Here is a 230686-nt window from a genome sequence, read left to right on the forward strand (position 1 = left end):
AAATCCGGCTTCCGTCTCCGCGCTCGGACGTAATGTGTATCCGGGCAGCGGCTACGACATTCTCTCGGCGCAATACGTTTACCCCGACGGCAAGATCGTATCCGCCGAGGCGGACTGGTCGCTGCCGCCGAGCATTCCGTTCGAGATGTCGTACCGCGTGGGATTCGACGAAGCCGCCGTTGTGTTTACGGGAGGCAAGGTGACTGTATATCCCAAAGAAGGTTCTGCTTTTACGCCGGAGCTGTCCGCGGATACGGGTTTTTACCGGGAGATCGTCTACTTGGCCGATTGCTTGCTGAACGGGCGAGTTCCGTCCGTCTCGCCGGGAGACGACGTAGCGGCTTCGATTCGTCTGGTGGAAGCCGAGAAAAGATCAGCCGACGGCGGAGGCAAGTGGATCAAGCTTAAATAATAACGAAACGCAAAGATCGGGGAGTGAGAGTCTTTGGAATCCTTGCTGAACAAGCAGCTTTTTATCGGAATGGAGCAATGCGCCTGGTTTTATAGCGGGGCGGAGACGCCGCCGCTCAAGGGAAGCATGGATGCGATTAACGACTATATGACCAGGCGGAGCGAAGGACCGGCAGGACGGGAAAACAATGCGGCCATCGAGGCGTCCTGCAAGGCGAATCTAGCGCTTCTGCTTGGAGGAAAGCCCGATCATATCAGCTTTCTGTCCAATTCTTCGGAGATCATCTCCACGATCGCGGGCGCCGTTGCGTTTCGCCCCGGAGACAATGTCGTCGTCAACCGGCTGGAATTTCCGTCGGGCGTCCTTCCGTGGCTCGTGCTGCAGGACCGGGGCATCGAAGTGAGGTTCGTGGAGCACGCGAATTGGCGCGTGACGCCGGACGATATTATGGCCGAGGTAGACGATCGGACCCGGCTCGTCATTACGAGCCATGTCAGTTATTTGTCGGGCGCGCGCCTCGATTATCGAGCGTTGTACCAACGCCTGAAGGAGACGGACACGCTGCTCCTGCTCGATGCCACGCAATCGCTGGGCGCGGTGCCCGTCGATATGAACGAAACCGATTTTCTGGTGTGCAGCTCCTATAAATGGCTCCTCGGTATTCATGGCATCGGAATCCTGGGCGTCAATCCGGTCCGGCTGGAGGCGTTCATGCCGCGTTCGGTCGGCTGGCGCAGCGTTACGGATATGTTTGCCCCGATCAGGCGTAGCAGCTATGAATTCCATCGCGATGCCAAACGGTTCGAGACCGGCTATCCGAGCTATCCGACGATCTATGCGCTTAATTATTCGACAAAGCTGCTGCTGGATACCGGAATCGAACGTATCGAAAACCATATTTTGCGGCTGGGGGATGAATTGATCGGCAAGCTCGAAGCGATGGGCTTCACGATCATTACGCCGCAAGAGCCGCAGCTGCGGGCCGGCAACGTATGCGTCGCCTCCGACCGGGGGGAAGCGGTATCCGAGTATCTTCAGAAGCAAGGCATCTATTTATGGGGGGGCGACGGGCGGTTCCGCGCTTCGATTCACTCCTTCAACGACAGCGCGGACGTGGACCGGTTGATCGGCGCTTTGTCCGGCGCGAGAGAAACCGCTTAACGGCAGTGCACGCATCCCAATCCGGATAATAAGGAGTCGTGGACATGAATCAAGCGAAAAAAGCGTTTGTTCTCCTGACGATTTGGCTGGCCATTTTTATATTTTGGGGAACCGGCAGGACCTCGGCAGCCGACTCGGACTTCATCGTCGAGGAAAATCAATTTCAATATTACAACGACGGCGTAACCGTGGCCGATGCGAGCGCGTTAAACGGGTCTGCCGGAAAAATGCTGAATACGAGCGTCAATTGGAACATCACGCACGTTCGCTCGGACTTCAGCGCCCTGCAGCCGGGGAAATCTTACGATGTCTTTTTTCGCATAAAAGTGAACCATGTTCCCGCGGCTCCTTCGGGCAACGCATTCGAGTTCGGCGTTTGGGATAATACGTACGGCGACTATATTCTCCCTCAAAAAGCCGTGCCTGCCAGCGCGACGCAGGATATGACGTGGAAAGAATTCAGGGCGGGGACGTTCGTGCCGAATGCCGGCGTCAATCAGCTTGTTTTTTTCGTAGCGGGAACCAATAACGCCAGTCAAATATCGGAAATCTACGTGGACCAAATCATACTCCGGCCGCACGCGCCGATCGATATTCAAGATAGCGACTTTATTTTGAGCGGCTCGTCTGTCCTGACCGCAAGCCCGCTCGCTTCAAATAACAGCGCGGCGATTCTGTACAATGGAGCCGGCAGCAACTGGAACGTCCAGGCGCCGATCGACGGCACGAAGCTGCGGACCGACGAAACGTACGATGTCACGGCGGTCGTGCAGATCGATCGGTCCAACTGGAACGCCTCCGCCGGCGACATTCTCGGCGTTCTGCTGTACGATACGACGACAGGCACCTACGTCGTGCCGCCCAAGGTCTACACGACGGCCAGCCCGGAAACGCAAGACAAATTCAAGTTCTACATCGGAATCAAGATCAATGCCGCGCCGCTCGCCCTGAATCCGACGCACGTCTATCGCGTAGGTTTCTATCAAGTGAACAACGCATCCAACTTTCCTTCTGTTAAAATCGACACCGTGACGGTTAGCGAAGCGCAGGTCAACGACAATCCCGCGCAGTCGATCACCGTCAAGCCTTATAAAATCTCTCCCGGCAACCAGGACGATCTGAACGATGCCGCGGGCATTACGTATTCCCTGGCAGCGCCGCAAACGATCAGCGCCAAAATCGTCGATAGCAGCGGCAGCCTGGTCAAAACGCTCGTGAGCGGCGCGAGTCAAAGCGGCACGGTGAAAATCTCGTGGGACGGCAGAAACAACGCCAACGCGATCGTAGCCAACGGAATGTACAAAGTCGTGGTCAGCAATGCTGGCGGGGAATTGTACCGAAAAAATATCCAGGTCATTACCGGCGTTACGTTAAGCGCGCCCGTGGCGCCCGCGCCTTTCGTGGCACGGGGAACCTGGTTCGAGGGAGGCGAGATCCCGTACCAATCCGCAGCCAGAATCTCTTATTTGAACAACAGCTTCCAGGATTTGAAGGATGCCGACATGAACGTGGTCAGCATTGCCAACTGGGTCGGCCCTGCTGCGGTATACACGGATACGTTAGACCGGGCGGCCGCTTACGGCATTAAAGTCATGGCTTTTCCGATGGCGTACGCCGTGTTCAGCAACCCGGCGCTGGAAAACGATGAGATCGCGTTATACAACGAGATCAACGATAAAATCGGTCCGATCAAAAATCACGCCGCCTTATATGCGTACGTCCTGAAAGACGAGCCCATGAATCTGGACGCGGAAAATGCGATTTTCCTGAGAAACGCCAAAAGAATAACGGAAACGATCGATCCCAACCATCAGGCGCTGATCGACTACGTTGCGCCGGAATATACGGAGTTCCACTACGACATCCAGCGGACGCAGACGCTGTTAACGGATCCTTACGGGGCGGCGCTGGGATATCCGGTCGGGGATTTTACCCATTACATGAATCATCCCTACTATTCGAATATCGATTATATCCCGTACCTGGATTTTCTCCATATGCTCACCAAAAAGGACATCCAGAACAAGGCGCCATGGTGGACCGTCGTTCAGAACTACGGACATGAGCCGACAGGCTTAAGAGATCCGATTCCAGCGGAAACGAGGGCCATGACGTATCTGAACATCGGCCACGGCTCCAAGGGGTTCCTGTACTTTATCTATCAAACCGAAAGCTTATGGAAAGGCATGGTCGACGAGAATTACGTTCGAGGGCCCAAGTTTACCACCGTGCAAACCTTGCTTAGCGAAATAAAGACGCTCGAGCCGACCCTTTTGTCGATGACCAGGATCGCGAACGTCGCGACGACGATCGGCGGCGGCAACACGACGAGCGCCGCTCATCCCAGCGCGGACGTGACGACGCACGAGAATCTGGCGACAGGAGACAAGTACCTGGTCGTCGTCAATCACGACGCTTTGAACAGCGCCAACGTCACAATTAAGATCGATCGGGCCAAACTCGGCATGAATATTACGGATATCACAAACGTCCTTACCGGCACGGCCGTCAGCTATACGACGTATCCGGATCGTTATGAAATCAGCGCCTTAAACTTTGCGGCGGGGGACGGAAAGATCCTCAAGCTGACGAAGAGTACTGTTCAAACGGTATACGTCGGCCAGGATAACGACCTGACCATGTTCGGCGGAGCCACGAAAAACAATCCGGACGTGTCGGCTTCGGACGGGAAAACAGCGCTGAAGACCGTAGCCACCACAAATGGATGGGACTTCCAGTGGTTCTGGGATAAGACGAAGCTCGTTCCCGGCGCAACGTACGATCTGTACGCGGTCGTTAAAATTAAATACGCCGACGACCTGTACTTCGACGCGAACGGGAAGCCCAAATTCGTAACGCCGACCGGGAATGCGTTCTCTTACGGCGTCTACGATGCGACGACGTCGTCGTATCCGTTCGGAACGACGGCCGTGCCCGCCTCCAATATGGAAAATATGCTGTGGCGCACGATCAAGATCGGATCGTTTATCCCTTCCCAGACGAATAACCAATACGCCTATATCTGGCCGGCGGATAATGCCGCCAACGTGAAGGCGGTTTACGTAGACAAAATGTATTTCGTAAAACAGTAGGCAGTGAAATTCGGACCGTTGCAGGGGTGAGGAGTGAGGAATATGGAAGTGCAGGAATTCGACGAAAAGGCTCACCCCGCGGTGCGGATCTTGGACGATTTGGTGCGCATTCAAAGCGTTAACCCGCATTACGGAGAGGACGCGCGCGGAGAGCGGGACGTGGCCGATTATATCGAAGCGCGTATGCGCAAAGCGGGGTTAAAGGTGACCAGACAGCCGGTCGCCGAAGGCCGCGACAATATAATCGCCGAGCTTCGGGTTGGCAAGCCGGAATCCGCGCTGCTGTTCGAGGCGCATATGGACACCGTATCGATCGGGAGCATGGACGACGCGCTGACGCCGATTTATCGAGACGGCAAAATGTACGGCAGGGGCGCTTGCGACACGAAGGGCGCGCTGGCAGGCATGATCCATATGATGGAGCGCTGCGCCGCCCATCCGGAGCGCTTGAACGCGGACCTCGTCTTCTGCGCGTCGGTCGACGAGGAGTACGCCTATCAGGGCCTTAGGGCGTTCATGTCTCTTGATATGCCGCTCACGGGCGCCGTCGTCGGCGAGCCGACCGAGCTTGGCATCGTGGTCGAACACAAGGGATGCTCCCGGTTTTCCATTCGGACGTTCGGCGTAGCCGCCCACAGCTCGGTGCCGCACGAGGGGATAAATGCCATCTATGCGATGATGGACGTCGTCCGGCACGTAAGGGAGAAAGTCGAGCCGGTGCTGGCGCAGACGAGCAGCGCGCTATGCGGGAATCCGACGATCGTCGTCAGTACGGTGAGCGGAGGCAGTCAGATCAACATCGTGCCGGAAGCCTGCGAGATCCGGATCGACCGGCGCATCGTTCCCGGAGAATCCCCGGAGCGCGTACTGGCCGAGTTCGAGCGGGAGCTAAGGGCTTCTCTTCCAGGCGTCCGACTGTCGGTCGAGCCGCTGCTGCTCGACCCCGCGCTCCACACGCCGCACGACGCAGCGGTCGTCCATACGGCGCGGCGTATCGCCGAATCGCTCGGCCTAAGCCCGGTTCTACGCGGCGTATCTTACGGCAGCAACGCAAGCAAGCTGCAGGCCTGGAAGGGGATCCCGTCCATCGTGTACGGTCCGGGATCGATCGCGCAGGCGCACTCCGCGCAGGAATGGGTTCCCGTCGCGGAGGTCGCGCAGGCGGCCGAATTTTATTATCGGCTGGCTTGCGGCTACAAGATCGAACAAGAGGAGAGCGCGCGAAGATGAAAAAAGAAATCATACGTACCGATAAAGCGCCGAAGCCCAGCGGCTCCTATTCGCAGGCCGTCAAGCTGGGCGACATGGTCTACGTAGCGGGCACGTGTCCGTTCGATCTCGTTACCGGCGAAGTGCTGTTTCCCGGAGACATGGCGCGGCAAACGCAAGTCGTTCTGGAATATATGGCGCAAATCCTGATCGCGGCGGGCACTTCGACGGAACATGTCGTCAAAGTGACTTCCTTTATCGACGAGCTGAACGACTTTGCGGCATATAACGACGTTTACGCGCGGTTTTTCCAAGCGGATCCGCCCGCGCGCAGCACGTTCGAAATCGTTAAGTTTCCTCCCGGCATGCGCGTCGAGATCGAATGCATCGCCTATATCCCGTCATGATCCAGGTCGATGAAGGCATCTATCTGGTCGGCAGCGGAAAATACGGCTTTCGGCTCAGCGATCCGATGGATTGCAACGTTTATTTGCTGGATGGGGGAAACGGCAAATACGCGATGGTCGATGCCGGCGGAGGCATGGAGCCCGAGCGGATCGCGGCGAATATCGAGCGCTTGGGCGTCTCGCCGACGCAAATCCAGGTGCTGCTGCTCACGCACGGCCATGGCGACCATGCGGCCGGCGCCGCTTATTTTCAGCGACAATACGGCATGCAGGTGATGGCCTCCGAGGAAATCATGCCCTGGATCCAAAGCGGAGACCGGGAGAAGACGAGCATCGACGCAGCGGTCAGGGCGGGCGTCTATCCGGCGGATTATGAATTTCCGCCTTGTCCGGTAGCCAGAGGCTTGCGGGAGAGCGACGAGATCGCGATCGGCGATCTCGTGCTGAAGGCGATCGATACGCCCGGCCATGCGCGGGGGCATCTTTCCTTTCTGCTCGAACGAGACGGAAGGAAGCTGTTGTTCGGCGGCGACTCGGTATTCGCGGGAGGCAAGGTCGTCATTCAAAACGTCTGGGACTGCGTCATTTCCGAATACGCGGCTACGGTGGAAAAGCTGCACGGGCTCCGCATCGACAGCTTGTTCCCCGGGCATGGCGTCGTCTTGCTGACGGAAGCGTGGAGAGCCGTCGCCGAAGCGCATGCCTGCTTCGAGCGGCTTGACGTACCGCCGAACTTATAGGTAGGAGTGGAAAACGGAATGGATAAAGTGAGAGTGGGAATTCTCGGCTTGGGCCGATGGGGCATGTGCCATCTGGAAGCGTTCAGCTCGCTCGGAACGGCGGAAGTCGTGGCGATATGCGACAGCTCCCCGGAACGCTTGGAGCAAGCCGGGAAGGCCTATGGCATTGCGAATCTGTACCAGAATGCCGATGACCTGATCCGGCGCGACGATATCGATCTCGTCAGCGTCGTCACCTTCGAGAGCCAGCATCTGGAGCCGGCCGTTAAAGCGTTGAAGTCGGGCAAACATGCCATCGTGGAAAAGCCGGTAACGACCAGGCCTAACGAGGCGAGGGCGATGCAGGAAGCGGCCGCCGCGAGCGGCAAGCTGCTGTTCCCGGGGCACCTGCTTCGCTTCGATCCGCGTTATGCCGCGATCAAGGAAGCCTTGCAGTCCGATCGGGTCGGCGCGCCGGTCAGCATGTACATGAAGCGTTCGCGGGAGCAATTTTTATTCCAGACGTTTCAGCGCGTTCACACCGTCTTCGAGTTAATGATCCACGATATCGATCTGGCGATCTGGTACGCCGGATGCCGCGTCAGAAGCGTGAAGGCTTACGGCAGATCCGTCCGCCATTCCGGCGCCGCCGCTCCGGAAGTGCTGTGGGCGAACCTCGAATTCGAGGACGGGACGCTGGCCGTGCTGAACAGCAGCTGGACGACGCCCGACCAGGCGGGCGTCGAGATCGCGGATGCGATCGAAGTGATCGGACGGAGCGGCACTGCCCGATTCGAGACGAGCGACGGGGGATTGCAGTTCTGGAACGACGCGGGCAGACTGACGCCCGATACGGACATTCATGCCAGGCTGCATGGACAATCGGTAGGCTGCCTGCGGGAGCAACTGACGTATATATGCCGTTGTATCGGACGGGGAGAAGCGCCGACCGTGATCTCTTTTAGCGATGCCGTTCACGGCGTCGAGGTCGCCGACGCGATCGTCGCCTCCTGCAAGTCGGGGCGTGAAGTGTCGTTAGAAGAGCCCGTCGTTCATGAATGATAGAGAAGGGGGCGCAAACGCAAAATGAAATTGATGACTTATGCAACGGATGAAGGACTAAGGCTGGGCGTCCGGACCAAGGACGGCGTAGTGGAAATTCCGCTGGCGGGGGACTGGCCGCGGACGATGGAGGCGCTGATCGCCGGCGGCGAACCGGTCGTCGGACGGATCGAGGCGCATGTGCGCGAAGCGGTCGGGACGGGCGCTATTTTGCGCGAAGAAGACCTGACGTTCGGCCCTTGCGTGCCGAATCCGGGGAAAATCATTTGCGTCGGGTTGAATTATCGCGAGCACGCCGCGGAATCGAACATGAGCATCCCCGAATTCCCCGTGCTATTCAACAAATTCAACAATGCCGTCGCCGCCCACGGACAGACGATTCCTTTGCCCGCATACGTAAAAGAAGGCGATTACGAGGTCGAGCTGGCCATCGTGATCGGCCGGACCGCGAGCGGCGTATCCAAAGACGAGGCGCTGGATTACGTTTTCGGCTACTGCATCGCCAACGACCTGTCGGCCAGGGATTTGCAGTTCAGGACGAATCAGTGGCTGCTCGGTAAAAGCCTGGACCATTTCTGTCCGATCGGCCCCTACCTGGTGACGGCCGACGAGGTCGGGAATCCGAATGACCTCGAACTGAGCTGCCGCTTAAACGGCGAAGTCCGGCAGCGTTCCAATACGTCGGACATGATCTTTTATTGCGACGAGCTGGTCAGCTACATTAGTGAATATATGACGCTCAGCCCGGGGGACATCATTCTTACGGGAACGCCCCAAGGCGTCATTTTCGGCTACCCGACGGAGAAGCGCGAGTGGCTGAAGGACGGGGACGAGATCGTGCTTGCGATCGACAAGCTGGGCAGGCTGGAAAATCGGATGCGCGCCAGGACGGGGGAGTGAGGCTGCCATGATGCTGGAGCTGCGGACGGATCCGGATCGACAAGCGCTTCCGACGCCTCATTTTCCTACGCGTATGCAGGCCGTCGTCTGGCGGAATTGGGGTTTGGTTCCGATCAAGCGACTGGCCTCGGTGCTCGGCGCTTCCGAAAAGCAGATCAAGGAAGTCGCGTCCGGCTTGGGACTCGAAATGTCGGCGACGGGAAACGAAGAGATATGGCTCAAGAGAGGCTACATTACGATCATTCGCGCCAATTGGCATTTGCTGCCGTTCGGACAGCTGCTTGAGCTGCTCGGCTGGACGGAGGCGCAGCTGGCTTTTACGCTGAAGGAGGACGATTTCCTCTGGATCAAGCTGGGCAGCTTCAAGCCGTGGATGGAGCCGGTCCGATACCGGCCATTGACTGCGGAGGAACAGGAGCTGACGCAGCAAATCCGGGAAACGGTCGCCGAGCAGCCGGATTTGCGGCGGGCCGGAACGGAATCGGGAACAGGAACGGCGTCGGGAGCAGGAGCGGCGTCAGGAACAGGATCGGCACCGGGAGCAAGGCTTGAAAAACCATTCGCCTTTCTCGATTACGGTCGAAAACCCGCTGCGCTGCATCAAGGTGAGCTTAGGGAACCCGCTCCGGGGGAGATTCGGCTGGACATCCCCTGGACGATCGAGGCGCCGGACGCCACTCCCATTCTCGAATCGGCGTTAGAGCGGTTCGCAACGAGGCATGAGCAGGTCTGGGGGACGAAGTGGAGCGTTCGTCGAAGTTCCGGTCGAGCACCCGAGGCGCCTGCGAATCCGGTCGTACGAATCGAGATCGCGGCCGATGCGTCCGTACGCTCCGAGGATCACGCGGTTATCGTGGAGGCGGACCGGATCACGATCCGGGCGGCGGCGGAGACCGGCATCATGCGGGGGCTGCAATGGATTGCCGGGCAGACCGGTCAAGGCCGGATTCCGTACCTGATGGCGGGAACGTACAGAAGGACGACCAAATTCGATTTGCGGATCATTTACTCGTACAGCGCCGTATATGGAGACCCGCTTTTGACGCCGGAATCGGATCCTTACCCGGAAGACCTGCTGGAACGGCTGTCCGAGGCGGGCGTCAACGGCATTTGGCTGCAGAGCGTGCTCTACAATCTCGTTCCTTTGAACGGTCTGCCGGACGGAATGTCCGCGAATTGGGAAAAACGGATCGCCGGCTTGCGCCTGCTCGTAGCGCGCGCGGCGAAGTACGGCATCGGCGTTTATTTGTACTGCAACGAACCGCGTTCGATGCCCTTATCTTTTTTTGCCGACAAGCCCGATTGGCGGGGACATACGGAGGACGGCTCCGCGACGATGTGCACGTCTCACCCCGAGGTGCAGGCCATATTGCGCGACGGGATATCCCGGCTATTCGGCGAGGTTCCCGAACTGGCCGGCTTGTTTACGATTACGATGTCGGAAAATTGGACGCATTGCTATTCCCGCGCGGTGAACGGAATCACCAATTGCCCTCGCTGCGCGCAGCGGAGGCCGGGCGAGGTGGCGGCGGAAGTGAACGGCATCATTGCCGAAGGCGCATTCCGGGTCAAGCCCGAAGCGCGCATTCTATGCTGGACGTGGGGATGGGCTTCCGGCTGGGGATGGACGGAAAAAGAGATTGAATTCGCCATCGAAAAGCTGCCGGATAACGTCGTCGTGATGGCCACGAGCGAAGAGGCGATTCCGACGAGCGTCGCCGGCGTCCGGGGACGGGTCGCCGATTATTCGATGTCCGTCGTCGGACCGGGCGACAAGTCGCTGCGAAGCTGGCAAGCGGCGCAGGCCAGAGGGCTGCGCACGGCGGCGAAGGTCCAATTCAACAATACGTGGGAATGCTCGGCCGTGCCTTTCCTGCCCGTATTTCAACTGATCGAGGAGCACCTGGGCCGCTTGAACGAATCCGGCGTCACGGGCCTGATGCTGAGCTGGACGCTGGGCGGTTATCCTTCCCTGAATCTCGCGCTCGCGGCGGACTACTACTGGGATACCGATTCGCATGCCAGGCCTAGTATCCGCGAACGGATGGAAAACAAGTTCGGCAGCGCGGCGGGGCGAGCGATCGCCGACGCCTCGGCTGCTTTCGGCAGCGCGTTCCGGCAGTTTCCCTTCGATCTGGCCGTGCTGTATTTCGCGCCTCAAAACTTCGGGCCGGCCAACCTGCTTCATTTGAACCCGACCGGCTATGAGGCGACGATGATCGGCTACCCTTACGACGATCTGAAGAGTTGGCGGGGGATTTATTCGGCGGCCCAATTCGCCGGCCAATTCAAGAAACTGGCGAGCGGCTGGAAGAAAGGACTGCGTCTGCTGGAAGCGGCGGGGAGGAAGCTTTCTCCCGGAACGGAGCGTGCTTATGACGAATTAATGACGGCTGCGACGGCTGCCTATCTTCATTTCTACAGCACGTTCCTTCAGATTGATTTCGTACGGACACGCGACCGGTATGACGCCGCGAAAAGCCCGTCCGTCCGACTGAAGGCTTGCCGCAAGCTGATCGACATCGCGCGTGCGGAAGCCGGCAACGCCGGGCAGCTGCGCGAGCTTGTTGTCCGGGATTCCCGGATCGGATTCGAGGCCAGCAATCATTACTATTATACGGTTCAGGATTTGCGGGAAAAAACGCTGAATTGCCGCAGCGTAATCGAGGAGCTTCAACGGATAGAACGACAGCTAAGCGATCGGTAAGCGTGTCTGCTTCGTTTGCTACAGTTAGCCGCGACCCACCGCCGCCCGCCGCCGAAAACGCGGCGGGCGATTTTTACATATAAGGAAACCTTTAAACCCTGCCCGGCGTCTAATCAAGAGTGAACGTCATCGACGAAAGGATGAATGCAATTGCCAATATTAAATAAAGGACTGATGGCGCTGCTCACGGCCGCGCTGCTGCTGCCGGCCGGCGCGTCCGCGGCGAGCCCGGGCAGAGCGGTATCCGCGACGGCCGCGGCAACGTCGTCCGAGGTCGGCACCGTCGCTTCCACGGCTTTTGTCCAAGTCGTCGCCGGGGAATATTATTCGACCGCCCTCCGTGCAGACGGCACGGTATGGGCTTGGGGACGGACGCTGTTCGGCGAGCTCGGCGTCCTGGAGTCCCGCGTCACGAGCGAGATCGACAGGCCGGTCCGGCTCTCGGGATTGCCGGCGATCGCCGCGATCTCGACGAACGGCGCCGGCACGCAGACGGGCGTCGCGACGGACGGAACGATCTGGGAGTGGGGCTCGAGAGGCGCTGTGCAGGGCGGCACGACGCTGCCGACGAAGATTCCCGGCCTGCAGAACGTGAAGGCGGCCGTTCCGGGATTCGCTCTCAAGAAGGACGGCACATTGTGGAGATGGACCTACGAGCCGCAGGCAGGGGACAAGCCCAGGATCGTAGTCGCGCAGATCGCGGGAACTTATCGCTTTGCGAGCATGATCGCCGCGGGTAATCTCGTCTATGCGCTCGACGGCGCAGGCGCCGTCTGGGGCTTCGGGTCGATCCGGAAGCTGGACGGCAGCGGGCTTGCGTTCTTGACCCCCGCGCGTCTCGCAGGCTTTTCGGCGATGAAGCAGCTGTCCGCCTACCAGGATCGCCTCGTCGGCGTCGATACTTCGGGCCGGGTATGGCAGGCGCAGTTGGACTTTGAAGCGCTGTACCAGCAGGCCAGTCCCGGGCCGATGAAGGTAAAGGGCAAGCCGGCGCGGATCGCGACTTCGCTGAAGGCCGAGGAGGCGGAGATCGCGAACTTCGACGCCGTGCTGATCCGAACGTCAGGCGGCGAAGTATGGTCGACGAACAAGTGGCTGACCGGCACGGCAGGAAAGATAAGCGGCTGGTCGGGCATTCGCGAGATCGCCGCCGGCTATCATCACGGTCTGGGAATCGATGCCAGGGGCAAATTGTGGGGCGTCGGCGGGAATCAATGGTTCGAAGCGGGATCGGCTAACGTGAACGACGCGCGGATGCTGTACAGGCCCGCGCCCGTGCTGCCGGCAATCGGCGTGATGATCGACGGCAAGCCGCTCTCGACGGCCTTTCCTGCCGTGATGGAGAACGAACGCCTCCTTGTCCCGCTGAAGGACACCCTGAAGGCGCTCGGCGGCACCTTGAAGGTGAATGCGGACGCCACGTTTGAACTGACAGTCGGCCGTTCCACGGCCGTCATCAATCTTCGCTCGCCTGAGGCGGAGGTGGACGGGCAAAAGTTCATGCTGCCGCAGCAGCCGTACACAAGGCTGGGCGCTGTCATGGTGCCGGCCGCTTTGCTGAAACAAATGGGCGTAGCGGTCTCCTGGAATTCCAAGCTGGCGGAGCTTAGCATGAGCCGGCCGTAGGCGGCTAATCAAACAAGCATAAAACAGGGACCGGGCGTTTGCCCGGTCCCTGTCGTGCATATGGCCGCCCGATTAGAGCTTGGTGACCGTATAACCGTCGTTTTTCAGCCGCGTAATGATGCCGTCGTCGCCAAGCATATGAAGCGCGCCGACGATGATCATGCGGGTGACGTTCTGGTCGTCGTTCAGGTAAGCTTCGATCTTGCTGGACATCGTCAGGTTGCGGTCGAGGACCAGCGCTTTGTAATACTCCTGGTCTTCGGCGGAAGCCTTGACGAGCGCGCGGAGCGCGTCTTCGTCGCCCGTGACCCACATGCGCGTGAGCGCATCCATCTCGCCGCTGCTGCTCGCGCTATAAGCGTTGATCGCTTCCTGGAGCTGCTCTTCCTGCAGCGTCGGGGAGAAGCGATCGAACAAGGCCAACTGGCTCTCGGCCGATTCCAGCGGCACGATCAGCTTATTGTCCGAGACGGCTTTCCCCATGAAGTAAGCGTCAATGCCGAGGTTGGCCTGGTATTCTTCCGACGCGGTCGGAATCGATTGGGCGACGACCCAGGGCTCGTATTGATCGAACGTATTTGTCGGCATTTCGTTCGCCTTGAGAATGTCGACGAGCGCCTGATACGTTTCCGGGGATACGTGATCCTTGAGCGTCGTTCCGTCCTTGTACATGCCTTTGTCCGCAATCAGCTTTTCGATCGATTCATCGTCGGTCTTGGTCAGATCGACTTCGACGCCCAGATACTGCGACGCCTTGTACGCGGCTTCGATCTGGGCGCGCAGCGGATACATCTGCGCCTGCGCGACGTGGATGGAGCCGAGCAGGTAGACCGTGTTGCCGTTTTTCTCGGCCTTCCACAGGAAGCCGGTGCTTCCGCCGGGCTGGCCAAGCGGCGTCAGCGAGACCGCGTTGTTTTTTGCGTCCCAGGTCACCTTGTAGCCGATCGCTTCGGCAACGAAGCGCAGCGGGACATAAGTCGTACCGCGAATGATGCGCGGAGGCACGTCTAGAGATACGACCACGCCGTTGACGACCGCAGTGCGATTGCCCGCTTGAAGCGCGAAGGACAATCCGCTTTTCGTTCCCATGACCGACTGGCTTTTGGCATCCCAGTTCAAAGCGACGCCCAGCTTTTCAAGCAGCGGGCGCACCGGCACGAGCGTCGTCCCGTTTTCCACCATCGGAACGCCTTGCTTGAACTGCACGGCCGCGCCGTCCATCCAGACACTGACAGGCTTGGCAGCGGCCGAAGCCGCGCCGGAGAACACGCTTACTGCCAGGATGAGAGAAAGAAATAGTGCTCCGATCTTTTTCAACTTCACAACACTCCTGTCCGTCTGATTAGGTCGCACGACCCGTTTTAAATGATAAAACTTTAATCCTACCTGAATGTATACAAAATTAGGAAGAATGAAACATAAGAGATTTGGCCCCGTTCCAGGGACATGGTGCGGATTCTCAGTTGCGGAAGGCGGGTTCGCCGGGTATAGACGTATAAGCGGTCCGCAATGACTTACAGACAGACGCGCTATATTCTAAAATAGTCGACCGATCGAGGCAGGAGGAACCCGATATGCAATGGCAGGGAAGAAGAGGCAGCGCGAACGTGGAGGACCGGCGGGGCATGAGCGGCGGCGGCAAGCTGGTTGGCGGCGGCATCGGCGGAATTATCGTGCTGGTGATCGCGCTGCTGTTCGGCGGCGGGGATTTGGGAAGCATTTTGAACAATATGACGGGCACGACGACGAGCTCCGTCAGCGATACGCCATACCAGGGCAGTCAGGAGGAAGACGAACTCGCCCAGTTCGTGTCGGTGGTGCTCGCGGATACGGAGGACGTCTGGTCGCAGCTGTTTGCGGAAAAAGGACTCACGTACGAGGACCCGAAGCTGGTGCTCTATAACGGCAGCGTACAGTCCGCGTGCGGCACGGCGGGGTCGTCCGTCGGCCCCTTCTATTGCCCGGGCGACCACAAGCTGTATATTGATCTCAGTTTCTATGACGAGCTCAAGACGAAGTTCCAGGCGCCGGGCGACTTCGCCATGGCTTACGTCATCGCGCACGAGGTCGGGCATCACGTACAGACGCTGCTCGGCACGACGAACATGGGCGCCAAGCAGTCCAACGCCCAATCCGTGCGTACCGAACTTCAGGCAGACTACTTCGCGGGCGTGTGGGCGCATCATGCGCAAGATATGAACGTGCTGGAGCAGGGCGATCTGGAGGAAGCGATCAAGGCGGCCAGCGCGGTGGGCGACGACACGCTGCAAAAGAAGGCGCAAGGCTACGTCGTGCCGGAGAGCTTCACGCACGGCAGCTCCGAGCAGCGGATGCGGTGGTTCAAGAAGGGCTTCGACAGCGGCACGATCGAGGGCGGAGACACGTTTAGCGCCAAAAATCTGTAGGCTGCTGGAAGTTGCGGGAAGTTTGAGCGAGGGCTGCCGGGAACTTCCGGCGGCTCTCTTCCTGATTAGGGCGGCGGCGCATCGAAGACAGGAGTGAGTGCGGTTGGCGTGCCGAGGCTTTACGGAAGTTTGGCGGGGCGGGGTGGGCCCGCCTGCCGTCCTCGCTCTGCCTGCCGTCCCCGGCCTTACCCGCCTGCCGGCCCCGCCCCGCCTGTCGGCCCCGGTCTGTCTGCCGGCCTCGCCCCGTCTGCCGGCCTCGGTCTGTCTGCCGGCCTCGGTCTGTCTGCCGGCCTCGCCCCGCCTGTCGGCCTCGGTCTTGCCCGCCCCCGTCCGAAAACCTGCAAATATACACGTATTTCCTGCCGGCTCGCGACACTTGATGAAATACCTGCAAATGTGCAGGTAAAAGCAAAGGGCAAGCCTGAAAATTCAGCTGATGAAGGAAAATAACTGCACCTGAGCATCTTTTGTGCACAAAAGGGTCGACATTGGCAAAAAAAGATGGATGTGTGCAGGTATTTGCGGTGGAGAAGCGGCTCGGGGCACGATTGCGGGATCATAGGGACGGTTGTCGGATGAGCCATAGTCAGGCGTTCGGCGCGAACCGAGTTTCGCATATCCGCCAAACAAATAGGAACGTCAGGGTGATCTGTGATGTGCCCTGGCGTTTTTTAGCGTTGTCGCTACGGAGGATAAGTGCAAAATGACGCTATTGCCGGTTCTGAGGGAGACTGGGGCTGTACGATAAGCGCTATAAGGCGCAAACGTGGTATTTATGGTGCCGTTACGGTTGCAGCTAAAGGGTGCTAACGTAGGCGTTAAGACGGTCGATGTGCCGAGGATGAGCATTTTTCGCTTTATAAACTTCCTCCCTACCGGACAATTGCGCCTGATCTCCAACTTCGTAATTTTGCGCCTAGAACGCCCATAAACGCACATCGTCATGGAATCGTTTTCATTTTACGATGAGAAGGATTCCATATTATGGGGAGGCCACCAGACCATGTCCAGTTGGAGAAAATGGCTTGCGGCGTGCATGACGGCGCTGTTGATGCTGACTTCGATGCCTGCATTCGCGGCGGAGAACGCGCAGCAGGAGCCGCATCGCATGCAGGAAGCGGATGCGGGAGGCGCAGGCGTTACGGCGCCGGCCTACATACGCATCAAGAATAAATGGCAGAGCAATTACCTGTACGAAGGCTCGGACGGTACCGTACGCTACGGGCGGACGGCGCTGGACGACGCCTCGTCGCAGTGGCGGCTGGAGCCGGCAGCCGGCGGAACGCGCATCCAGAACCGCGCCACCGGCCACTATATCACGATCGCCGAGACGGCGAAGCGCCGGGATGCGCTCGTCGCCCGCGAGATCGGCGTCAGCACCGCCGCCGATCAGTGGCTCATCGAGGATGCGAGCCGACCGGGCTACAAGGTCATCAAAAGCGCGACGGCAGATGCGAGCGCGAACCTCGTTATTCACGAGGAGGACCAGCTCGGCTATGCCGAAGCCAGCAACGACATCAATATTACGTTCGAAAGCCCGCAATGGATGTTCGAACCGGCGGAGACGCTGCAGCCGGTGCTCATCGCAAACGAGTTCCGGGCGGGGCAGTTCCTGTACGAAACGGCCAATCCGGAGGAGGGGCGCGCGCGGAACGTAGTCGCATTCGGCAAGATCGATCCGACGGATCCGAAGGCGCACTGGTATGTGGAGGTCGAGTCGGGCGAAGCCGGCGCGGCACAGACCGTGCGCCTCCGCAACCGGGCGACGGGCGACTATATCGAACAGTTCGACGCGGACAATTATTGGCGCAGGATCGAGACGGCTCCGGCGTCCTCGGCCGGGGCGCAGCGATGGACGATCGCGTCTGCCGCGGCGGAGAACGGCGATCCCGTTCCGGGATTCGTCTCCATCGCAAGCGCAGACCATCCTGCCTTTGTGCTCAATACGCAGTTCGAGGATACGTACGCGCGGTCCAACGATTGGTCGAACGCGGGGAGGAGCAACGCGCATTGGAAAATCGCGCCTGCCTATGACGTCAAGCCGGTTCGCATCGTGAATTACACGGCAGCGGACGCAGGCACGGACTATCTCTATGAAGGAGACGGCGGCCTGCTGAAGCACGGCGCGTTGGCGGCCGGCGGGGAGAACGATCCGGCCTATCAATGGATCGTCGAGGATCAGGACGGCAAGAAGCGCATCCGCAACGCGGCCAGTGGCAGCTATCTGGCCTCCGGCGACCCGCTCGCGGTTAGCCCGGCCGGCTCGGTGACATCGGCGGTTTATCAATGGCAGCTCTCGCCTTCCGAGATGTACGACGACTACGTAAACATTGCCGCAGCGGACGGCTCCGGCCTGCTTCTGCTCCAGGGCGGTGTCCTGCGCACGGGCGCTTCCGATCCGGATACCGACGCCGCACAGTGGTTGTTCGAGGATCCGGCCGCGCGGACGGACGGATCGCCGCAGTACGTACGCATTCAGAACGAGTGGAAGCCCTATGTCTGGTACGAGGACGATCATGGGGATTTGAAGTATGGCAATCCGCGCACGGACGGCCGGGATCAATGGCTGATCGAGAAATATCAGGGCCGCAAGCGGATCCAGAACCGCGCCACTGGCCACTATGTCAACCTGCAGAACATGACGGACGGCCATATCCGCGTCACCGCCGTCTCGGACGGCTGGACGAGCGCCGTATGGGTCGTCGAATCGCTCGCAGGCGGCTCCAAGCTGATCTACAACGTGGCGGACCGGGTGAAAAACCAGGAGGTTCAAAAGCTGGTCAACCTGCAAAACCTGAACAAGTATGCCGAGTACGCCGAGATCAACCGGAATTGGGGCAGTCCGCACTGGACGCTGATTCCGGTGGACGACGCGGGTCCGTCGCACCTGCGTTTTACGAATAAGCAAGGGCAATCGCTCTACGAGGAAACGGAAGGCGATGCGGCAGGCAAGGTGCGCTACGGGGAGGCGACCGACGCCGACTTGCGCGCCGTATGGTACGTCGAAGATGCGGGCGGCGAAGCTAAGCGCCTGAAAAACGTCGAGACAGGCCACTATATCGCGATGGAAAACATGGCGGGACACGAGTCGGAGGACGCGCCGGATATCCCGCTCGGCACGGAAGCGGTCGTATACGAATCGTGGGGAAGCGCCAAGTGGTATCTGGAGGCTGCGTCCGGAAGCGGATATACTGCGATCCGCAGCGGCTGGGCAGGCCACTATATATACGCGGACGGCGCAGGCGGCACGAAGGTAAGCAAGACAGTCAAGTCGGGCGGCGACTTCGCGGACGAAGCGCTGTTCAAGGCGGAACCCGTCGAGCTGAAGCCCGAGGTACCCGAAGGCTACATTCGCATCCAGAACGAAGCGAACGGCCAGTACCTTTATGAAAACCTCGGCGGCGTCGTTCTGTACGGCAGCATCGCCGAGAACAACGGGTACGGCCATTGGCGGCTCGTCCGGCAGGATGGCGCCATCCGCATCGAGAACCGGGCGACCGGGCACCTGATGACGCTGACCCCGGATTACCGTTACATCGAGAGTTTGCCGGCCTCGGACGCTGCAAATGAAGCTGCGAACTGGTCGATCGAGGCTTCGGCATCGTCGGCCGGACATTGGCTGATTCGCAATCTGTCTGGGGGCTATGACGACGAATTCGTCCATACGGACAATGCCGCCGGCTACGCGGAGCGGGGCCTCGTGCCGGTGTCCTTCGGGACGGCGAGATGGAGCTTCGCGGCGGCGCCGGCGGACTACGAAACGCCGGATGACGACGGCGCGGCGAATACGGACACGGCAACGCCGGTATTCGACGATACCGCCTACACGCGGATCGGCAGCGGCGGCGTATGGCTCGCGGACCGGGATGGAACGATCGCGCTAGCGAATGAGAGCGGTGCGGCTGCGCAGTGGCTGCTGCAGGACTTCAACGGCCGCAAGCTGCTTAAGAATCGGGCGAGCGGACGGCTGCTGGCGCTGGACCAGGCGGGACAGCCGATCGCCGCGGCCGAAGGCACGCGCGGACAGGCGACCTCGCAGTGGGAGGTCGTCGAGACACAGGGGCTGCTGGAGCTGCGGAGCGCCGCCGATCGCGCAGGCATGCTCCTGCATGCAAGCGGAGCCGCCGAATATGGCGGCGCCGCGAATGCCGCGCAAGGGCGCTGGAACTATGAACGCTTGCCGGGCGATGTCGTCTATGAAGCGGAAAATGCATTCATGGGCGGAGGCGTCGCGGCGAATCGAGACCTGTCCGGCTATACCGGGGACGGATATGCATCCGGATGGGCTGCGGGCACGGAGAACGCTAATGGCGCAACCGGCACAAGCGATCCGGAACGCGCGCACGCCAAGCTGACGTTTACCGTCCATGCGCAGTCCGCAGGAGACTACGACGCGATCGTTCGTTACGCTGCGCCGGGCGCATCCGTCTCGTCGACGCTGGGCGTCGCCGTCAACGGACTCTCGACCAACGCGATCAGCCTCCTGCCGACCGGCGCGGGTTGGTCGACGGCGGCCCTGCGCCTGACGCTGCGCCAAGGGCTGAACACGATCGCGCTGCAGCCGGCGGACGCAGGAGCGGGTGCCGGTCAGACGGCCGCTCTTGCCGTCGATTCGCTCACGCTCAAGAACAGCGTCGCACCGGCATACCGAGGCGCCACGACGCCTTACGCGACCTACGAGGCGGAGGACGCCGAGACGAACGGCGAGCTGCTTCGCGCTTCCCGCTCATATTACAATCCCGCCTCCGAAGCCTCCGGCCGCCGGGCCGTGAAGCTGAGCGAGACCGGCGATTATGTCTCGTTCACGCTGGCGCATCCGGCCAATTCAATCGTGCTGCGCTACTCGATTCCCGACAGCCAGGACGGCGCGGGCCGCACCGAGACGCTGGGGTTGTACGTGAACGGCCAGTTCAGACAGAAGCTGACGCTGACGTCCAAGTACGCGTGGGAATACGGCAGCTACCCGTGGTCGAACGATCCGACGCAGGGCAGCGGACACCGCTTCTTCGACGATGTGCACACGTTGATTGGCGATGTGCCTGCGGGCGCAAAGATCATGCTTAAAAAGGATGCCGAAAGCACCTCGCCTTTTTACACGATCGATCTGGCGGACTTCGAGCAGGCGGCGGCTCCGCTGCGGATGCCCGAGGGCTTCCTGTCCGTGGACGATTACGGCGCGGCGCCGGATGACGGCATCGACGACACCGCAGCCTTCAAGCGCACGATGGATGCCGCAAAAAACGAAGGCAAGGGCGTCTGGTTCCCAGCCGGCGAATACGAGCTGCGGGACGGCCTGCTTAACCTGGACCGCATCCAGATCCGGGGCGCGGGCATGTGGCACACGCAGCTGACGGGCGCCAAGTTCGTGGGCAGAGGGGACGATATCGGCGTCTACGATCTGCTGATCGACGGGGACATCAACGTGCGCGACGACGAAGCGATCACCAATGCCTTTCATGGCGGTTTCGGTCCGGGCTCCGTGCTGCAAAACGTCTGGATCGAGCATACGAAGGCGGGGCTGTGGCTCACCAAGGTGAAGGACGGCGAGGCCTACACGCACGGCCTGCATATGGTCGGCTTGCGCATGCGCAACCTGATGGCGGACGGCATCAACTTCAGTGTCGGCACGAAGGACAGCATGCTCGAGCAGAGCGACGTCAGGTACCCGGGGGACGACGGCATCGCGATGTGGTCGACCGACGGTCTTTCGAGCGTTAACAATACGGCGCGTTTCAACACGGTGAGCCTGCCGTGGCTCGCCAACAATATCGCCGTCTTCGGCGGCACGGACAACCGGATTCAGGATAACGTAGCCAAGGATACGATCATCAACGGCTCCGGCATTACGGTGTCCACACGGTTCAACCCGCTTCCGTTCGCGGGGATGACGGTCGTCGAACGCAATACGCTCATCCGCACGGGCAGCTACGATACGGGCCTGCAAACAAATCTCGGCGCAATCTGGCTGTTTGCAGACACGAAGAACATGACCGGTGACATCGTGATACGAGACAACACGGCGATGGACAGCACGTATGCAGGCGTTGTGGTCAACGGAACTCAGGCCGTTAAGGGCGGCAGGCTGCTGCTGCAAAACCTCGTGCTCGACGGCGCAGGCACGGCGGGCGTGCAGGTCGCGCAGGCTGTCACGGGTGCGGCCGAGATCGATAATGTCATCGTTCGCGGCGCTAAAATCGCGGACGTATCGAACGCCTCGGCAGGCTTCGTTCTTCGCGAGGTCAACGCGGGCTTCGCATCCGCGGCCAAACCGTTTGCGGCGACGGCCGAGGGCGGGGCGCTGAACGGCTTTGTCCTGACCGCCGGCGCCTCGCTGGCGATCAAGGTAGCCGACGCCGCAGGCAAGGACGTCACGGCGCAGTCGACGTTCGCGACAGAGCAGGCATCGGTCGCGGCCGTAGATGCCGCGGGCATGCTGAGCGGCATCGCGAAGGGCGAGACGCGTCTGCGTATCGCCTATGACGGAGCAGAGCGGACTTATACGGTCAAAGTCGTGTCCGCTCAGGTCGTGAACCCGCCTGCCACCGGCGGGGGCGGCAATGGCGGAACGGCCGGCAGCATGCTCGACGCCGCGGCTGCGGCTAACGACGCCAAGCTGAAGGCGGCGACGGGAGAGGCGATCGCGATAGCCGCGTCGGCGGACGGCACCGCGCCGTTTACCGCGCAAGCGCTGCTCGCGGCTGCAGCTGACCACGCGGACGCCGTCCTGACAATCGCAAGCGGCGACAGCACCTACAGGTTCCCGCTGTCGTTGGCCGCCAAGCTCATCAAGGCGCGCGGCTACGATCAGGATCCGAAGGCATTGTGGATCTTCGAGATCAAGCCGCTCGAAGACACATCCCTGGCACCGATCCGGGAGGCGGCGAAGCGTCAGCATCTCGAGCTGGTCGCGGCGCCGGTCGAATTCGCGATCATCCTCCGCAGCGGCGGGAAAACAGAGACGATCGCCGACTTCGGCGGCGTCTACGTCGACCGCACGCTCAAGACAGCGAACCGTCTCGATGAAGCTTCGGTTACGGCGGTCGTCTACCGGCAGGACCAGGACGGTACGGGAACGTTTGTCTACGTGCCGGCGTTGTTCCGGGCTGGCGAGGATGGCGGCACGATCGTTACGATCCGCAGTCCCGGCAACAGCGTGTATGCGGTCGCGTCGCATACCGCCAAGTTTGCGGATCTGGCGAATCATTGGGCCAAGCAGGAAATCGAGCGGATGGCGTCGAAACTAATCGTCAAAGGCGTCGGAGGAGATGCTTTCGGACCATCGCGCAGCATCACGCGGGCCGAATTCGCGGCGCTGCTCGTCCGGGGGCTCGGCCTTCGGGATCCCGGCGGCGACGACGGCTTCGAAGACGTGGCCGGCAGCGCCTGGTATGCGTCAGAGGTGCGTACGGCAGCCAGTTACGGTCTCGTTCGCGGCTTCGAGGACGGCAGCTTCCGTCCGCAGGCGACGGTCACCCGCGAAGAGATCGCGGTTATGGTGGCGCAAGCGCTGAAGCTGGCCGGCGTATCTGACTTAACGGGCACGGGCGCGGGCGCGGTTGCGCAGGCAGCATTCGCGGATGCGGTCCGGACTGCAGCGGCGCTCGGCATCGTGAAGGGACTGCCGGACGGACGCTTCGCGCCTCGTGCCACGGCAACCCGGGCGGAGGCCGTCGCGATGCTCAGCCGCACGCTGCAGGCTGCGGGGCTGTCGAACGCAGCCGATTAACCGGCGCGTCATGATGAGTCAACGCAGGGCGTACCGTAACAAAAACAGGTATCGGATCGTCAATAAGTTTTGAACACGGAAATGCGCGTCTTCGCTCCGAAGCGGAGAGGCGCATTTCTTGCCGGTTAGCGGCTGACGGCGCCATTGCAGGCACCGCGGCAGTCCGGGCGCCGCGCAGCTGGCGCGAGTACAAAGGGATCGTCGGGGGGAAGCATGAAGAGAACGTTAGGAGTATGGGTGTTGGCGCTGCTGCTCGGCGTGTTGGGCTGTGCGGGCGGGGTTTCCGCCGCGTACGCGGAAGAGGCTGCGACGCTTATACGCAACGGCGGCGCCGAGATCGCGGCGAGCGGGAGCGGGCAGCCGGATGGCTGGGCGCAAGACGTATATACGTCGGACGCGGGAGGCGCTGCGATCAGCACGCTGACGGTCGGACAGGACGGCGGCCATAGCGGGCAAGCCTATTTGAGCGTCTCCAACGCGAGCGAGAACGATGCGCGCTGGATCCAGGAGGTACCGGTCGAGGCCGATACGGTCTACCGACTGTCCGGCTGGATTCGGGTCGCTGGCGGTCTCGCCGATCGAACCGGCGGCAACCTGTCCGTACTCGGCATCGCCGCCCCGTTCCCGGCGGTCGGCGACTCGCAAGGCGAATGGCGCCAGGTCGAATGGTACGGGAAGACAGGCGCCGACCAGACGAGCGTCACCGTCGCAGCCCGCCTCGGGAGCTACGGCAGCCTGAACAGCGGGAAGGCGGACTTCGACGATATTGCGCTCGAAAAGCTGGCGGAAGCGCCTGCGGGCGCCGTCGTCATTCCGTTGTGGCCTGAAGCCTACGCAGGAGCGGCTTCGGGCGGCGAAAGCGCGGGTGGCGGTCATGGCACGTATACGGCCATGATGTTTTTGCTGGCCGCTGCCTATGCCGCCTTGGCTTGGGGAATCGTCTCCTACTTGCGCCGCGCAGGAGAAGCGCGTCTGCCGATCCCGGGCAAGGAACGCGCAGGCAAAGGCGCCGTTCTGCTGCTTTTCGGGGGCGCATTGCTGATCCGCGCGGCCTGCGCGCCGATTATGCAGGGACATCCGATCGACGCGCTGGACTTTTACTTCTGGGCGAATCATGCCTACGAAGCGGGCCTTCACGGCTTTTATACGGCCGACATCTTCGTGGACTATCCTCCTGGCTACATCTATGTGCTCTACGTCGTCGGCCTGCTGCAGAAGCTGATGCATATCGGCTATCCGTCCGCCGGCTCGGCGCTGCTTCTCAAGCTGCCGTCGATCGCGGCCGATCTTGCAGCCTCGTACGTCCTGCTGCGCATTGCGCGTCCGCGTTTCGGCGCGGCGGCGGGTGCTGCGATCGCTTCTCTTTACCTATTCAACCCGATGGTGTTTCACAATTCGGTCGTATGGGGCCAGATCGATTCGTTCCTCTCGCTGTTCATTCTGCTGGCCGTGTGGGCGATCGCGGCGGGCAGGCTTCCTTATGCGACAGCCGCTGTCGTCGTCGCCGTGCTGATCAAGCCGCAGGCGATCGTCGCCATTCCGGTGCTGCTGCTGGCGCTCGCCGTCCGGCGCAGCCGCAGAGCCTGGGGCGAATCGCTGCTCTACGGCGCGGCCGTCTTCGTTCTGCTCGTACTGCCGTTTTCCATCCATCAATCCCCGGACTGGATCGTCGAGCGCTACAAGGCGATGTTCGACAGCTATCCGTACGCGACGCTGAACGCCGCCAACCTGTACGGACTGCTCGGACTGAACGGCGTCAAAGTATCGGCAGCGATGGCGTTCTGGAGCAACCTGTCCGTCGTGCTCATCGTCGCTTATATCGTCTGGCTGGCCTGGCGGCATCGCAAGCTCGAGGCTGCGCCGCGCTGGACGTACCTGGCATACTTGACCTTTCTGCTCGTTTTCGCCCTCAAGACCAGCATGCACGAGCGATACGGCTATCCGGCCGTCGCGCTCGCGCTGCTCGCGTTTATCCTGCTCAAAGACCGCCGCTTGCTGTGGATGTTCCTCGGTCTTACGTTTACGCATTTCGCGGACGCGGCCTACGTGCTCTACTTCGGGCTGGATAAAAACTACTACTTGTCTGCAACGGATGGCTTTTTCCGCTTCCTGTCGCTCGTCAACCTGGCGATATCGATCTATGCCGTCTACGTCGGCTGGACGCTGGACAAGGGCAGGGCGCTGGCGGCCGCGCCGGTTGCAACAGCAGACTCCGCTAGAGGCGGCAAAGGCGGCGTTTCGTCCAAATCGGCGTCAGCCAAAAACGCGCTGTCCAAATCGACGCCCGCCAAACCTGCGTTCGCGACCGCCATATCGGCCTCCGACGCCAAGTTTTCCCGGCTCGATCGCCTGCTGGTCATCGGCTTGACGCTCGTCTACGGCATCCTCGCGCTCGTCAACCTCGGCTCGATGCGCGCGCCCGAATCCGGCTGGACGCCGGCCTCGCCGGCCAGCGCCATCGTGTATGACTTCGGCGAGCCGCAGGCGGTCGCCTCCGTCATCTGGTTCGGCGGTACGCGCGACGAGGGGCGCGCGGAAGACAGCACGATCGAGCTGTCGCAGTCGGCGGACGGCAGCAACTGGACGAGCGCCCTTTCCTTCGTGTTGAACGGCGGCTCCGTCTTCCAATGGAAGGAGCAGCCTGTCGCGATCAACCAGCGGTTCGTACGCGTGTCGGCATCGAATCCGGGCTGGACGCTGTACGAGCTGTCCTTCCGGGACGCGGAGGGAGGCACCTTGACGCCGGCCAAGACGAGCGAAGGCGGTACGGCGCTGCTTGACGAGCCGGGCGACGTGCCGAAGAAGCCGTCCTATCTCAACAGCATGTATTTCGACGAGATCTATCACGGCCGCACCGCCTATGAGTTCCTGCATCATATCGAGCCTTACGAGACGACGCACCCGCCGCTAGGCAAGGGGCTGATGGCGCTCGGCGTCTCCCTGTTCGGCATGAACCCGTTCGGCTGGCGGATTATGGGCACGCTGCTAGGCATCGCGATGGTTCCGCTCATGTATTTGCTCGCCAAGCGGATGTTCGGGCGTACCGAGCTTGCTTTTGCGGCTGCGTTCCTGCTGACGTTCGACTTCATGCACTTCACGCAGACACGCATCGCGACGGTCGACGTCTACGGCGTTTTCTTCATTCTGCTCATGTATCTGTACATGTACAAGTATTACGAACGGGCGCTCGCGGGAGAAAGTTTCCGCCGCGTCGCCGTGCCGCTCGCGCTGGCGGGCCTGTTCTTCGGTCTCGGGGCAGCGAGCAAATGGATCGATATTTACGCGGGGGGCGGACTTGCGGTGTTGTTCGCGATCACGCTGTGGCGGCGCCGGGCGGAGCATTCGTTCCTGCTGCGCACCGTGCTGTGGTGCGTGCCGTTTTTCCTGGTCGTGCCCGCGCTGATCTATACGGCGAGCTACATTCCGTTTTTCCTCGTACCCGGTCCGGGACACGGCTTCCACGACATGCTGACCTACCAGAAGTTCATGTATAACTACCATGCGCATCTGGTGGCGACCCATCCGTTCGCGTCGAGCTGGTGGGAGTGGCCGCTGATGATCAAGCCGATCTGGTATTACGGCGGCGCCGTCGCGGCGGACCAGGTGTCGAGCATCGTGGCGATGGGCAATCCGGCCGTATGGTGGATCGGCATCCCGGCCGTCGCAGGCGCGATTATCCTGCTCTTCAAGGGCCGGGCGCGCGACCCGCGGCTTGTCTTCCTGCTGATCGGGCTGGCTGCCGAGTATCTTCCTTGGGTAGGGGTGTCCCGCCTGACCTTTATCTACCATTTTTTTGCAAGCGTACCGTTTATCATTCTTCTGATCGTATATTTATTGAAGGAAGGCAAGGAGAGCGGGCGTCTGACGCGCGGTCATGTCTATGGCTATCTCGGCGCGACGCTGCTGCTGTTCGTTCTGTTCTATCCGATCCTGTCCGGCATGACCGTGGACAAATCGTACGTCGTTCACGCGCTCCGTTGGTTCAATTCCTGGATTTTTAACGGCTAAGGAGGAGCGGAGGGGATGACGACGGACAAAACGAACGCCCAGCGCGAAGATGCGGAAGATATGCCGTACGATCGCGCCGATCGCAACCGCTGCCCGCTCTGCGGCGGTCCGAACGGCTGCGCGATCGAGGCGGGCAAGCCTGCCGAGTCCTGCTGGTGCATGCGCGCTACGATCGAGAAAAATGTCCTCGCAAGCGTACCCCTGCCGCTGCAGGGGCGAGCCTGCATCTGCCCGGCTTGCGCGGCGGGCGGCAAATAAATAAAAGGTGTCCGATCCCGTCTGGGTGGACACCTTTTTTTATTAAGCCTCGCTGCCGGCCTGCTTCGACCCATTCCTCCGCGTGCCGGAGCCTATGGATGTTTGTCGGGCTAAATAACTGCATTTGTACATGTATTCTCTACCGACTCGCGCCACATGATGAAATACCTGCAAATATGCAGGTAAATGCAAAGCATAAGCCGAAAATCGGGCTGATGGAGGAAAATACCTGCGTATTCGCATCTTTTCTGAACAAAAGGGGCGATATCGGCCTAAAAAGATGTAAATTTGCAGGCATTGAAGAAAATACAATAAGGGCGAAAACATGCCCGTCAGAACTGCTGTCGGACGAGCATCGGTAGGCGTTCCGCGCGACTCCAGTTTCCGATATCCATCTTATCAAGCCTTGCTCCCAGCCTGCTGCGCCCATTCCTCCGCGAGCCGGAGATCCTCGGGCGGCCGGTGCCCGCGCTGCAGCTCCGGGATGGACAGGCCGAAGTCCATCTGCAGGTGCGGATAATCCGGGAAGCTCTCCCAGTCGCCGCCCCAAGAGAAGCCGAGCCGCTTGGCGATCCCGACGACTTCCATCCAGTCGGCTTTCCCGTTGCGATTGCCGTCGTACGCCGTATCCCATAGGACTTTGCCCTTCTTCGTACGGATGGCGAAGTCGATGGCAAGGCCGTAGTTATGATACGATTGGCCGCCTCTGGCGTTGGTCACGATGTCGCCTGGAGCGCTCCGTCCCTTGAGATAAAGCGCGTTCTGCTCGGCCTCGCTGCGAAATCCGTCCGTAATCGCAATCCGGATGCCCTGCGCTTCGGATTCGGCCTTCAACGTTTTCATTTTTTCGGCGACGATCGGGTGCAAGGAGACGACCGGAGCCACTTCGCGCCACAGCTCGGCGGGCAGCAACAATTTGACGGCAGGCAGATTCGCGGCGACGATCAGCGCGGCGGCGACGCATGCGGCCAGCAGCAGGCGTCCGCGTCTGCGGGTTGAGGCAGCCCGCCTTCTCGCCAGCGATGCCCCGGAGGGTTCCAATTTCATCAATCTCTTCCTTTCAACGCTATCTTTACTCCCTATTATTCTCCCTAATGCGGTTCGTAATCCTATTTTCTATTATAAGGTTGCAAGGGGAGGAATCCCAAACGTTCCAAGGGGGGCAAGACAGCGTAAAAGGTGACGATTCGGGTTTTGAGGGAATTAATCCCCTCTATTAACTTGAAATGAAGTAGATAGGGTCAAATGCTTATTGCCGTCCAAGTCGCGCAGCACATGCTTTATTTTTTCATTCGCGGCTTTATAAGCATCGGGTCCTAAAAACAGATGCAGCGGAGGCGTGGAGGTTGAGGCGACTTGCATCAAAACTTCAGCGGCCTTGACGGGATCTCCCTGCTGTTTGCCCGACATTTCGCGATAACGATCGATTGAAGCCTGTGCTTCCGTATACGCAAGAATTGGATTCGGCGAGACGGCCAACGATCGTTCGGTCAGGAAGCTGGTACGGAAAGCGCCGGGATAAACAACGGTGGCCGATACGCCGAACGGCTTCATCTCGGCTGCCAAAGCCTCCGTAAGGCCGGATACGGCGAATTTGGTGGCGGAGTAGCTGCCCCAACCGGTATAACCGCCTGCGAACCCGCCGATGGAGGACATATTAAAAATGTGACCCTGGCCCGCTTTTCGAAGATGAGGAATAGCATGACGGAGTACATTCATAATGCTAAATACGTTGATGTCAAAATGGTCGCGTATCTCTTGGTCGGTCAGCGATTCGAACGTTCCTTGCAGTCCATAGCCGGCGTTATTGACGACGACATCGATATGGCCGAATTTGGCGATGACAGACGTAATGGCGGCTTCAACCTCTCGCTCATGGGCAAGGTTCACCTGTAAGGGCAGAAACCGATCCGTTTCCCGAGTGCCGACCGCCGTCATAAGCGCATCCGGATTTCTTGACGTCGCAGCGACCCGGCAGCCTTCCGCCAACAGCTTTTGGGTTAGTGCAAGCCCTAAGCCTTTAGAGGCTCCTGTTACGAACCAAACATGGGGATGCTTCATCGATAAAATCCTCCTGTATTAAAACGATTGCTGGCCGGTCAGTTGGACATGTTTTTTCGGTTCTCCGCTCGATATAGGAACGTTTATTTTTCCCGATAAAAAATCATGCCGCCGTGGTAGAGAATGCCGTCTCGAAACTCGCCGTCGGCAGTGAAGCCGGTATCGTCCACATAGTCGATATGATCTCCCTTAATGGTATAGCTGCCCTGATAAGCGCTTTTCCGATTGCCGCGAGCCTCGTCATAGCGGCCATTCGGCAGAAGCGCTTGACGAACGTAACCGTCCCTCGTAACCCACATGCCGACATAGGATTGTTGTTCGCCCCTGTTGTTTTCCATTTTGATTTCCTCCTTTGATGAATGGGGATTGCTTACGAACGCCTGCTTAAATGAACGATGGCGCCAGTAAGCATTTCAGTGACTTCAGTATGTAATAAATAAGAGGCTGCCCAGTAGACGAATCCAGTTGAGTTATTGCATAATACTCCAAATCGGAATAAAATAGTTCGCAAACGGGGCGAGGAAGGAGCTTGTGAGGAGACGATGACAGGGGCTGACGAGATCGTTAAAAAGCAGAAGGAATTGGCTTTTATTATCGACCGGTATCCTGAGGGAACGCATGCTACGGCCATTCCTTCCTTGAAGTTCATTCGCTCAGACGGAGCGTCCCAACCGATCTATTCGATCTATAATCCGTCCTTGTGTATCGTTGCACAAGGATCCAAGTTGATTATGCTGGGTCAAGAGAGTTATCGATACGATCCGGCATCCTACCTGGTCGCCTCCGTCCACTTGCCGATTACCGGACAGATCGTCCAGGCCACGCCGCAGCATCCTTACCTTAGTCTGCAACTGGATTTTAGTACGGATCAGATCGTAGATATGATCAAGGAATTCAACTCGGAGCGGGATCTTAAGGAAGTTTCCAGACGCGGCCTAGTGGTAAGTCAAACGACTCCGTCCCTTCTCGAGGCCGTATTGAGGTTAGTCCGTCTGTTAGACACGCCGCGGGATATCCCCGCGCTTGCCCCTTTGGTCATTCGTGAAATTCTTTATCGGATTTTACAGGCCGAGCAGGGCGCTGCCGTCCTGCAGTTCGCCGTGGCCGGCAGCAATGCCGGGCGGATCGCGAAGGTCATTCATCTCATCAACCGTGATTTCGCCAAGCCTCTGCGTATAGACGAGCTCGCCAAAGCTGCAAGCATGAGCGCGTCTTCCTTGCACGCTCATTTCAAGGAAGTCACCGCGATGAGCCCCTTGCAGTATCAAAAACAAGTGAGGCTGCAGGAGGCTCGCCGTTTATTGCTATCGGATATCCCGGAAGCCGCGAATGCCGGATTCCAAGTGGGCTACGATAGTCCGTCCCAGTTCAGCCGCGAATATGCCCGGATGTTCGGTCGGCCTCCCTTAAGCGACATCAAACGCCTTCGCGAGTCTTTATCCCTGCAAGACGCCATAACTCAGGTCGTCTCGCGGTATTCCGAAGGACTCACGCCTGTAACGGACTTGAACAGTCGGCTCATATAATAAGGATCGTCGTACCCGATGGCGGCGGCTACGTCCCTGATCGTCAGCGGGGGGGAGATGCAGAGCAACTGTTTAGCCTTCTCGATGCGCAGCCTGATGATGAACTCCATCGGAGGAATGCCTTTGTGTTTTTTGAAAAGACTGCTGACCAAGGCGGGCGTGACGCCAAAGTGCGCCGCGACGGACGGCAACGACAGCAGCTCGGTATAGCGGCTGCGAATATAGCGTTCCATCTCAAGGACCAGCGCGGGCTGGTCCTCTTTAACATGCTTTTCGGCCCCCGCGAGCTGGAATAGCTCGTCCAGCAGCACCGACATGCCTTCCAGGAGAGAAGCGTACTTGTACGAGCCGGAGATCAACTCGTCGATCTCGAGTTCGATCTCGAGGATACGCGGTTGGCTGGGCCCGGGACTCGTCTGCTGGAATAGCTGGACGACCCGCTTGAGCACGCCTTCCAGCCTGATCTGCGGGCATGCCTGGCGCTCGCAGTCGCCGAGCAGCGCGGCAAATTCCGCCTTGAAGGGGTCGGGCTGCCGCTTCTCGATCCAGTTCAGCAGCAACTTTTCCGCATTGGCGGCCAGCGGATGATCGGGAGTCCGCTCGCTTGGCTCGTTAGCATGCGGATCGATTCGCCGAGACTGGCCGAAGATGGCGAATTTCTGCAAGAGAATCCGGTCCCGCTGGAGCAGGTAGGGAAGGTCATCCATGGCGGAGAAGGGAGGGCGGGCGACCATCGTGACCGGGAACCGGCACGCCAGCAGCTTGTCGTACAAACGGCCGGCGATGTCCGCAAATGCCGGGCCGGGCGCGCCGGGAGAAGCGAGAATGACCAGCTTCTCGTTGGCATAGTTCAGCTGCACGATCCAGAACCGGAGCGGCTCCGGCACGAGCTCGCCAAGAAGCCCTGACAGATCGTTTTTAAGCCAGAAGTCCTTGGCCGGCGTCAGCCAATTGCCTCCGAATCTGCTGACGGATCCCGCGCACAGCAGCAGCCCGCCAAAGGCGCGATAGTCCCGGAACATCCGCTCCAGCTCGACCGCAGGGGGGAGAAAATCGATCTCCTTGCGGACAATGTCATCCAGCAGCTCGTCCTGCCGTTTTCTTTTCTCCGCTTCAAGAACGTCGTGCAGCTTGCTTAACAAGTCGCCCAGCGCCCGGGGAGAGAGCGGCTTCAGCAGATAATCCTCCACGCCGAACTGCAACGCCCTTTTCGCATAATCGAACTCCTGATAACCGCTCAGCAGCACGATTTTCGCGTCGATCCCCCGCCTGCGCAGCTCTCCGATCAGCGTCAGCCCGTCCATCGTCGGCATTTTGATATCCGTGAAGACGACGTCCGGCCGCTCGGCTGCGATCAGCTCGAGCGCCTCGTCGCCGTCGGCAGCCTCCCCGACAATCGCAAATCCGTCATGCGCCTGCATGATGCTGTTCTTAATGTTCCGCAGCAGCAGCGGCTCGTCGTCGACGACCACGATTTTGTACATGTCGTTCTAGCTCCTCCTCTCGGGTGCGGTCTTACCGCCGATCGTGACGATCGCGCCGCCCGTCTCGGCGCTGCCTAGCCGGAAGACGGCCTCGTTTTTGTACAGATTTCTCAGTCGAATGTAAATGTTCGCGAGCGCCATGCCGCCGATTTGCAGACGGTTCTCGAAATCGTGGCTGTCCATGCGCCTCTCGAATTCCTCGATTTTGGCCATGAGCGTCTCCAGCGTCCCGGGTCGGAAGCCTTTGCCGTTGTCACGCACGGACACCGTCCACGTATCGCCTTCCGCTGCCCCGCCGATGCGAATGCGATAGGGCGGCTTGACGCCCGCGAAGCCGTGGTTGAACGCATTTTCGACGAGCGGCTGCAGGATGAGCTTGGGCACGGGAATCGATGCCATGTCGCCGTCGAAGCCGATCTCGTAGTCCAGCCGGTCTTCATAGCGGAAATGCTGCATGGCCAAGTAGTTGGCCGCATGCGCGAATTCGTCCGCCAGGCTCGTCCGCGAGGCATCATAGGAGCCGATGTAGCGGAGCATCTGGCCCAGGCGGCTGCACATCTCTACGATGTTGTCGTTGCCCTGCTCCTGGCCGACAGCGCTGATGCCCATCAGCGAGTTGAAGAGAAAATGGGGATCCATCTGGGCCTGCAGCGCTCGCATATGCGCCTCCATCTCCTTGGAACGCGATTGAATCGTTTCGTTCATCGACTCCTGGAGCCGTTGAAGCGTCTTGCGAAAAGCCATGTTGAGCAGCGTAATCTCGTTGTTGGCGCCTGGCAGCCGAATCGGATCGCCCGGGTTGTGCAGCGAGATCGTCTGCAGCGACTTGCGCAGCTGCTTGATCGGAACGGTCAATCGATTGGTGATAAGCAGCAGGAGCAGCGACGTGCCTAGAATCAGTCCGATTCCCGCGTACAGGATCATCCGCTGCATCCGGTAGACCGGCGCCATGAAGTCCGCTTTGGGAAGCGCTTCGTAGACAGACCAGCCAGAGAGCGGCGCGACCCCGCGGTAGACGAGCGTATCCGAGCCGAATGCCGCCATCTGCCGTCCCTGCCGGTCAGCCGGGTAGACGATCGTGCCGCTGCCGTCGGCGACGACAATCTCCGCCTGCCCGACGAGAGAAGGCGCGCAGATCTCTTCCAGCAAGGCATAGGGCTGCTGGATGACAACGTAGCCGAGCGGGGACGAATTGCCCCAGGAATACACCATTTTTCTCGCAAAGGAGATGAGCTTGACGGGATTCTGCTCCCGAAAAATCTGCTGATCGTCGGCTGGAAGCAGCACCGAGTTGCCGTCCTTTGCCCGGATGTCCTTCAGCCAGGGAACCTGGCGCAAATCCGACTCTACGGAGAAATTGTTGTCCGGCAGCACCGACCAGGACACGTAGTTGCTTTTCCCGTTAAAAATAACGACTCTTCTGGCCTGATTTTTGGTCCCGACGATCGAGAGGAGGACGTCGATGATCCGCTTGCGCTGATCCGGGAACCTGTCGAAATAGTTGACATCCCCGTTCTCGTAACCGACCGTGTCCACCAGCATCTCCTGCAAATCTTTATTGAAAAAAATGACATTGGACAGGTCGTCCATCCGGTCCACGAGCGAATCGATCTGCGTCGCGATCCGGCCGACCGACTGTTCCATTCCCTTGTATGAATTGTCTTTGAGCGTGTGGCTGATATAAACGTAGAACAGCGCGGCCAATCCCAGTATGATTGCGGATACGAAGGTCGAGTAGATGATGAACATCTTGAACGGAAAAGAGATTCTCATCCGCAAGCGGCATTCTTCCTTTCGTTCGGGTCGTCGCCGTAAACCGGCAGGCAACTTGCGCTCGCCGGCTGCTCCTACGATAACATAAGGCTTGTCGGCGTGTAAGTCCTTTAAAAATAATCCATCGTGACCGGCCGAAATTGTCCATTTTGAGAGATGGCATATTGCTTTATGATGAATGGCGAGAGCTCTCGCACCGACGAACGAACAGGGAGGTTGCAAAAAGTGAGAAACGGACGGAAAGCGGCATTATCCTTATTGACCCTGAGCGTGCTGCTTATGGCCGCCTGCGGCGGCAACGACGGAAGCAACGCGGCGGCATCGCCGAATGCATCTCCGGATGCAAGCACGGCGTCAGCTGGCGCTTCGGCGCCCGCAGAGACGAATAAAACGCCGGTCAAGCTGACGTTCGCCACTTATAATGCCTGGTGGAACATGGAGAACCTTCAAAAGGCGATCAAGATGTACGAGGAGGAAACCGGCAATACGATCGAGCCGCAGATCTACCCGGACGATCAATTCATGAACGTGCTCAAGGCGAAGCTGGCGACGGGCGACGTACCGGACGTGTTCGCCTTCAACCCAAGCGTTAAGGACTTCGGACAGGATCAGCTCGCGCCATTGAATGGACCCTGGGTGGATAAGCTCGACAAATCGAGGGCCGTGAAAAACGGATATACGTGGGCCGGCGACGACAAAGTCTATGTGGCGCCATACGGCAGCACCTCGTTCATGGGGCTGATGTACAACAAGGACGTCGTCGCTAAGGCGGGCGTGACGCTCCCGCTCAAAACGTACGGCGACCTTCTCGCGGCGGCGGAGAAAATCAAGGCGGCCGGCGCCATCCCGCTGTACATGCCCAATAAGGAAGCGTGGACCGCGCAGATCGACGTCTTCGCCGGCTCGCAGTACATCGCGATGAAGAACCCCGACTTCGCGCAGCAGGTCGCGTCAGGCAAGCTGAAATACCAGGACGAGCCACTGCTTGTCGATATGTTCAAGCGCATCGCGGATTTCCAGAAGAAGGGCTATATGAACGCCGATATGGCTTCGGCGACGATGCCGATGGCAGAGCAGGCGCTGGCGGAGGGCAAGACCGCGTTCGTGGCGGGAGGCAACTGGCTGTACCAGGATTTCGTCCTTAACTATCCGGACAAGGCGGCCTCGATCGGCATGACGCCGTTCACGTGGGGAGACGACCCCGCCGATCTGAGCGTCTTCAAGGGCGGCTCCGGCAACGGTCTGTATATTCCCGCGGCGTCCAAGCAGCCGGAAGCGGCGATGGACTTCATCAACTTCGTCATGAGCGACAAGGTCATGCAGGCGATGTACGAGATCGCGCCCGGCGCGAACGACGTGGGCGCGCCGACCAAGGCGAGCCCCTGGGACACCGAGCTGCAGGCGCTCATCGACAACGGCACCGCGAAGACGGGCGACGCCTTCAACGATGCCGCCAATGCGATCGAACCGAACTTCGATTCGGGCGACATGGGCGCCGCCGGCCAGGCGCTGTTCGCGGGCAAGGATCCGGTGAAGGCGCTTGAGGATCTGTACAACAGCGTAGCCAAGAAAAACAAAGCCAAAAAAATTCCCGGCTTCTGATCCCGATCCGGCAGCAAGATTCATAAAAAGCAGAAATAAGTCCTGCCCGTCAGGGCGGGCTTATTTCTTGATCGAAGGTGATTTACGATGACAGGCAAACGCAAATCTTTCTATTCTTTGACCTTTCTCATACCCGGCATGGCCATCTACCTGGTCTTTTTCATCGGACCGAACCTGCTCAGCCTCGGACTCGGCTTTACGGACTGGTCCGTATACAGCATGACGGAGTTCGGCTTCAACGGCCTCGATAACTTCAAGCAGATGCTCTCCGAGTCGATTTTCAAAAAATCGATCGTCAACACGTTTTATTTCGCTTTCGCTACCGTCATTCTTAGCAATGTAATCGGTTTTTTGCTCGCTGTCATTATGAACGCCAAGCTGAAGCTCGAGTCGTTTTACCGCAGCGCGTTTTTTATACCGACGACGCTGAGCTTCCTGGTCGTCGGGCCGGTGTTCAACGCGCTGTACAACCCGGAGTCGGGACCGATCAACACCTTTCTGCGCGCGGTTGGGCTCGGTTCGCTCGCCAAGGGATGGCTGGTCGATCCGAATTATGCCATGAATAGCGTCATCGTCATGAGCGTATGGTCGGGTATCGGGGTCACGATTCTGCTTTATATTTCCGGCTTGCAGTCCGTACCGCCGGAATACTACGAGGCCGCGGAGATCGACGGCTGCACGGCGTGGCAGAAGCTGCGGCATGTCTCGATTCCGCTGATCGTGCCGTCGATCACGGTCAACGTCGTGCTGTCGCTCATCGGCGGCTTAAAGGTATTCGGCCAGGTGTTCGTGCTGACGAACGGCGGCCCGAACGACGCTACACAGGTGTTCGGAACACTTATATTCAAGACGTTCGGGGAGGGGCTGCTCGGATATTCCTCTGCTGTCGGCCTCGTATTCACAGTGATCGTCTGTCTGATGAGTTTTGTGCTCGTCTATGCATTAAGGAAGCTGGAGGCGGAGTATTGAGATGAGAAAATCTGTCGCCAAAAGATGGCTGCCGGAGCTTGCCATGCTGCTCGTCACGCTCGTGTTCGTCATTCCGGTATGGATGGTGCTCGTCAACTCCTTCAAAAACGAGAAGGACGCCGCTTTTTTCGGCATCGGCCTGCCGGGAACACTGCACTTCGAAAATTACCAAAAGGTGTTCGAAGAAGCCGACATCATCGGGGCGTTTCTGAATGGCATGCTGTACTGCGCGGTCGTCGGCGTGCTGTCGCTCGCCTTCGCTTCAATGGCCGCCTTTGTCATCGCACGGTCGAAGGGGAGGCTGACCGAGCTGTCCTACTACGTATTCTTGTCGGGCATCGTGCTGCCAGGGGCGATCATCCCGACCTTCTTCCTGCTGCAGCGGATGGGCTTGATCGGCACCTATGCCTCGGTCATCGTCGTGCTGCTGTCGATGACGATGCCGATCGGCGTCTTCCTGTACACCGGGTTCGTCAAAACCGTGCCCGTCGAGCTGGACGAGGCGGCGATCATCGACGGAGCGGGCAGACTGCGGCTGTTTTTCCGCATCGTGTTCCCGCTGCTGACGCCGGTTACGATCACGCTCGTCATTTTCAACTTTATGGGCGTCTGGAATGATATCACGACGCAGCTTTATTTCGTGGACGCGAGCAAATGGACGATGCCGATGATGGTGTACCGATTTCAAGGGATGTACAGCACCAAGTGGAACCTTGTGTTCGCGGACTTGGTTCTTACTTCGCTGCCCGTTATCGTCGTGTACATCCTCGGCCAAAAGTACATGGTGTCGGGCATGACGCAAGGAGCTGTCAAAGGTTAGCCGGTCACAAGTGAGTTTGACGACGTTCGAAATTATGGGAGGGATACCCGAATGATCGAAAAAAAAACGAGAAGGGGACTCATCGTTTTGATTGCAGCGTTGTTGGCGCTGGCGGGAGCGCCGGCCGGGTACGCGCAGCAAAGCAACGTCAACGCATCGGCATCCAAGTACGGCTCCAACAAAAACGAGGCGATTGTGTACGATTTTTATAATTCGACCGCGCCGACTTCTTATTATTACGATCCGAACGACCGCTATCAAGGCTGGAACGGCTGGACCCAGCTCACGCCGTCGCTCGACAATCATGCGCTCAAGCTGGCGATCTCGGGCGCCAATCCGCAGTTTTACAGCGAAGACCAGCTGCAATTGAACGCCTCGATCTACAAATACATCCGCATCCGCATGATGAATCCGAATCCGACCGAGAGTGCGAGCATCTCATGGACGACGACGGCGGATACGACCTGGAACGCGGCCAAATCGAAAGCGTTTACGATCCGCGGGAACGATGTCAGCTATTACGAATACGTGATCGATCTCAGCCAGACAGCCTCCTGGAGCGGCACGATCAAGCAGCTGATGATCAAGCCGGAGATCGGCGTCAGCAGCGGCAACGTCTATATCGACTACATCAAGCTCGATACTGAAAACCTGAATCCGGGTGTGCTGACGTATAACTTCGACTACGATATGAACGGGTGGGGCGTCACCGGCGGCTACGGCGGCGCGACTGTGAGCGCGACTCGCGGCATCATGACGATCGCGAACACGAACACCGCACCGTATGTATATTCGCCGGACTGGCTGCTGTTCGATCCGACAGCCGTCAAATATATTCGCATCAAAATGAAAAACCGTTCCGCGGCGACCTCCGGCAAAATGTATTGGAATACCGTCGCCGATCCGAGCTTTAATGAAGCCAAGTCGGCCTCGTTCACGATCAATCCAAACGACTCGGAATTCACGGAATATGTGGTCGACCTTAGCCAGACGGCAGCCTGGACAGGCGGCGGGACAGTTCGCCAGCTTCGGCTCGATCCGGAGCGCGGCGTCGCCTCGGGCGTCGAGGAGGTCGACTATGTCATCCTCGATACGATCAATCCATCCGACCTCGCGTACACATTCGGCAGCGGCACGGCCGGCTGGACCTCGGACGATTCGCTGTCCGCTACGGGCGGCGCGCTGACCGTGACGAACACGACGGCGGACACGAAAATCTTTTCTCCCAACAATCTAAACGTTAACGCCAGCCTGCTGAAATACGTCAAAATTACGCTAAAAAACAACACCTACTGCAATGTGGGGCAGCTCTATTGGACCACGACGGACGATCCCGATTTTGACGAGCGCAAGTCGCAAACCTTCATTATCAATGAGATGGACGGCGGCTATACGACGTACACGATCGGGCTGAATCAAAATCAATACTGGCGGGGCACGATCAAGCAGCTCCGGATCGATCCGTCGAGTCTGCAACCGAGCGGCAGCTCCCAGATTACGCGAATCGCCGTGGTTGCCGACGGGGATACGTCCGCGCAGAACGGCCAGGTTCGGGAAGGCTTTTTGGACTATACGGTGGAAGACACGGCCGGCGGAACGATCGATCAGACCGGGGGACCCGTGCAGGGGAAATACCAGAAGGACACGGTATGGAATCCCGTGACGCTAGATAAGGGCTTCACCCGTTATAACGGGGAGCTGACGCCCTTTAAGATTGACGATGTGTCCGATTCGGCAAAAAGCTCAGTGTCGCGAAGCATCGCCCCGCAAAAGAGCGGCTTGCTGGAATGGGACTTCCTGTTCGCAATGGACAACCCGTCCGCCAATGGCACCGAATGGCGCCTGATGGACGGCAATACGCGAATCATCGGATTCGTGATGGAAAACAACGGCTACTTCAGCAGCTATCCCGCCAACACGCTCGCCCAGATTACGCCTTATCAATGGTATATGGCGAAGGTCGTCGCGAATCTGGATAACCATACCTACAATGTGTGGCTCAACGGCCAGCAGGTCGGGACGAATCTGTCGTTCGAAAATGTACCCTCACGCAGCATCGACAGTGTCTACACGGGCACCTCGGTGAGCGGAAAGGTGAAGCTGTACGGTAAAAACCGGATTTATAAAATCGGTTATCTATATAACGATTTCTTCGGCGACCGGCCGAATACGGGGCCGACGGGACTAACGACCGGCGTCGGCGGGGGCACCGCGCTCGTACAACTGGTCAACGCGTCCCGGAACGGACTCGTGCTGACGGATAATTCGGCCTCGAACAATGTCACGGTCGGCGGCAACTTCCCGGCCGCGCATGGCGTCGTAGAATACGAGACAGATTTTATGCTGCCGACCAAGCAGGACGGCGTAAGCTTCAAGCTGAAGAGCGGTACGACGGACGCGGTGCAAATCGTGACCGGCGGCGGCAATCTCGCCTACGTCGATGCGGCAGGCGCCGCGCATACGCTGTGGGCCAATTATAAGTCCAATGTATGGTATAACCTGATCGTGCGGGTCGATTTGTTCGGCGGCAAAGCGACCTTTTATGTGAACGGGCAGGACAAGTCGGGGAGCGTCGGGCTGCGGAATGCCGTCACCACGATCGACCGCTTCGAGACGGGCACTTCGCCGCAAAATCAGGGCGTTCTGAAGCTGAGGACGGTGCGAGTGGCGCACTATTATCCGTCAACGGTTCCTTACGTGGACAAGACGGCCAGCACGACTGGCTGGACCGGGATTCAGCAGTGGAACGGGCTCGGCACGGTGCTGAACCGGATGATGATCGGCTACGGTACCTCGGACAAGACGCCATATTTGGGCTATTACGACGATATGAACAAAGAGGCGGTCGACTGGCAGGTTAAGTTTATGGCCGAGCACGGCATCGATTTTGTCGCTCCGTTTTTTTACGCGGACGCGTTCGACTTTGCGAACCCGGTATTTACGCCGCGCGGCACGAGCTTCATGGATACGCTGATCAAGCAGTCTGCCTATAAGGACAAGCTGAAGTTCGCGATGACGATGGGCGAGCTGTTGCAGGCGGGCGACAACTACGAAGCGGAGGGTGGCACGCTGACCGGCGGCGCGCAGCTTCTGACGAATCGGCAAGGGTATAAGGGCTGGGGCTTCGTCGGCTTTGCCGGCTTGAACAATGCGGCCTCGTATGCCGTGAGCGGCGGAGCGGGCGGCGCGCGGAAGCTGAACATTCGGTATGAAAACGCGCAAGCCGGCGCGCGCTCGTTAAGTTTGTACGTGAACGGAGCGAAAACGGGGCAGATAAGCTTCCCGGTTACGACCGCAGGCAGCGGGGATAAATGGGGCATGGTCACCGTCGACGTCACGCTTGCTGCGGGCGTCAATACACTCAAGCTGCAATACGATTCAGGAGACACCGGCAATGTCGCGATCGACAATCTGAATCCGGTCGATCCGATCCCGCTGCATGACGAGATCATGAACAATCTGCTGCCGTTCTGGATCGAAATGTACTTTAAGAACCCCGCCTACCTGCTGGACGACAACAAGCCGGTCATTCTGGTCTACGATTCGGGTTCCCTCATCGCCCAGCTCGGCTCCCCCGGGGCGGTCGCCGGTCTGCTGAACGAGATCAAGCAGGCCTTGACCGCCGAAGGCTTTGCCGGGGCGACGTTTATCGCAGAACAGCGGCCGAACGGCGGGGGCGACGGGCATATCGGGGACGGATCCGCGGCGGCGCTGGACGATCTGCGGGACGCCGGGTTCGACTACATTTACGCCTACTCCAATCTGTACAACAACTCGCAAATGAACAACTGGACGACCCAGGCCAAAAACGCCGGCATCGATGCAATCGCCTCGCCGGGGGTCTCCTGGGATTCCCGCTACTGGTACCCGGATTACAGCGGCGTATATGTACAGATCAATACGCCGTCGCAGTACGAGGATCATCTGAAATGGGTGCGGGATTCTTATTTTACGCAAAGTGGATTCAACAAAGGCACCGGCTCGCTGGCCCGGAAAATGACGCTGTTCGACAACTTCACGGAATTCGGAGAGGGGCACAGCATCAGTCCGAGCAGCCTGTTCGGCTTCGGGTGGCTGAACGCGATCCGCAAAACCTTTACGACGGCTTCCGAGGGCCATTCCGACGTCAGGCCGGAGGGGCCGTACAACGCATTGTACAGCACGCTCGTCAGCTATAATATGCCGACCGTAGCCAAGGGAGAGTTCGAGCTGCTCGGATCGGCCGAAAACACAAGGTACGGACCGCTGACGGACCGCTGGACGTTTAATGGCTCTGCCGGCGTGCAGCGCAACGGCAGCATCTGGAGCGCGCCGGATGCGCCGGACGGCGTTCAAGCGGCGTTCATCCAGGGGCCGGGCACGATCGCCCAGCCGGTCGTGTTCGATACGGCCGGCGTATACAAGCTGCACTTCAAGATGGCCCGCCGCACCGGGAGCACGCAGACGGTCAACGTCTACTTCGACAACACGCTGATCGGGACCTATACGCCTTCGTCGCTGGCTTACGTTGACTTTTATACCGATGCGGTCGCGGCAGCCGCGGGTACGCATACGATCCAGTTCAAGGGAATGACGAACAACGACAATACCGTGTTCATCGACAGCGTCAGCCTCGTCCAGTAAGTGCCGCGGACGGACCGACTACAGCAAAGAGAGCAGCCTTCGGGCTGCTTTTTTCTTTGGCAGCGAGGCAAAAGCACTTTTGACCTATGAACAATACAGCACAGTCACAACCAAAAATAGGAAGCAGGCGGCAGAATCATTTACAAAATTGATTGTTCCAAACGCCACAAAATTCCTGGCAGAACTTAAAAAGGTTCAGGTCAACAATAAAGAAATAAGTGCTTATCATAAGTCCTACATAAAGGCTTCTTCCTTGCAGTTGGAAGGGTATACCCTTATCAGCCAAGCCATTTCTAAAAGCAAAATAGATAATGCAACATACAAGAAAGGCAAACAGAAAGTAGAGGAGTCTACAGCACTTATTCAACAATTTTGGATTGGATTTAATTCATATGATGACTATTTGCATGGAAGTAACTAAACCACATTTAGACTTATCGGTTGCAGAGAAACTCAAGGATACCTAGGGTCAAATAATACTCGCCATTTAAGTCGCATTGGATGCGACTTTTTTATTTATATGACGCCGTTTCTTTTCGTTGTTTACGTGTCAAGTAGAAGCTAATAAGTAGATTTTCTTGTCGTTGTACTTTTTGAGGGCGGGAAGGCACAAAAATGGGCTTGCTAAAACTAATGCAGTTAGTTATATTAAAACTAATAACATTAGTTTACCAAAGCGGAGGTTCAAAACATCCGAATAACGACGCGTACGAACGTGCACCAACTATCCTTTATGCCGCGGTTTTTCCCGGTTAATGCATACTTCGTGGAGGAGCGGGACGGCCTGACGTTGATCGACGCGGCGCTGCCTTACAGCGCCAAAGGCATTATCGACGCCGCGGCCCGCATCGGCAAGCCGATCCGCCGCATCCTGCTGACGCATGCGCACGGCGACCATATCGGCGCGCTCGATCGGCTGAAGTCGGCGCTGCCCGATGCCGAGGTGCTGATCTCCGCGCGGGATGCCAGACTGCTCGCCGGAGACAAGACGCTGGATCCGAGCGAGATCCAATCTCCCATCCGGGGCGGCGTGCCGAAGCCGGGGGCCATTCTTACCCGGCCCGACACGCTCCTCGCCGACGGCGACCGCGTAGGCTCGCTGCTCGCGGTAGCGACGCCCGGCCACACGCCCGGCTCGATGTCTTTTCTGGATACGCGCACGGGCACTTTGATCGCGGGAGACGCCTTCCAGGAGCGCGGCGGTATGGCCGTGTCCGGGAAGATGCAGCCGCTGTTCCCGTTTCCGGCGATGGCGACCTGGAGTCCTGCCGAAGCGCTCCGTTCGGCCAAGCGGCTCGTCGGACTGAAGCCGACGCTGCTCGGGGTCGGACACGGCCGGATAGTCACGGATCCGCTCGAGGCGATGACCGCTGCGGTGCACGCCGCGGAGCGTAGCCTTGGAGCGCAAGGAACAGGAGGGGCCAGCCATGTCACCGCGAATCGGTCTTGACCGGGCGACGCTGCTGCAGGCTGCCACGGAGATGGCCGACGAGTACGGCCTGGAGTCCGTGACGCTGTCGTCCCTCGCGCAGAAGCTAAAAATCCGCTCGCCTTCGCTTTATAATCACGTGAAGGGCTTGCCCGATTTGCGGCGGGAGCTGGCGCTGTCCGGTCTCTCCAAGATGGCGGCCCGTTTTGAAGCCGTGCTTCCCGAAGCTTGCGGCGACGAAGTCTTGCACGATTTTAGCGTGGCTTACCTCGACTTCGCTCGCCAACATCCGGGCTTGTACGAAGCGGTACAGCGGGCTCCGGATCCCGAAGACCGCGAGCTGAGCGAAGCCGGCGGCCAGGTCGTCTCTCTCGTCGTCCGCGTCATCGAAACCTACGGCCTAAGCGGGGACGCAGCTATCCACGCCGTGCGCGGCATCCGCAGCGTCCTGCACGGCTTCGTCTCGATCGAGCGTCAAGGCGGCTTCGGCATGCCGCTGGATCTGGACGTCACGTTTCGCCTGCTGGTGGATACGTTCATTGCCGGCATCAAAGCGTTGAGAGTGCAGGGAGAGACTTGAGATTGAACAAGTGCGCTTGAACGGGCTGAGGTGACGGAGGGGCCGCCCGGCCCAAACGAAAAAGCTTCGTTTTTACCGTTTTAACAATATCCCCTTCGAACAGGAAAACGGCTCAGGCACACCTTTATCCGCGATCCTATAGCCTTATCCACGTCCTGCCTATGTCGTTCAGTCGCTCCGATGCGTGGGCATTCTAAATGAGGAAGCCGTTCCTGATTCATGGGGATACTGTTAAAACGTGACGAAGACCTGTGTGCCGGGTTCCTGACGTAAGGGGATACTGTTAAAACGTAACGAAGACCCCCCGCCTCGCCTCTCCTGACTGGAGGGGATATCGTTCAAACGCAGCGAGACTCGTGCGGCAGCGCCCTGAAGCCGTCATACCTGCGCGGCTTGACAGCCAGTGCCGAATCGGATAAAGTGGTACTTACCAAAAGTAATTTACTTTATAAAATGGTAGAGAGGACGGTCCTTATGACGCGTTCCATCCATCCCGATACGGACCTCGGTACCGTGCATTTAAAGGTGGCCGAACTTGATCGATCCATCCGGTTCTATGAAGAGATCATCGGCCTCCAGCTGATCTCACGCGAGGGCGAGACGGCTCGACTGGGCGCAGGCGGGCCAGCCGCGCTGCTCCAGCTTGAACAGTTGTCCGAAGGCGCGGTTCCGGCGCCTCGCAGGCGCACGGGCCTCTACCACTTCGCGATCCTCGTGCCGACGCGGGAGGCACTCGGACTTGCGGTGCGCAACTTCCTCCAACGCCGGGTCCCGATCGGGCAAGGGGATCACCTCGTCAGCGAGGCGATCTACCTGAACGATCCGGACGACAACGGCATCGAAGTATACGCCGACCGTCCGCGGGAAAACTGGACTTATACCCCGCAAGGCGAAGTCGCGATGGCGACGGATCCGGTCGATATCGAGGGTTTGCTTGCCCTGGCCGGCGACAAGCCATGGACGGGACTGCCCGCCGGTACCGTGATGGGGCATGTGCATCTGCATGTGAGGGATCTTCAGGAGGCCAAGCGATTTTATGTCGATATGCTCGGCTTCGATATTGCGGCCAACTACGGCGGCCAGGCTTTGTTCGTATCCGCAGGCGGCTATCATCACCATGTCGGCCTGAATACATGGGCGGGCGTGGGCGCACCGCCGCCTCCCGCGAACGCGCCAGGGCTGATCTTCTTCACGGTCCGGCTGCCGGACACCGCAGAGCTCGCGCGCATCCTGACTGCGGTTGGCGAGCAGGGCATCCCGTCGGAGCAGTTCGAGGACGGCTACCTCGTCGCCGATCCTTCGTCGAATCGCGTGCTGCTGACGGTGCGCGCCTAACGCGGCTCCAATAATAAAAAGCCTTCGGCTCTACCGAACCCGGTAGCCGAAGGCTTTTTGTGCGCTTGGCAGCGCAACCGACTAACGGGTGAAAGTCCCGCGTACGCCGCGAGGTGGCGGAAGTACATAGCAGAGGCGTAGTGCCGGGGCCCGCAAGGGACGGTGCGGAGGATGCCAAGGCAAAACCCGGAACAGGCGGCATACACCAAGTTGGCTGACGGAGCCGGATAACCCTGCAAAAGAAGGGTAGTCCTATACCATCCATAGGCTCCGTAAGTTAAGAGGACTGGATTCGGGGGAAAGCCGGTTGACGTGACCCAAGGAGAGCCCATCGTCTCCGCGCAGAAAGTTTTTTTTGTAGCGGTATCAGAGTTCAAGATCGTGAGGATCAAGAAGGAAGGTACGGACGGTGGGCAGTCAGAAGAAGGGATAGTAGCGAGAAAGCCTGCCGGAAAGGCCGCAAAGGTAGGTGAATCGGCGTCAGGTCGCCGATGCGTGCCCCGACTCAAAAGGCGGGGACACGTGTGAAGCCCGGAACCGTGAAAGAAGCGTGAATGAGGGAAACCATGCGCCAGGCAGGAGCCGGGGAGCTAAGATGTGCGTAGATCCGGGGAATGAACAAAAGGAGAAGCCGTCTGGGGCGAGTACCGACCGGGACACGGAGATTGCCGCAAGGCTACGAGCCGAGGAACGGGAAGGGAAGGAGAACGAGCATGGAGGGACCAAGGCAAGACAAACACGCACACGTAGGAGCTGAAGTGCCAAGCAAACGCAAATGGTACAGCCTCATCGACAAGATTTGGGCGAAGCCAAACCTGGAGGAAGCGTTCCGGGAGGTCAAGCGAAACCGCGGAGCGGCAGGGATCGATCGCGTGACCGTAAAGGCATACGAATCGAAGCTGGAGCCTAATCTAGAGGGGCTTCAGCTGGCGCTGCGAAACAAGACTTACCGGTCTAAGCCGGTAAAACGCGTGTATATCCCGAAAGCTGACGGGACGCAAAGACCGCTGGGCATTCCTACCGTGGAAGACCGAGTCGTGCAAGCGGCGGCAAGGCGTATCATAGAACCCCTATTCGAAGCGCAGTTCAAGGACTGCAGCTATGGATTCCGGCCGGGAAGAAGCGCGCATATGGCGCTGGCCAACATCCGCAAGGATCTGGAAGCAGGCTACCGGTACGTGATCGACGCCGACCTGAAGTCATACTTTGACACCATCCCGCATGAGAAGCTCATTGAAAAGGTGAGAGAGACCATCGTGGACGGCAGTGTACTGCGGTTGCTGGAGAGCTTCCTGAAGGCCGGGATCATGGAAGGCGGCAGCTTCCACCTGAACGAGACGGGGACGCCGCAGGGCGGGGTGATTAGTCCGCTTTTAGCGAACATCTATCTGCATCCGCTGGACGAAGCGATGACGGCGCGCGGACACCGAATGACGCGATATGCAGACGACTTCGTCATCTGTTGCAAAACGGCAAAAGGCGCTGAGCGTGTACTGAATTCGGTCGTGGGACTGCTGGAACGCGAGATGGGACTTATCATACACCCGGAGAAAACGAAAATCGTAAACAGCTACAAGGAAACATTCGTATTCCTGGGTCATGCGTTCAAGCCGGGAAAACGGATGGTGCCGTCGGAAAAAGCGATGAAGCGATTCAAAGAACGGGTGAAGGAGATCACGCGAAGAAACCAGACGGTGAAGGTCGAGCAGATCGTGAAGAAGCGACTAAACCCATACTTGCGGGGATGGGGGAACTACTTTGGGACGGGAGATGTGTTGAGCCGATTCCGAGGACTGGATGCCTGGATTCGAAGACGAATACGGGCCGTGCAACTAAGGAGTTGGAAGAAAATTCGCAAACTCCACCGGGAAATGAGGAGACGGGGATGGGACAATAAAGATATGCCCGGACTCCGAATGACGGCCTGGCGGAGCTCGCATTCCACCTATGCCCAATACGCAATGCCAAACGAATGGTTTGCCGAAATCGGACTATGCAGTTTGCTTGAGCGAAGCCAAGAACTGCGTCCCCAACGGGGATAAGCACGGAGGAGCCGGATGCGTCGACCCGCATGTCCGGATCTGTGAGAGGCCCATGCAATTGCGCATGGGCCTACTCGATTTTCAGTCTTGCGAAGTGAGAATAACAGGGCCGTCCTTGGTGATCGCGATCGTGTGCTCGAACTGCGCGGACAGCTTGCCGTCCATGGTGCGCGCGGTCCAGCCGTCTTCGTCGATCGTCATGCGCCAGGTTCCCTCGTTGATCATCGGTTCGATCGTGATAACCATGCCTTCTTTGAAGCGGAAGCCTCTGCCGGGGATGCCGACGTGAATGAAGTTCGGCTCTTCGTGCAGCTCTCTTCCGATGCCATGCGCGGCCAATTCCCGGACACAGGAAAAACCGTTTGCTTGCGCATGCTTGTGCAGCGGGTACATCGCGTCGCCGATCCGGTTGCCGATAACGGCGTGCCGGATGCCGATATCAAGACATTCCTTCGTCACGCGCATGAGCTTCTCGGCGGTCGGCGACACATCGCCGACCGCGTATGTCCATGCCGAATCTCCGAGCCAGCCGTTCAACTCCGCAACCGTATCGATCTTCACGATATCCCCGTTTTTAAGCGGCGTATGGTTGGGAAAGCCGTGGGCGATTACATCATTGACAGAGGCGCAGGTGGCGAATTTGTAGTCCTTGTAGGTCTTCGTGAACGGCCTGGCGCCGTAGCTGGCCATGACATCCTCCACGAGCTCTTCGATCTGCCACGTCGTCACGCCCGGACGGATCATCTTGCGGATTTCTTTGTGACAAGCGGCTACGACCGCTCCCGCCGCTCTGATATGCTCGATCTCCTGAGGAGATTTCAGCGTCACCATGGCTTACAGGCTCCTCTCTTCTCTACGGTCACGATACACCTTTTGACATTAAGGCGTCAATTCGCCCGCTATAGGCAAAGTATGCGGGGGAGAGGGGAGTGGTGCTCGCATTGTACGAAAGACGCCTGCAGCCCGATCATTGTATCGCGTTCCGAATTCGGGCGCTCGTTTCAGCCCTGCGAACAACGATGTCCTTGAGACGTAGCGCCGTTCACTTGCCGTTTACTACAATAGAGGCCAAATGAGCGCCTTAAGATAGCCGGTCAATCCGGCATCTGGGGGAAGAACGGAGGAACGGCATGATCAAGCAGCTGGTGGATTTGTTTGTCGCATTCGGGAGATCGACGATGCTCGGCTACGGCGGAGGACCTTCGATAATTCCTTTGTATCAGAACGAAGTCGTGAACCGGTATCAATGGATGGGAAACGAGGATTTCGGCAAGGCGCTCGCTTTCGGCAACGCGCTGCCCGGTCCGATCGCCACCAAGCTGGCGGCTTATATCGGATTCAAGGTCGCAGGCTGGCTCGGCGCGCTCATGGCCGTGACGGCCGTCGTCCTGCCGACGGCTTTGCTTATGGTGCTGCTTGTCGGTTTAATGCACAAGCTGCAAGGCAATCCGTATATCAAAGGAATGATCAAGGGCGTGCAGCCGGTCATCTTCGTCATGCTCGCGATGCTTGCCTACGACTTCGCCAAGTTCGCGTTTCAGCGCAGCGGCGGACCGGTCGTCTTTCTGCCGTTCGCGCTTGCTGGGATTTACTTTATCATGGTACAGTATCTCAAGATCAATGCGGTGTGGGGCATTCTCGGCGCGCTGGTCATCGGAGCCTTTTTCATGCGGGAAAACGCAGGCTGAGGAGATTTGCCGAGACTAGAGACGAACGGCGGTTCGAGCCGACTCATCCATTCCGATAGGAAACCGCGGAGCGCTCCGGCATTGGCCGGAGCGCTTTGTCGCAGGCTGAGCCGTCTAAGGGATTAGAAGAGGAGCTGGAAATAACGATGATCAAGGCTGTCGTGTTCGATTTTGACGGAACGATACTGGATACGGAAACCGTAACCTACGAAGCGATGAACGGCGTATTCAGAGAGCGGGGACACGAGCTGCCGATGGATAAATGGGCAGGCGCGATCGGCACGCTTCACGGTTTTGACGCATACGCGGAGCTGTCCGCATTTACGGGAGAGACTATCGATCGCGGATGGCTCGACGCCCGGTTCGGAGAGCTGTACGCCGGGATGGTGCACCAGGTGCCGCTGCTGCCGGGTATCCTCGACGCGCTCGAAGAAGCGAAGCGGCTCGGGCTCGCGGTCGGGCTCGCCACGAGCTCTTACCGCGCATGGATCGAACCGCATCTGGAGCGACTCGATCTTCGTAGGCATTTTGACGCGATCCATACGGCGGACGACGTGGAAAAGGTGAAGCCGGATCCGGCGCTGTACCGGCTGGCCGTTCGTTCGCTAGGCGTGGAGCCGGGCGAAGCGGTCGCCATCGAGGATTCGCTGAACGGGCTGAGAGCCGCCAAGGCCGCCGGCTTGTACGGCATCGCCGTACCGAATGCCATGACGGCGGGGCTCGACTTTTCCGAAGCGGATCTCGTCGTGCCGACGCTGGACGGGCAAAAGCTCGAGATGCTCGTTGCGCGGTGGAACGGCTGAACGGCCAACCACAAGCGGCTGCGACTTTGATTGTACGTACAAGTGCGTCGCTGTGTTATAATAGCTGCTATACGTTTTGCGCGAGGTGAACGGGTTGAATCCGCAATACCCCAAGTATCAGCGGTTAAAGGAAGAGATCGTCTCCTGGATCGCCGGGGGCAAATACCGTCCGGGAGACAAGCTGCCGTCCGAGAACGAGCTGGCCGAGCAGTTCGGCTTAAGCCGCCAGACGGTCAGGCAGTCGATCGGCGAGTTGGTCAGCGAAGGCTGGCTGTCCCGCGAACAGGGCAAGGGCACGTTCGTGGCGAAGCTCCAGGGCGACCGCAGAGGACCCGGCGCCAATCGGATGGTCGGCTTGATCACGACGCATATTTCCGATTATATTTTCCCTTCCATTGTGCGTGGCGTCGAGGCTGCGCTTAAGGAGAAAGGCTACCGGCTGCTGCTGTCAAGCACGGAGGGCAGCAAGGAGAAGGAGCGGGAGAGCCTGGAGACGATGCTGACGCAGGGCGTGTGCGGACTCATCGTAGAGCCGACGAAAAGCGCGGAGGGCAACCCGAATTACGAGACGTTTATGGCGCTGGAATACCATGGCATTCCGATGCTGATGATCAACGAGCAGTATCCGGATCTGGACTGGCCCTGCGTGAAGGTGGACGACGAAGCCGGCGGCTTCCTGGCAACGGAGCATCTGCTCGCGGCGGGACATCGGGCGATCGCCGGACTGTTCAAGACGGACGACCTGCAGGGCGTGCAGCGGATGAAGGGCTTCGTCCAGGCGCATCGCGAACGCCGCTTGTCCGTACCGCCCGAACTGCTCGTGCGCTACCGGACGGAAAACCGCGCATCGCGGCCGCACGAGGCGCTGCGCGAGCTGCTCTCGCGGCCGGAGCCGCCGACCGCGATCGTCTGCTACAACGACCAACTGGCCGTATCGCTGCTGGATGTCATCCGCGAGGCGGGGCTGCGGGTCCCCGAGGATCTGTCCATCGTCGGCTACGACGACTCGTTCCTTGCGACCGCCACAGAGGTGAAGCTGACGACGGTCTCCCATCCGAAGGCCGAGCTAGGCGAGCTTGCCGCGAATCTGCTCGTGACGATGCTGGACAAGGACGCAGTCGGCCGTGGCGGCCATATCTACAAGCCTCAGCTGATCGTGCGCGAATCAACGGCCGGGCCTTCGGTTCGTTAATGCGGATCGGCTGCGGGCCTTCTTCAAGCTCCGTTCTTTCACGATCCCCGATCGTTGCATTGCATGCTGGTCGGACCGTTGTGCGCTTCTCTAAAATGAGAAGAGCACGGGAAAGGGAGGCGCAAGACGGAACGGTGGCCATGTGCAGGAATGCGGAAGACATGCTTTGGACATTAGCCGTACACAACAATTCAGGAGAAATCACGTTGTGGCGGGGGCCCTGCGCGGACGAACTGAGGAAGATTTATGCAATCGCTTACAATTTTGAAATGGGTTATCGTCTGCGATACGGATACGTTCGGCCGGGTCCAGGACACCGGCCGGTCGTTCCGCCTGCTCGCTGAGAGCAACGGCACGGACGTCTATCCGTGTCAGGCGATGCTTCCATAGGATAAAAAATGGAGCAGGTTAAAAAATGGAGCCGGCTCGGTCCTTCGGGACCGGGCGGCTTTTTTAGACTACCAGGATTGCGAGATGATAAAAGATGAAGTTCAAGCTGCTTATCGTCGACGACTTCTTCGTCGAGCGGGAGACGGTCAAAGAGCTGATCTCGGCGTCGGGACTCGAATTGGAGGTTGCCGGAGAAGCGTGCGACGGGCTGGAGGCGCTCGCGATGATCGAGAGGGAAGCGCCTGATTTCGTGCTGACGGACATCGAGATGCCTTTTATGAACGGGATCGAGTTCGCCGAGGAGCTGCGCCGTCGTCGTCCCGGGGTCGACATTATTTTTTTCACCTACTACGAGAAGTTCGAATATGCCAAAAAAGCGATAGATTTGAATGCGTTTTCATTTGTGTTGAAGCCGATTGTAGACGAGGAGCTCGTAGGCGCCCTGCAGCGAATCGTCGAAGACAAGAAGCGCAAAATGCGCGAGGTTGACGAGCGTGCCCAGTTGGAGGAAGCCTTGCAGGCAAGCATGCCATTGTTAAAGGAACGCTTTGTGCGCAGCTGGTTCGCGGGGCTCGGCGGCGACGACGAGAAGATCGAAGCGCAGCTGCGCTTCTTCTCCTTGCCCGTGCCGACCGGTCCCTATGCGGTGCTGGCGGTAGAGCTGGACGATCCGGGCGCCCGCTTCGACGAAGCGCCCGTGGCGGAGCGGGAGCTGCTGCTGCTGCGCGTATCGGACATCGTGAAAAGAGCGGTGGCGGATCGTCCGGGCTGTCTGATCTGCAAAGCGGAGGGCTTGCGCTGGGGCGTTGGCCTGTTCGACAGCCAGGCGGAAGAGGACGCAGCCTCGACGTCGGATCGGGCATTCGCCGCGGCCGAGCGGATCTGGCAGGAGGCGGCCGAAGCGGGGCTCAGCCTGACGATCGGCATTGGCAGTCCGGTATGCGGACTGGCCCGGCTGGCGGAAGGCTACCGGCAGGCTTCGCAGGCGCTGTCGCACAAGTTCCGGCTTGGTCACGGGCAGCTGATCAGCGCGGACGAAGTCGAACAGAGCGGCGAAACGGACGAAAGCGGCGGACGCCTGTCCCAAGGGATGATGGACGAGGTGAACCGGGCGCTGCTAAGCGGAGAGGCGGAGCGATTCGCCGACAGGCTGCTTGCCGATGGCGGCGTGCGCGGCGCGCATGCCGTTCGCGGGCTATGTCTCGGCATCGTCTCCTGCGTCCAGCTGCTGCTCAGCGAACGCAATCTGGATCTGGCGCAGAGCGGCGCAGCGCCCGAATTCCAGTGGGAGCGGCTGCTGAAGCTGGAGACGATCGCGGATATCCGGCAGTGGCTGATCGCCTTCCTGGACGCGTCGGCCCGGTGGATGGAGGCGCAGTGCGAGCACAAGTCCGGCGCCGTCGTGCGAGAAGCCAAGCGGCTGATGGAGTCTCGCTATGACGAGCCGCTTACGATTAAGACGATATCCGACAGCCTTCACTACAGCCCGAATTATTTGAATTACGTATTCAAGCAGGAGACGGGACAGACGATCCTGGAATACTTGACGCACGTACGCATCAAGGCGGCACAGAAACTGCTCCGGGAATCGCCCGCCAAAATGTACGAGATCGCCCGCATGGTCGGCTACGGGCAGGAGACGTATTTTCGCAGCGTGTTCAAGCAGCTTACCGGGCTGACGCCCAAGGAATACCGGGAAAAGACACGGGGGCCGGGAAGCCTATGAAGGCCTGGTTCAGGGATTTGACGCTGAGGAGCAAGCTTGTCCTTACCTTTACGCTGCTGATCGCGGTTGTCGTGCTGCTCGGCGGATGGATCAACTACCGAATCGCGGAGAGCCGGATCGAACGGACGGAGACGATGCTTCTCCTGCAAAACCTGAAGCAGACGGCAGCCCTCGTCGATTACAATCTCGATTCCTATCAGCGCAAGACGGAGATCGTATTTGCCAATTCCAGCTTTCAGGAGACGCTGGCGTCCAGGTACGACGATTTCTCGTCGCTGTACGACGCTTACCGCAACCGGATATACAGCGTGCTCGAGCCCGTGCTGCTGGACATGACCTATTCGTCCACGGAGATTTTCACCGAGGGCAACGAGCTGATCAATGTCATTATTTATTCCGACAACCCGTCGCTGCCGAGGGACACGGGCATCATTCGCGATTTGACCGCCGTCCATGGCGAATCCTGGGTTCGAGCGCTGCGCGCCGCGCCAAGTCAGATTATATGGCGGGGACTGTACGAGGAGAACGGCGAGCGCTATATCTCGGTCAGCCATACGCTGAAGTCGTTCCGGACGCTTGAGGAGCTGGGCATTCTGACCATTATGATCCCCGAGGTCAAGCTGAAAAAACTGCTGGAGGAAAACAACGAAAACTCGGAGGCGGCGCTGCTGCTGTTCGATGCGGACGGAAACAGCATCGGCGCCAGTCGCCCGGATATGCCAGCGGGGGAGATCGAAGCGGTTCTGCAACGCATGCGGACGGCAGGCAGCGAGGTAGATCGAATCCGTTTGCAGGACGGCGACTATTTGGTCGCCGCTTCGGAATCCCGCATCACGGGCTGGCAGCTCACCTCGGTCGTGCCCTATCATGTCGTGACAGACTCGCTGCGGGGAATCGCGCTGACGACGGCGACGATCCTGATCGTCAGCGTGCTGCTCTGTCTGGGCGCGACGGTGTTCATCTCTCATCTGACGACGCGCAGACTGATCAAGATTACGAACAAGATGAATCGCGTGAAGGAGTACGGACTGGAGCCGCTCTCCGTCATCGCGGGCAAGGACGAGATCGGACAGCTCGACGGCGCATTTAACAGGCTGATCACTTCGCTGAACGACATGACGGAGGAGCGGGTCCGGTTGGAGCGGCAGAAGACGACGCTTCAGATCGACCTGCTGCAGCTTCAGATCAACCCGCACCTGCTCTACAATACGCTGGCGACCATTCAGTGGAGGGCGAAGCAGGCCGGGACGGCGGATATCCAGCGCGTGACGGAAAGCCTGATTCGCTTTTTCAAGCGCTTTTTGAACAAAGGCGGCGGCGAGACGACGTTCGGCCAGGAGCTTGAGATGATCCGGGAATACACGCAAATTTTGCAGTTCACCTATAACATGTCCTTTGCGGTCGAGATCGACGTAGCGCCCGAGCTGCTGGACGTTCCCGCGCTTCATTTGCTGCTGCAGCCGATCGTCGAGAACGCGGTCGTGCACGGCATCAGGCCGTCGAAGCGGCAAGGGCTGCTGCGAATTGAAGGATATGGCACGGCGGACGGCAAGGTCGTATTTGTCGTCTTCGACAACGGGATCGGCATCCAGGCGGATATCGTAGCGAAAATCAACCGCAACGAGGAGCTGGGTCGGCTGAAGCCGGGGTACGGATTGTCCAACGTGAAGAAGCGGATCGCGCTCGTCTATGGCGAAGGCTGCGGCGTAAGCGTGAACAGCGGAGAGAGCGGAACGTCCGTTATCGTCACGCTGCCTGCCGCCGGCGGGGTCGAAGACAGCTAAGCGCTTGTCGTTCTTCTGCATCTCCCAATCGGTGTTTTACGTTCTGTATTCGCTTTCATTGACGGGCTACAATGACACCACAGACACAGAACGACATACCGACGGAGGGAGACAACTGTGAAATCAATTGGTTTGACGCTGTGGAGGCAGCGTGTCCTGTTCCTGTTTTTGCTGCCGGGCGCGGCAGCCGTACTGGTCTTTTCTTACGCGCCCATGGCGGGTCTCGTGATGGCGTTCCAGGATTACCGGGTATCCGACGGATTTCTGCGCGGCGAATTCGTCGGGCTGGATCAATTCAGGGCGTTCCTGACGGACCCCGACTTCTATGCGGCGCTCCGCAACACGCTGGCGATCAGCGGCCTTACCTTGCTGATCGGATTTCCCGCGCCGGTCGCGCTGGCGCTGATGATCGATGCCGTCGCCTCGTCCAGGTTCCGCAAGGTCGTGCAGTCCGTGACGTACCTGCCTCATTTCATCACCTGGGTATTCATCGCCAGTCTCGTCTACCGGCTGCTCGACACCGAGAGCGGCATCGTCAATCTGGCGCTGGTCAAGCTGGGCTTCGAGCCCGTCAGCTTCATGCAGTCGCCGGGGTACTTCTGGTTCATCCTCGTGCTGGCGTCCGTGTGGAAGAGCATCGGCTGGAATTCGATCATCTATCTGGCGGCGATCTCCGGCATCGATCCGGAGCTTCACAATGCGGGCATGGTAGACGGGGCAAGCCGGTTCCAGCGCATGATGTACATCACGCTGCCGTCGATCGTGCCGACGATCGCGCTCATGTTCGTCTTGTCGCTCGGCTCGCTCGTATCCGTGAACTTCGAAGCGGTGTTCAACCTCATGAACGGATTCGTGCAGGAAAAGGCGGACGTCATCGACACGTTCGTGTATCGCAACGGCGTCCAGATGATCAAGTTTTCCTACGCGACCGCGATCGGGCTGGCCCAATCGGTCATCGCCTCGATTCTCGTATTCGCCGGCTTCAAGCTCAGCAACAAAATGAACGGCACCAAGCTGCTGTAAGGAGGAGAAGACGTTGAACATCCGAGCGACCGGCGGGGAACGGCTTTTCTCCATCCTGAACGTCGTCTTGCTGATATTGTTGTCCGCCGTCATGGCGTATCCGTTTCTTTATGTGCTTTTCTATTCGATCAGCGACGGCGTCGCCGCCGGAGCGACGACGATTACGTTCGCGCCAGTCAAGCCCACGCTGGACAACTACAAAGCGGTGCTCGGCAATGCCGGCATCATGAATGCATTCTTTATTTCCGCGGCCCGCACGGTTCTCGGCACGGTGCTGCATGTTCTCGTCGTCTGCTTGGTCGCCTACGCCATCACCAAAAAGCAGCTGCTGTGGCGCAAGCCCATCATCGTGTTTTTTATGATTCCGATGTTCGTCAGCGGCGGATTGCTTCCCTTCTATGTCATCATCGTGAAGCTGGGACTGTCCAACCACTTTCTCGTGTACATTTTGCCGATGCTCTTCAGCGCCTTTAACATGCTGCTCGCCAAAGTGTTTTTCGATCAGATTCCGGCTTCGCTCGAGGAATCGGCGCGCATCGACGGGGCAGGCGACGCGATCGTCTTCTTCCGGATCGTGCTGCCTTCGAGCCTGCCGCTGCTGGCGACGTTGTCGATATTCGCCGGGGTCTCCCAGTGGAACGCCTGGTTCGACGCGCTGCTGTTCGTAACGAAGCAGAATCTGCTGCCGATCCAGACGCTGCTTTACAAGATCATTCTGGAATCGCAGGCGACGACGGTCGAACAGATCATGCGAATGACTCAGAGCAAGACGCAGGTCACTTCCGAAGCGGTCAAGATGACGACGCTCATGGTATCCACGCTTCCGATCCTATGCATTTACCCGTTCATGCAGCGCTATTTCGTCAAAGGCATGATGATCGGGGCGGTCAAAGGCTAACGCATTATTAGCATTATTAGCGTACGACATGTCGTGCGTTAGTATCGTTCAGATCAATCACTGGAGGGTCACTCACATGGCAGAGAAAAAAGCACTACCGCTTGCGCTCGCAGCTGCGCTGGCTTTAACCGCATTGGCCGGCTGCTCCGACGGCGGCAACAACAACGCGAACCCCGCCTCAGGCAGTCCGGCCGCCTCGGGAGCCGCTTCCGCGCAGTCTTCGGCAGAAGCGCCTTTTTCCTACACGTTCCTTGACACGGTACACCCGACGGCGCTGTTCGGGTACAACAATCCGAACGATGTCGTCACGCCGGTCGTCGAGCAAAAATTCAACGTCAAAGTGTCGGACATCGTGTTTTCGGCAGGTCAAAGCCCGGTCGAGCGGGTGAACATGCTGGTCGCCGCCAACAATCTGCCCGACGTCGTGCTCGTCGACAATCCCAACCTGTCTCTGTTGTATTCGACCGGCGCGTTCGCCGATCTGAGCGAGTATCAGAATCTCATGGTCAATACCGACAAGTATGTGTCGGATACGGGCTGGAATTCGCTCAAGGTCGCCGGCAAGCTGGTCGCCCTGCCGACCAGCGCCATGCCGGATGCGGGCAACCCCGAAGTCGCCGCAGCCATGCAAGCCGATATTTTCCACCGCGATCCGGTGAACTGGGCGTTCATGCTTCGCGAAGACATTCTGAAGAAGCTCGGCTACAAGTTCAAGACGGTCAAGGAGATTCAAGCCGAGCTCGATCAAAATCCGCGGCAGCTGACCGACGCCGATCTGCGTCTCGATCCGCCGATCGAGACGCCGGAGGATTTCGAGAAGCTGCTCTATGACATTCAGAAGCTGGATCTCAAGGTAGACGGCAAACCGGTCATCCCGCTGTCGATCCCCGATTGGGGCGCCTATCACATCAGCTCCCTTTATGCGCCTACGGGCGGCTATTACGCCAATCCGGATACGGGAGCGGTCGCCGGGTTCATCGACAATCCGAACATGAAGACCTATTACGCCAAGCTCCGCCAATGGTTCAAGGACGGCGTGCTCGACAAGGATTACCTGCTGCAGAAGCCGGAGCAGCTTCAGCAGAAGATCGCCTCCGGGCGCGTGGCCGCCATGTTCAGCGTGCCGGATACGAACGGCGCCCGCACGAGTCTGAAGCAGCTCGATCCCGAAGCGGAGCTTCGCCCGATCCCGTGGCCCAAATCGCAGTACGAGATCGAGACGGGGCACGCTTCCTATGTAGACCCCTCGTACCCGGCCGGTTTTTACAACATCATGATCAACAAAAACGTCAAGGACATCCCGCGTCTGCTGAAGTACTTCGACTGGTTCCAAACCGAGGAGGCGATGGATCTGTCCGTCTGGGGGCCGGAGAGCGCCGGCTTGTACGAATTAAAGGACGGCGTCAAAGTGTTCAAGGATCAGGCGCTGTACGAAGCGATTCGCGACGGTAAAAAAACGGCGGACGGCAAAAACGCGGAGTACTACGGCATCTACGACAAAAACAACACCGTATCGACCTACACGAGCAAGGCGTTCCTGACGGCGCCGGCGCCGTTCTACAACAACAAAACGTTCGAGCACAGCTATCCGGCCAAATTCGACGCCTGGAACGACATGTGGGCGTTCGTCTCCACCGTCAAGCTGAGCAAGGACGGCACCGTGCTGTCGCCGAGCGGCGAAAAGTCGAACGCGCTGTCCAATTATTACTGGAACACGTTCCGAACGTCGGATACGGCGAAATTGCTGTCTACGAAGAGCGAAGCGGAGTTCGACAAGAAGTGGGAGGAACTCAAGAAGACGTTCGAGGAGAAGGGCGGCTACGACGCGGCGATCGCGGAGATGAAGCCGCTGTTCGACCGGGCGCTGGGCAAATCCTAAAAACTCGCGAACGATCGGTGCCGGCTTGAAGGGGATTCGCACGGTTTTTGCCGGATCTGTTATCGGGGCGGGGCGTTTTCGCCGGCTGGCGGAGCGTCCCGCTACTTCTTAAAGGCGGTGTTTCGGATGAAAAGAAGGTTCATCGCGGCGCTGGGCGCCTCGTCGATATTACTGGCGTCGGGAATCGTTGCGCCGGTCGGATATGCAAGCGCTTCCGCGCCTTCCGTAGGCGCCTGGTACAGCACCTGGTACGCCAAGAAGACGACGCCGAACGCGACGTGGATCACGGGCTTCGGCGGCGCGAGCGCGAACCGGTTCGTCGGCGACGTCACCGGCGACGGTAAATCCGACGCCGTCATATTCAACAGCGACGGCAGCTGGCAGGTCGCGGTCTCGAACGGCAACGGCTTCAATACGCCGTCCGTATGGACGACCGGACACGGCGCCGGTTCGAGCAGCCAGCTGCTCGCCGACGTGAACGGGGACGGCAAGCAGGATGCGCTCGCGTTCTTCGGCTCGAGCGGGAGCTGGTACGCGGCACTGTCGAACGGCACGGGCTTCGGCGGCTATACGCTGTGGGTATCGGGGCTCGGCGCCGGCTCGACGACGCAGCTCGCGGGCGACGTGAACGGCGACGGCAAGGCCGACGCCGTTGCCTATCAGAGCGGCACGGGCGCATGGTCGGCAGCGCTCTCGACCGGCAGCGCATTCGGGACGCCGGCCGTATGGGCTTCGAGCTTCGGCGCCGGCACGAGCCGGCAGTTTCTCGGCGACGCGAACGGCGACGGCAAAGCGGACGCGATCGCTTTTGACGGCACCACCGGCAACTGGTACCGGGCGCTGTCCGGGGGCGCTTCGTTCGGCGCCTCCTCGCTATGGACGGCCGGGCACGGCGTCGGCTCCCAACATCAGCTCGTCGGGGACGGCAATGCGGACGGCTACGCGGACCCGTTCGTCATATTCAACGGCGACGTGAACGGCGATGCGCTGCCCGGCGATTGGTACGCGCGTTTGTACAGCAAGTACGCGGGCGCGCTCGATGGCTACGACTTTGTGATGAACACCGGCTTCGGGAGCGGCGCGACCGCGGTCATGCAGGGCAACGTCAACGGCGACCCGGACGGCTTCAAGGCTTCCGTCGCTTTCGAAGCATCTACCGGAACCTGGAAAGTCCAGCCCTATCACGCAACCAAGGCGAACGAGCAGGACACATGGTCCGCCTGGAACATCCGTTACAAACCGCTTACGCTCGGCGCTTACCAGCAATACGACAGCGGCACGACGGCGGTCATCGACGAGCATCTGGCTGCGCTCGCCGACGCCAAGGTCGATTTCCTCCTGCTCGACCAGACCAACAATATTTACGTGGACGACGGCTATATTTTTAAGCGATCGGTCAAGGTGGCCGGCCGCATCGCGGCCTGGAATGCCGCGGGGAGTCACCGGACGATCAAGTACGCCAACGCGATCGGCGGCGTTCAATGGTCGCACGATCCGGCCCATATCGAATGGGAAGCGGGCGAGATTTGGTCGCAATTTAACGATACGCCGTCGGGCGGGCCCGCCAACGCCTTTTATTTGAACGGCAAACCGCTGCTCGTCATTTACTGTACGCCTGCCGACCGTGCCGCTTGGGAGAGCTGGACCGGCTCGAAAACGAATACGAATCGCTTCACCGTCCGCTGGGCGCACAGTCCGAGCACGGCGGGCACGTACGGCTGGGAGGTTCGAAACGGCACGCTCGACGACGACGAGGTCATGCTGGTCATGCCGGGCTGGAACAACAACAAGGGAGCGACGCCGGTCTCCCGCGCGAACGGCGACTACTATGCGCTGTCCGGCTGGGAGAAGGTGCTTCGCAAATCGCCGAAGCCGCAGGTCGTCATCTTGAACTCCTTTAACGAGTACGGCGAAGAGACGGCGGTCGCGGATGCGGACACCGGCAGCCTGCTGTCACCTTCCGAGAAGTGGTACGACAAGAGCGGGCAAATCGACAATGCGATGTACTGGAATATGACGAAGAATTATATCGGATTGCTCCATACTCCGAGTTATCAAGCATCCGCGCTGTTCTCCAAGGGACAGGGCTGGTACGGCTGGTCCTACAAGCAGTGGAACGGCAGCGCCTACAGCGACATGACCTGGAATTCGGCGGCGGGCAGATGGCAGGGGACGCAGCCATACGTGCTGATTCTGGCCGATCGGCAGCACCCGGATACGTACGACGCGGTGCGCGCCTGGACCGCCCCGTATGCGGGCACCGTCACGGTGAGCGGTACGGTGCGGCTTGAGTCGATCGGCGGCGACGGCATCGTCGCTGCCGTCAAGAAAAACGGCACAACGGTATGGGGGCCTCAGACGGTGACGACCACGACAGGCATCGCGCACAGCTTCACGGTATCCGTTGCCGCAGGGGACGTCCTCTACTTTATCGTGAACAAGAACGGCACCAACAGCTACGATACGACGATCTGGAACCCGACAATCGCTTATTAAGGCTGGCCGACAAGGAAGGACGTTAGACAATGACGAGCAAGGAAACGACGAGCAAGGAAACGACGGTCGATGTATCGATCAAAGCCGCCGGCTATTTGGGCGCGCGATCCGCATTGAGCTATGACAGGCTGGAGCAAGGGGAGTACCGGGCGGATACGATCTTTAAGAAGGCGTACAGCTGGCCAGGAGACTGGGAGGGCCGAATCATGCTGGCTTTGGCGATGCTGGAGCGGGCGACGGGCCGGCAGCCGCTTTATTTGGAAGAGATGCTGGACGCAGTCGGCGGCCATTTGAACGAGAAGGGCTATTTCGGAAACATGTACCCCGCGGGCGAGCTGGATGAACAGCAGCTTTCCGGACATAGCTGGTTTTTGCGCGCGATGTGCGAGATTTACGAGACGAATGGAGACGGGCGGGCGCTGCATCACATCCAAAATATCGTGCGTGAATTGCTGCTGCCCGCAGCGGGGTATTACCGCACCTATCCCGTCGAACGCAACGGGCGGGTTCTCGAAGGAGAAGCGATCGGAGAGCCGACCGGCGAGCGGATCGGCAGCTGGTATCCGTCTACGGATGTCGGCTGCGCCTTCATTTTGCTGGATGGCGCTACCCATGCGTACCGGGTGCTCCGTTGTCCGGAGCTCCGCGAGTTGATCGATGAAATGATCGATGTGTTCCAAGCGATCGATTGGACCGGGCAGTCGTTTCAGACCCATGCGACGTTATCTGCCGCCAGAGGCATACTCCGGCATTACGAATCGACGGAAGAGCCTGCATTACTGCGCCTGGCGCTCAGCATCTACGGGCTGTACGTCCGGGAGGGGATGACGGAAAATTACGCCAACTACAACTGGTTCGGACGTCCGGAATGGACCGAGCCGTGCGCGGTCGTCGACTCGTTCTTGTTGGCCAAAGCGCTGTGGAAGCATACCGGCGAGATCCGATATCTGGAGGATGCGCAGTCGATCCTTTACAACGGGCTAAGCTATGGCCAGCGTCCGAACGGCGGGTTCGGCTGCGATTGCTGCGCAGGGGCGAAGGATGCGTATCTGTCGCCGCGCCGGGATTTGTTCGAGGCGTACTGGTGCTGCTCGATGCGGGGCGGCGACGGCCTGGCGCAGGCGGTGCTGTCGCTGTACGCAGCGGAAGATCGCACGGTCACGCTCCCGCTTTACAACGACAGCGCGTTCTCGGCAGACTGGGCGGACGGGGGGCGGCTCTCCCTCGAACAGAAGACGGCTTATCCGTTCGAGGGAAACGTGCGCCTGCGCGTGAACGAGGCCTGTGGAGCGGCGGCTGTGCGTCTTCGGCTGTACGTGCCCTCCTGGTGCGGGGAACGGGAAGCGGAGCTGCTGGTTAACGGCAGGCCCGTTGCTTATTCAATCGCGGACGGATTCGCCGTGTTGACGCGCGTATGGCTTGCGGGCGATACGATCGAATTTCGATTTCCCGTGACGCTGCGGGCCGAGGCCCCGCGCAACGACCGCCATGGCGGCTATGGGCGGGTCATCCGGCACGGCGTGCTGGTGCTCGGTGCGGCCGGTAGCGGCGCACGGGTGCATCTGGCGGCGCTCCGCCATATCGGCCCGGCCGTTTATAAGTCCGAGGAAGACGGCGCCGTGTTTGCCCCGTTGACCGAACTGACGGGCATGAGCGAATCCGACGCGATGGAAGATCGGCGCAGGGTGCTGTTCGAGATTCACGCGTGAGTCGACGTGAGAGGCATGGCGCCCGGATGAGGCGGAATCACCGTTATGGACCCTCAGGGATAACCCCTGAGGGTTTTCTTGCTCGACAGCATGTACGTACAAGTATATAATGTAAGCGACGTCAGGGATGCGCCTGTGTAGACATTTATTCGCGGCGACCCGCAAAACAACAATCGATCGATAGCCATTTTGAAAATAAAGGATGTGCGTACATGCTGGAGCGATTAAAAGCGGAAGTATGCCAGGCGAACGCCGAGCTGCCCAAGTACGGACTTGTCACGTTCACCTGGGGCAATGTCAGCGGCTTCGACCGCGAATCCGGCCTGATGGTCATCAAGCCGAGCGGCATGCCGTACGAGGAGCTGCGGCCGGAGCAGATGGTCGTGCTCGATCTGGAAGGCAACGTCGTCGAAGGCGATCTGCGGCCGTCCTCGGATACGCCGACGCATCTCGTGCTGTACCGCTCGTTTCCCGGCATCGGCGGCATCGTGCATACGCACTCGCCGTGGGCGACGATCTGGTCGCAGGCCGGCCAGGGCATACCGGCGCTCGGCACGACGCAGGCGGACTACTTTTACGGAACGATCCCGTGCACGCGGGCGATGACGCCGGCGGAGATCGAAGGCGCTTACGAGCATGAGACGGGCAACGTCATCGTCGAGGCGTTCCGCGGGATCGATCCGCAGCAGGTGCCGGGCGTGCTGGTGTACAGCCATGCGCCGTTCGCCTGGGGCAAGAACGCCATGAACGCGCTGCACAATGCCGTCGTGCTGGAGGAGGTCGCCAAGATGGCGTACCATACGCGGCAGCTGAATGCCGGCATTCCGTCGATGCAGCAGGAGCTGCTCGACAAGCACTATCTGCGCAAGCACGGCGCGAACGCGTATTACGGCCAGCCGGGCGACGAGCATTGATTCATCGAAATCGATAATCGACGCGATCATTCGTAAGACGGATCTACAAACCTAAGCTGAACCATCATACGAGGAGGCAATAACATGAGCGCAAAATACGCCATCGGCGTCGACTACGGTACGCAATCGGGACGCGCGGTACTGGTCGACCTGTCGAACGGCCACGAGATCGCGGATCACGTCACGCCATACCCGCACGGCGTCATCGACGAGAAGCTGCCGGTCTCCGGCATCGAACTCGGCCACGACTGGGCGCTGCAGCATCCGGACGACTACCTGGAGGTGCTGCGCCGTTCGGTGCCGGCCGTGCTGCAGGCATCCGGCGTCGCGGCGGCGGACGTCATCGGCCTTGGCATCGACTTCACGGCCTGCACGATGCTGCCCGTGGACGAGAGCGGCACGCCGCTCTGCTTCCTGCCCGATTGGAAGGATAACCCGCACGGCTGGGTCAAGCTGTGGAAGCACCACGCCGCCCAGGACGAGGCCGACCGCTTGAATGCCATCGCGGCGGAGCGGGGCGAGAAGTTCCTGCCGCGCTACGGCGGCAAAATCTCCTCGGAGTGGATGGTCGCCAAGGTGTGGCAGATTCTGAACGAAGCGCCTGAAGTGTACGAGGCGACTGACCTGTTCACGGAGGCGACCGACTGGGTCATCTCGCAATTGACGGGCGGGTTCGTGCGCAACAGCTGCACGGCCGGCTACAAGTCGATCTGGCACAAGCAGGAGGGCTACCCGAGCCCGGACTTCTTCAAGGCGCTCGATCCGCGGCTCGAGAACCTGACGGCGACCAAGCTGCGCGGCGACATCAAGCCGCTCGGCTCGAAGGCCGGCGAATTGACGGCTAAAATGGCCGAGCTGACGGGCCTTGTCGCCGGCACGGCGATCGCGGTCGGCAACGTGGACGCGCACGCGGCGGTGCCGGCGGTCGGCGTCGTCGACGAGGGCAAGCTGGTCATGGCGATGGGCACGTCGATCTGCCATATGGTGCTCGGCAAGGAAGAAGTCGAAGTCGAGGGCATGTGCGGCGTCGTCGAGGACGGCATCATCGAAGGCTACATGGGCTACGAAGCCGGACAATCGGCGGTCGGCGATATCTTCGAATGGTTCGTCGAGGAAGCGGTACCGGCGTATGTGAAGGAAGCGGCGGAAAAAGACGGCGTCGGCGTGCACCAATGGCTGACGGAACGCGCGGCGCACTACAAGCCGGGCGAGACGGGCCTTGTAGCGCTGGACTGGTGGAACGGCAACCGCTCGGTGCTGGTGGACACAAACCTGACGGGCGTCGTCGTCGGCTACACGCTGCTGACCAAGCCGGAGGAAATGTACCGTACGCTGCTCGAGGCGACGGCGTTCGGGACGCGGACGATCATCGACGCGTTCCATCACAACGGCGTGCCGGTTCACGAAGTGTACGCGTGCGGCGGACTGCCGCAGAAGAACGCGCTGCTGATGCAGATCTACGCGGATGTAACGAACCGGGAGATCAAGGTGGCGGATTCGAAGCAGACGCCTGCGGTCGGCGCGGCGATGTTCGGCGCGGTGGCGGCGGGCGCGGCGAAGGGCGGCTACGACAGCGTCGTCGACGCGGCGAAGGCGATGGCGCGCGTGCGGGAGGAGACGTTCAAGCCGATCCCCGAGAATGTGGCGGTATACGAGCGGCTGTACGCGGAGTACCGGACGCTGCACGACTACTTCGGCCGCGGCGCGAACGACGTCATGAAGCGCCTGAAGGCGCTGAAGGAAGAGGCTTCGAAGTAAGAGGTATAACAACAAGCTAGGCGTCATCAGCGTTTCGTTTGCTGCTAAGAAGGCTCGCATTCATCGTTCCCCAAGGGAGAGCGCGGATGCGGGCCTTTCTTTCGTTTCAGCCGAGCATATCGTATGTCGCATACCGAAAATATCCGATTCCGCCCGCCTCGCATTCCTGATAGAGTAGAAGCATACTCCCTTCGAAACGGCGTCGGCGGGAGCCGTTGACGTACCCGGAGGCGATGCACCTTGTTCTACAGCTTGCGATCCAGACTGACGCTGACGTTCGTCGTGCTGCTGGTCGTTCCGTTCATGATCCTTGTGGCGGTAGTCACCCAGATCTCCAACAGCGTCATCGGCCGTTCGATCGAGGGGTCGACCTCGCAGACGATGGACCAGTACGCATCGCTCGTCACGACGCTGACGACGCAGGCGGAGGACGTCGCCAACCAGGTGCTGAGCAACGAGATCACGCAGCAGTGGATCTCCGCCCGCATGGACGCGCAGCTGTCGACCGAACGCAGCCTGTCGCTCGACGCCGAGCTCCGCAAATATTTGTCCTCCATCGCGCTCAACCATTCCTCGATTTCCTCCATAACGATTTTTAACAAAAACGGCACCGCGGTCGGCATCCGCGACCAGAGCTTCCGCGATCCTTCGTTCCTGCAGACCGTCTGGTACCGGGACTTCATGCGGCAGGGCACGCGTTGGGTGACGGCCCACATGGACCCTTACCAGCCCGCCTATTTAACCGGCGAGAGCGTGAACAGCCTGTTGTTCAACCTCGTGCAGCTCAGCTCGTTCCGCAAGCTCGGCGTGCTTAAGGTCAACGTCCTCACCTCCTCGATCCAGGACCCGCTCGACAAGATCGCGTTCGGCGAGCAGGGCGGCGTCTACCTGGTCGACCGCGACGGCGAGCCCGTGCTGCGCCAGCAAATTCCGGCGGACATGTCCTTATTCAAGCGCGCGCTGCCGCAGATCGCTGCAGACAAGCGGTCAGGGGGCAAGCTCACGCTGGACGGCAAAGGCGGCAAGCATATCGTCCTTTACCGCAAAATCAAAAACGCGGACTGGCTGCTGGTCGGCGAGGTGCCCAAATACGAGCTGTTCCAGAAAATGAGCTGGGTCCGCCATACGATGCTGTGGGTCGGCGCGCTGCTGCTCGTCGCGACGACCGGCGCGGCCTTCTGGCTGTCGTCGGGCATCGCACGGCCGCTTAGCCGGCTGGCCGGCGCCATGCGAAGCGCGGAGCGCAGCGGCTTCAAGACGACGACGGTGCACGGTCCGCCGGCAGCGCTGCCGGTGCCGGCCAACGAGGTCGGCTACGTGACCCAGGTGTTCAGCAGCATGATGGGCAGGCTCGGCGAGCTGATCGAGACGGAGTTCAAGGCGAACCTGCGCCGGCAGGACGCCGAGTACAAGGCGCTGCTCATGCAGATCAATCCTCATTTTCTGTACAACACGCTCGAGGCGATCGGCAGCCTGTCGGCGCAAGAGCGCAGCGACGAGGTTATCGACGTGACCGAATGGCTCGGACAGATGCTGCGTTACTCCCTGCGCGCGGACAGCGACCTGGTGGCGCTCAAGGAGGAGCTTCGTTATATCCGGCATTACGTGTCGATCATGAGCGTCCGGTTCGGCGACCGGCTCCAGGTGTCCATCGAGGAGGAAGAGGGGCTCGGGGAGCAGCAGATCGTAAAGTTTATTTTGCAGCCGCTCGTGGAGAATGCGATCAAGTTCGGCGCCGAGAGCGGCGGCGAAGCGGTCGTGACGGTTCGGGCGGGCCGGCGGGGACGCCGGCTTGAGATCGAAGTCGCGGACAATGGGCCGGGCATATCGCCCGAGATGGCCGAGGAGTTGGCGCGGGGCATCGCGCGCAGCGACCTGGCGGACGTGCTGAGCGCGGGCGGCAGCAGCATCGGGCTGCGCAATGTGCTGGCGCGCTGCGGGCTGTATTACGGCAGGGCGTTCGACGCGGAAATCGGGCGCTCGGCGCACGGCGGCGCTTCGATCAAGCTGCTCATACCGGCAAAGGAGGAATGAACGATGTATCGCGTAATCTTGGCGGACGACGAGCCGGAGATTTGCAAGGGGCTGCGGCTGAAAATCGCATGGGAACGGCTGGGCTTCGAGATCGTAGGCGAAGCGCGCAACGGCAAGGAAGCGCTCTCCGCCATCGCGAGCGAGCGGCCGCAGCTGCTGCTGACCGACATCCGCATGCCGGTCATGGACGGGCTCGAACTGCTGCAGGCCTGCAAGCGCCTGCATCCCGAGCTGCGTATCGTCGTGCTATCCGGGCACGACGACTTCCAATACGTCCAGACGGCGCTGCGCTGCGGGGCTAGAGACTATGTGCTCAAGCCGGTCGTCCGCCGGGACCTGACCGAGCTGCTTGAGACAATCCGCGGCGAGCTGGATGCGGAGCGGGAAAACGCGCGGGCGCGCGAAGCAATCGGCCTGCAGTGGCGGCGACGGCTGCCGCTGCTGCAGGAACAATACGTGCTCGGCCGGATCTATGGCGGCGACGAGACGCCCGGCATCGCGGAGCGCGAAGAGGCGCGGCGGCTCGAGCTGGCCGGCTTCGACGGCGCGGACGGCGAGGGGGCCGCGCTGCGCTTCATGGGCGCCGAGTACCGGGTGCCGCCGGGCCGGCTGCCTGCTGGCAAGGAAGACGACGAGCGCCTGGCGCTTGCCTTTCGGCTCGTCTGCCGCGAGGTCGCGGCGGAAGCGCGCTGGTCGGGCCGGGTGACGCCGTTCACCGACAAGGCTTATCCGCGCTTCATGTTCTTCGCGGCGGCTGCCGAGGATGAAGCGGGGAGCGAGGCGCTGCTCGCGGAGCTGGCCGCAGCGCTGCTGGCCGCGGCCGAGGGCAGCCTGCGCCTCGCCGCCGTCGCGGGGATCGGCGCCGCCTGTTCCCCCTCGGCGGGGAGCACCGCGCTGCGGCGCGCCTACCTCTCCGCCGTGACGGCCTTAAGCCGCACGCCTGCCGGACCTGCGTCCCGGATCGTTCGTGCCGACGATCCGGAAGGACGCGCCGCCAGGCCGAGCGCCGGCACCGAGACGATCGAGGCGATCCGGCGTCACATCGAGGACGCCTACAAGGACGAGATCAGTCTGGCGATGATGGCCGAACGCTTCCACATGAACGTCACCTACCTGTCGGAGCTGTTCAAAAAGCAGACCGGCTCCACGTTCAGCGATTATGTCGCCGAGGTGCGGCTTGGCCGGGCGGAGCTGCTGCTGCGGGACACGGCGATGCGACTCGCCGATATCGCCGAGTGGACCGGCTTTTCCACCGCGAGCTATCTGAGCGCCGCGTTCAAGAAGCGCTACGGCCTCAGTCCGGCGGATTACAGGGCGCGGCTGCGGGGCGATAGGCCCTAGAGACCTTCGCCGTTTAACAAGTAGCCGTATTGCTGCGGATGCTGGCGGATCGAATCGCCTAGTTTGCCGTACGCTTCGGATAAAACGACAGTTCGTACGCGCTGGGCGTTCGGGTCCTTCGGCCTCAAAAAGCCGGATTCAGTCCATTGTTTGATTTTAGCGCGCGCAGTACGGTCGCCCATGTCCAGCAGCAGCATGATTTCGGTAATGCTCATTTCTTCTTGCTTAAAAACAAATTGCCGAAAGACTTGTCTTTGGTGCACGTCGAGCTTGCGAATCATCTCGGGCTCGGCACGAAGAAGCTCCGCGTTTTTTTCCAGCGCGATCTGTGCGGCTTGCGCGTAGACTGCGGCAAGGCCCTCAAGGAAATAGTCGAGCCAAACGGTGAGATCGGCATCGTGTCTGCCGAAATAATAGTTATGTGACAAGCCCATTTGCAGGTTCTTATAGTAGGCATTCAGGTTGCGATCGTAGAAATTTTCGAGAATAAACAGACCTTTTAAACCGAACCGGTGGCGTCTTAGGATGTAGGTTGCGATCATTCGCGACGTTCGTCCGTTACCGTCCATATAAGGATGGATGGTTAAAAATTGCCACATCGCGATTCCTGCCCGAATGGGAGCAGGTATATCCAGCGACTCTGGCGCGTTTAACCAGGCGACGTAGTCCTCCATCAATGCTGGGACGTCCGTATGTTCCGGAGGCATATAAAAGCCTGACTGATTGCGGCTGCCCACCCGATTTTGTTCCGTACGATATTCGCTTAAACGGGGCTTTCGGCCGTGCGAGACTCGAATGATCGCATGAAATTTTTTAATCCATTCTTCCGTAATCGGGAGGTTTCTGCGTTCGGAGTCGTCCAGAAAGTCAATCGCCTTCATGAGATTGAATACTTCTTGTTCGAGATCGTTATCGCTGTTCCGGTATAACGACTTGCGTTTTTGATCGTCGTCAAGCTCGTTGCCTTCCATTCTGGTGGACAGCAAGACAGTCGTTTCTTTGGCTTCTTTTTGCAATTCTTTTAGAATGTCGGCCGGCAAAGGCAGTTGATCGATAATCGTACTGGCGCGTTGGATTTCCAACAGATGGTGAACCATCTTCATCGTGGTTGAGAATCTGGGTTTGAACATTGTTTTCACCTCACTATAATTATAGTATTACCGCTAAATTGCCGCAATATATGTAGGATGAGGTGTGCCCACACCCGAACAAATCGCATGCCAACAACCGAGCTCAGCGGATTCAGGCGCCGTCCGGCTGATGGTAGCATGAACTTGCAAGCCAAACTATCGAAGGGCGAGGGGTACGCATGAAAAAGAAATGGCCGCTGACGCTCGGCATGCTGCTGGCTGTAGGGGGATTGTCCGCGTGCGGCGATTCCAACGGAAACAAAGCCGAATCCGGCGCATCCGGTTCGCAAGGCGCGGACGGCGAGGTCGTCGAGCTGTCGTTCTGGCGCCACGATTACGCGCCCGAGGCGGAGGCGCTTAAGAAGCTGATCGCCTCGTTCGAGGAGAGCCACAAGAACATCAAGATCGATTTTCAGATGATCCCGAACGACCAGTACGAGACCAAGATCCGCACGGCGCTCGCCGGCGGCAACCCGCCCGACATCATGGCGCTCGACGCGCCGACGCTCGCGTCCTACGCGGCGCAGAAGGCGATCATCCCGCTCGACGATTATTTCGCCAAGAACGGGAGCAAGGACGACCTGCTGAAGCCGGTCATCGAGGGTCTCACCTACGACGGCAAGATGTACGCCGCGCCGAACAACGAGGGCACGATCGTTATGTTCTACAACAAGAAGATGTTCGAGGAAAAAGGCATCCCGCTCCCGTCCAAAAACGTGGACGAAGCATGGACATGGGACCAGGTGCTGGACGCCGCCAAGAAGCTGAGCGATCCTGGCAAGGGCGTTTACGGCTGGAACCCGACGCCTTGGGGCTTCGTCGGCCACGAGGGCGCGCCGTATTCGGAAATGGCATTCCTCTGGCAGGCCGGCGCGGAGATCCTGAGCCCGGACGGCAAGACGGCCAAGGGCTACCTGGATTCCGCCGAATCGAAGCGGGCGCTGACGTTCTGGAAGGGACTGTTCAATACGGACAAGGTGTCGCCGAAGGAGCTGCCGCAGGACGCGTTCTGGAACGGCAAAGTCGCGATCCACGTGGACGGACCGTTCGCGTTCCAGTACCAGGAGCAGAACTTCCCGAACTTCAAGCTCGGCGAAGACTACGACGTTGCGCCGCTCTGGAAGGACAAGAAGATGATCGGCACGACGGGCAGCTGGGGCATGGCGATCACGTCCAAGTCCGAGCATCCGGACGAGGCGTGGGAGTTCGTCAACTGGGTGACGGGCGTCGAAGGCTCGAAGGTGTGGTATCAGGAGACGAAAAACTTGCCGGCTCGCCAGTCGACGTTCGACGCGTTCGACGAACTGAAGGCGTATCCGATGAACATTTACGCGGAGCAGCTCGCGAAGTACGGCCACCCGCGTCCGGTCACGCCGGCCTATCCGGCGATCAGCGAGGCGATCCGCCAATTGTTCGAAGACGTCGGACTCGGCAATGCCGACGTCGACGAATCGCTCGCCAAGGCCGTCAAGAAAATCGAAGACGGCATCGCCACGCTCGACAAGGAATAATCCGTATGGGGGCAGGGGGCAGGACCGACCCTGCCCTTGCCATGTCCGCCCGCGGTCATCCGCAGAAGGAGGGATACTGAATGACAACGCCCGCAAGCTCCGCAAGAACGCCAAGCTCCACAATCGCCGCTGTCGCCTCAAGCATTCCTGGAGCCTCAAGCACGGCCGGATCGGCCGACGCTTCGGCGTCCGCAAACGCCATGCGATCCGCCAAACCGTCCAAGCGCCCCTCCGCATCCTACGAACGCCAGGAGGCCAAGGCCGCGCTGCTGTTTATCCTGCCGGCCTTCGCGCTGCTCGCCGTCTTCATTTTTTACCCGATGCTCCAGGCGCTGTGGATCAGCTTCCGCCACTACAATCTCATCTCGGCAGAGTCGGCCTTCGCCGGCTTCGGCAACTACGGCAAGCTGCTGAGCGACGACGCTTTCCTCGCAAGCCTGCGCCACTCGTTCTACTTCACGGTCGTCGTGCTGCCGGTGCAGACCGCGATCTCGCTCGGCCTCGCGCTGCTCATCCAGCGCAGGTTCAGGGGCGTCGGCTTTTTCCGCACCGTGTACTTCCTGCCCGTCGCCGTCTCGTTCGCGATCGCCTCGACGATCTTCAGGCTCATCTACAACAAGGATTACGGCATGCTGAACATCGTGCTCAAGGGGCTCGGGCTGCCCGTCCTCGACTTCCTGTCCAACCCCGACATCTCGATGCTGGGCATCATCATCCTCTGCATCTGGCGCGCGATGGGCTTCGTCATGGTCATTTTCCTGGCGGGGCTGAACAACATCCCGGACTACCTGTACGAGGCAGCGCACGTCGACGGGGCCGGGCCGCTGCAGCGCTTTTACTACGTAACGATTCCGCTGCTGAAGCGCACGCTCGCCTTCGTCGTCATCATCACCACGATGGACGCGCTCAAAATTTTCATTCCAATTTACATCACGACCAGCGGCGGGCCCGCGGGCTCGACAAGCACGGTCGTACATTTCATCTACGAGACGGCTTTCAAGCAGATGAATATGGGTTACGCCGCAGCGGCCGCGTTCCTGTTTTTCCTGCTCGTGCTGGCGATCTCCGCCGTGCAGCTGCGCCTGTTCCGCAGCGACGTCGAGTACTAAAAGGAGGCGCGATATGTCAAAATCGATCGGCTTCACGCTCCGGTGGGCGACGCTGCTGCTCGTGGCGGCCGTTTCCCTGTTCCCGATTTACTGGATGGTCATGAGCTCGTTCCGCACGCACGAAGAAATCTTCCGCTATACCGAGCTCGGCCGCGGCTTGTTCCTGCCAGTCGACTGGACCCTGCAAAATTACCGCGACATCTTCCTCGACCCCGCCAAGCCGTTCGGCAGATACCTGCTCAACACGCTGTCCGTCTCCGTTGTCGTCACCGCGGCCGGGCTGCTGATCAACGCAATGGCGGCTTTCTCCTTCGCCAAGCTGAGGTTCCCTTTTAAAAAAGGCTTGCTGGCGCTGTTCCTCTCCTCGCTCGTCATTCCGTACGAGGTGATCATGATCCCGCAGTACCTGCTTATGCGGGACCTCGGCTGGATCAACAGCTACAAGGCGCTTATTTTCCCGCAGATCGTCTGGGTGTTCGGCATCTTCATGCTCATCCAGTTTTTTGCCGACATCCCGCGCGACATTCTCGACGCGGCGCGGATGGACGGCGCCCGCTGGCCGCGCATCTTCGGCGTGATCGTGCTTCCGGCGGCAGTGCCCGCGCTCATCACGCTCGGCATCATGACGTTCCTGAACCAGTGGGATTCGTTCCTCTGGCCGCTCGTCGTCATCAACGAAGAGAAGCGGCAGGTGATCCAGGTGGCGATCTCCTCCTACCAGTCGCTGCGCGGCATCTCGTGGGGCAAGATCATGGCGGCGACGACGATCAGCTCGGTGCCGATCCTGGCGGTGTTCGTGCTGCTGCAGCGCTATTACGTTCAGGGCATTACGATGTCCGGGGTGAAAGGATGACGGCGATGTTAACGGAACTTCCGGACTGGCTGACGGGAGAGTGGACGTTCAAGTGGGCGGAGTCGGCGATTGGTTCGGCGGCCCGGGAGACTGCCGGCGGCGACCGGGATTCGGGCGCGGGCGGCGAGGCGCCGCCCGTCGTATGGCGCGAGGCGAAGGGAGCGCCCGGCTCGGGAAGCGTGTCGCTGGGGGGCGCCGCGACCTTGGCGCTGACGGTCCGCCGCGAGGCGCGGAGTGATTCGGCTGCGGGTGCCGGCGAGGAAGGGCTGGAGCTCGCGACGCTGGACATCGAGCTCGCACCCCCTGCGGGCGGGACGCTCCCGCTCGCGGGCTGGCAGCTGCTGATGCCGGTCGTGGCGCCGCTCGCCTGCGTCTGGAAGCCGCATTTGTCGCCCGAAGACGGCATGGCGATCGGGGATAAGGCATTCCGCTCGCCGGCGATCGTCTTCGAGGATGAGACGCGCATGACGGCGCTGCTGCCGAGTTTGGACAGCGTCGGGAGCGAGCGGCTGCTGCCGCATATTTGCGACTATACGGCGGCCGACCGGACGTTGATGTATGGAGGCTGCGATTACGAGGAAGAGGGCCATGTCTATTACCGGCTGACGCCCCGGGTCCGCACGCTGGACCGCGCACTGCGCGTGCGACTGCGCCTGGTATCCTGGCGCAAGGCGGCAGGCGCGGCGCCGCGGGACTTAAGGCGCGTCGAGCGTCTGCTGTGGACGCTGGAGGCCGGGTGCCGGATGGCGCCTGGTGCGGACCCAGGTGCGGCAACGGCCACCAAGCCGGAGTGGGCTGCCGGAAGGGCAACGGCCGGTGACACAGCCGCGGACGACGCTTCATGGACGGTTGCGCGCGCACGGGCAGGTACTTTGGCTGCGCGAGAAGATGCCGCGCTTTTCGAGGCAAAGATCGCCGCGCTGCGGCCCTATGTCGACCATGCCTACGGCTGGGCGTTCGAGCGCTGGGGCGACGTCAGCTGGCAGCAGTTCCGGCTGGGCGGCACGGAGGTCGGCGGCGTCGCCTTCCTCGTAACCGCGCGGCAGCAGCCGGGCGGCGGCCGCGAGGACAGCTGGCGCGAGCCCAAAAGCCTGTGGAACCAGGCCTGGTTCTGCGGTCTGCGCAGCGCTTATGGATACGCCAGCTGGGGCAAGCGAATGGACCGAGACGACTGGCTTGCCAAGGCGGGGCTCGCGCTGAACTTCGCGCTGGCCGCGCCGAAGACGCAAGGACTGTTCCCCGGCTACTATCAGGCCGGCGAGGACGGGAGCTGGGAGAGCGGCCGATGGTACATGTCCGGACCGCGCAGGCCGCACGGACACGAGGATTTCGTCCATCTGCTGGATTCGTCCTGGACCTGCTATTGGCTGCTCAAGTGGTACCGGGACATCGGCTCCGACGCCCGCATCCTGCCGTACGTCGGCGCCTACGTCGAAGCTCTGCTGGCGCTGCAGCGGGAGGACGGCAGCTTTCCCGCCTGGGTGCGGCCCGATACGCGCGAGGCGTCGCCTTTCCTGGCCGTCAGCCCGGAGACGAGCGCGCATGTCATGCTGCTCTGTCTGTACGGGAAATTGACAGGCGACGCGCGAAGCATCGAAGCGGCCGCGCGGGGCGGCGGGTTCGTCGCGGCGCATATTTTGCCCGAAGGCCGCTGGGAGGACTTCGAGACGTACTGGTCGTGCTCCCGGGAGTGGGCGGGCAAGCTGTACGGCGAACGGGACGCGCGCAGCGGCCTGTACAACCAATGCAACTTCGGCATGTACTGGACGGCCGAGGCGTTCAAGGACTTGTACGAGACGAGCGGCGAAGCGAGCTGGCTGGCGCTTGGCGAGCAGGTGCTCGCGGAAGCCTCACTCTACCAGCAAATCTGGCAGCCGCCGTATGTTCCGGTGCCGACGATCGGCGGCTTCGGCGTCATGAATACGGACGACGAATGGAACGACGCAAGGCAGAGCCTGTTCGCGCTCACGTATCTCTCTTACGCGAACTTGACCGGCGACGAGCGTTATCGCATACGGGCGCTTCGGGCGATGGAAGCCTCCTTTTACATGATGTACTGCCCGGAAAACGACGTCGTGAAGCGCCTGTACGAGCGGGTGCATCCCGGCTTCGGGACGCGGGAATACGGCTTCCATATGGAAAACTTCAACCATCACGACGGCACGCCGGTTGACGGCCTCGGGGAGTTTACGATATTCGACTGGGGCTGCGGCGCGGCGTCCGCGTCGCTGGCAGAATTCACCGCGATGCTGAACGGCGGGACGACAGCCGCCGACAAAGGAGCGCACGCATGAGTACGCAAAAATACGCCATCGGCGTCGACTACGGCACGCAGTCGGGACGCGCGGTGCTGGTCGACCTCTCGAACGGCCACGAAATCGCGGATCACGTCACGCCTTACCCGCACGGCGTCATCGACGAGAAACTGCCGGTCTCCGGCATCGAACTCGGCCACGACTGGGCGCTGCAGCACCCGGACGACTACCTGGAGGTGCTGCGCCGTTCGGTGCCCGCCGTGCTGCAGGCTTCCGGCATCGCGGCGGAGGACGTCATCGGCCTTGGCATCGACTTCACGGCTTGCACGATGCTGCCCGTGGACGAGAGCGGCACGCCGCTTTGCTTCCTGCCCGAATGGCGGGACAATCCGCACGGCTGGGTCAAGCTGTGGAAGCACCACGCCGCGCAGGACGAGGCGGACCGCCTGAACGCCATTGCGGCGGAGCGGGGCGAGAAGTTCCTGCCGCGCTACGGCGGCAAGATCTCGTCGGAGTGGATGGTCGCCAAGGTGTGGCAGATTCTGAACGAAGCGCCCGAAGTATACGAGGCGACAGACCTGTTCACCGAGGCGACCGACTGGGTCGTCTCGCAGCTGACGGGACAGTTCGTACGCAACAGCTGCACGGCCGGCTACAAGTCGATTTGGCATAAGCGGGAGGGCTACCCGAGCCGGGAATTCTTCAAGGCGCTCGATCCGCGGCTGGAGAACCTGACGGCGACCAAGCTGCGCGGCGACATTAAGCCGCTTGGCTCGAAGGCCGGCGAATTGACGGCTAAAATGGCCGAGCTGACGGGCCTTAAGGCCGGCACGGCGATCACGGTCGGCAACGTGGACGCGCATGCGGCGGTGCCTGCGGTCGGCGTCGTGGACGAGGGCAAGCTGGTCATGGCGATGGGCACGTCGATCTGCCATATGGTGCTCGGCAAGGAAGAGGTTGAGGTAGAAGGCATGTGCGGCGTCGTCGAGGACGGCATCATCGAAGGCTATATGGGCTACGAGGCCGGGCAATCGGCTGTCGGCGACATCTTCGAATGGTTCGTCGAGGAAGCGGTACCGGCGTATGTGAAGGAAGCGGCGGAAAAAGACGGCGTCGGCGTGCACCAATGGCTGACGGAACGCGCGGCGCACTACAAGCCGGGCGAGACGGGCCTTGTAGCGCTGGACTGGTGGAACGGCAATCGCTCGGTGCTCGTGGACACGAACCTGACGGGCGTCGTCGTCGGCTACACGCTGCTGACCAAGCCGGAGGAAATGTACCGGACGCTGCTCGAGGCGACGGCGTTCGGGACGCGGACGATTATCGACGCGTTCCATAACAACGGCGTGCCGGTTCACGAAGTGTACGCGTGCGGCGGATTGCCGCAGAAGAACGCGCTGCTCATGCAGATCTACGCGGACGTAACGAACCGCGAGATCAAGGTGGCGGATTCGAAGCAGACGCCGGCGGTCGGCGCGGCGATGTTCGGCGCGGTGGCGGCGGGCGCGGCAAAGGGCGGCTACGACAGCGTCGTCGACGCGGCGAAGGCGATGGCGCGCGTGCGGGAGGAGACGTTTAAGCCGATTCCGGAGAACGTGGCGGTGTACGAGCGGCTGTACGCGGAGTACCGGACGCTGCACGACTACTTCGGCCGCGGCGCGAACAACATCATGAAGCGCCTGAAGGCGCTGAAGAAAGAGGCAGCAAGGTAAGCGCGGCTTCAACTTAAACAACCGTATTCAAGGCCCTGCCGGGCACGCGAATACGGTTGTTTTATTTATGGATTTTTTATTTACGAAATATTAGCGTGCCGGATCGCGGCCTCGATATAATGGCGCAGCGTCTTGATGAAGGTCCGCATCGCATAGCTGACGTATCTGTCGCTTCGGTAGACAAGGCAAATGTCCTGGCTCGGCGTAGGCTGGATCAGGCGCAAGGTTCGTATGTCGGCGCCATCCAGGTTTTCCAGCAGCAGGCGCGGAAGCACGCAGGCGCCGAAGCCCTGTTCGACCATTCGCAGCAGGGAGGCCAGCGTCGTCGTTTCCAAATGGGGCTGTACGCGAAAACCCTGCTCCAGGCAGTACTGCTCGAGCAGCCTGCGGCATTGATGATCGCCCGGGAACAGGACGAGCTTGAGCGACGCCAGCTTGGCCAGGGGCACTGCGCTCTCGGCCGCGAGCGGATGCTGACTGTTCACGGCCAGCGCGAACTCCTCGCGGAACAAGGGGATCGTCGTCAGACGTTCGTCGGCGACGGGACGGATCGTCACGCCGATATCGATGCTGCGGTCGAGCACCTGCTCCGTCACTTTCATCGTTTCCAGCAGCGATACCGACACCTGCGGGTAGGCACGGTGAAAATCGAGCAGCAGCGCGTCGAACAACAGGTCCGCGTCTCCGGGCAGGACGCCGATGGAGAGCGCCCCGCCTTGCTTGTGCTTGAGATCCGCGATGGCGTCGCCCGCCTGCCGCAGCTGTCCGAGGGCGGCGGAGCCATGCTCCCGCAAAATCGCGCCGGCGTCGGTGAGCACGATTTTTCGGCCGATGCGGTCGAACAGCAGCACGCCGAGCTCCTCCTCCAACGCCCGGATTTGCTGGCTGATATTCGGCGCGCTCACGCCCATTCGCTCGGCCGCCCGCGAGAAGTGCAGTTCCTCGCAGACAGCCATAAAATATTGAAGCTGCTTGAACTCCATTTTCCATCCCCTTCCCGTACGCGAACCTTCCGTATTCATCTGCCGGTCCCTTTATTTTCAAACGCGGGCTTCGTTTATGTCAACGTCCGATCGTTAAGTTTCGCTTAACGATTCGATAAGGGCGGCTGCATTGATGGTACATGTGAACGGACGTAAACTGAGGTCAGTTTCAGATTCCGCCATTCGCCGAGGAGGTATGATTCATGTCCACGATCATCGTCGATTCCGCCAAAACCGTCCGCCGCTTGTCCATGGATGCGATCGAAGCCATTCCCGAATCGCTGTTCGACATCCGTCCCGAAGGCTTTAACAACACGATACGTTGGAATGCGGGCCATCTGATCTACTGGATGGACGCTTACCGGTCGCTCTGCTTTTCCGCCGAGTCGGCTATTCCGCCCTCTTATGCCGCCTTCTTTAACTCCGGCACGAAGCCTGCGGATTGGACCGCGACGCCGCCGGACAAAGAGGAACTCCTCGCGATGATGGCGCGCCAGCTCGCGTCCTTCGACGAGATCGCGACGTCCAGGCTGAACGAGCCGCTGCCGTCGCCGCTGCAGTTCGGACCGCTCACGTTCCGCCTTGCAGGCGAGCTGTTCAACTTCGGCCTGATGCACGAGTCGATGCACCTGGCGACTTGCGGGAGTCTGGTCAAGGCGGCAAGCGTTCGATCGGCAGGCGTATCCGCGTCCTGAAGACGAAAAAGCGGTGAAGCAATGATGGCAGCCGCTCCAAAAAGATCGCCTCCCCCTGAACCTTTCCGGCCGGGCGAAGGCGATCTTCTTATTTTGCGGACCCGTCGCTTAATAATCGAACGAGAAGCTTGAAGAGAGGCCATACTGCGAGATGGCTTTTTTGATATGGATCATCGCCCACAGGCCTTCCGCGGACGATTCGCCGCCCGCTCCCCGGTTGACCGTCGGCACGCCGCCGTTGACGGTGATGCCGTCGAACACGGCCCCCTGGCCCTTATACGTCCCCGTGCCGGAAGCCCCGTCATACATATCCGCCAGCGCGTTGTTATTGCCGATGAACCAGGTCGCCACTCTTTTCGCATACTCGAGATACTGCGTTCGCTTGGCCGCCGCGTCCGATCGTCCCGACAGGTAATAAGCTTCGGCAAGCGCCTTAAGCCCGACCACGAGCGAGGAGTTCTGGTAGGCGAACTGCCCGGAATTCGTATGGAACTGCGCGTTCCAGCCGATGATCTGCGTGATCCGCTCCTTGGTGCGGCTGAAGTTGTTGACGCCGTCCATATAGTGATAAGCTTCGAGACCGTAGAAGTTGTCCGCCGAATACGTAATGATATCCAGCAGGCCGTTCAATTGCGCCGGCGTTTGGCCGATCGAGCGCTTCATCGCATACACGTTGGAGAGGGCGTAGATTTGGAGCTCGCCCCAAGCGTACCAATTGCCGGCGGTCGCGTCGTCGACGAAGATGCCGTTTCTCCAATCGGTCGTGTGAAGCTGCTTGGCGGTGATGCTGTTCAGAAGCACGTCGATCTGCGCGTAAAGAGTACTCTGTGACGGACGGTCGTCATAGGTCGCGGTCGTGTTGCTGTTGGCCGGAAGGACGGGCGTATAAGTGCCGTAATCCGTCGTGCCGTACAGCAGCCTGTAATAATCGGTGAAGGCGATAAGCAGGTTGCTGGCCATTTTCGAGTCGAAGCCCGACAAGTTGTAGGCGAGCACGTTGTTCATCATGCGCTGGATATGATTTTCGAGGAATTTGGCGAAATAGAGCTGGTCGGCGGTCAGCGAACCGTTCGTGTATTTGAGTTTTTGCAGCATGTGCAGCCCTTTGACCATCGCCCACAAATTACGCGCGTCGTCGAGCCCGATCTCATGCGTGCTGGTGGTCCAGGTCTTCTTGATGCCGGTCTTGTAGCCCGTGACGCTGCCCGATGCGGTCGTATAGAGCGGACCGTCGTAAACGGGGGCGATATCGGCGCCTGTCGGATCTCGCAGGTCGTCCATGTAAATCGAGTATTTCGGATGCGAGATAAAGGGCGGGGCGGCGACAGGTTGGTTTGAGGCGTTCTTCAAAATATGGGAAGGGTCCGAGGCGGCGTCCATCCAGTCGCCGTTCGGCAGCGCGGACGGATACTGCGTGCGCTTGACGAACTCCGACCGGTACATAAAGTGCTTGTCGACGCCCTGCTGCACCGGGTCCCAGCCGAATAGCGCGGGCGCGTCCAGCCAGGCGAAATTGTATACCTTTCCGCTTAAAGTCGTCATATAGGCCGTAAACGTGAGCAGATCCCGCGCGCTCTGGTAGGACGCCAAATTGCCGTTCAGCAAGTAATCGTCGGCCAGCGCGATGGCCGCCCGGGCGGAATCGTCGACCGCGCTGGCGCCTTCCGCCATATCCTGCGTGTAGTTCCAGCCATTCGCCAGCCAGTTGCCGTTTTTCTCCGTCGCATAGAGGACGAGGGACTTCATGGGCCAACCGTTTACGGCCGTATAACCGCCGCTGCCGAGCACCGTGTCGTAATAGGCGATGTCCGGCCAGGAGACGCCGTGCTGATTGGTGCGCTGACCGTTGCCCGTACCGAGCGTATAGGAAAAGCCGGTAGAGGCCGAGTGCGAAGTCACCGCTTGCCAGTTGAGATGCGCGAAGTTGACGGGAAAGCTGGCGAAGTCGACGGTTTTGGTGGCCGCGTACGCGGAAGGGGCATAGCCGGCGAGCAGCGAACCGGTTATGGCGAGGGCGATCGCCTTGATTAAAAGCTTCATGATCTTTTTCCTCCTTTGGTTGCGCTTTCAATTTTTGGAGTCCGCAGCGTCTTAAACCACAGGCAACGACATTCTCCTTTCTTGTTTCTGAAAGAGTTTCATTTTTGTTTTCGTAACTCATCATAAAGTTTGTCATGTGCGATCGTCAAGCGTCTGGTTCTAGAACGCCCTACAGCAAGTAGAAACGATTTGGGTGGCACAGAAGTTTGTAAGTCTTTCATAATCGGTGCTATACTGAATTAAAAACGGGAGCAACGATTCGATGAATATTTACGATATCGCAAAGGAAGCGGGCGTCTCCATCGCCACCGTATCCCGCGTTATGAATAAGCCGGAGGCCGTCAACGTCAAGACGCGCGATCGCGTGCTCCAGATCATGGACCGGCATGATTTCTCGCCCAAGCTCGGCGCCTCCGTGCAGCGGCCCAAGGAGCTGGCATTTTTCACTTCGACGCGGTCGCTTCCCATGGAGAGCAGCATTATTTCCGGCATCGGCGAGGTTGCATTCGCCGAGCGGATGAGCGTGAAGCTATGCGCGCTCGAGGATGTGCCCAAGAAAAAGGAAGATCTTCAGGCGTACTTTGCGGAGAAAGGGATCGGGAGCGCGATCTTTACGACCGTTCCCTATACGGAGGAGCATTTTGCCGAGCTGGCATCGGCCGTTCCGGCCGTACTCGTTTTCAACCGGCTGCAATCGGCCAAGGTGCCCAGCATTCGAGCCGATCATCGCAAGGGCGGCTATGCCGCCATCCAGCACTTGGCCGCCATGGGACATGCCCATATCGCGATCGTCGACGAGTTCACGTCGCCGGATCATTACGAACGGCTGGCTGGAGCAAGAGAGGCGGCGGCTGATTGTGGGCTGCGGGACTTCGGCGAAGAGCATCTCATTCGCGTGCGGGATCTCGAAGACGCGGACCGTTGCGCGCAGATCGATCACTACCTGTCCCGCTATCCGTTTACGACGGCGCTGTTCGTGGCGAACGATCATTTCGTGCCGACGCTCTACAGACATTTTCGCATCAAAGGCGTGCGGATACCCGAAGCGCTCTCGATCGTCGGCGCCGATGACGTGCCGGGCAGCGCCGACCTGTTCCCGCCGCTGACGACGATCCGGCAGCCCGTGAAGCAGATGAGCATGGCCGCCGCCCGGTATCTGATCGACCGCATGCAGGGCGCCGTGCAGGCGACGGAGCCGCTTGACGAGGTATACGACGTGCAGCTCGTCGTCCGGGCCTCCACCCGGATGCTGGAGCGGGAAGCGCGTGATTAGGCGGCGTGCTCTCCGGAAAACCGAATCACTGAAGCACGAGCAGCCGGGCCGCGAGGTCCGGCTTTTTGAAGCAAATAGTTGCCAGAAAGCAGTTAATTTTGACTCCCGGAGGTTACACGGCGCAAATAGTTGTTGAAAGGCATCTAGCTGGGCCGTTGGACTTCTCCAGGAGCAAAAATCCGGAAAATAACTGCCTTTTAGCAACTATCGGATGACAACTCCCAGTCTCGCGGAAAAATAACTGCCTTCTAACAACTGTCCGTCGGCGCCAACCATTTCCTCGCCCTACCCCCAACCTGCTTGCCAACCACGCCGGCATCGGCCAACTACCCAACGCCCAGCCAACACTCCAAGCCTCATACAGTCACTCACCGCCAACTACCCACCGCCAAGTCACATACCATCCAGCCACCCACCGCCCAGTCACATACCATCCAGCCACCCACCGCCCAGTCACACACCATCCAGCCACACACCGCACAAAGACCAATCGGCCAACTACCACCCGCCACTTCCCGCCCGCCAACCGCACACAGATAAAAGGCGCGCGGATCAGCACCGTTCCCTCAAGGCCGCTGCCGATGCACCTGCACGTCGAATTTCGGTTAGAGCGGGTTCGAAAGCAGCAGGCACAGTAAACGAAGACGCGATCGCGGAGGGCAGCGGCGAAAGGCAAGTTAGTCGGACGGTACCGGATTAGCGCCAACTGTGTCTGTTTGCGCGAGATTAAATAGTTAGTTTGTAAGGGGCGGTTAATTTGGCGACCGTTGCGGATTTTCGGAGCGATTACCGGACAAGCGGAGGCGCACGAACGTCATCATGGAGAGGTGCGGACCTGTGAGCGCGAGCGGAAATAAAGAAAACATCGTCCGTGGGCTGCGCAGCCTTTACGCGCTAATCGTCAGGTTAATTGGCGTTTTCGGCTTTTTCCAAGCGAACAGATCGGTTGACAGCGGCAAGAGAATGAATCTATAATCAAAATGTAAGTAAAATTGTAAGACTTACAGTAAGTTAAAGGAATAGCTTGCGTTGTACGCTGCCCGCGCATCTGATTTCGTTTTCCGTTCCTAACTGTAAGCGGATTCATGCCTTGCCTAGCCATGCAACCAAACGAAGGAGGGGATTTTGTGCTGCGCAAATGGACGTCCGTCACGTTGGCCATCGCAATTGCAGCCGCATTGGCATTACCGTCGGGAGCCTGGAACGCTTCCCGCGCATCGGCGGCGGAGAAGTCCGTCGTCTACGACATGCCGAACGGAAGCTTCGAATCGCCGCTCGCCGGTACTTGGGACAGCGCGGGCGTCACGGAGACGGAGCATTATCTCGCCATGGAGCCGGGCAGCGCCGTCTGGCAGGGCATCCCGGTGACGAACGACGGCAAGGGCCCTTCGGCCGGCGATGTCGTCTATGGCGAAGTGGAGGTCACCTTGAGCGCCGACGCGGACGGCGATGCGAACGTCATGCTGCGGATCAACGACGGCGGACCGGCGCTCGCGGAGGTCAACGATCTCTCGGATACCGCGAGGGGCGAGACCGTCAAGCTGACGACGAAAACGATCCATGCCGGCGGCATAATAGCCGCGGGCAAGCCGGTTATCTACGTGGAGCTGCACAACGATACGCAGGGCGAGATCGACGTGCACCGCGTCAAGCTGTGGGGCGTGAGGGAGGATGGCACGCGGGTGGCGTATCCGGTCGCCAATGCGGACTTCGCCGCGCCGCTCGCCGGCGCCACGGACTGGTCGAGCGCCGGCGCCGTTTCGCGCAAGTCGGCGCTGGTCATGCAGCCGGGCTCGGCCGTATGGAGAAGCCTCCCGGTCGGCAGCGGCGAGCGTCAGCCTCATGCCGGCGACAAGCCGGCCGTCTCGCTCCGGCTGATGCTTCACCCGGACGCGAGACTGACGTCCTCCGTGACGGCCAGAGTGAACGACGGCGCGAACACGCTGCTCGAGATCTCGGATCTGTCCGCCGTCAAGCGCGGCGTCTGGCGCACCGTCAGCGACGAATCGGGACCGCCCGTTCCGGATGGCGCGGCCCAGCTCTGGCTGGAGCTGCACAACGACAATACGGGGCCCATCCGCGTGACGGACGTACAGGTGACGGCCATGCGGGATGACCGCAGCTACGACCTGGACGGCAGCGGCAGCGTGGACGCGGCGGACCTCGCCTTCCTGCAGGCGAAAATAAAACGCGGCACGCTGGTTGCTGAGCTGGACTACGACAAGGACGGTCAACTGACGGGCAAGGACGCCTCCTTTTTCCGAAAATTCGCCTTGAAGGATCCGGCCGAGATTTATGCCAACTTCGATCACTTCCGGTTCATGAACGAGAAGATCGCGATAGACGGGGTTCCGATGTTCATCTCCCATCTGTACGCGGAACCCGTCGACCGGAGCGATCTGGGCAAAGGCTACAAGTGGGTCGGCGATCCGCAGGAGGGGGTGGCCGCGCTCGACGACGTCGCCCGCGCCGTTCTCGTCTATGTCGAGCATTACAAGACGTACGGAGACGCGTACAGCTACGACATGATCAAGCGCGGGCTGTCGTTCGCCATGTGGATGCAGTCGCCGGAAGGCGACTTCGACAACTTCGTGGCCCAGGATGCCCAGGGGAAGCTGTATAAAAAAGACAGCCACTCGTCGTTCACCGGCTTCAGCTTCTGGGCGGTCCGCGCCTATGAGGCGATGGCGACGGCGCTCCCCGTGCTTGAAGCCAAGGACGCGGCATTCGCGGAAAAGGTGCGGACGCGTGCGGCGCTCTGCCTCGAGCGCGTCCGGCAGCTGGTGAAGCCGCTTTACGGCACGTACGACGATGTCGGCGGCAAAAAAGTGCCCGCATGGCTGCTGCAGCGCGACAACTGGCTAAGCGCGGCCGCGATCTCGGCGCTTGCGCAGCATCAGGAGGCGCTGCCTGCCGGGGCGCAGAAAAACACATCGCTTGCGCTCATCCGGATGCTCGGGGAAGGCCTGGCGATGTCTCAGGAAGGCGACTTCATAACGTATCCACTCTCCGCATTCCTGCATAGCGACGGCACCTGGTACGAATGGGGCAGCATCCAGGCAAAAGCGATGGCGATCGCCGGGCAGCTGAGCGGGAGAAGCGATTGGATTCAGGCGGCCGAGCAGGCGGCGGACAGCTTCCTGAGCGATCTGCTCATCTCGGGCAGGGCCTATCGGCTGTCGCCGAACAAGGCGTCTTATCCGCAGATTAATTACGGCACGGCCAGTTACGTGGAAAATCTGCTGGCCTTGTACAGGATAACCGGCAAAACGAAATACGCCGAAATGGCCGGGATCGCCGCGGCCTGGTGGACCGGCGATACGCGCGACGGCGTCGCCATGTTCGACCAGGCGACAGGCGCGGCGTTCGACGGCGTCACCGATAGCGGCGTGAATACGAACAGCGGCGCCGAGTCGGTCGACGAAGCGCTGCGGGCGATTCTGCGGATCAAGCGGGTGCCGGCCGCCGCGCGTCTGATGACGGCAACGAAGGTGGAGAGCCGCGGCGTTCAGACGTTGGAGGCCGAGCAACTCTACAGGCAAGGCGCCGGAGACGACGAAGAGATTGCCGTGGCGGATCTCGGTTTGAACGATCCTGCCAGGGCGCTCCGCAAGCAAAGCAACATTCCGAGCGCGGAAGAAGCCGCCGTTTATGCGGATGCGACTTCCTCGGATGCAGAAGCGGAAGTATACGCCGGCTGGTTCGGCAAGCGGGCGATCTTCGTGGAGGCGACGGGCCACAACAACGTGCGGATCTTCGGCGACGGCTATTTGTACCGTGATGTGCCGATCGGCGGCCCGGACGGATTCAGGGCCGGCGACACCGTCAAGCTGGATTTTGCGGCGCTGCTGCAGTTCGATACCGACCTTGCGGCGGAGGTGCTGGCGGTCGACGCGCAAGGCCAAACGACGCTCCTCGCCGACGACAGCGCGATGACGTACGCCAGCCGCATGTGGTACTCGGGACAATCGACGGTCAAGACGACGCCAAAAGCGCAAATTCCGGAAGGGACGGCCAAGCTGCGCATCCGCTTCTCCAATCGGTCGACGAATCCGCTGCCGCACGAAGGCTATGCGACGGTCACGCTGACCAAGCTCTATCGAATGAGCGTGCCGGAGATCCGGTACGGCAGCCCGTCGCTGTCGCAGGGCAGCTACGTGCGGATGACGGCCGGCGCGAGCCGCAGCTTCGCCGCCGAGGTGCCGGCAGCGGGCGAATACGACGTCTACGCGAGCGTCATTCAGCGCGCGCCGGGCCAGGCTGCGACGCTGTCGGCTTCCCTGAACGGATCTGCTCCGATGAAAACGACGCTGGCCGGGACCGAAGGGCGGATCGCCATTCTCCGGCTCGGGTCCGCCAGTCTGACGCAAGGCGCGGGCACGCTTGTCCTGGGAAGCGACGGCGCCGAGGCGGAGCTCGATGCCGTGTACCTGTACCCCGTCGAAACCTATGCCACGTATCGCGCGCTGGACGGCAGCCTGCACGCGATCGTTCGCGACAGCCGCAGCCGCAGCCTGACCGCCGGTACGCCGGCGGCGGTCGCAGCACGCGACCGCGTCGCAATCGCATCCATAGAGGTCGAAGGCGCGGGCCGGATCGTTCGGGTGGAAGGAACGGTCAAGACGGCCGGCGGCAAGGCGGCAAGCAAGACCGACGTTCGCGTCACGATCGGCGGCATCTCGCAAGAGGAGCGGGTACGCACGGATGCGAACGGCCGGTTCAAGGCGGTGCTCCATCTGACGAAAGGTTGGCAGGCTGGCCTGTACCGGGTGGAAGCCGCGACGGCGACCGGATCGGGCACCGGGCGGATCGCGCTGGCGGGCGACAAGAAGAAGGGATGAGGAAGATGGCAAGCGATGCGGGAACGGTTGAAGGCGTCGATTTGTGCGAAAGGGAGCGGCCGGTCTCGGCGCCGGCTTCGGAGCGGGTCTCCGACCTTGCTTCGGGGGCTACCTACGAGCTTAAAGACGCAGCGGCTGAGGAGCTGTCGCTCAGCGGCGCGGACTGGCGGCTGACGGGCTGGTACCCGAATCAATGGCAGCCCCGGCTGTCCATGGAGCTCGGCGTCTCGATCCTGCCGGCCGTCGCGGAGCTTCCGGCTACGGTGCCGGGCTCCGTGCAGACAGATCTGCGCGCAGCCGGGCGAATGGCGGATCCGTTCGTCGGCCTGGACAGTCTGCACGGCGAGTGGGTGACGCAGCGGGAATGGATCTATTCGAAGACAGTACAAATTCCGGACGGCTGGGAACGGGAACGCTGCGAGCTGGTGTTCGAGGGTCTGGATTACGCCGGCAGCGTGTTCTGGAACGGACGGAAGGCGGCGGACTTCGAGGGGACGTTCCTGCCGGTCGTCGTCGACGTGACAGGCAGCCTGGCGCCGGGCGGCGTGAATCTGCTGCAGGTCATGTTCCGGCAGCCGCCGGAGCTGGACGGCCAGGTCGGCTACTCGTCGCGGATCCGCCATCTGAAGGCGCGCTTCGGCTACGGGTGGGACTGGATCCCGCGGATGGTCGCCGTCGGCATCTGGCGGGACGTCCGGCTTCGCACGTACGAAGGCGTGGCCGTCCGGGACTTCTACCCGGAGGCCGCGCCTGCGGCAGCTGCCGGACAGGGCGCGGTGAGCTTCCGGACGGAGCTCGAGGTCATGCGGTCCGGCGCGTACGATTGCCTGTACGCGCTTGAGGATGCCGAGGGCCGCACGATCTGGCAAGCGAGCCGGCGGGAGGTGCTGCGTGCCGGCCCCGTAAGGCTGACGCTTGCGGCGGAGGTAGCCGGCATCGACCTGTGGTGGCCTGCCGGCATGGGCGCGCAGCCGCTCTACCGGGCGCGCATCGAGCTGCGGGACGGCGATGGCCGCATCCTCGCCGCCGCGGCAAGAACGATAGGCTTCCGCCGCATCGAGTGGCGCGCCAATCCGGGATCGCCGGCTGAAGCCCTGCCTTACACGGCCGTCGTCAACGGCATTCCCGTTTTTCTCCGGGGCGTGAACTGGGTGCCCGTCTCTCCCTATTACGGCGCGGTCACGGAGGCGGACTACCGGGCCCGGCTCGACCCGCTAGCGGACATGAACGTCAACGTGCTGCGCGTCTGGGGCGGAGGCATCATCGAAACGCCCGCGTTCTACGATTATTGCGATCGCCGGGGCCTGCTCGTCTGGCAGGAACTGCTCCAGTCGTCCAGCGCGCTAGACAACTGCCCGCCGGACGATCCGCAGCTGCTTGAGAGGCTCGCGGCCGTCACGACGGCCGCCGTGCGCGAGAAGCGGGCTCATCCGAGCCTGCTGCTCTGGTGCGGGGGCAATGAATTGATGTGGGAAGGCTTCCGCCCGGTCGACGAGCGTCACGCGAACATCGCCATGCTCGCCGGACTGATTCGCGAGCTCGATCCGGGCCGGCGTTTCCTGCCGGCCAGCGCGTCGGGGCCGGCGTTCTGCGCGGATGCGAGAGATTTCGGACGCGGCGTCCATCATGACGTGCACGGCCCGTGGCTTTATGCCGGGAGTCCCGGCCACTACGCCTTCTTCAACGGAGACGACGCGCTTTTCCGCTCGGAGACCGGCACGCCGGGCGCCTCCCGCGCCGGTCTGCTCCGGGCGCTGCGCGGCGCGTGCGACGTTTGGCCGCCGACCGCGGACAATCCGTACTGGACGCATCGCGGCAGCTGGTGGGTGCCGTGGGATGCGGTCAGCGAGTCATTCGGGCCGTGGCGCCGAGACGTGGACGAACTGGAGGAATTCGCGCGCTGCAGCCGTTTTTTGCAGAAGGAATCGCTTCGTTATTCGTCCGAAGCGACGCGCAGGCGCGCGCCGCAAGCATCCGGATTTCTCGTGTGGATGGGCAACGAGCCGTTCCCGAATAACGCCAACACGTCGGTTCTGGAGTACGACGGCATGCCGAAGCCAGCTTATTATGCCTTAAAAAAAGCGTTTGCGCCGATTCACGTGTCGGCCCGATACGACCGGACGGATTATCGGACCGGCGACGCCTTCCGCGCGGAGATCCATCTTCACGCCGAATATGCCGAAGCTTTGCATCCGGCGGCCGGTGCCGTCGTCCGCGCGGCTGCCTTCGATTTCGGCGGCGCGCTGCTGGCGGAGCGGGATTTTGCCGCTTTTCCGCTGCCGTCCGGGTCCACGTCGCTCGGCGCGGTTGCGTTTGCCGTGCCCGAGCTGGCGGAGCCGGTCTTCCTGCTGCGGCTTGAAGCCGCGGCTATGGACGGCCGGACGCTCGCGGAGACGACGTACTTGTTCACGGCGGCGGACGTCGGCTGCTCATGGGAGGCGCTGCGATCGCTGCCCGAGGCGGGGACCGTGACGGTCCTGCCGGCCTCGGCGGCGGACCGCGAAGTTCTGATCTCCAACCAATCAAGCGTCGCGGCGGTCGAGCTGTGGATCGAGGCGGAGGACGACGAGGGACGCCCGGTTCGCTTCGCGGACAACGGATTGACGCTGCTGCCCGGCGAATGCCGGACGGTCGGCTGGTCCGGCGGGAACGGCAGGCTGTCTTCGCTTCGCGCGGAGGGCTTCAACGCAAGAGCAGAATACCGCGGGGAGCATTCATAAAAACAAAGCCGCATCACGGCAAAGGAAGCGAGAGGGGAAACCATGTTGAACGACATTCAAACGGTCCGTCAGGACTACGAACTGGCAAGCGGCGGGCAGACGAAGCTGATCTGGCAATACGATGAGGCGGTCGGCGGTTACGGCTACACGCTGGCATCGCAGGAGGGCGAACAGGCCAGGGCGATGACGCCGGCGCTGCAGCCGCTCGTGCGGGGCGCGCGGTTTAATCTGTTCCCGGCGCGAATAGAGCGGCGTTCGCCGCACGCGCTGGCGTTCGAAGGCGCCGTATTCGAAGACGGACGCCCGCTGTACGAGTGGACCGGCACGGCCGAAACCGATCCGGCGACCGGCTGGGTGCGAATCGAGATCGCGCTCCAGGGTGAAGGGAAGGTGGCGATCGGGAGCGGTCCGCTCGAGCCGGAGATCGCCGTCAACCTGGGCGAATTGCCGCCTTACGAGCGCGGCGACCACGTCTGGTTCAAGACGAACATCGACAATCCGACCAAGTGGAACGACGAAGCGAGAGGCAACGATTTTCCGGCTTGCTATTATTACGATTCGTACAAAAAATTCGGCGTCATGCTTTTCTTCGATATGTCTGCCATGGGGTGGATGGCGGAGGCGGGCATCGAGCGCTTCCTCCATTATCGGTGCGGCTTGCGCAGAACCTACGGCTATGGCCCGGGCGAGCTGGCGGTCGGCCTGATCGGAGACCGCGCGTTCTCGGCCGACATCCCGGTGGCGGGCACCCGTTTCTCTTACGGCATCCGCTGCTTCTCGCTGGACGCGCCGCCGACCGAGCAGAGCGCCGTGGTCGATCTGGTGGAAGCCTGTCTCCATTTCGTCCCGAAGTCGACGGCTTCGCCTCCCAACCGCGCGAGCTGGCGCGAGTTCGGCTTGAAGTGCGCCGCGGACCTGCTGGATACGAACGCGTGCTGGAGCAACGACGGCAGCTGCGACATGCTGATTCCTTACGTCAACGGCGTATCGCCGGCGTGGGAGGAGTCGTTCAAGGCGAAGGGGCTGACGATCGACTTCCGCAACCAGCCCGGACTCGACGCGGCGCTGATGATGATCCATCCGCTTACGGAGCTCGCGGAAACGGCCCCCGCGTCCGAATACACGCTGCTGCGGGATAAGGTGTGGCAATATATCAACCACGCGGGAGGCGAGTTTCTCGGCGAACAGCCGCGGATCTGGGGCACCTGGCAGTACGTTTACCTGCTGCACGAATGGTGGCGGGCCGCCTGGTTCAGAGAAGACGAGGCAGCCTGCGCGCGCATCGAGGAAGCCGTAAACCGGATCGTCATTCCGCTCGCCCGGAAGACGGGCTATCTGTTTCCGCTGTCGTTCCGCGTGCCCGAGCTTCGCAAGCACGGCAACGGCGACAACTATCCGGTAGCCGGCGCCTACGCTTACTTTATGCTGCTGCTGTACAAGGCAAGGAAAGACGCGGAATATCTGGCGGAAGCCGAGCGCTCGCTCCAGGTGCTGCTGCAGCTGCCGGTGAACAGCCTGCACCAGGAGTCGTTCCTGCTGTCGATGGCGGTGCAGGCGGCGGACGGGCTGGAGAGAGAGACCGGGGACGCGTCCTACGGGGAGGCCTACCGCTATCTGCTCGCGCAAAACCTCCGCATGATGTATTGGTACGACGATCCGTCTTTTGCCGATTACCGGATTTGTGGCATGTTCCAGGCATGCACGCCGATGCTGTATCCCGCGTTTTTCGAAAATATCGAATGTTCGGCCCGTATTGCTTCGACGCTGAAGGACAGAGACGCATCGCACGGGTTGCTGCTGGCGTTTAACCAGGCGAGGACCAACAATTACTATTGCTTCCCGCGCTGCCTGCCCGACAAATTCCGGCTGTCGGAGCTCGAATATATTCCGCTGGAAAATCTGGGGACGCTCGAAGACGACAAGACCGGCTACGCGGGCCAGGAAATTTACGGAGCCGGGCAGACCTTCCGCGCGGCGATGCTGTGGGATCAATGGCTGTCCTGTAGCGAGCCGGATATCTACGTCATGAACCTGGACGGCTACGAGCTGACGCGCCGCTCCGACGTCCGCGAAGTGCGAACCTTCCTGGTCGCGAACCTTGGGGAAACGGAAAAGAGCTGCGCACTGGAGACGGGCTTGCCGTCCGCCGGCGCCGTCTTCGAGATGCTGCGCGGCGCGGCCGCGGCGGAGGAGCGCGTCCTGCCGGACGCTGCCGGCCGGGTTGCCGTACGGCTCGCGCCGAACGAGCGGGTGAAGGTTCGGGTGAAGGTTGTCGGTTGAGGCCTGAAGGCCGATGCCTGATTCAAAGGGATGGATGACTCGGCACGGCGAACTGTTCTATACTGTAGGAACTTAAGCCGTAGACGGGAAGGAGCAGCGTCATGAGCCGTGCCGTTGGTTCGAGCCTCTGGCGCGCGATCCGTCTGGACACGCTGCGGGGCCGGCTCAGCATTCTGCTGATCGTCGTGACCATTACGCCGATCGTGTTGATCGGATTTACCTCTTATTACTGGATGTACAAAGGCCAGAGCGAGAAAATCGTCGCGAACTATCAATCCATGGTCGACGGACAGCGGGCCGCCATCGAGAAGGCCGCCGCCACGCTGGGCAGCGTATCGCAGCTGCTCGTCGTGGACGGCGGCCTTGGCGACGATATCATCGCCTATCTGACGGCCGCGGATCCGGTGGAGAAGACGGAGCTGTTCCGCAGCATCGACAAGTCGCTCATCAATATCGCTTACTCGAATCTGATCGTGAACGGACTGTTCTTTTTCATGCCGGATTATCCGTCCGCCTACCAGTTCGAATCCGCGCCGATCAAGCCCGACCTGCCAGACACGGTGCTGCGGCCGCGGCCGGAGGATGTGCTGTACCGGGCAAACCAGCTGATATTTCTCGGACCGCATCCGTCGGCGCTGGCGGGGCACGACGAGCCCGTCCTTTCCCTGACGCGGCTCGTCGAATACGGGGCGGGCCGTTCCTATTATATGTATCTGGAGGCCGATTTCGGCGAGCTGCTGCGGCCGGCGGGAACGGAGGCGGAGGGCGCCCCGCTTAACGTGCTGACGCAAGCCGACGGCACTGTGATGTACAGCGATTTGCCGGAGGGGGCCGAGGTCGGACAGCGCCTGGATCCGCAAAGCGAAGGCTTGAACACATTCAAGCGTTTCGAGTCGGCCGGCGGCGGAGGCTGGAGGCTGTATTCGCTCGTTGGGCTCGACGACTTCCGCCGGGAGCTGCGTCAGTGGCAGCGCCAATTTTTGCTCGTAGCCGCCTTGTCCATTCTGGTGACCATTTTGGCCGCTTCTTATATATGGCGCATGGTGTATCATCCGATTCAGCGCATGAACCGCGCGATCAGGCGCTTCAGTCACGATCCGTCGGCAAAAACGGCGATCGCAACGAAGCTGCAGGAGTTCGATATGCTGTTCGCGAGCTTCCAGTCGATGCGGGAGCGGATCATCGATCTGATCTCGGAGGTCGAGCGCAAGGAGAAGCGCAGGAGCGAGCTCGAAGTCGAAAAGCTGATGAGCCAGATCAATCCGCATTTTCTGCACAATTCGCTCAATACGATCCAATGGCTTGCCAAGGCGAACGGCCAGGACGAGATTTACAATCTCGTCAAGGTGTTCACGCGCGTGCTGCATTACAACCTGGGCAAGGGCAGCATGGTCGTGACGGTCCGCGACGAGATCGTCGCCCTCCGCGATTATATCGAGCTGCAGAACGTCCGGTACGATCACCGGTTCAACGTCTCGATCGATTGCGATCCCAGGTTGGGCGAGACGCCGATCCCGCGGTTCGTGCTCCAGCCGCTCGTCGAGAATTCGCTGTACCACGGGCTGCTGAGCGAGCAGGGCGACATCCGCGTGACGATCCGGGAGGAAGGCGGCGAACGCCTGGACATTACCGTCGCCGACGACGGCAAAGGCATGACCGAGGCGCGGATGAACGAGCTGCTCGAGGGCGGCGGACGCGGACAGGGTCTTGGCATCGGCCTTCAATACGTCAAAAAAATGCTGGACGTGCACTACGGCGGCGCGGCGCGGCTCGAGATCGACAGCGAGCCGGACAAAGGCACGCGCATTCGAATCCTGGTGCCGATCCGGCCTGAAGGAGGCGTCCTCGATGATTAAAGTGCTCATGGTGGAGGACGAGCCGCTCGTTCGCCGGGGCATCGCGAGCATGATGCCGTTCGAGCGGTTCGGCATGACGCTCGTCGGCGAAGCCTCGAGCGGCGAAGAGGCGCTGGAGGCGCTGAAGCGGCTGCAGGCCGACGTGCTGCTGGCCGATATCTCGATGCCGGGCATGAGCGGGCTCGAGCTGCTCGCCATTGTAAGGGAGCGTTATCCCCGCATGCTGCCCGTCATGCTGACCTGCCACCAGGACTTTCATTATCTGCAGCAGGCGATGAGGCTCGGGGCGGTCGATTATATGGTCAAAACGCAGCTCGACGACGATTCGGTCCAGGAGCTGCTCGGGCGCGTGGCCAGGCGGCTGCAGGAGCAGCAAGGCGAGTCTTCGGCCGGCGCTGTCGGAACCGGGATCCAGGGAGACGACATCGCCGCCGCATGGGAGACGCTTAGCTGGCTGGTCGACGACCGCCGGTACGGGCAGATGCTGGACGATACGGCCCGCGCCTTGCCTGCCGCCGTCTGGCGGGGCAAGCTCGAGGAGTCGCTGCAGTTGTGGCTGGACAAATGTCCGTCGCTCGAGCCAGCGCGTCCGGCATCCGGATGGCCGGCCGGTAGCTCGGTATCCGAGCTTGCCGAGGAAGCGGAAGCGTTCCGGTCGGCAGCCCGCCGCCTGCTTCGCGGCACCATGTACTCGGAAGAGGTGATCCGGTCCGTCATCCGGGCGGTGGACCTGCTGCACGAGCGGCCGGGCGAGCGGCCGAGCCAGGCGGACGTGTGCAAGGCGGTGACGTTGAGCGTCGGCTATTTCAGCAAATGCTTCAAGGAGATTACCGGGCAGTCCTACGTTGCGGCAGTGCAGCGCATGTCCCTCCGCGAGGCGGAGCAGCTGCTGCGCAACACGAACGAGCCGGTGTACCGGATCGCGGAGCTGTCGGGCTTCGAGGACGAAAAGTATTTCGGCAAAATCTTCAGGCTCAAGACCGGTCTTACGCCGGGCGAGTACCGTCTCCGCAGCCGGAACGAAATCAAGGCACAGGAAGACGAATAGCCATCCGGGCCATCCAATGACATCCAATGACATCCAATGACATCCAATGACATCCAGTGCCCTCCAGTGCCCTCCAGTACCACCCGGTACGACCCGGTACGACCCGGTGCCCTCAGGTGCCCTCAGGTGCAGTCCGGTGCCATTCGGTGCAACCCGGTGCCATCCGGCCATTTACGGCGAATCTTATCGCCGAAATGGCCGGTTTTTTTGCTTTTTGCGGCGAATCAGCGCAAAAAAACCTTCCCAATGCAGCAAACCGTTCCGTCCCGGGATTTCCCTGAAAGGGGTTACAATAAAAAGCGAAAGGGGGGCGGGCAGATGAGCCGCATAACGAACAAACATAGAGGCATCCGGGAAATCGTTCATAATCGTTCCCTTTACCTGCTGGCCGTTCCGGCCGTCCTGTTCAGCGTCGTGTTCTCGTATTTGCCCATGGCGGGCGTCGCGATCGCGTTCCAGGATTTTAATCCGCTCGCCGGCTTGTTCGGCAGCGAGTGGGTCGGCCTCGACAACTTCCGGTTTTTCTTCCGGGGCAGCGATTGGCTGATCATTACGTTTCACACGGTGTTCTTCAACCTGATGTTCATTCTCACCGGAACCGCGCTGGCGCTGGCGCTTGCCGTCATGCTGACCGAGCTCGGGCGCAATGCGGTCGTTCGGACCGTACAGTCCGTCATGATCCTGCCGAACTTTATCTCGTGGCCGATCATCGGGCTGTTCTCCGTCACCTTCTTTACGGCGGATACCGGCGCGATCAACCAGTTCCTGCATGCGGCTGGACTTGCGCCCATCGATTTCTACACGGAGCCCGGCGTATGGCCGCCGATCCTCGTACTTGTTAATCTGTGGAAAACGGCGGGCTTCGGCGCGATCGTCTACATGGCCGCGATCGTCGGCATCGACCGCGAGCTATACGAGGCGGCGCGGATCGACGGCGCTACCCGCTTCCAGTGCATCTTCCGCATTACGCTGCCGCTGCTGAAGAGCACGATCGTCATGCTGTTCCTGCTCAGTCTGGGCAACATTTTCGGCGGCAATCTGGAGATGATCTACTCCCTCGTCGGCGACAACTCGTTCCTCTTCGGAAGCACGGACACGATCGACACCTACGTGTTCAGAGCGCTGAGGACGTCCGGCTCGCTGGGCATGACGCAGGCCATCGCGCTGTACCAATCCGTGGTCGGCTTCCTGCTCGTCGTCACGGCGAACAAGATCGCGGCCAAGCTCGATCGCGAATCCGCCCTATTCTAAACAGCAAGGAGGCGACACGTCCGCAATGCAAAATTCCCGCAACGACAAATGGCTGGCGGTCCTATTCTATGCCTTTACGATTGTTTTCGCCGCCTTGTGCCTGTATCCGTTCCTGCTCGTGATCGCCAGCTCCTTTACGGAGGAAGCGACGCTGCTGCGTAACGGATACCGGCTGCTGCCGGAGGCGGTTTCGCTTAACGCCTACAAAGCGATCTTCAGCACGAATACGATACCGGACGCTTACCTCGTCACCATTTTTATCACGGTCGCCGGCACGGCGCTCAGTCTTCTGGTCACTAGCCTTGCCGCGTATTCCCTGTCCGGAAACCGGCTCCGTTATGCGCCGCAGCTCGCCCTGTTTTTCTACTTTACGATGCTGTTCAGCGGCGGCATGGTGTCCAGCTACATTCTGACGACCCGGTATCTCCATCTGCAGGATACGATCTTGGTTTACATCCTTCCTGCCGTGCTGTCGCCATGGAATCTGTTTTTGATGCGAAACTTTTTCAACGACATTCCGAAGGAGCTGTTCGAATCCGTGAAGCTGGACGGCGCGGGGGAGCTGCGGATCTTGCGGTCCATCGTACTCCCGCTGTCGCTGCCGGCGCTGGCCACGATCGGGCTGTTCTATGCGCTCGCCTACTGGTCCTCCTGGGCGCCGGCTATGCTGTACATTGAAAACCCGAAGCTTTATTCGCTGCAATATATCATTATGCAGATTATCCGAAACATCGATATGGCGCAAAATATCGCCGTGTCCGGCACGCCGTCAACGGTCCAGGCGGTTCCGGCCTACACGGTGCGGCTCGCCACTGCGATGGTCACGGTCGGGCCGATCATTTTCCTCTATCCGTTCCTGCAGCGTTATTTCGTCGGGGGATTGAAGGTCGGCGCTATTAAAGGCTGAGCACGGCCGCAAGGCCGGTTGACATAGCTTCAGCACGGCAATTCGATACGGCTTAGATGGCATCATTCATAATCGGGAGGGCTAGACATGAAGAGAAACGCAATAGGAAAGCTGGCGCCGATGCTGGCATCCGCGCTGGCGCTGAGCCTGCTTGCGGCGTGCAGCAACGGCGGAAACGGCGGCGGCAATGCCGCAAGCGGAACCAGTAGCGAAGCAAGCGCGTCCGGCAGCGCGGCGGCGACGCAGACGGCGGGGACGGCCGGGGAAAAGACGCCGGAACCGCTGACGCTTAACATTATGCTGTGGGGCGACAAGCCGAAGCAGTTCGACGAGGTGGTGGCCGAGTTCGAGCGCCGGACGAAGGATACGCTGAACCTGAAGCTGAAGGTTACGTTCACCCCGCAGGCGGATTACGTCAACAAGCTCAAGCTGAAGCTGGCGGCGGGCGAGCAGGTCGACATCGCGTTCGACGCGCCCTGGATGAACATGAACGCGTTCATCGCCAAGGACAACTATACGAATCTCGACGGCTATTTCAACAACGACCAATATCCCGGGCTAAAGAAGGCGTTCGGCAGCGGCTACCTGGACAACAACAAGTTCACCGGCGCGGACGGGCAGCTGCATACGTACGGCGTGCCGCTGGGCCAGTACCTGAGCGATATGGCGGTCATCTACTACCGCAAGGACCTGGCCGCCAAGTACGGGATGAGCGACATCAAGTCCTACGAGGAGCTGACGGCCTACTTCGACCAAGTGCTGGCGAACGACAAAAACATGATTCCGTTCGTCATCCGCAACGACGGGAACTACGGCGCGACGGCCGCGATCGACTTCAACAAGGACTTGCCCGTGAAGTATGAGGCGGGACTGTGGGACCTGAACCTGGCGCCGAACGTCGTCGCGACGCTGCAACTGGACGGCAAGACGGTCAAGGGCGTCAAGCTGACGGGCGACAAGCAGGATAGCGCCGCGGCGTTTCCCGCGCCTTTCAATCAGCCGGACTATACGACGTATCAGACCATCCGTGAATGGCACGACAAAGGGTACATCGAAAAGGAGCCGATCGTCCGCAAGGACGCGCGCGGCACGTTCACGGCCGGCAAGGCGGCTTCGATGATGGAGGGCGTCGCCAACCTGGACGCCGTCAACGCACAGCTCAAAGCGGGCGTTCCGTCGGCGGAGCTCGGCATGTTCGTCGTGCAGAAGACCGTGCGCGACATGGTTCAGCCGAATCCGACGCTCATCTCGGATTTCCGCGTCTGGAACTTCCTCTGCATTCCGAAAACCTCGGCCAACGCGGACCGCGCAATGGCGTTCATCAACTGGATTTTCGAAAACCAGGACAACCACGATCTGTTCGAGCTCGGCATTAAAGGCAAGAACTGGGAGCCGGTCGGCGACGACAAGTTCAAGTACCCCGACGGCATCGATACGCTGCAAAATTATACGTTCCCGGGCTACATGCTGACCTGGAATCCGAATTATATCCGTCTGTCCGCCAACGTTCCGGACGATCTGGTCGCGTACTACCGGTACGTCGCCGACGAAAAGTCCTACGTGCGTTCCGCGCTTGCGGGCTTCGCCTTTAACCAGGAGCCGGTGAAGAACCAGCTTGCCAACCCGGACTTCGCCAAGATCTCCACCGAAACGCTGGCCTACCAGCTCGGCATGGTCGAGACGCCTGAGACAGGTCTGCAGAAGCTGCAAGCGAAGTGGGAAAGCAACAAAGCGCTGCAAACCGATATCGCGGCGATCAAGGCGGAGCTGAAGAAGCAGGTCGAGGCGTTCCTGGCGCAGCAGAGCGGGACGTAACGCGGCGTGAGAGCGGACGATCGCAATTTCGGGTGCCGGATCAAGCGTGATCTGGTCTACAAGGGCTACGAAGCCGTGGTCATGGAAAACGAGGCGTTCCGCCTGACCGTGCTGCCCGGCAAGGGAACGGATCTGATCGAGCTGCTGCACAAGCCGACCGATACCGACTTCGCGTGGTTCACGCGGCTTGGGCTTCGTCCGAAGGAGGCGGCCTTCGGCGATTTTCAGAGCCAATACGAGGGCGGATGGCAGGAGATCCTCCCCAATTTGGGAGGTCGCCACCAACATCGGGGAACGGAGCTTGAAGCGTACGGAGAGGCGGCGTTGTCCGCCTGGCGCTACGAGATCGCGGAAGACGGCCCGGCGCGCATCCGCGTCGTCTTCCGGCTGGAGCTGCGGTCGCTGCCGCTGGCGATCGAGAAAAGCATCGAGATGACGAGCGGCGAAGCCGGCTTTCGGCTGGAAGAGCGGCTGACGAACGTTTCGCCGTCCGTCGTACATGCCGATTGGGGACACCATATCACGTTCGGCGAGCCGTTTCTCGTCCCGGGCACGCTCATTTCCTTGCCGGATGGGGAGACATGTTATGCGCTTCCTGCGAAGGGCAGCCCGGGAGGCTTCGGCGTGTTGCCGGCCGGGGCCGGCCGCTACGCGCTGAGGCGGCCGGGCGGCATCGGCGCAGAGGTGAGCTGGGATGCCGAAGTATGGCCGTATCTCTGGTTTTGGCGGGATCACGGCGGCGAGGCAAGCCCGCCGTACTTCGGCAGCCACTACAACGTGGGGCTGGAGATGTTCTCCTCGCCGCCGGCGGCCGCGCTGGAGGACAGCATCGCTGCCGGGACGGCCGTATGTCTGGCGCCGTACGGTACGGTTAGCGCGAGTTTGGCGTTTCAGGTATTGCTCCCTTGATCATTGGCTCTTTGGGTCATTTGCTTCCCTTTGTCATGCGGGCAGGCAGCAAACTTTCTCTCATTCACGGTACGGACAACGAAACGGAGTGAAGCGCATGAGCGACGGAAAGGGTAAGACGATTTTATTTCAAGGCGATTCGATTACGGACGGCAGCTGGAGGCGCGACGGCAACGACCCGAATGCGGCGCTCGGGCACAGCTATGCGTACTTGATCGCGGCGCAGCTCGGCTGCGAGTACCCGGAAAGCAGCCACCGGTTTATCAATCGGGGCGTGGGCGGCAACCGCGTGTCCGATCTGTACGCGAGATGGAACGAGGACGCTTTTCATTTGAAGCCGGATCTGATCAGCGTGCTGATCGGCGTTAACGACGCATGGCGGATCATGGCGGGCGAGCCGAGCGGGGCGACGGACCGGTTCGAGCGGGCGTACCGCCATCTGCTGGAGGAAACGCGGGAGGTATTGCCCGAAGCCGGTCTCGTGCTTTGCGAGCCGTTTATTCTGAAAGGGGGCGCCACCGAGGAAAACTGGGGAGAATGGCGGACCCGAATCGACGGTTACGGCGTCATCGCCCGGCAGCTGGCGCGGGAGTTCCAGGCGCTATTCGTTCCGCTTCAGGAGCCGTTCGATCGGGCGGCCGAGCGTACCAAGGCCTCGGACTGGATCTTCGACGGCGTTCACCCGACGGCGGCGGGCAACCGATTGATCGCGAACGAGTGGCTTGACGTCGTTCAACACAGTATTTTGGCTATTCGATAAAACGCAAGAAGCCGGCAGGATCTCCTTGATCCTGCCGGCTTTCTTATGCGCTTTGTCATTGGCGGGAAATTAACGTCCCCGCTCGTACCAATACCCCGTCACGCCGCGCTCCAGACGCAGGAGCGCCTCCAGGTAATAATAGTCGCCCCAGATCGTGTAATCGTCGGGCGAAATGCCGCCGCGCACGTGATAGGAGCCGCGGCGGATGAAGCCTTCGGCTTCGCCGTCGTCGCGCTCGGCGTAGCCGTCGCGCAGCGCGGAGACGGTCGCCTTCGCCGCGTCGATGAAGCGCTGGCGCTCGGGATCGCTCTCGTCGAGCTGGCTCGCGATCTCCAGCAGGCCGCATGCCGTGATGGCGGAGGCGGAGCTGTCGCGGTACGAGGACGGCACCTGCGGCACCTCGAAGTCCCAGTAGACGACGCCGTCCTCTGGCACGCGGGCGAGGAAGTGCCGGGCCATGCGCTTTGCAGTCTCCAGCAGGTCGGCATTGCCGAGATAACGGCTGTTCAGCGCGAAGCCGTAGATGCCCCAAGCTTGGCCGCGCGTCCACGTGCTGCCGTCCGTATCGCCCTGGTGCGTGCCGCCGCGGATCGCGTTTCCGTTTTCCGGATCGAAGTAAAACGTATGATAGCTCGAATCGTCGCCGCGCACGAGGAAGCGGCGGCTCTTCAGCGCGTGCGCCTCGGCGACGCGACGGTATTCGGGATCGCCCGTCTGTTCGCCTGCCCAGAGCAGGAGCGGCAGATTCAGCAGGCAGTCGATGATGATGCGGCCGCCGTTTTCCGGATCGCCCTTCGGTCCCCAGGCTTGGATGATGCCGGCATCCGCACGCCAGCGGCGCATGAGTACGTCTGCCGCTTCAAGCGCCAGCTTGCGCGCGGCCTCGTCCTTTTCCACGATCCATTGGGCCTTGGCCGACAGCGAGTAGAGGAAGCCGATATCGTGGTGATCCAGATTGCCGAATTGCGCCAGCCGGTTGCGGAAGCTCTCGACCGTCCGGGCGGCGCCGTCGCGGTATTGCTTGTCTCCCGTATATTCGTAGCAGAGCCACAAGATGCCGGACCAGAAGCCGTCGGTCCAGTCGGTATTGTCGTTGAGCACGTACTTGTTGGAGCCGTCGCTGACATGGGGAAATTGGTCCCCGAACCGCTCGAGGTTGCGGGCGGTAATGCCGAGCGCGTCGTTGATCGCTTGCTGCCACATATCGAATTGCCTCCCTGATCCGAAGTTCTTTTCACCCCCATTATATAGAGGATGCCTTCGGGCGGGTTGCGGGAGTATATGGCTAAGTTGCGGTCAGCGGTCCATAGTCAGGGAGCGGCGGAAAAACCTTGTTGCACGGTCCGGCGGAACGTCTCGGGGCTCATTCCCTTGCTTTTTTTAAAAAGCTGGCAAAAATGCGAGGCCCCGAAGCCCCCGACCTGCTCCGCGATCGACCGGATCGAATCCGAGGTCGAGCTGAGCAGCCTGCATGCCTCGCGAATCCGGCGGGCGGTGATGTAGTCCCGAAGGCTGCTGCCCGTATGCTCCTTGAACAGGTGCGACAGATAGTACGGCGACAGATGCAGCTCGCCCGAGAGCGACTGAAGATCGAACGGACGCGCGTACCTCGCCTCGATCCAATCCATGATGCGGTCGATATGCAGAGAGCGTCCTTCGGCTTCGGGAGAGACGTCGCGGACGCCTTCCGGGAACACCCGATGCCGCAGCTCATGGAGCAGCGATACGAGGAACAGCGAACGCTCCTCCTCTTTGTCCGGGCCGGAAGCGCCATAAAGCTCGTGGAAGTCTCGCAGCAGGCCGGGCAGACGCTCCGACGTCCCAAGATCGCAAAAGGAGCCGGTCAGCAGGCCCCGTTTCAGCATCAGAAACCAGCGGGCAAGCCCAGGGTAGGGCGCCAGGTAAGGCTCGACGATCCGGGGATCGAACTTCACAAGCGAACGTATATAAGGCGCGCCGGGCACGGACGGTACCTCGACCTTGTGGAGCTGATAGGGCAAAAACAGCAGCAGCGTGCCGGCGCGGATCGGGTAGCGGGCGTCCTCGGTCATCGCTTCTCCGAGTCCCTGGTGGACGTACAGCAGCTCGATGCCTTGATGGGCGTGATAGGCCAGCCAGTCCTGATCGCCCGTCGTCTGCCGATAAGAAGAAAAAAAAGCGTCCGGTCCCAGGTTCAACGTCATAATTCGATTCAAACGGCCCATCCCCCCGTCTCCGCATTCATGATAGATTATACCATGTAAGGGTGCAAAGGTTACGAAGCGCCGCGAATCGCTGTACAAGCATGCAGACCCGGAGGGAGAGCGAGAGATGACCGCGTCCAAACGAAAGCTAAGGGCCATTACCGGATTTTTATTGTCTTCCGCGCTGCTGCTGGCTTCCTCGGTATGGCCTTACCGCGATACGGCCGTGGCCGCCGTCTCGGCGGAAGAGGCGACGACGCTCCAGAGCAATCTCAAGCAGAAGCTGGGCGCCCGCAGCGAATCCTTCAGCGTCGTGCTCAAGGGCAAGCTGGCCACCGCGGACGTAACCAAGGCGTTCGACAACGTCTTCGCGGCCGACGATTATCTCAAGTACGCGATCCGCTCCTATCGTTATACCGTAAGCACCAACGGCACCACCTCCACCTTAAGCGTGAATATGAAATATTGGGAAAATGCGGAGCAAACCGCATATGTAAATACGCGGTCGAAGCAGATCCTCGCGTCCATCGTCTCCAAGAGCATGAACGCCCATCAAAAGGTAAAAGCCATTCACGACTGGGTGCTGCTCCATGTCGCTTACGACCGTTCGCTCGTTCGCCACTCGGCTTACGATGCGCTTAAGAACGGATTGACCGTCTGCCAGGGCTATGCCTCGCTTACCTACAGGCTGCTGACGGACGCCGGCATTCCCGCCCGCATCGTCGAAGGCACCGTGAGCACCGGCGCGCACACGTGGAATCTCGTCAAGCTGGACGGCGTCTGGTACCAGCTGGACACGACGTTCGACGACCCGGTGCCGGACGTCAAGGGGAGGACGACGTACGGCTATTATCTGGTGACGGACAGCGCTTTGAAAAAGGATCATACGTGGAAGTCCGTTTATCCCCAGGCTGTCACTTCGTACAAGAACACGCTCGATGCGCTGATGGCCAAAGACAAGACGCGTACGGCATTTTACGAGGATCTGCGCGAGGATATGGGGCTGGACTACCTGGATCCGTCCCGTACGGTGTCCACGGTCAAAGAGATCGCCGCGAAGATTCGTGCGGCTGCCGCGGCCGGCCAGACGACGGCCAAGATGCGCTACACGTCCGAGGCCAAGCCCGACCTCGACGCGCTGCTCAAGCTGATGCCCGAGCTGTCGTCGGTCAGCTATACGATGGAGTCGCTTGCTGGCGGAGAGGACGGAGACAGCATGCTGACCGTGAAGTTCAAGCTTCGTCAGTAGTTTCGTTCGATTTGGAAAAAGGCTTACAAATCTTGTATGATGCTTTCATGGGACTCAAGACGGGAGTGTTCGTGTGAGCCGCAAGGTCGTTCTGCTGTCGCTAGCCATCGCCGCGGTTGCGTGCGCGCTGCTGTGGGTCAACTTCCATTACTTGAAAATAACGCCGAACACGCTGCGCGACTGGATGCTGTCCTTCGGTTGGATCGCGCCCGCCGTTTACATCGGTCTATTCGTCGCCAGACCGTTCGTGCTGTTCCCTGCGTCGGTGCTGACGCTGGCGGGCGGGCTTGCTTTCGGCACGTGGTACGGCATGCTTTATACGTTTTTGGGCGAAATTCCGGGGGCAGTGCTGTCGTTTCTGCTGGCGCGCCAGGTCGGGCTCGGCTTTTTCAAGGGACGCGACGATCCGCGGCTGCGCAAGCTTGAGGGCGCGATGCAGCGCCGCGGCTTTCCGATGGTGCTCATGCTGCGGATCGCGCCGTTCGTGCCGTTCGATCTTGTCAGCTACGCCGCCGGAGCCGCGCGGGTGCCGCTGCGCGCGTATGTGCCCGCGACGGTGATCGGCACGCTGCCGGGCACGTTCGCCTTCTGTTTTCTCGGCGCGAGCCTGACGCGAGGCGACTGGCGCGAGATCGCGCTGGCGATCGCGGTGTTCGCCGCCGCCATGCTTGTCCCGCTGCTGCTTAAGCGGCGGGTACGGCGCGAGGTCGGTTGAGCGCGAACCGGTGTCGATGCTATCGTTACACAACAAAAGGAACCGTACTCGTTAAGGTACGGTTCTTTTGCGTTGGCCTAGTTATTAAAAGTAAAACAGGCTAAGGGTGATCGTACTGCCCGGCGTAATCGGCTGATCCAGCAGCGTCTGCGGAATTACGCGGCCGTTATAGCGTACCATCAGCCCGATCGGTCCACCTACAGGGATGCCGGCCACGCTAACGATAAATCCGTTTGGCCCGAACTGCACCCTGCCGGTCGCAAAAAGCGCTTGACGCAGCGTCATGCCGGGATAAAACGTCACGTAGCTGGTGCCGGAGATGTTCGGGAAGCCGATGCCGCCTTCGACCGTTACGGCTACGAAGCTGGCCGGTTCGGGGAGCGGAACGGGAACAGGAACGGGCACGGGTCCGGGAACGGGAATCGGCAGCGGGATCGGAATCGGAATGGGGAACGGCCCCGGACCTGGCGGGAACGGCGGTCTAGGAGGCGGAAACGGACCTGGTCCTGGCGGGAACGGCCCCGGTCCGGGTGGGAATGGCCCCGGCGGAAATGGTCCAGGCCCCGGATGCGGACCAGGTCCTGGAGGAAAAGGGCCCGGATGCGGACCTGGTCCATGCCCCGGATGCAAGCCATGGCCAGGCGGCCGCGGCGGCAGCAAGCCGCCTATGTGAGCGCCGCCTCCCGGTCCGAGCGCGCGCTGGTGTTCGGGCGTGAACCACCATGGGATTTGTCTTACCGGGATGTCCGGCTCGAAGGACGCCGATTGCGGACTCTGCTTAACGGCGATGCCCGTCTTTTTTTTAACGGGCGCTTTGGCGTGGAGCGTCGCTTCGCTCTTCGCTCCTTGCTGCCGTCGCGTTTGCTTGGCTGCCGGCTGCCGACGGTTCTGCCCTTTATTTGTCATGCACGTATTCCTCCTCGGCTGGGCGAATGTCGCTAAGGTACGATATGCGCCTGCCCAGAAGAAGGTGCGGAGGAACCCTGGACAAAAAAAAAGCGGGCCTGCAGCCGAAGCTGCAAGCCCAAAAGATATATTATTGAAAAGGGGGGTCATGTCTGTATTGTAACCGGCGAAGATGAAGGTAAGATGAAAGCTATATTACGATTGCATTACAATCTGTTCGCTTGACGTCGGATTTATATCCGGCAGATCTCTTTAGGGCAGCCGGGGCAGGTCGGGCAATGGCAGATCTCGCGCAGCGCGTTCAGTTGAAGCACGTAAATGCGGCCTTGGCGGATGTCGATGACGCCTTCTTCTTTCAGTCCGTTCAGCATCCGGTTCACGCTCTCGCGTGAAGTGCCGATCATGTCCGCGATCTCCGTATGGGTCAGCTTAAGCGTGATTTTGATGCCTTCTGCCGTAGCGATGCCGTACGTGTTGGCCATGCGGATCAAGGTCGAAGCGAGCGCGCCAGGTTTGCCGAACAACAGCAGGTCGCGGAATTTGGATTCGCTCACGCGCTGCGTGATCGCCATCCAATTCATGAAGCGGACGGCGAAGTCGCCGTACCGATACAACAGAATCTCCAAGTCCCTCCACTGCACGACGCCAAGCTCGGCGTCCTCCAGTACCTCCGCGCTAAACGAATGAACCTTTGTCAGCCCGTTTTCAGGCTCCCAGATGAGATCCCCCGCCTGCATGACCGAGAGCATGAAGTCCTTGCCTTCTGCCGTCGACTTCCGCAGCTTTACCTTGCCCGACCGCAGGTAGTACAACTTGCCGGCCTGCTCGCCTTCCCAGAATAAATAGCTGCCTTTTTCGACATGCTTCGGGTACATCAGCTCTTCCAGACGGGCGAACTGATCCTCCGAGAAGAAGCGGTGAATCCCAAGTTCATTTTCTTGCGCCCGTTCGCCTGCTACCCTTTTCTTCAACGCTTCGCCCATGACCGCGTCCCCCATCCGAATCCCTTTGATGACTCCATCATACCGTATTCCCGGTTCGGCTTTTATCGGGGAACCTCCTGATTCTGGCGCGGGAATTCCCTTATCTTTTTGTGAGTATCGTCACAGTCAGGGGCGGAATCAGGAGTTTCCCCCTGATGAAATCGGGGAATTCCCCGAATCACGTGGAGGCGGCGCTCCATTACACTAGAGGGAAGGGAACGTGATACGCAAGGCTTGGAGGGATGGAAAATGATCGAACATAGGAGCCGCGAGGCGATTCTGGCGATCCTGGCGACGCTGCGCGCGGAGATGGGGTGCGACTTTTGCGCGATCGGCCTGACCGAGGCGCCGCTGCTGAACCTGAGATGGCCGGCGGCGTCCGGTCAAACCAACGAACGATATGCCGGCATTTCCGAAAAACCGGGACGCGGCTTATCCGCGACCGTGTTGAAGATAGGAAGAGCAATGCCGCTCAGCATGTCGGAGTTGCTTTATACGCGCCGGCTGCAGGAGTATCCGCTGCTGCTCGCGGAAGATCTGCGCGTGGCCTATGCTGTTCCGCTTTATCTTCGTGGTTCGCCGTCAGGCATTCTCATCGCCGGCGACCGCAGGAAAAGGGTGTATCGCACCGAGGAACGCAGGATGGTGGCCGCCGCAGGCGAACGAATCGCCGTTCTGTTGACGGGACTGTCTACGGCAGGATCGATGTAGATGGCGTCGCGATACGCCAAGTTTTCGATCGCTATGGTAAAATGGTAAAAAAAGCGGTGCTTTGCGCGACGGGGAGGAATAAAAATGATCCGCATACTGGTCGTCGACGACCACGCTATCGTTCGTTCCGGGCTAATGATGCTCCTGAACGGCAGACAGGAGATGGAGGTCGTCGGAGAGGCCGCGGACGGAGACGAAGCGATCGCGCAAGCCGGCGCCCTTCGGCCGGACGTCGTGCTTATGGATCTCAGCATGCCTCACGGCAAAGACGGTCTTACGGCGGCCGCAGAGCTTAAAAAGTCGTTTCCGGACATCGCCGTCCTCATCTTGACGATGCACGATGATGAAGGCTATCTATTCAGGGCGATTCAATCGGGCGCGTCGGGCTATATCCTTAAGAGCGCGCCGCACGAGGAGCTTTTGTCGGCGATACGCCATGTGGCAGAGGGGCAGGCTTATCTATATCCGACCGCGACCAAGCGGCTGATGAGCGACTATCTGGACAAGCTGAAGAACGGTGATCACGCAGGTACTTACGAGTCCCTGTCGGATCGGGAGAAGGAGATCCTCGCCAAGGTCGCGCAGGGATACTCTAACAAGGAAATCGCTGAGCAGCTTGTTATCAGCGTCAAGACCGTGGAGTCCCACAAGAGCAACCTAATGGAGAAGCTAGAGCTGCGGACACGCCCTGACCTTGTCAAATTCGCGATGAAAAAGGGGCTGTTGACCTTTGACTAAAAAAGAACATGCCGGATTTCCCGAGTATCATGCGGAAATGTTGGCGGCACAGGTAGAGAGCTTGCTCTCGAGACTGGACATTGGCGTGGCCGACGGCGAGTACAGGGAAGAACTTCGCCGCTCGCTCAAGCAGCTTGCGGACGTCAAGTTCGCGCTCGACGAGTCGGCGATCGTTGCCATCACCGACCGCAGGGGGAAGATCCGCTACGTAAATGACAAGTTCTGCGAAATTTCCGGTTACGATCGCTCCGAGCTCATCGGACAAGATCATCGTCTCGTCAACTCGGGCTACCATGGCAAATCGTTCATGAAAGAACTTTGGACGACGATCTCGTCCGGCCGAGTGTGGCGCGGGGAGATTAAAAACCGGGGCAAAACTGGGCGCGAGTATTGGGTAGATACGACCATCGTGCCGTTCGCGGACGGCGAAGGCCATCCGTATCAATACCTGGCGATCCGCCACGAGGTCACGCGCCTCAAGGAGGCGGAAGCCGAGCTGCAGTCGATGCTGGCACAGATGATGCAAATTCAGGAGGAAGAGCGACGGCGCTTTTCTCGGGATTTGCACGACGGAATCGGACAGAGCTTGTTCTTCTTCAAGATCACGATCGATCGGCTGCTGGCCGAACGGGAGGACGAGGGCCTCGCGATGCTGGGACAGCAAGTATCGCAGCTGATGTCGGAGGTCCGGGGACTCGCCTGGGAGATGCGGCCGTCCGTGCTGGACGACCTCGGCGTCGTGCCGGCGCTTCGGACTTACATCGAGCACTTCGAGGGCCATTACGGGATCCAGGTGCGCTTCGATTGCGAGCTTAAGCGCCGTCCGGCGCTTCTCGCCGAGACGACCATCTACCGCGTCGTCCAGGAAGCGCTGACCAATGTCGGCAAATATGCTGGCGTGTCCGAAGCCTTCGTATCGCTGCGGGAGATCGACGGTCTAATTCGGGTCGTTATTATGGACAAAGGCGTCGGCTTCATCCGTACGTCGGCAAGCTCCGGCGTCGGCCTTTTCAGCATGGAAGAACGCGCGCGTGCCGTTTCCGGCGAATTAAAGCTGCATTCTGAACCGGGCCACGGCACGACCGTCACGTTGACGGTACCGGCTGGTTGAAGTTGGGAGCTCTTGCTTTCAATACCACGAATATCCATATTCCGCGCGTACAGGTTCCTTTTTCCGGTGTTTTAACAATATCCCCTTAAATCAGGGAAAGATGCGCGCCCGAGCAGCGATGCTATTCTGGCAAGTCGGCTGAAGGTCCGCGCTTAACCGGCATGCCGCCTGCTCCGTTCCGGTTGTCTAAACGCCCAGCGGATCGGGCGAATGCCGGAACGCGCGCTTACCAAGCTTCGATACGTGATCGTTCTCGATGTGCCGATGCACGCGATCAGCGCTTCCAGCGTTCTGCTCCCGGAAACGTAGCGGAAACAAAATTCGTTCAAATACGACTGCAGATGCTTAGGGCCGATTCCGCCGAACGTCCAGGCCAACCAACGTACAACGCCGAGCCATGCGTGATGCGGCGCTTTGCGGCCGCGATGGCTGCGCTGCAGCAGTTCCGTTTTACCGAAGTCCCCGCGATTTGCAGTATGGTTATGCAAAAACCGCTCCACCGCTTCCTCATCCTCCGAACCGCCTCTGCCAGGAACGGCAGTCCCATCGATTCCGTCGACGGCCTTCATTTTGAGATGAACGACCTCTCCCGTCTGATCGAGCGAGGCACCGATCACGATCGGCTGCGGTTTCAACGCACCCTGAGCGAGCTTATCGCTGAAATACCGGTGGTATTCATAGCCGTAATATTCACCCAACAGTTGCAGGCTCCCCTCAAGAGGCCGGGCGCCATCTTGTTCACCGATGACATGGCGCAATTTGTGGTTGATCAGCCAGGCGGTCTTATAAGTCACGCAGATCAACTCGGCGAGCAGCACGGCGCTGATGCCGAATTGCATCAGGTACATGGCCTTGAACCACTTGGTCAGCGGCGTGCGCGTGCCCTCGAGCGCGGTGCCGGCCGTAAGCGATGTCTGATGGGAGCAGGAGCGGCATTCGAAAAGCCGGCGTCCGCGGGAGGCTATATCGTAGTAACGTGAATGCCAGCAGCGGGGGCAACGGAAGCCGTCGGGCCACTTGGCTGCAAAAAGCGCGCCAGCGCAATCTTCTTCGGCATAGCAAGGTATGGAATCCCGAATCGAAAAACCGCTGGACATATGAATCCTCCCTTTTAATAGGAACTAATGTTCTCATATTACCAGATAATAGGTTTTATTGCACGCTCTTTTTTTGCTCAAAAATACGCTGCTCAATCATCCGCTTGCTTAGCTGCATGAAAGATATGAACCTGTTCGAAGGGGATGTCGTTAAAACGCGATCGGCCCCCTTTATCGGTTTTCCTTACTAAAGGGGATATTGTTAAAACGGGATAAATAGAGTCGAGTTGCCCGCCCTACTGAGCCAGCATCGCGCGCCGCGCGTTACCAGGCAACAAACGACAGCTCCTGAAAGAAGGGGATGTCTTTCAAACGAGAGAAGTGAGGTTGTGTCTATTTCGTGGCCGCTCCAATATTGTGATTTTTTTCACATTACTTAATTCCGAATCACGTTATATTTAATTCATCAAAAGAAGCAATGCCCCGATAAACCTGAAGGAGGAACCACCGATGAAAACGACAACCAACACGGACAACGCGCTGAAGCCTTACGGCGGCGACGACGAGCGATACACACTGCTAAACGATGCGGTCGTCAGAGCCCGGCAGGAGCACGACGCTTTGGAAGAGGAACTCGCGGACCTGTACGCGCAGGTGTGCACGGTACGCAAGGACGAGGACATTATTCACCTGAACGTTAATGTCCGAATCCTGAACGAACGCGTGAAGCACTTCATGACCGAGTGGAGCGCGCATATCGCATGGGAAAAAACGGAACTCTTCCCCTACGCGGTATGGTACCTTGAGACGGAGCCCGATCTGTTCACGCTCATGGAACAGGATTACGGTCTCGCGGAACGGTTCATCGGCTCTTTCCTGAACACGTTGGAACAGTCGGTGCTGCCGATCTCGCCGGAGGAAGCGAAGGCGCTGTCGTCCTATCTTCTCCAAGCTTACGCCTTCTTGAAGAACCGGCTGAACGAGGAGGAGGAGATCATCGATACTTTGGAGGATCACTCGAACGTTTACAGTTATTAAGGGCATGCGAAGATAAGTGAAAAAATTCACAAGAAATAATAACGAATTGTGAGATCCGTCACATTCGAAATGGATCGCAGCCTTCATACTGAGGTTGTAAGGCGAGCAAGACAAACGACAGTCACTATTAAACGCCTTAAAGGCGAAAAGGGAGATGGCCATTATGGTCACCAAGTGGTTCAAAGAAAACGTATGGGCAGCAGTCGCAGTAACGCTTCTCCGTATCTATGTCGGCTGGCAGTGGATCGACGCAGGATGGCATAAGCTGACGGGCGGTTTCACTGCAAAAGGATTCCTGCAAGGAGCGGTCGCCAAGCCGGTAGCCGACCACGCGACGAACGAAGTCATCTTCCCCAACTACACCTACTTCATCGAGCACTTCGCGCTGCCGAACGTCAAATTGATCGACGTGCTTATCCCGCTTGGCGAGTTCCTGATCGGCGTAGGGCTGATCGTCGGGGGACTCACGGTAACCGCCGCCTTCTTCGGAATGCTGCTCAACACGCTGTTCCTCTTCGCGGGCACCGTAAGCACGAACCCATGGCTGCTCGTCCTCGGCTTCATCGTCTTCACGGCGGGCGCCAATGCCGGACGCTTCGGACTCGACTACTACCTGCTCCCGCTTATCCGCAAGGGCTTCGGCAAAATCAAGCACGCCATCACGGACAAGAAGCATGACGGCGGCACGCACGGCACGCCTGTCGCGCACTGATTCATCGCCTGGCTGATTGGCACGGCGGCCGGAGTTCTCCGGCCGCCGTCCATATCGTCAGGCCGCCGAGACCGACGGAGGAAATCAATATTTGACGGGAGGCCACGAGGATGGCGACGAAAGAAAAAGCGCAAGCCGAATTTATGTCCGCGCAAGACGAAGTGAATCTGCTCGCGGAGCGAGCCAACAGGGCGCTCGAAGCGTACATGCGGCTGAATCAGGAGCAGGTCGACCGGATCGTGCAGGCGATGGCTTTGGCCGGACTTGATCAGCATATGCCGCTCGCGAAGATCGCGGTCGAGGAGACCGGCAGAGGCGTCTATGAAGACAAGATCACGAAGAACATTTTCGCGACGGAATACATTTATCACAGCATCAAGGCGGAGAAGACGGTAGGCGTGATCGAGGAGAATGTCTACGAAAACTACCGCATGGTCGCCGAGCCGGTCGGTGTGATCGCCGGCATCACGCCGGTGACGAACCCCACCTCGACGACGATGTTCAAGTCGCTGATCGCCGCCAAGACGCGCAATCCGATCGTCTTCGCTTTTCATCCGTCGGCGCAGAAGTCGAGCTCGGCCGCGGCGAGAACGCTGCTCGAAGCGGCACTGGCCGCCGGAGCGCCCGAGCATTGCATTCAGTGGATCGAGCACCCTTCCGTTGAAGCGACGGGGCTGTTGATTAATCACAAGGACATCGCGCTCGTGCTGGCCACCGGCGGTTCCGCGATGGTGAAGGCGGCCTACAGCACCGGCAAGCCGGCGTTAGGCGTAGGTCCGGGCAACGTCCCTTGCTTCATTGAACGCACGGCGGATCTCGAGCAGGCTGTGACCGACCTGATCCTGTCCAAGACGTTCGACAACGGCATGATTTGCGCATCAGAGCAAGCGGTCATCCTCGACGAGCCAATCTACGACCAGGCGAAGGCGCTCATGGCGCGCCAAGGCTGCTATTTCCTCAATAAAGAAGAAATCGAGGCCGTATCGCGGCTCGTCATCAATCCTGAGAAATGCGCGGTCAACGCAGTCATCGTCGGACAACCGGCCGTGAAGATCGCGGAGATGGCCGGCATTCAGGTGCCGCCGGCGACGAAGGTGCTCGTGGCAGAGCTGGCCGGCGTAGGCGAAAAGTTTCCTTTGTCCGCCGAGAAACTGAGCCCGGTGCTCGCGTGTTACAAAGTAAAAACGGCCGAGCAGGGCATCGATCGCGCCGCGCAGGTCATCGCCTTCGGCGGCATGGGCCACTCGTCGGTCATTCATTCGAACGACCAAGCCGTCATCACGGCGTTCTCGGCCCGACTGCAGACAGGGCGCATTATCGTCAACGCGCCTTCGACCCACGGGGCGATCGGCGACATTTACAACACGAACCTGCCTTCGCTCACGCTCGGCTGTGGCTCGTACGGCCACAACTCGACGACCTCGAACGTCACCGCCGTCAACCTGATCAACGTCAAGCGGGTGGCGTACCGTACGGTCAACATGCAGTGGTTCAAGGTGCCGCCGAAAATCTACTTCGAGAAGGGCGCCACGCAGTATCTCGAGAAGATGCCGGATATCAGCCGCGTCATGATCGTGACCGACGAAGCGATGGTGAAGCTCGGGTATGTGGAGAAGGTTGCTTACTACCTGCGCAAGCGCAAGGACCCGGTATCCGTCGAGATCTTCAGCGACGTCGAGCCAGATCCGTCGGTCGACACGGTCGAGCGCGGCACGCGCATGATGGCTCAGTTCAAGCCGGACTGCATCATCGCCCTCGGCGGCGGCTCGCCGATGGACGCGGCGAAGGCCATGTGGCTGTTCTACGAATATCCGGACACCAGCTTCGATTCGCTCAAGCAGAAGTTCATGGATATCCGCAAGCGGATCTACAAATATCCGCGCCTCGGCAAAAACGCCAAGTTCGTCGCGATCCCGACGACATCGGGTACCGGCTCGGAGGTGACGTCGTTCGCGGTCATCACCGACAAGAACAAAGGCAATACGAAGTATCCGCTCGCAGACTATGAGCTCACGCCGGACGTCGCCATCGTAGACCCGGATTACGTCTACAGCCTGCCGAAGACGGCGGTCGCCGATACCGGCATGGACGTGCTGACGCATGCGATCGAGGCCTACGTCTCGGTCATGGCCAACGACTTTACGGACGGTCTCGCGCTTAAGGCGATCCAACTGGTGTTCGACAACTTGGAAGCTTCGTATCACAAGGCCGATCCGGTCGCCCGGGAAAAGATGCACAATGCGTCCACGATTGCCGGCATGGCCTTCGCAAACGCGTTTCTGGGCATTAACCACAGCCTCGCGCACAAATGGGGCGGACAGTATCACACGGCGCACGGCCGCACCAACGCGATCCTGCTGCCGCACGTCATCCGGTACAACGCGCAGCAGCCGACGAAGTTCGCTTCGTTCCCGAAATACAGCCACTTCGTCGCCGACAAGCGCTATGCCGACATCGCCAGGCTGCTCGGTCTGCAGGCCCGCACGACGGAAGAGGGCGTCACGAGCTTGATTAACGCCATTCGCCAGCTGAACCTGTCGCTGCAGATTCCGGAATCGTTCCAGGCGCTCGGCTTTGACGCCGCCGACTTCGAGTCGCGGGTAGACCAGCTTGCCGACCGCGCGTTCGAGGACCAATGCACGACCGCAAACCCGCGCATGCCGCTCGTCACCGAGCTCGCGGACGTGTACAGAAACGCGTTTTACGGCAAGTTCTAATTGGGATTTCGATCAAGGGAGGGTAACGATCATGAGCATCCTGAACAAAACGATAGGCGAATCCGCCGCCAGGCTGGACGGCTGGCGCGGATTCAAGGGAGGCGTTTGGCAGACGTCGGTGGACGTGAACGACTTTCTCGGCCTGAATCTGACGTCTTACACGGGCGCCGCAGGATTTTTGGCCGAACCGACGGAGGCCACCAGACAGCTGTGGGTACAGGTGCTCGCGTTGATGAAGCGGGAGCGGGAAAACGGGGGCGTGCTTGACGTCGACACCGACACGGTGTCGACGATCACCTCCCACCGCGCCGGCTATATAGACGAAGCGCTCGAGAAGATCGTCGGCCTGCAGACGGATGCGCCGCTGAAGCGTTCGATCCAGCCGTTCGGGGGCATCCGAATGGCGCAGGACGCCTGCGAAGCTTACGGCTACAAGCTGCCGGACGAGATGGTCCGCACCTTCACCGACATCCGCAAGACGCATAACCAGGGCGTGTTCGATGCCTACACCGCCGAGATGCGCCTCGCCCGCAAAGCGGCCATCATCACCGGCCTTCCGGACGCTTACGGCCGCGGCCGGATCATCGGCGACTACCGCAGGGCTGCGCTGTACGGCGTCGATCGGCTGATCGCGGCGAAGGAGGCCGACCTGACGGCGCTGGAAAAAGACGTCATGGGCGAAGATTTGATCCGACTGCGCGAAGAGGTGTCGGAGCAGATCCGGGCGCTTGGCGAACTGAAGGCGATGGCCGCGTCCTACGAGTACGACATCTCGGGCCCGGCGACGAACGCGCGCGAAGCGGTGCAGTGGCTTTACTTCGCCTACCTGGCCGCCATCAAAGAGCAGAACGGCGCAGCCATGAGCCTCGGGCGCGTATCCAGCTTCCTCGACGTTTATATCGAGCGCGACCTGAAGGAAGGCACGCTGAACGAAGAACAGGCGCAAGAGCTGATCGACCATCTGGTCATGAAGCTGCGGCTGGTCAAGTTCCTGCGCACGCCGGATTATAACGAGCTGTTCAGCGGCGACCCGACGTGGGTAACCGAATCGATCGGCGGCATGGGCAAGGACGGCAAGACCCGCGTCACCAAAAACTCGTTCCGATTCCTTCACACGCTGTACAATCTCGGACCCGCTCCCGAGCCCAACCTCACGGTGCTTTGGTCGACGGAGCTGCCCGAGGGCTTCAAGGACTACTGCGCTAAAGTATCCGTCGATACGAGCTCGATCCAGTACGAGAACGACGACCTCATGCGTCCAATCTACGGCGACGACTACGGCATCGCCTGCTGCGTCTCCGCGATGCGGATCGGCAAGCAGATGCAGTTCTTCGGCGCCCGCGCCAACCTCGCCAAAGCTTTGCTGTACGCGATCAACGGCGGCAAGGACGAGAAGCTGGGCGTGCAGGTCGGTCCGGAACTTGCGCCGCTTACCGGCGAATATCTCGACTACGACCAGGTTATGGCGCGGTACGACGAGGTGCTGGAGTGGCTGTCGAAGCTATACATCAACACGCTGAACGTCATTCACTACATGCATGACAAGTACAGCTACGAACGCATCGAGATGGCGCTGCACGACACGGAGATCCTGCGAACGATGGCGACCGGCATCGCCGGCCTTTCGGTCGTCGCCGACTCGCTGTCCGCGATCAAGTACGCGAAGGTCAAGCCGATTCGCAACGAGAAGGGTTTGGCCGTCGACTTCGAGATCGAAGGCGAATATCCGCAGTTCGGCAACAACGACTCGCGCGTCGACGATATGGCGGTCGACCTGACGGATGCCTTTATGTCGAAGCTGCGCAAACACCAGACCTACCGCGGCTCGATGCCGACGCTGTCGTTGCTGACGATCACGTCGAACGTCGTCTACGGCAAGAAAACCGGCAGCACGCCGGACGGCCGCAAGGCCGGCGAGCCGTTCGCGCCGGGAGCGAACCCGATGCACGGCCGCGACCGCAAGGGCGCGCTCGCCTCGCTCAGCTCGGTCGCCAAGCTGCCGTATTACAACTGTCTCGACGGCATCTCGAACACGTTCTCGATCGTGCCGAAGGCGCTCGGCCGCGAAGAGGAGACGCGCGTCGGCAATCTCGTGTCGCTGCTCGACGGCTACGCCGACAAGGGCGGTCACCATCTCAACATCAACGTGTTCAACCGGGAGCAACTGCTCGACGCGATGGAGCATCCGGAGCAGTACCCGCAACTGACGATCCGCGTGTCGGGCTATGCGGTCAACTTCATTAAGCTTACGCGCGAGCAGCAACTCGATGTCATTAATCGCACGTTCCACGGCACGATCTGACAGCGGCCGAAGCCCGGTCGCCCGCGGATGCGGAGGCCGGGCGAGGAAGCGGGAAATCGGCTAAGCAGCACAGACAGACGATGGTCGAGAGCGGGGCGGACGCACCGGCCGTTGATCAGGATTCGAATCTTCAGAGGGGGACTTGACGATGCATCACGCCGGAAGAATACATTCTCTGGAGACATTCGGGACGGTCGACGGTCCGGGTATCCGCTTCGTGCTCTTCATGCAAGGCTGCGCGCTCCAATGCGCGTACTGCCACAATCCGGACTCTTGGGATACCAAAGGCGGACAGCTGCGTTCGGTCGACGAGATCTTGGCCGAGATCGAGCCGTACGTACCGTTTTACAAAAGATCGGGCGGCGGCATCACCGTCACGGGCGGAGAGCCGACGCTGCAGGCGCCTTTCGTCGCCGAGCTGTTCGAAAAGTGCAAGGAACGATGGGGGTTGCATACGGCGCTCGATTCGTCGGGCTTCTGCGATCCGTACCACGCGAAGCGGCTGCTCGACGCGACTGATCTCGTGCTGCTCGATCTGAAAATGATCGACCGCGCCGGACACGAGCATCTGACTTTGCAGCCTAACGATCGCATTCTCGCCTTCGCCAGGCATCTGTCGGACGCCGGCGCCAAGATGTGGATCCGCCGAGTTCTCGTGCCGGGCTGGACCGACGGCCTGTCGGAGCTGCTGGCGCTTGGAGAATTCATCGGCGAGCTGAACGGCGTTGAGAAGGTAGAAGTGCTGCCCTACCACCGGATGGGCGTGTACAAATGGGAGCAGCTCGGCAGAGCCTACAGGCTTGAGGGCGTGTCCGAACCGTCGCCGGATGAGGTGGAGCGGGCTTACCGGTTGATCGAGCAAGGCAAGCGGGCGGCTAAGGCCGCCAGGTAATAGCGGACGGACGCTTCTCCCCGGCGATAATCGGCGGGGAAGCGTCTTCGTTCGTACCGCCGACGAAAAGTCGGCTTGACGGCGAGCATCGATTCGTATCCGGCCGCTCCTGTCGCTACCAATTGAAAGGAGAGGATGATAGATGTCCGCGGCATCCGTTACCGGCGCGATTCTAGCAGGCGGCCCGAAGGCGCTTTTGGGCGGAACGCTGAAAGCGCTTCTGCCATTGCAAGGAGAGGCAGCGATCGTCAGACAAGTGCGGGAAATGCGCAAGCTATGCAAGGAAATCATCGTCGTCACCGATACGCCGAAGCCTTTTTTCGACGTGTTGGATTCGTCCGTACGTATTATCACGGATTATTACCCGGGGCGAGGACCGCTCGGCGGCATGCATTCGGCGCTTCGTCTCGCGCGGAATCCGCTGGTATGGATCGCCGGCTCGGACATGCCGTTTCTTTCGGCGGAGGAAGCGCGCCGGCTAATGACGGGCTTATCGGATGGGGTTCAAGCGGTAATTCCCATCGTGAACGAGCGGCCGGTCCCGCTGCACGGGCTTTACGACAGCCGCTGCTCGGAGACGGTCGCCATGCTGCTGAACGCGGGCGGCGATAGCATGGAGGGCCTGCTTGGGCGGATACAGTGGCTGGGGGTGCCAACGGAGAGCGGGACGGACCAAAACGGGCCCGGATTTTCGTTCGAGATCCATAGCGAAGCGGACTACGAGCGCGCCCAAAGCCTGCTGCACATGGCTCGTTCCACCGGCTGACCCGGTCTCGTTTTCCACTGGCAGTCGCTATTTCGAACCGAATCAAACCGACGTGCGATCCTCATTGCAGGATTATGTCGTTTTGTGTTGAAATAGCTTAAGTACAGTCCGACTCCGGGGGAAAGTCATTCATGCATGCAACTGAACCGATCCATACATCCGCCAGAAAAGCAGCGCTGGGCGTTTGGGCGCTGCTTCTTGTCATTTTTATTATTCTCTCCGTTCCGATCGCTTGGAGCACGTCTCTATACGAGGACAGAATCGTGCGGAAAGCCGACCAGGACGCGGCCGCAGCGCTTGCCGCCCAAGCCAATTCGCTAAGGCTCGCAGTGGAGCGGAGGCTGCTGCTGTCGGAAAGTCTCAAGGCGTTCGCGGACACGGAGCTCATGAACGGCAAGGAGATCGACAGTGCGCGCTTTAACGAATTCGCGTCTCATTTCGTGCCTAGAATTCCGGACGTTCGCAATATATCCCTTTATCCGGACGGCATCGCGCGCTACGTGTATCCATCAGCGGGAAATGAAACGCTGTTCGGGCTTAACCTTTTCGAACACCCGGACCCCGAGGTCCGGGATAACGCGACGCGCACGATGAAGATGGATGGGGTTACCCTCATAGGGCCGCGAGAGCTGACGCAGGGCGGCATCGGCCTGTTGACGCGGCAGTCGATCTTCGTGAACGGCCGTTTCTGGGGTTTTGCCTCGATCGTACTGGACGTGCCGGCGCTGATTCGGGAGGGCATCCAGACTTCGGATACCGGGGAGCTCGATATCGCGCTGCGGGCCAACGGCCGCCTCCTGCTCGGCGACGAGAGCCTGTTCGATGGAGAGGGCTTGAGGGAGAGGGTCAAGCTCCCGGAAGGAGAATGGGCGTTCGCCGGGAAGTTGAAAGAGAGCCAACTGCGCGAGATCGAGAGCAAGGTGCTCCTGATCCGCGTGATCAGCATGATTTGCGTGGCGCTCATCCTGTATTTGCTGTACGTGCAGTTGACCGGCAAAGCCAACCTCGACGTAAAGGTTCGCGAGCGAACGAGCGAGCTTCAGCGGGCGAACGAGACAATCGAAGCCTCCAACGAGGAACTGATCGCGATCGAAGAGGAACTACGCGAACAGAATCGGATGCTCGAGAGCAAGGAGCAGGAGCTGCGCTACCTGGCTTATCACGATGCGGTGACCGGCGCGTACAATCGAACGTACTTCAACCAGCATCTCGAGGAACAACGGGCGGCCGCCGAGCGCAGGGGACGCAAGCTAGCGCTGCTGTACTTGGATCTCGACCAGTTTAAGCTGGTGAACGATACGCTCGGCCATACTTTCGGAGATATTCTGCTGAAGGATGCCGCGATGCGTCTTCAGGGCATTCAAAACGAGGGATACCCGGGGGTGGCGTTTTACAGGATAGGCGGAGACGAGTTCACGATCATTCTCCCGCACATCGAGGATTCGGAAGCCGGTACGCAGCTCGCGGCGCAAGTGATCGAGCTGTTCCGTCAGCCCTTCTATCTCAAGGGAGCCGAGTATTACTTGACCGCGAGCATTGGCATCGCGCTGTATCCCGATCACGGGGCCGATGCGCCGACGCTGATCAAGCACGCCGACAAAGCGATGTACGCGGCCAAGGAGGCCGGGAAAAACCGCTATAAATGCTACGACGGAACGGACCAGGCAGGAGCTAGCGAGCTGATGGAGCTGCGGAGCTATCTGCGCAAGGCGCTGTCGCGGGGCGAGCTGGAGCTGTATTATCAGCCGCAGATCCAAGCGGGTAGCGCGCAGCTGGTCGGCATGGAGGCGCTTCTGCGCTGGAATCACCCTAAGCTTGGACCGGTATCGCCGCAGCAGTTCATACCGCTTGCCGAGGAGACGGGGCTCATCGTCGAGATCGGAGAGTGGGTGCTTCGTGTCGCCTGCGCGCAGAACAAAGCGTGGCAGGAGGCGGGTTTTCCCGAGCTGCGCATAGCGGTCAACCTGTCCGCCCGACAGTTCGCTTCCGGTGACGTGGCGGCGTCCGTCCGCGGCGCATTGGAAGCGTCGGGGCTCGAGCCGCGGTACCTGGAGCTCGAGATCACCGAGAACATGGCCATGAAAAACGAAAATCTCCCGACGCTCGAGCTGCTGCGGGATATGGGCATCACGCTGTCCATCGACGACTTCGGTACCCAGCATTCCTCGCTCGGCTATCTGAAGTCGCTGCCGATCAGCCGGATCAAGATCGATCGTTCCTTTGTCAGCGGCATCGGCAAAGACGAGCGGGACGAGGCGATCATCCATGCGATGATGCTCGTCGCCCGCCGCCTGAAGTTGTCAGTCGTGGCCGAGGGCGTCGAGACGGAGGCGCAATACCGCTTCCTCGCCGAGCATGAGTGCGACGATATCCAGGGCTTCCTGTTCTATCGCCCGCAGCCGGCGGAACTGATTCGGAAGGTACTGCTGCAGCATTGGAAATCGTAGCAGAAGCGTCGATCCGCGAAAAAAGGCTTACAACGAATTCGTTGCCCATCAAAAATCCCCTCGCGCATTTGATAGCGCCAGAGGATTTTTTTCGTAGGCTCGGTTATGCGTCTTCGTCTTGCTCCTCCACCAGATGCTTCAGCATCGCCAGCTTGTTGTCCCAGAACTGCTCGAAGTAACCGAGCCAATCTTTGAGCTCCGCGAGCGGCTCGGGGCGGAAAGCGTAACGCGTCTCGCGCCCGGCTCGCCGCTCGGTGACGAGCCCTGCTTCCCGCAGGACGCGCAAATGCTTGGAGACGGCGGTCCGGCTCATGTCGAACTGTCCGCTGAGCGCCGACAATGGCTGCTCGCCCTGCGTCAGAAGGCGCAGCAGGCGCCGTCGGCTCGGGTCCGCGATCGCCTGGTAGACGTCGTGCTGCGGCAGCGCTTGTCCCATTAGGCCTCGACCAGCCGCTGCAGCTTGGCGACGATGCCGTCCCAGCCGCCTGCCATATGTTCGCGAATGATGCCGTGCGGTTGACCGAACTCGGTCAGCGTGTCCTCGTCCCAACCGGCGTGCGTGAGCGTGAACGCGGTGCGCGCGTCCGGCAGCTCCTTCAGCTCGAACGACAGCGTCCAGTCCTTGCCCCAGTTCATAGAGAATCGCTCGGGCGGATCGAATACGGTCACTTTGCACGGCGACATGCCGAACTGTCCTGCATTGAGCGTAAATTCATGGCCGACGACCGGCTCGAAGTCGTTCGGCGGCATAAACCAGGCGGAGATGCCTTCGGCCGTGGATACCATTTTCCAAACCTTCTCAATAGGCGCGTTCAGCTCCAGGGTTCGTACGATATCGGGGAGTTTGCGGGAGTTGCTCATGTAATAAACCTCCTCTGGAATAAAGGAAACCATTTGGTTTCGCATGACTATCATACGAAACCAAATGGTTTCATGTCAATTGGAAGTTGTGCCTGCTTGAACGGAACGGCGTTTTTCCGTTTTAACAGTATCCCCTTTAAACAGGAAAGCGAATGCGGTAACGTCCGCATTCGCCTATTATTGGTTGGCAGCTCCCGCCGCTGTAAGTGCAAGATCAGCGCGATCCTACCGCATTCGGCATGTGGTCCTGCCCTGTCTTCCTGACCCAAAGGGATATTGTTAAAACGCGCGGAAGAAGCCTCGTTCGGATTGATCGCGTCCATCCGGCGGAAAAGCGCGTGCTGTAGGCGGCAGTGATTATTTTGGTGCCTCATCCTCGCCTTGCCGCTGCTCGCGCATGCGCGTCATTTGCTGCCAGACCGAGCCTGCGGCTTCCTCGCCGCTGCGAATGCGCGCGATCGCGATCTCGGCCTGCAGCTTCACCTCGAACTCGGGCTCGGCTGCGGTCACGCGCTCCAGCGCCTCCAGCGCGGCTTCGTCGCCGGCTTCGTAGAGGAAGCGCGCGGCGCGCCAGCGCACCAGCTTGTTGGCGTCGCCCAATGCCTCCGCCATGGCCGGACCTGCGGCGGGATCGCCGATGTCCGAGAGCGTGTCGCCCGCCGTGCGGCGCACGGCCGCCGACGAATCCTTAAGCGCGGCCAGCAGCGGCGGCAGCGCTTCGGGAATGCGCAGGTCGCCGAGGTAGACGACGGCGAGCCGGCGCACCGACACCTGCGGGTCGCGCGCGGCCTGCGCGAGCAGCGGCAGCAGCTCCGCGTCGGGCTTCGCCCGCGACAGCGCCGCGTAGCGCGTCTGCCAGTCCGGCGCGCCAAGCGCCGCCTCCAGCTCGTCCGGCGTCGTCGCCCGGCTTGCCGCGGCGCCGCCTGCAGACCCGTCTTCGGCGGCCGCGCCTTCGCCCGCGCCCGCCGACTGCGCGGCCGCGATCAGCTCGCGCAGCCGCTCGTCAGGGTAGGCCGCGTCCAGCTCGCGCGCGACCTCCTCGAGAATCTCCTGCGGTTCGCCGTAGCGGACGCCGAACTCCGCCAGGCGCCGCTCGCGGATGAACGTGCCGGCAGCCGCCTCGTTCACGGCGTCCGTGAACCGCTGGCCAAGCGCGGCCCGCGATTCCTGGCCGCCGCTCTGCACGCGAATCTGCATCGGGATGCCGCGGTACATCTGCACGAGCACGCGGGCTTCGCCGAAGCTGTAGGCCAGCGCGTCGCCCGCTCCGGCGCCAGCGCCGTCGGCGGAAGCGCCGAACAGTTCGCGCACCGCCGCTAGGATGCCCGCCCAGTCGGCGCTCGGCCTCCGGTCTACAGCGAAGAAGTCGGCGGTCCGGAAGACCGACTTCACGCCGGGAATCTCTAGCAGCTTCAGCGCAAACGGCGGCAGCTGCTCCTTTTTGTCCATCGTATAGGTGTGGCGTTCGCCGGCCGGCAGCTTTTCGTCCACGTTCAGCTTCATAGAATTGGGGCTGGGCGTTGGCTCAATTGACAGCAGCTTCATGTACACACGACCTCGCTTTGCATATGGTGATCTCGCCAATCTCTATCTATACAATACCGCACCGCGTTCCGTATTGCCAAAGGAGGGGTATTTAAGTGACATATCGGCCTTGGTACATTGGCCTGATTCCTGCTATAGTAAGATTAGTACGTCAACGGAGGGGTACCATGCCTAAGAGCCGCTTCGGCAACCTGGATGCCATTCGCGCGGGCGCCGCGGGGAAGGACCAGTTCGCGCGATGGCGTCAGGAACGCCTGCAGAAGATGAGGAACAAAGGTTATCTGGAATGCGTCCCGAACGTGAAGCCGGATCTCCCGTTTCTACATCATAACCGTCAAGAGCCGTCCGTTACCTGGATCGGGCATTCTACGTTTTTGCTGCAGATGGGCGGCCTTAATATCGTCACCGACCCGGTATGGGCGCGCCGGATGGCGCTTCAGAAGCGGCTGGCGCCGCCCGGCGTCGAGCTGTCCGACATGCCGTCCGTCGACCTCGTGCTCGTTTCCCATTCCCATTACGATCACCTGCACTTCGGCTCGCTGCGTCGTTTGCGGGGACCCAAGCGGCTGTACGTACCGGCCGGCCTGAAGCGCAAGATGGCGATCCGGGGATTCGGCGAAGTTCACGAGATGCACTGGTGGGAGAATTGCACCGTGCACGGCGTGAAGTTCACCTTCGTGCCGGCCCAGCATTGGACCCGGCGCAATCCCTGGGACATGAACAATTCCCATTGGGGCGGCTGGGTCATGGAGACGCATCACGGTCCGACGATCTACTTCGCCGGGGACAGCGGTTACTTCAGGGGCTTCGAGGAGATCGGCCGCCGCTTCAAGATCGACGTCGCGCTTATGCCGATCGGCGCTTACGATCCCGAGTGGTTCATGGCTGCGCAGCACGTGAGTCCCGAGGAGGCGCTCAAGGCCTATCAGGACCTGAAGGCCGATATTTTCGTCCCCATGCATTACGGCGCCTTCAAGCTGTCGGACGACACGCCGATGGAGGCGCTCGAGAGGCTCGAGGCGGAGCGCGCGCGCCTCGGCATTCCGCAGGAGAAGATCTTCCTGCTCCAGCACGGAGAGACCATGCGCTTCTCGCAGAGCCATGTCATCGATAACGAAGCAAAGGATGGATTGGATTGATCACAGTTAACAATGTCAGCCTCAGATTCGGCAAGCGTCCGCTCTTTGAGGATGTCAACATCAAGTTCACGCCGGGCAACTGCTATGGCTTGATCGGCGCGAACGGAGCAGGCAAGTCGACGTTCCTGAAAATTCTGTCGGGCGAAGTGGAGCCTTCGAGCGGCGAAGTATTCATCACGCCGGGCGAGCGCCTCGCTGTGCTCAAGCAGAACCACTTCGAGTACGACGAGTTCAAGGTGCTCGATACCGTTATTATGGGCTACGAGCGCTTGTACCAGGTCATGAAGGAGAAGGACGCCATCTATGCGAAGGCGGACTTCACCGACGAGGACGGCATGCGCGCGGGCGAGCTCGAGGCCGACTTCGCGGAGATGAACGGCTGGGAAGCCGAGAGTGACGCAGCCGAGATGCTGAACGGCCTCGGCATCACGACCGACCTGCACGACAAGCAGATGTCCGAGCTCGGCGGCAACGAGAAGGTCCGCGTCCTGCTGGCGCAGGCTTTGTTCGGCCAGCCTAACATTCTGCTGCTCGACGAGCCTACCAACCACTTGGACATTGAATCGATCAACTGGCTCGAAGAGTTCCTGGCTCGTTATACGGGTACCGTCATCGTCGTATCGCATGACCGGCACTTCCTGAACCAGGTTTGTACGCATATCGCGGACATCGACTTCGCCAAGATCCAGATGTACGTGGGCAACTACGACTTCTGGTACGAGTCGAGCCAGCTTGCTACGCAGCTGATGCGCGACCAGAACAAGAAAAAGGAAGACAAGATTAAGGAGCTGCAGGCATTCATCCAGCGCTTCTCGGCGAACAAGTCCAAGGCCAAGCAAGCGACCAGCCGCCGCAAGATGCTCGACAAAATCTCGCTGGACGACATCCGTCCGTCGAGCCGCAAATATCCGTTTATCCAGTTCAAGCCGGAGCGCGAAGCGGGCAAGCAGATCGTTACGATCGACAACGTCAGTCTGACGGTCGACGGCGAGAAGCTGCTGGACGGCGTGTCCTTCGTCGTGAACAAGGGCGACAAGATCGCGCTGGTCGGACCGTACGGGCAGGCCAAGACCGCGCTGTTCCAAGTGATGATGAACGAGATCCAGCCGGACGAAGGCTCCGTGCAATGGGGCGTCACGATTACGCCTGCGTATTTCCCCAAGGACAACTCGGCTTACTTCGAAGGCAACGACGATTCGCTCGTCGATTGGCTGCGCCAGTACTCCAAGGACCAGGACGAGTCGTTCATCCGCGGCTTCCTCGGCCGCATGCTGTTCTCCGGCGACGAAGCGCTGAAGAAGGCATCCGTGCTGTCGGGAGGCGAGAAGGTCCGCTGCATGCTGTCCAAGATGATGCTGACCAGCGCGAACACGCTGCTGCTCGACGAGCCGACCAACCACTTGGACCTCGAGTCCATCACGGCGCTGAACAACGCGCTCGTCGACACCGACGAGACGATGATTTTTACGTCGCATGACCATCAGTTCATCCAGACGATCGCCAACCGCATCATCGAGATCACGCCGAACGGCCTGATCGACCGGATGACGACGTACGACGAATACCTGGAGAATCCGGAGATCGCAGCGCTGCGCGCGCGCATGCTGCCGGCCTGATCCCGGGGCGGAGCGCTTCCGGTATGCTTCCGGAATGACTCTTCGGCCGCTTTGGACGCTTCGACATTTTTGTAATACAATTGTAATGTGCGTTTTCGTTTCAATGGCGGTCGTTTTGTACAATGTATGAGTGACCCCCCTTTTCAATATATCTTTCTTAAGAGCCTTCCGGTCGAATACCGGAGGCTCTCTTTTTTTTGTGGTATGATGTTTAAACTTATACCGCGATGAAGGGGACGACTATGTTTTATTCGCTGAGAAACCGGCTGATCGCTTTTTTCGTCCTGCTGTTCGTTCTGTCGTTCGGCGCGCTGTCCGTGCTGATCTTCAACGAATCCCGCTCGATCATCCGCTCTTACATCGAATCGTCGGCGCTGGAGAAAATGGACGAGTACGGCTCGTACGTCGATATGGTTCAGACGCAGATTTACGACCTCGCCTCGCTCATATTCAATAGCGACCTGACTGACGAGTGGGACGAGGCCGCGTCGGACCCGAAGCTGCCGGAAGGCGAGAAGATGCTGGCGCATCTGCAGATGAGCAAGTATCTGTCGCAGACGAACAACAGCTACTCCAGCATCTCTTCCGTTGCGATCTATCGTCAGGAAGGCTTATGGGTCAGCATGGGCAATCAGGTCGTCCGCGACAAAGCGTTCTTGGACCAGGAATGGTACCGAAGCTTCAAGACCGCGAACGAACGCTGGCTGCCGGCGCATACCGACGACGTCGAGCTGCAAATTCGCGGCAGCGCGAATCCAGTGGTCAGCATGCTCATGCCGCTTGGCGTCTTCGAGCCGTCGCAGGCTCGCAACGTGCTCAAGGTAAATGTAAGCGCAGACTACTTCCTCGAGCCGCTGAACCGGATTCACCTTGGGGAGAGCGGCACGATCTATCTGCTCGACCGCTCTGGGAGCCCCATGCTCTCCCAGAACGAATACGGCTCGCACGGCGAAGCGCAGAGTCAGGTTCAAGCCGCGCGGGAAGGCTGGCGCAAGCAAGGCGTCCTTTACTTCAAAAACGAGCAGGGACAATCCCAGATTCTCGTGTACAAGAAGCTGGCGCTGACGGATTGGATGCTGGTCGGCTTCGTCTCGGAGCGGGACCTGTACGCGCAGCTCCTCAAGCTGCGCAACAGCATCGTGTTCCTGTTCGCGCTCCTGCTGGCCGTCTCGCTGTTCCTCGCCTTTTGGCTGTCGCACGGCGTCACCAAGCCGCTCTCGCGCCTCGTGTCCGCGATGCGCCACGTGCAGCGGGGCGACTTCGACAGCGCCGAGAGCCGGCTGCCGCCTGCAAGGCGCGTCCGGAGCGAGGTCGACTTTGCGACTTCGACCTTCCGCAACATGATCATTCGCCTCCGCCAGCATATCCAAAGCGAATTCGAGCTAAAGCTGCTTCGGCAGCAGGCCGAATACAAGGCGCTGCTTATGCAGATCAACCCGCACTTTCTGTTCAACACGCTGGAGCTGCTCAGCAGCCTCGCCATGCAGAAGCGGACGGACGACACGGTCAAGGTGATCGTATCTCTCGGCAAAATGCTGCGCTTCTCGCTTCGCCTGAGCGACGACCTCGTCGGCCTGAAGGAAGAGATGAAGTATGTGCGGGATTATGCGTCCATCCTGCAGGTGCGCTTCGGCGACAAGCTCCGGCTTCGGATCGTGGAAGAGGGCGATCTGGCGTCGCTGACCGTCGTGAAATTCATTTTGCAGCCGCTCATCGAAAATGCCGTGAAATACGGCTTCAGGCAGCATCCGGAGGCGGTCGTGGAGGTCCGTTTGTTCCGGTCGGACGGACGTCTGCATCTTTGCGTATCCGACAACGGACCCGGCATGCCGGAGCAGCTGCGCTTGCAACTGATCGAGGGTACCGCCTCGTCCAGGCTAGACGAGATCCTGAGCAGCCGCGAACGGCAAATCGGATTGGGCAACGTGCTTGCGCGCTGCCGCTTGTATTACGGCTCGCTATTCGAAGTGCGCATCAATGCCGCCGACGGAACCGGCGCGCACATCGAACTCATCATTCCCGTACAGGAGGCGTCCAGCGATGTACCGAGTATTGATCGTGGATGACGAGCCGGAGATCCGGCAAGGACTCAGGCTGAAAATCGATGCGGACAAGCTGGGGCTCGAGCTGGCGGGAGAGGCTTCGAACGGCGTCGAAGCGCTGGAGCGCCTGGAGGACGAAGCCTTCGATATCGTCATTACGGATATGAACATGCCGGTCATGGACGGCGTATCGTTCCTCGAGGCGTGCCGCGAGCGCCATCCGGACATCCGTCTCGTCGTGATTACCGGCTACGAGGATTTCCAGTATGCCAGAGCCGCGCTCCGGCACCAGGCCAGCGACTACTTGCTCAAGCCCGTCGCCGCGGACGAGCTGGCGGACGTGCTCGCCAAGGTGACCGGCGAGCTGGACGGCGAACGGCAGGAGACGGCGCGCGAGGAGCGGACCCGGTGGGAGCTGTCGCAGTACTACAAGGAGATGAAGGAGCACTTCATCGTCCGCCTGATCAAAGGCGAAGCGGACCGGGAGAATGCAGCCTTGGAGAGGGCGCGCAGATTCGGGCTGGACGCGTGGGCGGAGGCGGAGGTCCGCTTCCTGACCGTCGGCCTGCGAGAGCGATCGGCGGCTACGGTTCGCCGTCCGGCGCCGCAGGCAGCCGGCGAAGGCGAGGCAGCGCATCGCCCGGACAAGTGGGGCGAGGAGGGCAATGGGACGGCGGGCCGCTATTCGACGCGTACGCCGGACCAGTTCCGGCTGGCGCTTGAGCTGATCTGCAGGGAGCGTGCGCTGGAGAGCGGGGCTTGCGAGGCGTTTCGCGATGCGAGCTATCCCGGTCTCGTGCACTTCGCGACCGCGGAGAGCGAGGCTTGGCTGCGGGACTTCGCGGAGACACTCGCGGAGCAGGTGGCCGCTCTGCTCGGCTTTGAGCTGGCTGTGGGACTCGGCCGATCCGCGACGGGCTTCAGGTCGTGGAAGGAAGGTTATCTCTCCTCGCTGCTCGCGTGGAATCTGTCAGAGAGCGGACTCGCGGAAGAGGACCGCCGGTCGCCTGCCGGCCGAACCGCGCTGACCGGCGAGGAGCTCAAGGTGCTCGAGCGCTATCTGTCGCGCGGAGAGCTCGAGGCGTTCGAGCGCGCGATCCGGCAGCCGCTGGACGAAGCGTTCAAAGCTTCGCAGACCGGCTTCGTCAAGGTCATTTTCCAGCTGTACCTGGCGCTGGAGGCGCAAGCATTCGAGTCGCACATCGCGTTGGACCATGCGGAACAGCTGTGGCTGCGGCCCGAACTGGCGCTCGCGCTGGACTCGGCGGACAAGGCCGTCGAATTTTTGATGCGGATCGCCGATAAAGTGGCGCGGCAGCAAAGGCATGAAGCCGAAGAGAGCGACCATGCGCTCATCGACGCGGTGCTGCGCTATATCGACGAGAACTATATGACGGACTTGAACCTGACAGACCTGGCCGAACGGTTCAACTATAATCCCTCCTATTTCTCGGAAATGTTCAAGAGCAAGGTCGGCAAGACGTTTATCCAATACGTGACCGATGCCCGGATGACGCAGGCGATCCGGCTGCTGGAGGGCACGCAGCTTAGCCTGTGGGACATCGCGGAGCTGACGGGCTTCTCCAATGCCAGCTACTTCAGCTCCAAGTTCAAGCGGATGCATGGCGTGTCGCCGTCGGATTATCGGAAGGGGGTGAAGTAAAGGGATACAAGGAACTCCCCTTGGTTAGAAAAGCAAATGAAAATCCCCGGCGACCGCGCCGGGGAAGTCGTTTATACAGCGTTATTGAGCGGCGCGCCGGGCGTGATGATCCGGTACTGAATGAGGGCGGATTGCGCCCACTCGTCCGCAGGAGCATAACCCTTTTCAAGGAGGGATCGAACGTAATGACCGTTGTAAGCCCACCAAGAGATGATTCCGTAGATTCCCAGTGTCACGATGCTGAGGCCCCAGATACGGAAGAAATTGCGAAAATCACCGCGGAACAAGGGAACCCAAAGTCCGAAGAAAAAGAAGGTCCAAGAGAATCCGAGCTTTGCTTGTTTGGTAACTCCGGAGGAGTGCCTAAGACTTATTCTCAACGACATCACCGTAAAAAGTCCCCATCGGTTGGGGTATTTGCTCCTATATATGCGCTATAATTCTACAACATTTGGGGGAATTTGGCGATAGAAAAAGACGTACCCAAATGAGGTTCATTTTGTATACCTGATTTGGCATGGCGCGATGCCGTCCGATTACCAACAGTGGTCGTCAGTATCAGGAAAAATTGATAGCGAATTGCCGAAGAAATAGAATTCAGCGAGCCGCCTCCAATGCTTATGATGAATTTATCATCATCGCAAAGGAGGCGTCGCCATATGCGGACTGCGCGCCGGCAACGGCTTTATCCCCACAACCGTACGGCCTATTTGTTTTTGCTGCCATGGCTGATCGGTCTATTCTGCCTGACGCTCGGGCCGATGCTCGGCTCGCTGTATCTGTCGCTGACGAAGTACAATCTGCTCAGCGCGCCCGAGTGGATCGGCTTCGCCAATTTCAAAACCATTTTTACGGACGACTCGACCTTCACCGGATCGCTGAAGCTGACGTTCAAATACGTCATCCTGTCGGTCCCGCTGCGCCTGATCTTCGCGCTGTTCGTGGCCATGGCGCTGAACAAGGGAATCAAGGCGCTTGGCATCTACCGCACCGTCTACTACATTCCGTCCCTGCTCGGCGGCAGCGTCGCCATCTCGATCGTCTGGCGCCAGATCTTCGACACCGACGGTCTGATTAACGGCTTCCTCGGCTGGTTCGGCATCCACGGCCCCGCCTGGATCGCTCACCCCGATTATCTGATCTACCCGATCGTGTCGCTGTCGATCTGGCAGTTCGGCTCCGCGATGGTCATCTTCCTGGCGGGGCTCAAGCAGATACCGGCCGACCTGTACGAGGCCTCGCAGGTAGACGGCGCGGGCAAGGTCCGCCAGTTTTTCAAAATCTCGCTGCCGATGTTGACGCCCGTCATTTTTTTCAACCTGATCATGAGCATCATCAATTCTTTCCAGGCATTCACGCCGGCCTACGTCATCGGCGACGGACACGGGGGACCCCTCGACGCATCGATGTTCTATACGCTGTACCTGTACCTGAAGGGCTTTTCTTACTTCGATATGGGATATGCCAGCGCGTTGGCCTGGATCATGCTCGTCATCATCGCCGTCTTCACCGGCATCATCTTCGCCACGTCCCGGTTTTGGGTGTTCTACGGCGACGGCAAGGAAGGGAGGTAATCGGGCATGCTGACGTTTAGACGCTATTCCGGCAGCGGGCTGCGGCATCTGCTTATCATCGCGATCGGCCTCGCGATGCTCTACCCGGTGCTGTGGCTGCTCGCAAGCTCGTTCAAGCCGAATCAGGACATCTTCACGGATACCGGCCTCTGGCCGAGCACATGGACGCTGGACAACTACCGCAACGGGTGGAGAGGCTTCCAGGGCATCACGTTCGCCCGCTTCTTCGGCAACTCGGCGCTGGTGTCCGTGCTGGCCGTGCTTGGCAACATCATTACGTGCTCGTTCGCGGCCTATGCGTTCGCGCGGCTCGAGTTCCGGTTCAAAAAAATCTGGTTCGCCATGATGCTGGTAACGATCATGCTGCCGTACCACGTGACGCTCGTGCCGCAGTACATCATTTTCAGCGAGCTGCACTGGATCAACACGTACCTGCCGCTGTTTTTGCCGAAGTGGCTGGCGCACGATTCGTTTTTTATTCTTCTCATGGTCCAATTCATCCGCGGCATCCCGAAGGAGCTCGACGAGAGCGCGACGATCGACGGCTGCAGCCAGCAAAAGCTGTACTTCCGCATCATCATGCCGCTGCTGTTGCCCGCGCTCATTACGACCGCGATTTTCACCTTCATCTGGACGTGGGACGACTTTTTCAGCCAAATGATCTACCTGAGCGATATCAAGCTGTTCACCGTGCAGCTCGGCATCCGGGCGCTGTTCGATCCGTCGGGCACCTCGGACTGGGGGGCGCTGATGGCCATTTCCGTGCTGTCGCTCATACCGATCACGCTCATCTTCCTCGTCTTCCAGCGATACTTCCTGGACGGCATCGCGACGACGGGACTAAAGTGAACGAAGCGAGCCGCTGCGGGGCCGCCTGAAAAAATTGATAGCGAACAGCCGAAGGAATGACATTCAAGCGGCCGGCGAATCCAAGTAGGATGAGCATTGTAAACGCTTCTCATCTCAATAACGATTAGGGGAGAGCTCACGATGAAAAAAAGATGGCTTCCGATCGCAGTGACCGCCATGGCGGTCGCGCTCAGCGCATGCGGCAATTCCGGCGGCGCAGGTGCAGGAAATAACGCGGCAGGATCAAGCTCGCCGGCAGGCTCGAGCAATGCGGGCGGCGCCGGCGGAGACCAAAAGCAGGTCGAGCTTCGCATGATGTGGTGGGGCGACCAGAAGCGCGCCGACCTGACGAACAAGGCGATCGAGCTGTTCGAGCAGAAAAATCCGGGCATTACGATCACCGGCGAATTCGGGCCTTCGGACGGCTATTTCGACAAGCTGAACACCCAGCTCGCTTCCGGCACCGCGCCGGACATTTTCTTCCTGGGGGGCAACGTGGTCGATTACGCCAACAAAGGCGTTCTGCTCGATCTGGGATCGTACAAGGACAAGGAACTGAACCTGTCCGACATGGACACGACGATGGTGGAGTACGGCACGATCGGCGGCAAGCTGGTGCACATCTCCGCCGGCGCGAACGCCCGCGGCATCGTCATCAACAAGACGATGTTCGAGAAGGGCGGCGTCGAAGTGCCGCAGGACGGCTGGAACTGGGACGACTACTCCCGCATCAGCAAGGAAATTTCCGACAAGCTGGGCAAAGGCTACTACGGCACCTACAACTTCACGACAGACAGCCTGGACATTTACCTGAAGCAGAACGGCAAGCAGCTGTACGACATGGCGAACAACAAGCTGGGCTTCGAGGAGGCCGATCTGCTGCCGTGGTTCCAGTTCTGGGATAAAGCTTCCAAAGCCGGCGGCGTCGTGACGCCTGACCTGCAGGTGTCCAATCCGCCGACCGACGCCAGCAAGTCGCTGATCCTCACCGGCAAGGTCGCGATGACGCTGCTCCCGTCCAACATGCTGGCTTCGTTCCAAAGCACGACGAAGGACGAACTGACGATGGTGCAGGTGCCTCGCGGTCCGAAGGGAACGGGCGTCGTCTTCGAATCGAGCCAGGGCATCTCGGGCTACGGAAAGACGGAGCATCCGGCGGAAGTAGCCAAGTTCATGAACTTCTGGATCAACGATCCCGAGGCGGCGAAAATTCTCGGCAGCAACCGCGGCGTGCCGGTAACGGCTTCGAGCCGCGCGGCGCTGGAAGCGGACGCAACCGCGGCCGACAAGATCGTATACGACTTCACGAGCCGGGTCTCCGAGGCGAACAAGAAGGAACCGTTCGCGATCAGCTACAACCCCCCGGGCAACGCGGAGTTCATCAAGCTGTCGGACAACACGGTGCAGAAGATCGGCTTCGGTAAGGAAAGCGTAGAGAAGGCGGTCGCCGAGTTCTATAGCGGCACGGTCAAGATTTTCAACAGCAACAACGATTCCTAAATGGCGAAAACGCGTCAGGGTGGCGAGGACAGCGGCGCCCAACGTGACGCACGGTCCCCCGGGATCGCGGGAACGGCCTCGCCGCCGTCGCCGCTTCCCGGGGGATTTTATTCGGAGGAGAAAGGGGCGAAGCCGAGATGGTCATGCAAGCGAAGCAATTGCTCGACAAGCTAAGGAGACTGCGCCAGGGGACCGGCGACAAGCGGCAGCGCCTCATTCCCGATGCGCTGCGGCGCTCTGGCGTCGGGTTCGCGGCTTCGGACGGACGGCTCGAAGGCGTCTACTACCGGGCGATGCGCCAACTCATGGAATGCATCAAGCCGACGGGCGGCGGCGATCCGATCCTGCAGGAAGGCGGCATCTATTACGGCTGTTGGCTGGAAAGCACGGGAACGATCAATGCGGAGCTGCTCTCCCGTTTCCTGCCGGAGGTGTCGGAGGCGACCTACCTGTCGTTCGCGCGGCATCAGCGCGCGGACGGCTTGTTTCCCTACAAGGTGACGGACAACGGTCCGTCTTTCCGGCAGATCCAGCTCGTCACGCCGCTCGCCCGCAGCGTATGGAACCATTTCGCGCTTCATGGCGGAGATCCCGCGTTCTTGCGCGATATGTACGATGCCATGGTCCGTTATGACGGCTGGCTTGCCGCGAACCGCGACACGCGCGGGACCGGCTGCGTAGAGGCGTTCAGCGCCTTCGATACGGGGCACGATCTGTCGCCGCGCTTTTGGCATGCGCCGGATGCGCCTTACCAGGGCGACGCCTCTCGGTGGGATCCGGACTCGCCGGTGCTGCCTTTTCTCGCGCCCGACTTGACGGCCAACGTCTACTGCCAGCGGCTGTACTTGGCTCGCATCGCGGAGGCGCTAGGCGAATCGGGGGACGAATGGCGGGAGAAGGCAGGCGCGAGCTTGCAGAGCTTGTTCCGGGCGTGCTTCGACGAAGCCGATCACTTCTTCTACGATCGCGACCGGCATGGGCGGCTGGTGCGGGTGCAGTCCGATATCCTGCTCCGCGTGATGGCGTGCGAAGTCGGCGACCGGGCTTTCTTCGATGAAATGCTGAAGCGTTATCTGCTGAACACGAGGAAGTTTTTCGCCAAATATCCGTTCACCTCGATTGCGATGGACGACCCGCGGTTCGATCCCTTTTCCAATTACAACAGCTGGGCCGGACCGTCGAACTATCTCAGCCTGATCCGCGCGCCGCATGCATTCGAGCATCATGGCCGCCATGTGGAGCTGACCTGGGCAATGCAGCCGATTCTGTCGTCCTTCGCGCGCGCGCCGCGGTTCGGGCAGACGGTGAGCCCCTGGACAGGGGAGATCGGCTTCACCGAAGCCTATTCGCCTTCGATTCTGTGTATGCTCGACTACGTGGAACGGCTCTGCGGCATCCTGCCGACGCCCGAAGGCGAGCTCTGGTTCACGGGGCTGATGCCCGACGCCAGAGATCACGGGGAAGAGACGACGGGGGAAACGGCTTACAGCCGGACGGTGGACGGCGTCGTCTACGAATTGGTCAACACCCGCGAGGCTTCGCATGTATTCCGCGACGAGCGGCAGTGGATCACCTTCCCTTCGGGCATTCGCGCGATCACGGACCGTACGGGCCGGCTCACCGGGCTGCTCGGCATGAGCGCACGCGCGGTCACGGGCGAGCTGCAGTGGGACGGGCGTACCGTGCCCTTCAGCGTCCAGGGCAACGAGCTGCTCGCCTATGCGGACGAAAGCTTCGAACGCGTGCTCAATATCGGACTTGTGTATCCGACATACGAATAAGGAGGTGCGGTCTTGCTGAAATCCGTTTTGAAAAGCAAAGACATTCAGATTCGCGATCCGTTCGTGCTTCCCTTGGAGGAAGAGGGCAAGTACTATTTGTTCGGCAGCACCGACAAAAATATTTGGGGACCGGGAACCGGCTTTGACGCGTATGTCAGCGATGATCTTTCTAATTGGGAGGGGCCGCATCCGGTATTTCGTCCGCCGGCGGACTTCTTCGCCGAGGCGAACTTCTGGGCGCCGGAGGTGTACGCGTACGGGGGGCGCTATTATATGTTCGCCACGTTCCGGCGCAAGGACAACGACCGGCTCGGCACGGCGGTGCTCGCCGCGGATCTGCCGCTGGGTCCGTTTGAGCCGGTGAGCGCCGGGCCCGTTACGCCTGAAGCCTGGAGCTCGCTGGACGGCAGCCTGTTCGTCGACGACGCGGGAGCGCCATGGATGGTGTTCTGCCACGAGTGGCAGCAGATCGGTGACGGGGACATCTGCGCGGTTCGGCTGGCGCCTGACTTGTCGTGCGCGGCAGGCGAGCCGGTCACGCTGTTTCGCGCTTCGCAGGCGCCATGGACGACGCCGTACGAGTCGCCGCGCTATCCGGATGCAATTAACTACGTGACCGACGGCCCCTATTTGTTCCGCGGGGAAGAAGGCGTATTGTACATGCTCTGGGCGAGCTTCATCGACAACACGTACGCGCTCGGCGTCGCCAAGTCGGAAAGCGGCGGTCTCCTGGGCCCGTGGACGCATCAGCCGGAGGCGCTCTACCGCGACGACGGCGGGCATGGGATGGTATTCCGTCTGTTCGACGGCCGGCGGGCGCTGGCGATCCATGCGCCCAACCGGACGCCCGAAGAGCGGCCGCTGTTCCTTGAGATCGCCGAGCGGGACGGTCGAATGGTCATTGCGGGGCCGCTATTGGGATAGATCATCCATCCATATTTATTGTGCCTGAAGACGAGTGACGCTTTGGCTTGATGAGGGGGATCGCGGCGGACAATCCGTACAGAACGGCAGTCACGGCAAAGACGGCCTGAATCCCGAGGATGTCCGCCAGCCCGCTCAGCAGAACGACCGATATTCCGTAGGTCATATAAGCCAGTGTCCCGAAAGCGGAAAAGCTCTTGGGAAGCAAAGCCGGCGGGATGCAGGTCTGATAAGCCGTTTTTTGGATAATGCCTCGCAATTGATAGGCGGGACCGGCTAAAAAAGCATATAGCAGGCACAGCCAGCCGTTGTTGCTGTACGCGAATAGCAGCAGCAGCAGGCCGATCAGGAGCGAAGAGACGATCATGCTGGTCTGAAAGCTGTTTTTAATCCTGTCGGCGACCGCGTATACGGCGAGACCGCCCGCAATCGCGCCGCCTAACGATCCTGCGTTGATGTAGCCCCACCAGCTTTCGTTTTCCCTAAGAACCTCCTTGACGAATACTAAAATGATTGAACCTGCCCATACGCTCCCTCCAAGACCGGCGACGATCTCCATCAGCGTGATTTGTCTGACGAACGGATGACGAAAAATAGCCGCCCACCCTTCTTTGAGACTTTGCCAATAATCCTGCCTGACCTCCGCAAGAGGGGCTTGCTTCAGGCCGAACCTCCTGATCAGAGACAATGCAAGCGTTGAAAGGAAGAGGAGCGCGGCTACGCCCAGCAGCACTTGCGCACTCCCGTAGCGCGCCACCAGTATGCCGCCCGTCGTCCACCCGGTCATTAATATCGCTTGGTCCGAAGCGGCCAGCAAACTGTTGGCGTTAAGCATACGCGCAGGCTCGACCAACTGCGGCACGAGGGCATTGCGAACGGAGATGGCCCATCCATGCTGAACGGATACGCAAAAAACGGTTCCTAATATAAACGCGATTCCGCCATGAGCCGGCATCCCCCATACGGCTGCGCACAGCAGCAGCATACAGGCGGTCTGTCCGATCTCGAATACCCAGAGCAGCGCTGCGAGACGCCAGCGGTCCAGCAACAAGGGAGCCAAAATGCCGCTCAGGCCTTGTCCGATCACCCGTGCCAGCGGAAAGGCGCCCGCTGCCACAGCAGAGCCGGTCCGTTCGTAAATAAGCGTGACGACAGCAACGATATAAAAGGAATCGCCAAGATTGGCGAGCGATTGGCTCAGCCATAAAATGCGAAACGGAGCCCCGTTCATTTTAGAGACTGGCGGTGCCGTATCTGTCGAGCTTCAAGGAATCGGAGATACTGTCAAAGTCCAGTTTTTTAATGAATCCGTTCATTTCGTTTAAAATAATCCGGCCTTGTTCGCCCAGGTACTTCAGCTTGCCGTTCATCTCGGAGATGGTCAGCGCGAGCGGTTCTTTGAAGCTGGAGATTTTGTCGTAGTCGCTCAAGAGATGATAAAAATGCATGAGACCGATCGCGACGGCAGCGGAATGGAAGGAACGGTCGAGCGGTCTTTTTATTTTCAGAATGGTTGAAGTGACAAGGGCTTCTTCAGTGGCGATGATGGCGGTATCGGGAAAAATAGAGTTGACCATGTCGTCAAGGAACAGACTGTTGTGAATAAATTCGTGATACAGCGCTTCCGCATAATCGACGACATTCCATTTGGCAAGCGGGTTGAACCAGATCGCGCCGATCAAACTCGAGACGGACCCTCCGCCATACCCCGGTTTTCTGAAGCAGACGATGGTTCCGATCAGTTCATTCATGACATGATAAAGCTCGGGCTGCAGCAATTTAAGCAGGCCCAGCGCTTTGGCGATATTGTCGCTGATGATCCGCTGGTCCTCGTCTTCAAAAACATGCGCACTCGAAACGGTGTCTTCCCTGTCCAGCATCCCGTCTCGGATTAAGTGTTCGAGCAGGTTATGGTTATTAAAATCGATGAGTATCTCTTCCTTGCTAAACGGAATATTCGAGTGCTGCAGCGCATTCAAAGAAGCGAACAAACGCTCTTTTCGGGTAGAAGGCGCATCCCCGGGCAGACTGCCCTGCGAGATATCGATCAATCGATCGATGTTGGATAAAATATGGTCTCCGTTCAAAAAGCTGAAGTTACTTTTGGCGTTCGTACCGGACATGTTGGGTCCCTCCTTGGATTTGGATAGAACAGCACATGCGCTTGCGAGCATGTGCTGTTCTTGCTTAATCGGAGATCAGGCTCGACCTGAAGTCCCTGATCGACAGGGAGTATGCTCCTTGCTCGTGAATCTTCATCTGGAGCAATACGGGAGACGACATTTGCGCATCGGCTTCATGAATTTTCATTTTGAGCAGGGACGGCGAATGCATGGATGGCTCCAACTGATCCCGAAAATGGTTTCGCGCGTAATTGGCAATGTTGCCCTCCAGCTTCTTCGTTGCCGTTTCAATCATCTGAATTCCTCCTAAAATTTAGAATGGCCTTGCGATTAAAAGTATACTTAGAATGACTTGTAATTACAGTAATGTAATATTTATGATTATATTGGACTAGGAGACAGATTGTGTCGCGCGAGGATATTACGCTGTCTTGCAGAAAGCGGCTAAAAAGGCTTTTACATACCCAATGAAGTCCCAAATTAAACTGGTAAATAATTGAATGCGGAGCAGCCATGCGCTGTGAGCGGCAAAGGCTTTCCTTCTTTTTTCCTATACATCCATGGAACTGTTTTCCTACAGGTAAGGCATGTCCTGAGCATTCCGCATGATGGGAGTAAATTTCCGCGCCTCTTATAATGAATTGGAGGGAAAATCGACATGTTTCCCCAAAATTCAACATGGGAGGCGTTGGCATGAGCAACAAGGTTTGGGCGGCAAGGTTGATGCTCGCGACGATGCTGACGGCGTTCGTGCCGGAGATGGCTTCGGCGGCTTCGGTACAAGCGGGCGCGGTGGAGGTCGTATCAACGGTCAGCCTACGGGAGTCGCCAAGCACGAGCGGCAATTTGGTTAAGTACTTGAAGGCGGGGGAGTCGGTGACGCTGCTGCAGGTGGTTAACGATTATTGGCTGCAAGTGCGGGATGCCGACGGTAAGACCGGGTACGTATCGTCGAACGAGAAGTACGTTAAAACCTTAAGCGCGCCTGCCGCTCCGGCACGAACGGCGACCATTAAGGCAGCCGTGACTTTTCGAACGCAGCCTTCCACGGCGGGACACAAGATTCGCATGCTGAGGGCAGGAGAAACAGTGACCGTAACCGGAGAGCCGAACAGCTATTGGTTCGCGGTCCGGGATGCGGGAGGCGTTGTCGGTTACGTCAGCTCATCCAATGATTACATAAGCTTGAACGGCGCTGCACCGGCGCCAACGCCATCGCCGACGCCAACTCCGAAGCCGACACCGACACCGACCCCGAAGTCGACACCGACGCCGACGCCCACACCAACTCCGAAGCCGACACCGACACCGACGCCCACACCAACTCCGAAGCCGACGGCTACGCCCACGCCCGAGCCGACGAAAGCACCGGCACAAACGGCAACGATTCTGGCAGCGGTCAACTTTCGAACCCAGCCGTCAACTTCGGGGGATAAAATCCGCTTCCTGAAAGCCGGCGAAATCGTGGTCGTGACCGGCCAGCCTAACAGCTACTGGTACGCGGTTCAGGATGCGGCGGGCGTATCCGGATACGTGAGCGCTTCCGACGCGTATATCAGCCTGAACGGCGTGACGGCTACACCGACGCCAACAGCTACGCCGACTCCTTCCGATTCGGAGAAGGTCGAAGCGGTGATCGCAGCCGGGATGAAGTACCTTGGCACGCCATACGAGTACGGCTCCGACCGGGGCAACACCGACACGTTCGATTGCTCGGACTTCGTCCGGCAGGCGTTCAAGGACGGGCTGGGGCTCGTGCTGCCGGCGGACTCGCGTACGCAGGCCGCTTACGTGAAGAACAACGCGAACGGCGTGACGACCGACTGGCACCAGCTGAAACGCGGGGATATCATGTTTTTTATGAGCTATAAAGGCTCCAAAGCTTCGCTCTACGAGGACAAGCAGCCGTTCGGCGAGACGGTCACCCATACGGGCATTTATCTCGGCGACGGCCAGGTGCTGCAGACGTACTCCATCGCATCGGGCGGCGTGCGCATCGACAGCATCGAAGGCAAGCACTGGGAATACCGCTTCCTGTTCGGCGGCAGCGCGCTATAGTGTTCAATAAAAAACGGCCTAACGTCCAGTAGACGTCAGGCCGTTTTTCATGCATTTCAAATGGTCATTCCGCCGCGGGCGCGACGTCCTCCAGCAGCAAGGACAGCACCGCTTCCGAGCACTTGGCGGGGTTGTACTCCGCGTTGCGCAGCGCAAGGAGGTTGCCTCTGTGCTGGTCGGAAGCGTAAGGCTCCTGAATCAGGCGAAACCAGCGGTCGATCGTATCCGTTGCCGTCAGCGGTTCGCCGAAGCCGTGGGTCACGAAGTATTCCAGGTTTTCTTCCTCCTGGCCCGGGATCGGTTCGTAGAACAGCATCGGGATGCCCTTGGCCATCCCTTCGGTGCAGGTCATGCCGCCCGGCTTCGTGACGAGCAGGTCCGAGACGTCCATCAGCTTGGACACTTCCTTTGTGAAGCCGAGCACCTTGATGTTCGGGTGCTGGAAGCGCGGCTCCGCCATCAGCTTTTCCCTGGCTTTGTCGTTGCTGCCCATGCATATGATGAGCTGCACTTTATCGGCGAACGAGGTCATATACTCGACCATCTGCTCTTCGGCCATCAGCCCCCAGCCGCCGCCCATGACCAGCACCGTCGGCATATCCGACAGCTTGAACTGGGACAGAATCTCGGCGCGGTCGTGCGGATGCCAGAAGTTCGGGTGCACCGGAATGCCGGTGACCACCACCTGCGACGGCGCCACGCCCTGCGAGATCAGCCGGCTGCGCACGGTCGGAGAGCTGACAAGGTAGGCGGTCACCTCGGGATTGGTCCAGGTGGCATGCGCGTCATAGTCTGTAATCAATGTATAGAGCGGCACGTCGAGACCGAGTCGCTTGAGCCGGCTGACGACCGCGTTTGGAAATGGATGCGTGCATACGATCATATCGGGCTTCAGTTGCCGTACGACATCCGAAACATGATTGTAGAACAGTCGATGCAATGCGAAGCGGGTCAGTCTGTTAAGCGATTTGTGATAGTGGCCGCGATACAGCTTGCCGACCAGCTTGGGCTGCTTGCTGACGGTCTTGCGGTAGGCGGACAGGATGAGCGGTCCGATGACGGGGTTCAGGAACGTCCCCAGCTCGATGACCCTCGTCTGCACGCGGGGCGACAATTGTCTGAGCCCTACGGATAGAGCGTAAGCCGCCTGCGTATGTCCGGTGCCGAAGCCTTCGGAGAGCAGTAGAATTCGTTTTTTGCGCATCGGAAGAGATCCCCCACTTTACCTACTACCATATTACGCGAAATGGAAGCTCCCGTACAAGTCCGTCGGATAACGTTTACAGCAATTACGTCTATCAGACAAAAATAGACATCGCCTGCCATGCATTTCGGAGGCTTCTCCTGTACAATGGTGGCAATAAGATTACGGGAGGCTGCGCGAGATGCTTGACGTCGGACAAATCGTGAAGGCGGAACACAAGACGGGACAATATATAGGAAAGGTTGCGAGCGTAGACGAGCGCAGGGTGCTGGTGGAGATCATGGCGGTGCTGCGGCATCCGCAGCAGGGTGACCTGCACAGCGCCTACGACCCGGACGCGGCGTTGTTTCATGAGCGGAGGGCATCGGCTGAGCGGGAAAAGGTGTGGATCATGCTGCGGGACGCCGTCCCTTACGCCGGCGAGGTGCCGCCTTACCGGGAATCGCTCGCTGCCGCATGGGAGGCCGAGATTCGCAGGATCGACCGTATGCGGCGCTGGTCGGAGCAGTGTCTTCAGTGCCTGGATACGCTCGGAACGGATTATGGCTTGAAGGACAAATCATAATTGAACAGGGAAGCTGCAATGCGGGATTGAATCTTAGCGACTGATGTGATAATGTATTCTACAGAACGAAATGACTGAATCGGTAATTTAGTCAGTTGTTTATTAAAAGTAAAGGGGGGAGCGCGCAATGGAGACGATGATCGACCGCAAACCTACGGATCGGCGCAAGCAAGTGCTTGAGGCGGCTTCGCGTTCGTTTGCCGCATTCGGCTACAAGGCGACGACGATGGACCAGGTCGCGAAGGCAGCCGGGGTGGGCAAGGGGACGATCTATACCTTTTTCGCCAACAAAGAAGAGCTGTTCGAGCAGATCGTGAAGGATCTGATCGCCGAGCTGAAGGCGGTAGCCGAACGGACGCTCGATCCCGCGCTCCCCTTTTCGGATAATCTGCTTGGCATCCTCCAGCAGGTGCTGGCCTATCGCGACAGGCATGGATTGGTCGTCAAGCTCTCTCAAGAGGTCAAGGAATTCGGCACGCCAATGGCGAAGGGCGGCCTGGAGGCCGTGGAGCGCTCGATCGTCGACTATATCGCCGGCCATGTGAGCGATGCAATCGCCAAAGGCGAGGTAAGGCGTTCGGATCCGGCACTCACGGCGTACATGATGCTGAAGATGTATCTGGCCCTGACCGCAGAGGGCGACCATCTGCACGAGCCGCTGGATGCGGAGCAGGTGCTTGCCCATTTTCGTTTTTACTGCCTGGAAGGCTTGGCGGTCGTTTGATCGCTTCTTTTTTTGTTTAACAGTGACCAAATGAGAAAAACAGTCATTTTGTAAATAGTATGATCATTAGATCGGGAGAGATGCTGCGTGGGAAAATTTAAAGCGGCTGGCGGCGTCGTCGCCGGCGAATTCAAGAGGCTGACGGGCAGCAAGATGGCCATGATCTCGATTTTGGGCCTTGCGTTGATCCCGCTCATGTACAGCGGCATGCTGATCGGCGCGTTCTGGGACCCCTACGGCAAGCTGGATCGTATGCCGGTTGCCGTCGTTAACGAGGACAAGGGCGCATCGCTTAACGGGCAAAAGCTGGCTGCGGGCAGCGACCTGGTCGAAGAGCTGAAGAAAAACGCGGAGTTCAAATGGGTGTTTACGGATGAAAAGGACGCGATGGACGGACTCGCCGATCATCGCTACTCGCTGGCGTTCGTCGTGCCGGAGGACTTCTCGGCGAAAACCGCGACGCTGCAAGATGATGCCCCGCAGCAGGCGAACGTTCAATATTACGTCGACGACGGTTGGAACTACCTGACGAGCCGGATCGGCGAATCGGCGGCGGAAAAGCTCAAGGCCGACGTCGGCCGCGAGGTGACGAAGGCTTATGCCAAGGCGACGCTCGAGTCGGTAGGCCAAGCGGCGAGCGGCTTCGGCGACGCGGCCGACGGCGCGCAGAAGCTCGCGGACGGCGCCAAGGACGCGGCGGGCGGCGCGAAGACGCTGCACGATAATCTGGCGAAGCTGGCCGACGGCTCAATCAAGCTGCAGCAAGGGGTCGGCAAGCTGTCCGGCGGCGCGGCGAGCCTGAAGAGCGGCGCGGGTACGCTGGCGGGCGGCGCGGCTGAATTGGACGGCGGCCTCAAGCAGCTGGCATCGGCGCAAGGCAAGCTGGCTACGGGTGCCGCGCAGGCGGATTCGGCCGCCGGCAAGCTGGCTGCGGGCGCGGGCGGACTCGCCGCAAGCGCCGACAAGCTGGCGGCCGGAGCAGGCCAGGTGGAGCAGGGCGCAGCCCAGGTCGCCGACGGCGCGGGTCAGCTCGCCGAAGGGCTGAAGCAGTACGCGGCGGCGCATCCCGACGACGAGATGCTGCAGCAGCTTGTCGCCGCCTCGCAGCGCGTGGCGGACGGCGCGACGAAGACGCAGCAGGGGGCGGCGACAGCCGCGGCGGGCGCCGAGCGGTTGTCGGCCGGTCAGCGGCAGCTGGCCGACGGGGCGAATCAGCTGCATGCGGGCACGGCCTCGCTTAGCAAGGGGCTCGGGCAGTTCGGCGCGAGGCTCGGCGAAGCCGAATCCGGCGCGGCGCGCCTGACCGATGGCGCCCGCAAGTTGTCCGCGGGCGCGGGCACGCTCGCGAACGGTATCGAGAGCGCCGGTTCGGGCGTCGGCACGGTGAAGAGCGGTGCGACGCAGCTGGCCGACGGTTCGGCGTCGCTCGAGGACGGGCTGCACAAGCTCGAGTCGGGCTCGAGCGAGCTGGGCGCCAAGCTGCAGGATGCGTCCGCCGAAGCTGGCAGCGTAAAGAGCGGAGACGATCAGGCGGCGATGTTCGCCGATCCGATCGCCGTCTCCGAGCACAAGCTGACGGATGTGCCGAACTATGGCACGGGCATGGCGCCGTACTTCCTGGCGCTGGGGCTCTACGTGGGCGTGCTCATGTCCACCGTCATTTTGCCGCTGCGCGACGCTGCGGGCAAGGTAAAGAACGGCTGGACCTGGTATGCGTCCAAGCTGCTGCTGTTCGCGCCGGTCGTGCTGCTGCAGGTAGCGCTGGCGGATACGGTGCTGATTTACGGCATCGGGCTGAAGGTGCCCGATGTCGCCGCCTTCTACGGCATCAGCGCAGTCATCGCCTTGACTTATATGACGATCGTGCAATTTCTCGTCACGCTGGCGGATACGGTGGGGCGCTTCGTCGCCGTCGTCCTGCTCACTTTGCAGCTGGCTGCCAGCGAGGGCACGTATCCGAAGGAGCTGTTGCCGCAATGGCTGCAGGCGATCGGCGAATGGATGCCGATGACGCATGCGATCGAGGCGCTGCGTCTCGCGCTCTCAGGCCGATCGGCGTCGCTGATCGGCGAGCAGCTGCTCGATCTGGCTGCTTTCGCGGCGGTATTCGTTGCGCTGACGCTCGGTTTGTTCGCGCTTCGCAGCCGCAAGATCCGGCCGGCGCAGGCCCAGCCTGGCACGCTGCAGGCCTAGTGCCAGAGTTTGTCGGACGTTATGCAGGTCGAAAAACCTGCATATGTGCATGTATTTTCCATCGTCGAGCGACATTAAACAAAATGCCTGCATATATACATGTAAAATCGATGTAAAAGCCGAAATAGGGGCTGATGAAGGAGAAGTAACTGCTTTTCTGCATCTATTTTGTTTATAAGAGCCGATGTCGGTGAAAAGGATGTATATTCGGCTAGGCCCCCTAAAACTGGAGTCATACCCTACAATGATTCCAATTTCATAGCGCAGCTCGTTATTTCAAGCGATTACACCGATCTGTAAAAGGCTGAAGCATCGTCCAATGTCTTAACCCACGCTGCGAACGCTGTTGGAGCCATGTTTTTTAGGCTGCCGTGCATCTTACGGTTGTTATAAAAATCCATGAATTGGTCGAGCGCTTCATAAGCTTCCTCCAGCGTCATGAATGTACGATTGCTAAACAAACAACGCTCAAGGATGCTGTGGAAAGACTCGATGTAGGCATTCATATTCGGTGTCCGCGGCGGAATCCGTTCATGGACCATCTCCCAGCACTCGCACATGTCTTGAAACAGCTTGCTGACGAACTGGGGGCCGTTGTCCGTGCGGATGATAGGCAGTGCTTCACCCGGCTGAAGGCGCTGCTGCAGCGCGATCCCCAGGGTCTGCACCGCGTGCTTGGCCTCGCAAACAGGGCCGCGGTATTGCCCTACGACGACGCGGTCGAACACGTCGATGATGCTGAGTACGAAAAAGAAACGCTCCTGACCCAAGGCATAGCCATATTTGATATCCATTTGCCAAAGTTGATTCGATGCGGTGATGGTGTGATTTCTCGGCAATCGCCGAGGATGCGTCTGTAGGCGTTGCCGCTTTTTTTGAAGAATGCCGAGTGCCTTGCACATGCGATAAGCCTTTTTCTTGTTCAGCTTCACCCCGTACTGCTTGCGAATACAGCGCGCTAACAGCTTATAGCCATAGACGTGCTCTTCGCCCTCCAGCAGTAGCAACAGCCATTCCTGGATTTGCTCGTCGCAGACTTTCTCGCCCGATTCGTTGTAGGCGTATCCGGGCACAGGGCGTCCCCTGCGGACCGGCTCGACGCGTTCTGCGTCAGGCTGAGCGGCACGCTTACGCCGCTCATAATAGGTGGACTCATTCAACTCGAGAATGCGCAGAACCCGTGCTACAGGCTCCCCCCGTTTAATAAATGGTTCTGCTACTTCGAATTTTTCGGATAAACGGGGGTTGTTTTTTTTAGCAGTTCACGCAGAATTTCAATTTCGAGTTCTTTTTCACCAAGCGCTTTAACCGCTCTGTCATACCGCTGCTCGACTTCCTGCAACCGCTGGATTTCTTGCAAATGCTCGTCTGCCGAGGGAATGTCCTCCGGTGGAATAAAGTCACGATGCTCGCGTATCCACAAACGAATGGTTTCGGGGTGAATGTCGTACATGCGAGCAAGCACCCCCACCTTAACCCCAGCCAATGCTTCCTTAACAATTCTAAGCCGTGTTTCTTCCTTTAACCTTTTTCCCATCCCGCTCATCTCCCTTATCCCTAGTTTAAATCATTGTAGGGGGGGACTCCAATTCGATTAGGGGGCCTAGGAGTATTTGCAGGTATTTTAACGTAAAAGCAACGCGGGCGGCGAATGAGCGAGTCGACGAAGAAATGCACAAAGCGGGCGACGGATGCACAAAGCGGGTAACGAATGCACACCGCGTGCCACGAAAGCACAATGCAGGCGGAGAAGGAACGCAAAGCGGGCCACGAATGCACAATGCCGGCTGCGAAGGATCAATGCGGGCAACGAATACACAACGCGGGTCACGAAAACACAACGCCGGCGGCGAAGGATCAATGCGGGCAACGGATGCACAATGCGGGCAACGGATGCACAAAGCGGGCAACGGATGCACAAAGCGGACCACGAAAGCACAACGCCGGCGGCGAATGCGCAATTCGGCGGCGAATGCAACGCGGTCGGTGCCTCAATTGCCCAACCTGTCGGAACGGCTGTCCGCTGCGCCGTCGACAGGCTTTCGTCACGATTCAAGTTTCTCCTATCCGCCAAATCCAAACGGACCGTCAGGGTGCTCTTCCCTGACGGTTTCGTATTAGTTGGCCATGAGCAACATTATTTATTTTCCGATTAGGCTCGATTTTTGAGACTTATGTCCCGATTTTCGGCGTATTTATTCATTTCCGCGGCGCGCAAGCCGTTAATGATGATAAGACTGTCCATTTCGCCAATACCGGGAATTCAAGATTAGGAGGCACAAACACAAGATGATGATGACCCAAAGACCGCCGCAACGCCGGATCGGAAGACTGGGACGGCTGACGGCGGCGCTTCTGGCCGCGCTATTGTTTTCGGGAGTGCTGGGCACCACGGGGGCTGTCAAGGCTGCTACGACGATTACGTCCGTCAAGCTGGACGAGCTGAGCGACAACGAGAAAACGATATATGTAGACGACGGATCGCTGGTCCTGCTGCTGTGGGCGACGACCACGGACAGCTCGACCGGCGGCAGTGCGACGAGCAACGTGACGAACGACGCGACATGGGTATCCTCCAATTCGGCCGTTTCCGTCTCCAAGGGCATCGTGACCGCCACGGGCGAAGCGAACAATGTCGTCATCACCGGTAAATATCAAGGATATTCGGCGAGCGTGACGCTGAACGCCAAGTATCATTACTCCGAGCTGAAGCTTCGGACAAAAGGGTCCTCCACCGACGCTGCGGACAAGCTGGACGTCAAGGTGGGAGACGAGATCTCGCTTCAAGCTTACGGCGTCAACGGCAGCGCGCTGGACGATCTGACCGACAAAGCGACGTGGACCTCTTCGGACGCGTCCGTCGCCGGCGTCAGCGCAGGCAAGCTTACGATCAACGTTGCCGGGAAGACGACGATAACGGCCAAGTACCAGGGCCGTACGGATACGGTCGACTTGACTGTGGCGTCGCCTTATAAGTCAATGTCGATTACCGATGCCGAAGGCGCTAAGGGACCTTTCGAAATGCAGGTCGGCGAAGCTGCCAAAGCGCTTGTCGGGAAGGCGCTCAGCGCTTCCGGACCGACGGAATCGGTAACCGGCAAGGCCACATGGAAAAGCAGCAACGAAGCCGTGGCGACCGTGGACGAAAACGGCACGCTTACGCCGGTGGCCGCGGGTACTGCTACGATTACCGCGACCTACCTGGGCGTTACGGCTACCGCCACGGTCGCTGTACGTACGCCGTTCGAGGCCATTCTCTTTACGCCAAGCGCGGCGCAGCATCTCGCGCTGTCCGGCGCGCCGGTGACGATTACGGCGAAGACGGTTAACGGTGCGACTACGGTTACGTCGCTTGACGGCGCGCAGTGGGAATCCACCAACCTGAACGTCATCTCCGTCAGCGGCACAGGCGCTACGGCGACCATCACCCCGCGAGGCAAGGGCACGGCAACTGTCAAGCTGACGTACAAAAGCGTTGTCAAAGAGCTTTCCGTGACGGTCTATCCGACGGTCAGCAAGATCGAGATCGCCAAGGACAAGCTCGAAGTATACGTAGACGATACCGGCGATCTGCCGCAGGTCAAGGGAACTTCGCTGGACGAGAGCTCTGCCGACGTCACCAAGCTGGCCAAGTGGACCAGTTCGGACAGCTCGGTCGTCAGCATCGGGGACGACGGCAAGTGGACCGCATTGAAGTCTGGCAAGGTGACGTTGACCGCAACGGTGACATCGGGCTCCACCAGCACGGACACGATCGAAGTAACGGTGAGCAAGAAGCTGCTTACGCTGCTGCCGGAGCAAGACAACGTCAGCTTGATTATCGGCCAAACGGTATCGCTGCCGAAGGTAACCGCCGTATATGAAGACGGCGACGAGGCCGACATCAGCGCGGATATCGTCTGGAAGTCCGCCTCCACGAGCGTGCTCGTCAAGGACGCGACCCTGAAGGGACTGCTGGCGGTCAAGACGACGCTGACCGGCACATACCTGAACAAGACGGTGAAGGTAACGGCTACCGTCGAGGAAGAGTATGTGAGCTACGCGATCGAGCCGGCCGCCGTGTCGCTCACGCTGAACAAGTCGCAGAGCATCAAGGTGACCGGCAAGACCAAGTCCGGCAAGCTCATCAACCTGAGTTCCCGCATGGTCTGGACGTCCGAAGACGAGACGATCGCTACGGTGAAGGGCGGCTCGGCGAAGTCGCTGCTCGCAGAAGGGTCGACCAAGCTAACGGCCGCGTACCAGGGCAAGGCTTTGTCCGTGCCGATAACCGTAAAGGCTAAGCTGACCAAGCTGACCGTTTCGGATACGTCGCTGGATCTGGCTGCCGGCGCGACCGACTCGATCAAGGTGACGGCGGTCTACGAAAACGGAAGAACGCTGGACGTCACCGCCTACTCCGCCTGGACCGCTGCATCCACCAAGGTCGCCAAGGTGACCGGCGGCGTCGTGACGGGCGTCGGTAAAGGCAGCGTGACCATCAAGGCCGCTTATGGCGGAAAAACGGTTAACGTACGCGTTAAAGTGAAATAAAGCGTCGGTTATTGTAAAGGCCGCCTCGCGTCCGAATGGATGCAAGGCGGCCTTCGATGTGCGATAAACTTTCAAGCTTGAATAGTTATATGCCAAGAATGCCATCCTTCATGGTATAGGATTTACAGCTGTCGGGTCTTCGTCAGGAATTAATGAATGCCGTATGCAGCTTGGCCTGGTAGACCACCTGATAGTCGAGGCCCTGGGTGATCGCGGCGAGCGGCACGTACGTTTTGCTTTCTTTGCCGACCGTCTGCAGGTAGGCGGGCACGTTCAGCGCCTGTTTGACGCCGCCTACGACGATCGTCTTCGCGCCGATGGTGAGCTTCACCTCGCGGCCGTTTTGCTTGAAAGTGGCGGTCTTGTTCTTGTTGTCCCACTGCAGCTCGGCACCGGTCGCGGCGGCGATGTCGCTCAACGCGAGAAAAGTGGTGTTGCTCTTGAGCTGAGGCTTGTTCTGCGTCTTGAGCAGCTTGCCTTTGATGTAGACGGTGGGCGCCGGATCCGCCGCCTTGTCCGAAGGGGCGACCTCCGTATATTCCGGCCAGACGGGTGCTGCGAACGCCCGTGCGATCGACTCGTAGCCGGCCTGGGTCGGATGAATGTCCGTTACGCCGAAAATCGGGCTGAAGTGCGTATACTGGACTTCCTTGCCCTGGAACGCGGCGCCGATATGTACGATGTCGACAGCGACGCCTTCGGCCGCAAGCGAAGTCTTGAGCTCGTCGAGCTTGGCGCTCAGCTTGGCGATCGAGGCGTTAAGCTGGGCATATAAGGCGTCGCCGACGATCTTGGACACGGGCGAGTATTGATCGGCGACTTCAATGCGCGCCTGGGGCGCCAGGCTGCGAAGCGTTCGGAGATTCGCTTGCAATTGCTCTGCATAATTATTCAATTTTTCGTCGAACGTCTTCTCGAAGGAAGCCGTGGCGTCGGCGTCGGTCTTGCCGACCAAGTCGCGGACGAGAGCGGCGAAATCGTTGCCGCCGATCGTAAGCGTCACCAGATCGGCATCGGCCAGACTGTCCCGAAGCGCCGGAGCGCTGGCGGCTACCGCGTCCGCTTGCGCCTTGGCGGCAGGATCGTAAGCAGAGTAGTCCTGCAGCTGGTCCGCCGTCAGCTTCCGGCCTTGGGCGGCGCCGGCGAGCAGCTGGGTCAAGCCCGCGCTTTGCAAGCCGAGCGCGCCGTAATTGGCAAGCTCAGCGCGTCCGTGAAGGAGCGCGTTCACATATAACCTGTCTGCATAACCATAGATATCCGTGGCGCGGGTCACGCCGGGCTCGTAGCCTAGCGAAACAGAGTCCCCGAGCGATACGATCTTGAATGCTTCGTGCGCGGGCGCTGACAGCTCGGGCTGCTCTCCCGCGGCATAAGCGGCAGCAGGCACCGCGCCTAAGGCGAGGGCGACGAGCAGCGCGCCGGAACGGCGTCTTGCTTGGTTCGACATTGCGTTCTCCTCTCGAAGGCGGGCTGCGGGATCAGCCAAACATTGATTATCGCCTTCATAAAAATATTAAATTGCCTTTGCCGACGCTGTAATGTTAAAATAGCATAACAATAAAAATGAATATTTATTAGTTTTGCACGAATTTTCGAAGCAATTCCCGAACGATTTCCCGTTACCTCGCCGTTTTCCTTCGATTATTCGGGCGTTTATGCGCTGCCAATAATATTGTAGCAGATCATATTATTCCGCGCCGCATCCCGCCTGCCGTTCGTCGAACTTTATTTGACCGGCCGGACGCCGTCGAACCGTTGGCTCTCGACACCCTATTTTTTCTATAGAAAGGTTGCGCTTCATCATGACACAATTCGTGAACGGATTGCCCCCGAAGCAGGGGTTGTACGATCCGCAATATGAGCGGGATGCTTGCGGAATGGGATTCGTCGCCCATATCAAAGGCCGGAAGTCGCATGAGATCGTCGAGCAGGCGCTAAGTCTTCTTATTAACATGGAGCACCGCGGCGGCCAAGGCGCGGAGCCGAATTCCGGGGACGGAGCAGGCATCCTGCTGCAGATCCCCCACGATTTCTTTGCGCGCGAGACCGGTTTTTCCCTGCCCGAGCCCGGACAGTATGCGGTCGGCATGGTATTCCTGACGCAGGACGATTCGCGCCGCGCCGAACACGAGGCGCTGCTGGAAGGCATCGCTGCAGAAGAAGGTCTGTCCGTTATCGGATGGCGTACGGTTCCGACCGACGACAGCACGCTGGGCATCTCCGCGAAGCGCGTCAAGCCGTTCGTGCGCCAGGTGTTCATCGGTCGTCCCGCGGCGCTCGCCGACGATCTGGCGTACGAGCGCAAGCTGTACGTGCTGCGCAAGCGCGCCGAGAAGGCGATCCGCTATTCCGGCATTCCGGACGGCGAGATCTTCTACGTGCCGAGCTTGTCTTCCAAGAAGATCATCTACAAAGGCATGCTCACTACGGAGCAGGTCGGGCATTTCTATACGGAGCTTCACGACCCCGCGCTCGTTTCGGCGATCGCGCTCGTCCACTCCCGTTTCTCGACGAATACTTTTCCGAGCTGGGAGCGCGCGCATCCGTTCCATTATCTGATTCACAACGGGGAGATCAACACGCTCCGCGGCAACGAGAACTGGATGCACGCCCGTCAGACGCTGTTCGAATCCGAGCTGTTCGGAGACGATCTGGAGAAGGTCAAGCCGGTTATCAACCATGACGGCTCCGACACCGGCAAGTTCGACAACACGTTCGAGTTCATGTACCTTGCGGGCCGTCCGCTCGCACACTGCGCGATGATGATGGTTCCTGAGCCTTGGCAGAACGACGAGCAAATGGACGACGACAAGCGCGCCTTCTACGAATACCACAGCACCTTGATGGAGCCATGGGACGGTCCGGCCGCGATGGGCTTCACCGACGGCGTCCAGATCGGCGCCGTCCTGGACCGCAACGGCCTGCGTCCAGCACGCTATTGCGTAACCAAGGACGATATCATCATCATGGCTTCCGAAGCCGGCGTCATCGAGATTCCGCAAGAGGAGATCGTGCTCAAGGACCGTCTGCGTCCGGGCCGCATGCTGATGGTCGATACCAAGGAAGGCCGGATCATCGCCGACGAGGAGCTCAAGAAAGGGATCGTATCCGAGCATCCTTATCGCGAATGGCTCAGCGAGCATCTCGTCGACCTGGAGGAGCTGCCGGAGGCGCTCGAATTGCCTGAACTCGACCACGCGACTGTACAGCAGCGCCAACAGGCGTTCGGCTATTCGTTCGAGGACGTGCGCAAGATCATCGAGCCGATGGCGACCGCAGGCGTCGAGCCGCTCGCTTCGATGGGCTACGATGCGCCGCTCGCGGTGCTGTCCGATCGTCCGCAGCGTCTGTTCAACTACTTCAAGCAGCTGTTCGCGCAGGTGACGAACCCGCCGATCGACGCGATTCGCGAAGAGATCGTCACGTCCACCTACACGACGGTCGGACCGGAGCGCAATCTGCTCAATCCGGAACCGGAGAGCTGCCGTCATATCCGTCTCGTCTCGCCGATTCTGTCCAACGAGGACTTCGCCAAGCTGCGCCATGTCCATCGTCCGGGCTTCAAGTCGATCACGCTGCCGATCTACTTCCCGGCAGGCGAGGGCGAAGCCGGCCTGAAGCAGGCGCTCGACGAGCTGTGCGCGGCGGTCGACCGCGTCATGAAGCACGGCCACAACATCCTGATTTTGTCGGACCGCGGCATCGACGCTGACAATGCGGCCATTCCTTCGCTGCTCGCCGTCTCGACGGTACATCACCATCTGATCCGTCAGGGCACGCGGACCAAGGTCAGCATCCTGCTCGAATCCGGCGAGCCGCGCGAAGTGCATCACTTCGCGCTGCTGATCGGCTACGGCGTCAGCGCGGTCAATCCGTATCTGGCGTTCGAGACGCTCGACGATCTGATCCGTCAGGGCATGATGCGCAATATTTCGCACGAGAAGGCAGTCAAGAACTATCTGAAGGCCGCAAATAAAGGCGTCGTGAAGGTGCTGTCCAAGATGGGCATCTCCACGATCCAATCTTACCGCGGCGCGCAGATCTTCGAAGCGATCGGGCTGCGCGGCGACCTGATCGACAGTCACTTCACGTGGACGCCTTCACGGATCGGCGGCGTCGGTCTCGAGACGATCGCAAGCGACACGCTGAAGGCGCATGCCCGTGCTTATGCAACGCAAGAAGGCGCGGAGCGCGAGCTGGACTCCGGCGGCGATTATCAGTGGCGCAAGGACGGCGAGGATCACCTCTTCAATCCGAAGACGATCCACACGCTCCAGATGGCGACGCGGTCCAACGACTACAAGCTGTACAAGAAGTTCGCCTCGCTCGTCCAGGGAGAATACGAGGAGATCCGTACGCTGCGCTCGCTGCTCGACTTTAAGCTCGATCAGCCGCCGGTGCCGATCGAGGAGGTCGAGCCGGCCGAGTCGATCTTCAAGCGGTTCAAGTCCGGCGCGATGTCGTTCGGCTCGATCTCGAAGGAAGCGCACGAATCGCTCGCGATCGCGATGAACCGCATCGGCGGCAAGTCCAACTCGGGCGAGGGCGGCGAAGATCCCGCGCGCTTCATCCCGGATGCCAACGGCGATTCCCGCCGCAGCGCGATCAAGCAGGTCGCTTCGGGACGCTTCGGCGTCACGAGCTACTACCTGTCCAACGCCGACGAGATCCAGATCAAGATGGCGCAAGGCGCGAAGCCGGGCGAAGGCGGACAGCTGATGGGCCGCAAGGTATATCCTTGGGTCGCCGAAGTGCGCGGCACGACGCCGGGCGTAGGCCTGATCTCGCCGCCGCCGCATCACGATATTTATTCGATCGAGGATCTGGCCGAGCTGATCCACGATCTGAAGAACGCGAATCCGAAGGCGCGGATCAACGTCAAGCTCGTCTCCGAAGTCGGCGTAGGCACGATCGCTGCAGGCGTAGCCAAGGGACGCGCGGACGTCATCCTCGTCAGCGGCTACGACGGCGGCACCGGCGCTTCGCCGATCGGCTCGATCCGCCATGCGGGTCTGCCGTGGGAGCTGGGCCTCGCCGAGACCCATCAGACGCTGATCCTGAACAATCTGCGCGACCGCGTGGTCGTGGAGACGGACGGCAAGATGATGACCGGCCGCGACATCGCGGTCGCAGCGCTGCTCGGCGCCGAAGAATACGGCTTCTCGACCGCTCCGCTCGTCGTGCTGGGCTGCATCATGATGCGCGTCTGCCAGCTCGACACTTGTCCGGTCGGCGTCGCGACGCAGAACCCCGAGCTTCGCAAGAAGTTCATGGGCGATCCGGAGTACGTCGTCAACTATATGCGCTTCCTCGCCGAAGACCTTCGCGAGATCATGGCGCAGCTGGGCTTCCGCACGATCGAAGAGATGGTCGGCCGTACGGACCGCCTCGATACGAAGAAGGCGATCTCGCACTTCAAGGCGAACGGCGTGGATCTGACCGACCTGCTGTATATGCCGGAGCTGCCGGAAGGCTCGTTCCGTTACAACCGCAAATCGCAGAATCACGGCCTCGAGGAGTCGCTCGACATGCAGCATCTGCTGCAGGCGGCGCTCCCGGCGATCGAGAACGGCGAGCGCGTGCGCGGCACGTTCCCGATCAGGAACACGAACCGCGTCGTCGGCACGATCGTCGGCCACGAAGTGACGAGCCGCCACGGCAAAGCCGGGCTGCCCGAAGACACGATCGCGTTCCACTTCGTCGGTACGGCCGGACAGAGCTTCGGCGCGTTCATTCCGAAGGGCATGACACTGACGCTTGAAGGCGACGCCAACGACTACATCGGCAAAGGACTGTCGGGCGGCAAGCTTGCCGTGTTCCCTTCACAGTCCGCGACCTTCAAGGCGGAGGACAACATCATTGCCGGCAACACGGCGCTATACGGCGCGACCGGCGGAGAAGCTTATATCCGCGGCGTTGCGGGCGAGCGGTTCGCAGTCCGCAACAGCGGCGCGAATGTCGTCGTCGAAGGCGTGGGCGACCACGGCTGCGAATACATGACGGGCGGACGCGTCGTCATCCTCGGGCGTACGGGGCGCAACTTTGCAGCCGGCATGTCAGGTGGCATCGCATACGTCGTCGATTGGAACGGCGACTTCGTCAAGCGCTGCAATTTCGAGATGGTCAGCCTGGAGTCTCTCGAGGATGAGCGGGAGATCGCCGAAGTGCGCGGCCTGATCGAGAACCATGTCCGCTACACCGACAGCGAGCTCGGCGAGCGTGTCCTGAGCGATTGGGAAGCCGTCCTGCCCAAGGTAGTCAAGGTCATTCCGAAGGACTACAAGCGGATGATGGAGCAGATCGAAAAGGTGCAGGCGCAAGGACTTAGCGGCGAGCAAGCGCTCCTTGCTGCGTTCGAAGCCAATATGCGCGATCTGTCGCGTGTCGGCGGCAATTGACGATTTTCGCGTTATGACGACAATCGACACGATCCTTCGACTGCGGAAAAAGCGGTAAGAAGGGGAATAAAACAGACTTTTAACACATAAAAATACGGAATCGGGCGAAGGATCATGCGCTCCGTTCCGTATTTTTTTTATACCGGAAATGCAGGAATACCGATTGCGAGAATGGGCTTTTCAAATTCGGCGCGAGAAGCCGTTCAAAGCCTGGAATCCCGCGCGATAAGCGGGTTTTTGGACTTTTTGCTCCTATGTCAGAGAAGCTATCCTGGCGCGAAGAACGGATCGGTCTGTGTCCCGAATGCATGACTCCGGTAGGATCAGGCAGCGTTTTTCATCCCTCGACTCGACAAGTCGATAAAAAAAATTCGGCGACATACATCACTCGACACCCTCCGCATTCCTTGTCCCTTATAATAAGGATTAGTTGAATTAGGTTTCATTTTCCAGAGAGGGGATTTAGGTGCGGAGATGGAGAGGGAGAGGGATCCAGGCTTAGAATCGTCCGGGAATAACCCCGTCGAGATTAGCATTCATACCATTCTTACCCAGCTTGGCATCGACGTCAGCAAATGGGAAGCGTTTGAAGAGGAAGAAAAGAGGAAAGAACAACAGAATATCGTGTAATCAAAGAAAAATACCCCGACCGCCCCAAGCGGCATCGGGGTATCTTGCATATGGTGCACATCATGCGTTCAGCCCAGCGACCTCTCGGCTCTGATAAAAGCGATAAAGCGCTTGGCTTCTTCCTTGGACAGCCGCCGGCCGTCGATCGTTAACGCAAAGCTCTCCAGCAGTTGGTCTGCATCGGAAAGCTCTAATTGATCGGTGAACTGGCGCACCTCAGCATCCAACGTCATCTGGGGCTGGTGTGTTCTTCCCACAAGATAGTCGATCGATACTTGGAATAGATCGGCCAACTTGGTCAGCATTTCCGTATCAGGTTCTCGCCTGTTTTTCTCGTAATGCGAGAGGGCGGCCCGGGTAATGCCAAGGGAAGAGGACAATTCTTCTTGTGTCCAGCCGGATTGATCACGAAGATAGGCGATGCGGCTGCCAATATTCATACGAATTCCCTCCTTTTATCCCGTCACTTTTAATGATAAACGTTTACCGATACATTTGCATTAGTTGATACGAAACGTCACATTAAGTTAAGTTAAGCGCTTTTATAAACAGTATACGTAGTGTATCGGATTGATATACATTTCCCCAAGGAATGGCCCTTACGCCGATTGCGGGTAAGGGCCTGTTCAATCGTTTGGACGTTTAAGTCAACGGTTGAATGCTTATCTGACCTTGATCGTTAACCGTCAGCCGAAAGCGCTTGCCGCCAGGAGACGTAAGAATGATGCCGTCTCCTGGCCGTACAAGCTCGACATCGTCATCGGCGGCGATATGGTAGCGCGGCGAAAAGGCGGCTAACGGTCCTTCGGAAAGCATCAGGCCGGCAAAATAGGTAGGGCGGTCGCGGGGGAGCTCGAGCGATACCTGTGAATAGATTACGGCTTGATCCGTCGGCGTATTGTCGATGCCCGTTATTTTGGACCAGGAACCACGAGGATAGACAGTTTGACTGTAATAGGCGCGTCTGTCGATCGCGGCGGCTGTGCTGGCAGGGCCGGTTGCGTTCAAGCGGACATTGACGCCGCTCTGGGAAGTCGAATAAGCCCACAAGCTAAGCGACAGCGGAATGGAAGACGACGGATAAGATGCGGTTGCCAGATTGATTTGCAGCTGGCACAGGGCTGCATTGGCCGCAGGCGAGAATTGCAGAATCGCGGGAACGGGACCCAGCTCTTCGCGAAATATGCCGGGTGGCGGAACCGGCGAAGCTGCAGAAACCGTCAGCGTACCTCCAACGACTTTGTAAGAAGAGGGCGACTCCGGATTTTGCAGCAGGTTGCCGCGAACGACAGGATTAAAGGCGCGCAGCGTCCGGTCCCGGAGCAACGTTGCCGCGCTAAGCGACCGTTCAACATAAGGTTCTTTGGAAACGATCGTAGAGTAGTCCAGCGAGAGTCCTTCGAGGTCGGAAGTCGTCGCGAGCTTTTCGATTCTGGCCGCCCCCAAGGCACCGGGAGCCGGCGATGAGTAAAGATTGCCGGTTACGTGGCCGCGAGGGATATCGCTGTTGCCCAGCGTTCCGAGCCAAACGGCATATTGCTGACGTTGGGCGGCAGGGAGCAAGCTGTCGGGCAGCGCGAACTGCCATCCCTGCCTTGGATTCGAGTACTGGTAAGCGCTCCAGCTAAGTCCGAATCCGCCGGTGACGATGATATTCGACTCGGATTTGGGCAGCAGCTTGATGGCCGCTTCTCCGACCTGTTCATGCTGCACGGTATTAAATATACAGCTTAGACCTAACACCGAGTTGACCGAGGCATACAAGTCTGTATCGTCTATGACCTGATAGACCGAATAAGGAGAAAATCCCATATGAACGCGATGGAGCTGGGCGCCGAAGCCGCCGCTGTGATTGGAGACCGACTTGACGCCGAGCATCAATCCGCTGAACACGCCCGTGATATCGCAGCTTTCAAAATAGTAATCCCCGGTATTGCGCGAACAGTAGACGCCGACGAGCCCGCTCAGCATACAATTGTAGAAGTATACGTGCCCGACGTCGTTATCGAGCAGTACGCCGGCTTTGAGCGAACTTGTACGGACTTCATGGAACGACGGCCTGGCGGAGCCGGTTATGCGAATACCGCTGCTGCCGGATACGAACATATCGTAATGTTGTCCGCCGAACAAGGAAGGATCCGCCCAGGTCGGCGTATTCAAGGAGTAGGTCTCCCGGCCGCTGCCTACGCTGATGCCGGATAAGACGGTATTGGCGCCCGAGATTTCCAGGCAAGGCTTCAGATCGTACGGCGCATACGGTTTAAACAGCAGATTGACGGTACCGTTGCCCGAAAGAGCGGCAGTCTGGACTGCGAGCGTGTCCCACACCGGGTAATAACCGGAGGGGAATGCAAGCTTGCCCAGGGCTCCCGAAGCGGCCAACGCGCGTTTGATTGGAATCGTATCGTCGTGCTCAATGAACTTGTTTACCGCAATCGGAGAGGAAGCGGCCAACGTCAGCTCCGTCGTGCCGCCGCCTGCGACGATCCGGGCTACGAACGAGCCGGGTGCCGGCAGCAGCGCAGGAATTGCCGGCGCATCGCTGCGAATCCCCGCGCCGCTGTCGGTCCATGTCGTATTCTGGACGCGTGCGAGCAGCTTGGCGGAGGCGGCGGTTCTTCCGTAAATGGCATAAGCTGCGGCATTAGTTGCCGGCGCCCAGCTCAAGACGACGGCGTTCAACGGCGTTATGGCGGCCGGCGCGTTGTTTACGGTTAGCGTCGCAGGCGCCGATATGCCGCCCGTGTCGTCCAACGCTACAACAGCGTAGCTGTATGCGGTTTTTCCGGTCATTCCTTTGATGGCTGCTTGTAACTTCGTTGGTGCCGCTGCGCGACAGGGTGCCGCATCCGGAATCGACACATATTCTCCATTGCGGAAATCGAGCTTGCTTTGAAGCTTTAATAGATTGGCGTTTTTACCGATTGCGCCCATAACGCTGTTCCTGCTGCCCGATGCGCCAAACCACTGGGGATAAACCTCCGGGACGTCCATCGGTCCGGCAATTTGACCTTCTCCTCCGAATATCGGATAAAGCCCCGCGGAGATTTGACTGAGCATAGAGACGGTCACGCCCGGATCGGGTTCAAGTATAGCCTGATCGGTCATCAGGACGGACAGGCTCTTGGGAAATTCCAAGCTCGTTCCCAGCCTGTAGCGGCCGGGAGGGAACAAGATCCCCGCCGTTTTAGGCGTCGAACCCGTATTCGAGGCGTTGGCTGCTGCAATCGCATTCGCAATCGCTCGCGTGTCGTCGTTCGTGCCGTTGCCTGCGGCGCCGTAATCTTTGACGTTCAGATAGCCTTCCATGGCGGTCTTCACCTCTCCCGATACTTAGATTGGCCATAATAGCGGCTACTCTATGTTATTCGGGTCGGGAGTTCGAGCGACGGCGCTTGTACGCATGATTAACCGGCTTGCGGCCAGAGTACGCCTTGAACATCGTAATTCCAAGCGGGATATCGCGTTTGAACGGAATCCGCGTCACCCTGCAATTCGATGCTGACGCCGTCTCCGACATGGAAATCGGGTAAAAAGATACTTGCCGGGGCGCCCTCATTCACGAGCAATTCAGCGATATTATCGTCTCCGTCGACGACGGTCACGGGTTCTTTGACCTGACTGTCGCTTGCCCAATATAACGTATAGTCGAAAGGCTTGTTCTGGTTGTTTTCGACGGTAAACACAAAATCGTAAGATTGACCGGCGGCAAGGCGAATCGAACCGGACTTATTGTTGGTCGTACCGCAGCCGTTAATTACATATTTGCTGTCTATCATCAACGAGAACTTGCAAGGGTTCATATCGATCAGGAATGTATACTCTTCAGCGTACTCCGGTTGAATCTTGCCTTTGAACACCCATACGCCCTTGCCCAATTGCGCTTTTTTGCTTGTTATCATCGGAACCGAGACGACCGAAGCGGGCGTTGGCGAAGATATATTCTCGTATCGGCTGAGCGTGAACGTTCCTCCGCTTCGTATCGGATAGGGGCCCCATCGGATTTTTGCGGTGCCCGACCGATTGGAACTAAAGGTCAAATTGGCGCCGGAATCCTTTTTCTCCAGGCGGACATCGCTGATAAGCGGGCTTGGATTTGACTTGTTTTCTTCAATCATTAAAAAGCGGGGGTAATCCGAGCTGCTTACCTCGACCGTCAAGGAACGGGGCGTGCTCTCCAGAATAAGCGCAGGAATCCGCTGATCGGAGATAGGATCGTATGAATATGCCGTTACCCCCTGACCGTTCACATTGTTTAACGTAATCTCAAATTTCTGATTGGGCATGGCGTATCGGAGCGGGTCGAGGACGGACTTGTCTTTTTGCCATTCCTTCGTCAAATCCCTCGTTACGACGTAGTACCCGATCGCAAACCGATTGGCATTCAACTGATAGGGCAAAATAGCGAGATCGTCCATGTTGTTCGTGTCCGGATGATCGGCCGTACCGTTGCCGGGAAGGGCGACTTGCGGATTCTTTTCGACGATGCGCGACACTTCGATAGACCTGGGATTGTCGATAAGCTGCCCCGATCTCATGACCTTGGTTACTCTGGCAAGAGCGTCTATTTGAGGACCTGCAAGATTTCGCGCTTTTTCGGTCAGCTTGTAGCCGTTTCTGCTCAACTCTTCAAAGAAGGCGTCGTTAATAAGTCCATAGTTGAGATCTCCGCCTTTCGCGGAATAAAGCTCTACGGTTTGCACGCCTTTGTGGCTGTAGAAGGTGAAGAGCCGGAGCGTGGACTTGGCGCCGATTTGCTGCATGAGCGATCGAAGACGGTTGTCGTTTTTGCTTACGCCCGCTTGCGAAGCGATCTTTTCCGAGAACGGGCTTCGCCACCAGTTGGTTTCGGTCATCCATACCTCTGCCTGCCGGCCGTCTCCGGAATTCGAATAGCGTCCATGCGGGCTGAAGGGCCCGGGGAAGGGCTGCAGGTCTCTGACGATGTATTCGGTATGGTAGGCGTAGAACCAATATTCGGGCATGGCATACGTATGAGCGGGGAGGTAATCTTTGCTACCCGGATTGATTTGCCCATTCGCGGAGATGTACTTTTTGTTATCGGTCTGCGCATTGTGCGCGAATGACGATTGCGGTCCGTTATAGCCCGTATAGTAATGTCTGCTGAAGCCGGCCTCTCCGGCAAAGAGCTCCGCTCCATTTTCCCACGGCCGCTGGTTCGAGAAGCCGCTGATAACGCGCACGCCGGCGAGCTTTTTTTGTTTGGCAAAAGCGATGGTCATCGGCAGCAGGACTTCGCCACCTGAGGCTTTGCGGTTGCCTAGCGTATACACGGGGTATTGAGAAAATTGCAGCTTCGGGTCGTAGTAATTGCCGATATCGAGAAATTGGCTTCCGAACGTCATTTCATTCCACACTTCGAGATCGAATCCCTTGTCCGCCGGATTGTTTTGCGTACCTAAAGCGTCCATAAGCATCTTCGTGACCGTGTTCAAGTATACGTTCCAGCCGTTCAGGGTTTGCTGGGCTGCGGGGTTGTCCTTTCCGTCGGCGAATTTCGTCCCGGAAAGCGGGCGGTATTTCAGTCGAGTAAGATTGAGCATGCCTGCCTTCAAGTCTTTTGATAGGGGGGCCGACAGCGTCAATTTGCCTGTCTTGGCGTCGACGGCCGTAATGACCGGGTACATGGTCTGATAAGCTTGACCGCTTAAGCCGGTATACTGGGGGACGATGCCTGAAACGTTGTCTACGTAGATGGCCTTGTCTCCTTTGGAAGCGCTTTTCTTTAAATGAAGCTTTAGCGTTTTGCCGGGAACGGGATTGCCTGCATTGGCATTCAACAGGACAATCGGCCGGATGCCGTGCTTCTTGAGCGCAGAGACGATAGAAACGAATCGGCTGCCCTGCGGCTCGCTCAGCACGTTTTCATTATCGAAAGAAACATTGCCCCAGCCGATTTCGATTCGAGCGGAACCGATTCCGGCTTCGGAGAGCAGCTGGGCCGTCGCGTCCGCTTCTTGCGGACTCACGCCGTTCAGGACTACGCCAAGCGTGTCGAGGAAACGGCTGCCATCCCAGGTGTCCATGTATGAGCGCCAGGGCGCGCGGTCGATCGAGGAAACGCCGAACGGTATTTCTTGCTGTTTCCAATCGACATAGGGCCGATTCATCGTTTTTTCGTTCGGGCTTGCTTGGTCGACCGCCGCCGAAGTTCGAGGCTCCGCAAAACCTGACCATTCATAACCGATCGCCCCAAGCAGCAATAACAATCCTAGTACAGCGGCACCTGTCCATAGCGAACGCAAACGACGGTACCTTTTAAATAAAATGACGAGCAAAGCTCAACACCTGCCTAACGGGTCTATAGGTTTATTGATACACAATGTATCATATATAGGCGAAAAAATCGAGAAGGGGATCTGATTCGCATTTTAAAAAAGTGGTTGACACATGTTGGCATGTAAGTTAAATTAAAACCACAAACGATACAGATAGTATCAAAAACCGAACGAGACGATACGAATGGGATCGGAGGGGGAGCTTGGATGAGCGCAATAGCAGGCATATTTAATTACGGAAGCGCGGATACGAGGAGCCCTTATGACGAAGGGATATCGCTCATGGGTTCCCTCTCCCGATATCCCGCGGACGACGTTCGAATGTGGAGCAGCGGAAGGCTGTTTCTCGGCTGCCATGCCCAGTGGGTGACGCCGGAATCGATCGGGGAAATTCTCCCCTGGTATGACGGCCAACGCGGACTTGCCATTACGGCCGATGCGATTCTCGACAATCGTGAGGAATTGGCGAATCAATTAGGCGTTCCGCCTGCCGAACTTGCCGAACTGCCCGACGCTCGCTTGCTTTTGCTAGCCTATACGAAATGGGGAGAAGACATGCCCCGGCATTTAATCGGGGACTTCGCCTTCGCCATTTGGGACGAATCCGAGGAGACGCTCTTCGGGGCAAGAGATTTCACTGGCAACAGAACCCTCTATTATAACGATAACGGCGCTCGTTTCGCCTTTTGCACGACCATCGCTCCTTTGCTGCCGCTGGACGGCGTCGGCGACAAGCTGAATGAAACCTGGATCGCGGAATACCTGGCCAGCCCCAGCCGACTGGAGACCATCGATGCTGCCTCGACCGTATTCGGGCGCGTCAAACAGTTGCCTCCGTCCCATACCTTTACGATGCGGGCCGGGAACTTGCGAGTGAAAAGGTACGGCACGTTCGAACATGCCGGTACGTTAAAGCTCTCCTCCGACGGAGAATACCACGAGGCTTTTTTAGAGGTATTTGGAAAAGCGGTCGCCAGTCGATTGCGGACCTATAAGGAAGCGGGTTCCTTCTTGAGCGGTGGCCTCGACTCGGGCACGGTCGTAGGTCTGGCAGCAAGAGAATTGCGGCGAAGAAATAAGGTCTTGCATACATACAGCGCGATACCGCTGGAGTCCGGAGGGGCCTGGACGTCCAAAAGCCGGGTTGCCGACGAGCGTCCCATGATCTCTGCGACGGTGGCGCACGTAGGCAATATTCGTGAGAACTATTTACGATTCGAAGATCGAAGCCCCCTTACCGAGATGGACGAATGGCTCGACACGATGGAGATGCCCTATAAATTTATCGAAAACTCCTATTGGTTCGGAAATATTTTCGAGCAAGCGGCAAAGGATGGCGTCGGCGTCCTGCTTAACGGCGCGCGCGGCAATTTCACCGTATCGTTCGGACCCGCGCTGGAATATTACGCTTTACTGCTCAAACGGCTCAGGTTCGTGAAGCTTTACAGAGAAATTTATCAGTACAGCCGGTTTAAAGGCATCGGCCGCCGAAGAGTGCTGGGCTTTATGAAGGACAGGTTGTTTCCCGCGAAGATCCCTGCGGACGAGAGAAGCGCGCTGACCGGATTGATCGCGCCGGAGCTTGCGGCGCGGACCGGCATTTTCGCGAAATTGACGGAAGCGGGCATCGACTTGTCCGGTAAGCGACTGCCCGACATGATCTCCGCACGGCGCGATCAATTCGAGCAGGTTCATCATTGGACGAACAGCGGCACTAGCGGTACAAAGTTGTCGCTGCGGCACGGCGTCTGGTATCGGGATCCTACCAACGATCTGAGAGTCGTCCGATTCTGTCTGTCCGTGCCGCTCGATCAATATGTGAGGGACGGAATGGACAGAGCTTTAATACGGAGGGCTACGGAGGGTTTGCTTCCCGACGAAGTGCGGTTAAACGGCAAAACGAGAGGAATTCAAGGCGCCGACGGCATCGCGCGACTCGCGCCTTCATGGCCGCAATTCGTCAAGGAAATCGAGGAGATGTGCCGGAACGACACGATGGCCGAGTGGCTGCATATGCCGGTCGTCCGCGCTGCGGCATCAAAATACAAGGACATACCCGGACCTGCTGCCATCTACGAAGCCGATCTTACGCTGCTCATGCGCAGTCTCGTCTTATTCAGATTCGTTAACCGCTTGAAAGGAGGTGATTTACATGAACAAAGAATGGACGAAGCCTTCGCTGGAAGTGCTTGAGGTAAAACTGACGTTCGCCGGCCCTGGCGTAACGATTCCGGACTCCCTTGATCCGGACGAAGCGACTCAGCACCACAGCTAATGCATCCTCAGCAAGGGCCCTTATACGCAAACGTATGAGGGCCTTTGCGATGAAAAATCCCCCTGGAGTGAAGCGGATGGCGACAAGCACGTTAAAAAAGCAGGCTTACAAGGCTTTCGGATGCACGATGCTGAGCGATATCGCGTTTCCCGAATTACCGAAATGCGAAGGGCATGAAGGATATGCCGAGTCGCAAGGCATAATCGTCGAACTGGCTGATCTCACCGAATCGTGGTCAGCGCTGTCGCAGCCGGGGCGCAGCTCGTACGCAGCGCCGGGCCGGGTTATGTTCCGAGTGCCGGGAACGGCGATCTACGATATCAAAGATGGACGGCATATTGCCGTATGCCCGGAGGAAACCGCAGACGAAGACGAGCTGCGCTTGTTCATTCTCGGTTCGTGCATGGGCGCGGCATTAATGCAGCGGGGACTCCTGCCGCTTCACGGCAGCGCGGTGGCGATTGACGGACAGGCCTACGGTATCGTGGGCGATTCGGGTGCAGGAAAGTCGACGTTGGCTGCAGCGTTTCTTCAGGCGGGTTTCCCGCTCATTAGCGATGACGTTATCGCGCTCGATTTTTCCGGCGGGTATGCCAGACCGCTGGTCATCCCTTCTTATCCGCAGCAGAAACTATGGCAGCAAAGTCTGGACGGCTTCGGCATTTCGAATGAATCGCTCCGTCCGATCTTTAAGCGCGAGACCAAATTTGCCGTACCGCTTAAAGCGGGCTATCATTCGCAGCCGATTCCGCTCGCCGGCATCTTCGAGCTCGTAAAGTCCGATCAGAAAGAGCCGTCGCTTGTTCCTGTGGTCAAGCTGGATAGGCTGTCTCTCCTGCGACGTCATACGTACCGGCAATTTTGGCTGGATCGGTTGGGGTTGACGGATTGGCATTTTCGCAAGACGGCCGAATTGGCCGCCCGTATCGACATTTTTAGGCTGGAACGTCCTGACGCGGGCTTTACCGCACCGGACTTGGTGAAGCGTATGCTTCATATTTTATCAAAGGAAGGCTGGTCACCATGACGATTGAAACGGCGATTCCGCAACAGGCTACGATTCGGCAGACGCCAGGCAATATTGTCAGCGATATGGACGGAGAAAAAGTGATGCTGAACGTTCAACTCGGCAAATATTTTAATCTTGGCGAAATCGGCGGGCGAGTCTGGGAACTGATCGGGAACGTAACGACCGTCGAAGCGCTTGTCGATCAATTGACAGCCGAGTATGCGGTCGAGCGGGAGACTTGCGAGGCGCATGTCCGGTCTTTTCTGGCGCAGCTCTCCGAGCAGCAATTAATTACGGTATCGGCCGCAGGAGGGCCGGATGAGCGCGCTTAGATGGGTGACGCGCATCGCTTCCGCGGACAGCCAAGACAGACGAATGTTCTTGGAGGCTCTGGCCTATCTTTCATGGGCACGGTTTCTAATCCTACTCCCCTTCCATAAATATGCGCGTTTACTAGGGCAACCTATGTCGGAAACTTCCCTTGAAACGGAACCAGGCAACCGAGAACTCGCTTCCCGCGTCTCCTCCGCCATTCGCAGAGCCGGAAGGCTGACTCCGCTAGATACGAGATGTTTGGTCCGCGCGATCGCGGCAATGAAAATGCTTAAGCGAAGAGGCGTCGAGAGTACGTTGTACTTAGGTACGGCCAAGGACAAGGACGGGCGTATGATCGCTCATGCCTGGCTTCGGTGCGGAAACCTGTACGTGACCGGGGCTACAGAGATGCGGGGGTTCACGGTCGTCGGCAAATTTGCCCGGCATATCATTCCAGCGGAACATGAGGGATCGCAATGACGGCAATCGTTAGAGACGAAAATGTTGGCTTCTTTTGCGACGAGATGGCGCTATTGCAGGACTTGCTGCGCCGGAGCGCAGCGGAAGCGTCGATGGATGACGATCCATTCGCTTCGGTGGATTGGCCCCGTTTTTTGAAGCTTGCCAAAAACCATCGGGTATATCCCGTATTGTCGGCGTACCTCAACAAAAAAACGACTGAAATTCCCGACTACGTGAAGGCCGAGCTGGATACGGAAAGTCGGTACAACCGATTCAAGATGCTTTCGCTGGCTGCAGAGATGAGCAGAATTTCGGCTTGCCTGGCATCGGGCGGCATCCGTTCTCTTGTGCTCAAAGGGCCGTTGCTTGCGCAGGATCTGTACGGGGATCTCTCGAAAAGAACCTCCAAGGATCTGGACATCCTCATTCCTGCCGCAAAACTTGATAAGGCAAGGTCCTTATTGGCGGAGCTGGGATATGAATGCGAGAGAGAGCAGCTGCCGAACGTGCTGAACGGCTGGAAATGGAGACATCACCATGTTTCCTTCATTCATCCCTCTCATTCCTTACAGATCGAGATCCATTGGCGTCTGGCGCCGGGACCGGGAAGAGAGCCGGGCTTTGACGATTTATGGTCGCGCAGGCGCGAGCATTCGTTCGGCAGCGGCCAAGTCGCCTATCTGGGTCCGGAAGATCAATTTTTGTATTTGATTCATCATGGCGCGCGCCACGGCTGGTTCCGGCTCCGCTGGCTCTGCGACATAGACGTTCTGGCCCGTCGCGAGCTCGATTGGTCCTCATGCGCGCGGTTATCGGCGCGGTACGGGACCGGACATTTGGTCGGGCAGGCGCTTATACTTGCCTCTCGATTTTTTCATACGCCCGTTCCCAAGGAACTGGAGAGCTTTACAAGATTAAAGCGGGCAGGCGAGCGAATTCCGCAAGTGCTCCTGTTTATTCGGGAATCGCTGGAAAATGCGCCGCCCGAGCGCGTACGGACATACGAGCGGTATTTGTTTGCCATTAAGCCGCGGAGACAAAAGCTTCTATATTTGCTCAGCCTGCTCTATCCCTATCCTATGGATGCCAAAACGCTCCCGTTGCCTGCATCGTTCCACTTTTTGTATTTTCCGTTGCGTCCCGTGCTATGGATATGGAGAAAGCTGGACAGAACGGGCAAACCTTCTCTTGTCAAAGGCGGTGAATCTAAACTCCTATGAGATCCGCACTGTTTTTTTTGATGCAGCTGCGTGCATTTGCGGGGCGCGGGCTTTACTGGAACGTGCTGGGCATGATTGCGGTCAGCATGTTGGAGGGAATCGGGCTGATACTGCTCATCCCGATGCTTGGCATGGGCGGCATCTCCGGCATAGACGCAGCTTCATCGCCGATATCGGCCTGGCTCGCTCCGATCAGCGGCCTTCCATCCGCCTGGCAGCTTCCGGTCGTGCTCGGATTATTCGTTTTTATCGTGCTTACGCAAGCGCTGCTCAAACAAAGGGTCTCTCTGCAAAATGCCAGAATGAATCAAAAGTTTGAATTTCGGCTGCGCAGCGATACGTATCGCGGCATTTTGCAGGCAAACTGGGAGTATTTCATCCGCATGCGCAAATCCGATCTCATCAATGCGCTAACCGGAGAGCTGGCTCGCGTAAACGGAGGCATCACGCTATCGCTTCAATTGCTCGCTTCCGTTATCTTTACCATCATCCAGATCGGCCTGGCGTTCTGGCTGTCGCCGGTCATTACGTTAATCGTGCTGATTTGCGGGGCCGTTTTGGCATTTTTCATGCGTCGTACGCTGCGTAAAGCGAAAACACTCGGCAACCGGTCGTCCGATCTGGCGAGACAATATCTGGCGGGCATCTCCGATCAGCTTAGCGGGATCAGGGAGATCAAGACGAATGCGCTGGAGCGATCGCGACTATCCTGGTTAGAGTCGGTTAGCGCTGAAATTCACGAAGAGCAATACGCGTTTTTAAAGCTCAGAAGCAAATCGCAATCCGCCTACCAGGCCGTCTCCGCCATTCTAATCGCGCTATTTTTGTTCGTATTCGTGCATATGCTCCATACCCGGCTCGAACAACTGATTTTGATCGTCCTTATCTTCTCCCGTCTATGGCCGCGTTTTACCGGCATTCAATCCAATCTCGAACAGATCGCTTCCTATTTGCCGTCTTTACGGTCCGTGCTGGGCATTCAAGCCGATTGCAGGGCCGCGGCGGAGTTGTCCTTCGGGGACGAGATAAAGTCCGAAGGCATGGCGATCCGTCAAGCGCTGGCGTGCCGATCCGTATACTATCGTTACGATGTCACGCAGCCTCGTTATGCCCTGCGCAATATAGACCTGTCCATTCCGGCGCTGGGCATGACGGCCGTCGTAGGGCGTTCCGGCGCGGGCAAGAGCACGCTTATCGATTTGCTCATGGGATTGACGACGCCCGAACGGGGAAGCATCGCCATCGACGGAATCCCGTTAACCCGGGAGCGATTGCACGCGTTCAGACAATCGGTTGGATACGTTCCGCAGGATCCGTTTTTGTTTAACGATACGATTCGCAACAATCTCTTGCTGGTCAAGCAGGATGCCTCGGAAAATGAACTTTGGGAGTGTCTGGAATTTTCTGCGTCCGCGGATTTCGTACGCAAGCTTCCGCAAGGGCTGGATACATTTATTGGAGACCGCGGCGTACGCTTATCGGGCGGAGAGAGACAGCGGCTCGTCCTGGCCAGGGCGATTCTCCGAAAACCTTCCATCCTTATTTTGGATGAGGCGACAAGCGCGCTTGATTCGGAAAACGAATTAAAAATCCAGGAGGCGCTGGAGAAGCTGAGAGGCCGTATGACGCTTGTCGTCATCGCTCATCGCTTGTCCACGATTAGAGGCGCGAATCAAGTTATCGTTCTGGATCAAGGCGAAGTCGTACAATCCGGCTCGTTTTCCGAGCTGGCCGCCGAGAAAAGGGGACTATTCGGCAGTCTTCTGGAAAACCAGACCTTGGCCGCTTCGGGTTAAAGCGCGTAAATACGCGGCATGTTTCTATAAGAATATGCAACGAATCAACGGAACAACGCGAGTCCATTCGCTTGTTCCGTTTTTTCTCGTTTTTGAAGCCGAGCCCGGCTTCTTTTTTCGACAAACGCGAGAGGTTGCCGAACCGTATCGTTGGAAGCGCTTAAGAGAAAATTGCAGGTATATCGCCGATTTTTTGCCGCAACGCCGTTTGGACGAAGCCGACAAAACTCCAAAAATCATTTGACAGGATACAAATTGTATCATAAACTAATGCTGTCCTAGGATACGAAGTGTATCCTTTGTTTACATCACATCGTCCAAATCAATCTTCTGTATCACCACATTAATGCTTAGGGGCGGATAAACATGGATCTGGAATTCAAAAAGTACATGACGGCAGTCAAGAAGCGCTTCTGGGTCATTGTTCTTGCGGTGTTGGTGGCCTGCGCTTCCGCTTTCTTTTATTCGCGAAGCATGGAGGCCGATTACTATTCGGCCAGCACCAAGCTGATCGTGAACAAAACGTCCCAGGTGCTCGGCGGCGAGCAGATGGATCTCAACGCAATTGGCGTGAGCATGCAGCTCATGGGAACGTATGCGCAAATCATTTTATCGCCGGCCATTATGGATAAGGTCGTCGAACAATATCCCGATCTGGGACTCACATCGAATGGGCTTACGGGCATGATCACCGTGCGGCCTCTCGGCGAGACCCAGGTCATGGTCATCGCTGCGCGCGATACGAGCTACGCACGGGCCGCCGAGGCCGTAAACGCCGTGACGGACGTGTTCCAGGCGGAGATTCCCAAGATCATGAAAGTAGACAATGTGACGGTCCTGAACAAGGCTAAAGAAAATGAACCCACCGCTCCTACCGGTCAAAGCCTTACTAAAAATATGATGATTGCTTTTCTCGTCGCCTTCACGCTGGCGACCGGCGTTATCGTTCTTTTAGAGTATTTGGACACGTCAATCAAATCCGAAGAGGAAATCTGGCAGCTATTCGGGGTGCAAACCTTCGCGGTCGTTCCCCGCATACGAAAGAGAGACTTTCGCCGGAAACTCAAAAAAGCAGAAGGGGCCGAGCGGCCTGTCCATGCAACGGCAACGATTAGAACGGAGGGCAAAGCCTGATGACCACCCCCGCATTGAGATCCGCGACTATTATGGACAGCAACCCCTTTTCGCCAGTCTCCGAAACGTACCACACGCTAAGGGCCAACATTGAATTTCTGTCGAACAAAAATCCGATCGAAGCGATTACGATCACCTCCACCGAATGGGGCGAAGGCCGGACGACAACGGCGGTCAATCTGGCGCTTGCCTACTCGAGATCCGGCAAAAAGGTGCTTTTGATCGACGCGGATTTGAGGAGGCCTACGCTGCATGCGATTCTGGGGCAGCTTCGCAGAGACGGGCTAAGCAACTACCTGGCTAACCAGCAGACGCTTCAAGACATCGTTAAAGAATCCGGCTATTCCAATCTTCATGTGATTACGGCTGGCGATCAACTGCCAGGGCCGACCGAGCTGCTGTCCTCGGGCAGACTCGCAGAGCTGTTCGAAGAGCTGAAAGGTCGTTACGATCGCGTCATCGTGGACGCATCGCCTTTGACGGCCGCGGCCGACGCGCAGATCGTGGCTGCCGCTACAGATGGCGTCGTGCTCGTCGTCGCGTACGCGAGCACGAAGCGGGCCGAGCTGCAGAAGACCGCGAAGACGCTCTCCCAGAACGGAACGCCATTGCTCGGAATCGTGCTTAATAAGGCCGAACGCAACGGATAAAGGACTACGGATAAAAGACTTCTACATAAATCGATGCGTCGTATCGACGGACGCAAGGTAATGCCTACCGGACCTTTATCACCGTAGGCACTCGGCCATGCTGTGGGTGATTCGTCACCTTAGGCGTGCATCGTCAAGGGTGTGGCGTGAGGAGGGGTTAGATGCCCCGATTTCTATTTTTATTGATTTTCGAAAGACTGACCGGAGGTGACGCAGTTTTATGAGCAAAGTCCGCAAAGCGATTATTCCCGCGGCAGGGCTGGGCACCAGGTTCTTGCCCGCTACCAAAGCTATGCCGAAGGAGATGCTGCCGATCATCGATAAGCCTACGATCCAATATATCGTAGAAGAAGCGGTGGAATCGGGCATCGAAGATATCATTATCGTGACGGGCAAGGGCAAGCGGTCGATCGAAGATCATTTCGATCACGCCTTCGAATTGGAGAGCAACCTGGCCGAGAAGGGGAAGCTCAAGCTGCTGGAGGAGGTCCGACGGTCCTCGAAGGTCGAGATTCACTACATCCGGCAAAAGGAACCGAAGGGACTTGGCCACGCGGTTTGGTGCGCGCGCCGGTTTATCGGCGACGAGCCCTTTGCCGTCCTGCTCGGCGACGACATCGTTCGCTCCGAGGTGCCTTGCCTCAAGCAGCTCATCCATCAATACGAGCACACCGAATCGCCGATTATCGGCGTGCAGCCGGTATCGGATCAGGAGACGCAGCGCTATGGCATTATCGATCCCGCCAGCAAAGACGGCCCGATGTACAAGGTGGCCAATTTCGTTGAAAAGCCGGCTCTCGGCACGGCGCCGTCCAATCTGGCCATTATGGGGCGATATGTTTTAACGCCCGAGATCTTCCCGTTTCTCGAGCTGCAGGAACAAGGCGTCGGGGGCGAGATTCAACTGACCGATGCGATCTCCAAGCTGAACGCTGTCCGGCAGGCGTACGCCTACCATTTCTCTGGGAAGCGGTACGATGTGGGCGAAAAGCTGGGCTTCATTTTAACGACGATCGACTTTGCCTTGCAGAACGAGGAGCTTCGTAAACCGCTGCTGGAAGCCATGGAGATTCTCATGCAGTCCGCATATACGACTGGCGCGATCAGTTAAGGAGGACACATGGCGAAATCTTCCAAGGAAATGGAAATGGCATACGCCGGCGTCTCCTATCCCTCAGCGGGGCTCGCGAGGAGCGCGCCGAGATCGCATCGATCTTACGAACGTTCCAAGCGGCTGCTCGATATCTTGATGGCGGCGATCGGATTGGTCGTGCTGAGTCCGCTGATGGTCATGGTGGCCGTCTTGATCAAGATCGACGATCCGCGCGGCGGCGTCCTGTTCAGGCAGGTGCGGGTCGGCAAGTGGGGACAAGAGTTCACGATGTTCAAGTTCCGGTCGATGGCCGTAGATGCGGAGCAAAGGCTGGAACAACTGCTGCAGCTTAACGAGATCCAGGGCAAAATGTTCAAAATGAAAAACGATCCGAGAATTACGAGAATCGGCCGGTTGCTGCGAAAGACGAGCCTAGACGAGCTGCCCCAGCTCTGGAACGTGCTGACGGGAGAGATGAGCCTCGTCGGTCCGAGACCTTCGCTGCCGCGAGAGGTGGAGCAATATACGATCGCGGAGCGGGAACGGCTGCATGTCATTCCGGGCTGCACGGGATTGTGGCAGGTCAGCGGGAGAAGCCGACTGAGCTTCGAGCAGATGGTAGCGCTCGACTTATATTACATTCGCCACCGGAACCTGCGCATGGATATCGGATTGATATTCCGTACGTTCAAGGTCATGATTTTGAAAAGCGATGCGTTTTAAGAAACGCATGGCGATGCCGGAGGTTAACGATGAAAGTAACGGTGATCGGCACGGGCTACGTGGGCCTGACAACGGGCATTTGCTTGGCCTATATCGGGCATGAGGTCGTGTGCGCAGATACGAACGAGAGCAAGGTCCGGCAATTGCGGGACGGCCATATTCCGATTTATGAGTACGGCTTGCCGGAGATGCTTGCAGCGAGCGGGGAACGGATTCGTTTTACCGCACAATGCCGGCAAGCTGTCGGAACCGCCGATATCGTCATTCTGGCCGTGGGTACGCCGGCAAAGGCGGAGGGCGCTCCGGAGCTTGCTTACCTGTACGCGGCCATGGAAACGGTACTGGACGGCATAGCCGAAAAGCAGACCCCGACGCTCGTCGTCAATAAAAGCACGGTACCCGTCGGCACCGGCGATAAGCTGGCGGCGATGGCGGCATCCCGCGGAATCTCCCATCGCGTCGAGATTGCCTCGAATCCGGAGTTTCTCCGTCAAGGCAGCGCGATGCCGGATACGCTCTATCCCGAACGAATCGTCGCCGGCGGCTCTCCGACTGCTCAAGCGGCGTTAAAAGAGCTTTACGGTCCGCTCCTCCGACAGGATTTTTCTCCTCCCGCGCTTGCTCCCAGGCCGCCCGGCCTTGCGTCGGTTCCCTTTTTTGCCGTGGATCTGAAAAGCGCGGAGCTCGGCAAGTATGCGGCCAACGCCTTTCTGGCTATGAAAATCAGCTTTATTAACGAGATGGCCAACCTGTGCGATCGCGTCGGTGCGGACGTTTCGGAGATCGCCGGGATATTGGGATCCGACTCCCGTATCGGCAAGGCGTTTTTGCAGGCTGGCATCGGCTACGGCGGAAGCTGTTTTCCGAAGGATACCAAAGCGCTGCACCACATTGCGGGCACGAGCGGCTACGATTTTAAGCTGTTATCCTCCGTGATCGAAGTCAACCGGTTCCAGAAATACGTGCTCGTCGGAAAGCTTCGCAGCGCCTTGGGCGCGCTTGACGGCCGGCGGGTGACGATCTTGGGCCTCACCTTCAAACCCGAAACGGACGATATGCGCGAAGCGCCCAGCCTGCCGATCATCGAGGCGCTGCTTGCCGAAGGCGCATGCGTTACGGCGCACGATCCGGTCGGCCTGCCTGCGGCTAAGGCATTGCTGCCCGCCGAGGCGAAGACGACGACGAATCTGGACGAAGCGCTCCAGGACGCGGATGCGGCGGTGCTCGTGACCGAATGGCCGGTCTACCTGAATTATGGAGGACGTACATATCGCCAGCGGATGAGGCAGCCTATTTTCGTGGACGGCCGCAACGCTTTGCCGGTCTCCGACAGAGGCTGGCTGGACTATTACGGGGTAGGGATGCGCGCGTTGCCCTCGGCGGCACTCTCGACCTGAACGGCAAGGAAGACATGAATGGCAGGGAAGAAGAATGCCGTCGGAAAGGATGAGGATTGTGGGCACGACAAGCAAGGCGATAGCGGTCATCGCCTACGAGCTTCCGTCCGACCGGGAGCGCACGGGCGGCGTGAGCCATTTTAACCATCGCTTGTGCAACCGGTTAAGCGAGATGGGACATCGCGTTACTGCCTATTCGGTGCGAACGGCCGAAGAGGTGCAGAATGCCGCGTACCGGATCGTGACCGTTGCGGAGAATGCGACGCAGGGCAGATTGCGCCGTTACTATACGGCACCGTTATTAGGACGGAAGCTGTCGTTCGACGATTACGATCTCGTGCTTTCGAGCGGCGACGATTGGGCGATGAGACGGTCCGGGGCACCATGGGTCAGGATCATGCACGGCAGCGCCTGGCGAGAGATGACGCACAACAAGCGCGCGATTCGAAAAGCCAATCTGCTGCTGCAATACGCGCTCGAGCAAATCTCGGCCGTGCGTTCGACCGTCACGCTGTTTAATTCGAGGGATACCAAGAGGCTGTATCCGAAGAGAGCGGCCGACCGGATCGTGCATCTTCCCGTCGATACGCGACGCTTTTCCCCGGGTCCTAAGAACGATGCGCCTACGCTGTTGTTCGTAGGGGGACTTGATAGCCGTAAGAGAGGGAGATGGCTGCTCGAGCTGTTCAACGAGCGGATCAGGCCTTCGATTCCGTCGGCGCAGCTGTGGATGGTTTGCGAGCCCGGTGAGGAAGCTCCCGGCGTCACTTATTTTCGAATGGTTTCGCAGGAGCGATTGGCCGATCTGTATAGACAGGCTCATGTTTTTTGCATGCCATCGACATACGAAGGCTTTGGCATTCCTTATCTGGAGGCGATGGCCAGCGGCACGCTGGTCGTGACGACGCCGAACCCTGGCGCTATCGAGCTGTTGGACGGCGGGCAATATGGGCGAATCGTAGAAGACGGCGCTCTGGCGGACGCGTTAATCGAGTCGCTGCGTGAGCCTGTCGGTCACGGGCGCTGGACGGCCCCGGCTCTCCGTTGGGCAAGGAATCACGACTGGTCCGTGCTGGTTGACGAATTTTTACTGGCGGGCGCGGGAGCGGTCGGGATTAATACGCGATAAATGAGGGATAAAGGTTGAGAGCGACGGACGTTGCAAGCATACGAACGAAGCAAAAAAATGCGTGGATGCCGGTCGTTCAAAAGGCGGCGATGCTAACGATAGGTTTGGGCGTCTCCGCGTGGATCGGCAAGACGGTCATTTTACGGCCCGAGTGGCTGCTGCAAGCTTCGATCCTGATTCTGATCCTTATCCCCGGTTTTATTCTCGCGGCGACGAACTCCTCCAAGCTGATATCTTACGTCATCTTGATCTGGCTGGTCGGGCCGGAAATACGCAGATTGATGGATTGGGCGGTTCTGGGGTCGTATTCCACGCTGACGCTGCTCAGCCTGTCTCCCGTTCTAACGACTTCGCTGCTGGCGTTGCCGCTGCTTCGAAGAGACCGAGCGACTTCCAGAAAAGAGCTTCAAGCGCTGAAGGCGTTTATGCTGCCTTTTATTTATGCGGGCGCGATCGGCGTGCTTCTTAACAAGCTCGCAGGTTTTTACGGGGTGCTCAATTATTTCGCGCCTCTATTCCTCTTCTTCTACATGATGCTGCGCAAGTCGGACGACAGAGAGCGGGCGGCATGGATCCGGTTTTATGTCACGATGGGCTCGCTGCTGTCCATTTACGCTTGGTTTCAGTATCTGTACTTGCCTGCCTGGGACAAAATGTGGATCGAAGGGGCCAAAATGGTCTCTCTGGGACCAGCCGATCCGATGATGTTCAAAGCGTTCTCCACGCTGAACGCCAACGGCGCTTTCTCCATTTTCCTCGTTTCCGCGATCATGCCCGCGATCATCAACCGCAAATGGCGCGGTCCGTTCGGCTGGGCCGGTATTTTGTTAATGATCTCCGCGCTTTCTATCACGCTCGTGAGGGCGTCGTGGATCGTTCTGATCATTGAGATCGTTCTTTATGTACTGCTAGCTTCCGGCGCCAGCAGGCTTCGGATGATCAGCATCGTGGGCGTGCTCGTCGTTGCGGGTTTTCTCGTATTTCCGCATCTTCCGGGGGGAGATGCGCTGTCGGATCGAATATCGACGATGGGCAATTTAAAGGAGGATGCTTCCGCGAATGCCCGGCTGCTCATCGTACTGAATACGATTCCCGATCTGATCTCCCATCCGCTCGGGAGCGGATTTGGAGGCATCGGCAGAAGCACGCTGCTCAACGGAGGTTCGACCGACTTTTCCAGCCTAGCTTCCGTCGATAACGGGTACTTGGGCGTATTTGCCACCTTCGGTTTATTGGGCGGGGTGCTTGTGTTCAGAGCGATGTACCTTCAAGGCAGGCTTATCCATAGCAGCGGCACGGGCCCCTTTCGAACATTGGGTTTGATTACGCTCTTCGGACTGCTCGCAAGCTTCTTTTTCGGAGGAGAGCTTGCGACCTTGCAAGCTGTCATCTTCTGGTTGTTCACGGGACTGGCGCTTGGCAGAATCGAAGATCAAGATAACGTTGCATCGAAGGAAGAATTGCATTTGAAGCGGGAAAGGATGACGGTATGAGCGCGATTCCAGTTGTCGTCGTCAATCATGTCGCAGCGCTTGGCGGCGCTGAACGCGTGCTGATGAACTGGCTAGAACGGGTGGACAGGGAACGCTTCCGGCCGGAGATCGTGCTGCTGGATGAAGGGCCCATGGCGGCGCAGATAAGCGAATTAGGGTTAAACGTGCACGTCATCCCCTCCGGTCGGATCAGGCAGCCCATTCGATTTTCGCGAACGGTAGGCGCGATTCGTCAAGTGATACGCCATTCGAAGGCGCGTATCGTCGTAAGCTGGTCGCCCAAGCCGCACTTTTACGGCGGAACGGCCGCATGGATCGAAAAGGTGCCCGCTATTTGGTGGCAGCATGGCGTGCCTTCGGGCGGACTGTTCGACAAGTCGGTGAGCTGGCTGCCTGCCAAAGCCGTCGTATGTCCATCGTCCGTCATATCCGATGCGCAGCGCAAGGTATGGGCACCAAGGCCAACCTTCGTGCAGCCTCCGGGCATCCCGATCGCCACTTACGAGGCGGACAGCGAGATAAGGCGTTCGGTTCGCGCTTCGTTCGGATTGGCGGACTCCACCACCCTGTTTTCGTTCATCGGCCGCCTGCAGAGATGGAAGCGGACGGATATGGTGATTCGCTCGTTTCATAACGCGCTAAAAGGAAAGGACGCACAGCTGCTGATCGTAGGCGGTGCGTTATTTGGCGTCGACGGCGACTTTGAGGATGAGTTAAAACGGATGGTCGCGACCGCCGGACTGTCCGGGCAGGTTCATTTCGTTGGCCATCAGAGCAGGATCGAGCCTTATTTATGGGCGAGCGACGTCGTGGTCAGCAGCTCCATTTCCGAGCCCTTCGGCATGGTTGTCGTCGAGGCGATGGCTGCCGGCCGGATCGTATTGGCCGTTAACAGCGGCGGGCCGGCCGAGATCGTGCGAGACGGCGTTAACGGCATCCTGTATGACGGGAGCGAGGACGACTTGAGCCGCTGGATGGCCCGGATCGTATCTAGCCGCGGCACCTACGAGAAGATCGGCACGGCGGCGGCGAGCCGGGCCAGAGAAGCCTATGCATCGCAGGTCATGAGCGAGCGGTTCGGCGAATTGCTCGAGCGGTCGCTGTCATCGTAATGCACGCAGAAAGGGGAATTTCTCGTGAAGCGCCTGTTCATATCCAGCTTCATGCTTAATATCGCAGTCATGGCGCTCAACATCGTAACCGGGATCATGATGGCAAGGTGGCTGGGCCCTTATTCCAGAGGGGAGTTCGCGGCGGCTACCCGTTGGGCGATGCTGCTTATCGGACTGTTCGCGGTAGGCTTGCCCGGTGCCATGATCTACTTGGGCAAACAGTATCAAGGACGCCAGCGGGAGCTGCTCGGCGCCTACTTGATCCTTGGCCTCGGATTCGGCGCGTTCGGATTGATCGTCGGCGAGCTGGCGCTGCCCTTATTGATGGGCGACGAATCGGGCGAGCTTCTGACATACGCCCGCATTGCCATGCTGTGCCTGCCCTTCGCCGTGCTGACCGACGGATTGATTGGCGCGCTGCAAAGCCGCAACCAATTTAAAAAAGTGCTGTTTCTTCGCATTCTCAGTCCGCTTGGACAAATCGCGGTCATCGGCGGTCTGGAAGCGTCCGGCCGGTTAACGGTGGGCGGTCTGATCTGGTTTAATACGGTGCTTTGGGGCGCCCTTACATTCGTATTGACCATGATCTGGGTCGTCCGTGCGATCCGCCCCACGCTGCGCAACTTTCGGACGCAGGCCAAGGATCTTACGTCGAACGGCGTCAAGATTTTCGGCGGTTCGATCGTTGCCATTTTCGGGGGGAACTTCGATCAGCTTGTGCTATCTCTTGCTTTATCTCCGTACTCGCTCGGTCTGTACGCGGTCGCTTCGAGCATAGGCGGCTTGCTGCCTTCGATTGTCTTCGGCGCGCTTGGCGTATTTTTATGGCCAAAACTGATGGATTTGAACGAGGAACAGCGTCAGCGCAAGGTGGAGAGTATCCACGCCCTTTTGTTTTACGGCAGCCTGGCGGTTACCGCAGCCGGCGCCGCTCTTCTTCCCTTTGCGCTGCCGCTGCTCTACGGACGAGCGTACGAACCTGCCGTTTGGATGGGACTTCTCTTGCTTGCCGGCTCTCCGCTTCGGATATGCAGTGCCGTACTCATCAACTATTTGAACACCATCGGCAAGTTCCATGCCGTGACGCTGTCCGAGATCGTCAGCTTATCCTCGGGATTTGCAATCATGCTGGCGCTTCTGCCGGTCTCGGGCGGGATGTCGGCAGCCATTGCCATGCTGGCTGCAGCTGCCGTCAAATGGCTGTACGCGACGATTGTCGCTTGCCGGTCCGGTTTGTCCGTTACCGATTTGTTCAAGCCCGACGTAAGCATGCTGGACAGAAGAAAGATCAGAGCTATGCGGAGGCCCGCCGTAAATTCCGGGTCAGAAGGTTAAATCTCATCAATCTGTTGGAGGGTGCGGGATGCTGCATGTAACCGTCATTGTTCCCTCGTACAGGCGGCCGGACGATCTGGCCCGTTGCCTGGAGGGGCTGAGTCGACAGCAATATTCGAGTTATGACGTCGCGATTGTCGTCAGGGACAGCGACGAAGAGACGAAAGCGCTGACCCGGCGCTGGATCGATTCCCCTTCCGGCTACAGAAAATCGGTCGTAGAAGTTTCGGAAACGGGCGTGCTTGCGGCGATGAAGGCGGGGACAAAGCAGGCCGACGGAAGCATTGTCGCTTTTACGGACGACGATGCCGTCCCGCGTCCGGACTGGCTGGAAAAATTGGTTCGGCACTATGCGGATCCGCTGGTGGGCGGGACGGGAGGACGAGACGTTCAGCCTGGCATTCCGGCCAAGCCGGGATGCGGCGTCGGCATCGTTACCTGGTACGGGAAGCTGATCGGCAACCATCACGTCGGCGACGGTCCCGCTCGCGAAGCGGACGTTCTCAAGGGTGTAAATATGTCGTTTCGCAGGGAACTTGCCGTCTTTCCTTATGACTTGCACGGGACAGGCGCGCAAGCGCATTTCGAGGTTCATATGTGTCTCAGGGCGAGGCGGCTCGGCTACAAGCTTATTTACGACGCGTCGGCCGTCGTGGACCATTATCCTGCACCCCGTTTCGATGAGGATCAGCGCGGCAAAGCCGTTCCCGAGGCTGCCGCCAATGCCGCGTACAATCTGCAGCTCGGCATACTCAGATGGGGCGGCTCGTTCCGGGCGACAGCGCGTCTCGTTTATGCGGCGTTGATAGGAGACAGGACATCGCCGGGTTTAATGCGGCTTGCGATCGCCTGGATTCGCGGAGAACGCATCGTCGTATCGTCTTTCATACCGGGGCAGCGGGGGTATTGGCGAGGATTGAAACAATGGATGACCGGCGCCCAAAGCGCTCGACTCGGTTCAGCGAATGCGGGGATTGGTGAGCGGGAATGAACATTTTGCAAATCGCGGATCACTTCGGCCCCGCCGGAGGGCTGGAAAGGTTCATTTACGAATTCACGAAGCGTCTGAACGAACGCACGATTACGACAAAAGTCGTCGTGATGGAATTGGATTCGCGGCACGACTGGGGAGAAGAGCGCATCGATGTCAGCCGTCTCCCGGAAGACAGGGAGGCGTGGAGGGCATTGGCGGCCCGCTTTAGGCCCGATCTGATCGTGTGGCACGCAGGTCCGGAAACGGCAGGGATCGCCGAGCTGTTGTCGGCGTATGCGCCTGTCACCGCGACGGTTCATCGTCCGCTTTGCCCGTCGGGGGCGCGGCTGTTTCGCGATGCCGACGAGATTTGCGTGCACCCGACAGGCGCGGGATGCTTGTTCAGATGGTATGCGCGCAAATGCGGTACGGACATTTCGCCGCTTGAGGCGCTAAGGGCATTGAAGCGGAGCGGGGGACTGATCGGAGCGCTGCGCGGCTGCGACCGCGTTTATGCGGTCAGCCGCTCGACGAGCGATTTTCTGGCGCTGGAAGGAATCGAACCTGAACGGCTGAGAGTGATCGACAACTCCTTCGACGACGACGATATGACGGTGTATCCTCCATTGCAGCGACGACACGCCAAGGAAGAGCTGGAGTTGCTATATGTCGGAAGGATTAACTATACCAAGGGCGTGCAGTACCTGTTGCGGGCGGTTCGGCGTCTGTTGGACGGCGGTCACCGCGTCCGGGTGACGATCGTCGGGGACGGCTGGTTTACGGATAAAATGAAAGCTCTTGCTCTTGAGCTGGGCTTGCGCGGCGAGGTCGTTTTCACGGGGCATGTGAGCGGCTCGGCCATCGACGCCTATTACGACAAGGCGGATATGCTGGTCGTGCCGTCCGTCTGGCCGGAACCGGCAGGGCTTGTCGTACCTGAGGCCAGGCGCAGAGGAAAGCCGGTCGTCGTATTTGACGCGGGCGGCTTATCGGAATGGCAATCGTACATGGATGGCGTGTATACCGCGAAGCACGCCAATATCCAGGATCTGGCCGAAACGATCATAAAAGCTTCAAAGGATGATTTTTCAAGGAAAATTGCGGTTCCGATCCACTCGGACGCGGACAAGCGCACGAATCTGATCGAGGACCTGGTGGCGATGAGCCTCGACCTCGGAAAGGAGATCGTCGGAAAATGATGTTACCGATCTATGCCGGAAGCTCGTCCGGGTTCGGCGAAGGCGGACTTGGCGGGCATCTCAGCTTTATTCAAAAAGCGGCTCTTGCAGCCGGGCGTCCCATCCAGATCCTGTGCCGGGACCAAACATCGAAGCTGCCCGTTGAACGCTGTCACGCCATTCCCGCGCCAGCCTGGACGCGGGCGATGAAATATACGCCTATCCGGTGGTCTCCGGCGATCCAGTCGAGCCTGATCGGGCGCCAATTCGACGCCAGGGCCGCGGAGCGTCTGCCGGAACGTCCGATCGTTTATCATTGCTTTCCCGGATTCGCGGAACAATCTTTCGAAAAGGTGAAGCGTTGGGGCGGGGTCACCGTGCTGGAAGCTGCTACGACGCATGCCGACCATGTCTATGAAGTGACCGAAGCCGAGCATCGAAAATATCGAATGGGCGGATCGCCTTTTTCTCGTCAATGGCTTCGCCGGGTTCGGCGGGAGTACGAGCTTGCGGATTTTATAACGATTGCGTCGGCCCTTCAGCGAGACAGCTTTATCAGCCGCGGCGTGCCTGCCGAGAGATTGCTCTACGCGCCGCTTGGCATCGATACCGACAGATTTACGGGACCCTCGCCGGAATACCGGCGCAGACCGAACGGCTCGAAGTTCCGCATCGTACAAGTGGGGCAGATCACGCTGAGAAAAGGGTTTATTTACCTGCTCGAAGCCGTTCGGCTCCTGAATGATCCCGAGATCGAAGTCGTGCTGATCGGCGGTATCGGCTGGAGAGCCGTACGGGAAACGATCGAGCATTACAGAACGATGGGCGTAGCGGTACGCCATGCGAGCGGGGATCCGCTGCCGGCGCTTCGGGAAGCCCACCTTTACGTACACGCCTCCGTGGAGGACGGCTTCGGCCTTGCGCCGCTGGAAGCGATGGCGTCAGGCCTGCCTGCCGTCGTGACAGACCAGACAGGCATGCAGGATCTGATCGAGGACGGCAAGGACGGTCTCGTCGTGCCGAGCAAAGATCCGCGGCGTCTCGCAGACGCGATCGCGCTGCTCAAGAACGACGAGCCAAGACGGCTCGCAATGGGCGAGGCCGCGGCGCGCAAAGCGAGAAATTACGATGCGGTCGCTGCGGCCAGGCGCTACGCAAGCGCGCTGCGTCCGGCTTGGGGGTGAATGGCATGCTGACGCGCTCGTTTAAGATATTGCTCGCCTCGAACTTGCAACGACTGCTTCGTTTTATTCAATACTGGTCCGTGCAGCGAGGCGGTCCCGATGCCGATCTTACGGTCACCATCGAGAGCGGCTGCAGAATTCATCCGGACGTGAAGATCGGACGCCATACGTACATCGGCTATCATGTTCATGCGGATGCAGGCTCGATCGGCGCGTTCTGCTCGATTTCCTGGAACGTGACCATCGGGGCGGATGAACACCCGCTTTCCGGCGTCTCCAGACATCCTTTTTGGTACGCGCCGGACCATCCCGGGCTTCGCGCCACCGAGCGCAGATGGTCTCAGTCCAAACCGGCCCCCGTCATCGGCAACGACGTATGGATCGGCGCGGGGGCGACGATATTGCGCGGCGCGGTCATCGAAGACGGCGCGGTCGTAGCGGCCGGAGCGCTTGTAACCGGACACGTACCGGCCTATTCCGTTGTTGGCGGCGTGCCGGCCAAGGTCATCCGAACCCTGTTCGACGATACGACCGCCGCGGCGCTTCGCGAACTGCGCTGGTGGGAATGGGATACCGCCAGGCTGCGGCAGATGGCTCCTTTTTTCGGCGATCCGGCGGCTCTGCTTGCCCAGTGCCGGCAATCGGTCGGCGATCCGGCGGAGAAGCTGGGGGAGCGGGCCATATGAACGATAATCCAAACGGCCGCAACCGACTGAAGAAATTGAAAAAAACTGTCGCATTGCGTTTGCATGCTTTCCTTCAATATTGGACGACTCAAAACGTTCAAAATCAGCCGCTCATTCATGAGACGGCTTTTATTTTGCCGCTTGCGAAAGTAAGTCCGTCCGTATCCGTCGGGCGTTACAGTTACGTTCGCGGTGGAGCTTTGATCGACTCGGGCAGTGTCGGCGCTTTTTGCTCGATCGGGCCGAATGTGCTCATCGGGGGCGACGATCATCCGCTGGATGCGGTATCCACGCATCCTTTCTGGTATTGCGAGGACGGCTTGACGATGCCGCGCGAAGCGGCGGGCGAGCCCGGCTGGACGCAGCCCAAGCCCGCGCCCGTTATCGGCAATGATGTCTGGATCGGCGCCGGCGCGCAGGTGCTGCGCGGAGCGATCGTCGAAGACGGCGCCGTCATCGGAGCGGGGGCAATCGTCACTGGTCGGGTACCGGCATACGCCATCGTTGTCGGCGCGCCTGCCAAAGTCGCGCGATACCGATTTGGCGTGGAACAAAGAGAGCGCCTGCTGAGGAGCCGTTGGTGGGAAAAAGAAGCGGATGAGATCGCGCGCATAAGGCATCTGTTCGCGGATCCCCAAGCGTTCTTGAGCGAGTTGACGACCGGGGAAAGGCGCTGCGAAGCTGACGACAATCCGGAGCAAGCGGAGGCTGCCGACAAGGGGGAAGCGGTATGAATATTTTAACGACGGGCATGGGCTGGATCGATCACAAACCGGGCGGGTTAAACCGGTATTTTGCGGATTATTCGCAAGCGATGACGGAAGCGGGTCACGAGCTGCGGGCGCTCGTCACCGCGGACGGAGATCGGCCTACGGCGCCGGCATATGTAGAGGCCGTCCCGGGCAGCGGCGACGGAACGGGAACCTGGGATCGGATGCGGGCGTTTCGAAGGGCGATCGGCAGGGGCGGACAATCCTGGATCCCGGACGTATACAACCCTCATTTTGCGTTGTACGCATCTCTCGTTAATAGAGGCAGGCTGCCTCGGGACATTCCGATTGTTACGCATTTTCACGGTCCTTGGGCGGAGGAATCGATGGTGGAGGACAAGGGAGCATCGACGGCTCGATTGCTTCGTTATCGTATGAAAAAATCGGTAGAGAGCCTGGCCTATCGGCGGTCGGATCGGTTTATCGTGCTAAGCCGGCACTTTGCCGAGATTTTAAAGCGCGATTACGGGATCCCCGAAGAACGTATCGTACGGATTCCGGGGGCCGTGGATGCGTTACGCTTTCGGCCGGCCGAGAGCGTTCGCCAGGTTCGCGCGGAGCTCGGTATCGGAGAGGGGCAGCGCGTACTCTTTTGTGTGCGCAGGCTAGTCAGAAGGATGGGAATCGACAGGCTGATTCAGGCAATGGCGGCGGTATCCGCAGAGCATCCTGAAGCGCTCCTCGTTATCGCAGGAGACGGATCGATGCGCAGCGAGCTGGAATCGCTGGCTTCCAGGCTCGGGTTAGCCGGAAAAGTCGTATTTACCGGGCGCTTGTCTAACGAGTTGTTAGTGAAGTGGTTCCAAGCCGCCGATTGCAGCGTCGTGCCGACCGTCACGCTTGAAGGCTTCGGCCTGGTGACCGTTGAGTCTCTCGCTTGCGGCACGCCTGTGCTGGGAACGCCGAACGGCGGTACGCGGGAAATACTGGAGGCGTTCGAGCCTTCGCTGCTCTTTGACGACGAGTCGGCGGAGGCGATGGCCAGGACGATTAAACGCTGGCTTGCCGGCGACGCCCGCTTGCCGAGTCGCGAGAATTGCCGGAAGCATGTCCTGGAGCGCTACACATGGTCCGAAGTCGCGGGACGGGTCACCGAAGTATTTGAAGCGACATTAGAAGCGCGCAGGAGGAGGTCTGCCCGATGAAGGTCGGTTACTACAACCACACGGCCGATGTTAGCGGCGCGGAGATCAGCTTGTTAGCCATGGCAACCCACCTTCGCGAAGCTGAGCCCCTATTGCTCTGTCCTTCCGGCGAGTTGGCCGAACGGGCACGAGCCTCGGGGCTTCAACACGTGGCGGTGCCGGGCTACCGCGCGCGAATGACCCGGAATCCGCTCAGACTGGCCCGCCATTTGCTTGGTATGGCAGCAGAAGGCCGGCAGATCGCCAGGATCGTGCGGGAACAAGGAATCGATATCGTCCATGCAAATTCGATCCGCGGCGGTCTGACGGTATCCCTGTTCGCGCGCCTGCGCGGCGTCCCCGTCATTTGGCATATTCGGGACCATATGCCGGGAGGTCTGATCGGGAGGCTCGTCAAGACGGTTGCGGCACGCAAGGCGAGCTCGCTTGTCTGTATCTCCGAAGCCGTGAAAAAGGGAACCGCCGAATTGGGGGACGATCTTACGCCGGTGATTCTGGACGGCCTGGAGGCCAGGGTGGGCGAGCTTGCCACCGTCATCCATAACGGCGTCCCCCTGGATAGCGAGGACGATACCGATTGGGCGGCGGACCGCGACCGCATCCGCCGCGAGCTCGGCGCATCGCCGGATACGGTCGTCGTGACGATCATCGGCCAGATCGCGCCGTGGAAACGGCAGGAGGATGCGATCGAGTCGCTCCGGCTGCTGCTCGCGCGCGGGCTGGACGTGAAGCTCTGGATCGTCGGCGAGCCGAAGTTCCGGGAGGAAAACATGGCGTACGCCGAACGGCTGAAGGCGATGGCCGCCGCGCCGGACCTGGCGAGACGCGTCGTATTCACCGGCTTTAGAAGCGATATCAAGGAGATCTGCCGGGCGGCGGATCTTCTTGTCTTATGTTCGGACAACGAGCCCTTCGGCCGCGTGCTGATCGAGGCCATGGCAGAAGGAATTCCGGTTGTGGGAACGAGGGCCGGCGGCGTTCTTGAGATTGTGACGGAAGGCGAGACCGGGATGCTCTACGGGATCGGCGACGTTCCGGCGCTGGCCGACAGCATCGGCGCGCTCGCGACCGACCCGGAGCGCAGGCAACGGATGGGACGTGCCGCATTCGTCCGCATCCGGGAGAAATTCGGCATCACCTCGACAGTCGCCAAGGTCGAAGCGCTTTATCGCGAGCTTCGTCCAGTGCGTGGCGCGGGACCGCGGGTAGCGATCGTCCACGATTATCTGAACCAGATGGGCGGGGCGGAGCGCGTCGTTTCTTCGCTGCTGCGCATCTATCCGGACGCCCCCGTGTTTACGACGATCGCGGACAGGGCCAAGCTGCCCGCGGATCTCCGGTCGGCGGATATCCGGACGACGTGGATGCAGCGCATTCCGGGCATCAACAAGCGCTTCAAGCTTTTTTTCTGGCTGTATCCGCTTGCGGTGCGGTCGATGGACCTGAGCGGCTTCGATCTGATAATCAGCTCGAGCAGCGCTTACGCCAAAGGGGTGCGCGTGCCCGAAGGCGCCGTGCACGTGTGCTATTGCCATACGCCGATGCGATTCGCCTGGGACTTCGACAATTACGTCAAGGACATGGAGCTGTCCGCAGCGGTAAAGAAGCTGTCGCGTCTCATGATCGCGCCGCTGCGCCGCTGGGATGCGGCCAACACGGCCGGGGCGGACGAACTGATCGCCAACTCGAGCATCGTGCAGGAGCGGATTCGCGACCATTACGGCAGGCAGGCGGCGATCATCCATCCGCCGGTCGATACGGAACGGTTCAGCCGTGGAAAATCAGAGGCGCGCGCGCCCGGCGACTATTATCTCGTCGTCTCGCGGCTCGTCTCCTACAAGCGGATCGATGTGGCCGTCGAGGCCTGTTCCTTGCTCGGCGAGCGGCTGATCGTCGTCGGCGACGGCCCGGACCGCGAGCGGCTAGCGCGGCTGGCGGGCCCGAACGTCTCTTTTCTCGGACGCCTGCCGGACGGCGAAGTCGAGCGCCTCATGCGGGGATGCCGCGCGCTCCTATTTCCGGGCGTCGAGGATTTCGGCATCACGCCGCTGGAGGTCAACGCTTGCGGGCGGCCTGTCATCGCCTACAGGGAAGGCGGAGCGCAGGATACGATCCGGCAGGGCCTGAACGGTCTGTTTTTTGACAAGCAGACGCGCGAGTCGCTCGCGCGGACGCTGCTTGGATTCCAGTCGTGGACCTGGGACCCGGCGCGCATCCGCGCGTATGCGGCGGGCTTCGGCGAAGAGCGGTTCGAGCGAGAGATCCGGGCGGCCGTATCCGCGGCGCTGTCCGCCAGAGAGCAGCCGGCGGCAAGTCCGGCAGGACAAAGAAAGGAAGCGGTCGTATGAAGCTGGTTTTATTGTCGGGAGGATCGGGCAAGCGGCTGTGGCCGCTCTCCAACGAGACCCGGTCCAAGCAGTTTTTGAAAGTGCTCGAGCGCGAGGACGGCACGATGGAATCGATGGTTCAGCGCGTATGGCGCCAGCTCGGCGCTTCCGGTCTCGCGAGGGACGCCTATATCGCGACCGGCAGCAATCAGGCGGAGATGATCCGCTCGCAGCTTGGCGAAGTTCCGATGGTGCTGGAGCCGAATCGCCGGGATACGTTTCCGGCGATCGCGCTGGCCGCCGTCTACCTGTACGCGATCGAAGGCGTCTCGCTGCAGGAGACGGTCGCCGTGCTTCCGGTCGATCCGTACGTGGAGGATCGTTTTTTCGACCGCGTCGCCGAGCTGGATCGCGTGCTCCGGACGTCCGGCGCGCCGCTTGCGTTGATGGGCGTCAAGCCGCTCCATCCTTCCGAGAAATACGGCTATATCGTCCCGAAGCCCGCGAGCGGCGTCACTTCGTCCGACTGGCAGCTTGTCGGCAGGTTCACCGAGAAGCCGTCCGAGGCAGAGGCGAAGCGGCTCATCGGGGAGGGTGCGCTGTGGAATTGCGGCGTATTCGCGTTCCGCCTCGGCATGCTGATCGATCTGCTGATCGAAAAGCAGCTGCCCATCAATTACGAAGAGCTGGTCCGCAGCTACGAAAGGATGCCGAAGATCAGCTTCGATTATGAGGTCGTCGAGCAAGCCGGCACGATCGCGGTCTCGGAGTATGACGGCTATTGGAAGGATCTCGGGACGTGGAACACGCTCACCGAAGAGATCAAGACGGGCGTCATCGGCAACGGAACGAAATGCGACGAATCCACGGGGTCGCATATCGTCAACGAGCTTGGGCTGCCGATCGTGCTGCTCGGGCTGCAGAACGTGATCGTCTCCGCCAGTCCGGACGGCATATTGGTGGCCGACAAGCAAAAAAGCCCCAAGGTGAAGGAAATCGTAGGGAGCCGGGACGACGAGCCGATGTTCGAGGAACGCGTGTGGGGATCCTACCGGGTGCTCGATTGCAGCGTATCCGGGGCGGACAAGGTCACGAAGGTCGGTTTGATCCAGATGCATGCCGGCAAGCAGCTGCCGTACCATGCGCATCTGTTTCGCAGCGAGACATGGACGGTCGCTTCGGGCGAGGGCGAGCTGCTGCTGGACGGAATCTGGCGCAAAATGAAGGCGGGCGATGTCGTGCATATCCCCGCAGCCGCGAAGCACGGCATGCTCGCGTTGACGGATCTGTCGCTGGTCGAGGTGCAGATCGGGACTGACCTGTCCGTCGACGATGTCAGGGAGGCGGCTTGGGACGGGAAGGATCGGGCGTCTATCGGCGGAGGGGAGTGATATCCGATTGGCAAGAACAAGTTCGTCAAATGGGGCCTGCATTACAACGGCGGCACGTACTGCGCAATCTACGGCAAGAAAAAAGCGCATGACATGCTGTATCGGCTGAGCTATTGCGTCAACGGCTTGTCCGTCGTGCCGATGGGGACCCGCCGAAGATCGCCGGCGCCCTGCAAGGAAAACGGCGAAGAAGGGCGCGAGGCGTGAGCAGCGCCGGAGCCGCGCGGCTCGCTCGGGCGCTGCCGGCCGTCGCCTGCCTGGCGCTGATCTTTTTTTTCTCGTCCCAAACGTACGGCGAGCAGAGCATTATCCCGCTGCTGCGTCGCCATATTTCGGAGTATCGGTTGTCCGGCATGCTGCCCGACATCTCGTTCCGGTACGGCCATTCGCTCGTTTCAGCCCGGCAGGCTCCTTACCAATTCATCGAGTTTTTGTTTCGCAAGGGCGCCCACGTATTTTGGTACGCGATGCTGTGCGTCAGTCTCTATCTTGCGCTGAAGGCGCTGCCGCGCCTCGCGCCGAGCGCGCTTCTGCGGCTAAGCGCGGCTGCAGTCCTTTTGGCGGCGGCCGCATGCGTAGACGAGTGGAACCAGGCGCGCATCGCCGGCAGAACCGGCCAACCGGTCGACGTGCTGCTGGACGTTGTCGGCGGGCTGCTTGCGGCCGCGATATTTCTGATGGCGGCGGGCTCGATCAAAGCGGCACGGCGGCGGGCCGGATCTTCGCCCCGTTGACGCCGCTATTCTCTATTGACGGAGGGTGTATCATGCAACTCGAATCATTCGAGCCGGAGCAAATGAGCCGTATATCGACGCAGCCGGACAACAAGCGGGAGCAGCGCCGTCAGATTCGCTTGCGATTGAACGGCAGAGCTTCGGCACGCATTCATATCGTCCGGCTCGGCGACGTTCGCCCGACGCTGCCGCCCGCTCTGGTCGAAATGCTAGACTTAAGCCCGGGAGGCTGCTCGGTCCGCACGGCACTTCGGCTTCCGCTAAGAGAAGACGCGTTATATCTGATGGATTGGCAGCTCGAAGGCATGACGATGAAGATTAAAGGCAGGATCGTCTGGTGCCGCGAAGACGAATACGGGTACCGGTATGGCCTTCAATTCGCGTCCGGCGCGGTGGAAACGATTCTGCTAGTTCGCCTTCTCAATGCGCTGATTTTGAAAACTTGTCCGCATCAAAGCCGTATTCATCGTCTCTACCGCTCGCAACTGGATAAACTGTTGCGGCGGTAGTTTTTCTTTCTATAAATTTGTAAGCGCTATCAATTAAAATTAATTCAGATTGAAATAGAACAATTCGTGCTTGACAAGCAAGAAGTGGGTAAGTAAGATCAAGTAATAAGATACAGGATGTATCAATATGTTACAGACTGTGTAATGGATGGCGATCCTGAGTATAGGACAGGAGGCGGCTCGCGATGAATCAAGGTCAATTCTACTGCGTGGCATGCAATGAGCTGATAGGATTGAAAGAAGCGAGATTGCTTTTTAAGTCGGGCTACTACACGGTTATCTATCCGCTGGGCTGCTGCCGGAGCTGTTGCGCGAAGCACGGACTAAGCGAGACCGGAAGTTCCTCGGAACTGCTCAAATTGCAGAAAAGCGAGGATTGGCGCACGCCTTCCTCCGTCATGATCGCAATCTAGCTTCCGATCCTTGCGGCGACGCGCCGGTCTCCGGTCTATCGCTTGACCCTCCGCAGCCATGGCCCGATAATGATAGAAAACGGGATGAGCGGAGGATCGAAGGCGATGGCAAACTTGATCTTCGTAGTTGGCGGCGCGGGGGCCGGCAAGACGACATTGGCCAAGCTGGTGGCGGCACGTCGTCATGTCGCACTTTTCGACATGGACACCATGCTGCGTCCGGCGGCCGAAGCGCTCATGACCCAGGCCGGGCTCGATCCGACGGACAGGGATTCGGAGGCATATAAGGCGCTATGCCGGGACCTCGGCTATCGGATCACGATGGATGCCGCGCTCGAGAATGTCGCGATCGGCACGGATGCGATCGTCATCGGTCCTTTTTCCCGGGAGTTGAACGATCCTGCGTGGCTGAGCGACGAGCTGGGCCGTGCAGGTCTGGATCCGGCTGCCGTCCGGGTCAAGGTCGTATCGGTATTTCTGGCGGACGAATCGCGGTACAAGGAACGAATCGCGGGCAGAGGCGGTTCACTGGATCAATGGAAGCTCGCGCATTGGGAGCGATTCAGCCTAAGCCTGGGCCGCAAGACGGTTGCCTGGCAGCTGCCGTCGAATGCCGTCTTGTACGTCGACAATTCGACGGCATCCCCCGATCGCGCCGCGGAAGAGATCGAACGGTTCATTTACGGCTGACAGCCCCTCCTCCAGCCTTGCCGCAATTCTCCTTAAGTCCCATTCTCCTTATGTCTCCGTCTCCTTATGTCTCATTCTCTTGAAGTCCAATTCTCCGTTATCCCAAGTTCCCCTTGCCGACAGCCCGATTATCCTTCTTGGTCGCGCCTGTCGACATTTGCTATAATGGTGAAGATTTACAAATCTACATACGGAGGAGAAATCATGTCCCAAGCGCCCGTCGTCAGCCTGCAGAACGTATCGAAGCGCATTGGCGGCCGGACGATCATCGATCGTCTCACGCTTGAAGTGAATCCCGGCGAAGTGTTCGGATTCCTCGGCCCCAACGGTTCAGGCAAGACGACGACCATCCGCATGATGGTCGGATTGATCACGATGTCGGGCGGCGATATCTCGATCGCCGGCCATAGCGTCAAGACATCCTTTCCCCAAGCGATCGCCCGCGTCGGCGCCATCGTCGAGAACCCGGAGATGTATAAATACCTGACGGGTTATCAGAATCTGATTCACTTCGGACGCATGAACCCGGGCATCACCAAGGCGCGCATCGACGAGGTCGTCGCGCTGGTCGGCCTGCAGGACCGCATTCACGACAAAGTCAAGAAGTATTCGCTCGGCATGCGCCAGCGGCTCGGCGTCGCGCAGGCGATCCTGCACCGTCCGGCGCTGCTGATCCTGGACGAGCCGACCAACGGCCTCGACCCGGCGGGCATCCGCGAGCTGCGCGACTATTTGCGCAAGCTGTCCAGGGAAGAAGGCACGGCCGTGTTCGTATCGAGCCACCTCCTCTCCGAGATGGAGCTTATGTGCGACCGCGTCGCCATCATCCAGAAGGGCGAGCTCATCGACATCCGGTCGCTGCGCGCCGAATCGGCGGGAGCGGTCGCAGGACTGGAAGAAGTGCTGTTCGATGTCGACCGCCCGAGCGAGGCCGTGACCGTATTGGAGGGCCGCGGCTCCGCGCGCTTCGCCGAAGGCGGCTTCACCGTGACGGCCGACCGCGAGACGATCGCCGACATGAACGCCCGGCTGGTCGCGGCGGGGATCCGGGTCTACGGCATCCGCGTCAAGCTCAAGTCGCTCGAGGACCAATTCCTCGAGGTTACCGGGGGTGAGACCATTGGCTAGCTTCTGGAATCTCGTGCAAAACGAAAATATGAAAATTTATCGCCGGGTCAGCACGTGGATCATGCTGGGCATTACGGTCCTTATCCCGCTGTTGTTCACGGTTGCGCTGGCCCTGCTCGCCGATGAAGAAAATGCGAACAACTGGGAAGCGATGATGCTCGAATCCCAGATTTTGTTCCTTCTGATCACGATTTTTGCGGTCGTCAAGTCTTCGGAGACCGTCGCGGGCGAGTTCTCCCGCGGCACGATCAAGCTGCTGCTGATTCGTCCGTGGAGCCGCTCGTCGATCCTGCTGTCGAAGTTCATCTCGATCGTTCTGTTCGCGCTGCTGTTCACCGTCGTCGGCTTTGCGGTAACCTGGCTGGGCAACGTCATCGCCTTCGGCTATACGGCGAATCCGGCCAACCTGATCTCCGAACAGTCGCCGCTCGCGGGCAGCTCGCCCTGGGCATACGCGCTTCGGTATTATCTCGATGAATTCATTACGCTGATCGTGGTCGTCACCTTCGGCTTCATGCTGTCCTCCGCATTCCGCAGCAGCGGCCTCGCGATCGGACTGTCGCTGTTCCTGCTGTTCTCCGGGAGCATGATCTCGGGACTGCTGGCGCTGACGGACAAGGCATGGGTTAAATACGTGCTGTTCCCGCATCTCGGGCTGTCCACTTACGTGAACGGCGGCACCCCGGTACCCGATCATCCGACGACCTATGCGTTCTCGCTGGGCGTACTGGCGGTTTACTTCGTCATTTTTAACGTGATCTCCTGGACGGTGTTCACCAAGCGCGACGTATCGGCCTGACAAGGCTCGGTCCGGTTTCGCATTAACGGTATTCGAGCGCGATAGCGCGGTCTCTGCGATTGCTGCGGAGGCCGCGCTTTTTTGTGTTGCATTCGCATAATTAATCCCGTGATAACACGGCAGAAATACCCGGTTAATAGTAGGCATTTAATGTGAAATGGCATACGACTATCTCCACATTGAGGTGTACATATGATCAGAAGAACGTTCAGTAAAATCGTTTCCGCGCTAATCGCCGTGGAGATGGTGTTCGGCTTAATGTTTGCAGGGGGGCCGGCCTTCGCGGCTGCGACAACACCGGGTACGCCGTACAAGGCGGACGGAAGTTATGACGTAACCGTCCCGCACGTCTTCGTCAATCAGGTATTCGGCAGCGGACTGTCGAGCGCGACGGGCACGTTCGTTTCAAACGGGTTTATCGAGCTCTATAATCCGACGAGCGGCGATGTGGACCTCGGCGGCTGGTCGCTGCAATATGCGGATTGCGCCAAGCCGACGGACGTCTGCAAAACCACCGGAGCAAGCGGCGCGTGGGACAAGCTCGATCTTCAGGGGACGATCAAAGCGCATTCTTCTTTTCTGATCAAAGCAAATCCTACGGGAGATACGACTTATAACCTGGACCTCACGAACAAGGGCGACCAGGTATGGAACCGCAGCATTCACAGCAAGGGCGTCAAGGTTGTGCTGATGAGCAACCGGACGCTGCTGGAAGAGAGCAACAAAAACCCGTTTGCCACAAAGCCGGAAGGCTACGTGGATATGGTAGGGACGGTCGGCAACGATGCAGGCTCGAAAATCGACGGATATGAGACGACTTCCCTGACCTACACGACGGGAACCTCGAAGAAAAAAGCGGCTATTCGGCTCAGTCTGAGCGATACGGACGATACCGGCAAGGATTTTGGCATCATCGATTATGATAGCGCCAGCGCACAAGACCGCGCGGCCAAAGGTCCCCGCGACGGCAATGACGGCGTTTGGGGCGTCGAGCCGCTAGGACTCACGAACGCCTCATTGCCGACCGGACTGGTTGGTTCGCCTTACGCTGTAACCTTGGCCGCGTACGGCGGGGTTAAGCCTTACACATTCACGGCAACCGGATTGCCTTCCGGACTGACGCTGAATGCAGCCACGGGCGTCATCTCCGGTACGCCGGCACCCGATGCGCAAGGAACGGCATCCGTTTCCTTGACGGTACAGGATAACGCGCAGCCTGCGGCTTCCGTATCGACTATATTATCGCTTGTAATCGCACCTGCAGCTGTCACAGGCGCTGAACGTGCAGCTCTACTGAAACAATCCATTCAAGCGAACAATACGAACTTCAACGATCCGGTCATGAAAGCCGGGAAATACGTCCTGCAAGCGGCAAGCGGCTTTAACTTTTATCGGGGCAATCCCAACTTGTTCTTTAACGATCTGGATGCTTTGATTGCCGTTCCGGATGCGTGGAAGCAATGGGATTTGAACACGTGGATTCAAGGCGACGCCCACTTGCAAAATGTCGGCACCTTCGAGAACGTCGGCGGCGAAGCCCAGTTTTCGCTGAACGATTTCGATGCTTCGTATGCCGGGCCCTTTTACCTGGATCTGCTGCGGATGGTTCCGAGCATCTACCTGGAACGCGACCAAGGGGCAAGCGCCGCGGAACGGAACCTGTCCGACGGCGATATCGCAGGGATCGCAGCGGACTTCCTGGACGAGTACCGGGATACGCTGCTTGACATTAGAAATAGCGTCATCGATACGACGTATACGCTAACTTCCGATCATCTGGACGGATTCACGAAAACGATGCTTGATAAAATGGCGACCACGACCAGGAAGCAGCAGCTCGACAAAGCCGCGCCGGTCGGCGGCAATGGACAACGCGCATTTAAATCCGACGCCAAGTATGTCGTGATGACCGAAACGGAAAAGAATGCGTTCCTGGCTTCATGGCAGGAATACTTGAACAGCATTCAGAGTTTTGCGGCTGATAAAACGGCAGAAAATCCGGATTATTTCAAGGTGAAGGACGTTGTCTATCGTGTCAATCAAGGGAACGCGAGCATTGGTTCGATCCGCTACAATGCGGTAATCGAAGGTGCGAGCAGCGGTCCTGACGATGACATTCTGATGGATATCAAACAAGAAGCGATGCCCGTCTATTTGCAATCTCTTGGGATGGACCTGACGGATTATGTGAAGCAATTCGGCGACAACCATGGGAAACGCGCGACGGAAGCCTATCGAAAATTGACGCAAAATCCCGATCCGTTTGCCGGCTGGATGCAGCTTGGCGGCAACTCGTTCGTCGTACGCCCGATCGCGGTCAGCAAGGGCGACTACACCGACATGAGCGGGGCATTCGCTTCGGGCAATGACCTGGATAATTATCTGAAGTACTCGGCGCAAGCTTTGGCATTGGGTCATGCCCGCGCCACCGCGGGGTTTGCAGGCAGCTTTGCGGCAGCGCTCGCGGACGACGCCGCATGGAGCGCCTTCAAGCTAACGCTGATGAATGCTGCGGAGACCTATTATCGCCAAGTCGTGGCGGATTACGGCTCGGTAAAATCCGACATGAACGGCGGGGCGCTGTTAGACGTCAAGCATCTGCAAGCGCTGACTGTTAGCGGCGGAACGTTGTCCCCGGCATTCGGCGCGTTCGATGCCCGCGGCGCTTACGGCGATACGGCTCCGGCACGCAGCTATTCCGTATCCGTAGCGGAAGGCGCCTCTTCAATTACCGTTCAAGCTGCGGCGGCGGACAGCCTGGCGGGCGTGGATGTAGCAGGAACTAGCGGAACGGGCACGGCGTCGAAAACGATAGAAGTCGTCGCCGGCATGTCCCCGGTCGAAGTGAAAGTAACGGCCCGAGACGGTTCGACCATGACGTATTCGCTGGCGGTCAAACTTCCGGCAGAACCGGAAAGTCCGACGTATACGATCGGCGAATTGTCCAATCTGACCATGAAGCCGTTGACGATCGGCTACGCGGCAGCCGCGCAGGAGACCAAAAAGGTTACTTTGACGCGGACGGGTACGGGAGATCTGACCAACCTGGCAGCGCAGCTAAGCGGCACGAACGCGGGCAGCTTCACAGTCGCGCAGCCGGCCTTAACGACGCTGGACAATACGGCAGCCGCTACGACGTTTAGCGTGCAAGCAAAAGACGGGCTGATCGCCGGAACCTATACGGCGACGGTTACCGTGACGGCGGACAAAATGACGCCGGTGACTTTTACCGTGACGCAGGTCGTGAACGTGGCGGAATCGTCTACGGGCCCGGCGATGACGGACAAAATTGTCGTCGAGAAGCTCGGCTCGTTTATCGCCGACAGTCCGAATGACGACGGCGGCGTCGCGGAGATCGTGAAGTACAACAAGGATAACGGCCGCTTCTATCTGGTAGACGGCGCGGGCAACCCGCCGACGCTGAAAATCGTCGCGCTTGGCGACGGTACGTCCCCCAAGCTGGTCGAGACGGTGCGCGTCAATGAGCTGGCCGAGAAGGACGGCTTCGTCTACGGGGACCTGACGAGCGTCGACATCAATACGACAGCGAAGCGGGTAGCGATCTCCGTTCAGGAGAAGGATCCGATGAAGGCCGGCAAAATTTTGGTGCTGGACTACGACGGCAAGCTGATCCGCGAATATGAGGCGGGCGTGCAGCCGGATATGATCAAATCGACGGCCGACGGCAGATACATTTTGACGGCCGACGAAGGCGAGCCGCGCACGAAGGGCCTCGATCCGGAAGGCAGCGTCACGATTGTCGATACGTCGACAAATACGGTGAAGCATGCGAAGTTTGACGACCCGACGGTCATCGGCGACGGCGTGCAAATCCGCGGCGCCGGCGACGCAACGACCGGACAGATCACGAGCAGCGGGTCGAAGGCGGACGCGGTGCGCGATCTGGAGCCCGAATACATCGCGCTCTCGATCGACGAGAAGACGGCTTATGTATCGCTTCAGGAAAACAATGCGGTAGCGGCGATCGATGTCGCTTCCGGCAAGGTGCTCTGGGTAAAGGGACTTGGACTGAAGGATTTGAACGATCCGAGCAATAAGCTCGATCTGGTCAAGGACGGCCGGATTCAGCTTGAAAACGTGCCTTTCTACGGCGTCTACATGCCCGACGGCATCGCTTCGTTCCGCGTCGGGAACAAGACGTACCTCGTGACCGGCAACGAAGGCGATGCGACCGAGTGGGACGGACGGATCAATTCGAGCTCGGTCAAAAAAATGAAGAGCAGCCTGACGCCGGGCTCGGCCGCGGCCGAATTCATCAAGAACACGACGCGCTACGACAGCGTCGAGGTTATGAGCGATATGGGCACGGACAGCCTCTATATGTACGGCGGACGTTCGATCTCCATTCGCGATGCGGATACGCTTGGTCTCGTATGGGACAGCGGCAGCGACTTCGAGCGCGTCACGGCGCAGCGGCTGCCGGAGCACTTCAACGCCAGCCACAGCAGCAGCAAGGCAGGCGTCGACGAACGCAGCGCGAAGAAGGGGCCGGAGCCCGAGGACGTGAAGACGGGCGTTGTCGGCACGCACACCTTGGCGTTTGCGGGGTTCGAGCGCATCGGCGGCGTAATCACCTATGACGTAACGAAACCGGAGAGCCCGCAGTTCCTGAACTATGTGAATACGCGCGACTTCAGCGCCGGCAAAGGCGAGAACGTCGACAGCGGGCCGGAAGGACTGGAATTCATCCAGGCGTCCGACAGCCCGACGGGTTACCCGCTGCTGCTGGTCGCCAACGAAGTGGGCGGCACCGTGTCGGTGCTGCAACTGAAAGTATCGAAGGTGTCGCTGGACCGTTCTTCGTTGTCGCTGACCGCAGGCGGTTCCGCCGGCAAGCTGGCTGCGACGGCTGTAGGTCCTGACGGCCAAACGGTCGCAGTCACGTGGAGCAGCTCCAATCCAGGCATCGCGACGGTAAGCGCCGATGGCGCGGTTGCGCCGCTGAATGCGGGATCCGCGACGGTAACGGCAACCACGGCGGACGGTTATGCGATCGCCCAGGCGGCGGTGACGGTCGTAACGGGCGGCGGTCCGTCCGCCTCCACGCCGACACCGAGCGCGACGCCGTCCCCGACGCCAAGCGCGACGCCGACGCCGACGGCCGCACCGGGCACGGAGGTCGAACAATTCGGCGACGTGACGCTCGAGACGACCGGCAGCAAGGCCGTGCTGAAAGCAACGACCACGACCGGAACCGACGGTTCAGCAAAGGCGGAGCTCGCGATTCCGTCGACGGCCCTCGCGAAGATCGCGGACGGCTCGGTCCGTTCGCTCACCGTCGATACCGGCACCGGCTCGCTTACGCTTGACGCGGCCGCTATCAAGGCGCTCTCTGCGGCGGCAGGCGGCGGAGAAGTGAAGCTTGCCATCGAGCGACTTGATGGCACGTCCGTCGCGGCGAAGCTGCCGGCTGCGCAGCAGCAGGCGGTGAAGGACGCGATCGGAGATCGTCCGGTGTTCGATCTGACCGTGACGACCGCTTCCGGCAAGCTGTCCGCCTTCGGCGGCGGCAAGCTCAAGATCGAAGTTCCTTATACGATCAAGGCAGGCGAGACCGCCGAGGCGCTGATCGTACACTACATCGCCGAAGACGGACATATCGAGACGCTGCCAGGCGGCGTATACGATGCGGCTTCGGGCACGCTGAGCTTCAGCACGCCGCACTTGTCCATGTACGGCATCGGCTACAGCCTGAAGACGTTCGGCGATGCGCAGAACAGCTTCGCCAAGACGGCGATCGGCTATCTCGCGGCCCGCGGCATCATTGCCGGCGTCGGATCGGACAGCTTTGCGCCGAAGCGCAGCGTCACCCGCGGAGATCTAGCGCTGATGCTGGCCCGCATGGCTGGCGTCGATCTGAGCAAGTATAACGCCGCAGGCGCAGGCTTCGGGGATGTGCGCAGCGCCGATTACTTCGGCAGCGCCGTCGCCTGGGCCGCATCCGAGAACATCGTCGCAGGCACGGCCGCCGGCAAGTTCGAGCCGCGGGCGGAAGTGACACGCGACCAGCTTGCGGTCATGCTCGTCAAGTACGCGGCTGCGATGAATTACACGCTGCCTTCGCAGCAGGAAGCAGTCGCGTTCGCGGATGCGAAGGCCATACCGGCCTATGCGGCGAACGCGGTATCCGTCGTGCAGCGCGCGGGCATCGTAGGCGGCAAGCCGCGCGGCGACGGCGCCGTATACTACGCGCCGAAGGACAAGGCGACCCGCGAGGAGATTGCCAAGATGCTGGCCGGCTTGATGCAGCGCATGGAAGGTTAACGCGAATTAGACGCACGCTTGAAGATCGCGTACAATCGAGGGATGAAGCGGGGCAGCCCGCTTCATCCCTTTTGTTATGCCGTTAAGGCGGCCGGGATTGCCAAGCCCAACCGTGGGTAAAAATAAAATAGATTGTCTCGCACGATTGCATAAAGGAGGGTTGACGGGTGACAACGTGGCTCATGCTGGCGCTGCTCATTTTCATATTCCAGTCCGGCACGATCCTCGTGCTGGAGTACCGCCGCCCGGCCAACGCCATGGCATGGCTGTTCATCTTGTTTTTATTTCCGATCGTCGGCTTCATTCTTTACTACTTCCTTGCCCGAGAGTACGTCAGGCGCCGCAAGGTGCGGCGGAGAGGCGGCCTGGACGAACAGCGCCGCGGCGAGATATTGAAGAAAAGCCATCTGATCAACGAGCCGGAAGAAATACCGGGCGGCCGGTTCGCCGACGAGGAGCGGTTGTTTCGGACGCTGCGCAAGGCCGGCGCGTCTCCCATTACGGGCTGCAACAAATCGAGAGTGCTTACCAACGGGCAAATGACGTACGATGCGATGATGCAAGCGATTCGCAGCGCCCGGCACCACATTCATTTCGCTACATACATATACCGCGACGACGAGATCGGCCGCATGTTCCGCGATATCATGATCCAGAAGGCGAAGGAAGGCGTTCAGGTCCGGCTCATTTACGACGGAATCGGCAGCGTCAAGCTGAGCAGGTCCTTTTTCGCCGCGTTCGAGGAGGCCGGCGCCGAATACGCCTGCTTTTTCCCGCTCCGTCCGGCTTTTATGAAGAAGCGCATGAATTACCGCAATCACCGCAAGATTCTTGTCGTAGACGGCACCAAAGGCTTCGTCGGCGGCATCAATGTGGGCGAGGAATATTTGGGCAGACACAAAAAGCTCGGCTTTTGGCGCGATACGCATCTCGAGCTGGAGGGCGACGCGGTATACGGGCTGCAGGAGGTGTTCTTGAAGGACTGGGAGCTCGCGACCAAGCAGCGGCCGAGCGATCCCGGATTTCTGCCGGAGCATGGCTGTGCGGGATACGAGGTCGTGCAGATCGTCGCGGGGGGACCGAACAGAAGGGCGGATGCGATCCATGAGACGTTGTTCGCGGCGCTGGCGACGGCGAAACGGCGGATCTGGATTACTACGCCTTACTTTATCCCGAGCGCAGGCGTTGTTATGGCGCTCAAGACGGCCGCGATGAGCGGCGTCGATGTCCGCATGATCGTGCCGCTGATTCCCGATACGAAGCTCGTGCATGCGGCGACGATGTCCTACGTGGACGAAATGATGAGCTGCGGCATCCGCTTTTGGCAGTATGAGCGCGGCTTCATTCATGCAAAAGTCGTCATCGTCGACGACCTGATCGCTTCGGTGGGGACGGCGAACATGGATCTGCGCAGCTTCTTCAGCAACTTCGAGACGAATGCCTACCTGTTCCACCAGGACGCGATCGCCGCGCTTGAGCGCGACTTCCAGCAGGATCTGAAGGACAGCAGGGAGCTGGAGCTGTCGTCGTTTCGCAAGCGCTCCGGCGGACGCAAGGCCGCGGAGGCGCTATGCCGCATGCTGTCCCCGCTGCTGTAGCATCATCTATTGAAGAAAGGCGCCTCAATTAGGCTTAAGCTGCTTCAATACGTCTCCCAGCCGCTGCGGCTTCATCGAGCCGATAAGATCGCCCCGCTCCCGCAGCCGCGCGGCGATGTTCAAGAGGTTGAAGTCGGTCGGGCTCGGATCGGCCCGCACCTCGCTCCAATCGAGCGGCGTCGATACCGGCGCTCCCGCGCGGGCGCGCGGCGAGTAGGCGGAGACGAGCGTGCGGCCGGGGTAAAATTGCAGGTAATCGAGGTAAATGAGCGATCCGCGGTTTTTCTTCAGCCGTTCGACGGTGAAGAGCTGCGGATTTTTTGCGGTCAAATACTCGGACACGAACTTGCCGAACCGGCGGAGATCGTCGTAGGTCGGACCGGGCTCGATGCGCATGACGACCTGGATGCCCGTCGCGCCGGACGTTTTGGGGACCGCTTCAAGACCGAGCGAGTGGAGCAGATCGCCCACTTTGTCCGCAGCCTCCATGATTCTCGGCTCGACCTCGAGGCTCGGATCGATATCCAGCATCCAGCGGTCGGGCTGCGGCTGGGCGATGCGCTCGCAGGATACGTGGAATTCCAGCGCATACAGGCTGCCCATCCAGAGCAGAGTCGGCAGCGAGTCGAGCACGACGTAACGGATGCCGCCTTCGGTCTCGATTCTGACATAATCGGGAACCGGCGTAGGTGCGTTTTTTTGATAAAAGGACTTGCCCGCATAGCCTTCGGGAAAACGAATCGTCGTTAAAAAACGGCCTTCGCTGTGAGGCAGCAGATAGGGCGCCAACTCCGCCAGCGTTTGGACGTAGCGAAGCTTATCGATGCCCATGTCTGGCCAGAGCAGTTTGTCGGGATGAGAGATGAGCAGCTCGCGGTCGCCGAGCCGAAGCGTGACCGGGGACATCGTGGCCGGTGCCATAACGCGTTCCTCCGTTCTGAAGCCATCCCTTTGAAGAGACGGCGCTCTCCCTAGTTTAGCCGGTAATCCGGCGCCCCATCCCTATGGCCATCCCCATGGCCCTTCCCGACAGCCGTCCTGGCGACTCGTTTGTCGGAGCGATTGGCGGTTACTGACCGCCTTGCGATCAAACCGCATTTTCCGCACTTTTGCCTCCGCACGCTCATACAACAATAAGGAAAGCGCTTGGGGAGGGATCGCTACGGATATGCCGCTGCTACAGCACGCAGGCGCGCTGTTGTCGCTCGCTTTAGTATTTTGGACGGGGTCGTCGCTGTTCGCCGTACTCCATCCCGGAACCGTGCTCGTCCTCACTCGCGGCGGTCAAGATCGGGAGGCCGAAAGTCAGGGGACGGCGCCTGAAAGTCGTATACGGCTGCAAGGCGGCTTGATGAGCTTGGCGGGATTGCTCCTGCTGGCGCTGCCGATGCTGATGTAGCCCGGTTGACGCCCGGATGTCGCAACATTAAAAAGAATGGCGCCGCAGTCAAGTGCTTGACTGCGGCGCCATTCTTTTTTTGTTATTCAGATCAGCCCGTGAACTCTTGTACCCATTCGCCGTTGTAGTAGGCGACGCCAATCGATTTGAAGTTTGCGTTCAAGATGTTTGCCTTGTGCCCGGCGCTGTTCATCCACGCGTTCATGACCTCAGTAGGCGACTGTTGGCCCATGGCGATATTTTCGCCGGCGTAGTTATAAGATACGCCGAACTGCTTCATCATATCGAAAGGCGAACCGTATGTCGGCGAATTGTGATCGAAGTAATTGTTGTTGTACATATCCTTCGCCTTCGCGTCGGCGACCGTCGTCAGTTTGGCGTCGGACGCGAGCGCGGACAGGCCGGCTTTGGCGCGTTCCTGATTGACCAGATCGACGACTTGAGCGGCAAAGCCGGATCGCTGAACGCTCGTGCCGGAGCCCGTAGAACCACTGCCTGAACCAGCCGGTACGGAAGGCGAGGTCGTCGGCGACGGTTTGGCCGTAGGTGCCGGCTTAGCTGTAGGTGCCGGCGTAGCCGCAGGTACCGGCGTAGCTGTAGGTGCCGGTGTAGCAGTCGGTGCCGGGGGCGCCGTCGGTTTAGGCGAAGCCACGGGAGCCGTCGTCGGCTGGGCGGGAGCGGCAGGCGAGGTCGTCGGCGTCGCGACCGGCGTCGATGGCTTCAGTCCGCCAAGCGTACCGCCATTCATCTGCGACAAAAGCGATTGCCAGTCGAACGAGCCGAGCAATTGCTGAAGCTGCGAAGCGTCGATCTTATATGTGTAAGTCTGTGTCGTCTGGGTGCCGGCAGTCGTCGCAGCGTTCGCGGAAGCGCCGAACGGAACGGCGAGCGACAACAAGAGTGCGCCGGATACAGCCAGTTGACCGATACGTTTATTATTCATACGTGCGAATTCCTCCTTAGAATGTAAGCCTGCGAGGTTAGCTGACGGGTTAGGTCGGAGTACGCCCCGCCGCGGTTGCGGCTTCACCCCGTATACTTGGTTCCCCCGTGCCCTGTCGGGCTTCGGCTCGGATGTCTCACATTCTATCAGCGGAATCTCGCTAGTTCACGGCATAAATATTACCACGGCCTATATATTGGGAATTATGAAAACGGCCGGTCCTTGTCCCGCGCGGCTTTCGATAGGGCCGGTCGCCGGTTCTTAGAATATTCTCATCGTCTTTTTTAGCAAGCCGATAGCCCAAGGAAGCAAAAGAGCCATACCCCATCTTAACGGCTTGGGTACGGCTCCATACGCAAAACAAATTCTGATTTGTCGGTGGCTGGACTGGAGGAAGGCTGCCGATTAAGGCTGCGGCTCGCTTGCCTTCCGTCTGCGCGACGTCGCAGCCTTGGTGCTTGCGCCGACGGCTTCCTCGCCGCCCGCTGCGGCAGCCCCGGGTACGGCTGGCTTCGCGCGCGTGCGCTTCGGCTTGTCGGCCGCAGGCGCCGCACCCGCCTCGCCTGTATCGCCCCGTATCGCCGACTTGCGTCCGGCGCCTCGGCTGGCGGCCGCGCCGGCGGCTGGCGCGTCACCCGTCTTTACGGCGGCAAGGCTGGCCTGCAGCGCGGACATCAGGTCGATGACGTTGGTCCGCTCCGCCGCCGGCGCGGTGACTACGTCGAGGCCTTGCCCGGCGACCTTGCGGTTGATGGCGTCCAGCATCGCCGTTCGATAATCGTCCGTATATTTGGCCGCATCGAAAGGCGCGGACAGCTGCTCGATCAGCAGCTTGGCCATGTCCAGCTCGCGGTCGTTGACGTTCTGGCTTTGCGGCAGGCCGGGCACGCCCGAGATCGCGCGGATCTCGTCCGGATAGAACATCGTCTCCATGCAGATGCAATTGTCTACGCAGCGAATGGCGGCGAGACTGCTCTTGCTGCGAATCGCGATCTTCGCGATGCCGATCCGCCCCGATTGACGCATCGCTTCGAGCAGCAGACCGTAGGCGCCGGCGCCGGCCTGATCGGGAGACAGATAGTACGTTTTTTGATAGAACATCGGGTCGATCTCTTCGAGCGCGACGAAGTCGAGGATCTGGATCGTTCGCGTATTTTCCGGCTTGATGGCCTCGAGCTCGTCTTCGTCAAAAAGCACAAACCGTCCCTTTTCATATTCGTAGCCCTTGGTGATTTCCTCCCACTCCACCGCACGTTCGCAGTGCGGGCAGCTTTTTGCGTAGGAGATCGGCGTGCCGCAAGCTTTGTGAATTTGCCGCAGATGAACGTCCTTGTCCTCCGTTGCGGTGAACATCTTCACGGGCACGTGCACGAGCCCGAAGCTGATGGCGCCTTTCCATACCGTATGCATGACGCTTAGCCCTCCTCATGATCCCTATATGCCTTCAGGATTCCCATCGTCGTATGTAGTTCATACCGTCTGGGCATCCTGTACCGGACGATCTTTCAATTCGATACGAACAACCTTGGGCGAAGGGAGCGACGTTCATGAGCGAAGACGGCGCAGCGGACGGTCGGGACCACATTTACGAAGGCCGCGACAACTACGACATGGACATCGACCGGATGATCAACGAGGGGCTCGGCGGCGGTCAGGTGACTTTTGACAACGGGCTTATCGAGGAGACGACAACCGATACGATGCGCGAAAAAGAAGGGGACGATCCGTCATGAATACGCAGCGGGCCAAGCAAATTTTCGAATCGAAAGATATGATTGCCGTATCGCTGGAAGGCCAGCCGGTTTGGATCGAAGAGGTGGATGAAGCGAACGGCATGGCGACGGTTCAAGTCGGGCAGAAACCGACAAACGTGCAGACGGTCGCTGTCGACCGCTTAACGGAGTAGCGCGGGGTTGGTCAAAATAGCGGCGAGGTCCCACGAAGAGACGCTGTACAGCGTCTCTTCGCCATGAATGGCACCGAAGTCCCGCCAAGAAACGCTGTACAGCACTTCTTCGCCACGGTTGGCACCGAAATCCCGCAAAGAGACGCTGCCCAGCGCTTCTTCGACACGATTGGCGCCGAAGTCCCGCGGATTCTTAATTCTTGTCGGGGACGTCGAATTCGGCAGCAAGTTTAACCTTCGTTTTCCCGAACGTCGCTTCTTTCACGACGCGATAGCGTCCGGGCTCCGGCCAGGATTCAAGCATTTTGAAGCCAAAGCTGGCCTCATAGCTTTCGCCTTTTTGAAGATGGGCCAAATTGGCTGTAAAAGCGATATCGGCTTTGTATGGGACAATGATCCATGTGCCGTATGCCTGCTTCTCGATCATGTAGTCGGAGCCGCATTCGAGAATCTGTTCGCCGAGGTTGCGCATCTCGATCCGGTAGGCGGCGACCGCCCCATCCTCGTTATTCCCCGACGGCAGCGGGTCTAATAGAAGCTCCGCGCCATAATCGGCTGTTTCTACGTTCGGCGCAAGAATCAGCTTAGGCACGACGGCCAGCTCCATCTCTGCGCTTCCGCATCCTGTCACCATATAGGTATCCGCCTCAGCGCCGCCCCTTTTCTCGATGCCGCCGCAAACTGCGGTTGATGTTGCGCTGCCGCCTTCGAGCCGCTGCTCTCTTGTTAGCTGAACGGACTGTCCGTCGAACTCGGCGGTCATCACGATCGGTTCTGCTTCCGCCGGATAGGTCACGACTTGGACGACTGCGGACCGCCGCTCCGCGACCGACTGCACGAACGCTGCGAGCGGTCCGGGGTTGAGGATGCGTCCGTCCGCTTCGACGACGGCACCCCTCGACAGTGCTGCTTTCCGCGACCAATCGGTGTCGACGGTTCTCGCGCATGCCGTAGACAGGATTGCAAGTATCGCCGCAGCGACAATGAAGCAGCTCCGCGCAAACCTCCGAAATACTCGCTCGGTAGGCACCATCTCTTTTTCTCCTTTGTCAGGTCCATAATTGGAGTTTCCTTACAAATGAGACGCGATATGTTTCCTGAAGGTTGCTTCTTCCCGGCAGAAAGCTCGTTTTCGCCGCATATGCGAACGAAGCAAGGAATAGGTATGAGGATGCGCTTCGCTGCGACGACTCAGGCGCGGAATCGGCGACGCAGCGTTGCGGCGGGAGTGGTCGCGGTCCAATGCCGGATAGGAGATTAATTGGCGATTAAATTATCGCCGCCAGGCGCCCGTCCGATGTTTGGAAACGCTATCTCCCGGGTAAGGTATTGTATATCCAACTTATGCAAGAGAAGGGAGAGCATTCATATGGATCGGCATACGGAAGGCTGGAGCGACAAAATTAAAGGTGCGGTCAACCAGGCTAAGGGCGAAGCCAAGGACCAATGGGGCAACCTCACCGACGATCCCGGTCTCCAGGCAAGGGGCAAGTGGGATAAAGCCAAAGGCAAGGTTCAAGAGCAGATCGGCGAGTGGAAGGAAAACACCAAGTCACGCACCGATCACTGACGCGATCCTCCTTATATACGGTTCCGCAGGGCGTATGAGCTTGCGGGACAAAAAAGCGCAGCCTAAAGGCTGCGCTTTTGCTATAATCTAGCAAGTCGGCGAATAGAGAGACGATGCCAGGCATACAATCGATATGGACAAGGACAGGCCAGTAGGCCTGAAGGGGCGGTTAATATGGAAAAGAAAACGGCGATTCGCAAAATTCCGGTACAGTACCCTTTAGGTACGAAGCAGATATCGGGATTCGTTCTGCTCTTCCTGCTCTCGGTGGGCAACGTGATACACGGCGCGAACCAATCCTTTTGGTACGTCCACGCGGGACTCATGACGCTGAGCGGCGGATGTCTCGCCTACCTGCTCATTCGCCGGAAAGCGCTCAAGGCCGAGCTCACGCTTGCGGGCAGCCGACTGACCGTAAATGGCCTAACGATCGAAGGGAAATCGCTGCGGGAGCTGCGGATCAATCGGGGTCTCGTCGGACTGCTGCCGCGCGGCAGACGGGTTGTGCCCGTGCGTTTATGCCTCGACCTGAAGGACAGAAGCGCCGGGCTTCTGTTGCTGCGCTGGGCCGAGAAGCAAGGCGTGCCCGTCCGGCAGGGGAGCTTCATGCGTTGGCTGTAATGAAGAAGTCAGGTTTCCTCGGATTCGACGATCGATTTGCCGGCGGCAAAGAGTACGGCGAGCCCGCCGACCATGCAGAGGGACAAAATACATATATACAGCATGCTGCGAAAACACCTCCTAGAACGATCAGCGATTGAGCAGGGCGAAAAAGACGGCAAGCACGATGGCGATACAGAGCGCATAAATCGAGCCCAGGCGCGTCCATTTCTTGCCCGTTCCGCTGCCGTAGCCCGCATTTTCGCTCCGGTTGGCCTTGGACCAGCCGACGGCCAGCGTGGCCGTGAAGCCGGCGATCATGACGAAGAATACCAAGCCGATCAGATAGGCCATGCTCATTGGACGGCATCTCCTTTTCGAAGCTCCCCTTTCGCCGGACTCCGGCTACGCAGTTCGCCTCCTTGTCGTTGCTACAAGCATAGGAGGCTTTTCGTCTGTCCGCATCCTCCAATCCGACGTTTTTTTAACCATCCAATTTACCATCCAATTATGGTCGTGCCTCCCTGTCCATGCTTGCCGGACAACCATGCGTAAGGCGATAATGGTAGCATTGGAGGGACGGCGTATGTGGCTACCCGATCGCGCGTCAAGCAAGCCGGTCTATCGGCAGATCGCCGAGCATTTCGAACGAAGAATTAAATCGGGGGAGCTGACGGCAGGCAGTCCGCTGCCCGCGGAGCGCAAGCTTGCCGCCGAGCTGGCGGTCAACCGGACGACCGTGATCCAGGCCTACGAGGAGCTTCGCGCTTCGGGCTGGGTCGTAAGCAAGGTCGGCAGCGGCACGGTCGTGGCCGGCGGAGACGCCTCTCCGCTGCGCACGGCAGACTGGCGCAAGTATTTGGACGTGGGAACGATGCTGCCGAATTCGGATGCGATGCGCCGGATCCGGTCCGGCTTGCGCAGGGAAGCCGGTCTCGTGGATTTCGCCAGCGGCGAGTTGTCGGAGGATCTGTTCCCGGGAGAGACGGTGCGCAGCATTTTTTCCGAACAGCCCTATGACGGTCCGCTGGGTTACGACGATCCGCAGGGCTACGGCCCGTTTCGCGAAGCGCTGGCCGCCTTTTTGTTGCGGCAGCTGCGCATCGGGACGTCAGCTTCTTCGTTGCTGATCACGTCGGGGTCTCAGCAATCGCTCTTTTTAATCATGCAATGCTTGTTGAGCCAGGGCGATGCCGTAGGCGTCGAGACGCCATCCTATTGCTTCTCGCTGCCGCTGCTTCAATCGGCGGGGCTGCGCGTCTATCCGCTGCAGGTTGGCCCGGCGGGCATCGATCCGGAGGATGTGGTGCGGCTGCATCGCAGACACCGGCTCAAGATGCTGTTTTTGAATCCCAACTTCCAGAACCCGACGGGGACGGTGCTCTCCGCCGAACGAAGAGCCGCATTGCTGAGAATCGCGGAAAAGGAAGGCATTCCGATCGTGGAGGACGATCCGTTCAGCTTGACCGCCTTCGACGGAAGGCCGCCGCTGCCGCTGAAGGCGGAGGACGCGGGCGGCCGCATTTTATACGTAGGCTCGTTGTCGAAGGTCGCGGCGTCCGGCCTTCGGGTCGGCTGGCTGGCGGGGCCGCAGGAGATCGTCTCGAGGCTGGCTGACGCGCGGCAGCAGATGGACTTCGGGATGAGCGTCATCCCGCAATGGCTGGCCGCCAAGCTGATTGAAGGAGAGGCTTTTGACAGGCAAATCGGCCGGTTGAGGGCCGGATTGGCGCTTCGCCTGGACGAGCTGCGCGCGAGCCTCGATTATCATCTGTCCGGCAGCGTGTCCTTCGAGCCGCCGGGCGGCGGCTTGAACCTGTGGGTGAAGTGGCTTGGAGATAACGATCCGCGACAGCTCCGGATGCTCGAGCGCGCGATGTCGGTTGGCGTCGCCTACGTGCCAGGTCAAGTATTCGGCGCGGAGGAGCCGAGCCTGCGGTTGTGCTATGCGAAGCCGGAAGCCGGGCAGATCGAGCGCGGCGTCATCCGACTGAAGGAGGCGCTGCTGCGAAGTTAGAGGAGGGCTGGGTGCCGGGAGGACGGCGAGCGGGTGAAATATCCGGCGAACGGTACGGTCTGAACCAGCGCTATCGCGGAACGGTTCAGCAGGAGCCAGCGGGCGATGCCGCTACCGCGATACGGGGGCTGCGGCTTGCTTGATGCGCCGCCGGCGAAGCATCCACAGCGCAGCGAAGAGCGCAGCGTATGCGATCGCGGGGGCGGCCGTGCCCCAGGCAGCCGGCGCGCTGAATACGAGGCTGGCGCCGGCGCCGTACGCGGCTGCCCGATAGGGCGCGACAAGCGCGGCGGAAGCCGATCTCGCCGCAAGCCGGGCGGGCACGGGAGCGCCGTTCAGCCGCGCGGCGCCCTGCCACAGGCGCCAGACGCCGGGCAGGGCCGTCAGCCAGACGGCCGCCATCGGCAGCGCGATCAGCGTCAGCTGCAGGGACGCCCGCCCGACCGATAGCGAGCTGTCGGCGGACTGCGACAGCTGCCAGACGGCTGCGGCTGCGCCGGTCGCCGACAGCGTGGCGAGCGCGGTCCACGTGAGCAGCTTGCGGGACCTGCGGGAGAGCCGCTCGGCCGATCCGAACCATCTCAGCTTGCCGGCCTTGCTGGCAGCCATCCATGCAAACGCGAGCAGGAGCAGCGTGAAGCCCGCAGCGATGCCGTTCAAAGCGCTGTACACAAGTTATTCCCCCGATCCATTCGTTCATTGTCTATAGCCATCATAACCTGGCGTGCGGGTCTGCCGGCACGTCCCTGGGTATAAAATGACTCCCGACTTCGGACGGGGGCGAGGGATAGACTTGCGGAGGGTGCTTTTACCCCGTCCACCGCGCCTTCACTAGCTTTGCAAGTTAGCCCCGGCACCGATATAATTAAGGACAACCTGCGGTCTGACCGCATTGAAGGAGAACGATCGACATGCACGACTGGAGCGAGGGCGGGAGACAGGCCGCCGGCGCCGGACGATTCGTGCTGGAGCTGCGGTCCGAGGCGGATACGGTGCGTTTCGCCGAACGGCTGGCGGACCTGTGCGTACCTGGCGCGCTGATCGCGCTAGACGGCGATCTGGGCGCGGGCAAGACCCGCTTCGCGAAGGCATTCGCGGCCGGACTGGGCGTGCCGGGTATGGTGAACAGCCCGACGTTCACGATCGTCAAGGAATACGAAGGCGGCCGGTTGCCGCTTTATCATATGGACGTGTATCGCTTGTCGATCGAAGAAGCCGACGAGCTGGGACTGGACGAATATTTCGATGGAAACGGCGTCTCGCTCGTCGAATGGGCTTCGCTCGTCGAGCCGCTGCTGCCCCCGGAGCGTCTGCATATCCGGCTGGAGTTGACCGGTCCCGAGAGCAGGCTGGCGACATGCGAGCCGATCGGCGCCCGGTACGAGGACTGGTGCCGGGAGCTCGGTCTGCGGTTGTCGAAGGAGGAGGGAAGCGGCGATGACGACAAGGGGTAAAAAGACGGCAGGCGAAAATCCGCTCATGCTGTGCTTCGACACGTCTACGGCCGTGTTGGCCGCGTCGGTCTGCCGCGGCGACGAGGTGTTGGCGAGCCGCCATTCGCATGCCGAGCGCAACCATGCCGTGCGCATCGTGTCCGATCTGAAGGCGCTGCTGGAAGAGGCCGGTGCGGGTGAGGTCGACGCCATTGCAGTGGGGAAGGGTCCGGGCTCTTATACGGGCGTGCGCATCGGCGTGTCGGCTGCCAAGACGCTGGCTTGGGCCTGGGACAAGCCGCTCGTCGGCCTCTCGAGCCTCGAGACGCTGGCGATGGCGGCCGGGCCTTATTTGCGTGGCGAAAAACAGGCGACAGAGACGGATTCGTTCCCATCGCTCCGTGCGGGCCGGTCCGTCTGGATCGTCCCGATCATGGACGCCAGGCGCGGTCAAGTATACGGCGCCCGCTTCGGAACGACCGACGGAGCCGTGTGGCACCGTCTCGACGATGACGCGATCCGTCTTATCGGCGATTGGGGGCCGTCGCTTGCCGCGAGCGCGGCCGAAGAGGGCGCGCTGCTCGCGTTCGTCGGCGAGATCGGGCCGCACGCGGCCGTCCTTGCGGCGCTCGAGGGCGCGTTCGCGCTGCCGCTGACGATAGACGCGGGCGAGATGGGCCGACTCGCGGCGGCGCGATTGGCACAGGGGCTCGTTGACGACGTTCATCGCTTCGCGCCTAACTACACGCAGCTGACCGAAGCCGAGACCAAACTCGGCGACGGCGCTCGGACGGAGGGACAGGCTTGAACGACAAGATCGAGTTCCGGTCGATGACGCTGGCGGACATCGATGCCATCGTGGAGATCGAACGGGAGGCTTTTACCGCTCCCTGGACGCCGGAAGCTTTCCATAACGAACTGACGCAGAACTTGTTCGCCAAGTATATGGTGATGTCCAAGGGCGACGAAGTGCTCGGCTATGGCGGCATGTGGCTCATCGTGGACGAAGCGCACGTGACGAACATCGCGGTCCGCGAGGCGTACCGCGGCAAAGGGCTGGGCGAGCGCCTGCTGAGGGAACTGATGCGTACCGCGGCCTGGCTCGGCGCGGCGCGGATGACGCTCGAGGTGCGGGTGTCCAACGAACGCGCGCAGCGCCTCTATCGCAAGCTCGGTTTTGGCCCCGCGGGCCTTCGGCCGGGCTATTATTCGGATAACAACGAGGATGCCCTCATTATGTGGGCCGACCTGGACCCGTCGCTTGGCCGGGAGCGCGGAGGAATGTCATCATGACCACTAAGATGTCAGGTAACAAGGACGAGGGGCTGCTGCTTGCGATCGAGACCAGCTGCGACGAGACCTCGGCAGCCGTCGTGCGCGGCGGACGCGAGGTGCTCTCCAACATCGTCTCCAGTCAGATCGAGACGCATCGGCGCTTCGGCGGCGTCGTGCCGGAGATCGCTTCGCGCAAGCATGTCGAGAGCATCACGATGATCGTGCAGGAGGCGTTGACGGAAGCCGGCGTATCGCGCAGCGACATCGACGCGGTCGCCGTCACGCAAGGTCCGGGCCTGATCGGCGCGCTGCTGGTCGGCGTTGTGGCCGCCAAGGCGCTTGCACTTGCGCTCGACGTTCCGCTCATCGGTACGCATCATATCGCAGGCCATATTTATGCGAACCGGCTTGTCGGAGATATCGTATATCCGGCGCTTGCGCTCGTCGTGTCGGGCGGCCATACCGAGCTGGTTCTGCTTCCCGAAGAAGGCGTCTTTCAAATCATCGGTCGCACGCGGGACGATGCGGTCGGCGAGGCTTACGACAAGGTCGCGCGCGCGCTGTCTTTCCCTTATCCGGGGGGACCGCACGTAGACAAGCTGGCACGGCAGTCGGACGAAGAAATCGTGCTGCCGCGCGCCTGGCTCGAGGATGGCTCGTACGACTTCAGCTTCAGCGGGTTGAAGTCCGCCGTGCTTGCCGAGATCAACCGGACCAAGATGAAGGGACTCGATCCCGACTTCGCAGCGCTTGCGCGAGGCTTTCAGAACTCGGTGGTCGATGTCGTGACGACGAAGGCAATGAAGGCGGCAGCCGAGTTTGGCGCCCGCCAGCTGCTGCTGTGCGGCGGCGTCGCGGCCAACCGGGGCATTCGCGAGCGGCTGGCCGCGCTCTGCGAGGAAGCCGGATTGCCGATGCTCGTGCCGCCGCTGTCGCTGTGCAGCGACAATGCCGCGATGATCGGCGCCGCCGCGGATCTCAAATGGCGCAGGGGGCAGTTCTCATCGCTGGATCTGGCAGCTTCCGCGCAGGTGTCGCTGGAGGAATGGTAGGTTTAAGGGCGAAGTGTGAAATCTCGTGTTAATTAATAGATCAAATCATGTTATATATGTTGACATGTATATATCTGCATGTTAAAGTATTGACATACCCCCTTTTGAAAAGCGTTTGAACGATCGACACCGACCCCGTCGATCGTTCAGGCGCTTTTCTTCGTCCTGTGTGTCCATTCCTCCTAGTTTTCAACGTGACGGAAACTTTTTGCAGTAAATCCCGTCTTTTAGAAATAAAGGGGGCGGGATATTTGAGCAGAACATGGTTCGTTCCGATGATGATCGCAATTTTGTTTTTGTGCGGCTGCAGTCATTTGAAGACGATTCCGTTCGAGGGAAATACCGTAATCGACTGGGTCGATTTCGTCAGACTGGGAGAACGGGATTATTCGAGCGAGTATGGAACCGTGCTGGCCGATCCCTCGCTTGTGACCGACGAAGTCGTAGGCACGGTAAAGTTCAAGGTGGCGGATGTCGTCACGAATCCGCGCTATCGGACTAAGTCGGGGGATGCCGCGTTTTTGCCAAAAGGGACAAAGCTTTACCGGATCGAAGGTTACTCGGCCGACAAAGCGATTGCAGCCCGCGACGAGAAGCGGATCGGCGGCTATCGGCTTTACTTCGAGGATGGCATAAGGGGACAAATGGCGCTTCAATACGATACCTTGCCTAAAGACCGGATCGCTCGCATCGACCTGATCCGAAGCGGCGATATAGTGCCATATCGGTCGCTTGTGAATGTGGAGAAGGATGCATTCATGGGGTTGCTTGCATCCGGCGTAGAGGCGGCACCTACCTCGGCAGCAGGCGAGCCGGATCCCGTTTACACAAGCGTCGTATTTTATATGGACGGACCGTTCGCGTTCGTTTGCACTTTAATGGATGACGGCTTAAACGTGTATTTTATGCCGGGCAGCACGTTACGGATGGAAGGTGAAGTCAGGCGGCTGATCGAGGGGTAACAGCGGAATGTGGAAGCGGTTCGTCGAAAAAAGTCAATGGATTCGACTCCCAAATGAGCGCGTAGTAGGTGTGGGCAAAGTTATCCACACCCCCTGTGAACATTGGGGATAAGCGGGCTGAATGTGTTGGGAGAGTAAACGGAATGTAATCTTGAAAACGTGGATGATATTTTCATGGCCATCGCTTCCATTCTGGGGATTATGGGGGTAACATCATAAGCTGCCGCATGGACCTGCATGATCAATCCAGGAATATGGCGATAAGACGCCTTCCGCCCGATTTACAGTGTGTCCCCTGTAGCGCCGAAAGCGATGATTAAATGTGGATAAAACTGTGGGCAACCTGACTTTCAAACTTTTTGTGAAAATTTCGTCAAGGGGAGATCAACTTGGAAGTTAGGCTGGAGGATTGCAGGATCTAAGCCGAATCGCGGACGAGATCCTCGAGTCTCTCTGGTGATGGGACCGATATACCAACCTTAACGCCGAAAGCAGAAAGAAAAACCGCCCGTAAGCTTCGTCGGATGACAAAGCCGGGCGGCGTCGTATTTATAGCCTTCATGTCCCTGGAAAAGCAAGCGGAGACTTACTTGCTTGAACCGAACGTTGACTGTCTTGCGACAACTTTTGAATTCCATTCATAGCTTCCAAGTCGACCGGAAGTCTTCAGCTAAGTCGGATGTACGGCTTGCGCAAGGTGACGCCGCAGGCGCCCGCGCTTATTCCATCAATGACTCCCACAAGGCGAATGTCGTCTCAAGCGCCTGCTGTTTCTCTTCAAGTTTCGCTTGAACCTCGCGCAGCCGGACGAAGTCCGTGCACACTTCCGGCAGCGCCATCTCTTCCTCGAGGGCCGCGATCTCCGCTTCCAGCTTCGAGATGTCGGCTTCGGCTTGCTCACGCTTGCGCTGCTTCGCGCGTTCTTCGCGCTTTGCCTGTTTGTCGGCCTCATAGTCCGTTGCGGGCGCCTGCGCGGCCTGGGCAGTTCCTCCGGAGGCTGAGGCGCCGCCGGATGCGGATGCCGCGGCCCATTCTTCCAATTCGCGCTTTTTCGCGACCATTTCGTCATAATTTCCCAGGAAATGCGCAGCGCCATCCGGCCCGAGCTCAATGACGCGGTCCGCGAGCCTGTTCAGGAAGTAACGGTCATGCGAAACGAAGAGCAGCGTCCCGTCATACTCCTCCAAAGCGCCTTCGAGCACCTCGCGGCTCCAGAGGTCAAGATGGTTCGTCGGCTCGTCCAGCACCAGCACGTTGGCTTTCATCAGCATGAGCTTGGACAGCGCGACGCGCGCCTTTTCCCCGCCGCTGAGCGATCCGACCGTCTTGCGGACATCCTCGCCGCTGAACAGGAAGTTGCCGAGCACGGTGCGAATCTCAGCCTCGGGCAGCGTCGGATAACGGCTCCAGACCTCCTCCAGCACCGTGTTGGACGGGGTCAGACCTCGCTGCTCCTGGTCGTAATAGCCGAGCTGCACGCCGGTGCCCCAGCGGATCGTGCCCGCCGCGAGGGGGAGCTGGCCGACGAGCGCGCGCAGCAGCGTCGTCTTGCCGACGCCGTTGGGACCGAGCAGCGCGATGCGCTCGCCCCGCTTGACCTCGAAGCCGACATGGCGGAAAAGAGGGCTGATGTCTTCTTTCGGCGAGGCCGACGCGTCGTACACCTGCAGCACGTCTTTGCCTGTGCGGCGTTCGGCCGTAAAGGAAAAGCTTGCCTGCTTCAGCGTGCCCGGACGCTCCAGCCGTTCGATGCGTTCCAACGCGTTCCGGCGACTCTGCGCGCGGCGCGTGGTGGTGGCTCGAACGATGTTTTTCTGGATGAATTCCTCCATCCGCTGAATCTCTTTGCGCTGCTGATCGTACAGCTTGACCTTCTGCGCGAAATCCGCCGCCTTGAGCTCCATGAAGCGCGTATAATTGCCGGTGTAGCGCGTCGCCGCATGGCGCTCGATCTCTACAATAGAAGAGACTGTCGCATCCAAGAAGTAACGGTCATGCGAAACGATGACCATGGCGCCAGAATACGTCCGCAAATATTGCTCAAGCCAGGTCAACGTGTCGATGTCGAGGTGGTTCGTCGGTTCGTCCAGCAGGAGCAGCTCGGGCTGGACGACGAGCAGTCTGGCGAGCGCGAGGCGCGTCCGCTGTCCGCCGCTCAGCGAGGAGACGACCGTATCGCGCGAAAAGTCGCCGAAGCCCATGCCGTGGAGCACGGCCTTGATGCGATTGTTCATCTCGAAGCCGCCCGCTTCGCGGAATCTGTCGTTCGCGTCGGCATACTGCGCGAGCAGCGCTTCATAGCGGGCCGCGTCGGCTTGCTCGGCCGGATCGGCGATGCGCGTCTCGAGCCGTCCGAGGGCGCGCTCCTGCTCGAGCAGCGGTCCGAACGCGGCGTTCATCACTTCCTGGATGGTCAACTGCGGAGCCAGCCCGCTATTTTGCGCCAAGTAACCGATCCGCAGCTCGCGAGGCTTGGACACCGAACCTTGGTCGGAGTCCAGTTCGCCCGCCAAAATTTTGAGAAAAGTAGATTTGCCCGCCCCGTTCACGCCGACGAGACCGATGCGATCGCGTTCGCCGATTTGCAGCGAGACGCCTTCTAGTATAGGGGTGACGCCGTAATGCTTGACGATGCCGGATGCCTGTAAAAGCAAGAGGATTCCCTCCGAACGAGAACTTTTTAGTTGAAACAAGTTTATCGCAAATCCGCTCGAACGTCCAAAACGCAACACGGGGGCCGATTCGTGGCCACCCGATTCTGTGAAAAAGCTCTTTGGCGTCCTGTCCGGAAAAATGATACACTGTTGCTATCTATGAATATGAATAGCACTGAAGAGGGATGGCGGATGAACGCAAAGGAGCCGGACGGCACGGGGAAGCCCGCACTGCGCAAGGCGATGGCGGTCAAGCGCGACGCGCTGACGCCGTACGAGCGCGAGGCGCGTTCGCGAAGGCTGTGCGATGTCGTCGTCGCACAGGCGCTGCAGCCGCTTGGCCTGAAGCTGGGGAGGCCGCTGACCGTGGTCTTGTACGGCGCATTCCGCTCGGAGGCCGATCCGGCCGGCGTGCTGGATTGGTGCGTCGCTTCGGGCCATCGGGCGGTCGCCCCTCGCGTTCGGGAGGACGGCAGCGGAATGGAGCTGCGGATCGTCGCTTCATCGGCGGACTGGCGGCCGGAGCGCTATGGCGTGCCCAGTCCGGATCCGCTCCGTACCGAGCCGCTTGCGGCAGACGTTCGTCCCGACGTAGTGCTGGTTCCGGGCATGGCATTCGACCGGCATGGCGGCCGTCTCGGCTATGGCGGCGGTTATTACGATCGTTTGGCCGAAGCGCTAGGACCGGGAAGCCTGCCTTATTGGATCGGCTTTGCCTTTGCGCTTCAGCTGTCCGGCCAAGTCTTGCCCAAGGAAGCGCACGATCTGGCGCTCCACGGCGTGGCGACGGAAGAAGGCTTGATATGGTTTGCGGAGGAGGGGCTTTAGTGACCGGCGGCGATGGACGATTGACGCATTTTAACGAACAGGGCCGCGCCGTCATGGTAGACGTATCGGACAAGGCGGTAACGGCGCGGACGGCCGTGGCGGAGAGCCGGATTACGATGGCGCCTGCGACGCTGTCGCGGATTTTGGACCGTACCGTGGAGAAGGGCGACGTCCTGGCGGTTGCGCAGGTGGCGGCGATTCAGGCGGCCAAGCGGACATCCGATTGGATTCCGATGTGCCATCCGCTGCCGCTGACCGGCGTGAACGTGCGCTTTGGCACGAGCGGAGACGACACGCTGACGATCGCGGCCGAGGTCAAGACGACGGGCAAGACCGGCGTCGAGATGGAGGCGCTGACGGCGGTGTCCGCGGCTGCGCTGACCGTCTACGATATGTGCAAGGCGCTGCAGAAGGACATGGTAATCGGGCCAACCTTGCTGCAGAGCAAGACAGGCGGCAAGAGCGGGGATTACCGGGCGGAAGGCTAGGCCGATCGAGCCGAAGCCGCTTGCGAAGTTTGAGGAGACGCGAATCGGGGGGATGGGCATGATTTGGAAAGTAGCGCTGCTGACAGCCAGCGACAAAGGCTCCCGGGGCGAACGCGAGGATACGAGCGCGCAGGTAATCCGGGAGTTGGTCGAAGAGGAGCTTGGCGGGGAGATCGTCGACTATCGCGTCGTGCCCGACGAACAGGACGAGCTGCGAGCCGCCCTGATCGAGATGTGCGACTACTTTCAGGCCGATCTGGTGCTTACCACGGGCGGGACGAGTCTGGGTCTGCGCGACGTGACGCCCGAGGCCACGCTGATGGTATCCGAGCGGACCGTGCCGGGCATGACGGAGGCGATGCGGGCTGCGGTCATGCAGCGAAGTCGGCATTATATGCTCTATCGCGGCATTATCGCCATCCGGGGACGCTCGCTGATCGTTAATCTGCCGGGCGATCCGAAGGGCGTCAACGACATGCTGATGGCGATCATGGATCAACTGCCCGACGCCTTGCTGCTCGTATCGGGCATCGGGAAGGACAGAGACTACTGATGAGCGGTACTTCTGGACCTCGGGAGACCGTGCTTCGCGAGGTGAAGGTCGAGGACGCCGTCGGCTTGACGCTTGCGCACGACCTGACGCAGATTTTGCCCGGCGCCTTCAAGGGAAGGCTGTTTAGCAAGGGGCACCGCGTCACGGCGGACGACATCCCGAAGCTGAAGGATATCGGCAAGGAGCATCTGTATGTAATGGAGCTTGCGCCGGGCGATCTGCACGAGGACGACGCCGCGCTGCGGCTGGCTGCCGCGCTCGGCGGAGAAGGGATCGTTTACGGCGAACCGCACGAGGGCAAGGTGACGCTCAAGGCTGCCGGCCCGGGGCTCGCCGTCATCGCTCGCGAGGTCGTGGACGGGATTAACGCGCTGGGCGAGATCGCCCTCGCCACGATCGTCGGCGGACGGTTCGTGCAGGCCGGAGAAGCGATTGCCGCGTCCAGAGCGATCCCGCTGGTCGTGCCCGAAGCCAAGATCGCGGCCGCCGAACAGATCATGGCGCAATACAAAGCGAAGCATGGCGGAGCCGATGCCGTTGCGGTCAAGCCGCTTCGCCGGATGCGTGCGGGCCTGCTCTCCACGGGAACCGAGGTATTCACGGGACGGATCGCGGACAAGTTCGGCCCGGCGGTCCGGGCCAAGCTGGAAGCGCTCGGTTCGGAACTGGCCGAACAGCGCTTCGCACCCGACGATCGACAAATAATTGTCAACCACTTGTACTACTTCCTGGAACAACGTTATGATATGATACTGGTATCCGGCGGGATGTCCGTCGATCCGGACGACCGGACGCCGGGCGCCATCGCCGACGCGGGCGCCGACATTGTCAGCTACGGGACACCGATGCTGCCTGGTTCGATGCTGCTGTTCGGGTATCTGCAAGGAGTGCCGATCTTCGGATTGCCGGGCTGCGTCATGCACGATCCGTATACGTCGTTCGACGTGCTGCTTCCGCGCGTATTGGCGGGAGAGGCGATCACGCGGCAAGAGATCGCCGCGATGGGGTATGGCGGACTGCATCGTTGACCGGTCGGGGCGTTTTCGGCGGTACGTACTTTTACGCTACTGACCGGGGAATTAAGCGCATCAAATGGATGGAAGATCGTTGCGGGCGCCATGTTTTAGGTTGAAGGCAGGCGGCCGTTTTTCTTTTTTCGTTTAAGTTGCTCTGCATGACAGCTAGACAGGGGAGGGATAACTATGGGAGGTATTGGTGCATCGGGCTTGATCCTGCTGATCCTAATCGCCTTGCTGCTGTTCGGACCGAACAAGCTGCCTGAGCTGGGCAGGGCATTCGGCCGCACGCTGCGCGAGTTCAAGAAGGGCGCGAACGATCTGATGGACGACAGCGAACGTCCGGCACGCCGCGAAGTCGCGGCCGCTCCGGAAGCGGAGCCGGTGAAGTCCGAACGTCGTCTGCCTGAATAACGGGCGGGAGACCGTCAACGTACAGTATGGTCGCGGGTAACCCGGACGAACGGAACTCATGAATACGGAGGGCGGCTTGCGTTTCGGAGGCCGTCCTGATTTTTTGTGCCCGGTAGGGCGGAGGTCGCATATGGCGGAGCGCTCGGGCGCTAAGGCCGATACGATGGAAATGGGCGGAATGCCGCTCATGGAGCATATCGGAGAATTGCGCAAAAGGGTCATTTTAATCATCATCGTGCTGGTGCTCGCGCTGGTCGGGGGCTTGTTCGGCGCAGAGCCGCTGTTCGATTATCTCGTCGACGCCGCACCGTCGGGACAGATCGATCTCAGCGCCTTTTCGCCGTGGGACGCGATCAGCCTATATATGAAGTTCGCTTTTATCATCTCGTTTATCGTCGTAATTCCGTTCACCTTGTTCCAGCTGTGGGCATTCGTCAAGCCCGCGCTCGGGAAAAAGGAACAGCGCGCGACGCTGCGTTACATACCCGGAGCGCTCTTCATGTTTTTGGCGGGGCTGGCATTCGCCTACTACGTCATTTTCCCGATGGCCTATTCATTCACGGAGAAGGTCACGGCAAACTTGGGGCTGAAGCAAGTATACGGGGCCAACCAATACTTCAGCTTCCTGTTTAACATTCTGGTGCCGATGTCGCTCTTGTTCGAGCTGCCCATCGTCATATTGTTTCTCACGCGGATCGGCATTCTGAGTCCGGATCTGCTGCGCAAGCTAAGGAAGCTGGCCTGGTTCGTCATGGCCGTGGTCGGCGTCGTCGTGACGCCGCCGGACGTCATCTCGGACTTGCTCGTGGCGGTGCCGCTCATTCTGCTGTACGAGGTTAGCGTGCTGCTGTCGGCGAGCGCCTACAACAAGCGCCTGCGTCGCGCCGCCGAACGAGAAGCCGAATTTGACGAAGAGGATTAACGGGTTTTACAAGCGTTTGCCGTATTGAGGGCAGTGCCAGCCTTCGCGGCAGACGCTTTTTTGTCGATTTCACCGATCCCGGGGGCGGATGAGACCACGCAGCGCGTTTGAACGGTATCCCTTTGAATCAGGAAAGGTCCCATGCTAGGAGCGACGACGGCACTGCACGACGACGCATGACTCGCATCCCTGGCATCCTTTCAGATGACATGTCTTTGCAGGGATGCTTTCGCTGCCTTCATATAGGCGATTTGACCGAGCTCCTGACCGAAAGGGATACCTTTAAAACGGGAAAAAGTGGCCATGTAGGGCCATCGTATCATTCGTTTTAGGGCGCCCGATTCAAGTTTGCCGACAAAAAATTAAAATCCTTTCACATATTCGACATATTCCGATATTATCCAAAACGATCTTGTGCTAAAATGTGTCTGAGATTCGAAATGGAAGTGCTTACATAGACGAGAGCAAGCGACTTTAATTCGGAGGGGTAAAGCATGCGCAATTCGGGAATCAGCTTGCAAACGAAGTTTTTGATCGGCTACGTCTCGCTGGTCGTTCTGTTGGTGCTGTCTTTTATTTTACTTGCGGCAGCTTCGGTGTTCAAAGGACATACGGCGTTATTAATTGAAGTTATCGTCATTGATGCGCTGATCCTGGTGGGCGGCGGCTCTGCGCTGCTGACCGTCTCTCGCAAGCTTCTCCATTCGATCGGAGGCGTGACGGGCACGCTCAAGAACATCGCGGGTTCGGGCGGCGACCTGACCCAGCGCATCCCGGTATATACGCACGACGAAGTCGGCGACCTGGCTAAGGCCGCTAACGCCATGCTGGAGGGCCTTCAGAAGATGATGAAGGAGCTCCGTGAAAATACCGCCGAGCTCGCGGCGTCCGCCATCCAGCTAAAAACGGGCGCTGACGAAAACGCGAGAGTGAGCAGCGAAGTGTCCAGAGCCGTCGAGCGGGTAGCGGCAGGCTCGGAGACGCAAGTATCGCAGTCGCAGCAGATCTCGGCAGTCATGACCGAAACGATCAGCGGGCTGACGCAGGTTGCCACGACGACGACGGGCGTATCGGATGCCGCTCAGCTTACGCGGGACAGGGCCGAAGGCGGCTCCACGCTGCTCCAGACGACGTCGAGCGATATCGCGCAGGTCGAGTCGGCGTTCCGCTCGCTGCAGGAGACGGTTCGCGGCCTTAACCATAAGTCCGAGAAAGTCATCGAGGTCATCGGTTATATTTCGGAGATCTCGAGCCAGACGAATTTGCTCGCTTTGAATGCGGCGATCGAGGCCGCGCGCGCGGGAGAGCACGGCCGCGGCTTTGCCGTCGTTGCCGGCGAGATCCGCAAGCTGGCCGATCAGACGCAGCAGTCCGCCGTACAGATCGCGACGACGCTAGAGGCGATGTCAGGCGATATCACCAAGGTGGCCGCAATGTTCGAGCAGAGCGCGGAGCAGGTGTTCGGCGCCGTGTCCGGCATGCAGCACGCGGAGTCGGCATTCAGGGAGATCGTCGGCGAGGTCGGCAAGCTGAGCGCCAATATCGGCGACGTCGCCGCGGCGGTCGAACAGATGTCTGCGGGCAGCCAGTCGGTACAGCAGTCGATCAACGATATTACGCGCGTCACGGAAGAGAACGCGTCCTTTACCGAGCAAGTGACCGCGATGAGCCAGCAGCAGCTGTCGTCGACGGAAGAGATGGCCCGCACGGCCGACAGGCTCAGTACGATGGCGGCCCGCTTGAAGACGCTGGTCGGCAACTTCAGAACGTAAGACGGCGCAAAAAGCAACGGCGTATGCGTATAGTCCGGGGCAATTTGCGGAAACGATAAAAGCATGTCGAATGAGCGCGGATCCGCACTTGATGCGGATCCGCCTTTATTTTTTTAACGCAAAGGGACTTGAAATGGTTATCCAAAATCAGTATTATAGGTAGTGGTTATTAGCACTTAACACGATTGAGTGCTAAACTTCGCAAACTTCTCCGTAACGGAGTACAAAAGGAGGCAATTTTCATGATCAAACCTTTGGGTGATCGCGTGCTTGTCGAAGCAAGCGCCAAGGAAGAAAAGACGCTGAGCGGTATCGTTCTGCCGGATACGGCCAAGGAAAAGCCGCAAGAAGGCACCATTATCGCGGTAGGCGCCGGCGCAGTCGGCAAAGACGGCGCGCGCATCGCGCTGGAAGTCAGCGTAGGCGATCGCGTTCTGTTCTCCAAATATGCGGGAACCGAGATCAAGTACGAAGGCAAAGAGTATTTGATTATGAAAGAAAGCGACATTCACGCGATCGTCGGCTAAGCCGGCGGACAACCGCTGACATAAGCAATCGCAAGCATTACCTATCCTGACAAGGGAACCAAAATCGAGGAGGGTTATTGAAGAATGGCTAAAGAAATCAAGTTTAGCGAAGACGCGCGCCGCGCGATGCTCCGCGGTGTAGACGCACTGGCCAATGCCGTAAAGGTAACGCTTGGACCGAAGGGCCGTAACGTCGTGCTCGAGAAGAAGTTCGGCTCCCCGCTGATCACGAACGACGGCGTGACGATTGCCAAGGAGATTGAGCTTGAGGACGCGTTCGAAAACGCGGGCGCTCAACTCGTCAAAGAAGTCGCCACGAAGACCAACGACGTTGCCGGCGACGGCACGACGACCGCTACCGTCCTGGCGCAAGCCATCATCCGCGAAGGCCTGAAGAACGTCACGGCCGGCGCGAACCCGATGGTCGTCCGCAAGGGCATCGACAAGGCCGTACGCGCCGCTGTCGAGCAGCTGAAGGCGATCTCCAAGCAAGTCGAAGGCAGCAACGACATCGCGCAAGTCGCTTCCATCTCCGCGGCTGACGAAGAAGTCGGCAAGCTGATCGCCGAAGCGATGGAGAAGGTCGGCAAAGACGGCGTCATCACCGTCGAAGAATCCAAGGGCTTCTTGACCGAGCTGGACGTCGTCGAAGGCATGCAGTTCGACCGCGGCTATGTGTCCCCTTATATGATCACCGACACGGACAAGATGGAAGCGGTGCTGGACAATCCGTACATCCTGATCACGGATAAGAAGATCTCCAACATCCAAGAGATTCTGCCTGTTCTGGAGAAGGTCGTACAATCCGGCAAGCAGCTGCTGATCATCGCCGAGGACGTCGAAGGCGAAGCGCAAGCGACGCTGATCGTCAACCGTCTGCGCGGCACGTTCACTTGCGTAGCCGTCAAGGCGCCTGGCTTCGGCGATCGCCGCAAGGCGATGCTGCAAGACATCGCGGCTCTGACCGGCGGTCAAGTGATCACCGAAGAGCTCGGTCTTGAGCTGAAATCCACGAACGTGAACCAACTGGGCTCCGCCCGCCAAATTCGCGTCAACAAAGAAAACACGATTATCGTCGACGGTGCGGGCGATTCGAACGATATCAAGGCGCGCGTCAACCAAATCCGCGCACAAATCGAAGAAACGACTTCCGACTTCGACCGCGAAAAGCTCCAAGAGCGTCTGGCGAAGCTGGCAGGCGGCGTTGCCGTCATCAAGGTTGGCGCTGCTACCGAGACCGAACTGAAGGAGCGCAAGCTCCGCATCGAAGACGCACTGAACGCGACTCGCGCAGCCGTCGAAGAAGGCATCGTTTCCGGCGGCGGCACGGCGCTGGTTAACGTTTACAACGCGGTTGCGGCCGTTAACGCCGAAGGCGACGAGAAGACGGGCGTCAACATCATCCTTCGCTCGCTCGAAGAGCCGATCCGCACGATCGCTGCCAACGCGGGCCAAGAAGGCTCCGTCATCGTCGAGCGTCTGAAGAAGGAAGAAGTCGGCGTCGGCTACAATGCCGCTACCGGCGAGTGGGTCAACATGTTCGAAGCCGGCATCATCGATCCGGTGAAGGTGACTCGCTCCGCGCTTCAAAACGCAGCATCCGTTGCAGGCCTGTTCCTGACGACCGAAGCGGTCATCACCGACAAGCCTGAGAAGGACAAAGCGCCTGCCGGCATGCCTGGCGGCATGGGCGATATGGGCGGCATGGGCGGATTCTAATTCCATCCACCGCGAATATAGCAATACCTGGCCGGACTCCAAATCGGAGTCCGGTTTTTTGCGTTGCGGAAGATCGCCAGCAAGGGTAATAAAACGGTTATGGGTACTTTTTTATGCAACAAATTAAAAAGAGAGGGCGTGATCGGGTGGAATGGGAATGGCTGCTCCGAATCGCGGCCGCAGGATTGTGCGGGGCGATTATCGGCTACGAACGCAAGAGCAGGATGAAGGAAGCTGGAATCAAGACGCACTTTATCGTAGGCATAGGCGCAGCGCTCATGATGGTGCTGTCCAAATACGGCTTCGGGGACCAGAGCGATTGGCCCAATCTCTCGCTCGACCCTTCGCGGATCGCGGCGCAGGTCGTCAGCGGCGTCGGCTTTCTGGGGGCCGGCATGATTATTTTGCAGAAGCAGACGATCAAGGGGCTGACGACGGCGGCCGGCGTATGGTCCACGGCAGGGATGGGGATGGCGATCGGTGCGGGCTTATACATCGTCGGAGGCGGCGCGGTGATTTTGATCGTACTCGGACAGACGCTCCTGCAGCGCAGCATCGGCCGTCTCGGGCAGGCGGCGGCAGAGCATGTCGGGATCCGGATGGAGGGCGGGGAAGGCGCAATGGAAGAATTGCTTGCCAAGCTGAAGGAGCTTCAGGTGTCGCTGATCGCGATACAGACGGACCGGGACGACAAGCGGGAGATTTCCGTCGATCTGTCGCTCAAGCTGCCGGCTTCCTGCGACAAGGAAAACTTGCTTGCGGCGCTGCACGAACTCGTCCATGTCCGGCACATCGAATGGCAATAAAGCCAAAAAAGCGCGCAAAAAGCGCAAGAATTGCAGGGGGACAGTTTTTCCAGTCTATGGTACAATGAATACGCTTCAATTCGGACGGAGCCGGGAATGCCATCCCGCAATACCTATTTGTCAAAGGGGAAGATCATTGTGCCTGCGCTTGACATGCCTTTAGAGCAGTTAAAAGAGTACCGGGGACGCAACCCGCGCCCGGCCGATTTCGACGAGTACTGGGAGCGCGCGCTAGCCGAGCTGAAGGCGACCGATCCGCAGGTCGAGCTCGTTCCGAGCGAATTCCAGACGCCGAAGGCCGAGTGCTTCGACCTGTACTTCACGGGCGTCAGAGGCGCACGCATCCATGCGAAGTACGTTCGTCCCAAAAACGTGCAGGAGCCGCATCCGGCCCTCGTGCAGTTCCACGGTTATTCGGGCAGCGCAGGCGATTGGAACGACAAGCTCGCATACGCCGCGCTCGGCTATTCCGTGCTGTCTATGGATGCCCGCGGTCAAGGCGGCCAATCAGAGGATGTCGGCGGCGTGAAGGGCAATACGCTGAACGGCCATATTATCCGCGGTCTGGACGATCATCCTGACAATCTGCTGTTCCGACATATTTTCCTCGATACGGCACAGCTCGCCGGCATCGCGCTCGGCCTGCCGGAGGTCGATTCGTCCCGCGTATACGCGGCCGGCGGCTCGCAGGGCGGCGCGCTCACGATCGCTTGCGCGGCGCTTGAACCGCGTATATCCAAGCTTGCTCCGGTATTCCCTTTCCTTTGCGACTACAAGCGGGTCTGGGAGATGGACTTGGCGAAGGATGCCTATCAGGAGCTGCGCGACTACTTCCGCCGCTTCGACCCGACGCACGAGCGAGAGGAAGAGGTGTTCACCAAACTCGGCTATATCGATCTTCAGTACCTGGCCGACCGCATTCAAGGCGAAGTGCTCATGTTCGTCGGGCTGATGGACTCGGTCTGTCCGCCATCGACGCAGTTCGCCGCCTACAACAAGATCACGGCGAAGAAGGATCTCGTCATCTATCCCGACTTCGGTCACGAAGGTCTGCCTGGCTCTTCGGACAAGACGATGCAGTTCTTTATGCGGGACTAATCCGGTATATCGTGTTATACTCATTACAGTACGGACTCCCCCTGAGCGGGGGGGTCTGCTTTTGTTATTTCACCCGAGGAAGTGAATGGCTTTGAACGTTTCATGGAAGAGGAATCTGTACGTACTCTGGACCGGCGTGTTTTTTTGCAGCATGGCTTACTCGGCCGCCATACCGTTCATCCCTTTGTTCCTGAAAAACGACCTGGGCGTCGAGCATCACGTCAACCAGTGGTCGGGGTTCGCGTTCGGCGTTACTTTTCTCGCAAGCGCGCTGATCGCGCCATATTGGGGGTCGCTTGCCGACAAATACGGGCGCAGACCGATGTTGATCCGCTCCGGCTACAGTCTCGCGGCGTTGTACCTGATCACCTATTTCGTGCACGATCCGTATGTGTTTCTGTTGGTGCGGGTGTGCCAAGGCTTGCTTGCAGGCTATGTTCCGGCTTCGATCGCGCTGGTCGCGACGAATACGCCGGAGGAAAAATCGGGATACGCGCTCGGCGTCATGGCGACGGCCGGCGCCAGCGGCGGCATCATCGGGCCGCTCGTCGGCGGCGTCGTGAGCCATCTGACGGGCAACCGGGAGGCTTTTTTATTTTCGGCGGCAGTCGTTTTCGTATCGGCACTGATCGCGAGCTTTTTCGTCAAAGAGGAGAAATTCAACCGTTCGGCAAAGCGGTCCAGCATCCGCGAGGATCTGTCGCAGGCGGTCCACAACCGCACGTTCATCACGCTGCTCCTGCTTGTCGGCCTTAGCACCTTCTCCGTCATGATCCTGGAGCCGCTGCTGACGATCTACATGACACAGCTAGGCGGGGAGCAATCCGATGCTTCGCTGCAGGCAGGAATCGTCTTCTCGGCCGTCGGTATCGCGACGCTGATCGCGGCGCCGCAGTGGGGCAAGATCGGCCAGCGGATCGGCTTCATCAAAGTGCTCGTCATCGGTCTCGCAGGCGGGGGCATCGGCAATCTACTCCAATTTTTCGTCGGGCATTATACCGAGTTCGGCGCGCTCCGTTTCGTATACGGCCTATTCTTCGCCGGCGTCTATCCCGCGCTTAACGCCATGATCGTACGCGTCACGGCGCCGGAATTTCGGGGCCGCGCCTTCAGCCTCAGCCAATCGTCCACACAGCTGGCCACGATGCTCGGACCGGTGCTCGGCGGCTTGCTCTCCGGCTGGATTCCGATCCGCTGGGTGTTCGTGCTTAACGGGTTGATGCTCTTATGTTCGGCCCTCTTGCTGTTCCGCAAGCGGCACTTGGACCGCCCCGAGCCCAGCTCGGCCGGGGAGGGCGCCGCATGACCGTTTTTTTGCATATTCTCGTGAACAACGTACTTCCGATTTCGATTTTGATCGCGCTCGGCATCATCTTGCAACGCTGCTTTAAGCTGGACATTCGGACGCTGTCGAAGCTGAACTTTTATTTATTTTCTCCCGCGATCATGTTCAAGCTGCTCTACAATACGGCCATCTCGCTCTCTCTGTTTGGCATGGTCATGGCGTTTTTCGCCATTTTTATGCTGCTCCA

At 59.5% G+C, this 230686-nt stretch carries 176 protein-coding genes and 1 riboswitch (2 of these 177 cut by a window edge); of the genes, 139 read left to right on the forward strand and 37 right to left on the reverse strand.

Going from position 1 to position 230686, the window contains the following annotated elements:
* From KB449_RS03645 to KB449_RS03690, 10 genes are all read left to right on the forward strand, one after another.
* Positions 1–412: the final stretch of a Gfo/Idh/MocA family protein gene (locus tag KB449_RS03645; protein WP_282907066.1), read on the forward strand. It extends 614 nt beyond the left edge of the window; the window shows 412 of its 1026 coding nt (coding positions 615–1026); its start codon lies beyond the left edge, outside the window; it ends in the stop codon at positions 410–412.
* 33 nt (positions 413–445) lie between these two features.
* Complete coding sequence (locus KB449_RS03650; RefSeq protein WP_282907067.1) at positions 446–1573, forward strand: aminotransferase class V-fold PLP-dependent enzyme; 1128 nt, start codon at positions 446–448, stop codon at positions 1571–1573.
* Positions 1574–1617: 44 nt separating this feature from the next.
* Positions 1618–4665 carry a FlgD immunoglobulin-like domain containing protein gene (locus KB449_RS03655; RefSeq protein ID WP_282907068.1) on the forward strand — a complete coding sequence of 1016 codons (3048 nt, stop codon included), beginning with the start codon at positions 1618–1620 and terminating at the stop codon, positions 4663–4665.
* A 42-nt stretch (positions 4666–4707) separates the two neighbouring features.
* On the forward strand, positions 4708–5895 hold the full coding sequence (locus KB449_RS03660) for a M20 family metallopeptidase (protein ID WP_282907069.1): 1188 nt from the start codon (positions 4708–4710) through the stop codon (positions 5893–5895).
* Positions 5892–6281 (forward strand): RidA family protein, encoded by a 390-nt coding sequence (locus KB449_RS03665; RefSeq protein ID WP_282907070.1) that lies wholly within the window; start codon positions 5892–5894, stop codon positions 6279–6281. Before KB449_RS03660 ends, KB449_RS03665 begins: the two co-directional genes overlap by 4 nt.
* Positions 6257–7021, forward strand: coding sequence for an MBL fold metallo-hydrolase (locus KB449_RS03670; protein WP_282907071.1), 765 nt, complete (start codon positions 6257–6259; stop codon positions 7019–7021). Before KB449_RS03665 ends, KB449_RS03670 begins: the two co-directional genes overlap by 25 nt.
* 18 nt (positions 7022–7039) lie before the next feature.
* Entirely contained in the window at positions 7040–8062 is a 1023-nt protein-coding gene (locus KB449_RS03675) for a Gfo/Idh/MocA family protein (protein WP_282907072.1), read from the forward strand.
* A gap of 24 nt (positions 8063–8086) precedes the next feature.
* Positions 8087–8962 carry a fumarylacetoacetate hydrolase family protein gene (locus KB449_RS03680; protein ID WP_282907073.1) on the forward strand — a complete coding sequence of 292 codons (876 nt, stop codon included), beginning with the start codon at positions 8087–8089 and terminating at the stop codon, positions 8960–8962.
* A gap of 7 nt (positions 8963–8969) precedes the next feature.
* Positions 8970–11669, forward strand: a complete 2700-nt coding sequence (locus KB449_RS03685; RefSeq protein ID WP_282907074.1) for a hypothetical protein — start codon at positions 8970–8972, stop codon at positions 11667–11669.
* A gap of 150 nt (positions 11670–11819) precedes the next feature.
* Complete coding sequence (locus KB449_RS03690; protein WP_282907075.1) at positions 11820–13295, forward strand: stalk domain-containing protein; 1476 nt, start codon at positions 11820–11822, stop codon at positions 13293–13295.
* 72 nt (positions 13296–13367) lie between these two features.
* Here KB449_RS03690 and KB449_RS03695 read toward each other — a convergent pair whose 3' ends face one another.
* The gene (locus KB449_RS03695; protein ID WP_282907076.1) at positions 13368–14612 is read right to left on the reverse strand and encodes a TraB/GumN family protein; all 1245 of its coding nucleotides are present in this window, start codon (positions 14610–14612) and stop codon (positions 13368–13370) included.
* A 257-nt stretch (positions 14613–14869) separates the two neighbouring features.
* Here KB449_RS03695 and ypfJ point away from each other — a divergent pair, with 257 nt between their 5' ends.
* The 4 genes from ypfJ (at position 14870) to KB449_RS03715 (ending at position 27692) form a co-directional block, all read left to right on the forward strand.
* On the forward strand, positions 14870–15700 hold the full coding sequence (ypfJ, locus tag KB449_RS03700; protein ID WP_282907077.1) for a KPN_02809 family neutral zinc metallopeptidase: 831 nt from the start codon (positions 14870–14872) through the stop codon (positions 15698–15700).
* 1003 nt (positions 15701–16703) lie between these two features.
* Entirely contained in the window at positions 16704–23426 is a 6723-nt protein-coding gene (locus tag KB449_RS03705) for an S-layer homology domain-containing protein (RefSeq protein ID WP_282907078.1), read from the forward strand.
* A gap of 213 nt (positions 23427–23639) precedes the next feature.
* Positions 23640–27434 (forward strand): phospholipid carrier-dependent glycosyltransferase, encoded by a 3795-nt coding sequence (locus tag KB449_RS03710; RefSeq protein ID WP_282907079.1) that lies wholly within the window; start codon positions 23640–23642, stop codon positions 27432–27434.
* A 15-nt stretch (positions 27435–27449) separates the two neighbouring features.
* Positions 27450–27692: a cysteine-rich CWC family protein gene (locus KB449_RS03715; protein WP_282907080.1), complete on the forward strand. Its 243-nt coding sequence runs from the start codon at positions 27450–27452 to the stop codon at positions 27690–27692.
* Positions 27693–28091: 399 nt separating this feature from the next.
* On the opposite strand, the gene KB449_RS03720 is transcribed toward KB449_RS03715, so the two are convergent.
* From KB449_RS03720 to KB449_RS03730, 3 genes are all read right to left on the reverse strand, one after another.
* Positions 28092–28739, reverse strand: a complete 648-nt coding sequence (locus KB449_RS03720; RefSeq protein ID WP_282907081.1) for a M15 family metallopeptidase — start codon at positions 28737–28739, stop codon at positions 28092–28094.
* 156 nt (positions 28740–28895) lie between these two features.
* Positions 28896–29753, reverse strand: a complete 858-nt coding sequence (locus KB449_RS03725; protein ID WP_282907082.1) for an SDR family NAD(P)-dependent oxidoreductase — start codon at positions 29751–29753, stop codon at positions 28896–28898.
* Positions 29754–29836: 83 nt separating this feature from the next.
* Entirely contained in the window at positions 29837–30091 is a 255-nt protein-coding gene (locus KB449_RS03730) for an Atu4866 domain-containing protein (RefSeq protein WP_282907083.1), read from the reverse strand.
* 204 nt (positions 30092–30295) lie between these two features.
* Here KB449_RS03730 and KB449_RS03735 point away from each other — a divergent pair, with 204 nt between their 5' ends.
* Complete coding sequence (locus KB449_RS03735) at positions 30296–31279, forward strand: AraC family transcriptional regulator (protein ID WP_282907084.1); 984 nt, start codon at positions 30296–30298, stop codon at positions 31277–31279.
* On the opposite strand, the gene KB449_RS03740 is transcribed toward KB449_RS03735, so the two are convergent.
* Both KB449_RS03740 and KB449_RS03745 read right to left on the reverse strand, forming a co-directional pair.
* The gene (locus KB449_RS03740) at positions 31213–32763 is read right to left on the reverse strand and encodes a response regulator (protein ID WP_282907085.1); all 1551 of its coding nucleotides are present in this window, start codon (positions 32761–32763) and stop codon (positions 31213–31215) included. The genes KB449_RS03735 and KB449_RS03740 overlap by 67 nt on opposite strands.
* A 6-nt stretch (positions 32764–32769) precedes the next feature.
* Positions 32770–34536 (reverse strand): sensor histidine kinase, encoded by a 1767-nt coding sequence (locus tag KB449_RS03745; RefSeq protein WP_282912728.1) that lies wholly within the window; start codon positions 34534–34536, stop codon positions 32770–32772.
* A gap of 225 nt (positions 34537–34761) precedes the next feature.
* Here KB449_RS03745 and KB449_RS03750 point away from each other — a divergent pair, with 225 nt between their 5' ends.
* The 9 genes from KB449_RS03750 (at position 34762) to ltrA (ending at position 47936) form a co-directional block, all read left to right on the forward strand.
* Positions 34762–36138 carry an ABC transporter substrate-binding protein gene (locus KB449_RS03750; protein WP_282907086.1) on the forward strand — a complete coding sequence of 459 codons (1377 nt, stop codon included), beginning with the start codon at positions 34762–34764 and terminating at the stop codon, positions 36136–36138.
* Positions 36139–36225: 87 nt separating this feature from the next.
* On the forward strand, positions 36226–37107 hold the full coding sequence (locus tag KB449_RS03755) for a carbohydrate ABC transporter permease (protein WP_282907087.1): 882 nt from the start codon (positions 36226–36228) through the stop codon (positions 37105–37107).
* A gap of 1 nt (position 37108) precedes the next feature.
* A complete protein-coding gene (locus tag KB449_RS03760) occupies positions 37109–37927 on the forward strand; it encodes a carbohydrate ABC transporter permease (protein ID WP_282907088.1) in 819 nt (272 codons plus the stop codon).
* Positions 37928–37978: 51 nt separating this feature from the next.
* Entirely contained in the window at positions 37979–42550 is a 4572-nt protein-coding gene (locus tag KB449_RS03765; RefSeq protein WP_282907089.1) for a carbohydrate-binding protein, read from the forward strand.
* 79 nt (positions 42551–42629) lie between these two features.
* The gene (locus KB449_RS03770; protein ID WP_282907090.1) at positions 42630–42971 is read left to right on the forward strand and encodes a hypothetical protein; all 342 of its coding nucleotides are present in this window, start codon (positions 42630–42632) and stop codon (positions 42969–42971) included.
* 270 nt (positions 42972–43241) lie between these two features.
* Positions 43242–44000: an MBL fold metallo-hydrolase gene (locus KB449_RS03775; RefSeq protein ID WP_282912729.1), complete on the forward strand. Its 759-nt coding sequence runs from the start codon at positions 43242–43244 to the stop codon at positions 43998–44000.
* The gene (locus KB449_RS03780) at positions 43978–44559 is read left to right on the forward strand and encodes a TetR/AcrR family transcriptional regulator (protein WP_282907091.1); all 582 of its coding nucleotides are present in this window, start codon (positions 43978–43980) and stop codon (positions 44557–44559) included. The genes KB449_RS03775 and KB449_RS03780 overlap by 23 nt, the downstream gene beginning before the upstream one ends.
* Positions 44560–45033: 474 nt before the next feature.
* Complete coding sequence (locus tag KB449_RS03785; RefSeq protein ID WP_282907092.1) at positions 45034–45894, forward strand: VOC family protein; 861 nt, start codon at positions 45034–45036, stop codon at positions 45892–45894.
* A 758-nt stretch (positions 45895–46652) separates the two neighbouring features.
* Positions 46653–47936 carry a group II intron reverse transcriptase/maturase gene (ltrA, locus tag KB449_RS03790; protein WP_282907093.1) on the forward strand — a complete coding sequence of 428 codons (1284 nt, stop codon included), beginning with the start codon at positions 46653–46655 and terminating at the stop codon, positions 47934–47936.
* An 81-nt stretch (positions 47937–48017) separates the two neighbouring features.
* On the opposite strand, the gene map is transcribed toward ltrA, so the two are convergent.
* Positions 48018–48767 (reverse strand): type I methionyl aminopeptidase, encoded by a 750-nt coding sequence (gene map / locus KB449_RS03795; protein ID WP_282907094.1) that lies wholly within the window; start codon positions 48765–48767, stop codon positions 48018–48020.
* A gap of 299 nt (positions 48768–49066) precedes the next feature.
* Between map and KB449_RS03800 the strand changes: the two genes are divergently transcribed.
* From KB449_RS03800 to KB449_RS03870, 15 genes are all read left to right on the forward strand, one after another.
* Positions 49067–49624, forward strand: a complete 558-nt coding sequence (locus KB449_RS03800) for a chromate transporter (protein WP_282907095.1) — start codon at positions 49067–49069, stop codon at positions 49622–49624.
* Positions 49625–49770: 146 nt separating this feature from the next.
* The gene (locus tag KB449_RS03805) at positions 49771–50427 is read left to right on the forward strand and encodes an HAD family hydrolase (RefSeq protein WP_282907096.1); all 657 of its coding nucleotides are present in this window, start codon (positions 49771–49773) and stop codon (positions 50425–50427) included.
* A 94-nt stretch (positions 50428–50521) separates the two neighbouring features.
* Complete coding sequence (locus KB449_RS03810) at positions 50522–51619, forward strand: GntR family transcriptional regulator (RefSeq protein ID WP_282907097.1); 1098 nt, start codon at positions 50522–50524, stop codon at positions 51617–51619.
* Positions 51620–51865: 246 nt separating this feature from the next.
* On the forward strand, positions 51866–52009 hold the full coding sequence (locus KB449_RS03815) for a hypothetical protein (protein ID WP_282907098.1): 144 nt from the start codon (positions 51866–51868) through the stop codon (positions 52007–52009).
* A gap of 94 nt (positions 52010–52103) precedes the next feature.
* Positions 52104–53735 (forward strand): response regulator, encoded by a 1632-nt coding sequence (locus tag KB449_RS03820; protein ID WP_282907099.1) that lies wholly within the window; start codon positions 52104–52106, stop codon positions 53733–53735.
* Positions 53732–55519 carry a sensor histidine kinase gene (locus KB449_RS03825; RefSeq protein ID WP_282907100.1) on the forward strand — a complete coding sequence of 596 codons (1788 nt, stop codon included), beginning with the start codon at positions 53732–53734 and terminating at the stop codon, positions 55517–55519. Before KB449_RS03820 ends, KB449_RS03825 begins: the two co-directional genes overlap by 4 nt.
* A gap of 117 nt (positions 55520–55636) precedes the next feature.
* The gene (locus KB449_RS03830; RefSeq protein WP_282907101.1) at positions 55637–56542 is read left to right on the forward strand and encodes an ABC transporter permease; all 906 of its coding nucleotides are present in this window, start codon (positions 55637–55639) and stop codon (positions 56540–56542) included.
* A 13-nt stretch (positions 56543–56555) separates the two neighbouring features.
* A complete protein-coding gene (locus KB449_RS03835; RefSeq protein WP_282907102.1) occupies positions 56556–57440 on the forward strand; it encodes a carbohydrate ABC transporter permease in 885 nt (294 codons plus the stop codon).
* 76 nt (positions 57441–57516) lie between these two features.
* Positions 57517–59319, forward strand: coding sequence for a type 2 periplasmic-binding domain-containing protein (locus KB449_RS03840; protein WP_282907103.1), 1803 nt, complete (start codon positions 57517–57519; stop codon positions 59317–59319).
* A gap of 126 nt (positions 59320–59445) precedes the next feature.
* A complete protein-coding gene (locus KB449_RS03845) occupies positions 59446–61815 on the forward strand; it encodes an FG-GAP-like repeat-containing protein (protein ID WP_282907104.1) in 2370 nt (789 codons plus the stop codon).
* 29 nt (positions 61816–61844) lie between these two features.
* Positions 61845–63524, forward strand: a complete 1680-nt coding sequence (locus KB449_RS03850; RefSeq protein ID WP_282907105.1) for a glycoside hydrolase family protein — start codon at positions 61845–61847, stop codon at positions 63522–63524.
* Between the two features lie 212 nt (positions 63525–63736).
* Positions 63737–64438: an L-ribulose-5-phosphate 4-epimerase gene (araD, locus tag KB449_RS03855; protein WP_282907106.1), complete on the forward strand. Its 702-nt coding sequence runs from the start codon at positions 63737–63739 to the stop codon at positions 64436–64438.
* An 84-nt stretch (positions 64439–64522) separates the two neighbouring features.
* Complete coding sequence (locus tag KB449_RS03860; RefSeq protein WP_282907107.1) at positions 64523–66196, forward strand: ribulokinase; 1674 nt, start codon at positions 64523–64525, stop codon at positions 66194–66196.
* Between the two features lie 240 nt (positions 66197–66436).
* Positions 66437–68230, forward strand: a complete 1794-nt coding sequence (locus KB449_RS03865; protein ID WP_282907108.1) for a sensor histidine kinase — start codon at positions 66437–66439, stop codon at positions 68228–68230.
* A 3-nt stretch (positions 68231–68233) separates the two neighbouring features.
* The gene (locus KB449_RS03870; RefSeq protein ID WP_282907109.1) at positions 68234–69571 is read left to right on the forward strand and encodes a response regulator transcription factor; all 1338 of its coding nucleotides are present in this window, start codon (positions 68234–68236) and stop codon (positions 69569–69571) included.
* On the opposite strand, the gene KB449_RS03875 is transcribed toward KB449_RS03870, so the two are convergent.
* Positions 69568–70701 (reverse strand): Fic family protein, encoded by a 1134-nt coding sequence (locus KB449_RS03875; protein ID WP_282907110.1) that lies wholly within the window; start codon positions 70699–70701, stop codon positions 69568–69570. The genes KB449_RS03870 and KB449_RS03875 overlap by 4 nt on opposite strands.
* A gap of 179 nt (positions 70702–70880) precedes the next feature.
* On the opposite strand from KB449_RS03875, the gene KB449_RS03880 reads away from it, so the two are divergent.
* The 5 genes from KB449_RS03880 (at position 70881) to KB449_RS03900 (ending at position 78141) form a co-directional block, all read left to right on the forward strand.
* On the forward strand, positions 70881–72212 hold the full coding sequence (locus KB449_RS03880) for an ABC transporter substrate-binding protein (RefSeq protein ID WP_282907111.1): 1332 nt from the start codon (positions 70881–70883) through the stop codon (positions 72210–72212).
* 80 nt (positions 72213–72292) lie between these two features.
* Positions 72293–73321 (forward strand): carbohydrate ABC transporter permease, encoded by a 1029-nt coding sequence (locus KB449_RS03885; protein ID WP_282907112.1) that lies wholly within the window; start codon positions 72293–72295, stop codon positions 73319–73321.
* Between the two features lie 13 nt (positions 73322–73334).
* Positions 73335–74174, forward strand: a complete 840-nt coding sequence (locus KB449_RS03890; RefSeq protein WP_282907113.1) for a carbohydrate ABC transporter permease — start codon at positions 73335–73337, stop codon at positions 74172–74174.
* Positions 74175–74179: 5 nt separating this feature from the next.
* The gene (locus tag KB449_RS03895; RefSeq protein WP_282907114.1) at positions 74180–76468 is read left to right on the forward strand and encodes a hypothetical protein; all 2289 of its coding nucleotides are present in this window, start codon (positions 74180–74182) and stop codon (positions 76466–76468) included.
* Complete coding sequence (locus KB449_RS03900) at positions 76465–78141, forward strand: ribulokinase (protein WP_282907115.1); 1677 nt, start codon at positions 76465–76467, stop codon at positions 78139–78141. Before KB449_RS03895 ends, KB449_RS03900 begins: the two co-directional genes overlap by 4 nt.
* A gap of 80 nt (positions 78142–78221) precedes the next feature.
* On the opposite strand, the gene KB449_RS03905 is transcribed toward KB449_RS03900, so the two are convergent.
* Positions 78222–79124: a LysR family transcriptional regulator gene (locus tag KB449_RS03905; RefSeq protein WP_282912730.1), complete on the reverse strand. Its 903-nt coding sequence runs from the start codon at positions 79122–79124 to the stop codon at positions 78222–78224.
* A gap of 203 nt (positions 79125–79327) precedes the next feature.
* On the opposite strand from KB449_RS03905, the gene KB449_RS03910 reads away from it, so the two are divergent.
* The gene (locus KB449_RS03910) at positions 79328–79819 is read left to right on the forward strand and encodes a DinB family protein (RefSeq protein WP_282907116.1); all 492 of its coding nucleotides are present in this window, start codon (positions 79328–79330) and stop codon (positions 79817–79819) included.
* A 108-nt stretch (positions 79820–79927) separates the two neighbouring features.
* On the opposite strand, the gene KB449_RS03915 is transcribed toward KB449_RS03910, so the two are convergent.
* Positions 79928–81859, reverse strand: a complete 1932-nt coding sequence (locus tag KB449_RS03915) for a hypothetical protein (RefSeq protein WP_282907117.1) — start codon at positions 81857–81859, stop codon at positions 79928–79930.
* A gap of 262 nt (positions 81860–82121) precedes the next feature.
* Between KB449_RS03915 and KB449_RS03920 the strand changes: the two genes are divergently transcribed.
* From KB449_RS03920 to KB449_RS03970, 11 genes are all read left to right on the forward strand, one after another.
* Positions 82122–83132, forward strand: coding sequence for a LacI family DNA-binding transcriptional regulator (locus tag KB449_RS03920; RefSeq protein WP_282907118.1), 1011 nt, complete (start codon positions 82122–82124; stop codon positions 83130–83132).
* Between the two features lie 1127 nt (positions 83133–84259).
* The gene (locus KB449_RS03925; RefSeq protein WP_282907119.1) at positions 84260–87973 is read left to right on the forward strand and encodes a hypothetical protein; all 3714 of its coding nucleotides are present in this window, start codon (positions 84260–84262) and stop codon (positions 87971–87973) included.
* 5 nt (positions 87974–87978) lie between these two features.
* Positions 87979–90693 (forward strand): glycoside hydrolase family 2 protein, encoded by a 2715-nt coding sequence (locus KB449_RS03930; RefSeq protein ID WP_282907120.1) that lies wholly within the window; start codon positions 87979–87981, stop codon positions 90691–90693.
* 45 nt (positions 90694–90738) lie between these two features.
* Positions 90739–92973, forward strand: coding sequence for a hypothetical protein (locus KB449_RS03935; protein ID WP_282907121.1), 2235 nt, complete (start codon positions 90739–90741; stop codon positions 92971–92973).
* A 101-nt stretch (positions 92974–93074) separates the two neighbouring features.
* Positions 93075–94829 carry a sensor histidine kinase gene (locus KB449_RS03940; RefSeq protein ID WP_282907122.1) on the forward strand — a complete coding sequence of 585 codons (1755 nt, stop codon included), beginning with the start codon at positions 93075–93077 and terminating at the stop codon, positions 94827–94829.
* Positions 94822–95877: a response regulator transcription factor gene (locus KB449_RS03945; RefSeq protein WP_282907123.1), complete on the forward strand. Its 1056-nt coding sequence runs from the start codon at positions 94822–94824 to the stop codon at positions 95875–95877. Before KB449_RS03940 ends, KB449_RS03945 begins: the two co-directional genes overlap by 8 nt.
* Positions 95878–96195: 318 nt before the next feature.
* Positions 96196–97128 (forward strand): ABC transporter permease, encoded by a 933-nt coding sequence (locus KB449_RS03950; protein WP_282907124.1) that lies wholly within the window; start codon positions 96196–96198, stop codon positions 97126–97128.
* 25 nt (positions 97129–97153) lie between these two features.
* Complete coding sequence (locus KB449_RS03955) at positions 97154–98035, forward strand: carbohydrate ABC transporter permease (protein WP_282907125.1); 882 nt, start codon at positions 97154–97156, stop codon at positions 98033–98035.
* Between the two features lie 87 nt (positions 98036–98122).
* Complete coding sequence (locus KB449_RS03960) at positions 98123–99850, forward strand: DUF3502 domain-containing protein (RefSeq protein WP_282907126.1); 1728 nt, start codon at positions 98123–98125, stop codon at positions 99848–99850.
* 6 nt (positions 99851–99856) lie between these two features.
* Positions 99857–100759: an aldose epimerase family protein gene (locus KB449_RS03965; protein ID WP_282907127.1), complete on the forward strand. Its 903-nt coding sequence runs from the start codon at positions 99857–99859 to the stop codon at positions 100757–100759.
* A gap of 97 nt (positions 100760–100856) precedes the next feature.
* A complete protein-coding gene (locus tag KB449_RS03970) occupies positions 100857–101519 on the forward strand; it encodes an SGNH/GDSL hydrolase family protein (RefSeq protein ID WP_282907128.1) in 663 nt (220 codons plus the stop codon).
* A 69-nt stretch (positions 101520–101588) separates the two neighbouring features.
* Here the strand turns inward: KB449_RS03970 and KB449_RS03975 are convergent, their stop codons facing one another.
* Both KB449_RS03975 and KB449_RS03980 read right to left on the reverse strand, forming a co-directional pair.
* Complete coding sequence (locus KB449_RS03975; RefSeq protein WP_282907129.1) at positions 101589–102722, reverse strand: glycoside hydrolase family 88 protein; 1134 nt, start codon at positions 102720–102722, stop codon at positions 101589–101591.
* Positions 102723–102829: 107 nt separating this feature from the next.
* The gene (locus tag KB449_RS03980; RefSeq protein WP_282907130.1) at positions 102830–103714 is read right to left on the reverse strand and encodes a helix-turn-helix transcriptional regulator; all 885 of its coding nucleotides are present in this window, start codon (positions 103712–103714) and stop codon (positions 102830–102832) included.
* Between the two features lie 115 nt (positions 103715–103829).
* Here KB449_RS03980 and KB449_RS03985 point away from each other — a divergent pair, with 115 nt between their 5' ends.
* A complete protein-coding gene (locus KB449_RS03985) occupies positions 103830–104951 on the forward strand; it encodes a transglutaminase domain-containing protein (protein WP_282907131.1) in 1122 nt (373 codons plus the stop codon).
* Between the two features lie 73 nt (positions 104952–105024).
* Positions 105025–105666, forward strand: coding sequence for a TVP38/TMEM64 family protein (locus tag KB449_RS03990; RefSeq protein WP_282907132.1), 642 nt, complete (start codon positions 105025–105027; stop codon positions 105664–105666).
* Between the two features lie 84 nt (positions 105667–105750).
* Here KB449_RS03990 and KB449_RS03995 read toward each other — a convergent pair whose 3' ends face one another.
* Entirely contained in the window at positions 105751–106572 is an 822-nt protein-coding gene (locus tag KB449_RS03995) for a hypothetical protein (protein WP_282907133.1), read from the reverse strand.
* Between the two features lie 233 nt (positions 106573–106805).
* Positions 106806–107555: a Crp/Fnr family transcriptional regulator gene (locus KB449_RS04000; protein ID WP_282907134.1), complete on the reverse strand. Its 750-nt coding sequence runs from the start codon at positions 107553–107555 to the stop codon at positions 106806–106808.
* A gap of 249 nt (positions 107556–107804) precedes the next feature.
* Between KB449_RS04000 and KB449_RS04005 the strand changes: the two genes are divergently transcribed.
* The 3 genes from KB449_RS04005 (at position 107805) to KB449_RS04015 (ending at position 110115) form a co-directional block, all read left to right on the forward strand.
* Entirely contained in the window at positions 107805–108266 is a 462-nt protein-coding gene (locus KB449_RS04005) for a GAF domain-containing protein (RefSeq protein ID WP_282907135.1), read from the forward strand.
* 84 nt (positions 108267–108350) lie between these two features.
* Positions 108351–109004, forward strand: a complete 654-nt coding sequence (locus KB449_RS04010; RefSeq protein WP_282907136.1) for a response regulator — start codon at positions 108351–108353, stop codon at positions 109002–109004.
* Positions 109005–109041: 37 nt separating this feature from the next.
* Positions 109042–110115, forward strand: coding sequence for a PAS domain-containing sensor histidine kinase (locus KB449_RS04015; protein ID WP_282912731.1), 1074 nt, complete (start codon positions 109042–109044; stop codon positions 110113–110115).
* A gap of 152 nt (positions 110116–110267) precedes the next feature.
* Here the strand turns inward: KB449_RS04015 and KB449_RS04020 are convergent, their stop codons facing one another.
* Entirely contained in the window at positions 110268–111212 is a 945-nt protein-coding gene (locus KB449_RS04020) for a transposase (protein WP_282907137.1), read from the reverse strand.
* A 450-nt stretch (positions 111213–111662) separates the two neighbouring features.
* Between KB449_RS04020 and KB449_RS04025 the strand changes: the two genes are divergently transcribed.
* The 7 genes from KB449_RS04025 to KB449_RS04055 all read left to right on the forward strand — a co-directional run bounded on the left by KB449_RS04025 (position 111663) and on the right by KB449_RS04055 (position 122026).
* Positions 111663–112190, forward strand: coding sequence for a hemerythrin domain-containing protein (locus KB449_RS04025; protein WP_282907138.1), 528 nt, complete (start codon positions 111663–111665; stop codon positions 112188–112190).
* A gap of 163 nt (positions 112191–112353) precedes the next feature.
* Complete coding sequence (locus KB449_RS04030) at positions 112354–112902, forward strand: DoxX family protein (protein WP_282912732.1); 549 nt, start codon at positions 112354–112356, stop codon at positions 112900–112902.
* Positions 112903–113012: 110 nt separating this feature from the next.
* The gene (gene adhE, locus KB449_RS04035; protein WP_282907139.1) at positions 113013–115619 is read left to right on the forward strand and encodes a bifunctional acetaldehyde-CoA/alcohol dehydrogenase; all 2607 of its coding nucleotides are present in this window, start codon (positions 113013–113015) and stop codon (positions 115617–115619) included.
* Between the two features lie 31 nt (positions 115620–115650).
* A complete protein-coding gene (gene pflB, locus KB449_RS04040) occupies positions 115651–117921 on the forward strand; it encodes a formate C-acetyltransferase (RefSeq protein WP_282907140.1) in 2271 nt (756 codons plus the stop codon).
* A 148-nt stretch (positions 117922–118069) separates the two neighbouring features.
* The gene (pflA, locus tag KB449_RS04045; protein ID WP_282907141.1) at positions 118070–118813 is read left to right on the forward strand and encodes a pyruvate formate-lyase-activating protein; all 744 of its coding nucleotides are present in this window, start codon (positions 118070–118072) and stop codon (positions 118811–118813) included.
* Positions 118814–118955: 142 nt separating this feature from the next.
* Entirely contained in the window at positions 118956–119579 is a 624-nt protein-coding gene (gene mobA / locus KB449_RS04050) for a molybdenum cofactor guanylyltransferase (protein ID WP_282907142.1), read from the forward strand.
* A gap of 131 nt (positions 119580–119710) precedes the next feature.
* Positions 119711–122026: a putative bifunctional diguanylate cyclase/phosphodiesterase gene (locus KB449_RS04055; protein WP_282907143.1), complete on the forward strand. Its 2316-nt coding sequence runs from the start codon at positions 119711–119713 to the stop codon at positions 122024–122026.
* A gap of 103 nt (positions 122027–122129) precedes the next feature.
* On the opposite strand, the gene KB449_RS04060 is transcribed toward KB449_RS04055, so the two are convergent.
* The 3 genes from KB449_RS04060 to KB449_RS04070 all read right to left on the reverse strand — a co-directional run bounded on the left by KB449_RS04060 (position 122130) and on the right by KB449_RS04070 (position 124432).
* Positions 122130–122462, reverse strand: a complete 333-nt coding sequence (locus KB449_RS04060) for an ArsR/SmtB family transcription factor (protein WP_282907144.1) — start codon at positions 122460–122462, stop codon at positions 122130–122132.
* Positions 122462–122887: an SRPBCC family protein gene (locus tag KB449_RS04065; protein WP_282907145.1), complete on the reverse strand. Its 426-nt coding sequence runs from the start codon at positions 122885–122887 to the stop codon at positions 122462–122464. The genes KB449_RS04060 and KB449_RS04065 overlap by 1 nt, the downstream gene beginning before the upstream one ends.
* 357 nt (positions 122888–123244) lie before the next feature.
* The gene (locus KB449_RS04070; RefSeq protein WP_282907146.1) at positions 123245–124432 is read right to left on the reverse strand and encodes a conserved virulence factor C family protein; all 1188 of its coding nucleotides are present in this window, start codon (positions 124430–124432) and stop codon (positions 123245–123247) included.
* A gap of 167 nt (positions 124433–124599) precedes the next feature.
* Between KB449_RS04070 and KB449_RS04075 the strand changes: the two genes are divergently transcribed.
* The 4 genes from KB449_RS04075 to KB449_RS04090 all read left to right on the forward strand — a co-directional run bounded on the left by KB449_RS04075 (position 124600) and on the right by KB449_RS04090 (position 130892).
* Positions 124600–125571, forward strand: a complete 972-nt coding sequence (locus KB449_RS04075; RefSeq protein WP_282907147.1) for an MBL fold metallo-hydrolase — start codon at positions 124600–124602, stop codon at positions 125569–125571.
* The gene (locus KB449_RS04080; RefSeq protein WP_282907148.1) at positions 125568–127187 is read left to right on the forward strand and encodes an ABC-F family ATP-binding cassette domain-containing protein; all 1620 of its coding nucleotides are present in this window, start codon (positions 125568–125570) and stop codon (positions 127185–127187) included. Before KB449_RS04075 ends, KB449_RS04080 begins: the two co-directional genes overlap by 4 nt.
* 242 nt (positions 127188–127429) lie before the next feature.
* Positions 127430–129253 carry a cache domain-containing sensor histidine kinase gene (locus KB449_RS04085; protein WP_282907149.1) on the forward strand — a complete coding sequence of 608 codons (1824 nt, stop codon included), beginning with the start codon at positions 127430–127432 and terminating at the stop codon, positions 129251–129253.
* The gene (locus KB449_RS04090; protein WP_282907150.1) at positions 129228–130892 is read left to right on the forward strand and encodes a response regulator; all 1665 of its coding nucleotides are present in this window, start codon (positions 129228–129230) and stop codon (positions 130890–130892) included. The genes KB449_RS04085 and KB449_RS04090 overlap by 26 nt, the downstream gene beginning before the upstream one ends.
* A gap of 71 nt (positions 130893–130963) precedes the next feature.
* Here the strand turns inward: KB449_RS04090 and KB449_RS04095 are convergent, their stop codons facing one another.
* Positions 130964–131128 carry a hypothetical protein gene (locus tag KB449_RS04095; RefSeq protein ID WP_282907151.1) on the reverse strand — a complete coding sequence of 55 codons (165 nt, stop codon included), beginning with the start codon at positions 131126–131128 and terminating at the stop codon, positions 130964–130966.
* Between the two features lie 423 nt (positions 131129–131551).
* Between KB449_RS04095 and KB449_RS04100 the strand changes: the two genes are divergently transcribed.
* From KB449_RS04100 to KB449_RS04120, 5 genes are all read left to right on the forward strand, one after another.
* Complete coding sequence (locus tag KB449_RS04100; RefSeq protein ID WP_282907152.1) at positions 131552–132466, forward strand: carbohydrate ABC transporter permease; 915 nt, start codon at positions 131552–131554, stop codon at positions 132464–132466.
* Between the two features lie 6 nt (positions 132467–132472).
* Complete coding sequence (locus KB449_RS04105) at positions 132473–133315, forward strand: carbohydrate ABC transporter permease (protein WP_282907153.1); 843 nt, start codon at positions 132473–132475, stop codon at positions 133313–133315.
* A gap of 141 nt (positions 133316–133456) precedes the next feature.
* A complete protein-coding gene (locus KB449_RS04110) occupies positions 133457–134815 on the forward strand; it encodes an ABC transporter substrate-binding protein (RefSeq protein ID WP_282907154.1) in 1359 nt (452 codons plus the stop codon).
* Between the two features lie 137 nt (positions 134816–134952).
* The gene (locus KB449_RS04115) at positions 134953–136596 is read left to right on the forward strand and encodes an MGH1-like glycoside hydrolase domain-containing protein (RefSeq protein WP_434082483.1); all 1644 of its coding nucleotides are present in this window, start codon (positions 134953–134955) and stop codon (positions 136594–136596) included.
* A gap of 12 nt (positions 136597–136608) precedes the next feature.
* The gene (locus KB449_RS04120) at positions 136609–137520 is read left to right on the forward strand and encodes a glycoside hydrolase family 43 protein (RefSeq protein WP_282907155.1); all 912 of its coding nucleotides are present in this window, start codon (positions 136609–136611) and stop codon (positions 137518–137520) included.
* Position 137521: 1 nt separating this feature from the next.
* On the opposite strand, the gene KB449_RS04125 is transcribed toward KB449_RS04120, so the two are convergent.
* From KB449_RS04125 to KB449_RS04135, 3 genes are all read right to left on the reverse strand, one after another.
* A complete protein-coding gene (locus KB449_RS04125; RefSeq protein WP_282907156.1) occupies positions 137522–138751 on the reverse strand; it encodes an MFS transporter in 1230 nt (409 codons plus the stop codon).
* A gap of 1 nt (position 138752) precedes the next feature.
* On the reverse strand, positions 138753–139643 hold the full coding sequence (locus KB449_RS04130) for an aKG-HExxH-type peptide beta-hydroxylase (RefSeq protein ID WP_282907157.1): 891 nt from the start codon (positions 139641–139643) through the stop codon (positions 138753–138755).
* 64 nt (positions 139644–139707) lie between these two features.
* On the reverse strand, positions 139708–139938 hold the full coding sequence (locus tag KB449_RS04135) for a hypothetical protein (RefSeq protein ID WP_282907158.1): 231 nt from the start codon (positions 139936–139938) through the stop codon (positions 139708–139710).
* Between the two features lie 398 nt (positions 139939–140336).
* Between KB449_RS04135 and KB449_RS04140 the strand changes: the two genes are divergently transcribed.
* The gene (locus KB449_RS04140) at positions 140337–141701 is read left to right on the forward strand and encodes an SH3 domain-containing C40 family peptidase (RefSeq protein WP_282907159.1); all 1365 of its coding nucleotides are present in this window, start codon (positions 140337–140339) and stop codon (positions 141699–141701) included.
* A gap of 64 nt (positions 141702–141765) precedes the next feature.
* Here KB449_RS04140 and KB449_RS04145 read toward each other — a convergent pair whose 3' ends face one another.
* A complete protein-coding gene (locus KB449_RS04145; RefSeq protein WP_282907160.1) occupies positions 141766–142905 on the reverse strand; it encodes an MGDG synthase family glycosyltransferase in 1140 nt (379 codons plus the stop codon).
* A gap of 181 nt (positions 142906–143086) precedes the next feature.
* On the opposite strand from KB449_RS04145, the gene kapB reads away from it, so the two are divergent.
* The 3 genes from kapB (at position 143087) to KB449_RS04160 (ending at position 146387) form a co-directional block, all read left to right on the forward strand.
* Complete coding sequence (gene kapB / locus KB449_RS04150) at positions 143087–143470, forward strand: sporulation phosphorelay system protein KapB (protein WP_282907161.1); 384 nt, start codon at positions 143087–143089, stop codon at positions 143468–143470.
* Between the two features lie 127 nt (positions 143471–143597).
* On the forward strand, positions 143598–144194 hold the full coding sequence (locus KB449_RS04155; protein WP_282907162.1) for a TetR/AcrR family transcriptional regulator: 597 nt from the start codon (positions 143598–143600) through the stop codon (positions 144192–144194).
* A gap of 87 nt (positions 144195–144281) precedes the next feature.
* Entirely contained in the window at positions 144282–146387 is a 2106-nt protein-coding gene (locus KB449_RS04160) for a YhgE/Pip domain-containing protein (protein WP_282907163.1), read from the forward strand.
* A 284-nt stretch (positions 146388–146671) separates the two neighbouring features.
* On the opposite strand, the gene KB449_RS04165 is transcribed toward KB449_RS04160, so the two are convergent.
* Positions 146672–147592 carry an IS3 family transposase gene (locus KB449_RS04165; protein ID WP_282912734.1) on the reverse strand — a complete coding sequence of 307 codons (921 nt, stop codon included), beginning with the start codon at positions 147590–147592 and terminating at the stop codon, positions 146672–146674.
* An 11-nt stretch (positions 147593–147603) separates the two neighbouring features.
* A complete protein-coding gene (locus KB449_RS04170; RefSeq protein WP_282906615.1) occupies positions 147604–147924 on the reverse strand; it encodes a transposase in 321 nt (106 codons plus the stop codon).
* 752 nt (positions 147925–148676) lie between these two features.
* Between KB449_RS04170 and KB449_RS04175 the strand changes: the two genes are divergently transcribed.
* Positions 148677–150920, forward strand: a complete 2244-nt coding sequence (locus KB449_RS04175; protein WP_282907164.1) for an Ig-like domain-containing protein — start codon at positions 148677–148679, stop codon at positions 150918–150920.
* Positions 150921–151062: 142 nt separating this feature from the next.
* Here KB449_RS04175 and KB449_RS04180 read toward each other — a convergent pair whose 3' ends face one another.
* Positions 151063–152367: an SGNH/GDSL hydrolase family protein gene (locus KB449_RS04180; protein ID WP_282907165.1), complete on the reverse strand. Its 1305-nt coding sequence runs from the start codon at positions 152365–152367 to the stop codon at positions 151063–151065.
* Between the two features lie 355 nt (positions 152368–152722).
* On the opposite strand from KB449_RS04180, the gene gltB reads away from it, so the two are divergent.
* Positions 152723–157318, forward strand: coding sequence for a glutamate synthase large subunit (gltB, locus tag KB449_RS04185; RefSeq protein ID WP_282907166.1), 4596 nt, complete (start codon positions 152723–152725; stop codon positions 157316–157318).
* A 698-nt stretch (positions 157319–158016) separates the two neighbouring features.
* Here the strand turns inward: gltB and KB449_RS04190 are convergent.
* The 3 genes from KB449_RS04190 to KB449_RS04200 all read right to left on the reverse strand — a co-directional run bounded on the left by KB449_RS04190 (position 158017) and on the right by KB449_RS04200 (position 164178).
* A complete protein-coding gene (locus tag KB449_RS04190; RefSeq protein WP_090110849.1) occupies positions 158017–158388 on the reverse strand; it encodes a helix-turn-helix domain-containing protein in 372 nt (123 codons plus the stop codon).
* A gap of 202 nt (positions 158389–158590) precedes the next feature.
* Positions 158591–161257 carry a glycosyl hydrolase family 28-related protein gene (locus KB449_RS04195; protein ID WP_282907167.1) on the reverse strand — a complete coding sequence of 889 codons (2667 nt, stop codon included), beginning with the start codon at positions 161255–161257 and terminating at the stop codon, positions 158591–158593.
* 98 nt (positions 161258–161355) lie between these two features.
* A complete protein-coding gene (locus KB449_RS04200) occupies positions 161356–164178 on the reverse strand; it encodes a hypothetical protein (protein WP_282907168.1) in 2823 nt (940 codons plus the stop codon).
* A gap of 276 nt (positions 164179–164454) precedes the next feature.
* Here KB449_RS04200 and KB449_RS04205 point away from each other — a divergent pair, with 276 nt between their 5' ends.
* The 32 genes from KB449_RS04205 to cls all read left to right on the forward strand — a co-directional run bounded on the left by KB449_RS04205 (position 164455) and on the right by cls (position 203200).
* Positions 164455–166440 (forward strand): asparagine synthase-related protein, encoded by a 1986-nt coding sequence (locus tag KB449_RS04205; RefSeq protein ID WP_282907169.1) that lies wholly within the window; start codon positions 164455–164457, stop codon positions 166438–166440.
* On the forward strand, positions 166400–166522 hold the full coding sequence (locus tag KB449_RS04210; protein ID WP_110468933.1) for a paeninodin family lasso peptide: 123 nt from the start codon (positions 166400–166402) through the stop codon (positions 166520–166522). The genes KB449_RS04205 and KB449_RS04210 overlap by 41 nt, the downstream gene beginning before the upstream one ends.
* A 76-nt stretch (positions 166523–166598) precedes the next feature.
* The gene (locus KB449_RS04215; protein ID WP_282907170.1) at positions 166599–167549 is read left to right on the forward strand and encodes a phosphoenolpyruvate carboxykinase (ATP); all 951 of its coding nucleotides are present in this window, start codon (positions 166599–166601) and stop codon (positions 167547–167549) included.
* Positions 167546–167863 (forward strand): lasso peptide biosynthesis PqqD family chaperone, encoded by a 318-nt coding sequence (locus KB449_RS04220; protein ID WP_282907171.1) that lies wholly within the window; start codon positions 167546–167548, stop codon positions 167861–167863. The genes KB449_RS04215 and KB449_RS04220 overlap by 4 nt, the downstream gene beginning before the upstream one ends.
* On the forward strand, positions 167850–168326 hold the full coding sequence (locus KB449_RS04225) for a lasso peptide biosynthesis B2 protein (protein ID WP_434082484.1): 477 nt from the start codon (positions 167850–167852) through the stop codon (positions 168324–168326). The genes KB449_RS04220 and KB449_RS04225 overlap by 14 nt, the downstream gene beginning before the upstream one ends.
* Entirely contained in the window at positions 168323–169528 is a 1206-nt protein-coding gene (locus KB449_RS04230) for a nucleotidyltransferase domain-containing protein (RefSeq protein WP_282907172.1), read from the forward strand. The genes KB449_RS04225 and KB449_RS04230 overlap by 4 nt, the downstream gene beginning before the upstream one ends.
* Positions 169525–171324 carry an ABC transporter ATP-binding protein gene (locus KB449_RS04235; RefSeq protein ID WP_282907173.1) on the forward strand — a complete coding sequence of 600 codons (1800 nt, stop codon included), beginning with the start codon at positions 169525–169527 and terminating at the stop codon, positions 171322–171324. The genes KB449_RS04230 and KB449_RS04235 overlap by 4 nt, the downstream gene beginning before the upstream one ends.
* Positions 171325–171690: 366 nt before the next feature.
* On the forward strand, positions 171691–172458 hold the full coding sequence (locus KB449_RS04240; RefSeq protein WP_282907174.1) for a YveK family protein: 768 nt from the start codon (positions 171691–171693) through the stop codon (positions 172456–172458).
* A complete protein-coding gene (locus tag KB449_RS04245) occupies positions 172458–173108 on the forward strand; it encodes a CpsD/CapB family tyrosine-protein kinase (protein WP_282907175.1) in 651 nt (216 codons plus the stop codon). The genes KB449_RS04240 and KB449_RS04245 overlap by 1 nt, the downstream gene beginning before the upstream one ends.
* 220 nt (positions 173109–173328) lie before the next feature.
* Entirely contained in the window at positions 173329–174219 is an 891-nt protein-coding gene (gene galU / locus KB449_RS04250) for a UTP--glucose-1-phosphate uridylyltransferase GalU (protein ID WP_282907176.1), read from the forward strand.
* A 9-nt stretch (positions 174220–174228) separates the two neighbouring features.
* Positions 174229–174924 carry a sugar transferase gene (locus tag KB449_RS04255; protein ID WP_282907177.1) on the forward strand — a complete coding sequence of 232 codons (696 nt, stop codon included), beginning with the start codon at positions 174229–174231 and terminating at the stop codon, positions 174922–174924.
* A 29-nt stretch (positions 174925–174953) separates the two neighbouring features.
* Entirely contained in the window at positions 174954–176321 is a 1368-nt protein-coding gene (locus tag KB449_RS04260) for a UDP-glucose dehydrogenase family protein (protein ID WP_282907178.1), read from the forward strand.
* A 58-nt stretch (positions 176322–176379) separates the two neighbouring features.
* Positions 176380–177450 (forward strand): glycosyltransferase family 4 protein, encoded by a 1071-nt coding sequence (locus KB449_RS04265; RefSeq protein WP_282907179.1) that lies wholly within the window; start codon positions 176380–176382, stop codon positions 177448–177450.
* Between the two features lie 14 nt (positions 177451–177464).
* Positions 177465–178943: an O-antigen ligase family protein gene (locus KB449_RS04270; protein ID WP_282907180.1), complete on the forward strand. Its 1479-nt coding sequence runs from the start codon at positions 177465–177467 to the stop codon at positions 178941–178943.
* Positions 178940–180055 (forward strand): glycosyltransferase, encoded by a 1116-nt coding sequence (locus KB449_RS04275; RefSeq protein ID WP_282907181.1) that lies wholly within the window; start codon positions 178940–178942, stop codon positions 180053–180055. The genes KB449_RS04270 and KB449_RS04275 overlap by 4 nt, the downstream gene beginning before the upstream one ends.
* A gap of 24 nt (positions 180056–180079) precedes the next feature.
* Positions 180080–181390, forward strand: coding sequence for a lipopolysaccharide biosynthesis protein (locus KB449_RS04280; RefSeq protein WP_282907182.1), 1311 nt, complete (start codon positions 180080–180082; stop codon positions 181388–181390).
* A gap of 28 nt (positions 181391–181418) precedes the next feature.
* The gene (locus tag KB449_RS04285; protein ID WP_282907183.1) at positions 181419–182381 is read left to right on the forward strand and encodes a glycosyltransferase family 2 protein; all 963 of its coding nucleotides are present in this window, start codon (positions 181419–181421) and stop codon (positions 182379–182381) included.
* Complete coding sequence (locus KB449_RS04290) at positions 182378–183562, forward strand: glycosyltransferase family 4 protein (RefSeq protein WP_282907184.1); 1185 nt, start codon at positions 182378–182380, stop codon at positions 183560–183562. The genes KB449_RS04285 and KB449_RS04290 overlap by 4 nt, the downstream gene beginning before the upstream one ends.
* Complete coding sequence (locus tag KB449_RS04295) at positions 183559–184725, forward strand: glycosyltransferase family 4 protein (protein ID WP_282907185.1); 1167 nt, start codon at positions 183559–183561, stop codon at positions 184723–184725. The genes KB449_RS04290 and KB449_RS04295 overlap by 4 nt, the downstream gene beginning before the upstream one ends.
* 5 nt (positions 184726–184730) lie before the next feature.
* Positions 184731–185411, forward strand: coding sequence for a CatB-related O-acetyltransferase (locus KB449_RS04300; RefSeq protein ID WP_282907186.1), 681 nt, complete (start codon positions 184731–184733; stop codon positions 185409–185411).
* The gene (locus tag KB449_RS04305) at positions 185408–186145 is read left to right on the forward strand and encodes a CatB-related O-acetyltransferase (protein ID WP_282907187.1); all 738 of its coding nucleotides are present in this window, start codon (positions 185408–185410) and stop codon (positions 186143–186145) included. The genes KB449_RS04300 and KB449_RS04305 overlap by 4 nt, the downstream gene beginning before the upstream one ends.
* Positions 186142–187326, forward strand: a complete 1185-nt coding sequence (locus tag KB449_RS04310; RefSeq protein WP_282907188.1) for a glycosyltransferase family 4 protein — start codon at positions 186142–186144, stop codon at positions 187324–187326. The genes KB449_RS04305 and KB449_RS04310 overlap by 4 nt, the downstream gene beginning before the upstream one ends.
* Positions 187323–189674, forward strand: coding sequence for a glycosyltransferase family 4 protein (locus tag KB449_RS04315; RefSeq protein ID WP_282907189.1), 2352 nt, complete (start codon positions 187323–187325; stop codon positions 189672–189674). Before KB449_RS04310 ends, KB449_RS04315 begins: the two co-directional genes overlap by 4 nt.
* Complete coding sequence (locus KB449_RS04320) at positions 189671–191044, forward strand: sugar phosphate nucleotidyltransferase (RefSeq protein WP_282907190.1); 1374 nt, start codon at positions 189671–189673, stop codon at positions 191042–191044. The genes KB449_RS04315 and KB449_RS04320 overlap by 4 nt, the downstream gene beginning before the upstream one ends.
* A 203-nt stretch (positions 191045–191247) precedes the next feature.
* Entirely contained in the window at positions 191248–191778 is a 531-nt protein-coding gene (locus KB449_RS04325) for a VanZ family protein (RefSeq protein ID WP_282907191.1), read from the forward strand.
* Positions 191779–191810: 32 nt separating this feature from the next.
* Positions 191811–192287, forward strand: a complete 477-nt coding sequence (locus tag KB449_RS04330; RefSeq protein ID WP_282907192.1) for a PilZ domain-containing protein — start codon at positions 191811–191813, stop codon at positions 192285–192287.
* Between the two features lie 185 nt (positions 192288–192472).
* Complete coding sequence (locus KB449_RS04335; protein ID WP_282907193.1) at positions 192473–192700, forward strand: hypothetical protein; 228 nt, start codon at positions 192473–192475, stop codon at positions 192698–192700.
* Between the two features lie 105 nt (positions 192701–192805).
* Positions 192806–193390 (forward strand): P-loop nucleotide/nucleoside kinase family protein, encoded by a 585-nt coding sequence (locus KB449_RS04340; RefSeq protein WP_282907194.1) that lies wholly within the window; start codon positions 192806–192808, stop codon positions 193388–193390.
* Between the two features lie 204 nt (positions 193391–193594).
* A complete protein-coding gene (locus tag KB449_RS04345) occupies positions 193595–194518 on the forward strand; it encodes an ABC transporter ATP-binding protein (protein ID WP_282907195.1) in 924 nt (307 codons plus the stop codon).
* A complete protein-coding gene (locus KB449_RS04350; protein ID WP_282907196.1) occupies positions 194502–195317 on the forward strand; it encodes an ABC transporter permease in 816 nt (271 codons plus the stop codon). Before KB449_RS04345 ends, KB449_RS04350 begins: the two co-directional genes overlap by 17 nt.
* A gap of 192 nt (positions 195318–195509) precedes the next feature.
* Complete coding sequence (locus KB449_RS04355) at positions 195510–201602, forward strand: choice-of-anchor I family protein (RefSeq protein ID WP_282907197.1); 6093 nt, start codon at positions 195510–195512, stop codon at positions 201600–201602.
* Positions 201603–201784: 182 nt separating this feature from the next.
* The gene (gene cls / locus KB449_RS04360) at positions 201785–203200 is read left to right on the forward strand and encodes a cardiolipin synthase (protein ID WP_282912736.1); all 1416 of its coding nucleotides are present in this window, start codon (positions 201785–201787) and stop codon (positions 203198–203200) included.
* A gap of 24 nt (positions 203201–203224) precedes the next feature.
* On the opposite strand, the gene ligD is transcribed toward cls, so the two are convergent.
* Complete coding sequence (gene ligD, locus KB449_RS04365) at positions 203225–204121, reverse strand: non-homologous end-joining DNA ligase (protein ID WP_282907198.1); 897 nt, start codon at positions 204119–204121, stop codon at positions 203225–203227.
* Positions 204122–204368: 247 nt separating this feature from the next.
* Here ligD and KB449_RS04370 point away from each other — a divergent pair, with 247 nt between their 5' ends.
* The gene (locus KB449_RS04370) at positions 204369–204599 is read left to right on the forward strand and encodes a hypothetical protein (protein WP_282907199.1); all 231 of its coding nucleotides are present in this window, start codon (positions 204369–204371) and stop codon (positions 204597–204599) included.
* Positions 204600–204690: 91 nt separating this feature from the next.
* On the opposite strand, the gene KB449_RS04375 is transcribed toward KB449_RS04370, so the two are convergent.
* Positions 204691–205542 carry a CAP domain-containing protein gene (locus tag KB449_RS04375; RefSeq protein WP_282907200.1) on the reverse strand — a complete coding sequence of 284 codons (852 nt, stop codon included), beginning with the start codon at positions 205540–205542 and terminating at the stop codon, positions 204691–204693.
* 10 nt (positions 205543–205552) lie between these two features.
* Positions 205553–205680: riboswitch (cyclic di-AMP (ydaO/yuaA leader) on the reverse strand.
* Between the two features lie 267 nt (positions 205681–205947).
* Positions 205948–206952, reverse strand: a complete 1005-nt coding sequence (gene ku / locus KB449_RS04380) for a non-homologous end joining protein Ku (RefSeq protein WP_282907201.1) — start codon at positions 206950–206952, stop codon at positions 205948–205950.
* Positions 206953–207089: 137 nt separating this feature from the next.
* Between ku and KB449_RS04385 the strand changes: the two genes are divergently transcribed.
* Both KB449_RS04385 and KB449_RS04390 read left to right on the forward strand, forming a co-directional pair.
* Positions 207090–207275 (forward strand): hypothetical protein, encoded by a 186-nt coding sequence (locus KB449_RS04385; protein ID WP_282907202.1) that lies wholly within the window; start codon positions 207090–207092, stop codon positions 207273–207275.
* The gene (locus KB449_RS04390) at positions 207272–207448 is read left to right on the forward strand and encodes an H-type small acid-soluble spore protein (RefSeq protein WP_282907203.1); all 177 of its coding nucleotides are present in this window, start codon (positions 207272–207274) and stop codon (positions 207446–207448) included. The genes KB449_RS04385 and KB449_RS04390 overlap by 4 nt, the downstream gene beginning before the upstream one ends.
* Here KB449_RS04390 and KB449_RS04395 read toward each other — a convergent pair.
* Both KB449_RS04395 and KB449_RS04400 read right to left on the reverse strand, forming a co-directional pair.
* The gene (locus KB449_RS04395) at positions 207437–207676 is read right to left on the reverse strand and encodes a hypothetical protein (protein WP_282907204.1); all 240 of its coding nucleotides are present in this window, start codon (positions 207674–207676) and stop codon (positions 207437–207439) included. The two genes, KB449_RS04390 and KB449_RS04395, sit on opposite strands and share 12 nt — an antisense overlap.
* The gene (locus tag KB449_RS04400; RefSeq protein WP_282907205.1) at positions 207642–208478 is read right to left on the reverse strand and encodes an immunoglobulin-like domain-containing protein; all 837 of its coding nucleotides are present in this window, start codon (positions 208476–208478) and stop codon (positions 207642–207644) included. The genes KB449_RS04395 and KB449_RS04400 overlap by 35 nt, the downstream gene beginning before the upstream one ends.
* Positions 208479–208817: 339 nt before the next feature.
* Here KB449_RS04400 and KB449_RS04405 point away from each other — a divergent pair, with 339 nt between their 5' ends.
* Positions 208818–209018 (forward strand): CsbD family protein, encoded by a 201-nt coding sequence (locus KB449_RS04405; RefSeq protein ID WP_282907206.1) that lies wholly within the window; start codon positions 208818–208820, stop codon positions 209016–209018.
* Positions 209019–209192: 174 nt separating this feature from the next.
* A complete protein-coding gene (locus tag KB449_RS04410; RefSeq protein ID WP_282907207.1) occupies positions 209193–209639 on the forward strand; it encodes a hypothetical protein in 447 nt (148 codons plus the stop codon).
* A 129-nt stretch (positions 209640–209768) separates the two neighbouring features.
* On the opposite strand, the gene KB449_RS04415 is transcribed toward KB449_RS04410, so the two are convergent.
* Positions 209769–209978, reverse strand: a complete 210-nt coding sequence (locus tag KB449_RS04415; protein ID WP_282907208.1) for a hypothetical protein — start codon at positions 209976–209978, stop codon at positions 209769–209771.
* Positions 209979–210204: 226 nt separating this feature from the next.
* Between KB449_RS04415 and KB449_RS04420 the strand changes: the two genes are divergently transcribed.
* Positions 210205–211635: an aminotransferase-like domain-containing protein gene (locus KB449_RS04420; protein WP_282907209.1), complete on the forward strand. Its 1431-nt coding sequence runs from the start codon at positions 210205–210207 to the stop codon at positions 211633–211635.
* A 111-nt stretch (positions 211636–211746) separates the two neighbouring features.
* On the opposite strand, the gene KB449_RS04425 is transcribed toward KB449_RS04420, so the two are convergent.
* A complete protein-coding gene (locus KB449_RS04425) occupies positions 211747–212307 on the reverse strand; it encodes a hypothetical protein (RefSeq protein WP_282907210.1) in 561 nt (186 codons plus the stop codon).
* A gap of 239 nt (positions 212308–212546) precedes the next feature.
* Here KB449_RS04425 and tsaE point away from each other — a divergent pair, with 239 nt between their 5' ends.
* The 5 genes from tsaE to KB449_RS04450 all read left to right on the forward strand — a co-directional run bounded on the left by tsaE (position 212547) and on the right by KB449_RS04450 (position 216357).
* The gene (gene tsaE / locus KB449_RS04430; RefSeq protein WP_282907211.1) at positions 212547–213089 is read left to right on the forward strand and encodes a tRNA (adenosine(37)-N6)-threonylcarbamoyltransferase complex ATPase subunit type 1 TsaE; all 543 of its coding nucleotides are present in this window, start codon (positions 212547–212549) and stop codon (positions 213087–213089) included.
* A complete protein-coding gene (tsaB, locus tag KB449_RS04435) occupies positions 213073–213876 on the forward strand; it encodes a tRNA (adenosine(37)-N6)-threonylcarbamoyltransferase complex dimerization subunit type 1 TsaB (RefSeq protein ID WP_282907212.1) in 804 nt (267 codons plus the stop codon). The genes tsaE and tsaB overlap by 17 nt, the downstream gene beginning before the upstream one ends.
* Positions 213873–214361 carry a ribosomal protein S18-alanine N-acetyltransferase gene (gene rimI, locus KB449_RS04440; RefSeq protein WP_282907213.1) on the forward strand — a complete coding sequence of 163 codons (489 nt, stop codon included), beginning with the start codon at positions 213873–213875 and terminating at the stop codon, positions 214359–214361. Before tsaB ends, rimI begins: the two co-directional genes overlap by 4 nt.
* Complete coding sequence (gene tsaD, locus KB449_RS04445) at positions 214358–215395, forward strand: tRNA (adenosine(37)-N6)-threonylcarbamoyltransferase complex transferase subunit TsaD (protein WP_282907214.1); 1038 nt, start codon at positions 214358–214360, stop codon at positions 215393–215395. Before rimI ends, tsaD begins: the two co-directional genes overlap by 4 nt.
* Positions 215396–215646: 251 nt before the next feature.
* Positions 215647–216357, forward strand: coding sequence for a hypothetical protein (locus KB449_RS04450; RefSeq protein WP_282907215.1), 711 nt, complete (start codon positions 215647–215649; stop codon positions 216355–216357).
* 719 nt (positions 216358–217076) lie between these two features.
* On the opposite strand, the gene KB449_RS04455 is transcribed toward KB449_RS04450, so the two are convergent.
* Entirely contained in the window at positions 217077–219011 is a 1935-nt protein-coding gene (locus KB449_RS04455) for an ABC-F family ATP-binding cassette domain-containing protein (RefSeq protein WP_282907216.1), read from the reverse strand.
* 192 nt (positions 219012–219203) lie between these two features.
* Here KB449_RS04455 and KB449_RS04460 point away from each other — a divergent pair, with 192 nt between their 5' ends.
* From KB449_RS04460 to KB449_RS04520, 13 genes are all read left to right on the forward strand, one after another.
* Positions 219204–219839, forward strand: coding sequence for a 5-formyltetrahydrofolate cyclo-ligase (locus KB449_RS04460; RefSeq protein ID WP_282907217.1), 636 nt, complete (start codon positions 219204–219206; stop codon positions 219837–219839).
* Entirely contained in the window at positions 219839–220327 is a 489-nt protein-coding gene (moaC, locus tag KB449_RS04465; RefSeq protein ID WP_434082485.1) for a cyclic pyranopterin monophosphate synthase MoaC, read from the forward strand. Before KB449_RS04460 ends, moaC begins: the two co-directional genes overlap by 1 nt.
* Before the next feature lie 58 nt (positions 220328–220385).
* Positions 220386–220880 carry a MogA/MoaB family molybdenum cofactor biosynthesis protein gene (locus KB449_RS04470; RefSeq protein WP_282907219.1) on the forward strand — a complete coding sequence of 165 codons (495 nt, stop codon included), beginning with the start codon at positions 220386–220388 and terminating at the stop codon, positions 220878–220880.
* The gene (locus tag KB449_RS04475; protein WP_282907220.1) at positions 220880–221908 is read left to right on the forward strand and encodes a molybdopterin-binding protein; all 1029 of its coding nucleotides are present in this window, start codon (positions 220880–220882) and stop codon (positions 221906–221908) included. The genes KB449_RS04470 and KB449_RS04475 overlap by 1 nt, the downstream gene beginning before the upstream one ends.
* 174 nt (positions 221909–222082) lie before the next feature.
* Positions 222083–222310, forward strand: a complete 228-nt coding sequence (gene tatA, locus KB449_RS04480) for a twin-arginine translocase TatA/TatE family subunit (protein WP_282907221.1) — start codon at positions 222083–222085, stop codon at positions 222308–222310.
* Between the two features lie 130 nt (positions 222311–222440).
* Positions 222441–223232, forward strand: a complete 792-nt coding sequence (gene tatC, locus KB449_RS04485) for a twin-arginine translocase subunit TatC (protein ID WP_282907222.1) — start codon at positions 222441–222443, stop codon at positions 223230–223232.
* A gap of 494 nt (positions 223233–223726) precedes the next feature.
* Complete coding sequence (locus KB449_RS04490; protein WP_282907223.1) at positions 223727–225004, forward strand: methyl-accepting chemotaxis protein; 1278 nt, start codon at positions 223727–223729, stop codon at positions 225002–225004.
* A gap of 242 nt (positions 225005–225246) precedes the next feature.
* Complete coding sequence (gene groES, locus KB449_RS04495) at positions 225247–225531, forward strand: co-chaperone GroES (protein ID WP_090110743.1); 285 nt, start codon at positions 225247–225249, stop codon at positions 225529–225531.
* Between the two features lie 84 nt (positions 225532–225615).
* On the forward strand, positions 225616–227250 hold the full coding sequence (gene groL / locus KB449_RS04500; RefSeq protein WP_282907224.1) for a chaperonin GroEL: 1635 nt from the start codon (positions 225616–225618) through the stop codon (positions 227248–227250).
* 113 nt (positions 227251–227363) lie between these two features.
* Positions 227364–228056: an MgtC/SapB family protein gene (locus KB449_RS04505; protein ID WP_286672184.1), complete on the forward strand. Its 693-nt coding sequence runs from the start codon at positions 227364–227366 to the stop codon at positions 228054–228056.
* 138 nt (positions 228057–228194) lie between these two features.
* Complete coding sequence (locus KB449_RS04510; RefSeq protein WP_282907226.1) at positions 228195–229154, forward strand: acetylxylan esterase; 960 nt, start codon at positions 228195–228197, stop codon at positions 229152–229154.
* Between the two features lie 91 nt (positions 229155–229245).
* On the forward strand, positions 229246–230460 hold the full coding sequence (locus tag KB449_RS04515; RefSeq protein ID WP_282907227.1) for an MFS transporter: 1215 nt from the start codon (positions 229246–229248) through the stop codon (positions 230458–230460).
* On the forward strand, positions 230457–230686 hold the beginning of the coding sequence (locus KB449_RS04520; protein WP_282907228.1) for an AEC family transporter. Its footprint extends 697 nt past the window's final position; 230 of the gene's 927 nt are visible here — the first part of the coding sequence; it begins with the start codon at positions 230457–230459; its stop codon lies beyond the right edge, outside the window. The genes KB449_RS04515 and KB449_RS04520 overlap by 4 nt, the downstream gene beginning before the upstream one ends.

It is taken from the genome of Cohnella hashimotonis (genome assembly GCF_030014955.1).
GTDB classification, from domain to species: domain Bacteria; phylum Bacillota; class Bacilli; order Paenibacillales; family Paenibacillaceae; genus Cohnella; species Cohnella hashimotonis.

What these genes read in the sequence shown, in the direction of transcription:
- KB449_RS03655 (WP_282907068.1), top strand. Translation starts at nt 1,618, where the DNA reads ATGAATCAAGCGAAAAAAGCGTTTGTTCTCCTGACGATTTGGCTGGCC.
- KB449_RS03660 (WP_282907069.1), top strand. Translation starts at nt 4,708, where the DNA reads ATGGAAGTGCAGGAATTCGACGAAAAGGCTCACCCCGCGGTGCGGATC.
- KB449_RS03665 (WP_282907070.1), top strand. Translation starts at nt 5,892, where the DNA reads ATGAAAAAAGAAATCATACGTACCGATAAAGCGCCGAAGCCCAGCGGC.
- KB449_RS03670 (WP_282907071.1), top strand. Translation starts at nt 6,257, where the DNA reads ATGCATCGCCTATATCCCGTCATGATCCAGGTCGATGAAGGCATCTAT.
- KB449_RS03675 (WP_282907072.1), top strand. Translation starts at nt 7,040, where the DNA reads ATGGATAAAGTGAGAGTGGGAATTCTCGGCTTGGGCCGATGGGGCATG.
- KB449_RS03680 (WP_282907073.1), top strand. Translation starts at nt 8,087, where the DNA reads ATGAAATTGATGACTTATGCAACGGATGAAGGACTAAGGCTGGGCGTC.
- KB449_RS03685 (WP_282907074.1), top strand. Translation starts at nt 8,970, where the DNA reads ATGATGCTGGAGCTGCGGACGGATCCGGATCGACAAGCGCTTCCGACG.
- ypfJ (WP_282907077.1), top strand. Translation starts at nt 14,870, where the DNA reads ATGCAATGGCAGGGAAGAAGAGGCAGCGCGAACGTGGAGGACCGGCGG.
- KB449_RS03705 (WP_282907078.1), top strand. Translation starts at nt 16,704, where the DNA reads ATGTCCAGTTGGAGAAAATGGCTTGCGGCGTGCATGACGGCGCTGTTG.
- KB449_RS03710 (WP_282907079.1), top strand. Translation starts at nt 23,640, where the DNA reads ATGAAGAGAACGTTAGGAGTATGGGTGTTGGCGCTGCTGCTCGGCGTG.
- KB449_RS03715 (WP_282907080.1), top strand. Translation starts at nt 27,450, where the DNA reads ATGACGACGGACAAAACGAACGCCCAGCGCGAAGATGCGGAAGATATG.
- KB449_RS03720 (WP_282907081.1), bottom strand. Translation starts at nt 28,739, where the DNA reads ATGAAATTGGAACCCTCCGGGGCATCGCTGGCGAGAAGGCGGGCTGCC.
- KB449_RS03725 (WP_282907082.1), bottom strand. Translation starts at nt 29,753, where the DNA reads ATGAAGCATCCCCATGTTTGGTTCGTAACAGGAGCCTCTAAAGGCTTA.
- KB449_RS03730 (WP_282907083.1), bottom strand. Translation starts at nt 30,091, where the DNA reads ATGGAAAACAACAGGGGCGAACAACAATCCTATGTCGGCATGTGGGTT.
- KB449_RS03735 (WP_282907084.1), top strand. Translation starts at nt 30,296, where the DNA reads ATGACAGGGGCTGACGAGATCGTTAAAAAGCAGAAGGAATTGGCTTTT.
- KB449_RS03740 (WP_282907085.1), bottom strand. Translation starts at nt 32,763, where the DNA reads ATGTACAAAATCGTGGTCGTCGACGACGAGCCGCTGCTGCTGCGGAAC.
- KB449_RS03745 (WP_282912728.1), bottom strand. Translation starts at nt 34,536, where the DNA reads ATGAGAATCTCTTTTCCGTTCAAGATGTTCATCATCTACTCGACCTTC.
- KB449_RS03755 (WP_282907087.1), top strand. Translation starts at nt 36,226, where the DNA reads ATGACAGGCAAACGCAAATCTTTCTATTCTTTGACCTTTCTCATACCC.
- KB449_RS03760 (WP_282907088.1), top strand. Translation starts at nt 37,109, where the DNA reads ATGAGAAAATCTGTCGCCAAAAGATGGCTGCCGGAGCTTGCCATGCTG.
- KB449_RS03765 (WP_282907089.1), top strand. Translation starts at nt 37,979, where the DNA reads ATGATCGAAAAAAAAACGAGAAGGGGACTCATCGTTTTGATTGCAGCG.
- KB449_RS03780 (WP_282907091.1), top strand. Translation starts at nt 43,978, where the DNA reads ATGTCACCGCGAATCGGTCTTGACCGGGCGACGCTGCTGCAGGCTGCC.
- KB449_RS03785 (WP_282907092.1), top strand. Translation starts at nt 45,034, where the DNA reads ATGACGCGTTCCATCCATCCCGATACGGACCTCGGTACCGTGCATTTA.
- map (WP_282907094.1), bottom strand. Translation starts at nt 48,767, where the DNA reads ATGGTGACGCTGAAATCTCCTCAGGAGATCGAGCATATCAGAGCGGCG.
- KB449_RS03800 (WP_282907095.1), top strand. Translation starts at nt 49,067, where the DNA reads ATGATCAAGCAGCTGGTGGATTTGTTTGTCGCATTCGGGAGATCGACG.
- KB449_RS03805 (WP_282907096.1), top strand. Translation starts at nt 49,771, where the DNA reads ATGATCAAGGCTGTCGTGTTCGATTTTGACGGAACGATACTGGATACG.
- KB449_RS03815 (WP_282907098.1), top strand. Translation starts at nt 51,866, where the DNA reads ATGCAATCGCTTACAATTTTGAAATGGGTTATCGTCTGCGATACGGAT.
- KB449_RS03820 (WP_282907099.1), top strand. Translation starts at nt 52,104, where the DNA reads ATGAAGTTCAAGCTGCTTATCGTCGACGACTTCTTCGTCGAGCGGGAG.
- KB449_RS03825 (WP_282907100.1), top strand. Translation starts at nt 53,732, where the DNA reads ATGAAGGCCTGGTTCAGGGATTTGACGCTGAGGAGCAAGCTTGTCCTT.
- KB449_RS03840 (WP_282907103.1), top strand. Translation starts at nt 57,517, where the DNA reads ATGGCAGAGAAAAAAGCACTACCGCTTGCGCTCGCAGCTGCGCTGGCT.
- KB449_RS03845 (WP_282907104.1), top strand. Translation starts at nt 59,446, where the DNA reads ATGAAAAGAAGGTTCATCGCGGCGCTGGGCGCCTCGTCGATATTACTG.
- KB449_RS03850 (WP_282907105.1), top strand. Translation starts at nt 61,845, where the DNA reads ATGACGAGCAAGGAAACGACGAGCAAGGAAACGACGGTCGATGTATCG.
- araD (WP_282907106.1), top strand. Translation starts at nt 63,737, where the DNA reads ATGCTGGAGCGATTAAAAGCGGAAGTATGCCAGGCGAACGCCGAGCTG.
- KB449_RS03860 (WP_282907107.1), top strand. Translation starts at nt 64,523, where the DNA reads ATGAGCGCAAAATACGCCATCGGCGTCGACTACGGTACGCAATCGGGA.
- KB449_RS03870 (WP_282907109.1), top strand. Translation starts at nt 68,234, where the DNA reads ATGTATCGCGTAATCTTGGCGGACGACGAGCCGGAGATTTGCAAGGGG.
- KB449_RS03875 (WP_282907110.1), bottom strand. Translation starts at nt 70,701, where the DNA reads ATGTTCAAACCCAGATTCTCAACCACGATGAAGATGGTTCACCATCTG.
- KB449_RS03880 (WP_282907111.1), top strand. Translation starts at nt 70,881, where the DNA reads ATGAAAAAGAAATGGCCGCTGACGCTCGGCATGCTGCTGGCTGTAGGG.
- KB449_RS03885 (WP_282907112.1), top strand. Translation starts at nt 72,293, where the DNA reads ATGACAACGCCCGCAAGCTCCGCAAGAACGCCAAGCTCCACAATCGCC.
- KB449_RS03890 (WP_282907113.1), top strand. Translation starts at nt 73,335, where the DNA reads ATGTCAAAATCGATCGGCTTCACGCTCCGGTGGGCGACGCTGCTGCTC.
- KB449_RS03895 (WP_282907114.1), top strand. Translation starts at nt 74,180, where the DNA reads ATGTTAACGGAACTTCCGGACTGGCTGACGGGAGAGTGGACGTTCAAG.
- KB449_RS03900 (WP_282907115.1), top strand. Translation starts at nt 76,465, where the DNA reads ATGAGTACGCAAAAATACGCCATCGGCGTCGACTACGGCACGCAGTCG.
- KB449_RS03905 (WP_282912730.1), bottom strand. Translation starts at nt 79,124, where the DNA reads ATGGAGTTCAAGCAGCTTCAATATTTTATGGCTGTCTGCGAGGAACTG.
- KB449_RS03910 (WP_282907116.1), top strand. Translation starts at nt 79,328, where the DNA reads ATGTCCACGATCATCGTCGATTCCGCCAAAACCGTCCGCCGCTTGTCC.
- KB449_RS03915 (WP_282907117.1), bottom strand. Translation starts at nt 81,859, where the DNA reads ATGAAGCTTTTAATCAAGGCGATCGCCCTCGCCATAACCGGTTCGCTG.
- KB449_RS03920 (WP_282907118.1), top strand. Translation starts at nt 82,122, where the DNA reads ATGAATATTTACGATATCGCAAAGGAAGCGGGCGTCTCCATCGCCACC.
- KB449_RS03930 (WP_282907120.1), top strand. Translation starts at nt 87,979, where the DNA reads ATGGCAAGCGATGCGGGAACGGTTGAAGGCGTCGATTTGTGCGAAAGG.
- KB449_RS03940 (WP_282907122.1), top strand. Translation starts at nt 93,075, where the DNA reads ATGAGCCGTGCCGTTGGTTCGAGCCTCTGGCGCGCGATCCGTCTGGAC.
- KB449_RS03945 (WP_282907123.1), top strand. Translation starts at nt 94,822, where the DNA reads ATGATTAAAGTGCTCATGGTGGAGGACGAGCCGCTCGTTCGCCGGGGC.
- KB449_RS03950 (WP_282907124.1), top strand. Translation starts at nt 96,196, where the DNA reads ATGAGCCGCATAACGAACAAACATAGAGGCATCCGGGAAATCGTTCAT.
- KB449_RS03955 (WP_282907125.1), top strand. Translation starts at nt 97,154, where the DNA reads ATGCAAAATTCCCGCAACGACAAATGGCTGGCGGTCCTATTCTATGCC.
- KB449_RS03960 (WP_282907126.1), top strand. Translation starts at nt 98,123, where the DNA reads ATGAAGAGAAACGCAATAGGAAAGCTGGCGCCGATGCTGGCATCCGCG.
- KB449_RS03970 (WP_282907128.1), top strand. Translation starts at nt 100,857, where the DNA reads ATGAGCGACGGAAAGGGTAAGACGATTTTATTTCAAGGCGATTCGATT.
- KB449_RS03975 (WP_282907129.1), bottom strand. Translation starts at nt 102,722, where the DNA reads ATGTGGCAGCAAGCGATCAACGACGCGCTCGGCATTACCGCCCGCAAC.
- KB449_RS03985 (WP_282907131.1), top strand. Translation starts at nt 103,830, where the DNA reads ATGACCGCGTCCAAACGAAAGCTAAGGGCCATTACCGGATTTTTATTG.
- KB449_RS03995 (WP_282907133.1), bottom strand. Translation starts at nt 106,572, where the DNA reads ATGACAAATAAAGGGCAGAACCGTCGGCAGCCGGCAGCCAAGCAAACG.
- KB449_RS04000 (WP_282907134.1), bottom strand. Translation starts at nt 107,555, where the DNA reads ATGGGCGAAGCGTTGAAGAAAAGGGTAGCAGGCGAACGGGCGCAAGAA.
- KB449_RS04005 (WP_282907135.1), top strand. Translation starts at nt 107,805, where the DNA reads ATGATCGAACATAGGAGCCGCGAGGCGATTCTGGCGATCCTGGCGACG.
- KB449_RS04010 (WP_282907136.1), top strand. Translation starts at nt 108,351, where the DNA reads ATGATCCGCATACTGGTCGTCGACGACCACGCTATCGTTCGTTCCGGG.
- KB449_RS04015 (WP_282912731.1), top strand. Translation starts at nt 109,042, where the DNA reads ATGTTGGCGGCACAGGTAGAGAGCTTGCTCTCGAGACTGGACATTGGC.
- KB449_RS04020 (WP_282907137.1), bottom strand. Translation starts at nt 111,212, where the DNA reads ATGTCCAGCGGTTTTTCGATTCGGGATTCCATACCTTGCTATGCCGAA.
- KB449_RS04025 (WP_282907138.1), top strand. Translation starts at nt 111,663, where the DNA reads ATGAAAACGACAACCAACACGGACAACGCGCTGAAGCCTTACGGCGGC.
- KB449_RS04030 (WP_282912732.1), top strand. Translation starts at nt 112,354, where the DNA reads ATGGTCACCAAGTGGTTCAAAGAAAACGTATGGGCAGCAGTCGCAGTA.
- adhE (WP_282907139.1), top strand. Translation starts at nt 113,013, where the DNA reads ATGGCGACGAAAGAAAAAGCGCAAGCCGAATTTATGTCCGCGCAAGAC.
- pflB (WP_282907140.1), top strand. Translation starts at nt 115,651, where the DNA reads ATGAGCATCCTGAACAAAACGATAGGCGAATCCGCCGCCAGGCTGGAC.
- pflA (WP_282907141.1), top strand. Translation starts at nt 118,070, where the DNA reads ATGCATCACGCCGGAAGAATACATTCTCTGGAGACATTCGGGACGGTC.
- mobA (WP_282907142.1), top strand. Translation starts at nt 118,956, where the DNA reads ATGTCCGCGGCATCCGTTACCGGCGCGATTCTAGCAGGCGGCCCGAAG.
- KB449_RS04055 (WP_282907143.1), top strand. Translation starts at nt 119,711, where the DNA reads ATGCATGCAACTGAACCGATCCATACATCCGCCAGAAAAGCAGCGCTG.
- KB449_RS04060 (WP_282907144.1), bottom strand. Translation starts at nt 122,462, where the DNA reads ATGGGACAAGCGCTGCCGCAGCACGACGTCTACCAGGCGATCGCGGAC.
- KB449_RS04065 (WP_282907145.1), bottom strand. Translation starts at nt 122,887, where the DNA reads ATGAGCAACTCCCGCAAACTCCCCGATATCGTACGAACCCTGGAGCTG.
- KB449_RS04070 (WP_282907146.1), bottom strand. Translation starts at nt 124,432, where the DNA reads ATGAAGCTGCTGTCAATTGAGCCAACGCCCAGCCCCAATTCTATGAAG.
- KB449_RS04075 (WP_282907147.1), top strand. Translation starts at nt 124,600, where the DNA reads ATGCCTAAGAGCCGCTTCGGCAACCTGGATGCCATTCGCGCGGGCGCC.
- KB449_RS04085 (WP_282907149.1), top strand. Translation starts at nt 127,430, where the DNA reads ATGTTTTATTCGCTGAGAAACCGGCTGATCGCTTTTTTCGTCCTGCTG.
- KB449_RS04090 (WP_282907150.1), top strand. Translation starts at nt 129,228, where the DNA reads ATGTACCGAGTATTGATCGTGGATGACGAGCCGGAGATCCGGCAAGGA.
- KB449_RS04100 (WP_282907152.1), top strand. Translation starts at nt 131,552, where the DNA reads ATGCGGACTGCGCGCCGGCAACGGCTTTATCCCCACAACCGTACGGCC.
- KB449_RS04105 (WP_282907153.1), top strand. Translation starts at nt 132,473, where the DNA reads ATGCTGACGTTTAGACGCTATTCCGGCAGCGGGCTGCGGCATCTGCTT.
- KB449_RS04110 (WP_282907154.1), top strand. Translation starts at nt 133,457, where the DNA reads ATGAAAAAAAGATGGCTTCCGATCGCAGTGACCGCCATGGCGGTCGCG.
- KB449_RS04115 (WP_434082483.1), top strand. Translation starts at nt 134,953, where the DNA reads ATGGTCATGCAAGCGAAGCAATTGCTCGACAAGCTAAGGAGACTGCGC.
- KB449_RS04125 (WP_282907156.1), bottom strand. Translation starts at nt 138,751, where the DNA reads ATGAACGGGGCTCCGTTTCGCATTTTATGGCTGAGCCAATCGCTCGCC.
- KB449_RS04130 (WP_282907157.1), bottom strand. Translation starts at nt 139,643, where the DNA reads ATGTCCGGTACGAACGCCAAAAGTAACTTCAGCTTTTTGAACGGAGAC.
- KB449_RS04135 (WP_282907158.1), bottom strand. Translation starts at nt 139,938, where the DNA reads ATGATTGAAACGGCAACGAAGAAGCTGGAGGGCAACATTGCCAATTAC.
- KB449_RS04140 (WP_282907159.1), top strand. Translation starts at nt 140,337, where the DNA reads ATGAGCAACAAGGTTTGGGCGGCAAGGTTGATGCTCGCGACGATGCTG.
- KB449_RS04145 (WP_282907160.1), bottom strand. Translation starts at nt 142,905, where the DNA reads ATGCGCAAAAAACGAATTCTACTGCTCTCCGAAGGCTTCGGCACCGGA.
- kapB (WP_282907161.1), top strand. Translation starts at nt 143,087, where the DNA reads ATGCTTGACGTCGGACAAATCGTGAAGGCGGAACACAAGACGGGACAA.
- KB449_RS04155 (WP_282907162.1), top strand. Translation starts at nt 143,598, where the DNA reads ATGGAGACGATGATCGACCGCAAACCTACGGATCGGCGCAAGCAAGTG.
- KB449_RS04170 (WP_282906615.1), bottom strand. Translation starts at nt 147,924, where the DNA reads ATGGGAAAAAGGTTAAAGGAAGAAACACGGCTTAGAATTGTTAAGGAA.
- KB449_RS04175 (WP_282907164.1), top strand. Translation starts at nt 148,677, where the DNA reads ATGATGATGACCCAAAGACCGCCGCAACGCCGGATCGGAAGACTGGGA.
- KB449_RS04180 (WP_282907165.1), bottom strand. Translation starts at nt 152,367, where the DNA reads ATGTCGAACCAAGCAAGACGCCGTTCCGGCGCGCTGCTCGTCGCCCTC.
- gltB (WP_282907166.1), top strand. Translation starts at nt 152,723, where the DNA reads ATGACACAATTCGTGAACGGATTGCCCCCGAAGCAGGGGTTGTACGAT.
- KB449_RS04190 (WP_090110849.1), bottom strand. Translation starts at nt 158,388, where the DNA reads ATGAATATTGGCAGCCGCATCGCCTATCTTCGTGATCAATCCGGCTGG.
- KB449_RS04195 (WP_282907167.1), bottom strand. Translation starts at nt 161,257, where the DNA reads ATGGAAGGCTATCTGAACGTCAAAGATTACGGCGCCGCAGGCAACGGC.
- KB449_RS04205 (WP_282907169.1), top strand. Translation starts at nt 164,455, where the DNA reads ATGAGCGCAATAGCAGGCATATTTAATTACGGAAGCGCGGATACGAGG.
- KB449_RS04210 (WP_110468933.1), top strand. Translation starts at nt 166,400, where the DNA reads ATGAACAAAGAATGGACGAAGCCTTCGCTGGAAGTGCTTGAGGTAAAA.
- KB449_RS04215 (WP_282907170.1), top strand. Translation starts at nt 166,599, where the DNA reads ATGGCGACAAGCACGTTAAAAAAGCAGGCTTACAAGGCTTTCGGATGC.
- KB449_RS04220 (WP_282907171.1), top strand. Translation starts at nt 167,546, where the DNA reads ATGACGATTGAAACGGCGATTCCGCAACAGGCTACGATTCGGCAGACG.
- KB449_RS04225 (WP_434082484.1), top strand. Translation starts at nt 167,850, where the DNA reads ATGAGCGCGCTTAGATGGGTGACGCGCATCGCTTCCGCGGACAGCCAA.
- KB449_RS04230 (WP_282907172.1), top strand. Translation starts at nt 168,323, where the DNA reads ATGACGGCAATCGTTAGAGACGAAAATGTTGGCTTCTTTTGCGACGAG.
- KB449_RS04235 (WP_282907173.1), top strand. Translation starts at nt 169,525, where the DNA reads ATGAGATCCGCACTGTTTTTTTTGATGCAGCTGCGTGCATTTGCGGGG.
- KB449_RS04240 (WP_282907174.1), top strand. Translation starts at nt 171,691, where the DNA reads ATGGATCTGGAATTCAAAAAGTACATGACGGCAGTCAAGAAGCGCTTC.
- KB449_RS04245 (WP_282907175.1), top strand. Translation starts at nt 172,458, where the DNA reads ATGACCACCCCCGCATTGAGATCCGCGACTATTATGGACAGCAACCCC.
- galU (WP_282907176.1), top strand. Translation starts at nt 173,329, where the DNA reads ATGAGCAAAGTCCGCAAAGCGATTATTCCCGCGGCAGGGCTGGGCACC.
- KB449_RS04255 (WP_282907177.1), top strand. Translation starts at nt 174,229, where the DNA reads ATGGCGAAATCTTCCAAGGAAATGGAAATGGCATACGCCGGCGTCTCC.
- KB449_RS04260 (WP_282907178.1), top strand. Translation starts at nt 174,954, where the DNA reads ATGAAAGTAACGGTGATCGGCACGGGCTACGTGGGCCTGACAACGGGC.
- KB449_RS04275 (WP_282907181.1), top strand. Translation starts at nt 178,940, where the DNA reads ATGAGCGCGATTCCAGTTGTCGTCGTCAATCATGTCGCAGCGCTTGGC.
- KB449_RS04285 (WP_282907183.1), top strand. Translation starts at nt 181,419, where the DNA reads ATGCTGCATGTAACCGTCATTGTTCCCTCGTACAGGCGGCCGGACGAT.
- KB449_RS04290 (WP_282907184.1), top strand. Translation starts at nt 182,378, where the DNA reads ATGAACATTTTGCAAATCGCGGATCACTTCGGCCCCGCCGGAGGGCTG.
- KB449_RS04295 (WP_282907185.1), top strand. Translation starts at nt 183,559, where the DNA reads ATGATGTTACCGATCTATGCCGGAAGCTCGTCCGGGTTCGGCGAAGGC.
- KB449_RS04300 (WP_282907186.1), top strand. Translation starts at nt 184,731, where the DNA reads ATGCTGACGCGCTCGTTTAAGATATTGCTCGCCTCGAACTTGCAACGA.
- KB449_RS04305 (WP_282907187.1), top strand. Translation starts at nt 185,408, where the DNA reads ATGAACGATAATCCAAACGGCCGCAACCGACTGAAGAAATTGAAAAAA.
- KB449_RS04310 (WP_282907188.1), top strand. Translation starts at nt 186,142, where the DNA reads ATGAATATTTTAACGACGGGCATGGGCTGGATCGATCACAAACCGGGC.
- KB449_RS04315 (WP_282907189.1), top strand. Translation starts at nt 187,323, where the DNA reads ATGAAGGTCGGTTACTACAACCACACGGCCGATGTTAGCGGCGCGGAG.
- KB449_RS04320 (WP_282907190.1), top strand. Translation starts at nt 189,671, where the DNA reads ATGAAGCTGGTTTTATTGTCGGGAGGATCGGGCAAGCGGCTGTGGCCG.
- KB449_RS04330 (WP_282907192.1), top strand. Translation starts at nt 191,811, where the DNA reads ATGCAACTCGAATCATTCGAGCCGGAGCAAATGAGCCGTATATCGACG.
- KB449_RS04335 (WP_282907193.1), top strand. Translation starts at nt 192,473, where the DNA reads ATGAATCAAGGTCAATTCTACTGCGTGGCATGCAATGAGCTGATAGGA.
- KB449_RS04340 (WP_282907194.1), top strand. Translation starts at nt 192,806, where the DNA reads ATGGCAAACTTGATCTTCGTAGTTGGCGGCGCGGGGGCCGGCAAGACG.
- KB449_RS04345 (WP_282907195.1), top strand. Translation starts at nt 193,595, where the DNA reads ATGTCCCAAGCGCCCGTCGTCAGCCTGCAGAACGTATCGAAGCGCATT.
- KB449_RS04355 (WP_282907197.1), top strand. Translation starts at nt 195,510, where the DNA reads ATGATCAGAAGAACGTTCAGTAAAATCGTTTCCGCGCTAATCGCCGTG.
- cls (WP_282912736.1), top strand. Translation starts at nt 201,785, where the DNA reads ATGCTGGCGCTGCTCATTTTCATATTCCAGTCCGGCACGATCCTCGTG.
- ligD (WP_282907198.1), bottom strand. Translation starts at nt 204,121, where the DNA reads ATGGCACCGGCCACGATGTCCCCGGTCACGCTTCGGCTCGGCGACCGC.
- KB449_RS04370 (WP_282907199.1), top strand. Translation starts at nt 204,369, where the DNA reads ATGCCGCTGCTACAGCACGCAGGCGCGCTGTTGTCGCTCGCTTTAGTA.
- KB449_RS04375 (WP_282907200.1), bottom strand. Translation starts at nt 205,542, where the DNA reads ATGAATAATAAACGTATCGGTCAACTGGCTGTATCCGGCGCACTCTTG.
- ku (WP_282907201.1), bottom strand. Translation starts at nt 206,952, where the DNA reads ATGCATACGGTATGGAAAGGCGCCATCAGCTTCGGGCTCGTGCACGTG.
- KB449_RS04385 (WP_282907202.1), top strand. Translation starts at nt 207,090, where the DNA reads ATGAGCGAAGACGGCGCAGCGGACGGTCGGGACCACATTTACGAAGGC.
- KB449_RS04390 (WP_282907203.1), top strand. Translation starts at nt 207,272, where the DNA reads ATGAATACGCAGCGGGCCAAGCAAATTTTCGAATCGAAAGATATGATT.
- KB449_RS04405 (WP_282907206.1), top strand. Translation starts at nt 208,818, where the DNA reads ATGGATCGGCATACGGAAGGCTGGAGCGACAAAATTAAAGGTGCGGTC.
- KB449_RS04410 (WP_282907207.1), top strand. Translation starts at nt 209,193, where the DNA reads ATGGAAAAGAAAACGGCGATTCGCAAAATTCCGGTACAGTACCCTTTA.
- KB449_RS04415 (WP_282907208.1), bottom strand. Translation starts at nt 209,978, where the DNA reads ATGAGCATGGCCTATCTGATCGGCTTGGTATTCTTCGTCATGATCGCC.
- KB449_RS04420 (WP_282907209.1), top strand. Translation starts at nt 210,205, where the DNA reads ATGTGGCTACCCGATCGCGCGTCAAGCAAGCCGGTCTATCGGCAGATC.
- tsaE (WP_282907211.1), top strand. Translation starts at nt 212,547, where the DNA reads ATGCACGACTGGAGCGAGGGCGGGAGACAGGCCGCCGGCGCCGGACGA.
- tsaB (WP_282907212.1), top strand. Translation starts at nt 213,073, where the DNA reads ATGACGACAAGGGGTAAAAAGACGGCAGGCGAAAATCCGCTCATGCTG.
- tsaD (WP_282907214.1), top strand. Translation starts at nt 214,358, where the DNA reads ATGACCACTAAGATGTCAGGTAACAAGGACGAGGGGCTGCTGCTTGCG.
- KB449_RS04460 (WP_282907217.1), top strand. Translation starts at nt 219,204, where the DNA reads ATGAACGCAAAGGAGCCGGACGGCACGGGGAAGCCCGCACTGCGCAAG.
- KB449_RS04470 (WP_282907219.1), top strand. Translation starts at nt 220,386, where the DNA reads ATGATTTGGAAAGTAGCGCTGCTGACAGCCAGCGACAAAGGCTCCCGG.
- KB449_RS04475 (WP_282907220.1), top strand. Translation starts at nt 220,880, where the DNA reads ATGAGCGGTACTTCTGGACCTCGGGAGACCGTGCTTCGCGAGGTGAAG.
- tatA (WP_282907221.1), top strand. Translation starts at nt 222,083, where the DNA reads ATGGGAGGTATTGGTGCATCGGGCTTGATCCTGCTGATCCTAATCGCC.
- tatC (WP_282907222.1), top strand. Translation starts at nt 222,441, where the DNA reads ATGGCGGAGCGCTCGGGCGCTAAGGCCGATACGATGGAAATGGGCGGA.
- KB449_RS04490 (WP_282907223.1), top strand. Translation starts at nt 223,727, where the DNA reads ATGCGCAATTCGGGAATCAGCTTGCAAACGAAGTTTTTGATCGGCTAC.
- groES (WP_090110743.1), top strand. Translation starts at nt 225,247, where the DNA reads ATGATCAAACCTTTGGGTGATCGCGTGCTTGTCGAAGCAAGCGCCAAG.
- groL (WP_282907224.1), top strand. Translation starts at nt 225,616, where the DNA reads ATGGCTAAAGAAATCAAGTTTAGCGAAGACGCGCGCCGCGCGATGCTC.
- KB449_RS04505 (WP_286672184.1), top strand. Translation starts at nt 227,364, where the DNA reads ATGCAACAAATTAAAAAGAGAGGGCGTGATCGGGTGGAATGGGAATGG.